The following is a 230686-nucleotide window of genomic DNA, read 5'->3' on the forward strand; positions in this document are numbered from 1 at the left end:
CTTGCTCAAAGAAAAGCGGACTCATCAAAATGATGAGTCCGCGACTTTATCACAGAAAAATCAATGCTTGCAAGCACTTAGCAAACAAACATTGTAAATCCGTAATTACTGAAGCTTGATTTCCACATCTACGCCTGCTGGCAGGTCCAGCTTCATCAGCGCATCAACGGTTTTATCAGTCGGATCAACGATGTCCATCAGGCGCAGGTGGGTACGGATTTCCAGCTGATCGCGGGAAGTCTTGTTCACGTGCGGGGAACGCAGCACGTTGAAACGCTCGATTTTGGTCGGCAGCGGAACCGGGCCTTTTACAACGGCACCAGTGCGCTTAGCGGTTTCAACGATTTCCTGAGCGGAGCGATCGATCAGATTGTAATCAAAGGCTTTCAGACGGATACGGATTTTCTGGCTTTGCATGGTATTAACTCCGCGTCCGATTAGGCGATGATCTTAGCAACAACGCCGGCGCCAACAGTGCGGCCACCTTCACGGATCGCGAAGCGCAGACCTTCTTCCATAGCGATCGGAGCGATCAGTTCTACGGTGATTTCTACGTTATCGCCTGGCATAACCATTTCCACGCCTTCGGACAGGCTAACAGCACCAGTCACGTCAGTAGTACGGAAGTAGAACTGTGGACGGTAGTTAGCGAAGAACGGGGTGTGACGGCCGCCTTCGTCTTTGCTCAGTACGTATACGGAAGCAGAGAACTTGGTGTGCGGAGTGATCGAACCCGGCTTGGCCAGAACCTGACCACGCTCAACGTCTTCACGCTTGGTACCGCGCAGCAGCACGCCTACGTTGTCGCCAGCTTGACCTTGGTCCAGCAGCTTGCGGAACATTTCCACGCCGGTGCAGGTGGTTTTAACGGTGGTCTTCAGACCAACGATTTCCAGCTCTTCACCAACTTTAACGATACCGCGCTCTACACGACCGGTCACAACAGTACCACGGCCGGAGATGGAGAATACGTCTTCGATCGGCAGCAGGAACGGCTTGTCGATAGCACGCTCAGGTGTCGGGATGTAGGAATCCAGAGCATCTGCCAGACGGAAGATCGCTGGTTCGCCGTATTCGGATTGGTCGCCTTCCAGTGCCAGACGAGCGGAACCGGTAACGATCGGAGTGTCATCGCCTGGGAAGTCGTAGGAAGACAGCAGATCGCGCACTTCCATTTCAACCAGTTCCAGCAGCTCAGCGTCATCCACCAGGTCAGCCTTGTTCAGGAAAACGATGATGTAAGGAACGCCAACCTGACGGGACAGCAGGATGTGCTCGCGAGTCTGTGGCATTGGGCCGTCAGCTGCGGAGCAAACCAGGATAGCGCCGTCCATCTGGGCAGCACCGGTAATCATGTTTTTAACGTAGTCGGCGTGACCTGGGCAGTCTACGTGAGCGTAGTGACGTGCTTCGGTTTCGTATTCTACGTGAGCGGTGTTAATGGTAATACCGCGAGCTTTTTCTTCTGGCGCGCTGTCGATCTGGGAGTAGTCTTTAGCTTCGCCGCCGAATTTCTTGGACAGAATGGTGGTGATAGCAGCGGTCAGGGTAGTTTTACCGTGATCCACGTGACCGATGGTACCAACGTTTACGTGCGGTTTGGTCCGCGCAAACTTTTCTTTTGCCATTTTGCAAACTTCCTTAATTAAAGAACAAACAGTTCAAAGGTTGGCCACGCCTGCGGCCAACCTCAACGCGCAAATTACTTACGAGCAGTCATCACTGCTTCAGCGATGTGCTTCGGTGCTTCAGAGTAGTGCTTGAACTCCATGGAGTAGGTAGCACGGCCCTGAGTCGCCGAACGCAGGTCGGTGGAGTAGCCGAACATCTCGGACAGAGGAACCTCTGCCTTGATCTTCTTGCCGCCCACGCCATCGTCGTCCATACCTTGAACAATACCGCGACGACGGTTCAGGTCACCCATCACGTCACCCATGTACTCTTCAGGGGTCTCTACTTCAACGGCCATCATCGGCTCGAGGATGCAAGGACCAGCGCGACGCATCGCTTCTTTGAATGCCAGCGAGCCGGCCAGTTCGAACGCGATCTGCGACGAGTCAACGTCGTGGTAAGAACCGAAGGTCAGACGAACAGTCACGTCCACCACCGGGTAGCCAGCCAGAATACCGTTGTTCAGCGAGTTGCGGATACCCTTATCAACGGAAGGAATGAATTCGCGAGGAATCACACCACCTTTGATTTCGTCGATGAACTTGTAGCCTTGACCTTCGCCGGACGGCTCCAGGGTGATTGTACAATCACCGTACTGACCTTTACCGCCGGACTGTTTGGCGTGCTTACCTTGCACATCAGCAACAGTCTTGGTGATGGTTTCGCGGTATGCCACTTGCGGGGCGCCCACGTTGGCCTCAACACCGAATTCGCGACGCATACGGTCAACCAGAATCTCCAGGTGCAGTTCGCCCATACCGGAAATAATGGTTTGTGCCGATTCTTCATCGGTACGTACACGGAAGGAAGGATCTTCCTTGGCCAGGCGGTTCAGGGCAACACCCATCTTCTCCTGGTCGGCCTTGGTCTTCGGCTCTACCGCTACGTGAATCACCGGCTCCGGGAACACCATGCGTTCCAAGATGATCGGGGCATCAACAGCACACAGAGTCTCACCAGTGGTCACTTCTTTCAGACCGATACCTGCTGCGATATCGCCAGCACGCACTTCGGTGATTTCCTGACGGTCGTTAGCGTGCATCTGCACGATACGGCCCATGCGCTCTTTCTTGCCTTTAACCGAGTTCAGCAGGGTGTCGCCAGAGTTAACCACACCAGAGTAAACGCGGAAGAAGGTCAGCTGACCTACGTACGGGTCGTTCATCAGCTTGAATGCCAGTGCGGAGAACGGCGCTTCGTCGGAAGCTTCGCGAACGGTAGCAGTACCGTCTTCGTTCTCGCCCGGTACTGGTGGCACGTCCAGCGGGCTCGGCAGCAGCTCAACAACCGCATCCAGCATACGCTGAACGCCTTTGTTCTTGAACGCGGAACCGCACAGCATCGGCTGGATTTCGCAACGCAGGGTACGCTGACGCAGACCGTTAACGATTTCTTCTTCGCTCAGGGTTTCGCCTTCCAGGTACTTGTTCATGGTGTCTTCGTCGACTTCAGCCGCCGCTTCAACCATTTTCTCGCGCCACTCTTCAGCAACCGCTACCAGATCAGCAGGGATCTCGCCGTATTCGAATTTCATACCCTGGGAAGCTTCATCCCAGATGATGGCCTTCATCTTCAGCAGATCTACCACGCCTTCGAAGCCGTCTTCAGCACCGATAGGCACAACGATAGGTACCGGATTACCGCGCAGGCGGGTCTTCACTTGCTCTACCGCACGGAAGAAGTTGGCGCCTTGACGGTCCATCTTGTTCACGAAAGCGATACGCGGCACTTTGTACTTGTTAGCCTGACGCCATACGGTTTCAGACTGAGGCTGTACGCCACCTACAGCGCAGTAAACCATCACCGCGCCATCCAGAACACGCATGGAACGCTCTACTTCGATAGTGAAGTCAACGTGGCCCGGGGTGTCGATGATGTTGAAGCGGTGTTCCGGGAATTGCAGACCCATACCTTTCCAGAAGGTAGTGGTTGCAGCGGAAGTAATGGTAATACCACGCTCTTGCTCTTGCTCCATCCAGTCCATGGTGGCTGCGCCATCATGCACTTCACCGATCTTGTGGTTTACACCGGTGTAGAACAGGATACGTTCGGTGGTAGTAGTCTTACCAGCATCAATGTGAGCAGAGATACCAATGTTACGGTAGCGCTCAATGGGGGTTTTCCTAGCCATGGCCAGAATCCTTTCGCAGGATGAATATTAGAAGCGGAAGTGCGAGAACGCCTTGTTGGCTTCTGCCATACGGTGAACTTCGTCACGCTTCTTCATCGCGCCGCCACGGCCTTCGGCTGCATCGATCAGCTCACCAGCCAGACGCAGGTCCATGGATTTTTCGCCACGCTTACGCGCAGCATCGCGCAGCCAGCGCATTGCCAGCGCCAGACGACGGGAAGGACGTACTTCAACAGGAACTTGATAGTTTGCACCACCTACACGGCGGCTTTTTACTTCAACGATCGGCTTGGCGTTGGAGATAGCAGTGTTGAACACTTCTACCGCGTTTTTGCCGGTCTTTTTCTCGATTTGAGCGAGAGCGCCGTAAATGATGCGTTCAGCAACAGATTTTTTGCCGTCGATCATTACAACGTTCATGAATTTGGTCAGATCCTGGCTACCAAACTTCGGATCCGGCAGGATGTCGCGCTTAGGCACTTCTCTGCGTCTTGGCATTTCAATTCCTTCACTATATTCAGTTGAGCTTGATGCTCGCGACTACTCAACAAAGCAGCCACTTACTCGACGGACGTATCCGCCGCTTAATGCCCTAAAATTACTTAGGACGCTTCGCGCCATACTTGGAGCGAGCTTGCTTACGGTCTTTAACGCCAGCAGTATCCAGCGAACCGCGAACAGTGTGGTAACGCACACCTGGCAAGTCTTTTACACGACCGCCACGGATCAGCACTACGGAGTGTTCCTGCAGGTTGTGGCCTTCACCACCGATGTAAGAGATCACTTCGAAGCCGTTGGTCAGGCGAACTTTGCACACTTTACGCAGAGCGGAGTTCGGTTTCTTCGGGGTAGTGGTGTATACACGGGTGCACACGCCACGCTTCTGCGGGCAGGCCTCCAGTGCAGGCACCTTGCTCTTCGACAGAACCGCAGTGCGGCCTTTGCGAACGAGTTGGTTAATAGTTGGCATTACTATCAGTTCCTAGTTGATTCTCTTGACGGCACCATACCACCAAGAAAGACGTGGATTATATTTTAGTCAACCACTTAGCGTCAATGAAATAACGCTGCCCTGCCAACGTTAGACGTTGATAGGACAGCGTTTTTTGGAATTAGTACAACTTAGTGTGTACTAGTGCCAGCGTCGATCTGCTCTTCCAGCGGTGCAAACTCCACATTCAGATCGCCAGTAGCGTTCTGACGGCGACGGTTGCGGTGGTAAGCCAGGCCGGTACCTGCCGGGATCAGACGGCCAACGATCACGTTTTCTTTCAGACCACGCAGATCGTCTTTCTTGCCCATGATCGCTGCTTCGGTCAGCACGCGGGTAGTTTCCTGGAAGGAAGCTGCCGAGATGAAGGAGTCAGTCGACAGCGATGCCTTGGTAATACCCAGCAGTACGTTGTCGTACTGTGCAGGAATCTTGCCTTCGGCGGCCATCTGATCGTTGGTCTCCAGCACTTCTGCGCGCTCTACCTGCTCGCCGGTGATGAAATCGGTATCGCCGGAATCGGTGATCACCACACGACGCAGCATCTGGCGAACAATCACCTCGATGTGTTTGTCGTTAATCTTCACACCCTGCAGACGGTACACTTCCTGTACTTCCTGGCCGATGTAGCGAGCCAGCGCTTCGATACCCTGCAGACGCAGGATGTCGTGCGGATCAACAGCACCATCGACGATCAATTCGCCGCGGTTCACCACCTGGCCATCGTGCACCAGTACGTGCTTGTCTTTCGGGATCAGGCTCTCGTAGGCATTACCGTCCAGATCGGTAATGATCAGACGTTGTTTACCCTTGGTATCCTTACCGAAGGAAACAGTACCGGTCACTTCAGCCAGCATGCCGGCATCTTTCGGCGAACGGGCTTCGAACAGCTCGGCTACGCGTGGCAGACCACCGGTAATATCGCGAGTCTTGGACGATTCTTGCGGAATACGTGCCAGCACTTCACCTTTACCGACTTCCTGGCCATCACGCACGGTAATGATCGCGCCTACCTGGAAGGTGATCGATACGGAAGCATCGGAACCTGCCAGTTTCACTTCGTTGCCGTTTTCGTCCAGCAGCTTCACCAGTGGGCGCAGCATTTTGGACTGTGCGCTGGCGCGGCGTTTGTTGTCGATTACCACCAGGGTGGACAGACCGGTGACTTCGTCGGTCTGCTTGGCAACGGTTGCGCCCTCTTCCACGTTTTCGAACTTCACGCGGCCAGAGTACTCGGTGATGATCGGACGGGTGTGCGGGTCCCATGTTGCCAACACTGCACCGGCCTTGATGGTCAGACCGTCGGTCACCATCAGGGTCGCGCCGTACGGCACTTTATGGCGTTCGCGCTCGCGGCCAACGTCGTCGTGAATCACCACTTCACCGGAACGGCTGATCACGATCAGCTCTTCCTTGTTGTTCTTCACGTAACGCATCTGGCTGGAGAAGCGTACGGTACCGTTGGACTTACCTTCTACCTGGCTGGCAGCGGCATTTCGCGATGCTGCACCACCAATGTGGAAGGTACGCATGGTCAGCTGGGTACCCGGCTCACCAATCGACTGTGCAGCGATCACGCCGACAGCTTCACCAGCGTTGACACGCTTACCACGTGCCAGGTCGCGGCCGTAGCACTGTGCGCACAAGCCGTAGCGGGTGTCGCAAGTAATCGCGGTACGTACCTTGACTTCGTCGATGCCACGCTCGTCGATCAGGTCAACCAGGGCTTCGTCCAGCAGGGTGCCGGCTTCGATCACGGTTTCGCTGGTAGACGGGTCCACCACGTCGCTGGCCGTCACACGGCCCAGAATACGGTCGCGCAGGGCTTCGATCACGTCACCACCCTGTACCACAGCTTTCATTACGAAGCCGTTGGAGGTGCCGCAATCATCCTCGATCACCACCAGATCCTGCGTGACGTCTACCAGACGGCGTGTCAGGTAACCGGAGTTGGCCGTCTTCAGTGCCGTATCCGCCAGACCCTTACGTGCACCGTGGGTGGAGATAAAGTACTGCAGAACCGTCAGACCTTCGCGGAAGTTAGCGGTAATTGGTGTTTCGATAATGGAGCCATCCGGCTTCGCCATCAGACCACGCATACCGGCCAGCTGTTTGATCTGCGCTGCGGAACCCCGGGCGCCCGAGTCGGCCATCATGTAAATGGAGTTGAACGACTCTTGATCGACTTCGTTGCCTTCGCGGTCGATAACCTTCTGCTTGGACAGCTCGTCCATCATGGCCTTGGCGATCTTGTCGCCAGTACGGCCCCAGATATCCACTACCTTGTTGTAGCGTTCGCCCTGGGTAACCAGACCTTGACGGTATTGCTCTTCGATCTCTTTGACTTCTTTCTGTGCTTCGCCCAGCAGGTCGAATTTCTTCGCCGGGATTTGCATGTCGTCTACGCAGATGGAAATACCACCACGGGTAGAGTAGGCAAAACCGGTGTACATCAGCTGGTCAGCAAAGATCACCGTGTCGCGGATACCGCAACGACGGAAGGAGCCGTTGATCAGACGGGAAATTTCTTTCTTCTTCAACGCACGGTTGATGAACTCGAACGGCAGGCCCTTCGGCAGGATCTCGGACAGGATCGCGCGGCCAACAGTGGTGTTGTAACGCTTGGTTACTGCCACGAATTCGCCTTGATCGTCTTTTTCCCACTCTTTCAGGCGCACGGTAATACGCGTGCCCAGTTCCACCTGGCGGGTTTCGTAAGCGCGATGTACTTCAGCGGTGTCAGCGAAAGCCATGCCTTCGTTGCGGCCGTTGATCTTGTCGCGGGTCATGTAGTACAGACCCAATACGATATCCTGGGAAGGAACGATGATCGGCTCGCCGTTGGCTGGGGACAGCACGTTGTTGGTGGCCAGCATCAGGGTGCGGGCTTCCATCTGCGCTTCCAGCGACAGCGGTACGTGAACGGCCATCTGGTCACCGTCAAAGTCGGCGTTGAATGCCGCGCAGACCAGCGGGTGCAGCTGAATGGCCTTGCCTTCGATCAGCAGGGGTTCGAAAGCCTGGATACCCAGACGGTGCAGCGTAGGTGCACGGTTCAGCAGTACCGGATGCTCACGGATCACGTCTTCCAGGATGTCCCATACTTCCGGCACTTCCTGCTCTACCAGCTTCTTGGCAGCCTTGATGGTGGAGGCCAGGCCCAGTACTTCCAGCTTGTGGAAGATGAAAGGCTTGAACAGCTCCAGTGCCATTTTCTTCGGCAGACCGCACTGGTGCAGGCGCAGGGTCGGGCCCACGGTAATCACGGAACGACCGGAGTAGTCCACGCGTTTACCCAGCAAGTTCTGACGGAAGCGACCGCCCTTACCCTTGATCATGTCAGCCAGCGACTTCAGCGGACGCTTGTTGGCGCCAGTCATGGCTTTACCGCGACGACCGTTATCCAGCAGCGAGTCAACCGATTCTTGCAGCATGCGCTTTTCGTTACGCACGATGATGTCCGGGGCACGCAGCTCGAGCAGGCGCTTCAGACGGTTGTTACGGTTGATGACGCGACGATACAGGTCGTTCAGGTCGGACGTGGCGAAGCGGCCACCATCCAGCGGCACCAGCGGGCGCAGCTCGGGCGGCAGCACTGGCAGCACTTCCATGATCATCCATTCCGGCTTCATGCCGGAACGCTGGAAGGCCTCCAGCACTTTCAGGCGCTTGGCGATCTTCTTGATCTTGGTATCAGAGCTGGTGGCTTCCAGTTCGCGACGCAGGGTCTCGATTTCGGAAGTCAGGTCCAGTTTCTTCAGCAGTTCACGTACGGCTTCGGCACCCATCAGGGCCACGAACTCTTCACCGTACTCGTCCAGCTTGTCCAGGTAGTCTTCTTCGGTCAGCAGCTGACGTGGTTGCAGGCTGGTCAGGCCAGGCTCGGTCACCACGAATGCTTCGAAGTACAGCACGCGTTCGATGTCACGCAGGGTCATGTCCAGCACCATACCCAGACGGGATGGCAGGGACTTCAGGAACCAGATGTGCGCAACAGGCGACGCCAGTTCAATGTGACCCATGCGCTCGCGGCGCACTTTGGACAGGGTAACTTCCACGCCGCACTTCTCGCAGATTACACCGCGATGTTTCAGGCGTTTGTACTTACCGCACAGGCATTCGTAGTCCTTTACCGGGCCAAAAATGCGTGCGCAGAACAGGCCATCACGCTCCGGCTTGAATGTCCGGTAGTTGATGGTTTCTGGCTTTTTAACTTCACCGAACGACCAGGAACGGATCTTGTCCGGGGAGGCGATGCCGATCTTAATCGCATCAAACTCTTCTTCTTGCGTAACTTGCTTAAAGAGATCGAGCAGAGCTTTCATTGCGTCTCCATTCAGGAGGAAGCCTGCGGCCAACGTTGGCCGCAGACTGCCTTACCTAATTAATAACGTTCCAGGTCGATATCCAGGCCCAGCGAACGGATTTCCTTCACCAGCACGTTGAAGGATTCCGGCATGCCGGCATCGATCTTGTGTTCGCCCTTGACGATGTTCTCGTAGATCTTGGTACGACCGGTTACATCGTCCGACTTCACAGTCAGCATTTCCTGCAGGGTGTAGGCGGCACCGTAAGCTTCCAGTGCCCACACTTCCATCTCACCGAAACGCTGGCCACCGAACTGTGCCTTACCACCCAGCGGCTGCTGGGTCACCAGCGAGTACGGGCCGGTGGAACGGGCGTGCATCTTGTCGTCTACCAAGTGATGCAGCTTCAGGTAGTGCATCACACCCACGGTTACCTTGCGATCGAAGGCTTCGCCGGAGCGGCCATCGTACAGGGTCATCTGGGTTTTGCTGCCGTTGAAGCCCAGTTGCTCGGTATGCGGATCGTCGCTCGGGTAAGCCAGATTCAGCATATGCATGATTTCCGACTCTTTGGCACCGTCGAACACCGGTGTAGCAAAGGTCATACCCTTGCGCAGGTTCTCGGCCAGCATCTTCACTTCGGCATCGGACATGTCTACCAGCTCGACTTTCTTGCCGGTGTCGTTGTAGATGCGTTCCAGATAGCTGCGCAGCGCTTCCATGCCTTGCTGTTGCTTCAGCATACGGTCGATACGCTCGCCGATACCTTTGGCAGCCCAGCCCAGATGCACTTCCAGAATCTGACCGATGTTCATACGCGACGGAACGCCCAGCGGGTTCAGCACGATGTCTACCGGGCGACCATCTGCCATGTACGGCATGTCTTCCACTGGCAGGATGCGCGATACCACACCTTTGTTACCGTGACGACCGGCCATCTTGTCACCTGCTTGCAGGCGACGTTTCACGGCGATGTACACCTTGACCATCTTCTGCACGCCCGGTGGCAGCTCATCGCCCTGGGTCAGCTTGCGCTTCTTGTCGTCGAACTTCAGGTCAAACTCTTCGCGTTTCTGCGAGAGGCTTTCCTTGATCAGCTCCAGCTGCTTGGCGATGTCTTCATCGGCCATGCGGATATCGAACCAATCGTGCTTGGTCGGCAGGCCGGCCAGGTACTCGGTATCGATCTTGGTGCCTTTGGCCAGACGCTTCGGACCTCCATTGGCTTCCTTGCCCACGATCAGGCGCTCGATACGGCTGAATGCATCGTTATCGAAAATACGCAGCTGGTCGTTCAGGTCCAGGCGATAGCGCTTCAGTTCTGCATCAATGATGGACTGGGCACGCTTGTCGCGCTCGATACCTTCGCGGGTGAATACCTGTACGTCGATCACGGTGCCGGTCATGCCGGTAGGCACGCGCAGCGAGGTGTCTTTTACGTCAGAGGCTTTTTCACCAAAGATGGCGCGCAGCAGTTTTTCTTCCGGCGTCAGCTGGGTTTCACCTTTCGGCGTTACCTTGCCCACCAGCACGTCGCCAGCGGTCACTTCTGCACCGATGTACACGATACCGGCGTCGTCCAGACGGCCAGCCATGCGCTCGGACAGGTTCGGGATATCGCGGGAGATTTCTTCCGGCCCCAGCTTGGTGTCACGTGCGACTACCGACAGTTCTTCGATGTGAATCGAGGTGTAGCGGTCGTCGGCAACGACTTTTTCGGAGATCAAAATCGAATCTTCGAAGTTGTAGCCGTTCCACGGCATGAAGGCGATGGTCATGTTCTGACCCAGTGCCAGCTCGCCGATATCGGTAGAGGCGCCGTCGGCCACCACATCACCGCGAGCAATCAGGTCACCTACCTTCACGATAGGGCGCTGGTTGATGTTGGTGTTCTGGTTAGAACGGGTAAATTTGGTCAGGTTGTAGATGTCGACACCTACTTCACCGGCCATGGCTTCTTCGTCGTTTACACGTACCACAACGCGGTTCGCATCAACGTAGTCCACCACACCGCCACGACGGGCGATCACGGTAGTACCCGAATCGACAGCCACATCGCGCTCGATACCGGTACCGACGAACGGTTTTTCCGGACGCAGGCAAGGTACGGCCTGACGTTGCATGTTGGCGCCCATCAAGGCACGGTTTGCATCGTCATGCTCCAGGAACGGAATCAGCGAGGCCGCAACGGATACCACCTGACCAGTGGCCACGTCCATGTACTGTACGCGGTCTGGTGTCGCCAGGATGGTTTCGCCTTTTTCACGGCAGGTCACCAGCTCGTCGATCAGGTTGCCCGCTTCGTCCAGCTCGGCGTTAGCCTGGGCAATCACGTAGCGGCCTTCTTCGATAGCGGACAGGTAGTCGATCTCGTTGGTCACTTTACCGTCAATGACTTTACGGTAAGGGGTTTCCAGGAAACCGAACTCGTTGGTACGTGCGTACACGGACAGCGAGTTGATCAGACCGATGTTCGGACCTTCCGGCGTTTCGATCGGGCAAACACGGCCGTAGTGGGTCGGGTGTACGTCACGTACTTCAAAGCCGGCACGTTCGCGCGTCAGACCGCCCGGGCCCAGGGCCGATACACGGCGCTTGTGGGTCACTTCGGACAGCGGGTTGGTCTGGTCCATGAACTGCGACAGCTGACTGGAGCCGAAGAATTCCTTGATCGCTGCCGAAACCGGTTTGGCGTTGATCAGGTCATGCGGCATCAGGTTGTCGGATTCAGCCTGGTTCAGACGCTCTTTCACGGCACGCTCAACACGCACCAAGCCAGCGCGGAACTGGTTCTCGGCCAGTTCGCCTACCGAACGCACACGACGGTTGCCCAGGTGATCGATATCGTCCACTTCGCCACGGCCGTTGCGCAGTTCGCACAAGATGGCAATCACGGAAACGATGTCTTCGGTCGCCAGCACGCCGTCGGTCACGTCACGACGGTGGCCGAACTTTTCGCCGACCAGGGTCTTGAACCACTCTGGCGACTTCTCGTCGAATTTGTACTGGAAAGTACGGGTGTTGAACTTCATGCGGCCAACACGGGACAGATCGTAGCTGTCTTCGTTGAAGAACAGGCGCTGGAACAGCTGCTCTACGGCGTCTTCTGTTGGCGGCTCGCCTGGGCGCATCATGCGGTAGATGGCCACGCGTGCAGACAGCTGGTCAGCGGTGTCGTCACCACGCAGGGTTTGCGAGATGTAAGCACCGTGGTCCAGGTCGTTGGTATACAGCACGTCCACTTCGGACACGTCCTGAATATCCATCTTGGCCAGCAGGTCGTCGGTGATTTCCTCGTTGGCACGGGCAATGATCTCGCCGGTTTCCGGGTTCACCACGTTATTGGCCAGCACTTTGCCTACCAGCACGTCAAACGGTACTTCGATGCGGTCCAGGTTGGCCGCAACGATATCGCGAATGTGCTTGGCAGTAATGCGCTTGTCTTTGGCAACGATCAGTTTGCCGTCTTCGCCCACGATATCGAACTTGGCGACTTCGCCCTTCAGGCGCTCGGCCACTACTTTCATGAACACGCCGTTGCCGGTGAGGTAGAAAGTATCGGTATTGTAGAACTCGGACAGAATGCGTTCGTTGGTGTAGCCCAGTGCCTTCAGCAGGATGGACACCGGCATCTTGCGACGACGGTCGATACGGAAGAACAGCTGATCCTTGGCATCGAACTCGAAGTCCAGCCAGGAGCCGCGGTAAGGAATCACGCGGGCGGAGAACAGCAGTTTACCGGAAGAATGCGTTTTGCCGCGATCGTGCTCGAAGAACACGCCCGGCGAACGGTGCAGCTGGGAAACGATGACACGCTCGGTCCCGTTGATAATGAACGACCCGTTCGAAGTCATCAGGGGGATTTCACCCATGTACACTTCGTTTTCGCGCACTTCTTTTACAACAGGCTTGGACGATTCTTTGTCCAGAATGGTCAGGCGGATACGTGCACGCAGTGGCGATGCAAAGGTAATGCCGCGCAGCTGGCATTCCTGAACATCGAACGGCGGGTCGCCCAGTACGTAATGCACAAAGTCCAGACGTGCAAAACCATTGTGACTGTTGATCGGGAAGATCGACTTGAATGCAGCCTGCAGGCCTACATCCTTGCGCTGATCAAACGGCACACCCAGCTGGAGAAACTCGGTGTACGAATCGATCTGGGTCGCCAACAGGAATGGGACGTCGAGAACAGTATTACGCTTCGCAAAACTTTTACGAATACGCTTCTTCTCAGTAAACGAATAACTCATAGAGTCTCCATCATGGGGGGGTGGCGCAAGAAACCAAACGTCAGCAACCACGCACAACTTGAATGCTGACCTTTGCCATCTTGCAAAGCATCACAAGCGCAACAAGGCTGGCGGATTACTCCGCCAGCCTGACTAATCTTCCCTAAGGAAGATTATTTTACTTCAGCCTTAGCACCGGCTTCGGTCAGTTGCTTCAGAACGTCTTCAGCTTCAGCTTTGGAAACGCCTTCTTTAACTGCTTTAGGAGCGCCGTCTACCAGATCTTTGGCTTCTTTCAGGCCCAGACCAGTGATAGCACGAACAACCTTGATCACGTTAACTTTGTTGTCGCCAGCAGCGGACAGGATAACGTCGAATTCGGTTTTCTCTTCAGCAGCAGCAGCGCCAGCAGCCGGGCCAGCAACGGCAACAGCAGCAGCGGATACGCCGAACTTCTCTTCAAACGCCTTTACCAGGTCGTTCAGTTCCATAACAGTCAGACCAGCAACTGCTTCGAGGATATCTTCTTTAGTGATAGCCATTTGTATAACTCCTGAATACTATTGATTTCGAATGAATTAAGCGGCTTCGGATTGCTTTTGCTCGGCCAGTGCGGCCAGAGCGCGGGCAAAACCGGATACCGGAGCCTGCATAACGAACAGCAGCTTGGACAGCAGCTCTTCGCGGCTCGGGATAGATGCCAGTTCGGCTACTTCGGCAGCGTTCAGCACTTTGCCGTTGTAGGAACCTGCCTTGACAACAATCTTGTTGTCTTCTTTGGCAAACTGGTGCAACACCTTGGCAGCAGCTACCGGGTCAGCAGATACACCGTATACCAGCGGGCCAACCATTTGGTCAGCCAGCGCTTCGAACTGGGTACCAGCAACCGCACGGCGTACCAGCGTGTTCTTCAGAACACGCAGGTACACGCCATTCTCACGCGCCTTGGCGCGGAGTTTGGTCATGCTGCTAACCTCGATGCCCCGATATTCAGCGATAACGAGAGTCTGTGCATCTGCCAGTTGAGCAGATACTTCAGCTACGACCGCCTTTTTATCTTCGATATTGAGACTCAAGGTCCACCTCCTAGACTGAAATGAAGCAGGAAATCCTGCCCCTCTTTGCAGCGGCGACCTAATCAGGAGACATAACAAACGGATGGTGCTCATGGGCGGAATTGAACCGCCGACCTCTCCCTTACCAAGGGAGTGCTCTACCCCTGAGCTACATGAGCGTAAACGTTGAAAAGCCTTCTAAGGGTACACCATCTGCGTAGGCTACTCTTTCGAGCATTAAGTTATGCACACCTACGGTCTTTGATAATCTGGCGAGCCGAAGCCCACCAGCCCAAAGCTTGGTGCTCATGGGCGGAATTGAACCGCCGACCTCTCCCTTACCAAGGGAGTGCTCTACCCCTGAGCTACATGAGCGTGTGCACTACTGCGGGCAATTAAGCCTGGGCAGCAGCCACATCTACGCGCACACCAACACCCATGGTGCTGGATACGGCGATTTTCTTCAGATACTGACCTTTGGCAGCGGCCGGCTTGGCTTTCACCAGGGCATCTACCAGGGCAGCAAAGTTTTCACGCAGGGCTTCAACTTCGAAAGAAGCGCGGCCGATGGTGGCGTGAATGATACCTGCCTTGTCGGTACGGTACTGAACCTGACCAGCTTTAGCGTTTTTCACAGCTTCAGCGACGTTAGGGGTAACGGTACCAACTTTCGGGTTAGGCATCAGGCCACGCGGGCCCAGAATCTGACCCAGTTGACCAACAACGCGCATTGCATCCGGGGAAGCAATCACTACGTCGAAGTTCAGGTTGCCAGCTTTAACTTGCTCGGCCAGGTCGTCGAAACCGACAACTTCAGCACCAGCAGCTTTAGCAGCTTCGGCGTTAGCGCCTTGGGCAAACACAGCAACACGTACCGACTTACCAGTACCACGCGGCAGCACAACGGAGCCACGAACTACTTGGTCAGATTTACGTGGATCTACACCCAAGTTAACGGCGATGTCGATAGACTCGTCGAACTTGGCAGTAGCAGCGGTTTTAACCATGGAAATCGCTTCTTCAACTGCGTACAGTTTGTTGCGATCTACTTGAGCTTTCAGCGCCTGAACGCGTTTGGACAGCTTAGGCATTTACACACCCTCCACTTCAAGACCCATGGAACGGGCGGAACCGGCGATAGTACGCACGGCCGCATCCAGATCGGCAGCAGTCAGGTCAGGAGCTTTGGTTTTAGCAATTTCTTCCAGCTGGGCACGGGTCACTTTACCAACTTTGTCCACGTGAGCTTTAGCGCTACCGGACTTGATGCCAGCGGCCTTTTTCAGCAGGATGGTTGCCGGCGGGGTCTTCATCACGAAAGTGAAGGACTTGTCCGCGTAAGCAGTGATCACAACCGGAATCGGCAGACCTGGCTCAACGCCTTGAGTCTGGGCGTTGAACGCCTTGCAGAATTCCATGATGTTCAGACCGCGCTGACCAAGAGCCGGGCCGATTGGCGGCGACGGGTTGGCTTTACCAGCGGGCACTTGCAGCTTGATATAGCCGACAATTTTCTTTGCCACGATTTAGCTCCTAAATTTGGGTATAACGCACCGCACATGCAGCGCTTCCCACACGAAGGGCGTAAGTATACGCAAAACCTTCTTTAAAAACAATAGTTACAGCTTCTCGACCTGGGAAAAATCCAGCTCGACTGGTGTATCACGACCAAAAATCTGCACAGAAACACGCAGCTTGTTGCGCTCGTAATTCACCTCATCTACCGAACCATTGAAATCGGTAAACGGGCCTTCATTAACGCGCACACGCTCACCCACCTCAAACAGCACTTTAGGCTTCGGCTTTTCCACACCATCTTGCATCTGCTGCATGATGGACTCCACCTCTTTGGCAGAGATAGGTGCGGGGCGGTTGGCCGTACCACCGACAAAACCGGTAACTTTAGGCGTACTCTTCACCAGGTGCCAAGTGTCATCGGTCATTTCCATTTCGACCAGCACATAACCAGGGAAGAACTTGCGCTCGGAAATGGAGCGCTTGCCATTCTTGATATCCACAACCTCTTCAACCGGCACGAGCACCTGGCCAAAAAGATCCTGCATGCTTTCGCGCTCGATACGCTCTTTCAATGCTTTCTGCACACTCTTCTCGAAACCCGAGTAGGCATGCACTACATACCAACGCTTAGCCATTATCAACCTCGACGAAGCAATACATCATAGAAGAGCCAGGACAACGACGAGTCAACCAGCCACATAAACAAGGCAAGCACAAAAACAAAGACAAAGACCATCATGGTCATTTGGCTCGTTTCTTTACGCGTTGGCCAAACCACTTTGCGAGCCTCTACAATCGACTCTTGCGCGTAAGACACAAACTCGCGCCCTGGTGCAGAAAACCAGAATACCCCAGCGGCAGCCAAAACAGCAGCAACAAAAACCAGCACGCGCAGCACGCCTTGGGTTTCCGGCAACAGGTAAAAGCCCACAACACCTGCAGTAACCAGCAGAGCAACCAAGCCAAGCTTAAGCTTATCTTGCATTTCCATATGAATTCTCGCGTTGCTTATACGTGAAAAGACTAACCGGCGTAAACGCCGGTTAGTCTTATTTGGCAGGCCAGGAGGGTCTCGAACCCCCAACCCTCGGTTTTGGAGACCGATACTCTACCAATTGAGCTACTGGCCTAAAACCTTCATCAAGCGATAATTTTTGCTACCACGCCGGCGCCAACAGTGCGGCCACCTTCACGGATCGCGAAGCGCAGACCTTCTTCCATAGCGATCGGAGCGATCAGTTCTACGGTGATTTCTACGTTATCGCCTGGCATAACCATTTCCACGCCTTCGGACAGGCTAACAGCACCAGTCACGTCAGTAGTACGGAAGTAGAACTGTGGACGGTAGTTAGCGAAGAACGGGGTGTGACGGCCGCCTTCGTCTTTGCTCAGTACGTATACGGAAGCAGAGAACTTGGTGTGCGGAGTGATCGAACCCGGCTTGGCCAGAACCTGACCACGCTCAACGTCTTCACGCTTGGTACCGCGCAGCAGCACGCCTACGTTGTCGCCAGCTTGACCTTGGTCCAGCAGCTTGCGGAACATTTCCACGCCGGTGCAGGTGGTTTTAACGGTGGTCTTCAGACCAACGATTTCCAGCTCTTCACCAACTTTAACGATACCGCGCTCTACACGACCGGTCACAACAGTACCACGGCCGGAGATGGAGAATACGTCTTCGATCGGCAGCAGGAACGGCTTGTCGATAGCACGCTCAGGTGTCGGGATGTAGGAATCCAGAGCATCTGCCAGACGGAAGATCGCTGGTTCGCCGTATTCGGATTGGTCGCCTTCCAGTGCCAGACGAGCGGAACCGGTAACGATCGGAGTGTCATCGCCTGGGAAGTCGTAGGAAGACAGCAGATCGCGCACTTCCATTTCAACCAGTTCCAGCAGCTCAGCGTCATCCACCAGGTCAGCCTTGTTCAGGAAAACGATGATGTAAGGAACGCCAACCTGACGGGACAGCAGGATGTGCTCGCGAGTCTGTGGCATTGGGCCGTCAGCTGCGGAGCAAACCAGGATAGCGCCGTCCATCTGGGCAGCACCGGTAATCATGTTTTTAACGTAGTCGGCGTGACCTGGGCAGTCTACGTGAGCGTAGTGACGTGCTTCGGTTTCGTATTCTACGTGAGCGGTGTTAATGGTAATACCGCGAGCTTTTTCTTCTGGCGCGCTGTCGATCTGGGAGTAGTCTTTAGCTTCGCCGCCGAATTTCTTGGACAGAATGGTGGTGATAGCTGCAGTCAGAGTGGTCTTACCATGGTCCACGTGACCGATGGTGCCAACGTTTACGTGCGGCTTGGTCCGCGCAAACTTTTCTTTTGCCATGGCAAATTCCCTGATAACGAATAAAGTCTACATTTAAATGATGGTGCTCATGGGCGGAATTGAACCGCCGACCTCTCCCTTACCAAGGGAGTGCTCTACCCCTGAGCTACATGAGCTTCACATACAAACCATTCAACAACCTGGAGCGGGTGAAGGGAATCGAACCCTCGTCGTAAGCTTGGAAGGCTTCTGCTCTACCATTGAGCTACACCCGCCTACGATCCGGACGACTTCACAATCTTGCCGCCAAGATGCATAGCAACTGGTGGGGGGAGAAGGATTCGAACCTTCGAAGGCTGAGCCGTCAGATTTACAGTCTGATCCCTTTGACCGCTCGGGAATCCCCCCGTGAAGAAGCCCGAATAGTATAGACACCTTGCCGGTGCGTCAATAGCTTTTTCGAGAATTTTTCTAAATTTCCAAGCAAAAGCCCCGCGCGCGGCGGGGCTTTGTTGCGAATCAGTCACTTAGCCTCAGGCCTTGCCAGTGATGATCAGGTATTTTTTGTGCAGCTCTTCCTGGGTTTCCGGGCGATCCGGATCCAGTGGGATGCAATCTACCGGACAGACTTGCTGGCACTGCGGCTCGTCATAGTGGCCAACGCACTGCGTGCACAGGTTCGGATCGATCTGATAGATCTCCTCGCCCTGCGAAATCGCGTTATTCGGACATTCCGGCTCGCAAACATCGCAGTTGATGCACTCGTCGGTAATAATCAAAGCCATAGTAATTTCCTCAAGTATTCCACATTGTGAATTCTGTCACTCACCCCTCGCACAAGCAAGTTCGCGGGGTTATATCTTTATTCGTGCGATTCCGCACGCAACAACCAAGAGTGCACCTTGCCCGCCCGCAAACTGCGCTCGACTTGCCATCCCGGAAAGTCGTACGGCTGCGGTGTTTCGATATACAGCTTGCCGCCTGGCGCCAGAATGGCGGCCAACTGCGGTAGGACCTGCTCAAGCAAAGTGCTCTGGTACGGCGGATCAACAAAGATCACGTCAAACTTCTCGCGGCAATTTTTTAGATACGCCAGCGCGTCCTGTACCAGAATCTCGATTTCCGTAGCCGCCAACAGCTGCTTGTTCTTTTGCAGCACAGCCGCCACCGGACGCATCTTTTCTACCAGCACCACACGCGGGGCTTCTCGCGAAGCGGCCTCGAAACCCAGCGCACCACTGCCAGCAAACAGATCCAGGCAACGCTTGCCGTACAATTCCTGACCCAGCCAGTTGAACAGTGTTTCACGCACACGATCCGGGGTTGGCCGCAAACCCTCTGCTTCTGGCACATCCAGCAAGCGTCTGCGGTATTTGCCACCAATGATACGAACCTTGTTGCGCTGCTGCGTCATGCATCCTCCTGAATTCAAGGGCAGAATTCTACATCGTCAACGCCGCGCCGTCCCAACTGTTGATACAGGCGTACCTAACCAGCTTATTCCTTATATATACATTCTTGCGTTTTGCGATTTGTTGATACGTCATTCACCCGTGCACAGCCGTTTTAAGGCTACAATCTGGCTTTATTTTGTGCGCAGATTCCACAAGCATGTTCAGCTTCTTCAAGAAAAAAACCCCGCCAGCCGATACCGCCGCCACAGAGAAGGTGGCAGAGCCTATTGCTATCGAACCTGCAGCGCCTGCTGCTACGCCAGCTCCGGGTGTACCGGCAAGTGCCGAAGTCATTGCCTCGGCAGCAGCAGAACCCCCGCGCAAAGCCAGCTGGACCGAACGCCTGAAAGCCGGACTGTCCAAAACGCGAGACAAACTTGGCAAGCAGCTCGCCACGCTGTTTGGCGGCGGCAAGATCGATGAAGACCTGTACGAAGAGCTGGAAACCGTTCTACTCACCGCCGACATGGGGGTGGATGCCACCAACCACTTGCTGAAAGACGTGCGCGACCGCGTCAGCCTGAATGGCTTGAAGGACGCCAGTGAGCTCAAGGGCGCCCTGAAGTCGTCCCTGGGTGAGTTGATCGGCCCACTGGAGGTGCCGCTGGATACAGCGGGCAAGAAACCTTTCGTGATCATGATGGTGGGTGTTAACGGTGCGGGCAAGACGACCTCCATCGGCAAGCTGGCCAAATACTTTCAGAGCCAGGGCAAAAGCGTGTTGCTGGCGGCCGGCGACACCTTCCGTGCAGCAGCCCGCGAGCAGCTGATGGCGTGGGGCGAGCGTAACAACGTGACCGTGATTGCCCAGCAAAGCGGTGATGCAGCCGCCGTCTGTTACGACGCCATCCAGGCAGCCACCGCACGCGGCATCGATATCGTGCTGGCCGACACCGCAGGCCGCCTACCCACGCAGCTGCACCTGATGGAAGAAATCAAGAAGGTGAAACGCGTGATCCAGAAGGCTATTCCGGATGGCCCGCACGAAGTCATGCTGGTGCTGGATGCCAACATCGGCCAGAACGCGATCAATCAGGTTATCGCGTTTGACGATGCCCTGGGGCTCACCGGCCTGGTACTCACCAAGCTGGACGGCACCGCCAAAGGTGGCGTGATTGCCGCTATCGCCAAACAACGCCCGGTGCCGCTGCGCTTTATCGGCGTGGGTGAAAGCATTGATGATCTGCGCCCCTTCCAGGCCAGCCCGTACATCGACGCGCTGTTTGACTAGACCCGCTTGCTGCGGCCAACCTTTGCCCCAGATGAGGAGGCGCAATGATCCAGTTTGAACAGGTGAGCAAACGCTACCCGGGCGGGCACGATGCGCTCAAGAACCTGTCTTTCACGATAGACAGCGGCGAGATGCTGTTTCTGGCCGGCCATTCCGGCGCGGGTAAAAGCACACTATTAAAGCTGATTTCCGGCATAGAACGCGCCACCAGCGGCAATGTACTGGTAAACGACCAGAACCTGAGCCGGCTGCGCCCCAGCCAGCTGCCCTACGTGCGCCAGCATATCGGCATCGTCTTTCAAGACCACAAGATCCTGTTTGATCGCAGCGTGTTCGATAATGTCATGCTGCCGCTGGACATCATCGGCTTCGACCGGCGGGATGCGGCGCGCCGTGTGCGGGCTGCACTGGACAAAGTAGGCTTGCTGGGCAAAGAAAAGGTGATGCCGGTACGGCTTTCCGGCGGTGAGCAACAGCGGCTGTGCATTGCCCGGGCGGTAGTCCACCGCCCAAGTATTCTGCTGGCCGACGAACCCTCCGCCAACCTGGACCGCGCCTACGCGCTGGACATCATGGAGCTGTTCAAATCCTTCCATCAAGTAGGCGTCACTGTCATTGTCTCGGCGCACGATGAAACGCTGATGGAAGACTACGGTCGCCGCATTATCCGCCTGCGCGAGGGCCAGTTTGCGTCATGAAACATTACTTCTACCTGCACTGGCAGGACGCCCGCCTGGCCCTGCTGAAAATGTTGCGCCAGCCCATTGGCAGCCTGCTGAATCTGCTGATGCTGGCCATCGCCCTATCGCTGCCAGTGTCGCTGTATCTCGCCGCCACCAGTGTACAAGCCTGGGTGGGCAAGCTGACTGCCACCCCACAAATTACGCTGTTCATGGAGTTATCCACCGAACAAGCCGACCTGGCCGCCGTACAAGCCAGCCTGCAGACCCACCCGCGCGTGGCCAGCTTCAGTTTCATCTCGAAAGAAGCCGCACTGCAGCAGCTAGAACAGCGTAGCGGCATGAGCGGCATTGGCGAAGGCCTAGGCAGCAACCCCCTACCCCATGCTTTTGTCGTACAGCCTAAAGCCGACGCCACGCCGGAAGCTCTGGAAATGCTGCAACGGGAGCTTTCCGGGCTGCCGATGGTAGAGCAGGCGCAGTTTGACGCAGCCTGGGCCAAACGCCTGCACGGCCTGCTGGAGCTGGCCATGCAGCTAGCGTGGTTCCTGGGCATCAGCTTTGGCCTGGCACTGGTGCTGATCACCCACAACAGCATCCGCATGCAGATACTGGCCCGGCAGGAAGAGATCGAAGTGGCCAAACTGATTGGCGCGACCGACAGCTTTATCCGCCGCCCTTTCATGTACTACGCCGTGTGGCAGGGCCTGCTCAGCACGCTGTGCTGCTGGGCATTGTGTAGTGTGTTTGTGGCGCAAGCCGCCCCAGCATTGAATGGCTTTGCGCAGCTGTACAGCGAAAGCATTACCCTGCGCAGCCTGCAGCCAGGCGAACTGGCACTGTTGGCCGCAAGCAGCATTGCGCTGGGCATTGTGGGCGCCCGCCTGGCTGCAGGCCACTATCTGCGCCGCCTACGCGCCCGCTAAGCCGCTATCAACATCATAAATAAATGCCATCGCCGGGAACCTGTGCTCTTCTGGCACTCTCATACCGGGAGTGCTAAGATCAAGCTCAGGTTTCCACAAGGATAATCAGCGTATGACCACGATTGCTTTGCCCGTACTCTCTGCCAATGGCAGCCTGGAACAGTACATCCAGACCGTCAACAGCATTCCCATGCTCACGCCGGAAGAAGAGTTCGAGCTTGCCACGCGCCAGCAGGAACAAGGCGACCTGGAAGCAGCCAAACGGCTGGTGCTGTCGCACCTGCGCGTCGTGGTGTCCATCGCCCGCGGCTACTCCGGCTATGGCCTGCCGCAAGCCGACCTGATTCAGGAAGGCAATATCGGCCTGATGAAGGCTGTAAAGCGCTTCGAGCCTACCCGCGGCGTGCGCTTGTTCTCGTTTGCCGTGCACTGGATCAAGGCCGAAATTCACGAATTCATCCTGCGCAACTGGCGCCTGGTGCGCATTGCCACCACCAAGCCGCAGCGCAAGCTGTTCTTTAACCTGCGCAGCATGAAGCAGGGGTTTTCGGCGCTGTCCGAAAAAGAAGCGCAGTCTATCGCCGAACAGCTGGGCGTGAAGCCGGAAGAAGTCCGCGAAATGGAAACGCGCATGAGCGGCCAGGATATGGCCCTGATGGCAGACGATGGCGACGACGACGGCTTTGCCCCGATCGATTGGCTGGCCGACAGCCATCACGAGCCTACCCGCGCCATGGAACGCCACGCGCTGGACACCCTGCAAGGCGAGGGTATCGAGCACGCACTGGCCACGCTGGACCCGCGCAGCCGCCGGATTATCGAAGCACGCTGGCTGGCCGATGACAGCGGTGCCACCCTGCACGATCTGGCCGCCGAGTTTGGCGTGTCTGCCGAGCGTATCCGCCAGATCGAAGCCAAAGCACTGGGCAAGATGAAGGCGGCGCTCAGTCACGGTGTGGTAATCGACGCCTGATCGCCACTGGTTAGCTCAGCAAAACAAAGCCCGCTTGCATCACAAGCGGGCTTTTTCATGTGCAGCAGGCCACCTGACGGTGGCTTTGAACTATCGATACTGTGGCGGTAGTTTGTCCGTCGCAGCTTGCGCCATCGCACGCAGGCGCGCCCAGGCTGGCTCGTTTTCGTCCAGCTCGGCCAGAAAATCGGGCGCATAGGTCGGGAAAGACGCCAAGGCCAGGCTAAAGGTATGCGCCGCCTTGTCCTGCTCACCCGCCAGCGCTTCCATCTGCGCCTTGCGACGCAATACGTCCGGGTACGGCCGGAATGCAGCCATGCGCTCCAGCCAATGACGCTGCGTTTTCAAAGCCTGCGGCGTGGGCGTAATAACGTCATCCAGCAAGCCCAGCGCGTGCGAGGCAAACATAGGTTCGTGGCGGATGATCTGCTCCAGCCGCTGTTGCTGGCGCTGGGTAGTGGGGTAATACAAACCCTGCATCTCGCGATAGCGCCAGCTGCCATAGGCGGCCAACAGCAACAACGCTACGGCCAACACTGCATACACGGGCGCCACCCAGCCTAGCGGAGCCTCATCTGTCTCTGGTGCCAGTGCCAGCATCATCACCATGACCGCAGGAAAATACAGGTACCACAGCGGGTATTCCAGCATGCTGTGGATCAGGGTGATGGCCATGATGGCCAACGGCACCAGGTGTACCGGCTCGACCCGGCGACCAAAGTAAGGCCAGGCTGCCCAAGCAAAACCCAGCAACGCACACAAGGTGCCAGCCAGGCCCATTTCGGCCAGCAACTGGAACACCAGATTGTGGGCATTGGCAAACAGGCCGCTATTAACGCCGGCATTGGCAAACTGCGGCAGCATCTGCAAACGCACGCTCTCCGAGGCGTACTGATACCAGCCAAAGCCGTAGCCCGGGTGTTCGATAAACACAATCCAGGCCTTGCCCCACTCGGCCAAACGCCGTGCACCCATGCCATCGCTGTTTGCGGCCAACCTTTCCAGCCCGCTAGCCGCCACAGGGCCATGCAACAGTGGCGCCAGCAGTTTTTCGCCCAGCGGCAGGGCAAACTGCATCGCTACCATCAGCGCCACGGCTAGCCACATCACCCGCATCATCTTTGCCGACTGCGGCACCCGCAAACGCCAATGCCACCAGCCCGCCAGCACAGCCAGGGCAAAAGCGTACAACAGCACCGTACGTGAGCCAGCAAAGGCAATCGACAGCGACAGCCAAGCAATCGCCAGCCATAGCCGGCGCTGCACCAGCTGGCCACTCGCCAGTAACCAGGCCGCAGCCACCACGCCCCAGGTCAGATAATGCGCATACTGGTTACGTTGGCCGATGTGGCCGAACACATTGGTCGTGGGGTGGCTGCTGTCGTAGAACAACACGCCCCCCATGGCCTGCGCCAGCCCGGTAACCTGCGCCAAACCGATGAGGGACTGCAGCAGCGTGCCAATCAGAATCGCCTGGCACAGAAAGGTAATCAACCCCGTGGCGCCCCAGCGCACGCGCACGCGCACCACCGCCAGTGCCAACACCGACAGCGCCACAAAGGCCAGCGCCGTCGCCTGATTCAAGCCTGGAAACAATACCGGTACAAACCACGGCTGTAGCGCCCACACCAGCGCCATGATCATCATCCAGATGCTCGCACGCGGCCATGGCAACGACGTGGCAGGCAACAGCAAACTCGCCAAAGCAGCGCAGCACACGACCGTGATTTCACCCCACCACTGCGGTAAGGGCAAAAAGTGGAAACGCGACAGAAAAGGAAAAATAGTGATCGCGGCCAACAATAAAGCAGCGATACGGACACGCTTGGTGTCACCCATCAGAAAAGCAGACATGAATCACGCTCACCGGCGCTGGCAAAGGCCGAAGCATAGCCGATGCCAGGCTGGCGAGCAAAAACAGCTAGTTAAAGTGCGGTAAGCGCGGCGGGCGCACTGGCAAACCGGTGGTGACCTGGCGTACCAAGGCTGCATCGCCCTGACGCTGTTGTGTGACAGCCCCCATCGCCGCTTTATCCAGTAGTGGCTGCAGGCGGGTATCACCACTACTGGCAATCACCATGGCACAACGCGGGGCATCAGCCGGGTAAGCTGCCTGCAGCATGCGCAAACTGTCTTGTGCCGCGACGGGCTGGCCAGACCACTGGCGCAGCATCGCTAGCTTGCACAGCAACATGGGGTAAGGCCGGTAAGCGACCAGTTCCTCATGATGGCGCAGCTTGATCGCCAGCTGGTTGGGCGATGGCACCAGGAAGTTGCTCAGCATCAGTTCGGACTCGAAGCGCCAAAACGGGTTGGCCGACAGGCTGATCAGCTGCTCGATCTGCAACTGGTTCTGTTTGATATCACGCGTTGGGTTCTGGCTACCCACCAGCAGCGGGAACACCATCGCGCCCTTGGCTACATACAATAGCGTCGCTACGCCGAGAATTACCGCCCCGACCCTGCGCATGCTGGCACGCAAGGCCAGCTCCACACCCGCTTTCGGCGACAGGGCCAGCACCACAAAAAAGGCAAACGAAAATGGCAGATACCATAGCGGGTATTCAAACATGGAATGCCCTAGCGTAATGGCCCCCATCAACAACAGGAAAGCGTTCTCGGCCGTGGCATGCTGGCGCTGCAAGTAAGGCCATAGCGCCCCTGCCACCACAGCCGCGGCCAACAGTGTTGCCGGTACGCCGGTTTCGGCGGCCAACTGCGTAATCAGGTTATGACTGTGGGTAAACAGGCTGCTTTCCGGCACCTTGGGCAAGCCGCCAAAGGTCTCCAGCCACACCGACTGGTAGCCATAGCCGCCATAGCCGGTGCCCAGCCAAGGGTAAGCCTGCACAATCTCCCAGCATTTCGCCCACTCCACACGGCGGCGGGCACCGAAACCCGCTTGGTCCAGGCGGTCGAGGCCGGAGACTACGTCCACATTAAACAGCCACTGCGCTACAGGCTTACCAGCAAACTGAAAAAACACCACCGCAGCTGCCGCCCACAGCAAAGCCTTGCCAATACGCAGCTGGGGGGCCCGGCGGTGCCACAACAAACCGGCCAGGACCATCCCCACCGCATAAGCCAAAGGCAAGCGACCGCCAGACCAAGCCGTGAGCAAGGCCAGCAAAACGACGGCTGCCACAGCCCACATTGCCGGCAAACGCTGCTTGCTCCACAGATAAGCTGCCGCCACCACGCCCCAACTCAGCACATGGGCAAACTGGTTACGCTGGCCGGTATTACCCATTACCTCTCGCCCGCTGAATACCAGCCAGCCATCGGCCAAGGGCGCCCAGCCAGCCATTTGCGCCACGCCGATCAACGCTTGCAGCAAGGCACTAATCAGCACCGACCAGGCTAGCCAGCCAACCACGCGCTCTCTATCCAATCTATGTTGCTGCATTGCCAACAAGCTAGCCCCCAGTGCGGCCAACAGCACGGCAAACAGCTCGAACGGCAACATCCCTGCGCTGTGCTGCTGGTATCGCCACAAGCTGCCTAGCCATAGCAGCAACCACCACAAGGCAAAACCCGGCAAGAACCAGGGCACCGTGGTAAAGCGGGCTTGATCACGACGCGCCTGCCAACTGCCCAGCAGCAAGGGAACGGCGATCAGCGCCAGCGTCAGTGCATTCGTCCACCAATCCTGCATCGGGCTGTAACGGGCAAAATTCAGCAGGGAGAGGATGTAGACAAGCAGGAGAGGAAGCAAGATCGCGGTAGGTAGCATGGGCTTTGGCAATGAAAAAAGGAGTGTCTTCACACTCCTTTGATTAAATCAAACTGCTGTATTAGCGGCAGTTGGATGGAACGTATTTGGCGTCAACATTTGCAGCAGTATCCAGCTTGGTCACACCACTAGTTGGCGCAGAAGAGCATGCCCATTGCAACGAGCCATTATTAATGGATGGGTTCAGCCAAATGGCGGAACCACTCGTCACTTTATTGTTATAAGTAATCTGCACCACACCACTAGCCAGAACGGATACTTTAGTAACAGCGTTACCGACGATCTCAGTGTTTGTTGCAAGACCATACGAAGCATTTAGCGGAGCAGTACCAGAGACGAAAGCGTTATTCGTCGCGTAGTACTCAGTCACGGCTGTCTTTGCCGCAGCAGCCAATGTCAGACCTTCCGACACATGGGCACGCTTGGTGTAGTCCTGATAAGCCGGGATCGCGATGGCTGCCAAAATACCGATGATAGCTACAACGATCATCAGTTCGATCAGGGTAAAGCCCTGTTGTACACGTTTCATAATGAATACTCCATGGTTGTATGCAAGGCTGGGCCTTGGTGGGTTAACACTTAATTAACGGCAGTTGGATGGAACATATTTGGCATCAACATTGGCTGCAGTATCTAGCTTAGTTACACCAGAAGTAGGCGCAGCAGCACATTTCCATTGCAGCGATCCGTTATTAATACTTGGATTCAACCATATTGCAGTGCCACTCGCCACTTTGGAATTGTAAGTAATCTGTACCACACCGCTAGCAAGCACAGAAACCTTTTCAACCGCATTACCCTTAATCTCAGTATTTGTTGCCACGCCGTACGAAGCGTTGAGCGGCGCAGTACCTGAGACGAAAGCATTATTTGTAGAGTAGTACTCTGTCACAGCGGTCTTTGCAGCTGCTGCTAGTGTCAAACCTTCCGACACGTGAGCACGTTTGGTGTAATCCTGATAGGCCGGAATAGCAATAGCGGCCAGAATACCGATGATGGCTACAACAATCATCAGCTCGATTAGGGTAAAACCCTGTTGTACGCGTTTCATTACTGACACTCCATGGTTATTGGCAAGATGGGGGATTGGTTTATTGCAGCGATTCAATTGCGGCAGTTGGATGGCAACAGCCTTGTCAAATCGTTATCGCCACTGCACACCCAGCGATAACTGCCGGAGGTGGTGGCCTGCGGGGTCAGCCACACGTGGGCCCCGCTAAAAATCTTGCTGCTGACTTCTACGCTGATAACGCTCACCGCACCGGAAGCCTGCACATCCAGCCGGGCAATACTGCTGCCGCGCGAGGCGGTGGCATCCGCAATACCGGCGCTGGCATTACTCGCCGGCCAGCTGCCATTCGTCGCGTGGTATTCCTCGACCGCGGTTTTAGCCGCGCTGGCGGCGACCAGCACTTCGCTGATGTAAGCGCGACGTGTGTAATCCTGGTAAGCCGGTATGGCGATGGCTGCCAGAATACCGATGATGGCTACCACGATCATCAGCTCGATCAGCGTAAAGCCCGATTGTAATTTCTGCATAACTTGCTCACTGCGCATCGTGTCGCACAGCTAGCAGCAAGATCCGGGCCAATACAGCAACAACCATGCCAATGGTCTTTAATAAAATAAAACCTATTATTTTCAGGCAGATACTTTCCGTTCATGGCACATGGGCCATGGCTCGCCCTGACCGTTTTTGTCATAAGTGACAATTTTTGTCAGTTCGATAGGCCAGATACAGACGTGTTAGCATCGGGCTCACTTCACCATTCAGGCCTCAACATGACGCAACACTCTCAGGACTGGCTGGCTCGCAGCCGCGCTGCCGTTTGGCACCCATGCACCCAGATGAAACGCCACGAAACCCTGCCTATCGTGCCCATCGCGCGGGCGGATGGTATCTGGCTGGAGGATTTCGACGGCAAGCGCTATATCGATGCGGTCAGTTCCTGGTGGGTGAACCTGTTTGGCCACAACCAGCCGCGTATCAAGCAGGCCATCAAAGACCAACTGGATTCGCTGGAACACGTGATCCTGGCGGGCTTCACCCACCAGCCAGTAGTGGAGCTGTCAGAAAAACTGGCCGCCCTCTCCGGCTTGGGGCACGCGTTTTATGGCTCGGACGGGGCCAGCGCGACGGAAATCGCGTTGAAGATGAGCTTTCACTACTGGCGCAATGTCGGACAAAGCGGCAAACAGCGTTTTGTCAGCCTGGAAAACAGCTACCACGGTGAAACCGCCGGTGCGCTGGCGGTAACCGATGTGCCGCTGTTCTCTACCACCTACGCCCCGCTGCTGAAAGAAAACTACCGCGTGCCCTGCCCGGACAGCAGGTTGGCCGCAGACGGTGAAAGTGCAGAAGCCGTGGCCTTGCGCGCAGCAGATGCCCTGGCCGCCTTGCTACATGAAAAACACCATGAGATCGCCGCCCTGATCGTGGAGCCGCTGGTACAAGGCGCAGCGGGGATGGCCATGTACCACCCGGTGTACCTGCAGCGCGCCCGCACCCTGTGCGACCAGTACCAGGTGCACCTGATCGCCGATGAAATCGCGGTAGGTTTTGGCCGTACCGGCACGCTGTTTGCCTACCAGCAAGCCGGCATCACCCCGGATTTCCTGTGCCTGTCCAAGGGCATTACCGGCGGCTACCTGCCGCTGTCTTGCGTACTCACGACCGATAGGGTCTACCAGGCGTTTTACGACGATGAGGTCAGCCGCGGCTTCTTGCATTCGCACAGCTACACGGGCAATGCCTTGGCTTGTCGTGCAGCGCTCACCGTGTTGGCTATCTTTGAAGAAGAAGCCGTCCTGGCACGCAACCAGGACACCGCGGCCAACTTCACCCGCCACCTGGCCCGCGTAGCGGCCCACCCGGCCGTACGACACTTCCGCCAGCAGGGCATGATCTGGGCGTTTGATGTGGACAGCGAGCGGCCAGACTTTGCCGTGGCATTTTTCAGCGGCATGCTGGCACGCGGCTGCCTGGTCAGGCCGATCGGTAAAACGGTGTACTTCATGCCGCCTTACATTATCGAGGAGGCACACATGTTGCAGTTGGTAGACAGCACCTGTGCCGTATTGAGCGAGCTACTGGCAGGCAGTGCCGCGTCTGGCCGGCCTGACAGCCCGTTGCCATAAATGTTACTAGCGGCACTACTGCATATTTCAATATACTTTCGTCATTAACGAGGGAGCCGTACCGTTTTCTGATGCTGAATCTGTCGCTCAACACGCCACACCTCGACCCGGTTATGGTCATGTGTGACCCCGACCAGCTAGAGGCCTGGCTTCACCACCTGCCTTATGCGCAGCCTTTTGACTGCGCACAGCTGATCCGCGACGCCCTGGCACAGCTGAACTGCATCAAGCTCCCCCCCGCCAGCCGCTTGCAGCTACTGCGGCTGTACCTGTTGGCACAAGACAAGCTGCTGCCGGTACTGGAAGCCGAAGCCCGCCCGGGCGACCTGACGTGCTATAGCAAGGCACGCAGGGCGGCCCTGCTGGCACAGCACCTGTCCATCCTGATCCACAACGGTTTCAAGCGTGTACTGCTGGACCGCAGCCAGGAGCATGGCCTGTTTGCGCTGGACCGCCACAAGCTCGAAGCACTGAACCTCACCATGCTCAGTGCCCGCCAGCTTGCCATGCTGTATGCCCGTACCTACACGCCGCTGCCGGCAGGCTTCTGGCACGACTGCCATCAGATCTTTCTTTACGTGTTGCAACAGGGCTGGGAAAGCAAGGCACTGAACGATAAAGAAGACAGCCTGGGCTCCCTGTATCGCCAGCTGTTACTGCTGGGGCTCACCGGCAGCAACCGCATGGAGCCCGCGCTAATCGATTACACCTTGCTGCTGATCCGCAAGTACGCAAAATGCCTGCACCTGGTACAGGTAGACCGCCTGCCAGAACGGCACGGCGCCTTCCTTTACCAGCCCGAAACAGACAGCCCGCCGCGTTTCCACAGCGAACTCCCCGCCAGCCAGACCGCGGCACACTGCTGGATTATCGATACCCAGGCACTGCAACACGAGCTGCTGGAAAAGCTGCTCAGCCTGCAGCGCCTGGCGCAAAACCACAGCGAAGACACCCTGCTGGCAGAGGAAATCCGCCGCGTGCTGCGCCTGATGGAAACCTGGCAAAGCGCGCCACAGCGCCGCCATGCCCGGCACGACAGCCCGCAACAAGTCGAGCTGGTTACCCTGCTGCCCACCTGCTGGTTTATTGCCAACCAGGCCAGCTGGGACTTTGCCACCCCACCAGAGCACATGCCACCGGTACTGGCCGCCAAACAGGATGGGGTAGAAATACATAGCCCGGACGACACTGTGCCGCCCGTGGCCAAACCTGCCCGGCCACTGCCCGCCGCGCCGGCCAGCATTACCATGCAAAACCTGAGCGCCTCGGGCATGTTGCTGCGCGGCGAATCGCCCCAGCACCCGCTGCGCACCGGCGAGCTGGCCATGCTGCGCTTGCCGGGCAAGCTATGGCACCTGGCGGTCATACGCTGGGTCAACCTGCGCGGCGAAGGCATGGAAGCGGAATGCGGCCTGGAACAGCTGGGCCCACTACCCCACGCCGTCATGCTGATGCCGGTGATCACCCACCCCAACGACCATTTCCAGATGGCGCTACACCTGCCGGCCCTGCCACGCAGTGGCCGCCCCGCCATGCTGGTAATCCCGGGGCGTCAATACCAGAAGCTGCGCGAGTTCCGCATGCTGACCGCGCAGGGCGAGCAGCTGATACGCACCACCACGCTCGACTCGCAAACCGCCTACTACCAGTTTGTGGAATATCGCCCCAGCAGCGAGTTCTGACGCAGCGCACCATCTGCACGGAATGCGTTACACTGGTACTCCGTTTTTTGTCGAACAGGAAGCAGTACGGATGCAATCGGTGATTCATACCGCCACGCGCATCGTGGTGAAAGTAGGCTCCAGCCTGGTAACCAACGACGGCAAAGGCCTGGACCACGGCGCACTGGCGCGCTGGGCTGCCGAAATTGCCGAGCTGCGCCGCCGTGGCAAACAAGTGGTGCTGGTTTCCAGCGGCGCCATCGCCGAAGGCTGCCAGCGCCTGGGCTGGGCCAAACGCCCCAAGGCCGTGCACGAGCTGCAAGCCGCCGCCGCCGTGGGCCAGATGGGCCTGTGCCAGGCGTATGAAAGCGCCTTCCGCGAATACGGCCTGCAGACCGCCCAGGTACTGCTGACCCACGAAGACCTGTCCGACCGCCTGCGCTACCTCAACGCCCGCACGACGCTGTCCACCCTGCTCACACTGGGCGTGGTACCCATCATCAACGAGAACGACACCGTGGTCACCAGCGAGATCCGCTTTGGCGATAACGACACGCTGGGCGCGCTGGTCACTAACCTGATCGAGGCCGATGCGCTGGTGATTCTCACCGACCAGCGCGGCCTGTACAGCGCCGACCCGCGCAAAGACCCCAACGCCGAATTCATCCACGATGCCGAAGCCGGCAACCCGGCACTGGAAGCCATGGCCGGCGGTGCGGGCTCCAGCGTGGGCACCGGCGGCATGTACACCAAGATCATCGCCGCCAAACGCGCCGCGCGCAGCGGCGCCGCCACCGTGATTGCTAGCGGCCGCGAGGCCAGCGTGCTGTCACGCCTGGCCGATGGCGAAGCCATCGGCACCCAGCTGAACGCCCCCACCACCCGCCTGGCCGCGCGCAAGCAGTGGCTGGCAGACCACCTGCAGCTGTCCGGCAAGCTGGTACTGGATGCCGGCGCCGCGCTGGCGGTACGTGAAAAGGGCACCAGCCTGCTGCCGATCGGTGTCATCGCGGTAGAAGGCAGCTTCCTGCGCGGCGATGCCGTGGCCTGTGTGGACGAGCAAGGGCAAGAGGTATCGCGCGGCCTGGTGAACTACAGCTCGGAAGAAGCCCGCCTGATCATGCGTAAAGCCACGCGCGACATCGAAGGCGTGCTGGGCTACCTGGTAGAACCGGAGCTGGTACACCGCGACAACATGGTCACGCTGTAAACGCGTGTGGCGGGCCGTTACGGCCAACCCTGATGCCGTCCCCCGCCCCGGTGGACGGCATTTTTCATGGCCGGTGCTACAAACTGTCTACATCCTGCAAGTAGGCTTCGGCCTGGGCCAGCAGTGCCTGGCGCGCGCCCTCGTCCATCTTGCGCCAGCTGGCGTAGGGCATGGCCAGCCGATGGTTGGCCGCCAGTGTGGCCTCGTGCCGTGCCAGAAAATGCCAGTACAGGCTGTTGAACGGGCAGGCACCGGGGCCGGTTTTCTGCTTCACCGCATAGCGGCAATGCGCACAGTGGTCGCCCATGCGAGCCAGATACGCACCGCCGGACACATACGGCTTGCTGGCCATGAAACCGCCATCCGCCCACTGGCTCATGCCGCGGGTATTGGGCTGTTCCACCCACTCGAAGGCATCGATGTAAATGCCCAGATACCAAGCGTCTACCTCGTCCGGGTCACAGCCCAGCAGCAGCGCGATATTGCCGGTCACCATCAGGCGCTGGATATGGTGGGCATAGGCGTGTTGCAGGCTGCCCTGCACCGCTTGCGCCACACAGGCCATGCCGGTGTCGCCATCCCAGAACCAGCGCGGTAGGGCGCGGCGGTGCTGCAGCGCATTGACGCTGCCAAAATCCGGCCGCGCCCAGTACACCCCGCGCACGTATTCGCGCCAGCCCAGAATCTGGCGGATGAACCCCTCCACGCTAGCCAGCGGCAGTGTGGGGTCGCTGCGCCAGGCGGCCTCGGCAGCCTGCACCACCTCGTGTGGCGACAGCATTTTGCTATTCAGCGCAAAGCTCAGCCCGCTGTGGAACAGCCAGGCCTCGCCGTGCACCAGCGCATCCTGATAGCGGCCAAAATGGCGCAGCCGCTGCTGGATGAAATCCACCAGCCACGCCCGCGCCTCGCGCCGGGTCAGCGGCCACGGCAGCGCACTGGCCTGCGGCTCGCCCAGCGTCTGCACTCCGGCATCGACGATCTCCTGCCACAGTGCCGACAAGTCGTGTGCGGCAAACGGCCAGGCGGCCAATGCCACCTCACCACGGTAGGGCTCGCGGTTGGCCGCATCGTAGTTCCACTGCCCGCCTTCCGGCTTGCCCGCCGCATCCAGCAGCACGCCGTGCTGCTGCCGCATGCGGCGGTAGAAGGTTTCCATGCGCCAGCCCTTGCTGCCGAACAGCCGCGCCGCCTCGTCACGCGTGGTGTAGAAGTGCTCGCTGTCCACTTGCGCGAGCGGCAGGCCCAGCTGCTGCGGCAGCGCGGCCAGCAGGGCGTCTACCCTGCGCTCGTCGGCCTGCTGGCAGGCCAGGCTGCTGGCGCCATAGTGTGCGGCCAACCATGCCAGGTTGGCCGCAAAGTCGTGCTGGTTGGCCGCATCACCAATGCGCAGGTAATGCACGCGGTGGCCGGCGGCCTGCAGCGCGTCGGCAAAGCCGCGCATGGCGGCAAACAGCGCCAGCACTTTCTGCGCGTGGTGGCGCACGTAGCCGGCTTCGCTACGGGTTTCCATCAGCACGTACACCACGTCGTCGCGGCGTTTGCGGTACCAGCTGTGGGCGGCGTTAAGCTGGTCGCCCAGAATCAGACGCAGTTGCATGGCAGGCTCCAAAACAAACGGCCCGCCTGCGTGGCGAGCCGTATGGTAACGAATAGCAGGGCTTACACCGCGTCGTCGTCTTCCTTGCGCTGGCGGCGCTGGTCGCGCGTGCTTTCGGCAACCCGCACGATCACGTAAGCCACCATGGCGCACAGGAAGAACAGCAACATGACCCACGAGATCTGCGACAGCGTATCGATCACGGTGCGGTAGATTTCGATGGTCCAGCGCGGGCCGGTCAGCTCGATGGTCTGCTCGCGGCCGGTTTGCAGGTATTTCTGGATTTCATACGTGCTGACACCGCCGGACACGCCCACCACCACAATGGCAAAGCTCATGTACTTGCGCCAGGCGTCGGCCAGCTCCGGCCCGATGATGCTTTTCAGGATTTTCAGCACGGCGTCGCTGAAAAATCGCGCTACCAGCACAGACGTCAGCAGCGCGACGCCCAGAGTGACGATGAGCAAGGCGTAAAACATGGTTTCTCCCTTTTGGTATGCCTATGGTTGGCTTGGCTGCATTCTACGCTGTGGCGGGCCCGGCCAGCAAAACGGCGAAGCGGCGCAGCAGGCTGGCCGCCTCGGGCGTGGGGCAAACCTGCTGCGCCAGCTGTGGCGGCTGCAGTCCGGCTTTTTCCAGCGCGGGTGCCGCCAGCTGAATAAAGTGGCGGGTGGAATCGGCGTCGAATTCCGGGTGAAACTGCAAGCCCCAGGTATTGCCCAAACGAAAAGCGTGGTGCGGCTCCATCTCGTTGCTGGCCAAGAGCGTAGCGCCTGGCGGCAGGCGCAGCACCGTTTGCCAATGAAAAGCGTTGGCCGCAAAGCGTGGCGGCAGGCCGCCTAGCAGCGGGTCGGCCGCGGCGTGCTCATGGCGCTGGATTTGCACCGAGCCCACCTCCGGCCCCTGCGGGTGGTAGCCCACCTCGCCGCCCAGCGCGTGCGCCAGCAGCTGGTGGCCAAAGCAGATGCCCAGAAGCGGCAGCTGCGCGGCGTGCGCCTCGCGTAGCCAGGCCGCCGTGGCCTCACTCCAGGCCGCGCGGTCGCTTACCATGGCCAGCGAGCCGGTAATCACCGCCCCGGCCACCTGCTCTACCGGCGGCAGTGTCTCGCCAGCGGCTACCCACACCACGCGCCAGCTGCCCGGCTGCTCGCCCATTTCGCGTACGATCCAGTCTTCAAAACGCCCGCGGCTATCGCGCACCGGGGTCCCTGGCTCGCCGGTCTTGATGATCAGTTTCTGCTTCATGCTCAGTCTTTCACAGGCAGGCCGAAATGCGTGTACGCCAGCGCGGTGGCCATACGGCCTCGCGGGGTACGCTGCAGGTAGCCCTGCTGGATCAGATAGGGTTCGATCACGTCTTCGATGGTGTCAGTGGATTCGCCAATGGCCGCGCCCACGTTGTCCAGGCCTACCGGCCCGCCACCGAATTTATCCAGTATGGCTTGAAGCAATTTGCGGTCCATCACGTCCAGCCCGGCCGGGTCCACGTCCAGCATGGCCAGCGCCGCGTCGGCAACCTGCGCGCTCACAATGCCATTGGCGCGCACCTCGGCATAATCGCGCACGCGGCGCAGCAGGCGGTTGGCAATACGTGGCGTACCCCGGCTGCGGCGCGCCACTTCGAAAGCGCCGTCGTCGGCCAGCTCCACGTTCAGCAAACCGGCCGAGCGGCTGACAATCCGCGTCAGCTCCTCGGCAGTATAAAACTCCAGCCGCGCCACAATGCCGAAGCGGTCGCGCAGCGGGTTGGTCAGCATGCCGGCGCGGGTGGTGGCGCCGATCAGCGTAAACGGCGGCAGGTCGATTTTGACCGAGCGCGCAGCCGGGCCTTCGCCGATCATGATGTCGATCTGGTAATCCTCCAGCGCCGGATAGAGGATCTCTTCTACCACCGGGCTGAGGCGGTGGATCTCGTCGATGAACAGCACGTCGTGCGGCTCCAGGTTGGTCAGCAGCGCCGCCAGGTCGCCGGCGCGCTCCAGCACCGGGCCGCTGGTCTGGCGCAGGTTCACACCCATCTCGCGCGCCACAATGTGCGCCAGCGTGGTCTTGCCCAGGCCCGGCGGGCCGAACAGCAGCACGTGGTCCAGCGCCTCGCCGCGTTTTTTGGCGGCCTCGATAAAGATTTCCAGCTGCTCGCGCGCCTTTTTCTGGCCCACGTACTCGTCCAGCATCTTGGGGCGCAGCGCACGCTCCAGCGCCTCTTCCTGCTCGGAAGCACGCTGCGGGGTAACAATGCGGCGCTCGGGTGCGCCGCCGATCAGGTTATCGGTCTGGATCATGACGAAATCGCTAACAGGCAATGGGCTGATGTTACCACTGCAGGCCGGCTACTGCGGCCAACGTTGGCCGCAGGTGTCCGCCGCCTAGCGCCCGCCCTTGCGCCCCGGCTTCAGGCGGATGGACACGCCGCCACGGCCGCTGCTGGCTTTATGTACGTCGAACCAGCCGGATTTCACCACCAGGTCGGACAGCTTGGCAAAGCCGTAATTACGCGGGTCGAAGTCCGGCATCCACTGCCCCAGCAGGCTGCCTACACCGCCCAGGTCGGCCCAGCCTTCGTCGTCGTCCATGCTTTCGATGCCTTTCTGGAACTGCGCGCGCAGCTTTTTATCCAGCGGGCGCAGCACGCGGCTGGCCTGGGCTGCTTTGCCCGAGCTGGCGGCTTCTTCTTTGCCACCGGCGTCGTCGACCTTGGCGGCCACATCGTCCAGCGCCAGCACCTCCACGTACACGAACTTGCTGCAGGCGTTCACAAAGGCGCCGGGGGTTTTCTCTTCGCCAAAGCCCCACACCTCCAGCCCGTCTTCGCGCAGGCGGGTGGCCAGGCGCGAAAAATCACTGTCGCTGGAGACCAGGCAAAAGCTGTGGTAGCGGCCGGAATGCAGCATGTCCATGGCGTCGATCACCAGGGTGATGTCGGACGCGTTCTTGCCCTTGGTATTGGGAAACTGCTGTATGGGGTGGATGGCAAAGCGCGCGCACAGGTCGCGCCAGGCTTTGTCGTGGCGGCTGAAATCACCGTACACGCGCTTGAGCGCAAGCACGCCAAGCTTGCCGGCTTCTTCCAGCACGTCTTCTATCCAGGCGGGCGACACATTGTCGGCGTCGATCAGTACGGCTACGTTGGCCATGAGGAGTCCTTGCAGGTTAAAGGTGAATGCCTAGCGGCCGCCGGCCACGTCCAGCATATGGCCGGTTGTAAACGAGGCTTCGTCGGACAGCAGCCACAGGATGGCCGCTGCGACTTCTTCGGGTTGGCCGCCGCGCTGCAGCGGTATGCCGGCCTTGACGCGGTCGACCCGGCCGGGCTCGCCGCCGTCGGCGTGCATGTCGGTGTAGATAAAACCGGGGCGCACACCGTTGACGCGTATGCCCTCGGCCGCCACTTCTTTGGCCAGGCCCAGCGTCAGCGTATCCAGCGCGCCTTTGCTGGCGGCGTAGTCGACGTACTCGCCGGGTGAGCCCAGCCGCGCTGCCGCCGACGACACATTGACAATGGCACCGCCCTGCCCGCTGCGGCGGGTGGACAAACGCCGTACCGCCTCGCGGCAACACAGCAGCGGCCCCAGCACATTGGTGGCCAGTATGCGCTGCCAGCGCGCCACGTCCATATCGGCCAGCGCCATTTGCGGGGCCAGCACGCCGGCGTTGTTCACCAGTGCCGACAGCGGCCCCAGCGCGGCTTCGGTGTCGGCAAACAGGCGCAGTACTGCCGCCTCATCCGCCACATCGCCCGCCAGTGCCACGGCGCGGCCGCCCTCGGCTCGGATGGCGTCCACCACCGCCTGCGCAGCGTCGGCCTGGCGATGGTAGTTCACGGCTACCGCCCAGCCACGGCGTGCGGCCAACCTGGCAGTAGCCGCGCCAATGCCACGGCTAGCACCGGTAATCAGCAGCACTTTCTGCATAGCGGCTTTAGCCTTTCATCAGGTTTTTCAGCGCCAGGCGTACGCCGTCGCTGACGGTCACGTCCAGCGGCAGGCCCTTGGTGGCGGCGGCGGCTTCTTTATCGTTGTAACCCAGCGCCAGCAGCGCGTTCACAATATCGCTCTTGTCGTCCGGGGTGGCAGCAAACGGCAGGCCGCCGGGTACGGTGAGGTTGCTGCCGCTGGCCAGCTTGCCGCGCAGCTCCAGCACCAGGCGCTCGGCGGTTTTCTTGCCGATGCCAGGCACGCTGGACAAGCGCTTCAGGTCTTCGCTGGCCACCGCCACGGCCAGCTCGTCGGTGCTCATACCAGACAGGATCGCCAGCGCGATCTTGGCGCCAATGCCGGTGACCTTGATCAGCTGGCGGAAGGTTTCGCGCTCGTCGCGGGAGGCAAAGCCGTACAGCAGGTGCGCGTCCTCGCGCACGACCAGGTGGGTAAACAGCGTGGTTTTCTGGCCCAGCGCCGGAAGCTGGTAGAAGGTGGTCATGGTCACGTCGACGTCGTAGCCAACGCCGTTCACGTCCACAGTGATTTGCGGCGGCAGTTTCTCGATAAGCGTACCGCTGAGTCGTCCGATCATGGGGTGTCTTTCACAAGGTTGGCCGCAGCCACAGGCTGGCGGCCAGCAACAAAGGGTAAAGGTTGGCCGCCATGATAGTGGGAATGATGGCGGCGCGCAGTTGCTGTTGCTGCAAGGCACGCCAGGCGCGCAAATACAGGGGCAGCAGGCACAGCTGCCACGGCAGGCCGGCCAGTAGCGGCAACACCATGGCCAGCACCGCCAGCAGCAGATAGCCGCGTACCGCCGCAGGGTGGCTAAGGCGCACTACCCAGTGGCGCTTGCCGGCCAGCGCATCAGCTTGGCGGTCGGGAAACTGGTTGGCAAACAGCAGCAAGGCGGCAGCCACGCCGTAGCCTGCGGCCAAGCACGCTAGCCCGGCGGGTACCGGTGCCTGCAGTACTTGCAGCACGCCTACTGGCAGCAAGGCAAAACACAGCGCCACCGTCAGCTCGCCCAGACCGCGGCTATTAAGCCGCAGCGGCGGCGCGGAATACACCCAGCCCAGCACCACCCCCGCGAGGCCGGTACAGAACAGGCCAATGCCCGCCTGCCACACCAGCCACAGGCCGCCAGCCGTCACCACGGCGAAGAGGCCGGCCGCCAGCAACACCATCTGGCGCCGCGTGAGCACACCGGCCTGAATGAAACGGCTACCGCCGGTAAACGGGTATTCGCGCTGCAGGTTGGCCGCATCGCTGCCGTTATCGTGGTCGGCCACGTCGTTAATCACATTCACTGCCGCGTGGCACAGCAAGGCCAGCAACACCGCCAGCAGCGCTTGCGGCCAACCCTGTGCCAGCGCCTGCGGGCCAGCCATGGCCAGGCCCAGCAGCACGCCACCCAGCGTCAGCGTGAGAAAGGCTGGCCGCGTAGCCAGCAGCCAGCGCGCCGGATGCGCCAGCAGCGCGGACAGGTCGGTTTCAGTGGCGTGCGGGGTGGAAAGCGGCATCACAGGGCCTCGGGCAGGTCATTCTGGCAGCATACGGCAAGGGCCGTGCTGGCGTCAGCACTGGCATCAAGCCAGACGCCAGCCACCATGCGCCCCCACCACACCGGCCAGCACAGCGGCCAGGCTGAGTACGAGCAGGCCGACGTGCAGCCACTGCACCCGCGCCATGGTGCCTGCCGGGTCGCGCTGCGCGCGCTGCTTCAGCCAGCGGTGGACGATAAACGGCTCCAGCACGAACAGCAGCAGGAAAAACGGCAGCCAGGCGGCGATCATCAGGTGCAGCCAGCCGGTATCGCGCAGCCGCGCCCAGCTGTCGGTGCTGTGCAGCATCCAGCCGGCACTGGCCAGCGCCAGCAGCACCCAGAAACGCGCCTGGGCACCAAAGCGATGCTCTACGCCCTCGAACAGGGCGTATTGCTGATCTGGGGGAAAACGGCGGCGAATGGCAGGAATCAGCACCGTGGTGACAAAGCCGACGCCGCCCACCCACATCACGATGGCAAGGACGTGCAGCGCACGGGCAATAGCATAGTCGTTCCACATGGCAGGCTCCGATTGGCAAGGTTGGCCGCAGTATGCCGCCAGCGCGCCGCGGCGGCTTTGGCCTGGCGCAAGCCTGGGCGACTACACCAGCCGGCCGCCGCGTATCTTGTAGCCCAGCTTGGCCAGCTTGCCCACGGCACCGCCGCTGTGGTTGGCGTGGGTGAGCGCCACCGCCAGCGCGTCGGCGGCGTCGGCCTGCGGCGTGCCGGACAGGTTGAGCATGGTCACCACCATGAACTGCACCTGCTCCTTGGGCGCCTTGCCCTGCCCCACCACTGATTGCTTCACCTGCAGCGCGGTGTACTCGGCCACGGGCAGGTCTTTGATCACCAGCGCCGTCATGCAGGCGCCGCGCGCCTGGCCTAGCATCAACGTGGCGGCGGGGTTCACGTTGACGAACACCTGCTCCAGCGCCGCCTCGGTGGGCTGGTAGGTGTCGATGACCTGGTGGATACCCGTCACCAGCACCTTCACGCGCTCGGCCAGGCTGGCGCCCTGTGGCGTACGGATGGCGCCGGAGGCCACGTAATGGCGCTGGTTGCCGACGATGTCGATCACCCCGAAACCACAGATACGGCTACCGGGGTCGATGCCGAGGATGCGCCGCTTCACGGCCGCGCCCAGCGGCGGGCGATGGCGTCGGCCTCGGCCAGGCGTTCGGGCGTGCCGACGTCCAGCCACAGGCCACGGTGCGCCTGGCCGCTGACCTGCTGCTGTGCCATGGCGGCGCGCAACAGTGGTGCCAGCTTGGCCGGCTGCCCGGCGGGGGTGTTGGCGAACAGTGCCGGGTGGTACAGGCCGATGCCGGAAAAGGTCAGCCCTTCGCCGTCTGCCGCGCTGGCGCTGACGCCGCCAGCGGCCAGCAGGCCGAAATCGCCAGCCGGGTTGTGCGGCGGGTTATTGACCAGCAGCAGATGCGCCAGACGGCTTGTGCCATCCAGTGCGGCCAGGGTTGGCCGCAGCGCGGCGAAATCCACATCGGTCAGCACGTCGCCATTGACCACCAGAAACGGTGCATCGCCCAGCAGCGGCAAGGCGGTGGCAATGCCGCCGGCGGTTTCCAGCGCAGTGCTTTCTGCCGAGTAAGCCAGGCGCACGCCGTAGCGGCTGCCGTCGCCCAGCGCGGCCTCGATCTGGCTACCCAGCCAGGCGTGGTTGATGGCGATATCAGTAAAGCCGGCTGCGGCCAACCTTTGGATATGCCACACGATCAGCGGCTGGCCACCCACGTCCAGCAGCGGCTTGGGGGTATGGTCGGTGAGCGGGCGCATGCGTTCGCCGCGCCCGGCGGCCAGGATCATGGCGTGCATGGTTTACTCGTCCGAGGCAATGCGGGTGTGGCTGAACACCGACTGGATGCTATCGTCGTTGTCTTCTTCGTCCAGGCCCACCAGGTCGGCCAGCAGCTGGAACAGCGGCAGCAGCTCGCCGTAGCGGCGCGTGGCTTTCTTGAGGTAGCGCAGGAAGCGCGGGATCTCGGCCAGGTACTGGGTTTTGCCGTCGCGGTGCGCCAGGCGGGCAAACAGGCCCACGATCTTGAGGTGGCGCTGGATACCGGCCCACTCGAAGTCTCGATAGAAATCGTCGATCTGCGCCGGTACCGGCAGGCCGGCGGCACGGGCTTTTTCCCAGTAGCGCACCACCACATCCAGCACGAACTCTTCGTCCCAGCCGATAAAGGCGTCGCGCAGCAGCGACACCAGGTCGTAGGCGATGGGGCCGTATACCGCGTCCTGGAAGTCCAGCACGCCCGGCTGGCCGGTCGTGAGCATCAGGTTGCGCACGGTAAAGTCGCGGTGCATGTACACCTTGGCCTGGGCATCGATGGCGGGCAGCAGCACATTGATGCCGGCATCCCACAGCTTGCGTTGGGCAAAGGTCAGCGGCTTGCCCAGCTCTTTGGTGGCAAACCACTCTGGCAGCAGGTTGACTTCACGCAGCTGGAAAGCACGGTCGAATACGGGCAACACGTCCGGCTGGCTCAGTTTCTGGATGGCGACCAGCGTGTCTACCGCCTCCAGCAGCAGGTGTTTGTGCACCAGGGTGCGCTCGTCGTGCAGCAGCGCGGCCAGGTAGGTCACCTTGCCCATGTCCTGCAGCAGCATGAAGCCCTGCTCTGCGTCGCGGGCGTAAATGGCGGGCACGTTGGCCGCAGGGGCAAACAGTGCGCGCACGCTGACGAAGCTGTCGGTGTTTTTGTGCTCTGGCGGGGCGTCCATCACGATGCGGGTACTGCCATCAGCCAGCGTGGCTCGGAAATAACGGCGGAAATCGGCGTCGGCCGCGGCAAACTCTACGGCCACGTCCTGGCCGGGAAACTGCGTGGCCAGCCACGCCTTCAGGGCTTCTAATCGCTGCATAGTCGCGTATACCAGTAAATTGGGTACAATGCAGCGATTGTAACCGCTTTGCCCGGCCCCAACACGCGCCGGGCCGACACAGCCCGATGCCGCCACGCTTTCGCCTATCGCCGCTTGCTGCGGCCATGTTCCCGCTGTTCCTGTGCACCCCTGCCCTGGCCGACGCCGTGTCCACCGGGGTGTTGCACATCGAGGCCGATCGTATCGATGGCCAGATGAACGTACAGCTCAAAGCCGAAGGCAATGTGCGCGCCGAGCGTGATGGCCAGCAGTTTGAGGCCGACTGGCTGGAATACTACGTGGACAAGCAATACGTCCGCGCCGGGCAGCGTGCCACCCTGCGTCAGGCGGGCAGCACGATTGAAGGCGACAACCTGGAAAGCTATCTGGACGCGCAAACCGGCAGCGCCAGCCAGGCCGACTTTGCTTTCCAGGACAAGGGCCGCTCCCTGCGCGGCAAGGCCGATGCCCTGCGCATGCAAGGCAAAGGGCTGTACCAGCTGCAAGGCACCCGCGCCAATACCTGCGAGCCCAACGACGATTCCTGGTACCTGAAGGCCGGCACCATCGACCTGGACTATGGCCGCAACGTGGGCGTGGCGCGCAATGCGCGTATCGAGTTCCAGGGCGTGCCCATCCTGTACACGCCGTGGATCGACTTCCCGCTGGATGGCGGGCGCAAGAGCGGCCTGCTGTTCCCCACGGTAAAAACCGGTAGTGACGGCCTGCAGCTGGCCGTGCCCTACTACTGGAACATCGCACCCAATATGGATGCCACCATTACCCCCACCTACATGGCCCAGCGCGGCCTGATGATGGGGGTAGAAGGGCGCTACCTGCAGCCGGACTACAGCGGCAAGATCAGCACGGAACAGCTGGACGATACCAAGGCAGACAAAAAGCGCGCACTGTGGCAGCTCACCCATACCCAGAACCTGAACAGCCAGCTGAGCGCCGGCGTGAATGGCACCAAGGTATCGGATAGCGACTATTTCAAGGATTTTGGCGACCGCAACAGTGCGGCGGCCAACGTAAACCTGCTGCGCGAAGCCTGGCTGGCGTACAACCCGGGCTGGGCCAGCATCACGCTCAAGGCTCAGCGCTACCAGACCCTGCAAGACAGCACCGGCAGCGTGGAAGAGCCCTACGCCCGTGTACCGCAGCTGGTGGCCACCAGTAACCAGCAGCTGGGTGACTTCCGCCTGGCGCTGGAAAGCGAAATCACCCGTTTTGACCACCGCAGCAAGCTGGAAGGCTGGCGTACGGTGGCCTACCCCAGCGTGACCTGGGCACTGGAGCGGCCATGGGGCTTCATCCGCCCCAAAATCGGCCTGCACCATACCCGCTACCAGCTGGATAGCTACAAGGGGCAGGCAGGCTATACCCTGGACCGTACCCTGCCGGTGACCAGCCTGGACAGCGGCCTGGTGTTCGAACGCGACAGCACCCTGCATGGCAAGGCGGTTAGCCAGACGCTGGAGCCACGGCTGTACTACGTACACATCCCCAGTACCGACCAAAGCAACCTGCCCAACTTTGACACCTCGGAAAACGACTTCAACTTTGCGCAGCTGTTCACCGAAAACCGCTTTTCCGGCTACGACCGCATCAATGCGGCCAACCAGATCACCGCAGCGGTCACCAGCCGCATGCTGGATAACGATAGCGGCCTGGAACGACTGCGCGTAGCCGTGGGTCAACGCTTTTATCTGGACAGAAGCGACACCACCCTGGCCGGCACCACCACCCAGCGCAGCCAGGGCGGCTCTGACCTGCTGCTGACGCTGGGCGGCGACATCAGCCGCGCCTTGCGTCTGGACGCCAGCTACCAGTACAACCAGACACTGGACAAAACCGAGCGCTACAATGCCCAGCTACGCTACAACCCGGCCCCTGGCAAAGCCGTGAGTGTGCGCTACCGCTATGGCCGCGATGAAATCGTGGGCACCAGCAGCCAGCGCGACACATTGCGCCAGCTGGATATCGCCGGGCAGTGGCCGCTGGCACGGCAGTGGTACGCCGTGGCGCGGCAGAACTACTCGCTGCGCGACAGAAAAGCGCTGGAGCAGCTGGCCGGTATCGAGTACCAGCAAGGCTGCTGGAGTACACGCCTGGTGGCACAGCGCTATGTCACCGACCTGACCAAGACCAAGAATGCCTTCTTCCTGCAGCTGGAGCTCAAAGACCTCAGCAGCATAGGCAATAACCCACTGGAAACGCTGCGCCTGGCCATACCGGGCTACAGCAAGATCAACGAGACTGCAGACAAATAATGAAAAAGCTTTTCCTTGCCGCCTTGGTTTCTGCTTGCCTGGCCACCCCTGCGCTGGCCATTTCCACTGTAGATCGCATCGTTGCCGTGGTGAACAACAGCGTCATTACCCAGTCCGAACTGGCACAGCGTGTGCAAGCAGCACAAGGCAACCTGCAACGGCAGAACATTGAAGCACCGGCTGCCGACGTGATGTCACGCCAGGTGCTGGACATGATGATCAACGAACAGCTACAGCTGCAATACGCCAACAATAACGGCCTGCGCATCGGCGAGCTGGAGCTGGACCAGGCGCTGCAGAGCATCGCCCAGCAGAACAAAACCGACCTGGCCGGCCTGCGTGCCCTGGTGGAAAAAGACGGCAGCAGCATTGCCAAGCTGCGCGAGCAGCTGCGCAGCGACCTGCTGCTGGAGCGCATCAAAGAGCGCGAAGTCAACAGCCGCGTGAATGTAACCGACCAGGAAGTGGCGCAGGTACAGCAAACCACCACAGGCCTGAACCGTATCGAGTATCGCCTGGCCGCCATCCAGGTCAATATTCCGGAGCGTGCCACCCCGACCCAGGTAGAAGAACGCCGCCAGAAACTGCTGAAAGCAGCGGCCGAGATCAAGGCCGGCAAATCGTTTGGCCAGGTGGCCGCCGCCTACTCCGAAGCCAGCAACGCCCTGCAAGGCGGTGACCTGGGCTGGCGCAACGCCAGTGCCCTGCCGCAAGACTTTATCCAGCTGCTGGACACCCTGCCGGTGGGCGGCGTCACCGAGCTGGTACGCGCCAGCGGCAGCCTGTACCTGTTCAAGCTGGTAGACAAGCGCGACACCAGCGGCCCGCAATACGTCAAACAGCACAAGGTGCGCCACATTCTGGTGAAAACCAACGAAGCCACCTCGGATACTGACGCCTACGCCCGCATCCTGCAGGTACAAGACCGCATCAAGCGCGGTGCCAAGTTTGAAGACATGGCGCGCCAGTTCTCCGAAGACGGCTCCGCCTCGCTGGGCGGGGATCTGGGCTGGGTCAACGAAGGCGACACAGTGCCCGACTTCGAGCGCACCTTCCGCCAACTGCAAGCCAAGCAAGTCAGCGAGCCGGTTAAAACCCCGTTTGGCTGGCACCTGGTCCTGCTGGAAGACGTACGTAGCCAGGATGTGTCTACCGACCGCGAAAAACTGGTGGTGAAACAGCAGATCCGCCAGCGCAAAATCGAGCAAAGCTACATCGACTGGCTGGAACAACTACGCGCCAGCGCCTTTATCGATGACCGCCTGGTCGAAAAATAAGCCGGGCCACGCCCGCCACGCCAAGCCGATCCCTGCATCGGCTTTTTTTACGGAAACTGCCATGCCCCACTCCCGCCCCGTATTGGCCATTACTGCTGGCGAGCCCGCCGGTATCGGCCCCGATCTGGTACTACGCCTGCCCGAGCTGGGCCTGCCGGCACGCCTGGTGGTGATTGCCGACAAACACCTGCTGGCTAGCCGCGCCGCGCAGCTTGGCCTGCACACCCCGCTGCACGATTACCAGCCCGGGCAAGCCGCCCCGGCCGGCGCACTGGAGGTATGGCACGTACCGTTGGCCGCCCCCACCGTGGCAGGGCAGCTGGATGCGGCCAACGGCCGCTACGTGCTGGCCACGCTGGATGTGGCCATAGACGGCTGCCTGCGCGGTGAATTTGCCGCCATGGTCACCGCGCCGGTGCACAAAGGCGTGATCAACGACGCCGGCGTGGCCTTCAGCGGCCATACCGAATACCTGGCCGAGCGCACCGCGACACCACGCGTCGTAATGATGCTGGCCGGTGCCGGCATGCGCGTGGCGCTGGCCACCACCCACCTGCCGCTACGCGCCGTGGCCGACGCCATCACGCCAGACAGCCTGACCCAGGTGCTGCGCATCTTGCACGCCGACTTGGTGGGCAAGTTCGGCATCAGCGCACCGCGCATCCTGGTGGCCGGGCTGAACCCGCACGCAGGCGAAGGCGGCCACATGGGGCGCGAGGAAATCGAGGTGATCGAGCCGGTACTGGCCGCCTTGCGCGCTGAAGGCATGCAGCTCATCGGCCCCTTGCCCGCCGACACGCTGTTCAACCCGGACAAGCTGGCCCAGGGCGATGCCGTGCTGGCCATGTACCACGACCAGGGCCTGCCGGTGCTCAAGCACGCCAGCTTTGGCGCCGGCATCAATATCACCCTGGGCCTGCCCATCATCCGCACCTCGGTAGACCACGGCACCGCGCTGGACCTGGCCGGGAGCGGCCGCGCCGACCCTGGCAGCCTGTTTGAAGCCTGCCAGCTGGCTTACCAGCTCGCCACGCATGCGGGTTAAAGCAAAGTGTGGTGGCATTGGCCTGCGGCAAAACAAATGCCCCGGCACGATGCCACCTCATATGACAGCAGCGCGGCATAATGCACCGGTTTTTGTAGCTGCGGCGCTACATTCGTGCAATGGCAGGCCAATTAACCGTATCCAAACTACATTCTCCCTATAACCCTGACGTTAGCGGCATTTTTCGCGGCGCAACATTTCGGCTACTATTTCGGGAATTATCCAAAACTTGCCGAAGTTCAGGGACATATGAGCAACACCACCCAGCAGCGTGTACGGGAAATTCCGTACAACTACACCTCGTATTCGGATCGCGAGATCATCATCCGCCTATTGGGCGCACCCATGTGGCAACTGCTTGAAGAACTGCGGGCAGAGCGGAAAACAGGCCGCTCTGCCCGTATGCTTTTCGAGGTACTGGGTGATATCTGGGTGGTAGACCGCAACCCCTACCTGGTAGACGACCTGCTGGACAACCCGCAGCGCCTGACCGCACTGGTAGGCGCACTGCGCCACCGCCTGGGCGAAGTGGAAAAACGCCGCGACGGCAACGACAAGGTTGGCCGCATGATTGCCGCCGCCTACGCCGCGGTGGATACCTTCGAGCAGCAGTTTGGCGAAACCCGCGAGCTGCGCGCCGCCATTCTCAAGCGCTTGGGCAAGATCACCCGTCGCGACAACATCCTGTTCGACGGCCTGGCGCGCGTATCGCACGTGACCGACGCCACCGACTGGCGCGTAGAGTACCCCTTCGTGGTGCTGTGCCCGGACACCGAAGCCGAAATCGCCCCGCTGGTGAAAGCCTGTATCGAGCTGAAGCTCACCATCATCCCGCGTGGCGGTGGTACCGGCTACACCGGTGGCGCCGTGCCGCTGGACCGCCGCAGCGCAGTGATCAACACCGAAAAAATGGACCGCCACCTGGGCGTGGAGTTCGTCGAGCTGCCCGGCCTGGACGGCAAGCGCGCCACCATCCAGTGCGGTGCCGGCGTGGTCACTGCTCGCGTAGCCGAAGCTGCCGGCGCAGCCGGCCTGGTGTTTGCCGTGGACCCCACCTCGGCCGAAGCCTCCTGTATCGGCGGTAACATCGCCATGAACGCAGGCGGCAAAAAAGCCGTGCTCTGGGGTACCACGCTGGACAACCTGGCCAGCTGGAAAATGGTGGACCCCAACGGCAACTGGATGTTCGTGGAACGCATCGGCCACAACTACGGCAAGATCCACGATGTCGCCACCGCCACCTTCCGCGTGACCCGCCTGCAGGACGACGGCAAGACCGTGATCAGCAGCGAAGAGCTGGTGATCCCTGGCAGCGCCTTCCGTAAAGTGGGCCTGGGCAAGGACGTCACCGACAAATTCCTGGCTGGCCTGCCCGGTGTGCAGAAAGAAGGCACCGACGGCATCATCACCAGTGCACGCTTTGTGCTGCACCGCATGCCGGCGCACATCCGCACTGTCTGTCTGGAGTTTTTCGGCACCGTAGCCGAAGCCACCCCGGCGATTGTGGAAATCACCGACTACTTCAAGCCCAACGGCGCCGGCCTGGCCGCGGGCGTGCAGCTGGCCGGCCTGGAGCACCTGGACTGGCGCTATGTCCGCGCCGTGGGCTACGCCACCAAGGCCAAAGGCCGTGGCCGCCCGAAAATGGTGCTGATTGCCGACATCGTCTCGGATAACGAAAATGCCGTGGCCGAGGCCGCCAGCCAGGTGGTGCGCTACGCTAACGCCCGCCACGGCGAAGGCTTTATCGCCGTCACCCCCGAGGCACGCAAGACCTTCTGGCTGGACCGCAGCCGTACCGCCGCCATTGCCCGCCATACCAACGCCTTCAAGATCAACGAAGACGTGGTGATTCCGCTGGACCGCCTGGGCGACTACAGCGACGGTATCGAGCGCATCAACATCGAACTGTCCGTGGCCAGCAAGATCAAGCTGCTGGACCAGCTGGCCGAGTTCTTCCACGGCCGCCTGCCGGTAGACACCGAGGGCGGCACGCTATCGGCCGACGAGCTGATCGGCGACCGCCGCGAAAGCGCGCTGGAGCTGATTACCGCCGTGCGTAGCCGCTGGCAGTGGCTGCTGGACAACCTGGACACCCCCCTGGCCGAGTACAGCACACGTTGGCCGCAGGCCCCGCTGGAAGATGCTGTGGCCAACCCTGCCGCCAGCGTGTTTATCGCCATGCGCGACTTCAAGCTGCGCGTCAGCTGGAAGCGCGAGCTGCAAAGCGACCTGCTGGGGCTATTTAACGGCAAGGCCGACAGCACCATCACCGAAGCCATCGGCCTGATCCAGCAGAAAGTGCTGCGTGGCCGTTCCTTCGTGGCGCTGCACATGCACGCCGGCGATGGCAACGTGCACACCAACCTGCCCGTGAACTCGGACGACTACGAGATGCTGCAAACCGCCCACCGTGCGGTAGAGCGCATCATGAAACTGGCGCGCAGCCTGAACGGTGTGATCTCCGGCGAACACGGCATCGGCATTACCAAGCTGGAGTTCCTCACCGAAGAAGAAATCCAGCCCTTCCGCGACTACAAGGCGCGCGTGGACCCGAACGGCCACTTCAACAAGGGCAAGCTGCTGCCGGGCGCCGACCTGAGCATGGCCTACACGCCATCGTTCTCGCTGCTGGGCGCCGAATCGCTGATTCTGGAGCAGTCCGATCTGGGCGCCATCAGCGACTCGGTCAAAGACTGCCTGCGCTGCGGCAAGTGCAAACCGGTGTGCTCCACCCACGTGCCGCGCGCCAACCTGCTGTACAGCCCGCGTAACAAGATTCTGGGCGTGGGCCTGCTGACCGAGGCCTTCCTGTACGAAGAACAAACCCGCCGCGGTGTCAGCCTCAAGCACTTCGAAGAGCTGTCCGACGTGGCCGATCACTGCACCGTATGCCACCGCTGCGTGAAGCCGTGCCCGGTGAAAATCGACTTTGGCGATGTCTCGGTTGCCATGCGCAACTTCCTGCGCAAGACCGGCAACAAGAAATTCAACCCCGGCACCGCGCTGGGTATGGCCTTCCTCACCGCCAAAGATCCGGCCACCATCAAAGGTATTCGCGCTGGCCTGGTAGGTGGTGCCTACAAGCTGCAACGCTTGGGCAACAGCATCGGCAAAAAGCTGGGCCTCACCGGCAGCCAGACCGCACAGCCGCCGGCCACCATCGGCAAGCCGGAGGTGAAGGCGCAGGTCATCCACTTCATCAACAAGCCGATGCCGGGCGGCCTGCCCAAGAAAACCGCGCGTGCGCTGCTGGACGTGGAAGACGCTAACGTGATTCCGGTGATCCGCAACCCGAAGGTCAGCGAAGACGCCGAAGCGGTGTTCTACTTCCCCGGCTGCGGCTCCGAGCGCCTGTTCAGCCAGGTAGGCCTGGCCACCCAGGCCATGCTGTGGCACGTGGGCACCCAGACCGTGCTGCCACCAGGCTACCTGTGCTGCGGCTACCCGCAGACCAGCGCCGGCTACAAGGACAAGGGCGATGAGATCACCACCGAGAACCGCGTGCTGTTCCACCGCATGGCCAACACGCTGAACTACCTCGACATCAAGACCGTGGTCGTCAGCTGCGGCACCTGCTACGACCAGCTGGCCAACTACCGCTTTGAAGAAATCTTCCCGGGCTGCCGCATTATCGACATCCACGAATACCTGATGGAAAAAGGCCTGAAGCTGGACGGCATCGGCGGTCAGAAGTACATGTACCACGACCCTTGCCACACCCCGATGAAGGCCTACCAGCCGATCAAGGTGGTGAACGAGCTGATGGGCGGCGGTGTGGTGCAGAACGACCGTTGCTGTGGCGAATCCGGCACCTTTGCCGCCAGCCGCCCCGACATTGCCACCCAGGTACGCTTCCGCAAGGAAGAAGAAATCAACAAAGACCTGGCCAAGGTTGGCGCCAGCGACAAGCCGGTGAAAATCCTCACCTCCTGCCCGTCGTGCCTGCAGGGTCTGAGCCGCTACAGCGACGACACCGGCACCCAGGCCGACTACATCGTGGTGGAGATGGCCAAGCACATCTTGGGCGACAACTGGATGAAAGAGTACGTCGACAACGCCCGTAACGGCGGCGTGGAACGCGTGCTGCTGTAACAGCCACGTTGGCCGCAAAGCGGCGTGCCGGTGCTTTTCAGGCCGGCACGCCAATGCCGTCAGTTAAACAACTGGCACTTTTTCCGCCAGATAGAATGTAGACGAAGCGCCCCATCCCGTTGGCGCGAGCCGGGCAAAACGGTACGCCCCAGGTTTTAAGACGCCGATTTGTTTGAGCCCTGAGTCGTTAGCGAAGGGCGAGTTCGGCGGCGCCTGGGGCGTGCCTTTTTGCACGGGGTTTCGAGCAGCCCCGGGTCGGCGGGGATTGCAAAGGGGGCGACGACTCGCCCCCTTTGCCCGTCTGCCGGGCGGAACCGGCATCTTGAATATCGTCCGCACAGCGGACACCGCGGCCCGATGCAGGCGACGACAAAACATCAGAAAACCGCTAGTGCGTGGCATTAGGCCGGCATGCCGCTTTTTTGCTATGCTGCGGCCAACCTTACCCGCCCGTGGAGCCCGCCATGCAAACCCCTACCCTTGTGACCCACCCCGCCTTCCGCGTTATCGGCATGGCCTGGACCAGCCCGGCTGACGGCACCATCCCCGAGCTGTGGCAGCGTTTTGTACCGCGCATTGCCGAGGCCAAACCGCTGAGCGAAGCCAGCTACGGCATCTGCCAGGCGCAGGCCGACGGCCAGTTCCGCTACATCGCTGCGGTGGCCGTGGCCGCCGATACCCCGGTGCCGGACGGCATGGTCGCGCTGGAGGTGCCCGAGCAAGACTACGCCATCGTCGAACACCGCGGCCCGGTACGCGGCCTGCCGGATACCTTCCGCGCCGCCTATACCGAGTGGCTGCCCGAAGCCGGGCTGGCCGCAGTGGCCGGCATCGAGTTCGAATACATGGACGCCCGCTTCCTGGGGCCGGAGCACGCCGACAGCGTAGTCGAGCTGTATATCCCGGTCAGCGCGGATGACGATGGCGACGCCGCCTGAGCATCGCCAATAAAAAACGCCTGACGGCACACACCGCCAGGCGTTTTTTCATGCGTTTTGCGCGCCGCTACACCAGCTCGGCCACCCCCAGCTCACCTGGGTAGGCCAGATGAAAGCCCTGGTACAGCTCCAGCCCCAGCCCACGCATTGCGTCTAGCTGCTCGGCCGTTTCCACACCTTCTATCAGCATACGGCTACCTATTTGCCAGCCCAGCTCCAGCACGCGCTGCAAACGGCCGGCATCACCGTGCATGTAGTCCAGCAGCAGGCTGCGGTCAATCTTGATGATATCCGGGCACAGTGCTTTCACGCGGCCATGGCCGGATGCCACGGCGCCGAAATCATCCACCGCCACACCAAAACCGGCCTCTTTGGCCGCACGCAGGCTGGCCGCCAGCTGCAGCGGGCTTTGCTCGATCTCGTATTCCAGTACTTCCAGAATCACCTGCGACGTTTCGAGCCCCAGCTCGGCACAGCGGCGGATCATCAGGTCGAAATTATTGCGGTAGCCATTATCGTGCAGCACGGTACAGGGAATCAGGTTCAGGCTCAGGCAGCCCGGCACACGGGCCTGGGCAAAGTTGCGAAAGTGCAAGGCCCGCGCCAGCCGGTCGGCGTCGATCTGGTCGTCGGTATCCAGGCTCTGGAAAAACAAATCCGGCCGCAGGGCACGGCCCTGCGTGTCGTATACACGCAGTAGCGCTTCATAGCCGAACACCCCACCACTTCGATAGAACAATGGCTGGAACACGCTCTGCAAGCGATAGTCGGCAAAGCGGGCGTAGTAGCGCCCTTCTCCATCGCGGAACAGCAAGCGCTCAAACGCCTGCTGGGTAGTTAACTGCACCATCTTGTGTCCTGCCATGAGCTCGGTTTTTCAGCATAGCAAGCACTGCGGGTCTGCTGAAATAAATGCGCGGATTTATTGCTGAACCATGACATCAAATCTACTTATTACATACATGTAACTATAAAAACAGAAGGGTTTTGTGACAGAATACCCATAGACTTGCTAGGAGCATGCCATGCCTTTTACGCGAGACATTCCAGCTTATCTCCCCATGCCACGGCCTGCCTGTCGCGCCACTCGCCCGCAAGCCAGCAGCAGGCAGTGCTAGATGAGCTGGTCGCACAGGCTGCTGTTCCTGCTGTGCTGCCCGCTGCTGCAGGCTGCTCCGCTACGTTTTGTCGGTAGCGACTTTCCCGGCATTGTGCAGCCTGGGGCGCCACAGCCACGCGGCGTAGCCGCAGACATGATCCGCACCCTGTGCCAGCGCGAACAGCTGGTCTGCAGCATCCAGCTACTCCCCTGGCCCCGGGCGCAGGCCATGCTGCAACATGGGCAGGCGGATGTATTGATCGGCCCCTATCGCACCGCAGAGCGGGCGGCCAGTATGCACTTTTCGCGCTACCCGCTTTATGTCGACACCCTGTACTGGTACCGGCGGGCCGAACAAACCGTGCAGTGGAATGGCCATTTCGACAGCCTGGCCGGGCTACGCTTGGGCGTGACACGCGGCTGGACGCTGGGCCAGCGCTTTGAAGACGCCAAGCAGCGCCTGCAAATAGACACGGCCGACACGCTGATGCAAAGCATGCTCAAGCTGCAAAGACAAAGGCTGGACCTGGTCGCCAGCAACGACCGCAATGCACGCCATACGCTGGCACAACTCGGCATAAACAATATCGTCCCTATCCAGCCGGCGATCAGCTTGCAAGGCGGCTATATGGGCTATGCACTACACGCTATCGACAAGCCGGCACTGCAACGCTTTGAGAAGGCAATGACGAATCTGGCCGAAAGCGGCGAGCTTGCCAGACTCAACCTGAGCCATGGCCTGGTCTACCCGGGTAAAAATACTCGCTGGCCAGACTATCTGCGTCAGCTGCCGTAAACTGCGCTGGCATACTGCCCTGCGGCCAACCTTTCATGGAACCCTTCTGATGCCCGCCACCGCCTTGCTTGTTATCGACTTCCAGTACGGCCTGATTGCTATGCCTCCCCTGGCCACACGTGGCCCGGAAACGCTGGCCACGCTGAACCGGCTGATTGCCCATGCCCGCAGCGAGGAGCACGAGGTGATTTTTATCCAGCACTACGCCGACGACCTGCCGCGCGGTAGTGAGGCGTGGCAGCTGCACCCGGGCCTGGCACGGCTGGACAGCGATGTGGTCATCGAAAAAACCGCCTGCGACAGCTTCCTCGATACCAGCTTGCGCCAGTATCTGGATAGCCGCGGCATCGAGAACCTGTGGGTGGGCGGCTACGCCAGCGACTTCTGCGTGGATACCACCGTGCGCCGTGCGGCCTCCATGGGCTACGCCGTGACCGTGGTGGCCGACGCCCATACCTGCAAAGACCGCCCCTATGTGAGCGGCGAGGCCCTGGTGGCCCATCTCAACTGGCTGTGGGGCCATATGGATGTACCGGGCAACAGCATTCGCGTGCTGCCACTGGACGAGCTGGTGGCCGATGCGGGCTAAGTGGCGCTCCCTGCTACCCGACCTGGCGGCCAACCTGCTGCTACCGTGGTGGGTATACGACGCCTGCCTGCCCGCCTGGGGCGAGCGTGGCGCGCTGCTGTGGTCTGCCCTGCCGCCTTTGCTGTGGAGCTTGTGGGAGCTGTACCGCTATCGCCGGCCGGACGCGCTGAGTTTGCTGGTACTGGGTGGCATCGGTTTGTCGCTACTGGCCGCCTGGGGCGATGGTGACACGCGCTGGCTGCTGGTGCGCGAGTCACTGGTCACCGGCGCGACCGGGCTGGTGATGCTGGCTAGCGTACTGTGGGGCAAACCGCTGCTGGCGGTACTGATGGCAGCCGCCGCACAACGTCAGCCCGATAGCCCGGCTGCCGCCATGCTGGCCAGCCCGGCACCCCGGTCCGCGCGACTGTGGCGCGACCTTACGCTGCTGTGGGGTGGCGGCCTGATAGGTGGCTGGCTGCTGGTGCGCGAGTCACTGGTCACCGGCGCGACCGGGCTGGTGATGCTGGCTAGCGTACTGTGGGGCAAACCGCTGCTGGCGGTACTGATGGCAGCCGCCGCACAACGTCAGCCCGATAGCCCGGCTGCCGCCATGCTGGCCAGCCCGGCACCCCGGTCCGCGCGACTGTGGCGCGACCTTACGCTGCTGTGGGGTGGCGGCCTGATAGGTGAATGCGGGCTGCGCAGCTGGCTGGCTTTTCACTGGCCAATAGCACGCAATGTGGCGCTGGGCCCGTGGCTAAGCTACGGCGTAATGGCCTTGCTGATGCTGGCCGCCCTGCTGTGGGGCCGCCGCCTGGCACGCCAGCCCGTACCGGGCTAGGCAAGCGCAAAAAACCCGCCAACCATGGCCGACGGATGGGCTGTAGTTTGCCTGGCCTAATCCAGCTGGGGTTCGCCCATGATGGTGGAGGCATCCACGATGCGGCCGTTCTTGACACGGTAGATCATGGTCATCGCCACCTTGCCGCGCCCGGACGGGAAATTGCGGGTGACGATTTCTTCATCGATCACTACTTCTCCCACGATCACGCGGCGCAGCAGCCGGGCATGCAGGTCTGGCTCGGCAAAGCGCAGTTTCATGCGCTGGCGGATCTCGTCCTGCCCCTGCGCCACCAGTGTGGCCGGGTACTGGTACATACAAGCATCCGGCGCGTAACACGCGAGCAAGGCGTCCAGGTTCTTGGCGTTGTAGGCATCCAGCTGTGCCTGTATCACTTGTTCAGGGCTCATCTTTCCTCCAGGTGCAGGGCTGCGCGGGCGCGGATATCGGCCAGGGTTTCGTCTACCAGCAGACGCCCGTTTTCCCATACCACACGCATTTGCAGGTCAATATCGGATACGCGCTCCAAAGTGTTCACCCCCCACGCCGCACGACTGTCGCGCGCCGCTACTACACGCCCCCCCAGCGAGCGCTTGCCGGGGTCGGTAACCGGGTCTTTGAACACATCACGCCATTCGCCGTTAATGCAGATGGCCGAGCATTTCAGCGCCATCTTGTGCGTGTCGCGGTCCAGCTTTTGCAGCAGCTCGGCGCCCATGCCGAACGCGACGTTGTCGGCGCTGTAGCCCAGCTTGGCCAGCCGCGACAGGATGGCGTCAATACTGGCCAGGTTCACGCCGTCGCCCTGAATCACGCGCACGTGATTCAGCAGGCGGTAGCCTTTGCTGTTGACCGTGGTGCCGAACGAAGCGGCCAACCTTTCCACCACCTCGGCCACCACTTGCACCGGCTCGCCGGAGTCCGGGCGGATCACCACGGTGGCGCCGCTATTGATAACCTGCTGGCGCAGGCGCTCGCCCCATAGCTCGCTCACGGCGTGAAACACGTCGTAGCTGTCGCTCACCACCGCCAGCAGTGCACCGGGCTTGGCAAAACGGCTGAGCATATTGGCAAACGCTTCGCCTTCCTGCGCGCGGCCCCAGGCGGTAATGGTGGAGTGCTCGGCCGCCGGGATGGAAAACGCCGCGCACGGCTCGTGGTAATGGCGGCGCGCCGCCACCAGCGCGGCCAGCGTGTCGCTACCCTGAAAGTTCACCAGATGCGCCAGGCCGCCGATTTCCGAGCTTTCGTAGCTGGATACGCCACGCGCGCCAAAATCATGCAGCTTGAACGGCAGGCCGGACAAATCGTCGGCGGTTTGCTGCAGGTAACGGCGGATGATTTCCTTGGCACGGAAGCTGCGCGTGGCCACGCTGATGGGGTACCACACGCGCAACAGCGCGGTTTCCAGGAAGGACACCACCCAGAACAGCTCGGGGTCGGTGGATTCGATGGTGATCATCGGGATGCCGGTGGGCACCAGCTCGCCTTCCGGCACGGCGCGAATGCGTACCGGCCAGTAGCCGTCGTGCTGCTGCACGATGCGCTCGAAACCAGCGCGGTTGAATGGCAGGCCGTGCAGCGTTACCACTGCCTCTGCTTCATCGATGTGCTCGCGGGTAATACGCTGGCTCAGGTAGTCCTTCAACAAGCCCTGCAGGCCAAAAAACAACACATGCGACGCCGTGCCACCCCGTGCCGCCACGTAAGAGTACATACCCTGCGTGCCGGGTGGATATTGCGCCCAGTGGCTGAGTTTGTAGGAATCGCTATTGAGGATGGGATTAATGATCATGGTATGGGCACAGCGTGGGTAAACGACCCCTAGCATACGCTGCCGAAACGGTAATGTCATAGTGCGTGGTTTGTAAGCAACGGGCGGGATGGCATACCATCAGCCCATCGTCCTTCGGACTCGCGAAAGATCCGCCCCCATGGCGCACCACCCGAACCAGTTTGACCTGCTACGCACGCGGCGCTTTGTACCGCTGTTCATCACCCAGTTTTTTGGTGCTTTCAACGACAACCTGCTGAAAAACGCCGTAGTGGTACTGATCAACTTTCACGGTATGAAAATGCTGGGGCTGGCCCCCGAACTGATGATCCAGCTGGCCGCCGCGCTGTTCATCCTGCCCTTCTTCCTGTTTTCCGCCACCGCGGGCCAGCTGTGCGAAAAGTACGACAAGGCGGCCATTGCCAGGGTGGTCAAGCAGATGGAAATCGCCATCATGCTGGTAGCCGCACTGGGCTTCTGGCTGCATAACGGCGTGATACTGATGAGCACCATCCTGCTGATGGGCATCCACTCCACCCTGTTCGGCCCGCTGAAATTCAGCGTGCTGCCGCAATACCTGAAGCCGCAAGAGCTGGTAGGCGGCAACGGCCTGATCGAAATGGGCACCTTTGTGTCTATCATTCTGGGCCAGGTAGCCGGCACCGTGCTGGTAAACGCCGACCCCAGCCGCCTCACCCTGATTGCCGCCCTGCTGGCCTGCGCGCTGGCGGGCTATGCCTCGGCCCGCGCTATGCCGCCGGCGCCACCGACTGCGGCCAACCTGCCGATAGACTGGCACATTGGCCGCCAGACCTGGGCCATCATCCGCGAGGCCAAACAGAACCGTGCCGTATGGCTATCGCTACTGGGTATCTCGTGGTTCTGGTTTCTGGGTGCCATTTATCTGTCCAAGTTGCCCACCTACGCCAGCGACGTGCTGGGCGGTGATGCCAGTGTGTACACCCTGCTGATGACGCTGTTTTCGCTGGGCGTGGGGCTGGGCTCGATGCTGTGCGAGAAGCTGTCCGGCAGCAAGGTAGAGCTGGGCCTGGTGCCTTTTGGCTCGCTGGGCCTGTGCCTGTTTGGTATCGACCTGTACTTTGCCACCCCGGCAGCCATGGCCCATACGCTGGACTGGCTGGCGTTTGTGCGCGACATCGGCCACTGGCGCCTGATGGCAGACTTCACCCTGATCGGCATCTTTGGCGGCTTCTATATCGTGCCGCTGTATGCGCTGATCCAGAGCCGCGCCGCCCCGGCATTCCGCTCGCGCGCCATTGCGGCCAACAATATCCTGAACTCGCTGTTCATGGTGGCCAGCGCCGCCTTTGCCGCCATCCTGGCAGGCATGGGGGTCAGCATTCCTACCGTACTGCTGATTGCCGCGCTGCTGAACCTGCTGGTCGCCGCGTATATCTATAGCTTGCTGCCGGAATTCATGATGCGCTTCCTGGTGTGGATCGCCACCCACACGCTGTACCGCATCCGCCATGAGGGGCTGGAGCACATCCCGGAAGAAGGCCCCTGTGTATTGGTCTGCAATCACGTCAGTTTCATGGACGCGCTGATTCTGGCCGGTGCCGTACGCCGCCCGGTGCGCTTCGTGATGGACCACAACATCTTCAAGGTACCGCTGCTGAACTTTGTGTTCCGTACCGCACGGGCCATCCCCATTGCCCCGGCCAAGGAAGACCCGCAAGCCAAGGCACGGGCGTTTGATGCGGTAGCCGCTGCGCTGGCCGAAGGCGAAGTGGTGTGCATCTTCCCCGAGGGCAAGATTACCTACGATGGCCAGATCAACCCGTTCAAGAGCGGCATCGAAGAAATCGTGGCGCGCACGCCGGTACCGGTGGTACCCATGGCGCTATGCGGTATGTGGGGCAGCTTTTTCTCGCGCCGCTACGGGCCGGCCATGCTGAGCTGGCCACGCCGCGCCTGGTCGCAGATCGCCCTGAAGGCTGCCGCACCGGTACCGGCAGCCCACGTTACTGCCAGCGGGCTGCAACAAACCGTAAGCCAGCTGCGCGGCGACTGGCAATAGGCACGTTGTGGCACAGCCCAAGGCTTGCGGCCAACCTTGGGCTGTGCCACAGTGTCAAACATAATCAACAGCTTGTACAAAGATACCAGTACAGAGGAGTAGGGCCGTGTCGAGCGCCAATGAGATTGTGTTATTTCACCACCAGGACATTACCCCGGATACCTTTGCCGCCCCGCAAGAACGCCGTCTGAGTGGCGAATGCGAACAAAGCGTGGAGCTGCACTACAGCGACCCCACTGGCCAGTTTCATGCCGGCCTGTGGTCGGGCGGTGTCGGTGCCTGGCGCGTCAAATATACCGAATGCGAATTCTGCACCCTGCTGGAAGGCCATGTGCGCCTGCTGGGCGACGATGGCAGCGTGGCCGAGATTCGCGCTGGCCAGCATTTTGTCATCCCCGCCGGCTTTGAAGGGGTATGGGAAGTACTGGAACCCGCCAAGAAAACCTTTGCGGTGTTCGAAGAAGACCGCCTGGCGCGCAAGGAATAAGCGGCCATCAACCGCCAGAAGCAAAAGCCCCGGTCTTGTGACCGGGGCTTTTGCTTGCTCACCCTAGAACTTCTCGCTTTCCAGCAAGTAGCGCCACTGCCCCTGCTGCAAATCGCCCAGGCGCACGCGGCCAATGCGGATGCGGTGCAAGCATTCGATCTCCAGCCCCACAGCGGCGCACATGCGCTGGATATGGCGGCGCTGCTGCTGGCGCAGCACAAAGCACAGCTGGCGGTCGCTCTGGCGGCTGACACGGGCAGCGTCCAGCGTATCACCCTCTACCAGCACGCCTTTACCGAGCGTGGCCAGCTGCTCGGCTGTGGCAGGGTTTTTCAGCCATACCAGGTATTCCTGTTCGCACTCGCCTGCCAGCAGCTTGCGCGCCACGCGGCCATCCTGCGTCAGCACAAGCAGGCCGGAGGCGTCCACGTCCAGCTTGCCCGCTGCGGCCAGCTTGTGCTGGTGCTTTTTCAGGAACATGACGCCAGATCGGTCTTGCTCGGCACGGGTTTCCGGCTTGACCAGCAGCCAGGCCGGGCGCTCGCCCTGCATCTCGGCCGGGCCACTGACAAAGCCCACCGGCTTGTACAGCAAAATGGTCACGCGCTCGGCCTGTACGTTCAGCGCGCCGCTTTCCAGCGTCACGGTCTGCTCGGGGCGCACGCGGCTACCCAGCACGTTGACTACCACGCCATCTACTTTTACCAGCCCCTGCTCGATGAATTCGTCCGCTTCGCGGCGGGAGCATAAGCCCAGCTCGGTCATGCGTTTGGACAGGCGGATGGTGTTGTCGTCGCTCATGGCGCATACCTCTAAACATTCAAGCGGGGATTATCGCTGCTTTTGCCGCTGGCGCGGTGGGCAATACCGTACCCGCAGCCAAAGCAGCCGCAAAAAACCCCCTCGGGATACCCGGGGGGGTTGTCAGCCTGGGCATGCCGGCTAATCAGAAGGCGGCCGACACACCGGCGTACGCGCCATCAGCCAGCTTGATGTTGCGGCGGCCATCTTCACGCTTTACTTCTACCGTGCGGTAGCCTACTTCGATCCCCACCATTTTCAGCGGGCTCCAGCGCACGCCGGCCATGGTGTCGATTACTTCTTTTACCGTGCCGCTGCTGGCACCGGCGCCGGCATAGAAGCCATGCACAAAGGCCTCGGCACTCACGGGCAGGTCAACGGTGAGGCGGCCGCCGGCCATGGCGGCAGTGGCCGTGCCATTGGCTTCCAGGTACACCAGCTTGCCGCCTACGTCGACGCGCAGCAGCATGGGTACCGGCAGGCCGACCATGACACCCGCGGCGCCAAAGCTGGGTTTGTCGCCCAGCTTGTCCTTGTTGTCCGATTTGACATAGTCCAGCGCCAGGCCAGGGCCCAGGCCGGTAGGCATGCGGGTAACAAAGCGGTATTCGCTGCCCGCAGCAAGGGTGGTATCGCCAGCGTGGGCGGCAAAGGGCATGGCCAGCAAGGCGGCCAACAGGGTGTAGCGTGTCATTGTCGTTATCCGTTAATCATGAAGAGCGCCGCCATATTACGCGCTCGGCTGCTGCGCCTCCAGCGCTTCGATGCGCTGCAACATGGTAGCCAGCTGCGCTTCCAGCTGGGCTACCCTTTCCTGCAAGGCTGGCTCGGCTGGCGCTGCCGGGTTGGGCTGGGCCTGGGCTGGCGGGTGCAGCAAGTGAACCCAGCGGGCTTCGCGCTCGCCGGGCTGGCGCGGCAGTTTTTCTACCAGCGGGGGGTACTTGTCTGCCAGTGCCGCCAGTGCGGTTTCTACTTCGTCCACGCTGGCAAAGCTGTAGACACGGCCGGCACGGGTGCGCAGCTCGGCGCTGGTCTGGGCACCACGCAGCAGCAGCAGGCCCAGTGCGGCCAACCTGGCCCCGTCGATATTCCAGGCATAGTTCAGCCGGTGTTCGTACTTGGCCACGCGGCTGCCTGCCGGTATGCGCTCGGCCACCAGCTTTTGCGCCATCAGCTCGTCTAGTGCGCTGCTGATGTCCGCCTCGCTCAGGCTGAGTACCGGGTCACGGCTGGTGAGCTGGTTGCAGGCAGACTGCAGGGCATTCAGGGTGAGCGGGTAGCTGTCGGGGGTGAGCGCCTGTTTTTCGATCAGTGCGCCCAATACGCGCACGGTGTGCGGATGCAAAGTCAGATTGTCCATACCGGCACCTGTCTGGGGTGAAATGTGGGGGTGAAGATAGCAATAAATGAATGCATCATCGCACTGCTATCGTGCGCGGCCAAGCCCGCCTTGACAGTACCGGGCAGATTGCGCACCCTTGCGCGGTTTTGTACTGGCAGTAGGGGGCAGGAATGAAGCGCGTGGATCTTCTCTTGGTAGAACAGGGCCTGGCCCCGTCGCGTACGGCAGCACAGCAGCTGATCGAGGCTGGCCGCGTCAGCGTGGCTGAGGGCGTGGGCACGCGCGTGATCGGCAAGGCCAGCCAGAAGCTGCCGGATGATGCGGTATTCCATATCGTGCCGGACGAAGCCGACCGCTATGTATCGCGTGGCGGGCTGAAAATGGCCGGCGCGCTGGCAGCGGCCGGCCTGGACGATATCCAGGGCTGGCGCGCGCTGGACGTGGGGCAATCTACCGGCGGCTTTAGCGACTGCCTGCTGCAGGCCGGTGTGTGCCGTGTGGTGGGGGTGGATGTCGGGCACGACCAGTTGGCCGCACGGCTGCGCAGCGACGCACGCGTGCGCTATTTTGAAGGGGTGAATGCCCGTGCGCTGGACCACGCCGCGCTGCTGGCGGCCAACGACGGCGAAGCCTTCGACCTGATGGTGTGCGACGTGTCGTTTATTTCGGTGGCGCTGATCTACCCTTCCGCGCTGCCGCTGATCCGCCCGGGGGGCTATTTGCTCAGCCTGGTCAAGCCGCAGTTCGAGGTGGGGCGCGAGGGCCTGGGCCACGGTGGTATCGTGCGCGATGCCTCGCTGTATGCCGGCGTGGAAGACAAGATCAGCCGCTGCGTGGCCGAGCTGGGCTTTGACAAGCTGGGCTGGTTTGACAGCCCGATCAAGGGTGGCGACGGCAACCACGAGTTTTTCATCCTGGCGCGCCGCCGCTAGGGTTGCAGTGGGCCGCAGTGGCTGCTGGCACACACTGCGGCCAACCTTAGCCTGCGCTTGGCGCTGCGCTGTTGTCGTCTTCCGGGTTACGCACCACCAGCAGGGGCAAGGTGCTCTTGCGCAGTACCGACTCGGCAAAGCTGCCTAGCAGCAGGTGGCGCCAGCCACGATGGCCGTGCGTGCCGATCACCAGCAGGTCCGCCCCGGTTTCAGCGGCAAAGTCGACCAGTTGCCCGGTGGCGGCTTCGCTACCCTGGGGTGCTTCCAGCAGCTGCTGGCTGATGTCTTTTACACCATGTTGCCGTGCGTAGGCTGCTGCTTCATCCAGTACGGACTGTCCTTGTTTTCTGGCCTCGTCGTACAATGCTTGCGTATCCAGCAGGCCCGCACTGTCTACGGCAAAATCGTGCAGGCAAATGACGTGCACCAGGGAAAGATGGCTATTGGCCGACGCGGCAATACGCACGGCTTCGACCAGTGCAGGCCGGGCGTTATGGCTGCCGTCCAGTGCAATTGCGAGGTGTTTGTACATGAAACTCTCCTTACCAGTGGGTGTCCGATGCTTATCCAGATTGTGCTATAAGCGTGCTTGCAGCCCCTATGACTGCTTCGACCTTGCTTGATCTGGTGCAAATGCTGTCGTGTTCGTATTTCTACCAATCACCAAAATGAGGCAATTCAATTATCATGTCAGGTACGTTACCTAAGGGAGGCTGATGTGCTGGGAATCTTCATTCTTGTGATCTGTATTCTTTTTGCCGGCTTGGCTTGGTTCTTTTACCGCCAGGGCAAAAAACAGAAAAACCATCCCCCCAGCCACACCCTGTACGCCGCCCATACCCAGCGCCGTGTCCTGACGCCCACCAGCCACATGACCGGGGAAGCCTACGGCAAGCTGCTACGGGCCGCCCAGGGCGACCGCCAGCAGGTGGAGCTGTGGATTGTCGAGGCGCAGTGCAATATGACCGGCTACACGCGCAGCGAGATCATCGAGCTGCTGGCCAAAGAACGCTAGGCCGCTCCCGCCCTGCATGAAAATGCCCCGCTCCGCGGGGCATTTTCATGGCTGCCATCAAGCCAGCACGCCCAGATAGCGGCGCTCCCAGGCGGTAATTTCATTGTGGAAGCTGGCGAGCTCCACCTCTTTCACCGCCGCATAAGCCTCGCTGAATGCCTTGCCAAACAGCTGCGTGGCCGCCTCGCCTTGCTGCATGCGCTCCAGTGCGGCATCGAGCGTACGCGGTAGCGTATCGCCGCTGTCCGGCTGCAAAAACACATTACCGCTTACCGCCGGGGCGGGCTGCAGGTTTTGCTCCATCCCCAGCAGACCTGCACCCAGGCTGGCCGCCAGCGACAAATAGGGGTTAGCGTCGCAACCGGGCAAACGGTTTTCCACACGGCGCGCCTGCGGTGCCGACAACGGTACGCGCAAACCGACCGAGCGGTTATCTACCCCCCAGCTCAGGTTCACGGGTGCCGCCAGATTTTTGACAAAACGGCGATAGGAATTGGGGCTGGGGCAGTACAAGGGCATCAGCTCGGCCAGATAGCGCTGCATGCCGGCAATGAAGCCATAAAACAGCGGGCTTTCGCTGCCATCCGGCAGGCTGAAGATATTGCAACCGTCGCGGTCTACCACGCTCTGATGCAGGTGCATGGAGCTGCCCGGCTCGCCCGCCAGCGGCTTGGCCATGCACACCACATTCAGGCCATGCTTGTTGCCGGTTTCTTTCAGCAGGGTCTTGAACAGAAAGGTCTGGTCGGCCAGCGCCAGCGCATCGCCATGCTTGAGGTTGATCTCGAACTGGCTGGGGCCCATCTCGTGCACCCAGGTATCGGTGGCGATACCCAGCATTTCGCAGCCTCGATAGACATCATCAAAGAACGCTTCCAGGTCGTTCAGGGTACTGAAGCTGAACGAATCGAAGCCGCGCTCGCGCCGGCCACTGCGCAAGGCCGGTGGCTGAAACGGCGCATCACTGTCAGGGTTGGCCGCAAACAGATAAAACTCCAGCTCGGGCGCCACCACCGGCGTCCAGCCGTGTGCAGCGTAGCGCTGTAGCACTTGTTTCAACACCGTGCGCGGGGCAAGCGGCGACAAACTGCCATCGTGATCGATACAGTCACACAGCACCAGCGCCCGTGGTGTGCTGGCCCAAGGCAGCTGGCGCAGGGTGGCCATATCGGGCAGCAGGGTGACATCCGGGTCTTGTTCGCCATAGAAACGGTAATCGGGAAACTCGCCTACGCAGCTCTGTATCGCAACGGCGCGCGCAATGCGCAGCTGCTGACCATCGATGAAAGCCTGTCGTGGCAAGGTTTTGCCGCGGGCAAAACCGGTGACATCCGCAAAAGCCAGCTCGACATCACGAATACCCAGCTGGCTGAGCCATTGCGCCTGCTCGGCGTGCGGTACGGGGTGGGACATACGGCATCTCTCCTGTTATGGGCCTGGCCAGGGTGGCTGGCTGGCACGCTATGCAAGGAGTATGCACGGGGCTATTCCGCAATCAAGCACATTGTTCCGCTCAGCAGAACTGTTTAAAAAATTAAGCCCAAAGTACAGCCAGTACGGGTATCCGCGCCACAGTGATACGCGGTATGCGGCCCAGAGCTTGTTAATGCAAGGCCGTGCATTGGTTACGGCCCATGCGTTTGGACTCGTACATGGCCTGGTCGGCACGGCGCAGCCAGTCATGCAGGCCATCCCCTTCTTTAAGCTGGGTCACGCCAAATGACGCGGTGACGACCAGGGATAAAGGTGCCGATAGCAACGGGCTGGCAGACAGCACCGTGCATAAGCGCCTAGCCAGCAAGGCGGCTTCTTGCAACCGTGTGCCCGGCAACAGGATGATGAACTCTTCGCCACCAAAGCGCGCCAGCAGGTCGTTTGGCCTCAGCTGTGCTGCCAGCCTGCGTGACAGAGCGACCAGCACGTCGTCGCCAATGTCGTGGCCGTAGGCGTCGTTGATCGTCTTGAAATAGTCGATATCCAGCATGATCAGGCTGCAGACCTCTTGCCCGCTTTCCCATCGCATCAGGTGATCGTTCAGCGCTGCAATCGCTGCCCGCCGGTTGGGTAGCTGGGTCAGCTCGTCCTGGTGCGCCATGCTACGAATAGTGCCCAGTGCAGCTTGTAAACGGCTGTGCTCTGCTTGCAGGGCTGTGAGCGACTGCTCCGCCCGCGTATTGGCCTCCAGCAACGCGTCGGTCAACATCCGAGCCTGCAAGGCTGCACGCACACCCTGCACCAGCTGGCGGTTAACCACCCCGCTGTAGACAATGAGCAATAAGGCATAGAGGGCACCGGCAATCGCCACATACACGTCCAGCGGCTGGGGGTAAAAAACGGCGTACAGCAAGACCGGCAGGTAGATACCCAGCAGGAAAACCACGACCGATGTCCAGAACATCGAATGCACCAGTACCACCATGGCGCAGATACCGCTGAGGATGATGTACACCATCATGCCGAATACCGGGGTGGCAATCGGCATCAGAAACCACACACTGGCCCCCCAACCCAGCCCCAGCAGGCATTTGGAACCAAGGTAGAGGCGCACCCAGCGCTGTTTGTTGGCTGGCTGCGTCTCAGCCAGCGCCTGGGGGAAACAGCAGGCCAGATTGACGATGACGATCAGGGTGATCAACACACTCCAGGTATACAGCGGCTGCAGATCGGCCAGGTGCTCGGCATGGCTCAGATACAGCAAGAGTGCAGCCGCCACAGGCGTGGACAGGCTGGCCACAAAGCCACGCCTGGCAACCAGCCGGATGCGCTCGCCAAGTACGGCATCGGCAAGGAGGTGGTCGTCCACCTGGACTTTCGCAGACATGCTGGCCCCCCTGGTGCAAAACGAGCCCGGCCAAGACGGGCACGCGTGCTTTGTCGTGCCGGGGCAGCCGTACTGGCCGCCCCTTGCCTGCATCAAGGCACGCTATGGCTAGCCTCGTACCTGACCGTCGCCCAGTACGATCCACTTCTGGCTGGTCAGGCCATGCAGCCCGACCGGGCCACGCGCATGGATCTTGTCAGTAGAAATACCGATTTCAGCCCCTAGACCGTACTCGAAACCATCGGCAAAGCGGGTACTGGCATTGACCATCACGCTGGCCGAATCCACCTCGCGCAGGAACTGGCGCGAACGGGCATAGTCGTCGGTCACGATGGCGTCGGTATGGTGGCTACCGTAATGGTTGATGTGCTCGATGGCATCGTCGATACCCCCCACCACCTTGATGGCCAGCACCGGTGCCAGGTATTCGGTACTCCAGTCATCGAGAGTAGCCGGTACCACCTTGTCACCCAGAATGCCGCGTGTGCGTTCGCAACCACGCAGCTCTACGCCCTTTTCCCAGTACGCTGCGGCCAACCTTGGCAAGATAAACTCGGCAAAAGCGGTGTGCACCAGCAGGGTTTCCATGGTGTTACAGGTACCGTAGCGGTGGGTTTTGGCATTCAGCGCGATATTGAAGGCTTTTTCCGGGTTGGCCGTGTCGTCGATATAAACATGGCAGTTGCCGTCCAGGTGCTTGATCACCGGTACCCGTGCATCGCGGGTGATGCGCTCGATCAGGCCTTTGCCACCACGCGGCACAATCACATCCACAAACTCGGTCTGGGTAATCAGCTCGCCCACGGCGGCGCGGTCGGTGGTTTCCAGCACCTGCACCACGTGCTGCGGCAGGCCAGCCACGCGCAGGCCTTCGTGTACGCAGGCGGCAATGGCCTGGTTGCTGTGGAACGCTTCCGAGCCGCCACGCAGAATCACCGCATTACCGGATTTCAGGCACAGGCCAGCGGCGTCGGCGGTCACATTGGGGCGTGCTTCGTAGATGATGCCGATCACCCCCAGCGGTACGCGCATCTTGCCCAGCTGGATACCGGACGGGCGGTAGCTGAACTCGCCCATCTCACCCACCGGGTCGGGCAAGGCAGCAATCTGGCGCAGGCCTTCTGCCATGCCGTGTACGGTTTTTTCCGACAGGGTCAAGCGGTCGATCATGGCCTCTTCCAGGCCATTTTTCCGCGCGGCCTCCAGGTCCTGCATATTGGCCGCGACCAAGCGCTCCAGATCACGCTCGATGGCATCGGCCATCGCGTGCAGGGCTTTATTTTTCTGATTGGTATCGGCGCGGGCGATGGCGCGGCTGGCCTTGCGGGCAGCCTGGCCAACGACATTCATATAGTGCTTAACGTCCATGGTCTTGTCCTGAAATACATAAGGTGTCCCTAGCTTTCAGAGTAATGCAAAGCGGGGGGACTAGGCCAGTGTTCATATCAAACCCTGCCGCTACTCGCGCAGTATCACTTTATAGCAAGCCTAGGTTTTATCGGTATTTATACAACGTTACCAGACCGGCAGCAGCCGGATACTGCAGCGCACGATTGACCACCAACGTGCTTACTCCTTATTTTGTCCGACAAGCAACCGCTTGACAGATGCACAAGACCTTCAGGAGACCGGCATGACCCCGTACCAGGCGTTTTATCAGCAATCCATCAACGAGCCCGAAACGTTCTGGGGAAGGGAAGCCAGCCGCATCCACTGGCATAAGCCATTCGATAAAGTGCTGGCGTACGACAAGCCCCCCTTTCGTGAATGGTTTGCCGGTGGCCTGACCAACCTCTGTTACAACGCAGTAGACCGCCACCTGGCAGAGCGCGCAGAACAAACCGCGCTGGCCTATGTGTCCAGCGAAACCGGTATCGAAACCGGCTACACCTTCCGCGAGCTGCATGAAGAAGTCGCCCGCTTTGCCGCCATCCTGCAGGCGCAGGGCGTGGCGAAAGGCGACCGCGTACTGATCTACATGCCCATGATCCCCGAGGCCATCTTTGCCATGCTGGCCACGGTACGGCTCGGGGCAGTGCACTCGGTAGTATTCGGCGGCTTTGCGCCAGCCAGCCTGGCCACCCGTATCGAAGACGCCAGCCCTAAAGTGCTGGTGACAGCCGACGCCGGCATGCGCGGCGGCAAGGTGATCCCCTACAAACCGCTGGTGGACGAAGCGCTGGGTTATGCCGGTGCCAGCGCACCAGGCAAGGTCATCGTGGTGAACCGCGGCCTGGCCGAGGCCCCAATGATGAAGCCGGGCCGCGACCTGGACTATGACAGCCTGCGCGAAGCGCACCTGCACGACCGTGCCGAGGTGGAGTGGGTAGAGTCCAGCCACCCCAGCTACATCCTGTATACCTCCGGCACCACCGGTAAACCCAAGGGCGTACAGCGTGACACGGGTGGCTACGCCGTGGCGCTGGCCGCCAGTATGGAATACATCTACGGCGGCAAGCCGGGCGAGTGCTACTTCTCTACCTCCGACATCGGCTGGGTGGTAGGCCACTCCTACATCGTGTACGGCCCGCTGATCAACGGCATGACCACGCTGGTATATGAGGGCCTGCCCATCCGCCCCGACGCCGGCATCTGGTGGCAGCTGGTGGAAAAATACCGCGTCAGCGTGATGTTCTCCGCGCCCACCGCCATCCGTGTACTGAAAAAACAGGACCCGGCGTGGCTGCACAAACACGACCTGTCCAGCCTGCGTGCGCTGTTTCTGGCAGGTGAACCACTGGATGAGCCGACCGCCAGCTGGATTGCCGGCGAGCTGAACATTCCGGTACTGGACAACTACTGGCAAACCGAAACCGGCTGGCCCATGCTGACCCTGTGCAATGGCGTAGAGAAAAAAGAAGTGAAATTCGGCAGCCCCGGCCTGCCGGTGTACGGCTTCAACGTGAAGCTGTTCAACGAGAGCACGGGCCAGGAAGTGGGCCCCGGCGAGAAAGGCGTGATCGGTGTGATCCCGCCGCTACCACCTGGCTGTATGAGCACGGTCTGGGGGCAGGACCAGCGCTTTGTGGACACCTACTTCAGCCTGTTCAAGGACAAACTGGTGTACTCCAGCTTTGACTGGGGCATCAAGGATGAAGACGGCTACTACACCATCCTTGGCCGCACTGACGACGTGATCAACGTCGCCGGCCACCGCCTGGGCACGCGCGAAATCGAAGAGGCTGTCAGCAGCCACAGTGCCATTGCCGAAGTGGCCGTGGTGGGCGTGGAAGACAGCCTGAAAGGCCAGGTGCCCAAGGCCTTTGCCGTGGTAAAAAACCCGGCCATCCTGGACGACCCGGCCAGCCGGGCCGCGCTGGAAAAAGAAGTCATCACCCGGGTAGCCGCCCAGCTGGGCGCCATTGCCAACCCGGCGCGGGTGTACTTTGTGAACCAGCTGCCCAAAACGCGCTCCGGCAAGGTGCTGCGCCGCTCTATCCAGGCGCTGGCCGAAGGCCGTGACCCGGGCGACCTGACCACCCTGGACGACCCGGCAGGCATCGAACAGATCCGCCAGATCATCCAGCAGTAATAGCAAGGGCGGCCCCGGCCGCCGGCTCCCCTTGGCTCCCCCTGTATCGAGGCAGGGGGAGCTTTTTTTGTGGCGTAGCCATAAAAAAACCCGGCCGCAGCCGGGTTTTTTTATGCGCAACAACGCACGCTTACAGCTTGAACGTGGCCACTACCGCGCCCAGATCCTGTGCGTGTACGCTAAGCTGGCTCGCGGCGGCAGCAGTCTGGTCTACCGTGCCCTGGTTGGTTTCGGTCATGGTCGAGATCACTTCGGCACGCTGGGCAATATCGCGTACCGCCAGCTGCTGCTCGCTCAGCGCCAGCGCAACCGACTCGATATGGCGGCTGATGTTGGCCGCATTATCACGAATGCCTTCAATCGCCTCGCTGGCCAGCCGGCTTTGCTCCACACCGTCTTGCGTGGCGGTCACACTACCCTGCATGGTACCGACCACCTCGTGCATACCGTGGCTGAGGTTATCGATCTGGCGGCTGATATCCACCGTAGCCTGGCTGGTGCGTTCGGCCAACTTGCGTACTTCGTCGGCCACCACGGCAAACCCGCGGCCGCTTTCGCCAGCGCGGGCGGCCTCGATCGCCGCATTCAGCGCCAGCAGATTCGTCTGATCCGCAATATCGTGAATCGTCTGGGTAATACTGGCGATGGTACGGGTTTGCGTACTCAGCCCATCCAGCGCTTCGGCAGCACCGGAAATATGGCTGGCAATGCCGCGGATATCGTCCGCAGACTGGCGTATCAGGCCCGCACACTGATTCACTGCAGCGTCGGCGTCGTGCGCCTCTTGCTCGACGTGTCGAATCTGCTCGGCCAGCTGGCTGATGCTCTGCAATACTTCTTCCACCGACACCGCTATCGCACGCGAAGCTTCACTCTGAGCATGCGAAGCATGCTGCACATCGTGGGCCGAGCGGGACAAATCACCTGCATTACCCTGTACCTGGCTAGCCAGATCACGAATGCGGCCGGTAATGTCACGCAGCTTGTCCTGCATATCGGACAACGCGCCCATCAGGCTGTTTTCGCGCCCGGCTGGCACGCGCAAGACGTGGCTTAGGTCACCTGCCGCGATATAGCGTGTCTGGCGCATGGCCTCTACCGGCTCACCGCCCAGGCTGCGGAACACGCGGCGATACTGCAGCACTCCGCCAGCCGTCACCAACAGAATCAGCAAGGCACTACTGAGCAGCAAGCTGGTTTGCGCCGAGGCAATCTGGGCCTCGCTATCACTCACGACTTGCTGCAGGTTCTGCTCTACCCGGCCATGCAAGCCGTCCAGTTTTTTGGTGAGTGCCTCGGCCCGCTCGTCAAAGCCGGTGCCGGGCGCCTTCATCAGGGCGTTGCCCGCATCCCGCCCCTGGTTAATGTAGGCATCCGCCATCTGCTGGCCTACCTGGTAAAAAGTGTCCAGCAACTGTCGTGTGGCCTGCGCATCATCCCCATACGCAGCGTCCAGTTGTTTGAGCTCGTCCAGTTGCTTGACTGCAGCCTGATAATGCTCTTTGGCATCACCAAAACCATCGCGGTCACCGGTAGCACTAGCGTCAGTAAGGAACTGCTGAATCTGGACCACATGGAAGCGCAGATCGGCCATGCGGTCTGACAGGCCGTCGGCTATCTGGTGCTCGTAACGGCTGTTGGCCATGATCTTGTTCAGGCCAATCGTCACCATGACGGTCTGGGCAATGGCCAGCAGGACAGTGACCACAACAAAGCTGATCAGCAGCGGGCGTAATTTGCGTGAGGAAGAAATAGACATCGGCGAGGCTTGCAAGAAAATGAACGTTGCTATTCTGAGGGTTTTTGCCTGGCAGCGCTTGCACTATCAGCCCAGCATTTGATCTGCGGCCAACTTCTATAAATGGCATGCTGCTGTCTGCGCCAGTCAGCAGACGTGCTTCACGGGCAGATTGCACCCGTTATGGCACTTGGCAGGGCGTGTCATGCCAATAGTTAAGGTGCAGGCACACGCTAGCGATGGAATGCCCGCCCCTGGGTGTCAGCAGCTGGCTAGCCGTGTTGCAATGTCTTTTTTACACGACGCATGCCCAGCCACACCAGCATGGCGACGACCGGAATGGCCAGACCGGTCAGCAGCTCGGTGTTCAGGTGCAGGCCTGCGGCTTTACCTGCTTTGAACAGATAGCCCAGCAGCCCCACTGCGTAATAGGTGAGCACACCGACAGACAGGCCTTCTACCGTTTCCTGCAGCCTCAGTTGCAGCTCGGCCCGCCTATCCATGCTGGCGAGCAGCGCACGATTTTGCGCTTCGTGCACTACCTCTACCCGCGTACGCAGCAGCGCCGTGCTGCGCTGCAGGCGGGCCATCAGCCTTTCTTGCCGCTGTGCTGCGGTTTCACAGGTTTCCATGGCGGGGGCCAGCCGGCGTTCCATGAATTCATAAAACGGCTGCAGGCCGGATAGCCGCGTTTCGCGCAGCTCGGCAATACGCCGCGCCACCAGCTTGTAGTAGGCACGGGCCGCGGCAAAGCGGTATTGGCTCTGCGCAATCAGCTGCTCACCCTGCGCGGACAGGTCGGTCAGCTCGTCCAGCATGGCGGCGTCGTGCGCGCTTTGCTCTGCCATATGCAGCGTTACGCTGCGCAGCCGGGTGCCCAGGCGGTCCAGCTCGCGCATCTGCCGTTTGGCCTCCGGTAGCGCCAGCAGGGCCAGCAGGCGGTAGGTTTCCATTTCGAACAGGCGCTGCATCATGCGGCCAGACTGCGAGGGCCCCATGGCGCGGTCGATCACCACGTAGCGGCTGAAACCTTCTGCCAGCCGCGGGTCAGGATGCAGGCGCAGGTCGGTATAGGCCACGCCGTTGCCATCGCCGATTTCGGCGCCAATCAGCTCCTGGCCGCCAAACCAGCGCTGGGCAATCTCCGGCGCGGGGGCTTCTTGCGAGGCAGGCAGCAGCACGGCATGCATGGCCACCATGATGGCGCCCGGCAGGCTGCCCAGCCAGTCTGCCGGCAAGCGGTCTAGCGCGGTGCGCTCGAATGGCTCGACAAAATCGCCCCCCAGCACAAAGGTGTAGCGGGCAAATTCGGTATGCAAGGCCCAGCGGATGGTCAGGTCACCGGCCACGCCGGTGTAATGCATCTGGCCATCGTCCGGCTGCGGCAGGCCCATGCGCTGCAGCAAATCCTGCAAGGCGCTGCGCTGCGGCGCTTCGGCTTCGTCAAAAAAAAGGGTGAGTGTGGTCAGCCGCGCCGGTGACGGTATGGCGATCGGCGGGCGCGCGTGCGCCTCGTCGTTCAGGCTGCGGCGAAGAGGGTGCGTATTGAGCGTGATCATCTGTTTGTGGAATCCCTGATTGCGAAGCTCTGCGGCTTCTGCAAGGCAGCTTACCTGCTGCCACGCTGGCGGGCTAGCCAGGCCACACAATGCGGCGCTGCCCAAGGCTATACCATGCAAGGATCACGCCAGCATGACAGGCTGGCTGCGCGAGGGTTGGCCGCAGGCGCGGCTAGCGCTCGCTTTCGCTGCCGCGATGATGGCGCAGCAGCTTGCCCAGCGCCTCTTTCACCACCGGGTTGCGGATCTCGCCTGCCGCGCGGGCAAAGGCATCCAGCCCGGCATCGGATAGCTGGAACGATTTGCTGCGTACGGGTTTGGGCGGGGTGGGCAGCACCTTCACCCGCAGGGTCTGCACCGGGTAGCCCTGGCGGGTCAGCGGTGCTACCACGCTATTGCCCAGCATGCGTAGGCGAGCGGCGACCGTACTGTTGTGCGCGTACACCACCAGCTCGCCATCACGAAAGCAGGCTACCTGGCAGTGCTGGCCCAGCATGCCGGGCAGCAGGCGCTTGAAGGCGCGGTCCAGCTGCAAGATGGCGTGGGCGGCGGCGGTCAGGTCGGCCAGGCGGGCGTCGCGTTTGCTGAACTGGCTAAGTGGCTGGCTGCTCATGGCAAAAGGGCAAATGGCAAAAAAAGAATGGATGCAGAGTGTAGCCCATCTGCCCGCCGGTGATGGCCGAAAAAAGGCCGCCAGCCCCGGAGGGGTGGCGGCCAGGCGCGTAGCTGATCGCTTAGGGCAGTACGGTTACCGACGGGCTACCGGCCACCACCTCCAGCTGAGTGGTACTGCGTGTGGCGGGCTGCGCCGGCGACACGCCTGCGCTGAGGGTTTTCAGGGTATGAAAGGTGCAGCTGAGCTTGGCAGGCGTCAGCGTGACCAGCGCGTAGCCTTGGGCGTCGGTGTTGGCCACTTTCAGCCATGGGTTGAAGGTAGTCAGCGTGCTATTGAAGGTATTGGTGCGCACGCCGTTTTGCTCGGTGTAGATCAGCGGCTTGGTCTTGCCAAAGCTGGCACTGCTGTCTACCACGCTCTCGAAGTAGCTATAGAACGAGTTACTGGAGATGCCAGCCGTGACCAGGTCCACCATCACCGGTACCGGGCTGGCGGCGTCGTAGTCGTCCATGACGCTACCGGCAAAGAAGGCGTGGATGTCACCCGTGAGCGCCACCACATTGCCGATGGCGTTGTCTTTCAGGTGTTTCATCAGCGCCTTGCGCTCGGCGTTGTAGCCGTCCCATTGGTCGGCATTCAGCAGGAACACATCGAAGAACTGTGCGGCAGGCAGTGCGGCGTCCAGCTGGGGTTTGATACCGGCGTCGAATACGGTGCCGTTAATGTTGGCGAAGTTGGCAAACAGCGTTTTGGTATTGGCGTAGCCGGGTGCGGGCGCCTGGGTCGCCTTGCTGGCGCTGGGTACGGCTGCCGCAGCGGTGGTGAGGTCGGTCACCAAGGCGGTCATCAGCTGGCTTTGCAGTGCGGCCAGCCCGGCATTGGCCGCAATCAGGCTTTGCACCATCAGGCCAGCCACGGCCTGGGTACCGTCTACCTGCATGCGCAGCAGCGATACTTCGTTACCCCACAGCTTCCAGGTGGTGTTGGCCGCGCTCATCTGGTCTTTCCACCACTGGCGCTGGGTGCTGCCCAAGATGGACACCGGGTCCAGGCTGCCACTGGCCGCGCTCATCTTCTGGCCCTCTACCGTGGCGAGCGTGGATTTGGGCACAAAGTAACGACTGCCGATCTCGCTGCCGGCACCCAGTTCGGGGATAACGTGGTCGGCGCGGTACAGGCGCTGGTCGGTCATCACCAGCGTGGCCAGGTTGCCGAAGCTGAACTGGCGGTAGATCTGGATATTCTGGAACGACGGGTTGGCCGCATCCAGGCTCACATCGGCGGGCATGTACTCGAACCAGGCCTGATTGGCGTTGCGACGGCGGCTGGTCACTTTGGCAGCATCTTCGCCGGTTGTGTAGTTCTGGTGGTCTTGCCAGGCGTCATCGCTGAATTCGTGGTCGTCCCATACCGCAATCATGGGGAAGGCCGCGTGCAGCGCCTGCAGGCGGCTGTCGCTGCGGTAGGTTTTGTACAGGGTGCGGTAATCGGCCAGGGTGTTGGCGTAGGTGGCGCCATCGCTGCGCTTGATGCCGTCCGGCAGCTGGATCTGGCTGTGGCGGGTTTCCACCTTGCCGGTCTGGAAAGCCGCGCCCACGGTTTCGTAAATGTAGTCACCCAAGTGCACGACAAAGTCCAGGTCTTGCTGCAGCAGCTCGTCAAACGCTGCCCAGTGGTTCACGCTCCAGTCCTGGCAGGAAATAAAGGCAAATTTCAGCTGCGACACCGGCGTACCGGCAGCCGGTGCAGTTTTGCTGCGGCCAACCTGGCTTACGCTGCTGCCCGCGCGGAAGCGGTAGTAGTAGGTGGTGCCGGGCTGCAGCGCGGTCACCTTGTGGCGCACGGTGTAGTCCCACTGCGCCTGGGCGGTGACGGTGACACTGTGCAGAATGCTGGCAAAGTTCTGGCTGGTGGCAATTTCGATAGTAACCGGGGTATCGGCTACCGCATCGCCCAGGCGTGTCCACAGCACCAGGCTAGCCGGCTGCGGGTCGCCCGAGGCCACGCCCTGCGGGAAGGTATGGCTGCGGGCGGGCTCGCTGCCACCACCACTGCCAAAACAGCCGGTGAGCCCCAGTGTCGCGGCAGAAGCTGTCAGGAAACTGCCTGCTTTCAGGAATTGTCTGCGATCCATGTGTTTCTCCTCGTGAGTCTTGTTATCTGTCGTTACAACAGGGCAATGCCAAACAGGCTACCCTTGCTGCATGATATGGCGTTTACGCTCATACGTTTGTTTAGAGCAAATATCCTAACAAGGCAAATCAGGCGTCAACACTGTTCCAATGCACAGGCACTTGATACCGGTCAGCAATGCCCCCATTAAAAGAAGGTTTGCCTGTGCTACACTTTTAGCCATTTTTATCGGCCCGCTGGCCGCTGGATGTCCACACGATGATTTCGACGCTTCTCAAGAAAGTATTCGGCAGCCGCAATGAACGACTGCTCAAGCAATATCGCCAGGTCGCCAACCGTATTAACGGTATGGAAGACGCCATGAAGGCACTGTCGGACGAGCAGCTGGCGGCCAAAACCACCGAATTCAAAGAGCGTCACGCCAAAGGCGAAAGCCTGGATGCCCTGCTGCCCGAAGCGTTTGCCGTATGCCGCGAAGCCTCGCGCCGTGTGCTGAACATGCGCCACTTCGACGTACAGCTGATTGGCGGCATGGTGCTGCACCACGGCAAGATTGCCGAAATGCGTACCGGCGAAGGCAAAACCCTGGTGGGCACCCTGCCGGTTTACCTGAATGCCATCGCCGGCAAGGGCGTACACGTGATTACCGTGAACGACTACCTGGCCAGCCGCGACGCCGGCATCATGCAAAAGCTGTACAACTTCCTGGGCCTGACCGTTGGCGTGAACCTGTCGCAAATGCAGCACGACCATAAAAAAATGGCCTACGCCTGCGACATCACCTACGGCACCAACAACGAATTCGGCTTCGACTACCTGCGCGACAACATGGTGTTCAGCCTGCACGAGAAAGTGCAGCGCGAGCTGAACTTTGCCGTGGTGGACGAGGTGGACTCCATCCTGATCGACGAAGCGCGTACCCCGCTGATCATCTCCGGCCCGGCCGAAGACAACGTGGACATGTATCGCGCCATGAACGCCGTACCGCCGCTGCTGAAAAAGCAGGAAACCGAAGACGGCGAAGGCGATTACTGGGTGGATGAAAAAGCCCACAGCGTGCTGCTGTCCGAAGCCGGCCACGAGCACGCCGAAGCCATCCTTACCCAAATGGGCCTGCTGGGCGAAGGCGACAGCCTGTACTCTGCGGCCAACATTACCCTGATGCACCACCTGAACGCCGCGCTGAAAGCCCACGCCCTGTTCCACCTGGACCAGCACTACGTGGTACAGGAAGGCGAAGTGGTGATCGTGGACGAATTCACCGGCCGCCTGATGGCCGGCCGCCGCTGGTCCGACGGCCTACACCAGGCCGTGGAAGCCAAGGAAGGCGTACAGGTCAACCGCGAAAACCAGACCCTGGCGTCCATTACCTTCCAGAACTACTTCCGCCTGTACGGCAAGCTGGCCGGCATGACCGGTACCGCCGATACCGAGGCCTACGAATTCCAGAACATCTACGCGCTGGAAACCGTGGTGATCCCGACCAACCGCCCGATGATCCGCCAAGACCACCAGGACAAGATCTACCGCTCGGCACGCGAGAAATACAACGCCATCATCAGCGATATCAAAGACTGCGTCAGCCGCGGCCAACCTGTGCTGGTGGGCACCACCAGCATCGAAAACTCCGAGCTGGTATCGCAGCTGCTGGCCCAGGCCAACATCGCCCACAACGTGCTGAACGCCAAGGAACACGCACGCGAAGCCGAGATCGTGGTACAAGCCGGCCGCCCCGGCATCGTGACCGTGGCCACCAACATGGCCGGCCGGGGTACCGATATCGTGCTGGGTGGAAACCCGGAGCCGGAAATCAAGGCTATCCAGAACGACGACAGCCTGAGCGACGCCGAAAAAGACAGCCGTATCGCCACCATCCGTGCCGAATGGCAAGTGCGCCACGACGCCGTACTGGCCGCTGGCGGCCTGTACATCATCGGTACCGAGCGCCACGAATCGCGCCGTATCGACAACCAGCTGCGTGGCCGCTCCGGCCGCCAGGGTGACGCCGGCGCCAGCCGCTTCTACCTGAGCCTGGAAGACCCGCTGCTGCGCATTTTTGCCGGCGACCGCGTGGCCATGATCATGGACAAGCTGAAAATGCCGGATGGCGAAGCCATCGAGCACCCATGGGTATCGCGCTCCATCGAAAACGCCCAGCGCAAAGTAGAAGGCCGTAACTTCGACATCCGCAAACAACTGCTGGAATACGATGACGTGGCCAACGACCAGCGTAAAGTGATCTACCAGCAGCGTAACGAAATCCTGGAAGACCAGGACGTGGCCGCCATCATCACCCACATGCGCGAAGGCGTACTGGGCGACGTGGTTGACCTGCACATGCCGCCGGACTCCATGGAAGAACAGTGGGACCTGCCGGGCCTGGAGCGCACGCTGGAAAGCGAGTTCCAGCTGCACGCCCCGGTAGCCCAGTGGATGCAGGCCGAGCAGACGCTGGATATCCCCGATATCAAGCAGCGCATCCTGGACCTGGCCGCAGCCAGCTACGCCGAAAAAGTGGCCCTGGCCAACGAAGAATCCATGCGCCAGTTCGAGCACGGCCTGGTACTGCAGATGCTGGACAACCACTGGCGTGAACACCTGGCAGCCATGGACCACCTGCGCCAGGGCATCCACCTGCGCGGCTACGCGCAGAAGAACCCGAAGCAGGAGTACAAACGCGAGGCGTTCGAGCTGTTCTCCGACATGCTGGAGCGCGTGAAGCGCGGTGTGGTCAGCGTGCTGATGACCGTACAGGTACGCAGCGAAGAAGACATGGAAGCAGTCGCCCCGCACGAAGTGGCTGGCATGGAAATGCACCACGACGACGCCCCGAGCGCCACCGAAGGCAACCCGTTCTCGCCGGAAGCCCTGGCCTCGCAAGGCCTGCGTGTTGGCCGCAACGACCCTTGCCCATGCGGTAGCGGCCAACGTTACAAGCAGTGCCATGGCAAGCTGGCCTGATCGCCACCCTGCCCCGCAAAAACCGGCGCCCCGAGCGCCGGTTTTTTATGTCTTGCCGCGATAAGCGTAAGGAAACCCTGCACAAGGCCGGGCTTCAGACCGCAGGCAATGCACCGGGCTAGCGGGCACCAACAAAGCCGGCGCACACAAGCACGTGAAGTGAAGCGGCAACCTGGTTATGGAATAAGAAAAAGCCCGGACACGTCCGGGCTTTCTTGGCACCTGGGTTGGCCGCATGCGGCCAACTTGGGCGCTTATACCAGCAAGCAGGAGGTCTGCGTGGCGGCGGTAACCGCGTGCAGCTTGATCTCTTCTTTCGCGCAACGCTCTACCGCTTTCGGGCAGCGGGTACGGAACACGCAGCCGGATGGCGGGTTGATCGGGCTAGGCAAATCACCCTGCAGAATCTGGATTGTCTTGTTACGCTCCAGCTTCGGGTCGGGGATAGGAATAGCCGACAGCAAAGCCTGGGTGTAAGGGTGCGCGGGCTTGTCGTACAGCGCGTGCTTCTCGGCCAGCTCCATCTCGCGGCCCAGATACATCACCAGGATGCGGTCGGAGATATGCTTCACCACCGCCAGGTCGTGCGCGATGAAGATCAGCGACAGACCCATCTCGCGCTGCAGCTCTTTCAGCAGGTTAATGATCTGCGCCTGAATGGACACGTCCAGCGCCGATACCGGCTCGTCGCAGATAATCAGCTTGGGCTCCAGAATCAGCGCGCGGGCAATACCGATACGCTGGCACTGGCCGCCGGAGAACTCGTGCGGGTAGCGGTTGATCATCTGCTCGCGCAGACCCACCTTCACCATCATGGCGCGTACACGCTTCATGATCTCGTCCGGCGACAGCTCCGGGCGGTGTACACGCAACGGCTCGCCAATGATCTGGGCAATGGTCATGCGCGGGTTCAGCGAGGCCAGGGGGTCCTGGAAGATCATCTGGATATCCTTGCGGACATGCAGCCAGTCTTTATCGCTGCCCTTGCGCAGGTCTTTGCCCATCCACAGGATTTCGCCATCGGTGGCGGGAATCAGGTTGAGGATGGCGCGGCTCAGCGTGGACTTGCCGCAACCGGACTCGCCCACCACGCCCAGGGTCTCCCCTTCGTACAGGTCGAAGCTGACACCGTCTACCGCTTTAAGCGTCCGTTTTGCTGTCCACGGCCAGTCGTTATTCCCTTTTACCTTGAAGTGCACTTTGACATCGCGCACCGATAGCAGCAGTTTCTTCTCAGCCATGGCTCAGCTCCAGTTTCAGTTCAGCCACTGGCTTGTGGCAAGCACGCAATACGGCCGGGTTGGCCGCAGATGGCAGCAGGCCCGGCAGGACGTCTGCGCACTGTGCCGAGGCATAGGCACAACGCTCGGTAAACGGACAGCCTTTAGGCATGTTCGCCATGTTAGGCGGGTTGCCCGGAATGCTGACCAGTGCATCGCCATCGTGATCCAGACGCGGCAACGCGCCCAGCAGGCCGATGGTATATGGGTGGGACGGCTGGTAGAAAATGTCGTTGGCTGTGCCGTACTCCATCACGCGGCCACCGTACATCACCATCACTTTTTCACACAGGCCGGCGACCACACCCAGATCGTGGGTAATCATCACGATGGCAGTACCAAAGTCGCGCTGAAGCTCTTTCAGCAGCGTGAGGATCTGTGCCTGTACGGTCACGTCCAGCGCGGTAGTGGGCTCGTCGGCGATCAGCACTTCCGGCTCGCACAGCAGGGCCATGGCGATCATCACGCGCTGGCGCATACCGCCCGAGAACTCGTGCGGGTACATATCGATACGGCGGGCAGCCTCGGGGATGCGTACTGCTTCCAGCAGCTCGATGGCGCGCTTTTTGGCCTGCTTGCGGGTCATGCCCTTGTGCAGCTCCAGCACCTCGGTCATCTGGCGCTCTACCGTCAGGTAGGGGTTCAGCGAGGTCATCGGGTCCTGGAAGATCATGGAGATACGGTCGCCGCGAATACCGTTGAGCTGTTTCGGGCTCATGGTCAGCAGGTTTTGGCCTTTGTACAAAGCCTCGCCCGTGGGGCGGCCGTTCTTGGCCAGCAGACCCATCATGGCCAGTACCGACTGGCTCTTACCAGAGCCGGACTCGCCGACAATACCCAGCGTCTGGCCGGCATCCAGCTCGAAGCTGACGCCGTTTACTGCATTGACCATGCCGTCCGGTGTCTGGAACTGCACGCCAAGATTATTAACTTTCAGAAGACTCATGGCGTATTCCTTAGCGGTCTTTCGGGTCCAGCGCGTCGCGCAGGCCGTCACCAATATAGTTGGCACAGTACAGGGTGATGGACAGCATGGCAGCCGGGAACAGCAGGATCCACGGCGTGGTTTCCATCACACCGGTACCGTCTTCGATCAGCACGCCCCAGCTGGTCATCGGCTCTTGCACGCCCAGACCCAGGAAGGACAGCACCGACTCGGTCAGAATCACGCCCGGCACGGTAACGGTGGTGTAGATCACCACGATACCCAGCAGGTTGGGCACAATGTGACGGAAGATGATATTGGGGGTGGACACACCGATAGCGTGCGCGGCTTCGACAAACTCCTTGGACTTGATGGACAGTGTCTGGCCGCGTACCACGCGCGCCATGTCCATCCACGAGAACACGGTAATGGTCAGCACCACCAGGTAGAACTCGCGGCCCAGCAGGGTCACCATCAGGATGGCGATCAGCAGGTAAGGCACGGCGTACATCATGTCCACAATACGCATCATGATGGTATCCACCTTGCCGCCCATGAAGCCGGCGGTCGCACCCCATACGATACCGATGGTCACCGAGGCGATGGTCGCCAGCAGGCCCACCATCAGGGAGATGCGGCCACCGATCAGGCAGCGCACCAGCAGGTCACGCCCCAGTTCGTCGGTACCGAAATAGTGCGCACCTTCCATGCCCGGCGGCAGGCTCATGGCGTTCCAGTCGGTGTCTTCGTACGAGTACGGCAGCACCATGGGGCCAAAAATGCAGGCCACTGCAATGATGGTGAGGATGACCAGGCTGACAACCGCAGCCTTGTTACGGAAAAAACGCTCGCGGGCATCACGCCACGGGCTGCGACCTTCAATAGCGGCCGCATTGATATTGGCCTCGATGGCCCCGGCCAGATCGCTTTGTTTGCTTCGGGAAAACATGTATGACTATCCTCGCTGGTAGACTTATCCAAGACTGCGCTTAGTAGCGAATCTTCGGGTCAAGCAATGCATAGCACAGGTCAACCAGCAGGTTGATCAGCACCGCCACCACGGTTACCAGCACCACCAGGCCCAGTACCAGGGTGTAATCGCGGTTGGATGCACCGTTGATAATCAGCTTGCCCAGCCCCGGCAGGGAAAATACCGATTCGGTAACCACAGCACCGGTAATGGTGGAAATGGCAATCGGGCCTACCACGGAAATCACCGGCATCAGGGCAGGTTTCAGCGCATGACGCATCACGATGGTACGCATCGGCAGGCCTTTGGCCTTGGCCGTACGGATGAAGTTGGAGTTCATCACTTCAATCAGGCTGCCACGCATCACGCGGCCGATGGTGGACACGTTGATGAAGGTCAGCAGCGCGATAGGCAGCACCATGTAATGAACCTGGTAGTCGTTCCAGCCGCCCGCCGGCAGCCAGGCCAGCCAGATGGCAAACACCAGGATCAGTACCGGGCCGATCACAAACGAGGGGAAAGCACTACCGAGGTTGCCGATCAGCATCACAAAGTAGTCAATCAGGCTGTTCTGGCGCAGCGCGGCAATGGTACCCAGCACAATGCCGATCACCACCGACAGCAGCAGCGCGGTACCGCCGATCAGGGCGGAAATCGGCAGCGCATTGGCCACCAGGTCGTTCACGCTCCAGTCCGCGTAACGGAAAGAGGCGCCAAGATCGCCTTGCAGCAGGCTCTTGAGGTAATACAGGTATTGCTGCCACAACGGCAGGTCCAGATGATACTTGGCCTGCAGGTTAGCCATGACAGCAGCAGAAATTTTGCGTTCGGAATCAAACGGGCCACCCGGGGTGGCATGCAACATCAGATAACAGACAGTGATGACGAGCAACAGGGTGGGGATCGTCATCAATACGCGTCGAAAAGCGTAAGACCACATGGGAGTACTCCAGGTCGGTAGCAACATACGGCACGCACAGGCAGGGTCGCCCCCTGTGCCATGGCACGGGACATGCTGCAACTACCACTTCCAAATCAGACCGGGTGACCCTGTAGAGGATGCACCCGGTCTTCGTTACGAAGGAAAATCCTTCAGGCTGGCGACATCAACTTAGTGCTTGATGATGTACAGGTCCTTGTTGCGGTAGCGGTCCAGCGAGTTCTTGCCGGTATAGCCGCCCACATAAGGTTTTACCAGGCGTGGCGTGGTGTAGGACAGCAGCGGGATGATCGGGTAGTCGTCCATGATCATCTTGGTAGCCTGGGTCAGCAACTGCTTGCGCTTGGCTGCGTCTTTCGCCTGGTTACCCTGCTTGATCAACTCTTCTGCTTTCGGGTTGCAGTTGCCGTTGTCGTTCTGATCGGAGCCGCACTGCACCAGGGTCAGGAAGGTGGTGGCGTCGTTGTAGTCAGCTACCCAGCCGTTACGGGCGATCTGGTATTCACCATCGTGACGTTTTTTCAGCAGAACCTTGAACTCCATGTTTTCCAGCTCGGTGTTCAGGCCCAGCTTGGTTTTCCACTCGGAAGCGGCAAAAATCGCCATTTTCTTGTGGTATTCACTGGTGTTGTAGGTGAACTTGATCTTGCTGCCAGCCTGCAGGCCAGCGGCAGCCAGCAGTTTCTTGGCTTCGGCCACGCGCTGTGCCATCGGCCATTTGGCCCAGTCGTAGGTGGTGGCATCGGCACCGGCAGTACCCTTCACCACCACGCTGTAGGCTGGCGACTGGCCGTCGGCAGTGATCTTGGCGGCCAGGATGTCACGGTCGATCACCATGGACAGCGCCTGACGAACGCGCTTGTCTTTCATCACCGGGTCTTTGGCGTTCAGGCTGTAATAACGCAGGCCCAGCATAGGCGAGTTGCGTACATCCTTAGGCAGCTCGGCCTTGTATTTTTCGTAGGTGCCTGGGGGCAGCTGGTACACCCAGTCGTTCTCGCCGGATTGGTACAGTTTTACGTCAGCAAAACCATCTTCGATCGGCAAGTAGGTCACTTTGCTCAGTACGACAGCCTTGGCGTCCCAGTACTGCGGGTTTTTCTCGATAACGATCTTGCTGTTAACTGCCCAGTCTTTCAGCACAAACGCACCGTTGCCCACCAGCTTGCCCGGCTTGGTCCAGTCTTTGCCATGCTTTTCGATAGCGTGGCGCGGAGCGGGGCCCAGCTGGTTGTTGGACATGACTTCCGGCAGGAACGCTACCGGGTAAGGGGTCTTCACTTCTACGGTAAGCTTGTCGATGGCTTTGATGCCAATGTCGGTCAGCGCTTTTTTGCCTTCGGCGGCTTCAACACCGTTCAGCAGGAAAGCACCATAAGTCGATGCGTACGGAGAAGCGGTTTTCGGATCGAGGAAACGGCGGATGCCATATACCACGTCGTCGGCGGTCACTTGCACGCCATCAGACCATTTGGCGTTCTTGCGCAGCGTGAATACCCAAGTCGTCGGGTCGGTCTGTTTCCAGGACTCGGCCAGGCCCGGCACGATGCGGCCTTCGTTGTCGGCAGCGGTCAGCGCTTCGAACAGGTCACGGGCAATGTTGTTGGCACCAACAGACTCAGCCAGAGCCGGGTCCAGGGACTCCGGCTCGGAGCCATTGTTACGGGTCAGCTCTTGTTTGGCAGCCAGTTGTACGCCGGCGGGTACTTTGGCAGCAAAGGCAGCATTGGCACCCATGGCCAGCACTACAGATGCGGCCAACACGCTGAAAGACATATTCTTTTTCATATTCTCCTGCTCTCCTTGAACAGAGGCGGCCCGTCTTGATGCGGGCCCCCCGAGAAAAACAAACTGTGTGTATACAGTACGCAAAGGCGAGGCAATTATGCACAGCACACATGGCTACTACAAGCCCCGAATCGTCACTTCAGCGTCACAATGCCTGTGATGCGTAGCATTTCCTGCACTTATTCCTTTCAGCTAAGCAATTTTGGACTAGTTACATGAGCATTACTCATGGTACGCATCGCCATTGCACATACTCCCCCGCGCGCAGGGGAACCAGCTCGTCATTTCCATAAGACAAGGTAGCCGGTACCTGCCATGCTTCGCGTACCAAGCTTAGGGTGTCTGTATTGCGCGGCAGTTGATAAAAATCAGGTCCGTTGAAACTGGCGAAGGCTTCCAGCTTGTCCAGTGCGCCAGCCGCATCAAATGCTTCTGCGTACAGCTCGATGGCAGCATTGGCGGTGTACATGCCGGCACAGCCGCACGCGTTTTCCTTGGTGTGGCGGGCGTGCGGTGCACTATCGGTACCCAGGAAGAATTTCTTGCTACCACTGGTCGCTGCGGCGACCAAAGCCTCGCGGTGCGTTTCGCGCTTCAGTACCGGCAGGCAGTAGTGGTGCGGGCGAATGCCGCCGGTAAACAGCGCATTACGGTTCATCAGCAAATGGTGGGCGGTGATGGTGGCGGCGATATTGTCACCGGCGGCAGCCACGTATTCGGCGGCCTGGCGGGTGGTGATGTGCTCGAACACCACGCGCAGCGTGGGCAGGCGCTTGAGCAGCGGCTCGAATACGGTATCGATGAACACGGCCTCACGGTCGAACACGTCGATGGCCGGGTCGGTGACTTCACCGTGCACCAGCAGCGGCATGCCCACCTCGGCCATGGCTTCCAGCGCGGCCATGGCATTATTCACATCACGTACACCCGCATCGGAGTTGGTGGTAGCGCCAGCCGGGTACAGCTTGATGCCGTGTACAAAGCCGCTGGCTTTGGCCAGGCGTACTTCTTCGGCGGTGGTGGTTTCGGTCAGGTAGAGCGTCATCAGCGGCTCGAAGGTACTGCCGGCCGGGCGTGCGGCCAGAATACGCTCGCGGTAGGCTGCGGCCAACGCTACCGTCGTCACTGGCGGCTTCAGGTTAGGCATGATGATGGCGCGGCCCATCTGGCGGCAGGTGTCAGGCAGCACAGCAGCCAGTGCTTCGCCATCGCGTACATGCAGGTGCCAGTCATCGGGGCGGGTAATGGTCAGTTTCATTGTTTAACCTTATGCAATCAGCAAGATAAAGAAAAGGCGCCACCCTGGGCGCCTGTTTGTTATTTACGGCGAATCAATAGTGCAAAACGGCCATCGTCCTGCACCAGCGATTCCAGCAGCACATTGCCGGTCTGGCGGCAAAAGGCTTCAAAATCCTTGGGGGCGCCAGGGTCGGTGGCCAGCACCGACAGCACCTTGCCGCTATCCATGGTAGCCAGGGCTTTCTTGGCGCGCAGGATAGGCAGGGGGCAATTCAAACCGGACAGATCCAGCGCGATATCTGGCTGCATACACTCATCCTCCAGGCGTATAGCGGTTACAATCAAAACGTTATTTTAAAGGCCTTGGGCCAAATGCCCAAGAACAGCACATGTGCATTATCGCTTTTGCCTACAAGACCCCCGCGCTGGGGCCATTGTGCCTGCTGGCCAACCGTGACGAATACTATGCCCGCCCCGCCCTGCCGCTGGATTTCTGGCCAGACTACCCGCAAATACTGGGAGGGCGTGACGTCAAGGCCGGTGGCAGCTGGATGGCCATCGACACCCGCGGCCGCTTTGCCGCGGTAACCCACATCCGCGACGGGCGGCCAGCCAAGGCCGCGCGCTCGCGTGGCGAGCTGGTGCAGCGTTTTGTCAGCGGCGACGAAGACCCGCTGGCCTTTGCGACCTGGCTTAAAGACAATGCGGCCAACTACGGCCCGTTCAACCTGATCTTCGGCCCCGTAGGCGACCTGCTGCATTTCAACAGTCGCACAAAGACGCTGAACCGCGTAGCACCAGGCATCCACGTCTTGTCGAACGCAGACATGGACACACGCTGGCATAAGAGCGAACAGCTGCGTAGCCTGCTGGCTACACTGAAACGCCCGCCGGCCGATGCCGAGGTGCTGCCGTGGCTGATGAACCCGGAACAAGCGCCACCAGATCAGCTGCCCAATACTGGTGTCGGCTCGGCACTGGAAAAAATGCTGTCGCCGGTCTTTATCGTTGGCCGCGACTATGGCACACGCTGCAGCAGCATCATGAACGTTTCGGCGCGCGGCGATGTCAGTTTTACCGAGGTAAGCTACGGCATGGGGGGGCGCGAAAGCGGCCGCCGCCGCCACCAGCTTCGTATTGGACAAATCAGGAACATACCGTGAAAACCCGTCTTATCATGCTAGGCCTGCTATGTGCGGCCAACCTGGCCCACGCAGACATACTGGACAAGATGAATAGCCGCAAACCAGGCCGCTATCAGCCCGAAACCGCATGGCAAGAACAAGTCTTGCCCCTGCCCGGTTACCCAGCGAACGCACAATGGATTGAGCTGGACACCCCGGTAAACGTCAAGCAGCGCCTCTTTGTGGACAGCAATAGCCTGCTACTGGCAGAAGATCGCACAGTGCGTTTCATACTGCGCCAGCAAAGTAGTAGTGGTATCGACAATATCAGTGCGGAAGGCATGCACTGCGGCGAGCGTACCCAGCGCAGTTTTGCCTTTGCAGACACCACAGGCCAGCGCTGGATTGCTTCACACCGGGCTGAATGGCGCAAACTGGATAGCAACAATGCTGTGCAACGCAGCGTGATCAAGGCGCTATGCCCGGAAGATGCACCACCGCTAAATCCAGAAGAGCTGGCGGCCAACCTGAAACAGGCCCGTAAGAAGCCCTAAACCGGCCGACCTTCCTGGCAAAACACCCCTTCCTGTCAAACAGGCTAGGGGTGTTTTTTATTCAGTTTGCGGCAGCAGGCGCGGGCAAATACCAGACTCAGGCCAACTCCGGCAAGCGGTGAAAGCTGCCTGGGGCGTCTTCGGGGTTATCAAAGGTGACAAATTCCCACGCGTCGGGGTTCGCCAGCATCACGCGTAACAGTTTATTGTTCATGGCATGGCCGGATTTATGGCCACTGAATGCGGCGATAAGCGGGTGCCCGACGATGTACAGGTCACCGATGGCATCCAGAATCTTGTGGCGGACAAACTCATCCGGAAAGCGCAGACCCTCCGGGTTCAGTACATATTCATCATCGATCACGATGGCATTATTCAGGTTGCCACCCCGGCCCAAGCCGTGACTGCGCATGTACTCTACTTCGTGCATGAAGCCGAAAGTCCGGGCGCGGCTGATCTCTTCGATATAGGAATGGTTGGCAAAATCCACGCTCACCGTCTGCGGGGCACGGTTAAACGCCGGGTGGTTGAACTCGATGGACAGCTGCACGCTGAAACCGTCGTGCGGCATCAGCTTTACCCACTTGTCGCCCTCCACCACCTCTACCGTTTGCTTCACACGGATAAACTTTTTGGCCGCAGATTGCTCCTCAATCCCCGCCGTTTGCAGCAGGAAGATGAACGGTGCCGCCGAGCCATCCATGATGGGCATTTCGGCACCGGTCACATCCACAATCACATTATCGATGCCCAGCCCTGCAAAAGCGGACATCAGGTGTTCGATCGTGCCGACACGCACACCGGTCTCGGTGACCAGTGTCGAGGAGAGGCGCGTGTCGTTCACGAGCGCAGGCCGTACCACCACCTCGTCCTGCGTGGGCAGGTCGGTGCGGCGGAACACAATACCGGTATCGGGTGCAGCCGGGTGCAGGGTCAGTTTGACCCGTTCGCCGGAATGCAGCCCAACGCCAGTGGCGCTGATGGCCTGTTTCAGCGTGCGTTGCAAGATCATGACGGGCTTTCGGACATATCGATTGCTGACAGTTTAGCATAGCCGCGCCATGCGGCTAATTGATTACCATCGAACAATCAATTGCCCTACGCTATCAGTCAGCCTGCTTACGCAAAAATGCCGGAATATCGTAAGACTCGCTTACTTCCGGGTCCGAAAAGTCGGTAGAAATCGGCGCACGACGGCCACGATTACGCATGACTGCCGGCGTATTCAGGTCGTTGAAATCCATTTCCATGGCGACGTTATCGGTACCGGTTTTCACGATCTTGATGTAGTCCGGGCGCTCGTCGCGGTTGCTGGCTGGCTTCTGGCCCAGGCCGGTCGCGATCAAGGTCACGCGGATGGTGTCTTCCGGGATATCTTCCACTTCGGCCGTACCGAACTTGACCTGGGCATCTTCGTCCGCGTACTGGCGGATAATGCCCATGATCTCGCGGTATTCGCTCATTTTCAGGCAGCCTGGTGCGGTGGAAATATTCACCAGCACACCACGTGCGCCTTCCAGCGTGATGTTGTCCAGCAGCGGGCTGGCAACGGCTTGCTCGGCGGCCACGCGGGCGCGGTCGATACCCGATGCAAAGGCCGAACCCATCATGGCCAGGCCCATTTCGCTCATGACCGCACGCACGTCGGCAAAGTCGACGTTGATCAGACCCGGGCAGGTAATCACTTCGGAAATACCGGCTACCGCGCCTTTGAGCACGTCGTCCGCTGCGCGGAAGGCTTCACGCATGGTGACGTCTTCGCCCAGTACGGCCATCAGTTTTTCGTTCGGGATCACGATCAGCGAATCCACGTGCTTTTTCAGCAAGTCGATACCGTCGTTGGCCACACGCAGGCGCTTGCCTTCGTGTTCGAACGGGCGGGTCACCACGCCTACGGTCAGGATGCCCAGCTCTTTGGCCACCTCGGCCACCACTGGCGCCGCGCCGGTACCGGTACCGCCACCCATGCCGGCGGTCACAAAGACCATGTTGGCACCGCGCAGCATCTCGGCGATGCGCTCACGGTCTTCCAGGGCGGCATTGCGGCCGGTATCCGGGTTGGCACCGGCGCCCAGGCCTTTGGTCAGATTGTTACCCAGCTGCAGTTTCTGCGGTGCCTTGTTGCGTTTCAGCGCTTGGGCATCCGTGTTGGCGCAGATGAATTCCACGCCTTGCACCTGGTTACTGATCATGTTGTCGATGGCGTTGCAGCCGCCACCGCCTACACCGATCACCTTGATGACTGCCTCGGTAGCAGTCTCCTGCATTACTTCGAATACCATGCCGCTCATTTTTCCTCTCCTGTAAAAAGATGAGCTATTGTCGGAATATTCCGTTTTGCCTTAAAAGTTACCGGCAAACCAAGCCTTCATACGCTGGAACACTTGCCCCACGCCGGCGCTTTCGCTTTTCTGGCCAACGCGAGGATGCATCTGGTCCTTGCCGTACAGCAGCAAACCGACACCTGTAGAGAAGCGCGGGTTTTTCACTACCTCAGACAAGCCACCTACATACTTGGGTACGCCGATGCGCACAGGCAGGTGGAAGACCTCTTCGGCCAACTCCACCATGCCGGGCATCAGGCTGGCACCACCGGTAATGACGATACCGGTAGACATTTCTTCAAAACCGCTACGGCGCAGCTCTTGCTGCACCAGCTGGAACAGCTCTTCCACACGTGGCTCGATCACCTCGGCCAGCGTCGCACGCGACATCTGGCGCGGGCCGCGCTCGCCTACGCCCGGCACCTCGATCATCTGGGCGGCGTCGGCCAACCCTACCAGTGCCACACCATGCTGGATCTTGATGTCCTCGGCTTCTTTGGTCGGGGTACGCAGCGCCATGGCGATATCGTTGGTGATCTGGTCACCGGCAATGGGGATCACCGCGGTATGGCGGATGGCGCCGTTGATGTACACGGCGATATCCGTGGTACCCCCACCAATATCGATCAGGCACACGCCCAGCTCTTTTTCGTCTTCGCTCAGCACGGCACTGGCGCTGGCCATTGGCTGCAATACCAGGTCGGACACTTCCAGGCCGCAGCGACGTACACACTTGGCCACGTTCTGTGCAGCCGAAATGGCACCGGTCACAATGTGCACCTTGGCTTCCAGGCGTACACCGCTCATGCCCAGCGGCTCGCGCACGCCTTCCTGGCCGTCGATGCTGTATTCCTGTGTCAGGATGTGCAGCACCTGGTGATCGGGCGGAATCGACACCGCACGCGCGGTTTCGATCACGCGGTCGATATCCATCTGCGTCACTTCACGGTCCTTGATGGCCACCATGCCGTGCGAATTCACACCCTTGATGTGGCTGCCGGCGATGCCGGTAAACACCTCGTTGATTTTGCAGTCGGCCATCAGCTCGGCCTCTTCCAGCGCGCGCTGGATGGCTTGTACCGTGGATTCGATATTCACCACCATGCCGCGCTTCAGACCGCGCGAGGGCACTTGCCCCATGCCCACGATGTTGATCTGGCCTTCTTCCAGCACTTCGGCGACGATCGCGACGATCTTCGAGGTGCCGATATCCAGGCCCACCAGCATGTTTTTGCTTTCCTTAGGTTTGCTCACCTGTCGCTCCAACGCTTAAAGCTTGTTTGTTGCCGTAGGCGGTGCCTTGTAATCGGGCATCCGCACAGCGAATCCATTGGGATAACGCAAATCCACATACGTAATGCGGTATGGCAGCGTGGCCAGGCTGTGTGACCAGTGGTCGATAAAACGCGTCAACCGCTCAGCCACCGGGCCACGTCCCAGTTCCAGCGTTACACCGTTGTCCAGCTCCATTCGCCACGCCCTGCGCTCGGACAGCCACAAACGCACTGGCTGCAAGCGGGCGGGCTGCAAACGCTGCCGGAACTCCTGCAGCGCCTGCATCATTTCTTTTTCACTCGCTGCCGGGCCGTACATCACCGGCAGTGGCTGGTCACTTGCAGCATCAAACCAGCGCCCGGTGGTACTGATCAGCCCCTGGTCCCCCCAGCGCGCCAGCGCCACATGCTCGCTGACCGTAATATCCAGCCGGTCTGGCCAGGCACGCCGGACCTGTACCTGGCTTACCCAGGGCAGCTTTTCAAAGGCATGGCGCGTTTTGTTGATGTCCAGCGTAAAAAACGTGCCGGTCAGTTCGTTTTGCGCGATGTACTTCAGCTGCACCGGCGTCACCTTGGCCACTTGGCCAGCAATGTGAATCCGCTTAACCGGGAACAAGGGCGAGTGTGTCAGCCAGTAGCCCCCGGCATACAACAACATCAATAACGAGGCGGTCAGCAGCAGATTAGCCACTGCCCGCAATACCGCATGGTTATCCCACATGAGCGGCTGCCAGCACCTTGACGCACAGGTCCTCGTAGCTCAGGCCCTCGGCCCGCGCCGCCATCGGCACCAGGCTGTGGCTGGTCATGCCGGGGTTGGTATTGGCTTCCAGCAAGTAGATCCCGTTCTGTTCATCCATCAGGAAATCAATGCGCGCCCAGCCCTGGCAGCCCAGTACCTTGAACGCCTGCAGCGCCAGCTCGCGCGCGCGCGCTTCCACGTCGGCCGCCAGGCCGCTCGGGCAGCGGTATACCGTGTCGTCACGGAAATACTTGGCCTGGTAGTCGTAGTACTCGGTGGCCGGCTCGATCTTGATGGTGGGGTAGGCCTGACCGTCAATCACGGCACAGGTGTACTCGCCACCACCGATGAACTGCTCGGCAATCACGATGCTGTCGTACTGACGTGCTTCTTCGTAGGCGGCCTTCAGGCCACCGTGGGTTTTCACCTTGGTCACGCCAATACTGGAGCCTTCGGTGGAAGGCTTCACGAAGATCGGCAGGCCCAGCTGCTGTTCGATGGCGTCGAAATCGCTATCGTCGTTCAGCAGTTCAAACGCCGGAATCGGCAGGCCTGCGCCTTTCCACAGCAGTTTGGTACGCCATTTATCCATGCAGATGGCCGATGCCATCACGCCGCAGCCGGTGTACGGCATGCCAAGCGCTTCCAGCGCACCCTGCAGGGTACCGTCTTCGCCAAACGGGCCGTGCAGAATGTTGAATACGCGGGCGAAGCCCTCTTCTTTCAGCGCCGACAGCGGTTTCTCTGCCGGGTCGAACGCATGCGCATCCACACCCTTGCTTTGCAGGGCGGCCAGCACGCCGCTACCGCTCATCAGCGAGACTTCACGCTCGGCGGAGCTGCCACCCATCATTACTGCTACTTTGCCAAACTGCTTCATGCTGTCCTCACTACCGCACCATGTGGGCGCGGAATGCTATCTGTCAGGCCTTGGCGGCCGCTACCAGTTTGGCGGGGATACCACCAATCGACCCGGCACCCATGGTGATCACCACGTCGCCGTCACGCGCCATATCGGTAATGGCTTGCTGCATATCGGTAATCTGTTCCACGAACAGCGGCTCTACCTTGCCGCCTACGCGCACGGCACGCGCCAGCGCGCGGCCATCGGCGGCCACAATCGGTGCTTCGCCGGCAGCGTACACTTCGGCCAGCAGCAGGGCATCCACGCGGCCCAGCACTTTCACAAAGTCTTCAAACAGGTCACGGGTGCGGCTGTAGCGATGCGGCTGGAAGGCCAGCACCAGGCGCTTCTCCGGGAAAGCACCACGCACTGCGGCCAACGTAGCGGCCATTTCCACCGGGTGGTGGCCGTAATCGTCGATCAGGGTGTAGCTACCGCCATTTTTTGCCGGCAGCTCGCCATAACGCTGGAAGCGGCGGCCCACGCCAGCAAACTCGGCCAGGCCTTTCTGGATGGCGTCGATCTCGGCACCACACTCCAGGCCGATCACGGTCGCGGCCAGCGCGTTCAGTACGTTGTGGCGACCAGGCATATTCAGCGTGACCGGGAAACGCAGGCCTTCTGCCTTCACCACCACGTCAAAGTGCATCTGCCCGGCATCGGCTACCAGGTTGGCCGCATACACGTCGGCGCTGTCGTCCAGACCGTAGGTGGTCACCGGCTTTTTCAGCTGCGGCACAATGCTGCGCACGTGCTCGTCGTCGACGCACAGCACGGCACGGCCGTAAAACGGCAGGTGGTGGATGAAATCCACAAAAGCCTGCTTGAGCTTGTCGAAGCTGTGGTCGTAGGTGTCCATGTGGTCGGCGTCGATATTGGTCACCACCGACATCACTGGCTGCAGGTACAGGAAAGACGCATCCGATTCATCCGCCTCTGCCACCAGATACTCACCGCTACCCAGGCGGGCGTTGGTGCCGGCTGCGGTCAGCTTGCCGCCAATCACGAAGGTAGGGTCCAGGCCGGCCGCACCCAGCACCGAAGCGGTCAGGCTGGTGGTGGTGGTTTTGCCGTGGGTACCGGCAATGGCGATGCCCTGTTTGAAGCGCATCAGCTCGGCCAGCATCATGGCGCGCGGGATCACCGGAATATGGTGTGCTTGTGCTTCGCGCACTTCCGGGTTGTCGGCTTTTACCGCCGTAGAGGTCACCACCACATCGGCGCCCTTGATATAGGTAGCGTCGTGGCCAAAATAGATATGCGCGCCCTGCTCGGCCAGGCGCTTGGTCGCCGCATTGTCGGCCATGTCGGAGCCGGACACGGTGTAGCCCAGGTTCAGCAACACCTCGGCAATGCCGCACATGCCGACGCCGCCGATACCGACAAAATGAATGTGTTTGACTCTATGTTTCATCGTTCTTCTCACCCACTGCCCGCCACGCGGCGGCAGTTACTTAATCCTGATCAGCCAGTGCCTGGCACAAATCGGCGACGGCACGGGCCGCACCAGGCTTGGCCAGCCCCTTGGCACGCTCGGCCAGCTGTTGTAGCTGGCTGCGCTGCAAACCGCCCAGCAGTGCTGCCAGCTGTGGCGGACTCATGTCTTGTTGCGGCAGATGGATCGCTGCCTGCTCGGCCGCCATCCAGGCTGCGTTATCGCGCTGATGCGAGGTGGTGCTGACTACCAATGGCACCAGCACGCTGGCGACACCTGCCGCGCACAGCTCGCTGACCGTGATGGCGCCAGCGCGGCACACAATCACGTCGCAGGCAGCCAAGCGCGCCGGCATGTCATCGATAAACGGCAGCAGCGTTACGTCGCGGCCAACTTGCAGCCCGGCCGCTTCATACGCGGCCTGCACTGCGGCAAAATTCTTGTCACCGGTCTGGTGTACCAGCTGCGGGCGCTGATCCGCCGGCAGCAAGGCCAGCGCGGCGGGCAAGGTGTCGTTCAGTACCTTGGCACCCAGGCTACCGCCTACTACCAGCACTTGCAGCGGGCCGCTACGGCCAGCAAAGCGCTGCGCGGGTGGCGGCAGGTCTTCGATTTCGCGGCGCACCGGGTTACCGGTCACAACCGACTTCTTCACACTGCGCGCCGCCTCACCATCAAAACCACAAGCCAGATGATCCGCGAAAGGCAGCAAGGCCTTATTGCTTAACAACAAGCCGGCATCAGCATTGACCATCACCATCGGCTTCCACAGCAGCGCCGCGGCCAGGCCGGTAGGCAGGCACACATAGCCGCCCATGCCCAGCACCACGTCAGGGCGGTGCTGGAACATCAGCACCAGGCTGCGGACAAACGCCGCCACCAGCTGGAAGACGCCTTTGACCGAACCCAGCGCGCCTTTGCCACGAATACCGTGAAACGCCAGGCGAATCAGCTCGAAACCGGTAGGCGGCACCAGCTTGTTTTCCATGCCGCGCTCGGTACCCACCCACAATACTGTCCAGCCACGGCTTTCCAGTTCGCGTGCAACGGCGATGCCCGGGACAATGTGCCCACCGGTACCTGCTGCCATCACCATCACTGTACGCTTTGCCATCGTTTCACTTCTCTTGTTACCGGGCACGCTGGCCCTCTACGCTGTCTTGCCTTGCGGCCAACCTTGGCCGCCCTTGCCAACTATTTGGCGATTTACACCTTAAAGCCGCGCATCAGCCGGCGATTTTTCCTTCGCCGCCCTGCGGCTCGGACTGCTGCACCGGCTACGCTGCCCAGCAGCGTGCTGCCTGATGACAGCGGATACCCGGCTTCAAACCTTGAAGCCGCGCATCAGCCGGCGATTTTCATAATCCACACGCAACAACACCGCCAGCGAGGCCAGGTTGCACAGCATGGCCGAGCCGCCAAACGACATCAGCGGCAGGGTCAGGCCCTTGGTGGGCAGCAAACCCATGTTCACGCCCACGTTAAAGAAGGTCTGCACCCCCAGCCAGATACCAATACCCTGCGCCACCAGCGACTGGTAATAACGCTCCAGCTGTTTGGACTCGGTACCGATGTGGAAGGCCCGGCGTACAATCCAGGCGTACAAGCCCAGTACCGCACAGATGCCCACAAAGCCGAATTCCTCCGAAATCACCGCCATGATGAAGTCGGTGTGCGCCTCTGGCAGGTAAAACAGTTTTTCCACGCTACCGCCCAGCCCCACGCCCAGCCACTCGCCACGGCCGATGGCGATGAGCGAATGGCTTAGCTGATAGCCCTTGCCGTAGGGGTCGTCCCACGGGTCCAGAAAACCCAGTACCCGCTTCAGGCGATACGGCGAGGTAATGATCAGCACCACCACCGCACACACGGCCATCAGCGCCAGGCCGGCAAAGATGCGCAGGTTGATCCCGCCCAGAAACACAATGCCCATGGTGATGCTCATCACCACCATCAGCGCGCCAAAGTCCGGCTCCAGCAACAGCAGCATGGCCACGGCCACGATGGCCACCAGTATCGGCAAGAAACCTTCACGCACGCTGTGCAGCTTGGCGGCTTTGCGTACCGTGTAATCCGCGGCATAGATCACCGCGGCCAACTTCATGACTTCGGACGGCTGCAGGTTCAGCACCACCAGGTTGATCCAGCGCCGCGAGCCGTTTACCACCTTGCCAATGCCGGGTATCAGCACCAGCACCAGCAGGAAACCGGCAAACAGGAAAAACTTGCCCGCGTATTTCTGCCAGATGCTGGTGGGCACCTGGAAAGTTACCGCTGCCCCGGCAAGGCCAATGGTCATGAAGATCATGTGGCGGAACAGGTAGAAGTAGCGGTTATTGGTGGCAGCATCCGCCTCTGCATACGCAATCGACGCCGAGTACACCATCACCAGGCTGATGGACAGCAACAGGGCGATGGCCCACATCAGTGCTTCGTCCAGCACGGTGACGGGGGCTGCGTGGTGATGGCGCCGGCTAATGCTGCTCATCAGGCTGTGATCTCCGCCTTGACCGCGGCAACGGTCTGCACAAATACCTGGGCACGGTGCGCATAGTTCCTGAACATATCCAGGCTGGCGCAGGCGGGCGACAGCAATACCACGTCGCCAGCCTGTGCCAGGCTGGCTGCCAGATGCGTTGCCTCTTCCAGTGTGCTGCAACGGTGCAGCGGTACGCTGCTGCCGGCCAGCGCCGTGTGGATGGCCGGTGCATCACGACCAATCAGCACCACGGCACGGGCAATACGCTGGCAGGCTGGCGCCAGCGGCGCAAAATCCTGCCCCTTGCCATCGCCACCGGCGATCAGCACCACCGGGCGGGTCATGCCGTTCAATGCCGCTTCGGTGGCGCCCACATTGGTGCCCTTGGAGTCGTCGATGAACATCACACCGCCGAACTCGTCCACGTATTCCACCCGGTGCGCCAGGCCACGGAAGCTGCGCAGCGCAGCCAGCAAGGCCTCGCGCGGCAGGCCGATGGCCTCGGTCAGCGCCAGTGCCGCCAGTGCGTTGGCCGCATTGTGCAAGCCTTGCAGCTGCATCTCTGCGCTATCGAACGCCGGCGAGCCGGCGATGGTAAGCAGGTAGCGGCCATCTGTCTGTTGCAGTGCGTAATCTGCCGCCTCGCGCAGCGAGAACCAGGCCACGCGGCGGCCGGCACGCACCATGGCGCGGCAGAATGCGTCGTCGCGGTTCAGCACCTGCACACCGCTACCGGCAAAGATGGCCGTTTTGCTGTGCGCGTAGTCCAGCAGGTCGTTGTAGCGATCCAGATGGTCTTCGGAAATATTCAACACGCTAGCGGCGTCGGCACGCAGGCTGGTAGTGCTTTCCAGCTGAAAACTGGACAGCTCCACTACCCATACGTCGGGCTGCTTGCCGATGGCTTCGCGCTGCGACAGCGCGTCCAGCACCGGCAGGCCGATATTGCCGCACACCACGGTATCCTGGCCGGCCGCCTCGCACAGGTGGCCTACCAGGCTGGTCACGGTGCTTTTGCCGTTGGAGCCGGTAATAGCGATAACCTTGGCGCCGCTACCAGCAATGGCTCGCGCCCACAGCTCTACGTCACCCACGACTTCGCCGCCACGGCGGGCAAAATCGGCAATGGCCGGTGTGCGGATGCTGACACCCGGGCTCACCATCAGCATGTCGGCGTCGGCAAAGGTCTGCGCATCAAACGCCCCGAGGCGCAGGGTCACGCCCAGCTCGGCGGCCACGTTGGCCGCATTGGCCGGTTGGTCGCGGCTATCGGCGATGGTGACGCGCGCGCCATGCGCCAGCAGCCAGCGCGCGGCAGAAACGCCGGTGTCGCCCAGGCCGATAACGATGATGTGGCGGTTGTCGAATCGCATCACGTGGTTTCCTTAACGCAGTTTCAGGGTGGCCAGACCGGCCAGCACCAGCATCATGGTGACAATCCAGAAGCGCACCACAACCTGGGTTTCTTTCCAGCCTTTAAGCTCGTAGTGATGGTGCAGCGGTGCCATGCGGAACACGCGCTTGCCGGTGAGCTTGAACGACGCGACCTGGATCATCACCGACAGCGCCTCCATCACGAACAGGCCGCCCATGATCAGCAGCACGATTTCCTGGCGCACGATCACGGCCACGGTACCCAGCGCGGCACCCAGCGCCAGCGCGCCCACGTCACCCATGAACACTTGCGCGGGATAGGCGTTGAACCACAAGAAGCCCAGGCAGGCACCACAGATGGCCGCACAGAACACCACCACCTCGTGCGCACCCGGCACGAAAGGCATGCCCAGATACTTGGAAAACACCGCGTGACCGGCCACGTAGGCAAAAATGGACAAGCCCGCTGCTACCAGCACCACGGGCAGCGCGGCCAGGCCATCCAGACCGTCGGTGAGGTTTACCGAGTTGGAAGTACCCACGATCACGAAGTAGGTCAGTACGCAGAAGCCGATGCCACCCAGCGGGTAGATCACATTCTTGAAGAACGGCACGATGAATTCGGTAGAGGCCGGCAGTTTGGCGGTGGTAATCAGGAACACGCCTGCGGCGATGGCAATGGTGGATTGCCATACCATTTTGAAACGGGCGGATACGCCGTTCGGGTCCTTGTACACCACCTTGCGCCAGTCGTCGTAAAAGCCCAGCGCGCCGGTACCCAGCGTCACGGCCAACAGCAGCCACACGTACTGGTTGGACAAGTCAGCCCACAGCAGCGTGGTCACGGTCATGGCCAGCAGAATCAGCGTGCCGCCCATCGTGGGGGTACCGGTTTTCACCAGGTGCGTCTGCGGGCCGTCCTTGCGCACGGCCTGGCCCACTTTCAGCTCGGTGAGCTTGCGAATCACCCATGGCCCCATCCACAGCGAGATGGTCAGCGATGTCAGCGCCGCCATCACCGCACGCAGGGTGACGTAGTTCAGTACATTAAAAGCGCGGATGTGTTCGCGCAGCAGATCAGCCAGTAGCAGCAGCACCGGTCAGCCCTTTCCTTGTTCTTGTTGTTGAGGTGTTACCAGAGCGGCAACCACACGCTCCATCTGCATGAAGCGCGACCCTTTTACCAGCACGGTGCTGGCTGGCGATACCACACCACCCAGCCGCGCCAGCAAAGCGTCGAAATCGTCAAAATATTCGCCAGCCTCGCCATAAGCTGCCGCCGCATGGCGCGCCAGCTCGCCATGACACAGCAGGTGCTCGATGCCACGGGCACGGGCATGCGCCCCCACTTCGGCGTGCAGCTGCGGTGCGGTGTCGCCCAGCTCGCCGATCTGGCCCATCACGAATACGCGCGGCGCCGGGTAGGCAGCCAGTACGTCGATACCGGCTTTCATGGAATCCGGGTTGGCGTTGTAGGTGTCATCGATAACGGTGGCACCGCAGGCGGCTTGCTTCAGTTGCAGGCGGCCCTTCACGCCACCAAAGGCGGCCAGACCCGCGGCGATATCCGCCAGCGGCACTTGCAGCGCCAGCGCCACCGCGGCGGCGGCCAGCGCATTGCGCACATTGTGTTCGCCGGCAGCCGGCAGGCTGATGGCCTGCTCGCCCTGCGGGCAAACCAGTACAAAGCGGCACTCGCCCACACCCAGCTGGATGTCACGGGCGGTGACGTTGGCCGCAGCGCCCAAACCAAAGCGCAGCTGCACGTGGCTGGCAGCGGCAGCGTCGAAAATGGCCAGTTGCGCGTCGTCGGCGTTCAGTACCGCCACACCGTCTGCAGCCAAGCCTTCGAAGATTTCGCTCTTGGCGCGGGCAATGTCGGCCGTGCTGTCAAAACCACCGCCCAGATGGGCACGCATGGCGTTGTTCACCATGGCGACTTGCGGGCGCGCCAGGCCGGTGAGGTAACGAATCTCGCCAAAATGGTTCATGCCCATTTCGATCACGGCGTAGCGATGCGCAGCAGTCAGGCCCAGCAGGGTCAGCGGCAGGCCAATATCGTTATTGAAATTACCGGCAGTGGCGTGCACGGCGGCGTCGCCAGCGTGTGCGCGCAGAATGGCGGCGACCATTTCCTTGACCGTGGTCTTGCCGTTGGAGCCGGTAATGCCGATGCGCTTGACATCGAGGCGTGCGCACCAGTCTGCGGCCAAGGTACCCAGCGCCAGGCGAGTATCGGCCACACGAATCACACTGCCCTGCCCTGCCACGTCGCGGCTTACCAGCGCGTGGGCGCCTTTGGCCAGTACGTCCGGCACGAAGTCGTGCGCGTCGAATTTTTCGCCTACCAGCGCGACAAACAGATCACCGGCTTGCACGGTACGGCTATCGGTGACCACACGCTGAAAGCGGGCATCGCTGCCGTGCAGCTGGCCACCGAGCACGCGGGCGGCATCAGAGAGCATCAGCATGGGCAGCCCCCCATAGCGTCAGCGCGTCTTCTGCCACGCGGAAATCAGAGAATGGCTGCTTCACGCCGCCGATGTCCTGGTACTCCTCGTGGCCCTTGCCGGCAATCAGCACCACATCGCCCATGCGGGCTTGCAATACGGCCCAGTGGATGGCGGCCTCGCGGCTGATTTCCACGTGGCCTGGCTGCTGCATGCCCGCCAGGATGTCGTCCAGAATGGCTTGCGGGTCTTCCAGGCGCGGGTTGTCGCTGGTAACCACGGCCACGTCGGCAATTTTCTCGGCAATGCCGCCCATCAGCGGGCGCTTGCCTTTGTCACGGTTGCCACCGCAGCCGAACACGCAGAACAGCTTGCTGCCCTGCGGGCGGATCTCGGCCAGCGTAGCCAGGGCTTTTTCCAGCGCGTCCGGGGTGTGAGCGTAGTCCACCACCACCAGCGGCTCCAGGCCGTTGCCGATGCGCTGCATGCGGCCACGCGCTGGCTGGATTTTGCCCAACACGCGCACGGCGTCGGCCAGTGGCACACCGCCGGCGCACATGACCGCCAGGCAGGCCAGCATGTTGGCCGCATTGAAACGGCCCAGCAGCGGGCTCTTGATGTCGGCGTCGCCCCATGGCGTGGTGACGCTCAGCTGCAGGCCATCCAGGTTGGCCGCCAGGCTAAGCGGGCGTACATCGCCCTGCTCCAGGCCATAGGTGATGACGCGGGTACGGCTGGCGTCGATACCGGCAGCCAGCTGGCGACCAAACGCATCGTCGGCATTGATGACAGCGTGCTTCAGGCCTTCCCAGTGGAACAGCTTGGCTTTGGAGGCGCCGTACTCTTCCATGCTGCCGTGGTAGTCCAGGTGATCGCGAGTAAGGTTGGTGAACACCGCAGTGGTGAACTCCACACCGTTGACGCGGTACTGGTCCAGACCATGGCTGGACACTTCCATGCTCACCACGCTGGCGCCTTGGCGACGGTACTCGGCCAGCTTCTGCTGCACGGTAATCGGGTCGGGCGTGGTATGCGTGGTTTCGGTGAGGTGGCCGTAAAAACCGTTGCCGACAGTACCGATCAGCGCAGCTTTCTCGCCCAACAGGGCATACGCTTGTGCCAGCCAGTGCGAAATGGAGGTTTTACCGTTGGTGCCCGTGATGCCGACCACCTGCATGTCACGGCTAGGGTAGGCGTACACATGGGCCGCTACGATACCGGCGCGTTCGCGCAAACGGGCTACCGGCAGGTTGGGCACCTGCCAGGCTGCGTTCCACTGGAAGGCGTCGTCCTGGTCCCACACGACGGCGGCGGCACCTTTTTCGATGGCTGCCGCGATAAAGTCGCGGCCGTCGGTGTATTCACCACGGCATGCCAGGAACACGTCGCCTGGGAACACGCGGCGGCTATCGGCCTCGACGCGTGCCACGGAAACGCCAAGACCCGCCAAGGCGGCGGGGTCCCAGTCCGGCAAATCGATCAATGTGGTCTTCATGTTTCTTCCCGCACATCCGAAATCTTGTGTTCCGGAATCAGAGTGTTATTGGAGGGAGCATCAGGCTCGACCCCCAGAATGCGTAAACTGCCGGCCATGATGTTGGAGAAGGCAGGGCCTGCTACCGTGCCGCCGTAGTAATAACCGGCGCCCGGCTCGTCAATCATCACCGCCACAATCAGCCGCGGGTTGGTGGCCGGGGCAAAACCGACAAACAAGCCAATGTGCTTGTCTGCTGCATAACGCCCGCCCACCAGCTTGCGCGCCGTACCGGATTTGCCACCCACGTGGTAGCCCAGCACCTGCGCACGCACTGCCGTACCGCCCTCTTCGGTCACGGTAATCATCATGTCGCGCATCTTTTTGGCCGTATCCGGGCGAATCACGGGGCGGCCAGGGTTGGCCTGCGCCAACCGGGTAAACGACAGCGGCAACAGCGCACCGTCGTGGGTAAAAATGGTATAAGCCCGGGCCAGTTGCACTAGGCTTACCGTCACGCCATAGCCAAACGACATGGTGGCCTGCTCGATAGGCCGCCAGCCTTGCCAGTCACGCAGGCGGCCCGAGCTTTCACCCGGAAAACCCGACTGCGGGCTCTGGCCAAAACCCGACTTGCGATAAAACGTCCACATCTCTTCCGGCGAGAACATCGCCGCAATCTTGGACGAGCCCACGTTGGACGACTTCTGGATAATGCCGGTCACCGTCAGCGACGGGTTAGGGTGCGTGTCGCGCACCGCAGCCGGGCCTATCGTGTAAGGCCGCGTATCAAACCACGTCGTCGGCGTAATTTTGCCTGCGTCCATCACCATGGCTACCGGGAACGGCTTCATGGTGGAACCGGGCTCAAACATGTCTACCACCGCACGGTTACGGCGCATTTCCGGCTCCAGCACCGTACGGTTGTTCGGGTTGTACGATGGCGTATTGGCCAGTGCCAGCACTTCGCCGGTCTGCGCGTCCAGCACCACCACCCCCCCGGCCTTGGCCTTGTTGGCCACCATGGCAGCACTCAGCTCGCGGTAGGCCAGGTACTGGATACGCTTGTCGATGGACAGCGTCAGTGTCTGGCCGTCACGCGGTGGCTCAATCACCGCCAGGTCTTCCACAATATGGCCACGGCGGTCTTTCAGGACCGTACGGCTGCCGTGCTTACCCGCCAGCATTTTTTCGCGCGTCAGCTCCAGGCCTTCCTGGCCCTTGCCATCTACACCGGTAAAACCGATCACATGCGACAGCATTTCGCCGGCGGGGTAGTAGCGGCGGTACTCCTGCTGCTTGGCGACACCCGGAATTTCCAGTGCCAGCACCTGCTGCGCCAGCTGCGGGCTGATCTGGCGTTTCAGGTAGACAAACTCGCGCTTCTTGTCGGCGAACTTCTCGTTCAGCTCGGCGACGGGTATTTCCAGTAGCTTCGACAAAGCAGCCAGCTTGGCTGCCGGCACCGGGCTCATATCCACCGGGCTTGCCCAAATGGACTGTACTGGCGTGCTGATGGCCAAAGGCTCGCCGTTACGGTCGGCAATCACGCCCCGGTTGGCCTCCAGCAGCAGCGTGCGACGAAAACGCGCATCACCCTGGTTCTGCAGAAAGTCTTGTTGCACCACTTGCAGGTAAATCGCCCGCGTCAGCAGTGCCAGCAACATGGTGCCCAGCAAAACCAGTACGACCGTCACCCGCCCTGGCGCCAGGCGCATAGGCTGTTTCAGGTGCTGGCGCATCGGCGGGGTGTAAACGCGGTTCATCGCACCCCTTCCGGTGTAATCACGTGCACCTGACGCTGCGTAGGCGTCAACATGGCCATGCGCGCCACGGCCGATTTTTCAATCAGCGCGTGTGCCCCCCAGGTACTTTGCTCCAGCAGCAGTTGGCCGTATTCCACGTTCAACTGGCGCTGCAGCTTTTGTTCTTTTTCCAGCTCGCCATACAAGCGGCGTGATACGTGCTGCGAGGTCACCACGGACATCGCACAACCGATCACCCCCAGCAGCAGCACTGCATTGAGCTTATTAAGGCTCACACGCCCCCCTGCCACTGCCCGCCAGTACGCTCGGCTACGCGCATGATGGCGCTACGCGCGCGCGGGTTGGCCGACACTTCGGCCTCGCTGGCGCGTATTGCCTTGCCTACCGGTTTGATGGCCGCTTCGGCAATATCACAGGCACGTACCGGCACCCAGGATGGCAGCGTGTCGGTGGTGCTGGCATCACGCACGAAGTTCTTCACAATGCGGTCTTCCAGCGAATGGAAGCTGATCACCGCCAAGCGGCCAGCCAGCGCCAGGCGAGAAACAGTTTGCGGCAGCACCTCTTTCAGCTCGTCCAGCTCGCGGTTGATAAAAATCCTTATCGCCTGGAAGGTTCGCGTCGCGGGGTCTTGACCTTGTTCGCGAGTACGGACGTTTTTCCCAACGAGGACAGCGAGCTCACGCGTCGTTTCGAGGGGCTGTTCAAGCCTTTGCGCAACAATGGCTGCTGCAATCTTGCGAGCAAACCGCTCTTCACCATATGTCTTGATAACCTCTGCTATGTCCGCCTCGTCAGCACTGGCCAGCCACTGCGCCGCCGTCTGGCCGCGGGTGGTATCCATGCGCATGTCCAGCGGCGCGTCAAAACGGAAGCTGAAACCGCGGCGACCGTCATCAATTTGCGGGGAAGAAATCCCCAGATCCATCAGTACGCCATCTACCTGCTGCACGCCCAGGGCGTCCAGTTCTTTGGCAAAGTGGGCAAAACCGTTATGCACGATACTGAAACGCGGGTCTTCTGCAGCCAGTGCGGTAGCAACCGCAATGGCTTCCGGGTCTTTATCAAAAGCAATCAGCCGGCCCTGCGGGCCCAGCTGCTGCAAAATCAACCGGCTGTGGCCACCGCGGCCGAAAGTGCAGTCGACGTATACGCCATCCGGGCGAATGGCCAGTGCGGCTACGGCCTCGTCGAGCAACACCGTGCGGTGAGCAAATACTGCGTCGGTCAAAGTGTGAAATCTCCAAGGTGCTGAGCCAGCTCAGCAGGATCAATATCCAGTGCGGTGTTCGTTTGGGCGTCCCACTCTGGGGCGTCCCACAATTCAAAGCGGTTTCCTATCCCCACCAGCGCCACTTCTTTGTCCAGCCCGGTTAGCTCGCGCAGCCTGGCTGGCAGCAAGATACGACCGGCGCCATCCATTTCCAGCGTTTCCGCATGGCCTAGCACCAGGCGCTGATAGCGCTTCAGCGTAGGGTTGCCGGTGGGCAGTGCCAGCAAGCGTTGCTCAACCGGCTTCCAGTTGGGTTCGGGGTAAATCAGCAGGTGATCGGAGGATTCGAGGGTAACGACCAGACGGTGGCCAAACGCAGACAACAGGCTCTCCCGGTGTCGGGCCGGGATGGCCAGACGCCCTTTGGCATCGAGAGAGATATGACTTACGCCGCCGAACATATTGGATATTTCACCGCGCTGGAATTAGGAGCCGTCGCCCCACAATTACCCACTTCACCCCACTTTTCGCCACTATAGGGAATCAACTCTACCCGGTCAACATCACCATGGGGCAATTCGCCTTTGCCGACAAAGACTTACCGGAATACAACAGGACAGAAAGCAAGGGAAATCAGCGGCTTACAAAATGATCTGCAGAACAGGTATGAACTGTTATTCATGCCCCGTTTTTCACCACACAAAAAACAGCGGCACGCCATAAGGCGTGCCGCTTTTAATGCATTTTATCGAAACTAGGCTTGGGTCAGCTTTTGCTTCAGGATGTCCTGCACCTGCGCCGGGTTGGCTTTGCCTTTGGATGCTTTCATCACCTGGCCTGCCAGGGCATTCAGCGCCTTTTCCTTGCCGGCGCGGAACTCTTCCACCGCTTTAGGGTTGGCCGCAATGGCTTCCTCCACCATCTTTTCGATGGCACCCACGTCGGACACCTGTTTCAGGCCGTCGCGCTCGATGATGGCGTCGGCGCCCAGGTCTGACTCCCACAGTGCATCGAACACCTGCTTGGCCAGCTTATTGGACAGCGTACCGTCGGCAATACGCACAATCAGGCCAGCCAGACGTTCGGCGGCGATCGGGCAGCCGGCAATGTCCAGGCCTTCACGGTTCAGACGCGCGGCGATTTCGCCGTTTACCCAGTTGGCCGCCAGCTTGCCATGCCCGGTGGCGCTCGCCACGGCTTCGAAATACTGCGCCTGCGCCAGGCTGCTGGTTAGCAGCGCCGCATCGTAGGCCGACACGCCAAAGGCGTCGGCAAAGCGGGCCTTCATCTGGCCTGGCAGCTCCGGCATGGCCGCGCGGATGGTGTCGATTTGCTCGCTACTGATACGCACCGGCAGCAAGTCCGGATCCGGGAAGTAGCGGTAGTCATGCGCGTCTTCCTTACTGCGCATCATGCGGGTTTCGCCGCTATCAGGGTCGAACAGCACGGTAGCCTGCTGGATCTTGCCGCCATCTTCGATGGTATCGATCTGCCACTGGATCTCGTACTTGATGGCCTGCTCCAGGAAGCGGAACGAGTTCAGGTTTTTGATCTCGCGGCGGGTACCGAACTCGGCCTGGCCAAACGGGCGCACCGAGACGTTGGCATCCACACGGAAGCTGCCTTCCTGCATATTGCCGTCGCAAATACCCAGCCAGGTCACCAGCGTATGCAGTGCTTTGGCGTAGGCCACGGCTTCTTCCGGCGAGCGCATGTCCGGCTCGGACACTACCTCCAGCAGTGGGGTGCCGGCGCGGTTCAGGTCGATGCCCGACAGGCCATGGAAGTCTTCATGCAGCGATTTGCCGGCATCTTCTTCCATGTGCGCGCGCGTCACGCGGATGACCTTTTCTTCTTCACCCACCAGAATGGTCAGCTTGCCATGCTCGATGATGGGCAGCTCCATCTGGCTGATCTGGTAACCCTTGGGCAGGTCGGGGTAGAAGTAGTTTTTACGGGCAAAAATGTTCTTCTGGTTGATGGTGGCATCCAGCGCTAGGCCCAGACGGATGGATTTATCCACCACAGCCTTGTTCATCACCGGCAATACGCCCGGCAGCGCCAGCTCGACCAGCGAGGCCTGGGTATTGGGCTCGGCACCAAACGCGGTGCTGGCGCCGGAGAAAATCTTGGAGATGGTGTTGAGCTGCACATGCACCTCAAGACCGATTACGACTTCCCATTTCATTTGGAAAATCCTCTAAAAAGCTGGTTTTGCCACTGAAACACACAAAAGACACAGAAAAAACCAAAACACCTGCACAGTAGACAAGCTTACTGAAGACAACATACTGCTCCCAGGATTTATTCCGTGTTTTTCGTGTGCTTCCGTGGCGAAAAAGTGTTTACAGAGCCGGCGCCTTGCTGTGCCAGTCGGTCACTTGCTGGAACTGGTGCGCCACGTTCAGCATTTTGGCTTCGCCAAAGTAGTTGCCGATGATCTGCAGGCCTACCGGGCGGCCGTTGTCGGCAAAGCCGGCCGGCACGCTCATGGCAGGCAAGCCAGCCAGGTTGACCGACAGGGTGTAGATGTCGGACAGGTACATCTGCACCGGGTCACCAGATTTTTCGCCCAAGTTGAACGCAGCGGTAGGCGCCACCGGGCCCAGGATCACGTCGCAGCCGGCAAAAGCAGCGGCAAAGTCGTTGGCGATCAGGCGGCGGATTTTTTGTGCCTTGATGTAGTAGGCGTCGTAGTAGCCGTGGCTCAGCACGTAGGTGCCCACCATGATGCGGCGCTTCACTTCGCTGCCAAAGCCCTCGGCACGCGACTTCTCGTACATCTCCACCAGGTCTTTGTACTCGTCGGCGCGGTGGCCGTAGCGTACACCGTCAAAGCGCGACAGGTTGGCCGAGGCCTCTGCCGGGGCAATCACGTAGTAGGCCGGAATGGACAGCTGGGTGTTGGGCAGGCTGACTTCTACCACCTCGGCGCCCAGCTTTTTCAGCTCGGCCACCGCATTGTCGATAATGCGGCCAACGTCGCCGGCCAGGCCGTCGGCAAAGTACTCGCGCGGCAAACCCACGCGCAGGCCGGCCAGCGGCTGAGCCAGGTCGCGGGTATAGTCTTCGCGCTCGCGCTCCAGGCTGGTGGAGTCGCGCTCGTCAAAGCCGGCCATCACGTTCAGCATCAGCGCGCAGTCTTCGGCGGTTTGCGCCATCACGCCACCCTGGTCCAGCGAGCTGGCGTAGGCCACCATGCCAAAGCGCGATACCACGCCGTAGGTCGGCTTGATGCCGGTAACACCACAGTGGCTGGCCGGCTGGCGAATGGAGCCGCCGGTGTCGGTGGCGGTGGCCACCGGGGCCAGGCGCGCGGCGACGGCAGCCGCAGAACCACCGGACGAACCGCCCGGAATGGCGTTAACGTCCCACGGGTTTTTCACGGCACCGTAGAAACTGTTCTCGTTGGACGAGCCCATGGCGAACTCGTCCATATTGGCGCGGCCCAGCGTCACCAGGCCGGCGGCCTGGCATTGCTCGATAACGTGCGCGTTATACGGCGAGATAAAGTTGTCCAGCATTTTCGAACCGCAGCTGGTCTTCCAGCCCTGCTGGCAGAAAATATCCTTGTGCGCGATGGGCACGCCGGTCAGCAGGCCAGCCTGGCCGGCAGCGCGGCGCGCATCGGCAGCCAGCGCTTCGGCCAGGGTTTTGTCACGGTCGACGGTAATGAAGGCATTCAGCGCCGGGTTCAGCGCGTCGATGCGGTCCAGATAGGCAGTGGCCAGCTCTACGGCAGAAACCTGCCCGGCTGTCAGCTGCTGCGATAGTTGCTTGAGAGTGGCGTTAATCATCTTGTCTTGATGTCCGTCCAGAATGGCCTGCCCATGGCGGGCAGCCTGCGGCCAAGGTTGGCCGTGTTATTCGATGACTTTGGGAACCAGGAACAGGCCTTTTTCCACCTGCGGCGCCACCGCCTGGCAGGCGTCACGGCGGTTCGGCTCGGTCACCGCGTCTTCGCGCAGGCGCAGGGAAACATCCTGCGGGTGCGCCATCGGTTCGATACCGTCGGTATTCACTGCCTGCATCTGTTCGATAAGGCCAAGAATATTATTGAGCTGGCTGCCGACTGCCTCGATTTCTGCGTCGGTCACGGCGATGCGGGAGAGTCGCGCAATTCGCGCAACATCCTGATGGGTCAGCGACATGGCGTCCTCGTCAAAACCTTTAATAATTCAAGCGTTGTAGGGTATCATAACTGGTTTGTTTCGCCCAAGAATACAAGGGCATCGCGCCCTAAAAATGCCAGCGGTTTTACTGAAAAACCAGTGAACCTTTTGCTAGCGCGCTGTCCAAAACCGCCACCATTGCGATGCGGTAAACTCATGCCGCCGCACAAATACCATTCTCAGGACTGCCATATGTTTCGCTCGCTCACCGGCTACTTTTCCAATGATCTGGCCATCGACCTTGGCACGGCCAACACCCTGATTTACATGCGCGGCAAGGGCATTGTCCTTGACGAGCCTTCGGTTGTAGCCATTCATAGCGATGCACCGACCAACAAGAAATCCATTCTGGCCGTTGGCCTGGAAGCCAAAAAAATGCTGGGCCGCACGCCGGGCAGCATTCAGGCCATCCGCCCGATGAAAGACGGCGTGATTGCCGACTTCACCGTGACCGAGCAAATGCTGAAGCAGTTCATCAAGAAGGTGACGCCCAGCCGCTTCTTCTCGGCCAGCCCGCGCATCGTGATTTGCGTACCCTGCGGCTCGACCCAGGTAGAGCGCCGCGCCATCAAGGATTCGGCCCTGGCCGCCGGTGCACGCCGCGTGGAGCTGATCGAAGAACCGATGGCCGCTGCGATTGGTGCCGGCCTGCCGGTAGAAGAGCCAACCGGCTCCATGGTGGTGGATATCGGTGGCGGTACCACCGAAGTAGGCGTGATCTCGCTGGGTGGCGTGGTGTACTCCAACTCGGTACGGGTAGGTGGCGACAAGTTTGACGAAGCCATCATCAATTACATTCGCCGCAATTACGGCATGCTGATCGGCGAAACCACCGCCGAGGAAATCAAGAAGACCATCGGCTCTGCTTTCCCGGGTGCCGAGGTACGCGAGATGGAAGTAAAAGGCCGCAACCTGGCCGAAGGCATCCCGCGTGCGTTCACCGTGTCCAGCAACGAGATCCTGGAAGCGCTGACCGAGCCGCTGAACCAGATCGTCTCCGCGGTGAAGATTGCCCTGGAGCAAACCCCGCCAGAACTGGGCGCCGATATTGCCGACAAGGGCATGGTGCTGACCGGTGGCGGCGCGCTGCTGAAAGACATCGACCGCCTGCTGGCCGAAGAAACCGGCCTGCCGGTATTCGTAGCAGAAGAGCCGCTGACCTGCGTGGTTCGCGGTTCGGGCAAGGCGCTGGACAAGATGGACAAGACTGGCACCATCTTTACCAACGTACCGTAATTCACCGCTTCTTCAGGCGCCACGCTGCAAAGCGTGGCGCACGGCTGCATGAACTTCGCCAATACCCCCCGTTTTTCCAATCAGGGCCTGCGCCCCGGCTCGCAGCTGCTGCTGTGCACGCTTGCCTCGCTGGCCTTGCTGATTGGCGATAGCCAGTTCGGGCTGATGGACCGCACCCGTGACGCCCTGTCCGTGGTGCTGTACCCGATACAGCGTGCCGTGAACATGCCCATGGCCGCCGCCGCGCACATTGGCGAATTCTTTATTACCCAGACCGCACTCAAGCAGGAAAACGCCGAGCTGCGTAGCCGCGAGCTGGCACAGTCGGCACGGCTGGCGCGCCTGACCTCGCTAGAGCAGGAAGTGCAGCAGCTCAAGGCACTGAACGGCCTGCGCACCGGTAGCCTGCAAGCCGGGCAGCTAGGCGAGGTGCTATACACCGCGCGCGACCCGTTTTCCTACAAGATCATTATCGACAAAGGCCTGGACGCCAAGTTGGCCGCAGGCTTGCCGGTGGTGGATGAGCGCGGTCTGGTGGGCCAGATAACCCGCGTACAGCCGCTTACCGCCGAAGTCACGCTGATTATCGACAAAAACCAGATGGTGCCGGTGGTCAACCAGCGCACGGGCCAGCGCTCGCTGCTGTACGGCTACGGTGGCGGGGTAGAAGTACGCTACCTGCCCGCCGCCGCCGATATCCAGCCCGGCGACCTGCTGGTGACCTCCGGCATTGACGGCTTGTACAGCGAAGGCATACCGGTGGCACGAGTCACCCGGGTAGACCGCCCGGCCGGTGCCTCCTTTGCCCGTGTACTGTGCCAGAGCATTGCCGGTGTACAGTCCAGCCGCTACGTACTGGTACTGCCGCCGCGCGCCGCCATGCCCCCGCGCCCGGAGCCGGCGCCGCAGCCTGCCAAGCCGAAAAAGAAAAAAGACACCGAGGATGAAGGCTGATCCATGAGCTACGACCGCCCGCAAGAGCTGCTCAAGCCGGTGAAGCGCCGCTTCATCACCCTGACCTTCGCCCTGGCACTGATGATGGAGCTGCTGCCGCTGCCGGTAGGCTCTACCCGCTGGCTGCCGGACTTTGTCGGCCTGCTGATTTTGTACTGGGCCATCAACCAGCCGCGCCGCATCGGTATCGGCATGGGCTTCCTGATTGGCCTGATTGTTGATGTCAGCACCAACAGCCTGTTTGGCCAGCATGCGCTGGCCTACTCGGTTACCACCTATCTGGTGATGCTGCGCCAGCGCCAGCTGATCATGTTCAACCTGGGCCAGCAAGCGCTGGTCGTGCTCACGCTGATGCTGGCCAACCAGCTGATCATGGCCCTGGTGCGCCTGGCGCTGGGCTCGGCCTTTGTCGGTGCCAGCTATTTCCTGCCGCCGCTGATGGGGGCGTTGCTGTGGCCGCTGCTCACCAAGCTGCTGCTGCTGCCCTACCGTCACCACACCCTTTGAGCATGCACCGCCCTACCCGACTGAAAGACGCTCAGGCCGAAGAAAGCCAGTTCCAGCTACGGCTGGTGATTGCCTACGGCTTCATGGTGCTGATGCTGCTCACCCTGGCCGCACGTTTCATCTGGCTGCAGGTGATGCAGTACGAGCACTTTGCCACCCTGGCGCAAAACAACAGCATCTCGCTGGTACCGGTACAGCCTAACCGCGGCTTGATCATGGACCGCAACGGCGTGGTGCTGGCGCAAAACCACGCCGCCTACACGCTGGAAATCACCCCTGCCAAGATGGCTGATATGGAAGCCACCATCCAGGCGCTGCGTGCACTGGTAGACATCAGCCCGCGCGACGAGCGGCGGTTTCGCAAGTTTCTGTCCGAAAGCAAGGACTTCGAGCCGGTACCGCTCAAGCTACGGCTGAGCGAAGACGAAGCCGCGCGCGTGGCGGCCAACGCCTGGCGCTTTCCCGGCGTAGAAGTCAAAGCCCGGCTGTTCCGCGACTACCCCTACAAAGAGCTGACCAGCCATGTGCTGGGCTATATCGGCCGTATCAACCAGCGCGACCAGCAAAAGCTGGAAGAAGACGACAAGCTGGCCAACTATCGCGGTGCCACCCACATCGGCAAGCTGGGGCTGGAGGCGGTGTACGAGGCCGAGCTGCACGGCACCAACGGTTTTGAAGAAGTGGAAACCGATGCCGGCGGCCGTGCCGTACGCAGCCTGCGCCGCACCCCACCGCTACACGGCAACAACCTGAAGCTGGCGCTGGATATCCGCCTGCAAGAGGTGGCCGACAAGCTGTTCGGCCAGCGCCGCGGTGCGCTGGTGGCCATCGACCCGCAAACCGGTGGCGTACTGGCCTTTGTGTCCAAGCCCGGCTTCGACCCCAATCTGTTTATCGATGGCATCGACAGCGCCACCTGGAAAAGCCTGAACGAAGACTGGCAAAAGCCGCTGGTAAACCGCGCCGTGCGCGGCCTGTACCCGCCCGGCTCCACCTTCAAGCCCTTCATGGCCATGGCCGCCCTGCAGTCTGGCGCCATCGGCCCGTATGATCTGCGCCCAGCGCCGGGCTACTTTACCCTGCCCGGCTCCAGCCACCAGTTCCGCGACTCCAACCCGCGCGGCAACGGCATGGTCAATATCAGCAAGGCTATCGCCGTATCCAGCGATACCTTCTTTTACCGCGTCGCCTGGGATATGGGCATAGACCGCATCCACCCGCTGGTGGGGCAGTTTGGCCTGGGGCAGAAAACCGGCATCGATCTGGATGGCGAGGCCAGCGGCGTGCTGCCCTCGAAAGAATGGAAAGAAAAACGCTTTGCCCGCTTCAAACCCGAGGTACGCCGCTGGTACCCGGCCGACGTGGTGAGCGTGGGCATCGGCCAAGGCTTTAACGCCTACACGCCGCTGCAAATGGCCAACGCCACTGCCATTCTGGCGGCCAACGGCAAGGTGTTCAAACCGCACCTGGTGCAGGAAATCACCCAGGCCGGCAGCGGCAAGGTGCGGTTGGTAGAACCGCGCCCACAGCGCACCCTGGCCTTCCGCCCCGAGCTATACGCCCACGTGAAAGACGGCATGGTAGCGGTAATGCGCCCCGGTGGTACCGCCGCCAGGTTGGCCGCAGGGCTGACCTACACCATGGCCGGCAAAACCGGTACCGCCCAGGTGGTGCAAATCAAGCAGGGTGCCAAGTACAACGCCGCGGCGCTGGCAGAACAATACCGCGACCACTCGTGGTTTATTGCCTTTGCCCCGGTAGAAGCACCGCGCATTGCCATTGCCGTGATTGTGGAAAACGCCGGTTTCGGTGCCGCCAGCGCGGCGCCGATCGCCCGTGCCGTGAGCGATTTTGCCCTTACCGGCAAGGTACCACCCGAGCTGCAAGGCAAGATGATGACCATGCCGCAAGCGGCACCGGCAGGAGACAAGCACGATGCAAGCGCCGCTCGCTAAACGAATCTGGGATGCCATAGCCGCCCCGTTTGACGGCTGGCTGATGGCGTTTCTGGCCGGTATCTTCGTCATGAGCATGCTGGTGCTGTTTTCTGCCTCCAACCAGAGCTGGCACAAGATAGACAACAAGCTGGTCTATACCATCATGGCCCTGGCGGTGATGTGGATCATGGCGAACGCCCGCCCGCAAACCGTGATGAATTTTGCCCCGCCGCTCTACGCAGCCGGGGTGCTGATGCTGGTAGGGGTAGAGCTGTTCGGCATTACGGTCAACGGCTCTACGCGCTGGCTAAACCTGGGTATCGTGCGTATCCAGCCCTCGGAAATCATGAAGACCGCGCTGCCCATGATGGTGGCGTGGTACTTCCAGAAATACGAAAGCACGCTGAACTGGCGGCATTATCTGGTGGCCGTGGCGCTGATTGCCGTGCCCGGCGCGCTGGTACTGAAACAGCCAGACCTGGGCACCGCCGTGCTCATCATGGGGGCAGGCTTTTTCGTGCTGTTCTTTGCCGGCCTGTCGTGGAAGATCATCATCGGCGGCCTGGTCGCCTTTCTGGCCAGCCTGCCGGTGGTGTGGAACCTGCTGCACGACTACCAGCGCCGCCGCGTGCTGACACTGATCGACCCCATGCAAGACCCGCTGGGCGACGGCTACCACATTATCCAGTCCATGATCGCCATCGGCTCGGGCGGCGCGTGGGGCAAAGGCTGGCTCAATGGCAGCCAGACGCACCTGGACTACATCCCCGAGCGCACCACCGACTTTATCTTTGCCGTGTACTCGGAAGAATTCGGTCTGGCCGGCAACCTGCTGCTGCTGGCGCTGTATCTGGGGGTGATCACCCGCGGCATGCTGATTACTGCCCGCGCACAAACCCTGTACGGGCGCCTGCTGGCCGGTGCCATTACGCTGTCGTTCTTTGTGTACGTGTTTGTGAACATGGGTATGGTGGCCGGCATTCTGCCGGTAGTCGGTGTGCCGCTACCCTTCATGTCGTACGGTGGTACCGCCACCGTGTCGCTGGCCGTGGCGCTGGGCATGCTGATGAGCATCGGCAACACCAAACGCTAAACCCGCCTGGCCAGCACCACATTGCGGCCAACCCTGCCCGGGGTTGGCCGCATTTTTATACGTGGTACTTTGGGTACACCGCGCTGGTTTGATACCACCATCATTCAAACGATCGTTGCAAAAGCCACCGCACCCTCCGCAAGATAGAGCCGCGACTCTAGAGAGCGCAGCACAAGGACCACACCGCCACGACGGTGCGGCCAGACACGAGGAGGCAATATGGATTTCAGCATCGATCTGCTACTACTGGCGCTGGCGCCACTGTTTGTCGGCTGCGTAGCCGCCGAGGCCTGGTACTGGACCAAACGCGGCCGCCACGACATCTACAGCTGGCGCGACACGCTGTGCAATATGGGCCTGGCGCTGCTGCACCAGGGCGCTGACAAGCTGGCCTGGCTGCTGGTGATACCGCTGTACCAATACGTTTACCAGCACTACCGGCTGTTCGACCCCGGGCACGGCTGGGGCAGCTTTGTGCTGCTGTTTCTGGCGCAAGACCTGCTGTACTACGGGTTTCACCGCGCCAGCCACCGTGTGCGCTGGCTGTGGGCGGCGCATAGCGTGCACCACAGCTCCACCCGCATGAACCTGTCCACCGCTTTTCGCCAGAGCCTGATGTACCCGCTGGCCGGCATGTGGGCGTTCTGGCTGCCGCTGGCCTGGCTGGGCTTTGCCCCGCAGCTGGTGGTGGGCGTGGTACTACTGAACCTGGCGTTCCAGTTTTTTGTGCATACCCAGGCCATCCCCAAACTGGGCTGGCTGGAGTACGTGTTCAACACGCCGTCCATCCACCGCAGCCACCACGCACGCAACCCCTGCTATATCGACCGTAACTACGCTGGCGTACTGGTGATCTGGGACCGCCTGTTCGGCAGCTACGTTGCCGAGCGCGAGAACACACCATGCGAATACGGCACGCTCAAGCCGGTAAACAGCGTGAACCCGCTATGGGTGAGCGTAGTGGAGTGGCGCGACATGCTGCGCGAAACCCTGGCCGCACGCAGCTGGCGCGCGCGGCTCGTGCTACTGTTTGGCCCACCCGAGGTGGCCGAGCGTGTTGCCGCTCAAAACAGCCAGCGCCACACCCCGTAAACCGCAAAACCCAGCAGGATAGCCGGCAGCGTCTGGCGGCTGAAAAATGCCACCGTCGCCGCCGCCAGGGTGCCCGGCAGGTAAGCGTTGGCCGCACTCAGGTCGATATTCCCTTGCGGGGCCAGCGCCATCGGCACGATCAGCGCAGTCAGCACCGCCGCGGGTACGTAGTGCAGCGCACGCTGCAACAGCGGCGGAAACACCAGGCGGTGGCCAAACACCAGAAAACTCAGGCGGATGCCGTAAGTCACCACCACCATACCGGCGATGGCCAGCAACAGGTTCATCGTCATGCAGCCTCCCCCAGTGGCTGGCTTGCGGCCAACCTTTCTGCCAGCAAACCCGCCAGCACCCCGGCCAGCGCGGCCAGCATCAGCCCCAGCTTGTACGGCAGATGGCGCGCCAGCAAGGCCACACCCCCCGCCGCCAGTGCCGCCGCCAGCACCGGCCGCTGGCGTAACTGTGGCGCCACGATGGCGGCAAAGGTAGCCACCATGGCAAAGTCCAGCCCCAGCTCGGCCAGGCCCGGCACGCTTTGCCCCAGCAGCACCCCGGCCACGGTCCATAGCTGCCAGTTCAGGTACATGGCCAGCGACGAGCCCAGCCAGTAGGCCGCGCCGCCATCCGCCACCCCCTGGGTGCGCAAGCGGTACTCCACCACGGCGTAGGTTTCATCGGTCAGCCAGAACGCCAGCAACCAGCGCCAGCGCGCCGGCAGCTCCCGCACGGCGGGCAGCAGGCTGGCGCTATACAGCGCATGGCGCAGGTTCACCACAAAGGTGGTTAGCCAGATCACCGGCAAGGCGGCGCCACCGCCGATCAGGCTCACCGCCACAAACTGCGACGAGCCGGCAAACACCAGCGCCGACAGCGCCAGTACCGCCCACACGGGGATGCCACTGGCAATGGCCAGGGTGCCAAAGATCACGCCAAACGGCGCAGCCCCCACCAGCATGGGCACCGTATCGCGAACGCCCGCCAGCAAGGCGGCACGGTTGAGGTTCATGCAAGACTCCACAGGTTCAAGGTTGGCCGCAGGCAGCGGCGTGGTCGCGCCAGGCCTGCAGCAAGGGTTCCCACGTCGGCGGGTTACCCGGGTAACACAGCGCCCCGGCGGGTGGCTGCCAGCCTGCCTGCGCACTGGCAGTCCAGATATGGGCTACCGGCTGCCACACCGGTGCGTCGTCCAGCGTGCCGGGCTTGATGCTGAGTATGTCCCCGTTACCCGAGGTACGGTGGAACAGGCGCGTACCGCACTGCGGGCAGAAATCGCAATCCATCACGCGCCCGGACGGCGTGTGGCGCTGCCAGCGCTGCACGCTACCCTGCAGCAGGGTCAGCTGCGCCTGGCGTACCCACAGCGCCATACCGAAAGCGCTGGCCGACTGGCGCTGGCATTCGCGGCAATGGCAGGCAAACACGGTGGCCACCTCGCCCTGCACGCGGTAGCGCACCGCGCCACACTGACACTGGCCGTGAAAGGTGTGCATAGACTGCCCCCCAAGTAAAAAGCCATTCTGGCACGCGCCACGCAGGCAGCAATGGAACAGCTTGTTCATGCCCCACTATGCACGCAGATGACGCGGCTGGCTTGAACGATCTTGCGCCGCTAGCGGCCGCGCACCGTGCGCTGGTAGGCCGCCGGCGTAATGCCCAGCGCGGCGCGAAAGGCGCGTGTCAGCTGCGGCTGGTCGGCAAAGCCCAGCTGCGCGGCCACCAGCACCGGCGCCACGCCCTGCGCCAGCAGGCTGCGGGCGCGCGCCACGCGCAGCTGGTTGCGCCACGCTACCGGTGGCAGGCCGAACTGCTGGCGAAAGCGGCGGTTGAGGTGCCACGGTGACAGCCCGGCCTCGTCGGCCAGCGTCTGCAGGGACAGGTTGTCGGCCAGGCGGTCGGCCAGCAGGCTGCGCACGCGCTGCAGGGCCGGGTGGGCGGCGGACAAGGCCGCCTCGCGCACGCCCATGTGGCGGGTCAGTACGTCGGCAAAAATGCCCTGCTGCACGCTTTCGCGCAGCAGGCGGTCCTGGCTGTCGCGCAGTAGTGGCTGCAGCTGCCACAGCCGATGCCACAGCTCGGGGTCGTACACCACCGTATCGCGGAAAAAGGGCTGCACCGGCCTGCCGGCCATCTGGCTGGCCAGGCCCTGTATCAGCTGCGCCGACGGGTAGTAGCCGTGGTAGCCCCAGCCGGCGTCGTGCGCCGAGCGGCCGGTGTGCACCTCGCCGGGGTTGATCAGGATCAGCGCGCCCGGCCCGGCCACGTGGGTACCGCCGCGCCAGTGGTAGGACTGCGCGCCCCAGTGCACGGTATTAACCACGTACTCCTCGTGGAAGTGCGGGGCAAACACCTGGCGGGTATAAAAGGCGTCCAGCAACTCCAGCGGCGCAATGTCGTCGGCGCGGAAGAAACGGGCGTGTTCGGGGCGGGCAGCGGTCATGGTGCAACGGCAGCGGGGTGATGCTGCATTCTGGCACAGCGCCGCCGCGCCGTTTTGAACGATCTTGTCAGGAACCGGCCATGAAGGTGCGGATGCCGGAGCCGATAAACTGCACGCCCACGCAAATCAGCAAAAAGCCCATCAGCCGCCCCAGTACCTCGGTACCGGCGCGGCCGATACGCTGCGCGATCCAGCTGGCCGAGCGCAATAGCAGGAAAATACCGGCGCAAGTAGCAAAGATGGCCAGCGTCGTCATGCCCAGCGCCAGCAGGCGTGCGGTGTGGTTGCCCAGCTCGGCGATTTCGGTGGCCATGCCGATCACTACGGCGATGGTCCCCGGCCCGCTGATACCCGGCATGGCCAGCGGAAAGAATGCGTAATCTTCGCGCCGCTTGGTGCTAGGTGCCATGCCGGGGTCTTGCGACAGAAACAGCATGCGGTAGCCCAGTGTGGCCACCACAAAGCCGCCGGCAATACGCAGCGCGCCATAGCTGATGCCAAACGCCCCCAGAATCACATTACCCGCCAGCAGCGACACCAGCATGATGGCCGCCGCGTACACGCAAGCCATGCGTGCCTGGTGCGCACGGCGTAGCTCGCTCATGCCCTGGGTCAGGCTGACGAACAGCGGAATCTTGGACAACGGGTTGGTAATCACCAGCAGGCTCACCAGCCCGCCAAAGAAAAACTGCAGATACAACGCCTTGATCATGATGCTCTTCAGCAATGGGTTGGCCGCCATTGTAGCCAGCTGACACCGCCCTGCACGCCGCGGCCATGAAAGACAATAAAATTGCGGCGGCGGCGCATCCAGGCGCACAGGCTGCCGCGCGGGCAGGCATGGCGGGTGCGGCATTTTGTCGCAGGACAATGTGCCGCAGGCGCGGCAGTGGTAGCCTTGCGGCCAACCTGTCTGCTTTACATTTTTGCAAAGGAATCCGTATGCGCAAACTCGCCGTCCTGGCCCTGGCCTCCCTGCTATCCCTGCCTGCCCTGGCGCACGACTATACCGCTGGCGCACTGAAAATCGGCCACCCGTGGAGCCGCGCCATGCCGGCCACCAGCCCCACTGCCGGCGTGTTCATGACCATCAATAACACCGGCAAGGATGCCGACAAACTGGTGTCCGCCACCAGCCCGCAGGCTGGCAAGATCGAGCTGCACACCCACGTTAACGACAACGGCGTGATGCGCATGCGCGAAGTAGCTGGCGGTATTGCCGTCCCGGCGGGTGAGGCCACCAAGCTGGCCCCGGGCGGCCTGCACGTGATGCTGTTCGACATCAAGCAGCAAGCCAAGGTGGGCGACAAGTTCCCGCTGGTGCTGAAGTTCGAAAAAGCCGGTGAAGTAAAAGTAGACGTGAAAGTGGAAGCCGGCGCCCCGGCCGCCCACGCGCACTAAGCTTTTGCACCACATGAAAAAGGCTGCCCGAAGGCAGCCTTTTTTTGTTACCCGCCGCGTTGCTTATTTTTGCAACAGGCGGCGCGCGGCCACGGCGGTATCGGTGTAGTCGGTAAACACGCCATCCACACCCAGCTCGAAGTACGCTCGGTATTCTTCCAGCGGGCTGTCCTGGAAGTTGGCCGCCAGGTGTTTGGACTCGTTACGGAAGGTATACGGGTGTACCAGCAGGCCGGCTTTGTGCGCGTTTTTCACCACGTCGCTCGGCTCGATCATGGTCATGTCGCGCTGGTCGACTACCTTGTCGCCATCTACATCGGCGGCTTTGCCGGTCTTCGGGTCTACCATCGCCTGCCAGCTGATCAGGTACGGCTTCCACGGGCCGATGCCGTCGGCAAAGGTCTTGATCTCTTTCAGGCTGGCCGGGGTCAGCATGTCGGCGTAAGTGCGTTTGTCGCCGGATACCACGTGGTCGTACGGCACATTGGCATCAATGGTGCCATCCGGGCGCACATCGTTGGCGTCCAGCAGGTACACCAGCTTGTTGGCGGTGAGCTTGCGCAGCTGCTTGAGGTTGGCCGCTTCGAACGACTGGATAAATACCGGTGCGTCCTTGCGGTTCAGCTTGTATTTCTGCAGCAGGTCGACCAGCGGTTTTTCCAGGCCCAGGCCCAGTTGCTGGTGGTAGGTGGGGTGTTTGGTTTCCGGATAGATGCCGATCTGGCGGCCGGTTTCCTTCGATTTGGCTTCGCGCAGTGCCAGCACTTCGTCGAAAGTCGGCACCTGGAACTGGCCATCAAACGCCTTGCTACGGTCGCCACGCGGCTGGATGGCACGCAGGGTCTTGATCTCTGCCAGGGTAAAGTCGCTGGCAAACCAGCCCTCTTCCTCGTGGCCATCCACCTTCATGGCGCGCTTGCGGCTGGCAAACTCGGGGCGCTTGGCCACGTCGGTGGTGTCTTTCAGGTTAGGCTCGTGGCGGGCAATCAGCACGCCATCCTTGGTGGCTACCAGGTCCGGCTCGATAAAATCGGCCCCCAGCTCGATCGCCTTGGCGTAGCCTTCCAGCGTGTGGTCAGGCATGTAGCCGGATGCGCCACGGTGGGCAATCACCAGCGGTGCCTTGCCATCCAGCGTCGGGAAAACAGGCTTCTGCACGGCCCAGGCCGGTGCGGCCAACGTAGCAGACACCGCCATGGCGATAATGATCTTCTTGTTCATTGCTACCCCCTGAGAAATACACGTGTCGATGAAAGCCACCAGTCTGGCACACGCATGTGATGCTTTTTTGACAGGGCTGCGGCTTTACCTGCAAGGGCAGGGTGCAAACTGCTATGCTTTATCCCTGTCCTATGTTGTCTGCTGCCATGAGCCCGTTCTTGCAAAAACCCTTCCGCCCCGCACTGCTGCTGGTACTGATTTTCCTGTCCGGGGTACTGGGTATCTGGTGGCTGGCCGCTTCAGCAGCGCGCGATGTAGACGACGAATCACGGCGCATCAGCCAGCTGGCGCTCAGCCAGGAGCTGGCCCGCGAGCGCCGCCAGCTGGCCAACACGCTGCAGGACTACGCCAACTGGGACGAAATGGATGACAAGATCAACCGCGCCAAACCGGACCTGGCGTGGCTGGCCGACAACCTGACCGCCTCGGTGTACCACAACCTCAATATCCACCTGGCCTTGCTGGTGGACCCTGGCGAAGGGGTACTGCTGGCACGGCGTAACGGCATGCTGGTCACCCCGCCAAACCGCGCCCTGCCGCTGCCGGACCAACAATGGCTGGCCCTGCTACGCCAAACCGACCGCTACAGCCAGGCACGGCCCGGCGCCATGCCCAGCCAGCTACTGCGGGTGGATACCGTCAACCCGCTAACCGGCCACCCCGAGCCGCGCATCCTGATGCTCTCCATCCAGCGCATCACCCCCGAACTGAACAAGACCACACACAGCACGCAGCAGCGCTACCTGATTTTTGCGCGCTATATGGACCAGCAAAGCCTGCAACAGCTCAGTGCCGACTTTCTGCTGCCGCAGATGCGCCTGTATTTCACGCCGCAAAGCCCGCCAGACCTGACCGCCCTGCCACTGCAAGACAACAATGGCCAGACGCTGGCATGGCTAGGGTGGCCCGGCCGGGCCCCGGGCAACAACATGCTGGAACGCATCCTGCCGCAAAGCCTGCTGCTGCTGGGCATTATCCTGCTACTGGGTGCCGCCATCGTGCGCATGGCAGAGCGCTGGCAGCGCCACAGCTTGCGCCAGGCCGAACGGCTGCAGCAGCAAGGACAGGCACTGCAAAACCTGGTGACCAGCCGCCGTGATGACCAGCAGGAACTACGCGAATACCTGGAAGAAGTCATCCCGCTTTTGAGCCAGACCCTGAAGGTGAACCGCATCAGCGTGTGGCAGTTCAGCCCGGACGGTAAAGAGCTACTCTGTCTGGCCAGCCTGAACGCCATCAGCGGGCAATTCAGCCACGGCGAGCAGCTGGAGCAAAGCCAGCACGCCGACTATTTCCAGGCCATGCGCCAGCAGCGTTGCCTGGCCAGCCACCATGCGCAGCAGGACGAGCGCCTGGCCTCGCTGCGTACCTATCTGGTGGCACGCGATGTCAGCGCCATGCTGGATGCGGCCATCGTGGTAGGCGGGCTGCACCACGGCATCCTGTGTGCCGAGTCGCAAACGCCGCACCGCCAATGGCAGCAGGACGAAATCAACTTTGTCTGCTCGGCAGCCGACATCCTGGCGCTGGTGATGGAATCGCGCGCACGCCTGCACGCAGAAGGCGAGCTATACCGCCAGTTCTACTACGACCGTTTTACCGGCCTGCCCAACCGCAGCCGCCTGCTGATGCAGCTGGACGAGCTGATCCAGCAAAAAGAAAGCCAGAGCCCGCAAAACAGCGAGCCGCTGGGCTGCCTGATGCTGGCGGTAGAAGGCCTGACCAATATCAACGAACTCTACGGCCGCGATAATGGCGACCTGGTTATCCGCGAACTGGGCCGGCGGCTGGAAGGCGTTACCGGCCACGGCGAAATGGTGGCACGCAATGCCGACAACCGCTTTGCCCTGCTCATTCTCAGCCGGGACGAAGAAAGCCTGTGCCACCGGGTAGACCACCTCAGCGGCCTGCTGGCCCGCCCGCTGGAGATTCAGGGCCAGCAGCTCTATATCCGCCTGAGTATTGGCCTGGCGCTGTACCCGCACGACACCAACGACGCCGAATCGCTGCTGGAACACGCCGAGATGGCACTGCAGATGTCGCGTGAAGGCCCGGGCGACTGGGTGCGCTTCCACCCCGACATCAACAGCAACTGGCGCCGCCGCAACCGCCTGCAAACCGAGCTGCGCCAAGCCATCGCCCGCAATGAGCTGGTGCTGAACTACCAACCCTACATCTCGCTGAAAAGCGGCAAGGTCGCCGGTGCCGAGGCGCTGGTACGCTGGCAACACAGCGAAATGGGGCTGGTATCGCCCGCCGACTTTATCCCCATGGCCGAAGAAACCGGTGCCATCCACGCCATTGGTGCCTGGGTGCTGGAAGAAGGCATACGCCATGCGGCCAGCTGGCGGCTGCGTTTTCTGGAAAACTTCACCATTTCCATCAACGTGTCACTGCTGCAGCTGGAAGACCCGCACTTTGCCGAAAGCGTTACCGCCCTGCTGGCGACCCACCACATGCCTGGCGAAGCACTGGAGCTGGAGGTCACCGAGGGCCTGGCGCTGCGTAACACCCCCGAAATCGACAACAACCTGCACAAGCTGCGCGCCCAGGGCATTGCCATCGCCATTGACGACTTTGGCACCGGCTACGCCTCGTTCAGCTATCTGCGGCGCTTCCCGGTAGAAAAGCTCAAGATCGACAAATTGTTCCTGGACCGCGTGCCCGATAGCGAAGCCGGCAGCAACCTGGTACGCATGATTGTGGCCATGGGCCACACCCTGGGCGCTTCCGTTACCGGCGAGGGCATAGAAAACATCGAGCAAGCCCGCTTCCTGGCACAGCACGGCTGCGACTACGCCCAAGGCTACCTGATCAGCAAACCGCTGGCGGCGGGGGCACTGGAACGCTTCCTGGTGGATGCAGAGCCACTACCGATACGTTAAGTGCATGACCTTTGTCATAATTCAGGCTTATTGAAACCAAATTGCGAGCAATAGCAAACCAAACGTTGCTTGGATGTAACATGCTGCGCCGCAATATTGTCCGACAAGCAAGCACTACGCTGGCTTGGCATGCCAACTTGATGCAAACTGGCCCCCACGTTGCACCCTGCCTCCCAAGCATTGCGCCAGGTTTCCAAAGAAGACCGGGTGATGGAGGAGAGACGAGCTCCACAGGAGCCACAACACATACAACACAGAAAGTAGCGGATCAAGGCGGCGGTGCAACGTCCCCCCACCCTGCAGTTTGCAAGCCCCCCCATCAGCATTACCATGGCCCTCTTCACCCTTTGCGGCCAACCTTCATGACGACCCCTGCCCTGCCCCGTATTGCCATTCGCTATTGCACCGGCTGCCGCTGGATGCTACGCGCCGCCTGGATGGCGCAAGAGCTGCTCACTACCTTTGAAAAAGACGTCGGCGAAGTCGCGCTGCAACCCGGCAATGGCGGCGTATTCACCGTCCACGTCGACGACGTGCTGGTCTGGGACCGCGCTGCCGATGGCGGTTTCCCCGACATCAAGGTGCTGAAGCAGCGCGTGCGCGACCGCATCGCCCCCGACCGCCACCTGGGCCACAGCGACCACAGCGCCGCCGACAACGGGCAGTAAGGCCGCGCCTTGAGCGTACAACGCAAGATCATCCACATCGACTGCGACTGCTTTTTTGCCGCCGTGGAAATGCGCGACCAGCCCGCCTGGCGCGGCATACCGCTGGCAGTGGGCGGCCAGCCCGGCCAGCGCGGGGTGATCGCCACCTGCAACTACGAAGCACGGCGCTTTGGCGTGCGCAGCGCCATGCCCTCATCGCTGGCGCTACGGCAATGCCCGCAACTGCTGATCGTGCCCCCCGACTTTGCCCGCTACCGCGCCGCCAGCCAGGCGGTGCACGCCATCTACCAGCGCTACACCACGCTGATCGAGCCGCTCTCGCTGGACGAAGCCTATCTGGATGTCAGCGGCCAACCCCACTGCCAAGGTAGTGCCAGCCTGATGGCACAAGCCATCCGCGACGCCATCCGCAGCGAGGTCGGCATAACCGCCTCGGCCGGTATCGCCCCCAACAAATTCCTGGCCAAGATCGCCAGCGACTGGCGCAAGCCGGACGGGCAGTTTCTGGTGCGGCCCGAGGAGGTCGCCGACTTTGTGCGCGTGCTGCCGGTAGAAAAAATCTGGGGTGTAGGCGAAGTCACCGCTGCCAAGCTGCGCCAGCAAGGTTTTTATACCTGCGGCGACCTGCAACAGCTGCCGCTGGCCGACATGCTGCGCCGCTTTGGCAAGCTGGGCAAAACGCTGTACGAGCTGTCGCGCGGCCAGGACAGCCGCGCGGTAGAGCCGGAACGCGAGCGCAAATCGGTGAGCGTGGAAGAAACCTACACCCGCGACCTGCCCGACCTGGCCAGCTGCGAAGCCGAGCTAGCCGGCCTGCTGGCCACGCTGGCGCAGCGGCTGGAACGCACCGGCAGCCCGCGCTTTCGCGGGCTCACCGTCAAGATCAAGTTTGCCGATTTCACCCAGACCACGGTGGAATGCACCGGCCACAGCCTGGATGCGGCCAACTACCGCCAGCTGCTGCACACCGGCTACGCCCGTGGCGGCAAGGCGGTACGCCTGCTGGGCGTAGGGGTGCGGCTGCAGGAAGCCGACCCCGCCATGCAGCAGCTGGAGCTGCCCTTACAGCACGGCCTGTTGCCACCGGGCTAGGCTGCGCTATTGCGCATCGGTCTGCTGGCGGTCTGCCGTGACAGCAGGCGCTTTGCTGCCGCCGCCCAGGCTGCCCCAGTCGATGCGGCGGGTCAGGTACATGGTGAGCGCCAGCAGGGCAAACAGGCTGAGGCTACCCATCAGCAAGGCCATGTCCTGCGACTGCAGAATCATGAACAGCAAGCCATACAGTGCGGCCAACATGCCGGCAAATACCCCGCCGCTCTGCCAGCTGCCCAGCACACTGCTGCCGTACGCGCCCTGCAAGAGTACCGATGCCAGCGCCGCCAGCCAGTAGGCCATGGCAAAACCCAGGTGCTCGGACAAGGACAGGGTCAGCAGGAAGAACATGGCCAAACCCAGCATCACCAGCGTGTACTGCACCGGGTGCACCGACACGCGGTTGATCACCTCCAGCAAGAACACCCCGCCCATCATCAGCAACACAAACAGTTCGGCGTATTTCATGGTGCGTTCGTTCAGCACGTAGCGGTCTACCGGATCCAGCAGGCGCAGGCCTACCCAGTTCTGCTCGCAGCCGCTTTTGCCCTGCAGGCAGGGGTTGCCCCCGGTGGCCAGCTCGCTGGTCTGCCAGCGGGCACGGAAGCCCTGCGCGTTCACGCTACGGCTCTGCGGCGCAAAATTACCGGCAAAGCTGGGATGCGGCCAGTTACCCGCCAGGTTCACCGTACTGCTATCGCCAGCGGGCTCCACCAGCAGCGCGCTGCTACCCGCCAGCTGCAAACCCAAACGGAACGACAGCCCCTGCCCCTGGGCGTGCAGCACGTCGCTGGCAGCCAGTGCCACCACCGCGTGTACACCACGCGGGCTGTGCGCCAGACCCGCACCCGGTACAAACGCCAGCGCCTGGCCACCAGCTTGGCCAGCCAGCTGCTGAATGCCACGCACATCGCTTAGCCCCAGAGCCAGATACGGCTTGCCCCAGCGCGTACTGCGGCGCTCGGTATCGTTACTGAGCATTTCTTCGTACGCAGCCAATGCCGGTATGTGAAACTGCCCGCCCAGCTGCAGCTGGCTGCGATAAACCGGCGCCTCGAACAGGCCACGCTTGAGCAGCTCGACCGCCAGCTTGCCGTCTACCGTGAGCTGGCTTGGGCTGAGCAGCAGCTGTTTGCTTTCTTCGCTTTGCGCCCAGCGCCCGCTCTTGCCACCCTCCGCCGGCTGCCACTTGTCCACCCTCACGGTGTAGGGCAGCACCAGATAGGGGCCGCTCAGGTTTTGTTCGCCCGCACTGAACTGCGCAATCTCGCGCTGTACTTCCTCGGCGCGGCTCTGCCGCTCGTCCAGCAGGCTGCGCACCAGGCCCAGTGCCAGCAACATCAATAAACCCATGCCGGCCAGTACCAGCATTTTCCATCCCATTTTCATTGTGTGCTCCCTCAAGCAGTCAGCGTGAGGGCAGCATGCCGCCCGAACATGGAGGCAGCATGGACACCCTGTGCAGATTGTGTGAAGACGGCCAGCGACTCAGCCCAGCACCCGCGCCAAGGGGTTGGCCGCATCGGCGGCCGGTAGCTGCAGCGTGACGCACACGCCCGGCGGCTGGTTGGCCAGCGTGATGTCGCCACCGTGCAGCTGCACGATGGTGCGCGTCAGCGCCAGACCCAGCCCGCTGCTTTTCGGCCCGTGCGGGCGCGGCAGCGAGTAGAAGCGGTCGAACAGCCGCCCCAGCGCGTAGTCCGGTACTGGTGGGCCGTCGTTGGCAATGTGCAGCTGCCAGCCTTTGGCCACCGGCTGTAATTGCAGGGTGATGGCACCGTCGTTAGCGGTGAAGTCGATGGCGTTTTGCAGGATATTGCGCAGCGCCTGGCGCAACAGAAAAGCATCGCCCGCCACCGTGGCCTGTGGCAGCGTGGCCACGGGCGTCACGCGGCGTGCACCCAGCTGCGTTGCCAGCGCCTGCAATTCGCCAGCCAGCAGCTCGGTAAGCAGCAGCGGCTGCGGCTGCTGCAGCCGGCCGGCGGCCTCCAGCGAGGCCAGCTGCAGCAAATGATCCACGATCTGCTGCAGTCGAACACTCTCACTTTCGATATGGTTCAGAAAGCGGGCGCGCTCGGCTGGCGGCAGGTCGTCCTGCAACAGCTCGGCCGAGGCACGCAGCCCGGCCAGCGGCGACTTCAGCTCGTGGGTCAGGTCGTGTACGTAGTGCTCCACGTAGGCCTTGCCGTCCAGCTCGCTACGCATGCGGCCCAGCGCCTGCGCCAGCGTGTCCAGCTCGCGGTTGGCGGCAAAGTGCGGCACCGCTTCGCTGCCCCCGGCGCTCACGCTGTCGGCAAAGCGCGTGAGGCGGGTAATGCCGCGGCTAAGCCACCACGAAAACAGCGCGCCCAGCAGTAGTGCGGCCAACAGCACCACGCCGATCAGCCGCCCCAGCTTGGCTTCGCTGCGTTCGATATGCGGCTGCATGGCCAGATTGGGCCGGCTCACGGTAAGCACCCCGATAATGCGCTGGCCGTCGCGCACTGGTGCCGCCACATACATCACGGTAGACAAGGGGTTGGCCGCATCGGCCTGCGTGGTGCGCGCACCGTACTGGCCGCGCAGCGTCAATGCCACATCGCGCCAGCGGCTGTAGTCCTGGCCCACTGCCTGGCCGGCGGAATCCAGCAGCACCACGCCGCGCGCGTCGGTCAGGTAGACGCGCAGCTGGGTCTGGTCATGGCGCACGCCCCATACCTCGGCCTGCGGCTGGCGCGCGGCAAAGCGCTGCAGCGTGGCTGCCAGACGGCCGTCATCCAGCCGGCCCGCTACCATGTCCGGCTGTACCATCTCGGCCAGCAGGTTGGCGGTGTCCAGCAGCACGGCCTCGGCCGAGCGCCGCATCGCCGGCTTGATCTCGTCGCGCACTACGCTCACTACGTAGGCGGCCAGCAAGCCCAGCAGCAGGAAGTAGCCGGCAAAAATGCGCCAGGAAAAGCGCATCAGCCCTGCTCCAGCGCGTAGCCGAAGCCACGGTGGGTGACGATGGGGTCAAGGTCGGCGCGCACCTGGCGCAGCTTGGCGCGCAGGCTCTTGATGTGGCTGTCGATGGTGCGCTCGAAGCTGTCTTCCGCTGCCTCGCCCAGCGCGTCCAGCAGCTGGCTGCGACTAAACACCTGCCCAGGCCGCGACAGCAGCAACGCCAGCAGACGGTATTCGGACGGTGTCAGTGCCAGCACCTGCCCGGCAAAGCGGATGCGCCGCGCCGCGGCCTCGTGGCAAAACAGGCTGTCAGGGTTGGCCGCAGGTACCGCAGCGGGCTGGCTGCGCTTGAGGATGGCCCGCACCCGCGCCACCACCTCGCGCGGGCTGAACGGCTTCACCACGTAGTCGTCGGCACCCAGCTCCAGCCCCAATACGCGGTCCACCTCGTCGGCGCGGGCGGTCAGCAGCATCACCGGCAGCTCGCTGTGGCGGCGCAAACGGCTCAGCAGCGCCAGGCCGCTATCGTCCGGCAGGCCGATATCCAGGATAAGCAGCTGTGGCGGCTCGGCCGCCAGCGCCGCTTCGGCGTCGCGCGCCAGCGTGCAGTGGCGCACCTGCCAGCCCTCGCGTTGCAGGGCGAACAGCAGGGTATCGGCGATGGCCGGCTCGTCCTCGGCCAGCAGAATGCGGTAAGCAGACATGGAAACGGCATGCGGTAAGGAAAACGGCAGCTTGCCCGACGGGCCCGCTGCCGTAAAGCCCGCACTTAACGCAGGCGCTGCTGCCAGGCGGCAATGGCGCGGCGAATGGCGGTAATGCCTTGCTTGCCCACTTTTTCGCCTTCGCGGATAGCGCGGCTGCGCTGGTCGAAGTCGGCGGCACCCAGGCCCAGCACCTGCGGGCGCAGGATCACGTCGGCACCTTTGAGCTCATTGGCCAGGGCGGCCTGGGTCATGATGGACAGGCTTTGGTCGAAGGTGCCCAGTACGCCGCTTTTGCGCTGCGCCGGCTTGGCGGTGATGTCCACCGCGATGACGATATCCGCGCCCAGCTCGCGCGCGGCGCTGACCGGCACGGGGCTCACCAAGCCGCCGTCTACGTAGCGGCGGCCACGGATGGTGACCGGCTGGAACACATTGGGGATGGCGGCCGAGGCGCGCACCGCGGTGCCGGTGTCACCACTACGGAAAACCACGCGCGCGCCGCTGTCAAAGTCGGTGGCCACTGCAGCAAAGGTGCGCGGCAGCTGTTCGATGCGTTTGCGGCCAACCTCGCGGTTCACCATGGCGGCCAGCTTGTCGCCCTTCAGGAAACCACCACCGGACAGGCTGAAATCTTTCAGCTCGTCTTCGTTCAGCGCCAGCGCACGGCGGCGCAGCTTGTCGGCGCTGATGCCGCTAGCGTAGATAGCGCCCACCACGCTGCCGGCGCTGGTGCCGGTGATGATATCCGGCACGATGCCCTGCTGCTCCAGCACGCGAATCACGCCCACGTGGGCAAAGCCCTTGGCGGCACCGCCACCCAGCGCCAGGGCGATGCGCGGTTTGCGCACCACTTTTGGCGTAGCTGGCTTGGCCGGGGCAGGGTTGGCCGCAACGGGTTTGGCGGGCGGCAGCGGGACAGCTGGCGGCACCTCGGCCACCGGCGCACTGGCCGGGGTAGCAGGCAGCGTACCAACAGGCAGCTGGGGCGCGGCTGGCAGCGTGACGCTCGTACACGCGGCCAACAGCAGCGGGGCCAGGGCGCGCAGGCTGCGCTGCAGGGGCTTAGGCAGCACGCTTGCGTTTTACCCAGTTATCGATAGCGGTTTTCACCTGCGGCAGCATGGCACGGGCCACCTTCTCGCCTTCGGCAATGGCGCTGGCACGTTCGTCAAAGTCGGCCGCGCCGATATGCAGCACGGCCGGGCGCAGCACCACGTCGGCCTGTTTCAGCTCCAGGTTCAGCGCGGTCAGGTTCATGATGTTCAGGCTGCGGTCCAGCAGGCTCAAAAAGCCGCTGCTGGCCTTGCCGGTGGGCTTGGCCGAGATGTCTACGGCGATAACGATGTCAGCGCCCATTTCGCGGGCGGCCATCACCGGTACCGGGCTCACCAGGCCACCGTCCACGTAACGGCGGCCGTTGATGGTGACCGGCTGGAACACATTGGGGATGGCGGCCGAGGCGCGGGCGGCGGTACCGGTATCGCCACTTTTCAGCACCACGCGCGCGCCGCTATCCAGGTCGGTAACCACCGCGCCGAATTTGCGAGGCAGCTGTTCGATGCGCTTGCCGTCTACCTGTTGGTTCACCAGGGCGGCCAGCTTCTCGCCCTTGAGGAAACCGCTGGTGGAGAAGGTGAAGTCTTTCAGGTCGTCTTCGTTGATGCGCATGGCGCGAAAGCGCAGCGCTTCGCCGTCCACACCGCTGGCGTAGATGGCGCCCACGATGCTGCCGGCGCTGGTGCCGGTGACGATGTCGGCCTTGATGCCGTTTTGCTCCAGCACGCGAATCACCCCCACGTGGGCAAAGCCCTTGGCGGCACCGCCACCCAGCGCAAAGGCAATCTTGGGTTTGGGCACGGCTTTTGGCACTACCGGGGCAGAGGTCGGCGTGGTGCAGGCGGCCAGGCCTGCCAACAGGGACAGGGCGGCAAAACGGCGAACAGACAACATAAAGGCTTTTCTCAGCGCTTGGGCGCGTTACGGGTAAATTCGATAACCTGCCTGCCGTCGGGCAGGATGGTCGGTTTTTTCTTTGGCTCACCTTTCCAGGCGTGGCCGTACAGCACTTCGTAGGTGGCCGGCAGCTGGCCGTGCTGGCGGCGCTGCTCGTAGGCGTCTACCACGCGCTGCCAGGCGTGCTTGCCCATCAGGCCACGGCCACGGCCGGCGGTGGCGTTGTGCGCGCCGATGGCCTTCAGGTCGTGCATGACATCGCGGGCCGTATCGTAGGTAAGTACGATTTTTTCCATGTCCATCACCGGCTCGCTGAACTGTGATGCCATCAGCGCATCGCCCAGATCGTGCATGTCGATAAACTGGTTCACGTGGGTGGCACCGTCGGCCTGGCCAAAGGCCTGGCGCAGCTCGTACAGCGTGTCCGGCCCCAGAGTGGCAAACATCAGCATGCCGCCCGGCTTGAGCACGCGCTGAAACTCGGCAAACACCTGGTCCGGCACGTTCACCCACTGGATAGCCAGGCTGGACCAGATCATGTCCACGCTGTTATCGGCCAGCGGCAGGCGCTCGATGTCGGCACACAGCTGCCACGGGTTTTGCGGCTTGAACAGGCGCGACAGCATGCCTTGCCCGGCGCGCTGTTTTTCGCGCGAGGCCGCCAGCATGGCGTGCGCCAGGTCCAGCTCCAGCACGCGCGCGTCCGGGTAGCGCTGGCGCAGGGCGGCGCTGGCGTAGCCGGTACCGCTACCTGCGTCCAGCACCACTTGCGGTTGCAGCTTGATGTAGTCCAGGCGCTCGGCCATGCGGTCGCATACTTCGCGCTGCAGCACGGCGGCCGAGTCGTAGCTGGCGGCGGCTCGCTCGAACGAGGCGCGGACGCGGGATTTGTCGGTGTAAAACGCTTCGCTCATGCGTGTTGTTCCAGGTGGTGGCGCAGGTGGTCGATAAACACGTTCTCATGCGACAAGAACGGCGCATGCGAGGCCTGGGCAAATTCGTACAGGGTAGCATCCGGCAGGGCATCGGCCAGCCAGCGGCCAGCACCTATCGGCGTAATCGCGTCACGCGCACCGAAGAACAGCCCTGCAGGACAATGAATATCCGCGGCAAGTTCCCGCGCATCCGCCGCCAGCAGGCAGTCTAGCGCCGGCAGCAGGCCCTGCGGGCGGCCGTGCGAGAACAGCTGCGCCTTGAGGTCGGCCAGCGTTTGCCGCGCCGCCGGTGCGCCCAGCATCTGTAGCGCCAGAAAGCGCTCCAGCGTGAGCTCGAAGGCAGTGTCCAGGCTGGCGCCCACACCCTCGATGGCGCTGCGCTGCTGCGCATGCGGCCAACTGTCGTCACGGACAAAGCGCGGGCTGGTGGCAATCAACGCCAGGCTTTTTACCTGCGCCGGGTAGCGCGCCGCCCAGTGCTGGGCAATGAGGCCGCCCAGCGACCAGCCCACCACGTGTACCGGCAGCACAAAGTGCTCGGCCAGCGTGGCGGCAATGGCGTCGGGGTGAAAGTGGTCGACAGCGGCGCTGGCGCCGTGGCCGGGCAGGTCGACGCAGTGCACACAAAAATCGGTGGCCAGGTTGGCCGCAACGCGGTCGAATACGCCACCGTGCAGGCCCCAGCCGTGCAGCAGCACCACATCCGGGCCGCGACCGTGGGTTTCAATAAACAGGCTCATGGAACAGCCAAGTGGGGGCAAAGGCGTATTTTCGCAATAAGCGCGGCGGAAAGATACCGCCGCGCTTATTGGCATCGCCGTATTGCAGCGTTGCGGCCTAGGCGCTGCGCGCCAGCTCGGCCGGCATGCCGGCCAGGCGCATCCAGTCCAGTTCGGACGCGGGTGCCGGACGGGCAAAATAGTAGCCCTGCAGGCGGGGGCAACCCAGCTCGCGCAGAGCGCGTACCTGGACTTCGGTTTCCACGCCTTCGGCCACCACCTCCATGCCCAGCGCCTCGGCCAACGCCACGATGGCACGGACAATGGCGATGGATTCTTCCTGGCAGTGCACCTCGCGCACAAAGGCCTGGTCGATCTTGAGCACGTCGAAATGGTAGCGGTGCAGGTAGGACAGCGCCGAGTAGCCGGTGCCGAAGTCGTCCAGCGCCAGGCAGATGCCGTGGGTCTTGAGCTGGCGCATCACCTCGATAGCGACGTCGGGCACGTCGATCAGCGCGCTCTCGGTCACTTCCAGGTGCAAGGTACCCGGCGGCAGCTGGTGCTCGCGGATCAGGCGCAGCATCCAGTCCACCAGCTTGGTGTCGTGGAAGTGGGCACTGGACAGGTTGATGTGCAGGCACACTTCGTGGGTGATGGTGCCATCGGCGTACCAGGCGGCCAGCTGGGCGCAGGCGCGCTCGATCATGTAGCGGTCCAGCTTGAGGATGAGCCCGCTTTCCTCTGCCATCGGCAGGAAGACGCCAGGGGCGATCATGCCCAGCTGGGGGTGGTGCCAGCGTACCAGGGTTTCGAAACCGGCCAGGCGGCCGCTATGGCTGTCCACAATGGCCTGATAGTACGGTACCAGCTCGCCACCGTTGGTCAGGGCATGGCGCAGCTCGGCTTCCAGCGCCAGCTGGTCGGCCTGGTTGCAGCGCAGGGCGTGGTTGAACAGGGTGTAACCGTGGCGGCCATTCTGCTTGGTGCGGTACATGGCGTGGTCGGCGTCGCGCAGCAGGTCTTCGGCGCGGCTGTAGTGCTCTTTGCTGGCCAGTACCACGCCCACGCTCACCGTGGAGAATACCTCGCGCCCGGATAGCACAAAGGGGCGCTCGAAGGCGGCCACCAGGTCACGCGCTACCTGCTCGCACTCGGCCATATCGTCTACCGAGGCCAGCAGCACGGCGTATTCGTCGCCGCCCAGGCGCGCCATGAAGTCGCCAAAGCGCAGGCTCTGGCGCACACGCTGCCCGGCTTCGATCAGCAGCTGGTCACCGATGAGGTGGCCCAGGGTGTCGTTCACCAGCTTGAAGCGGTCCAGGTCGATCAACAGTACGGCAAAGCGCTGCTCGGGCGCCAGCTGGAAGTGGTCCCAGCTGCGCTTGAGCACGCGCGAGAAATGGTTGCGGTTGGGTAGCTTGGTAACCGGGTCGTGCAGGCTGTCGTGCTGCAGCTGGGCGTTGGCCGCATCCAGCGCGTCGCTACGCTCGCGTACACGCTGCTCCAGGTCGACATAGGCACGCTGCAGGTCGTCCAGCGCCTGCACGCGGGCCAGGGCGCTGCCGATATGGTTGGCCACAAACTCCAGGATTTCCTGGTCGCGCCAGCTATAGCGCGTGTCTTCCTGATAGCTCTGTACCGATAGCACGCCGCGCAGCATATTGCCGCTGTACAGCGGCACGCCCAGCCAGCTGTGTGGCGGGCTGCCGCCATCATGTTGCATGCCGAACAGCGGGTGGCTGTGCATGTCTGCCAGCAGCAGCGGGCGGCCGCTATGCAGCACCTGCTCTACCGGGCCACGCCCGGGCGAGCGCGGGGACAGCTCGGCCAGACGCAGGTCGGAGCAATACGGAAAGCTCAGCTCGTCGCGGCTCTGGTCGTACAGCGCCACCATGCAGTTGCTGGCATCGATAAATTCGGACAGCAGGCGATGCAGGCCGACAAAGAAGGCTTCCATCGACAGGCTGGTATTGGATAGCTCGGCAATGCGGAACAGCATGTGCTGCAGCTGCTCGCTGCGCTGGCGCTCTACGACTTCGGCGCGCAGCCGCGCGTTGATGCCTTCCAGCTCGCTGGTGCGCTGCCATACTTGCTGCTCCAGGTGGGCGCGATAAAGCAGGCGGTCCAGTGCGCAAGAAATGTGGTGCCCCACGTACAGAAAGGTGGATTCATCTGCCAGCGCAGGCGTATAGGCGGGGTCATAACCCTGAATGACCACCGCGCCCATCACCTTGCCCGCACCGCTGACCAGCGGCATGCCCATCCACCAATGCGGCTGTGTGCCCATGAAGCGGATGCGCTCGCGCTGGCACAGCACGCGCACTTCGTCGCCCTTGAGCAGCAAAAAGTGGTTTTCGCGAATCAGCCAGGCCGTCAGCGAGGCGCTGGGGCCGCGCAGCGGGTAGGCGCGGCCAACGTCTGGCGGCTCGCGGTCCAGCTGGTCAACAAAATAAGGGAAGCGGATCTGCCCGGCTTCTTCGTCAAACAGGGCAATGTAGAAGTTGTCGGCCGGCATCAGGCGGCTGACTGCGCGGTGCATGCGCGGCAGGAAGTCGTCCACGCTATCGGCGTGGTTGGCCAGACGGCTGATTTCCAGCAGGGTTTCGTGGGTGGTGCGGGCGATGGCCAGCTCGCCACGCATGCTGCCTGCCACCAGGTGGCCCGATAGCAGTACCGCCAGGCGCCGGGTAAGCTCGTCGGCCTCGCGCGCGCCGTGCCACAGCAGCCAGCCCAGTGGCTGGCCGGGGCTACCCAGCGGGTGGCACTGTACCGGGGCCTGCCAGGACAGCTCGCCCGACAATGCCGTAGGCACTGGCAAGCCAGTGCAATCGCCCCGGCTGGCAAGGCATTGCCAGACGGTTCCCGGTTTTCCCCAAACTGCTGCACCTTCAGGAGCCTGCAAGCGGAACAGAAAGTCCAGTGCCGCTTCGGCAGCTTCTTCTGGTGTAAACAGAAAATCAGCCGTACTGTTCATACAGTCTTTATTGACCCACTCGTCATCATTAGCGCGCGGTGGCTATTATTCTCGTGTGGTCTTACTGCTTGGCACTTTGGGCGGCCGCTTTATCGCGCTACCTGCTGTAGCGCAGCCAACAACGCCGCCAAATCGCCTGCGGTATGACCCGCCGACAAGGAAACGCGCAGTCTTGCCGTTCCTGCCGGTACCGTGGGAGGCCGAATGGCTGGTATCCACACACCCTGCTCGCGCAGGGCGGCAGCCATTCCTACCGCAGCCTCGTTATTGCCAATAATAATCGCTTGAATTGGCGAACGGGAAGAGAGCAATCGCAAAGATTTATCCTGCATAAATTGTCTTAATGTCAAAATATGCTGCTGCACTTGCTCCCGCCGCCAGCCCTCCTGCTGCATCACCTGCAAACTGGCCAGAATGGCCGCCGCCTGCGCAGGCGGATGCGCCGTGGTGAAAATATACGTCCGTGCGGTATTGACCAGCCACTGCACCAAAGCATGGCTTCCGGCCACAAAGGCCCCCGCTACCCCGGCAGCCTTGCCCAGCGTGGCCATGTACACCACGCGCGGGTGGTGCAAGGCGTATTCCACCAGTGCACCACGCCCCTCGCCCAGCAGGCCAAAACCGTGGGCATCGTCCAGATAGAGCCAGGCGTCGTAACGCTCGGCCAGGGCGAGCAGCTCGCGCAGCGGGGCTTCGTCGCCATCCATGCTGTACACCGCGTCTACCGCAATAAGCCGTGTTCGGGCTGGGGTTTTTTGCAACAGTGCTTCCAGATGGGCGAGATCACCGTGGCGAAACCGTTGAAAATCGGCCCGCGATAGCACGCAGGCGTCATTGAGCGACGCGTGGTTGAGCTTATCGGCAAACACCGCATCGCCACGGCCCACCAGGCTGGTGATCACCCCCAGGTTGGCCGCATAGCCGGAGCCGAACACCAGCGCAGCCTCGCAGCCTACCCAGTCGGCAAGCGCCGCTTCGGCCTGCTGCTGGATGGCAAAGTGGCCGGCCACCAGCTCGGAGGCCCCGGCGCCCACGCCCCATTGCTCGATAGCCTGTTGCATGGCGGTTTTCAGCGCGGGGTGGTTGGCCAGGCCCAGGTAGTCGTTGCTGGCAAAGGCCAGGTAATCGCGGCCATCGATGGTGACGCGTGGCCCTTGCGGGCTGTGCAGCGCGTGGCGCTGGCGCAAACGGTGCTCTGCCGCCAGCGCGGCCAGGGCGGGTTCAAGCTGGTCTGGGTGCATGCGGCCAACCTTTCTGCAAGATCATGAAAAAGAGCACCGGCGTCGTGCACGGTGCTCTGCATTTAACCAGACGGTCAGGCGGGGTTACAGTGGCTGCAGGCCCAGCTTGTCCATCAGGGCGCGGTCTGCGTCCACATCCGGGTTGCCGGTGGTGAGCAGCTTGTCGCCGTAGAAAATGGAGTTGGCACCGGCCAGGAAGCACAGCGCCTGCATGGCTTCCGGCATCTCGCGACGGCCAGCAGACAGGCGCACGTAGCTCTTGGGCATGGTGAGGCGCGCCACGGCGATGGTACGCACGAATTCGGTCCAGTCCAGCGCGTCGGCATCGTCCAGCGGGGTGCCGCTGACCTTGACCAGGTTATTCACCGGCACGGATTCCGGCTGCGGCTCCAGGTTGGCCAGCTGCAGGATCAGGCCGGCGCGCTGCTCGCGGGTTTCGTTCAGGCCCACAATGCCGCCACAGCATACCGACAGCCCGGCACCACGTACCTTGCCCAGTGTGTCCAGGCGGTCTTCGTACTCGCGGGTCTGGATAATGTCGGCGTATTTGTCCGGCGCGGTATCCAGATTATGGTTGTAGAAGTCCAGGCCAGCGTCTTTTAGCTTTTCGGCCTGGCCGTCTTTCAGCAAGCCGAAGGTGGCACAGGTTTGCAGGCCCAGGGCTTTCACCTGTTGCACCATGTCCAGGGTTTTTTCCAGGTCGGCATCTTTCGGGCCACGCCAGGCGGCGCCCATACAGAAACGGCCCGCACCGTTAGCTTTGGCGTTACGCGCCGCCGCCACCACCTCGTCCACGGTCATCATCGGCTGGTTTTCTACCGGGGTATCGTGGTGTACCGACTGCGGGCAGTAGCCGCAGTCTTCCGGACAGCCGCCGGTCTTGATGGAGATCAGTGTGGACAGCTGCACACGGCTGGGGTCAAAGTGCTGGCGGTGTACCTCGGCAGCACGGAATACCAGCTCCATGAACGGCAGGTCGTACAGCGCCTCGATCTCGGCCTGCGACCACAGCGTGGTTTCCGGGTGCGGCGTAGCAGGGCGGGTGAATTGGATGGTGGCCTGGCTCATGGTGGGCAATCGCTCGTCATTAGAGTAAAAACATGAAACGAATCTTGCGGGAGCCAGCCCATGCTGTCAAACCTGTGCAGACACATAATTGACAGCTGCCCATTATTTGAGCAGCACTGCCAGCTATGCGGCCAACGTGCCACCCGCCACGGCCTATGCCCGCCCTGCCACCAGCAGCTGCCGTGGCGCCTGGGCCATCGCTGCCCGGTATGCCAGGCCCCCGCCGCCAGCGCCCAGGCCCCCTGCGGCGATTGCCAGGGCAAGCACCCCGCCTTCGCCCACCTGTATAGCGCCTACGATTACGACTACCCGCTGGAAGGCCTGATCAGATGCTGCAAATACGCCCCGGCACCCGCGCTGCAGGGCGTGCTGGCCAGCCTGATGCCACAAGCCCTGGCACGCCTGCCGTGCGGCGCAGACCGCCCTCTGCCAGACCTGATCATCCCGGTACCGCTGGCGGCGGCCAGGCTACACGAGCGGGGCTTTAACCTGCCCGATGCCCTGGCGCGCGCGCTGGCTGATACAATGCGCGTCCGATTTGACGACCAGCTGTGTTGGCGCAAACGCAACACAGCGCAGCAAGCCGAGCTGAACCGCCGCGAAAGGCTGAAGAATGTGCGCGATGCATTCGGCGTAAAACGCCGCTGTGACGGGCTTCACATTGCCATTGTGGACGATGTCGCCAGCACTGGCGCCACCCTGCACTCCCTGGCCAAAACCCTGAGAAAATCAGGGGCAAAACAGGTAGATGCCTGGGTGCTGGCCAGGGCCATTGCTCGTCATGCTTGACCAACCTGTTGATTCATTGGAATATTCGACCCGCAACGATGTTTACCGTTGTTCTCTACCAGCCGGAAATACCGCCTAATACAGGCAATATTATTCGACTCTGTGCCAACACCGGCTGTGAATTGCACTTGGTCAAACCGCTAGGTTTTCCGCTTGAGGACGCCAAACTGAAGCGCGCCGGGCTCGATTATCACGAGTACGCACGCATGGTGGTTCACGAGAACTGGGAAGCCTGTCTGGCCCATCTGGCTGGCCGCAGAATCTTTGCTGCCACCACCAAAGGTGCCACGCGGCACGACCACATCGCCTTCCAACCCGGCGATGTATTGCTTTTCGGCCCCGAATCCCGCGGCTTGCCAGCAGATGTTCTGGCAACCCTGCCAACGGAACAGCGGGTTAGGCTGCCCATGCAGCCCGAATCGCGCAGCTTGAATCTCTCCAACGCCGTCGCCGTGCTCGTATTCGAAGCCTGGCGCCAGCATGGTTTTGCCGGAGGGATTTAGCAATTCACGGTTGGCACAACAGCATAAGGAGAGGTCATGAAACCTTTTTACCGATGGCTGTGGCTCGTGTGTGCCAGCATTTTTCTGGTAGCTTGTACCACTGTCAGGCCGGCAACTGCGACGCAGTCTGCCAAGGCCAATGTGAAGAAACCGGGCAGCAATACTGGGGCTTTTTTCCAGAATGACGGCCCGGCAGACCGGATTCCGGTCAATCTGGACCTGGTGCCAGATGCCATCCCGCAATCGGAACCGCTGATTGCTTCGGCCAACAAACCGTACTCGGCGCTGGGCATGAGTTTCCGCCCGGACCCCTCCGAGAAGCCTTATCGCCAGACTGGCAAGGCCTCGTGGTACGGCAAGCAGTTTCATGGTCGCAAGACCAGTTCTGGCGAGCGCTACGATATGTTCGCCATGACGGCAGCGCACCCTACGCTCCCCATCCCGAGCTATGCCCGGGTAACCAATGTGAAGAATGGCGAATCCGTCATTGTGCGCATTAACGACCGCGGCCCGTTCCACAAGAGCCGCCTGATGGACCTGAGCTACGCCGCAGCCCATAAGCTGAATATCGTGCGTAGCGGTTTTGGCAGCGTGGTAGTAGAGCGCGTGTTTCCGGTAGAAGGCAGTGACCGTATTGCCACCAAGCCGGCCACGCTGCAAAAGCCGGACAACAACGGCGAGCCCTACTTTCTGCAACTGGGTGCCTACGACCGCCTGGCCACCGCCGAAGCCCAGCTCAAGCAGCTGATTCGCGACGAGGCCAGTAGCTATAACGACAAGCTGGCCATCGTGAACCAGCAGGGTTTGTACCGTGTCCGCATCGGCCCCTTCCATGAAGACGACGATGCCATCCAGGCCGCGCTGGCGCTGGATGTACCACCGGTGATTACCCGCTAGGCTGGTTGCTGGCTACAAACAAAACGCGAGGCATCTGCCTCGCGTTTTTTATTGCCGCACCCGGCTTAGTCCTGCTTGGCAGGCACCTTGCAGGTGTTGATGCCGAAGATGGCATAGGGTGGGCACCAGCCCATCAGGCCGGTGGCCAGCGGTACCAGACCCAACAGCGCCCACGGGGTTTGCGGGCCGACAAATGCCAGGGCAGTTATGCCCAAGCCAGCGACGATGCGGATAACACGTTCTGTACTGCCGATATTGCGTTGAAACATGATGGCCACCTGTTGATGAGATAATAATCAATATATTATTAAATATATTGAAAAACAATATCAGATAAACAAGCACATCATAAAAACGCCCCGCTGTACCCTGGCTGCCACAGGGATACCGCTGTGCATCCTGCACGCGGCACACCACCCAAAACAAAACACCCCTGTGCGCCCGGCGCAAAGGGGTGTTTTGTTTGCCCTGGCAGCCTGTTGGCTGCGGGGTCTTACTCGGCCAGCTGGGCCAGTAGCTCGGCCTGTTGCTCGGCCACCAGCGCGTCGGTCAGCTCGTACAGGTCGCCGTCCATGGCGTAGTCCAGCTTGTACAGCGTCAGGTTGATGCGGTGGTCGGTAATGCGGCCTTGCGGGTAGTTATAAGTGCGGATGCGCTCGGAGCGGTCGCCAGAGCCGATCAGGCTCTTGCGCTCGGCGGCTTCCTTCTGGTTTTTCTCGCGCAGCTGGATATCGTAGATACGCGCGGCCAACACCTGCATGGCGCTGGCCTTGTTGGCGTGCTGCGAGCGGCCGTCCTGGCACTCGGCCACAATGCCGGTAGGCAAGTGGGTAATGCGCACAGCGGAGTCGGTTTTGTTGATGTGCTGGCCACCCGCGCCGCTGGCACGGTAGGTATCGATACGCAGGTCGGCCGGGTTCAGCACCACCTCGGCGATCTCGTCGGCCTCGGGCATTACCGCCACGGTGCAGGCACTGGTATGGATACGGCCCTGGGTTTCTGTGGCGGGCACGCGCTGCACGCGGTGGCCGCCGGACTCGAACTTCAGGCGCGAGTAAGCGCCCTGGCCGATCAGGCGCACGATCACCTCTTTGTAGCCGCCCAGGTCAGACTCGCTGGCGGACACGATCTCGGCCTGCCAGCGGTTACGCTCGGCAAAGCGGGTGTACATGCGCAGCAGGTCGCCAGCAAACAGCGCGGCCTCGTCGCCGCCAGTGCCGGCGCGAATTTCCAGGAAGATGTTCTTGTCGTCGTTCGGGTCTTTGGGCAGCAGCAGCTTTTGCAGCTCCACGTCCAGCGCAGCCAGCTTGTCTTTGGCTGCCGCGATTTCTTCCTGGGCAAACTCTTTCATGTCCGGGTCGTCCAGCAGCTCGCTGGCGGTAGCCACGTCGGCTTCGCACTGGCGGTAGGCGTTGAACGCCTCTACCACCGGGGTCAGCTCGGCGTGCTCGCGCGTGAGCTTGCGGAAGGCATCCATATTGGACGTGGCGTTTTCTGCTGCCAGCAGGTGGGTAACCTCTTCCAGCCGTTCTACCAGCTGGGCGAGTTTGGCCGCGATCGACGGTTTCATTACTGCTCCGGGTGTAAGCGATACAAACGCGCGATCAGCTCGACCTGCGCGTCGTGCGCCGCGCCGCTGCCGCTAGACAGCGCCTGCGTCGGCGGGTGCATCAGTTTGTTGGTGAGCTGTAGCGACAGGGCTTCCAGCACTTTTTCGGGGTTGTCGCCACGCGACAGCTGTTTCATGGCTGCCTCCAGCGCGTGGCGGCGAATGCGCTCGCTTTCGTCGCGCAGGGCGCGGATCAGCGGTACCGACTCGCGGCGTTTCAGCCAGTCGGTAAATTCGGCGACGCGGTGGCCAATGATCAGCTCGGCCTCTTCTGCCGCCTGGTTACGCGCCTGGTGGCCTACTTCCACAATGCCGGCGATATCGTCCACCGTGTACAGGTACACGTCGTCCATACGGCCAACTTCGGCCTCGATATCGCGCGGTACGGCCAGGTCCAGCATGAAGATGGGGCGGTGGCGACGCGCCTTGATGGCGCGCTCTACCATGCCTTTGCCGATAATCGGCAGCTGGCTGGCGGTGGAGCTGACCACCACGTCGTAGCGCTGCAGCTGGTCTGGCAGCTCGGACAGGGTGATGGCGTTACCGCCGAACTGCGCGGCCAGGCGTTGGCCGCGCTCCAGCGTGCGGTTGGCCACGGTAATTTGCGCCGGCTGGCGGGCGGCAAAATGGGTGGCCACCAGCTCGATCATCTCGCCGGCACCGATAAACAGCACGTTCAGCCCGGCCACGCTGGCAAAAATCTGCTCGGCCAGCTTCACACCCGCTGCGGCCATAGACACCGAGCTGGCGCCTACCGCCGTCTGGCTGCGTACGTCTTTCGCCACCGAGAAGGTTTTCTGGAACAGGCCGTTGAGCAGGCTGCCCAGCGTACCGGCGCGCTCGGCTACGCGTACCGCGTCCTTGATCTGGCCCAGAATCTGCGTTTCGCCCAGCACCATGGAATCCAGGCCCGAGGCCACGCGGAAAGCATGGCGGGCGGTCTCCGGCGCATCCAGCAGGTACAGGTAGGGCCGCACCTCGTCCAGTGTCAGGCCGTGGTAGCCGGCCAGCCAACGCAGGGCGTCTTCCGGGCGCTGCGTGGCGCAGTACAGCTCGGTGCGGTTACAGGTGGACACAATGGTGGCTTCCCGCGCGGCTTGCGAATCCACCAGCTGCGCCAGCGCATCCGGCAGGGTTTCTGCAGGAAAGGCCAGCCGCTCGCGTATCGACAAGGGCGCGGTGTGGTGGTTGAGTCCGATGGCTACCAGCTGCATGGTGGCGAGGAAAAATCCGCTTTGGGAAACGGGCTATTCTAGCCGAAAACCCGGCGCGGGGCAGCGCGGCTGGCCACGATCAGCGTTGATCGTGGCCAAAACATGGCCGGAAAACTCAGGCCCGCGCCAGATGGGCCGCGTGAAAGCGCAGCTGCGCCTCGATAAAGCTGGCCACAAAGTAGTAGCTGTGGTCGTAGCCCTCATGGCGGTGTAGCTGCAGCGGGTAGCCGCTGTGTGCGGCGGCCGCTTCCAGCGCCTGCGGCTGCAGCTGGCTATCGATAAAGCCATCCGCCAGCCCCACGTCCACGCGGCACGGCAGCGCCGTGGCAGGGTTGGCCGCCGCCATCAGTACACTGGCGTCCCACGCCTGCCAGGCGGCGCTATCGTCGCCCAGGTAGGCGGTAAACGCCTTCTGCCCCCACGGCACGTTCACCGGGTTGGCAATGGGGCTGAACGCCGATACCGACACATAATCCTGCGGCCGTTTCAGCGCACACAGCAGCGCGCCGTGGCCACCCATGCTGTGGCCGGCAATGGCCGCGGGGCCAAAGTCAAAATGGGCCGCCAGCAGCGCGGGCAGCTCCTGGCTGATGTAGTCGTACATGCGGTAGTGCGCGGCCCACGGCGCCTGGGTGGCGTTCAGGTAAAAGCCCGCGCCCTGTCCCAGGTCGTAGGCCGGGTCGTCGGCGACGCTGCTACCGCGCGGGCTGGTATCTGGTGCCACAATGGCCATGCCCAGCTCCGCGGCCACGCGCTGCGCGCCAGCTTTTTGCATGAAGTTTTCGTCGCTGCAGGTCAAGCCGGACAGCCAGTACAGCAGCGGCACGCGCGCGCCGGCTAGCGCTGCCGGCGGCAGGTACACGGCAAAACGCATGCTGCAGCCCAGTACCGCCGAGGCATGGGTGTACTGGCGGTGCTCGCCGCCAAAGCTACGGTTGCAGCTGATCTGTTCGATGGTCATGGTGGTTTCCTGACGGCGGCCAACCCGGGGCTGGCCGCATGGTGGTAAGTTACTTGTAATGCACGACGCTACGGATGCTCTTGCCTTCGTGCATCAGGTCAAAGGCGGTGTTGATGTCGTCCAGTGGCATGGTATGGGTGATGAAGTCGTCCAGGCGGAACTCGCCCTTCAGGTAGCGTTCAACAAAGTGCGGCAGCTCGGAGCGGCCACGCACGCCGCCAAAGGCCGAACCGCGCCATACGCGGCCGGTCACCAGCTGGAACGGACGGGTGCTGATTTCCTGACCCGCGCCGGCCACGCCGATAATCACCGACTCGCCCCAGCCCTTGTGGCAGCATTCCAGCGCCGAACGCATCACGTTCACATTGCCGATGCACTCGAACGAGAAGTCCACGCCGCCGTCGGTCATTGCCACGATTACGTCGTGAATCGGCTTGTCAAAGTGCTGCGGGTTGATCACGTCGGTAGCGCCCAGCTTCTGCGCCAGCGCGAATTTGCTCTCGTTGATATCAATACCGATGATGCGGCTGGCACCGGCCATGCGCGCACCGATGATGGCCGACAGACCAATGCCGCCCAGGCCGAAGATGGCCACGGTATCGCCCGCTTTCACCTTGGCGGTGTTCATTACCGCGCCCATGCCGGTGGTGACGCCGCAGCCCAGCAGGCACACTTCTTCCAGCGGGGCCGCCGGGTTCACCTTGGCCAGCGAGATTTCCGGCAGCACGGTGTACTCGGCAAAGGTGGAGGTGCCCATGTAGTGGTAAATCGGCTGGCCGTCTTTGGAGAAGCGCGTGGTGCAGTCCGGCATCAGGCCCTTGCCCTGGGTGGCGCGAATCTTCTGGCACAGGTTGGTCTTGCCCGATTTGCAGAACTTGCACTCGCCGCATTCCGGCGTGTACAGCGGAATCACGTGGTCACCCACCGCCACGCTGGTCACGCCCTCGCCTACCGACTCCACAATGCCGGCGCCTTCGTGGCCCAGAATGCACGGGAAGATGCCTTCCGGGTCATCGCCAGACAGCGTGAAAGCGTCGGTGTGGCACACGCCGGTAGCCACCAGCTTCACGCGCACTTCGCCCGCTTGCGGCGGCATCACTTGCACGTCTTCGATCGTCAGCGGCTGGCCGGCAGCCCAGGCAACGGCGGCTTTACAGGTGATGGTGGTGGCAGTCATGGTGGTTTCCGTCAGTAAAAAGGTTGGCCGCATTGTATTAGGCTTTGATTGCGGGATAATCCACCCTATCGGCAAATGATTTTTTACAGGGTGCAACAATGCTGGCATGGGAAGGGGTGTGCGAATTTGCCGCCGTGGCGGAACACGGCAGCTTTACCCGCGCCGCGCAGGCGCTGGGGCTGTCGGTATCGCAGGTGAGCCGCCAGCTGACGCGGCTGGAAGCGCGGCTGGGCACCCAGCTGCTGTACCGCAGTACCCGCCACGTCACGCTCACCGACACCGGCCAGCTCTACCTGCAGCACTGCCGCCAGTTGCTGGACTCGCTGGGCGAGGCCGAGCGCGCGGTGTCGCAGCACCTGTCCACGCCGCAAGGCAGCCTGAAAGTGACCGCGCCGCTGGCCTACGGCGAAAGCCATATCGCGCCGCTGCTGCTGCAGTTCGGCCAGCGCTACCCGGCGCTGGACATCAAGCTGCAGCTCAGCAACGAGGTGCTGGACCTGGTGCACGACGGCTACGACCTGGCCATCCGCATCGGCCAGCTGGCCGATTCCAGCCTGATCGCGCGCCGGCTGGCCGGCCGCCACCTGCATATTTGCGCCGCACCGGCCTACCTGGCGGCGCACGGCTCGCCGCACACCCTGGCCGCGCTGGAGCAGCACAACTGCCTGCTGGGCAGCCACGAGCACTGGTTTATCGGCGAACACGGCAAGCGCCGCCCGCTGCGGGTACACGGCCGCCTGCGCTGCAACAGCGGCCACGCACTGACCCAGGCGGCGCTGGCCGGCCACGGCATCGTGCAGCTGCCCGATTATTACGTGGCCGCGCACCTGGCCAGCGGCGCGCTACAAGCGCTGCTGACCGCCTGGCAGCCGCCGGAAGAAGGCATCTGGGCGCTGTACCCGCACAACCGCCAGCTATCGCCCAAGGTGCGCATGCTGGTGGATTTCCTGGCCGACAGGCTGGGCCTGCCGGCGGCCACCGGCGTATGATGGCGGCCAACCCCGTGCGGCGCCAACGCCGCCCTCATGCCTGTGGAGCCCGACCATGTCGCTGAACCTCGCCGATATCCGCCTCGAATACAGCAAGAAAGAACTGTCGCCCGACGATTGCCTGCCGGACGCGGTAGCCCAGTTTGAAGTGTGGCTGAACGAAGCCATCGCCTCGCAGGTGCACGAACCCACCGCCATGCACATCGCCACCGTAGACGATAGCGGCCGCCCGTCGGCGCGCATCGTACTGCTCAAGGGCGTGGAAAACGGCCAACTTGTGTTCTACACCAACTACCTCAGCCGCAAGGGTCGCCAGCTGGCGGCCAACCCCTATGTGGCGGTGACCTTCTTCTGGCCGGAGCTGGAACGCCAGGTACGCATCGAAGGCCGCGTGGCGCAAGTGGCGCCCGAGGTGTCCGACGCCTACTTTGCCAGCCGCCCCTACACCAGCCGCATCGGTGCCTGGGCCAGCGAGCAAAGCACGGAAATCGACAGCAAAACCGTGCTGGTGACCCGCGCGGCCAGCTTTGGCCTGAAACACCCGCTATCGGTACCGCGCCCGCCACACTGGGGCGGCTACGCCATCGTGCCGGACCGCATCGAATTCTGGCAGGGCCGCCCCAGCCGCCTGCACGACCGCGTGCTGTACACGCTGGCGGGCGACGCCAGCTGGGCGCGCAGCCGCCTGGCCCCCTGAAACCCCCCGTTGGCCGCACCCTGCGGCCAACCTTGATGGCGATACCACCATGCTTAACAACGACATCCTGCGCAGCGTGCGCTTTATCCTGAACATCAGCGACAAGCGCATGCTGGCCATCCTGCAGCACGTCGAGCCCTACGCCGACGACGACTTTGCCGCACTACTGAAAAAAGATGAAGAAGACGGCTTTGCCAGCTGCAGCGACGAGCTGCTGTCGTCCTTTCTGGACGGCCTGATCATCGAGCGCCGCGGCCGCCGCGACGACGCCCCGCTGCCGCCACCGGCGCTGCGCCTGAACAATAACGACATCCTGAAAAAGCTGCGCGTGGCCTTCGAGCTCAAACAGGAAGACATCGAGGCCCTGATCGCGCGCACCGGCTTTAGCGTCTCCAGCGCCGAAGTAGGCGCGCTGTTCCGCAAGCCCGGCCACAAGAACTACCGCGTCTGCGGCGACCAGTTCCTGCGCTACCTGCTCAAAGGCCTGGCCATGAAGCATCGCCCGGACATGGCGCACAAAACGGGGGCATGATGCTGCCACTGCGTTGTCTGTTTGCCTTCCACGGCGCTGCCGGCAGCCTGCTGGAAATCAAGCGTCTGGACCAGCCGGTGGGCAGCCCGCCCGGCCAGGTGTATAGGGTCTGTTAACGCTATTTTTGATGCGGCGGCGCTTGTCAGGCGGTGGCAATGCGCGAAAAACCGGGCGCAGCAGGGCGCGATCCCTGCCAGCACGGTTTAACAAAGCAGTGCCCCGCAGCAAGAAAAGTGTTAACAGGCCCTGCTGGCTATGGCAACCAGCCGCCAGCCACGGCTGGCAGCGGCTGGATTTCGCCGCCATGCAAACCGAGCCGGTGCAATACCGCCGCTTTGCCCAGGGCGAGCTGTGGTTCGACGCCAGCCAGGCACGGCTGCAGCTGGCCGATGGCGAACACATACTAGCGGCCGGCGAGCCTGATAGCTGGCACGCCAGCGTCAGCGAATGGCTGGCGGCGCAAGCCTGACACCCGCCCGCAACGCGCACCCGCTGGCCCAGGCCGCTCACGCCCCTCGTCAGCGCGCCTACCCTGCTGCATGATGCGGCCAACCTGCCAGGAGCCCGCCATGTCTACCCTGCCGCTGTACATTTTTCGTAGCCTGCAACGCCAGCGCCTGGCGCGTGTGCCGGTGCTGTCCACCCTGCTGGTGGCCGTCGAACACGGCGAAAAGCAGCTGCTTACCCGCCACGGCAGCTGGCACTGCCCGCCCGGCAGCTGGCTGGTGATCCCCGGCGGGCAGGAGGTGGACATCATCAACCAGCCAGATCACCACGGTTACCGCGCCTGGACGCTGGTGCAACCGCAGCACTGGCTGCAACGCCTGCTGGCGCAATACGGCAGCCAGCTGCCGGCACCGCCGTGGCAGGAAACCACCCCCGTGTTCCGCCCCCACACCGACGCCGTCGCCGCCTTGCAACAGCTGCAAACCCTGCTGCCGCAAGTCGAGGCCGGCACGCTGGGCGAAGCCCGCGCTGAGCACGCCTGGCAGGGCCTGATGCTGGCGCTGGCCGCCGCAAGGCAGGGCGCCGACCTGTTCCGCCAGCCGCGGCAGGATGTACGGGCACAGATCCAGAGCCTGCTGGCCTTTGACCCCGCCCGCGACTGGCAGGCTAGCGATATCGCCCGCCACCTGGCCATGAGCCCGGCCACGCTGCGGCGCAGGTTGGCCGCAGAGCACACCTCGTTTTCCACCCTGCTGGGCGAGGTGCGCATGGAGCGGGCGCTGGGCTTGGTCAATAGCGGCAACCAGCCGCTGGCAGACGTCGCTGCGGCTTGTGGTTATCTGTCGCCATCGCGTTTTACTGCTGCCTTCCGCCAGCGCTTTGGCGTGACCCCCAGCCAGCTGCGCCAGCAGCGCGATGTGGCGGCCTGAGCAACTTGAGCGTTTCGGCACAGCCCGTGGTGCCCACCGGCGCGCCAGCCCCCTGCAGGGCTGCCACACTGGCCAGGCTATTCCCTACCTGGAGACACCTGATGAAAACCCTGCTGCTTACCACCCTGCTGGCCTGCGCCAGCCTGCCTGCCACGGCCTTTGACCTGAGCAGCCCGCAGCTGCGCGACGGCCAGGCCATGAGCAAGGCCCAAGAGTTCAACGGCTTTGGCTGCGACGGCGGCAATGTATCCCCCGCGCTGGCGTGGAAAAATGCGCCGGCCGGCACGCAAAGCTACGCCGTCACCGTATACGACCCGGACGCGCCCACCGGCAGCGGCTGGTGGCACTGGCTGGTTTTCAACCTGCCCGCCACCACCCAGGGCCTGCAGGCCAGTGCCGGTAACGACGCCACGCTGCTACCGCCCGGTGCCCTGCAAAGCCGCACCGACTTTGGCCAGCCCGGCTTTGGCGGTGCCTGCCCGCCGCCTGGCCACGGCAAGCACCGCTATATCTTTACCGTGCACGCGCTGAAAGTGCCGCGCCTGGATTTGCCAGCCGACGCCAGCCCGGCACTGGTGGGCTATATGCTGTGGGCCAACGGCCTGGGCAAGGCCAGCTTCACCGCCACCTACCAGCGCTGACACGCGGGGCGGGCTGGCGGCGGCAGGCACCGTCGCGGTCCGGTTTTACCGGGCCAGGCCACATGCGCCGTTGAATCCGCAGCCCGCCCGTTTGCAACACCCCGCCTGTTTGCACTGCAAACAGGCGGGGTGTTGCCTATCAAGCTCGCCAGAGCGGGCTTGACAGTGCCGCCACCGGCCACGCAGCATGCCGCCATGTTTGCGCCCGGAGCTGCCATGACCCGCCCCACCCTGCACCCTGATACGCTGGCCGTCCGCGCTGGCGAAGACCCGTTCCGCCCGCACGACGCGCTTGCCGTACCGGTGGAGTTTGCCATTGCTCACGGCTACCCCGATGTGGCCAGCTGGGAACAGGTGGCCCGTGGTGACGCGCCCGGCCCGCTGTACAGCCGCAATACCGCACAGCCGGCCACGCTGGCGCTGGAAGCCAGGTTGGCCGCACTGGAAGGCGCCGAGGCTGCGGTAGCCTTTAGCAGCGGCATGGCCGCCATCAGCAGCACCCTGCTGGCGCTGCTGCACCCCGGCGCGCGCGTTGTAGCCGGCAAGGACACCTACGGCGGCAGCCATTACCTGTTCCAGCACACACTGCCGCATTGGGGCGTGCAGGTGACGCTGTGCGATACCACCGACGCCGAGGCCTTTGCCGCCGCCATGGCACAGGGCTGCGACCTGCTCTATCTGGAATCGCCCACCAACCCGATGCTGAAAGTGCAGGACATCCGCCAGCTGGCCGCCGCCGGCCACGCGGCGGGGGCGGTGGTGGTGATCGACAATACGTTTGCCACGCCAGTGAACCAGCAGCCGCTCACACTGGGTGCCGACCTGGTACTGCATAGCGCCACCAAGTTTCTGGGCGGCCACGCCGACGCCATGGGCGGCGTGGCCTGCGGCAGCCGGGCACTCACCGACAAGCTGCGCCACTACCGCGAGATCCACGGCGCCTGCCTGGACCCGATGAGCGCGTTTCTGATCCTGCGCGGCATCAAGACGCTGGCGCTGCGCATGCGCCAGCACAACGCCAACGCGCTGGCGCTGGCGCAGTGGCTGCACACCCACCCGGCAGTAGCGCAGGTGAACTACCCCGGCCTGCCCAGCCACCCGCAACACGCGCTGGCGGCCAGCCAGATGCAGGGCTTTGGCGGCGTGCTGAGCTTCGAGCTAGCCGGTGGCTTTGCAGCCGTACAGGCCATGCTGCCGCGCTGCCAACTGCTGATCCGCGCCGCTACGCTGGGCTCGGTAGACACCCTGCTGGGCATCCCCAGCACCACCAGCCATGTGGAATGCAGCGAAGCCGAACGCGTGGCGCTGGGCATTCCGGGCGGGCTGGTACGCTGTTCGGTCGGCATAGAAGACGTGCGCGACATCATCGCCGACCTGGCGCAGGCGCTGGGGTGAGCGGCGGGGAGGCTGCGGCCAACCCTGGCCGCCCGTGGTACCTGTACCTGTTGCACTGCCGCGGCGGCAGCCTGTACACCGGCATTACCACGGATGTCGACAAGCGCTACGCGGCGCACGCTGCCGGCAAGGGTGCGCGCTACACGCGCAGCTTTCCACCGGAGCGCATTGCGCTGGTGCTGGCTTTTGCCAGCAAAGGGGAGGCGTTGGCCGCAGAGCATGCGGTAAAAGCCATGAGCGCGGCACAAAAGCGCGCCTGGCTGGCTGCGCACACGGTATGACAACCCTGCTCAGGCGTCGATATGGACTAGCTGCTGATACAGGGGAAAGTGTAAAAACTGCTGTAGTGGCATAGCGGGGGAAAACAGGTAACCTTGCGCCAGGTCGACACCCAGCTCGCGCACGCGCGCCAGATCGTGCCGGGTCTCGGTGCCCTCGGCTACCACCCGCGCACCGCTACGGTGTGCGACCTCTACCGCCAGGGCAATGAAGCTGCGCGATTTGCGGTTGTCGATGGTGGCAATCAGCGACTGCTCCAGCTTGACCTCGGCAAAGGCAAACTGCGTCAGCAGCATCAGGGTGGAATAACCCACACCAAAATCATCCAGCGACAAACACACCCCTGCCTGCACCAGCAGCGCCATGTTTTGCTCTACCTGTGGCATCTGCAGCACGTCGGACCACTCCACTACCTCCAAACACAGCGCGCTGCCGGGCACATTGTGCTGCTGTAGCAGCATATTCACCTGCAGGCCAAAATCAGCCTTGCACAGCGACTCGGCAGACACATTGACCGAAATGCAGCAGCCCGGAAAGCGCGACAATACCTGTGGCAAGACCCCTACCACGGCACAGAGAGATACCCACTCGAATTCGGCCAAACGCCCGCGCTGGCGAAACAGGGAGATGGCGCGCATGGCGGCTACCGGCTGGCCAAAAGCATCGTGCAGGCGCAATAGCGCCTCGCCCCCCGCCAGCTGTCCATCCTGCAGCCTGACCTTGGGCTGGTAGGCCAGCGGCATGCTGGCCGGATCTACCAGCCAGGCATCCAGTGCCAACTCGATATAGCCGTCCAGCACCGCATCGCGGCGCAGCAGGTCGTTGAAATACGCCACCCCCGCATCGTGTGCATTCAGCGCCAGGGTGATATTGCGATACGGCAGGCCGTCCTCGCCCTGCTGGTAGTCGTTGTCCAGCTCCACCACCGCGCAGCGGAAGACCGGGCTGAAGCTGTGCCAGTCGGCAGATATGTCTTGTGACAGCTGCTGCAAAAAGGCTTCGACTTCGCCACTGTGCTCCAGGTCGACCAGCTGTGCGCCACGCAGCACGATAGCCAGCGAAAAATCACCATACTGGAACACCCGCGGCTGGTAGCAGCGGATAGCCTGCATCGCCGGCATGGCGTGTTCTATGTCGTTCACCCTGCCCCACAGCCGGCTGCCGTTCTGCAAGCCATAGCGCAGCAAAAAATCGCGCAGATTGCTGAGCTCCAACACCGCCAGGCAGCCGACACTGCGTACTCCCAACGCGTGCAAATCCGCCAGATACACCCCCAGCGCCTTGCGGTTGGGCAGGCCGGTCAGCGCGTCGGTGTGGCTAAGGTCGTATTCGCGCGTACGCTGCCGGTCTATCTGGGCGTCCAGCGCCACCATTTGCAGCGCCAGGTACAAAATCCCCAGCGACAAGGGCAACACCAGTAGCCGCAACACCACAAACTGCTCTACCAGGTCTGCCGCTACCGGGGTGATCTGCAGCGCCAACACCAGCCCCAGATAGGTAGCCACCACCCGGGCCAGCCAGATGTACAGCAAGGTGCGCCAGCGGAAACCCGCCAGCAGGGCCGGGTAACACCAGCGCCGCAGTAACAGGCCGGCCAGTACCGGGATAGCCGTATCAACCATGCTGCCCAGCAGGCGCTCTACGCCGGAAAACTGGTAACGCGCCAGGGTATTGAGCAGATAGCAGGCCAGGCCACCTGGCCCGCCCCCCAGCAGGCCGCTGAGCAACAGCAGGTCGGTACTCAGGTTCAACTTGACCGGGCCTTTCATCGAGCCGGAAACAAACCAGGCAATCACATAAATAGCCATACCCATGATCAGGCCCAGGTACGCCTCACGGTGTGCAATGGCGTACCCGCGGCTGCGTGTCAGTACCAGCATGGCGCCCAACATGCCAACGGCAGCAGCAGCCTGCAGCGCAAACAGCGGCAAGCTGCCAAGCGAAGACTGGAACAGCTCGGCAAAACGGGTGTGAGTCATGGCAAAGGGGCACGAAAATGATCTGTCATGTCTGCCAGCATAGTGCGCCCGGCATGGCCCCTATAAATCACTTCTTGGCGCAAGCGGGGAAAAGTGTGCCGTGCTACCCAGTGATTAGCCTGGCTAATCAGCTGCAACAGCCATGCTGGTTTGTCACGCAGGCCTGCGCGCGACACACTGCGGCCATTGCCAAAGGAGACACCATGACCGCGACCTTGCTCCCCTCTGCCCTGCTGCAGGGCCAGCCACTGCTGTGGCACAACCCCGCCAGACAGCCTGCCGCCCAGGCGCTGGCCACGCTCCCCTACGGCGCGGCCGATATCGCCGCCGCCATCGCCCGCTGGCAGCGTTTTGCGCCGCTCTTGGCACACTGCTTTCCCGATAGCGTGGCGGCCGATGGCCGCATCGATTCGCCGCTACTAACCCAGGCGGGCCCCGGCGCTACGGTGTGGGTCAAAGCCGACCACGCCCTGCCCGTTACCGCCTGCATCAAGGCCAGGGGCGGGGTATACGAGGTGTTGTGCCAGGCCGAAACCCTGGCCCGCCGCGCCGGCCTGCTAGCCGAAGGCAGTAACTACGCGCTACTGGCCGGCGATGCCGCGCGGGCGCTGTTTGCCCGCCATACCATTCTGGTGGGCAGTACCGGCAACCTGGGGTATAGCGTGGGCGTGATGGCGCGCGCGCTGGGCCTGCAAGTGGAAGTACACATGTCCAGCGACGCCAAAGCGTGGAAGAAAGACCGCCTGCGCGCCCTGGGTGCCCGCGTGGTAGAGCACGCCGGCGACTACGCAGCGGCAGTGGCCAGCGCCAGACTGTTGGCCGCAGCGGACCCGCAGGCTTATTTCATCGATGACGAAAGCTCGCTATTGCTGTTTTTTGGCTACGCCGCCGCCGCACACGACCTGAAAGCCCAGCTGGACACCGCCGGGCTGCAGCCTACCCCGGCCTGCCCGCTGCGGGTGTTCTTGCCCTGCGGCGTGGGCGGTGCCCCCGGCGGGGTGGCATTTGGCCTGAAGTGCCTGTACGGCGACGCGGTGCAGTGCGTGTTTGTGGAGCCGGTCGGCTCGCCCTGCTTCCTGCTGCGGCTGGCCAGCGGCGATGACGCGCTGTCGGTTTACGATATCGGCCTGGATAACCGTACGCTGGCCGATGGGCTGGCGGTGCCACGCGCCTCGGCCACGGTGGCTGGCCTGGTGCAACATCTGGTGGACGCTGTGGTCACGGTCAGCGACGACAGCCTGCTGGCCGAGGTGCGTCAGCAGTGGCAGCAGCACGGCTTGCGGCTGGAGCCCTCGGCTGCCGCGGGGTTTGTTGCGCAAAGGTTGGCCGCAAGCCAGTGGCCGCAGCAGGTGATCCCGCTGGTCTGGACCACTGGCGGCCATGGTTTGCCGGACGAGGTATTTCTGCCGCTGCTGGCCAGCTAGCTGCCTGCGGCCGGGTCAACCGCCAGCTCGGCAGCCAGCCAGGCGGCCAGCGCTGCCGCTGCGTCGCCCTGCCCGCCATACAGGGCGTAATAGCCCAGTAGTAGCGGCGGGGCGTCGTCACAGCGGCACAGGCTGCCTTCCTGCAAAGCGGCTGCCACCAGACGCTGGCGGCCCAGTGCCACCCCCTCGCCCGCCTGGGCGCTGCGATAAGCCAGCTGCGCCTGGTTGAAATGCCGCTCTGCCGGGCCACAACACACCGGGCGGCCGTGTGCGGCCAACCAGCGCGCCCATTCGCTGCCCGGGGCGCTACTGGTACCCCACGGGCTGTCATCGTGCAGCAATGCCAACCCGGTGCCGGCTTGTCTGACCGCCGGTGACAGCACAGGAAAGCCATACTCCGGCCAGTGCGGCACGCCCGTCTCTGGTGGCTGCGGCAGATAGCACAACCGTAGCTGCAAGGGGTCGGCAGGGTACTGCGGCGGCAGGGTATCGGCCTGCAGGTCGATCGCAATATCCGGATAGCAGCGGGAAAACTGCCCCAGCCGGGGCAAGAGCCAGCCCAGCGCCAGTGAAGGCGGCGCCACCAAGCGCAGCGTGATGGTGCCGGTCTGCACCGCCGCCAGGCCCTGGCCCAGCGCAGCAAAACCCTGCTGCGCGGCGGCGTACAGCTGTTCGCCCGCAGCGGTCAGCACAAAACCGCGTGGCCCGCGCTGCATCAGCACCAGACCCAGCCGCCCCTCCAGCCGCAACATGCGCTGGCTAACGGCGCCCTGGCTGATGGACAGCTGCGCCGCCGCACGGCGGAAGCCACCAGCCGCCGCGACGGCGTGAAAAAACCATAGGTCGGCTAGCAGGCTGGCATCGAGGCGGCGCGGCAGCATGGCAGCGGGCTCAGTAGGCGAAGCGTTCGCGCAGGTCTTCCAGGTTTAGCTCGCGCAGGATGGCTTCCTGGCGTTCGCGCGCGGCCTTTTTGCCCCCGCCGACTTTCTTGGCAATGATCAGCTCGTTTTTCATCGAGTGCTCCCAGCCCACCAGCTCGGTCACGGTCACCTGGTAGCCACGCGCCTCCAGCTGCAGGCAACGCAAGACGTTGGTGAGCTGGCTACCAAACTCGCGGGTGTGGATGGGGTGGCGCCACAGCTCGGACAGCGGGGTTTTGCCGAAGGTCTCGTTCTTTTTCTGGCGCAGTACGGCGGCCACTTCGGCCTGGCAGCACGGCACCAGCACGATATAGCGGGCGTCTTTGGCCAGCGCAAAGCGGATGGCGTCGTCGGTGGCGGTATTGCAGGCGTGCAGGGCGGTAATAATGTCCACCTGCGCCGGCAGCGCGTCCGAGGTAATGGACTGCTCGACGGTCAGGTTCAGGAACTGCATGCCATCGAAACCCAGGCGTGCCGCCAGCTCAACCGATTTATCCACCAGGTCCTGCCGTGTTTCCACGCCGTAAACGGTGGCACCGGCTTTGTCTTTCAGGAACAGGTCGTACAGGATGAAGCCCAGATAGGATTTACCGGCACCGTGGTCGGCCAGGCTCAGGCTGCCTTTTTGCGCCAGCACGTCGGCCATCAGCGGTTCGATGAACTGGTACAGGTGGTACACCTGCTTCAGTTTGCGGCGGGTGTCCTGGTTGATCTTGCCGTCGCGGGTCAGGATGTGCAGTTCTTTGAGCAGCTCGATCGACTGCTGCGGTTTGATTTCGGGGATCAGGCTCATGACGGCCTCCACAGATTGGGTTGCCGTTATTGTAGCAGTGCCGTCAATCTGCCCACTCGGTCCGGTTACGCCCCAGCGCCTTGGCACGATACAGGGCACGGTCGGTGCGCTGCTGCAGTTGCTCGGGTGTTTCGCCGCGGCGTAGCTGGCCTATACCGATGCTGGTGGTGAGCTGCACGATATGGCCGATACGCATGTCGGCTACTGCCTGGCGCACCAGCTCGGCCAGCGCATGCAGGCGCTCGTCCTCCGTGGCAGGCATGAGCACGGCAAACTCTTCGCCCCCCAGGCGCGAGGCATACCCCCCTTTTGGACAATGCAGGTTCAGGATGCGCCCCAGCTCGCGCAGCACCTGATCACCCACACTATGGCCAAAGGTATCGTTTACCGACTTGAAATGGTCCAGATCCAGCAAAATCAGCGACAAACCCTGCGGCTGCATGGCTTTGCTGAGCTGGTTGAAATAACGGCGGTTATACAAGCCGGTCAGCTCGTCGGTATGCGCCAGGGCATTGAGCTGCTGGTGAACACGCCGGGCATGGCGCATCAGGCTGAACACACCGCAGGCCACCAGCGACATGCCGAACACGCGCATCAAGTCTTCGCCAAAGGCAGACAGCCAGCGCGGCTGCTGTACCAGCTCGTCCATCACGTCGGCTACCGCACTCACCAGCCACAAACCCAGGCCACAGGTCAGCCAGTTATAAGCGGTGACCGGCAGCTCGTCACGCTGCACACCCCAGAACATGATCAGAATGATCAGCAGCACCGTTAGCTCGGCAAAACCGCCCACACTGAATAGCCAAGTCTCAGGCAAAGCCGGTAGCCACAACACATGGCTGGCCACTTCCACGAATAGCAGTACAGCCAGGATCAGCATGAAACTACGGCGGTGTTGATGAAGATAGGGTTTTTTAGCGGGAAATTCAGGCATGATAATGACAAAAGCCGTGTTTGCTTGCGGATAGCATCGCCGTTTATGCACAGGCCGGCAAGCAGCAAAAGTGCTTTTCCCTGCACTGGTTCCACTGTCAAAATTGAAACCATCCAATTAACCACAGGATTCTATATTCATGGCTTTACAGCTAAAGGTCATTCCCGTCACACCCTTCCAGCAGAACTGCTCGGTGATCTGGTGCGACGAAACCAGCAAGGCCGCGGTGGTCGATGCCGGTGGCGACATCGGCCGTCTGCGTGCCTTTATCGATGCACAAGGCCTGACGGTAGAAAAACTGCTGCTGACCCACGGCCATATCGACCACGCCGGTGGCGCGCGCGAGCTGGCCGACGCACTGGGTGTCGCGATAGAAGGCCCGCACCCGGCAGAAAGCTTCTGGCTGGACCAGCTACCCAGCCAGGGCACCATGTTCGGCTTCCCCCGCGCCGAGCCGCTTACCCCCGAGCGCTGGCTGCACGAGGGCGACACCGTCACGGTAGGCCAGCAAACACTGGCCGTGCTGCACTGCCCCGGCCACACCCCGGGCCATGTGGTGTTTGTCAGCCATGCGGCCAACCTCTGTATCGTCGGCGATGTGCTGTTCCAGGGCAGCATCGGCCGCACCGATTTCCCCATGGGCGACCACGAGCAGCTGATCGATGCCATCCGCAGCAAGCTGTTTGCCCTGCCGGACGACATGACCGTGGTACCCGGCCATGGCCCGTTTACCACCATCGGGGATGAGCGCCGCAGCAACCCCTTTGTGGCCGACCGCCGCTACGGCTGATGAACGCTGATTTCGAACGCGCCGTATTGGCCCAGCTGCTGGCCATCCCGCCCGGCCAGGTCAGCAGCTACGGCGTGCTGGCGGCGCTGGCCGGCTACCCGCGCCACGCCCGCCACGTGGGCAAACTGCTGGCCAGTGCCCCCGAGGGGGCGGGCTGGCCGTGGTTTCGCGTGGTGAGCAGCAGCGGGCGCATTGCCCGCCCCGGCACCCCCCAAGCCGACTACCAGCGCCTGTTGCTGGAAGAAGACGGGGTAGAGGTTGGCCGCAACGGCCGTATTGACCTGTGCCACTACGGCTGGCCAGCCAGCCATTTCATGCGCAAATCATGACCCAACGTCATGTTATGACGGCAAACGTGCAGGAATAACACAACATTTGTCCTAAACGGTCGTTTCAATCTGTATTCATGGCGCTTTCTGCTATCCTCCGCGTCCCCGTTTTGCAGGCAGCCTGCGCCAGGCGTAGCGCTGCGGGCAAAACGGTGTGCTTTCTTAACGACTTGCAGCAGAAAACCCATGAAAACTCGCACTACCCTCATCGCTCTGGCACTGGCCTCCTGTGCCGGCTTTGCCCACGCCGACTACACCTTCAGCAACGTAAGCGCCAACTGGCTGGACTGGTCGTCCAACACCCAGGACCGCACCAATAAAGGCCCGTTCGGCGGCAAGGCAGACTTTGCCTACCTGGAAGCCGAAGGCGGCATGGGCGGCAACTGGGGCGACCTGTACGGCTTTGTTGACGTAGAAAACGCCGACCAGAACACCCGCGAAAACGGCGGCCAGAACCGTCGCTACGCCTCCAAAGTGGTAGCTCGCGTGAACGTGGCACAAATCGGCAACCTGCCGGTACAAGCCTACGCCCACGTTTATGACTTCCGCGAAGGCAAGTTCTACGACCAGAACCGCGTACTGGGCCTGGGTACCAGCCTGTCCGCCGGCAGCCTGTGGGTGAAACCGTTCCTGGGCGCGCACCAGGAGTTCAAGCAAGGCGTGGGTGCACACCGCAACGGCATGATGGCCGGCTGGGTACTGGGCTTCCCGTTTAAGGCCGCCGGTCAGGACCTGATGGTGACCCAATGGCACGAAATCGAATTCGATCGTGAAAACCGCTACCTGGGCATGGCCAAGGATGGCAAAGTCGTGAATGCGCGCAAACTGGCTAACAACGGTGCGGTATCGCTGTGGTGGAACGCCACCAAGAGCGTGACCGGTGGCCTGACCTACCGTTACGCCGACCAGAAACTGGGCTCCGCCACCTACCAGCGCGCCCTGATCACCACCATCAAGTACAACTTCTGATACGCGTACCGCCTGCCGCGACAGGCTGACCGCCAGCGGTGCAGCGCCCCTGCGCTACCGGCCAGCGGGCAATCTGACGGGCAGCGGCAGTACCGTACCAGCGGGCACTTGGGCAAACGGCCGCAGCACCGCTGCCTGCCATTTGTCAACAATATCCAGCGCCAGTGCCACCGCACTGGCGTTTTTTCATCATCAAACATTCGTTTATGACAAGGTGAAGTTGCCGCCAGCGCCGGAAATATGTTAAAGACTCAGGGTAATTTTCGATTTCGAACTTGCTACCCCATGAGCCGATCCCCTAGACACGACAAAATCCTGCAGCTGGTCCGCGAGAACGGCTTTATGCCGATCGAAGAGCTGGCACGCATTCTGGATGTGACGCCACAGACCATCCGTCGCGACATCAACCAGCTCTGTGAAGCCAACCTGCTACGCCGCTATCACGGCGGGGCGGCGCTGGGTAACAGTGTAGAAAACGAAGACTACTTCTCGCGCAAGGGCAAGCTGCAAAGTGAGAAAGCCCATATTGCCGACATGATTGCGGAGAACATTCCCGACCATGCCTCGCTGTTCATGAGCATCGGCACCACCATCGAAGCCGTAGCCCAGGCGCTGACAGCCAGCCACAAAGGCCTGCGCGTGATCACCAACAACATCCACGTGGCGTCCATCATGTCGGCCAACCCCGACTTTACCGTGATGATTACCTCGGGCGTGGTACGCGCCTCGGACGGTGGCATTACCGGTGTGGCCACGCTGGATTTCATCAACCAGTTCAAGGTGGACTACGCCGTCATCGGTGTCTCGGGGATAGAGACCGACGGCTCGCTGCTGGATTTCGACTACCGCGAAGTGCGCGTGGCACAAGCCATGATGAACAACGCCCGCCACCGTTTCCTGGCGGCTGACCACAGCAAATTCGGCCGCAACGCGCTGGTACGCATGGGCCACATCAGCGAGTTCAACGCCATCTTTACCGACGCCATGCCGCCGGAAAGCCTGAAAAAGCTGCTGGACGACCACAACGTACGCATGTACCTGGCCGACCCCGTATAAGGTTGGCCGCAGTACAAAGCACAAGGGCGCCGTAGGCGCCCTTGTGCTTTGTACTAGATCACGGGTGGCAAATGCCCCCCGGCATCGGCAGACCATGCCACCACCAGGTTACGACCCAGCTCCTTGGCACGGTACAGCATGGCATCGGCGCGCTGCACCAGGGCCACCACGTCGGTAACACCCTCGGCACCGCACAGGCCGGCGCTGAAGGTCTGGCGGAAACGCCCGCGCGGCGACTGCTGGTCAAGCAGCTCGAAATCGCCACGAATCGCCTCCAGCAAGCGGTACGCCTGGTCTACCGTCATGCCCGGTAACACCAGCGCGAATTCCTCGCCACCGTAGCGGCCGATCAGGTCGCTGCGGCGTAGCCGCTCGCGCAGGAAGCGCGCCAGGTTGACCAGCACTTCGTCACCGGCCTGGTGGCCGTAGTTGTCATTGATACGCTTGAAGTGGTCCAGGTCCAGCATCACCATCGCCAGCGGCAGCCGTTCGCGCTGGGCGCGGGCAAACTCGTACTCCAGGCGCGCAAACAGGTGGGTGTGGTTCAGTAAGCCGGTGAGGCTGTCGGTACTGATGTAGGAGCGCAGCTTGCGGTAACGGCGCGCGCGGGTTGTTACCGTGACCACCAGCTCGTCGCTGGATACCGGCTTGGTCAGGTAGCCATCCACCCCCAGCGACAACGTGTCCAGCTGGATGTCCTGCCGCTTTTCCATGGACAGGAAAATGATGGGTATGCCATCCATCAGACCCTGCTGGCGGATGATGCGCGCCAGCTCTTTGCCGTCGCACTCCGGCATGTACATGTCCATCAGGATCAGGTCGGGGCGAAAGCGCTCGATCGCTTCCAGCGCACGGCTGGGGCGGGTGACTTCTTCGGTCAGGATGCCGTGCTGGTTCAACACGGCCGAATACAAGCCGGCCAGCGAACCCATGTCTTCAATCAGCAAGACACGTAGCGGGTTGCGGCGGTCCTGTTGCTGCGGCACGACCAGCGCATCCAGCAGCTCGCGCACCTGTAATGGCCACGCCAGAAAACCCTGGCCGCCACTGCGTACAGCCTTCAGCCTGGCCTCGAAATCGCGGCGCGGGCTGGCGTACAACACCGGGCAGGGCATGGGCATGCCGGGGGGAAACAGGCTGGCCTCCCCCACAAAATCGCTGTACACGATCAGCGCGCCGGGTGTGTGCTGCCGCAAAGCTTGTTGCAGCAGCAAGGCGTCGCGAAACACGTCCATCTGGTAGCCAAAACACGCCATCTGCTCGACAAGATAGCTATCCACATCGCGCTCGCCGGCCCACAGAAACAGACGGTGATTCTGTCGCAACGCAGCCGTGCTGGCGGAGTGTTTTACCGGCGCGGGCATGCTGGCCAGCTGGGTAACCAGAGACAGCTGCTGGCGCAAACCCAGAATATCGTCAGGAGCGCGGCGCCGTTTTAGCCACGAGCGCAGCTGTGCGGCCAACTCGTCATTGGCGCGCAGCAATTCGCCGGCCCCGCCTTGCTCGGCCACGCCCTGCAAGCACTGGCTTAGCGCAGTAAAGCGCCGGGCGAGCTCTGGGTCCCAGCGGTCTAGCAGCTGGCGGCCAACATGGTCCATTTCCTGGGAAAGGCCCAGCAGGGTTTGGGGAATGGTCTGCGCTGACATGGCTAAATTAAACAAACATTTATACAAAGAAGCGCAGTATACCGGCAGTAAAGCGGTGTGACGCAGCCTGCTGCTATAATCTTCCGTTTCATTCATAGCACGGGGCAGACTTGGTCCCGCCAGAGGCAGTATGAACGTCTTTTACGAAGAAAGCGGCAGCTTCAAGGTAGGCAGCGTGGTGTCGCGCGCTGATGCCAGCCTGCAGATTGACACTCAGCACGGTAAGCGCACCAAACTGAAAGCGGCCAACGTGTTTCTGGAGTTCAGCAGCGCACTGCCAGACTTTCTGCCCGCCGCAGAGGCGATTGCTGCCGATATCGACGTGGATTTCCTGTGGGAATGCTGCGGCGACGACGAGTTCGGTTTTGATGTACTGGCCGCCGACTACTTTGGCCACGCGCCAAGCGCGCTGGAAAACGCCGCCATCCTGCTGCGCCTGTACGCTGCGCCGATGTACTTCTACAAAAAGGCCAAGGGCCGCTTCAAGGCTGCACCGGAAGAAACCCTGAAAGCCGCGCTGGCGGGTATCGAACGCAAAAAGCGCGAGCAGGAGCAGATCGACGCCTGGGCCGCCGAGCTGGCCGCAGGCACCCTGCCGGATGCCATCCGCAGCCACCTGATGGCCATTTTGTATCGTCCCGACAAAAACACCCTGGAATTCAAAGCCTTCGACCAGGCCAGCCGCGCCACCAGCCTGCCGCCGCTGCGCCTGGCTGACAAGGTAGGCGGTATCCCGTCGGTGCCGGACTACATGATGGCCGGCTTCCAGATGGAGCACTTCCCCAAAGGCCTGGGCTTTGGCCACTACGCGCCAGCCACCCAGCCGGACGCGCTGCCACTGGCCGATGTACAAGCGTTTTCCATTGACGACGCCGCCACTACCGAAATCGACGATGCGCTGTCGGTACAGTGGCTGGCCAACGGCCATATCCGCGTCGGCATCCACATTGCCGCCCCCACGCTGGGTATTGCGCCGGGCAGTGACCTGGAAAAAATCGTGCACCAGCGCCTGTCTACCGTGTATTTCCCCGGTAACAAGATCACCATGCTGCCGGACGACGTGGTGGCACAGTTCACCCTGCAGGAAGGCCAGGCGTGCCCGGCACTGAGCCTGTATGTGGAAGTGACGCCGTCGTTCGAGCTGGTGGACTTTGAAAACCGCGTGGAGCGCGTACACATTGCGGCCAACCTGCGCCACGACCAGCTGGAGCAGGTGTTCAACGAAGAGACGTTGGCCGCACCCGGCTTTGGCCCCGACTATGCCTTCAAGCGTGAGCTGGTCTGGCTGTGGCAATTTGCCAACGCCCGCGAAGCTTTCCGTGGCAAGACACCCGACCCAAACCGCCCGCCGCAAGTGGACTACAACTTTGCCGTGGAAGACGGCAAGGTGCGCATCACCATCCGCAAGCGCGGCTCGCCCATGGACAAGCTGGTTTCCGAACTGATGATCCTGGCCAACAGCGAATGGGGCCGCATGCTGGCCGAGGCCGATATCCCGGCCATGTACCGTGCGCAAAGCATGGGCAAGGTGCGCATGACCACCCGCCCCGAGCCGCACATCGGCCTGGGGGTGGCACAGTATGCTTGGAGCACCTCGCCGCTGCGCCGCGCGTCGGACTTCGTCAACCAGCGCCAGCTGGTGGCCATGATCCGTGGCGACGCGCCGCAGTACCCGCAAGGCGACGCCATGCTGTTTGCCCTGCTGCGTGATTTCGACGCGGCCTACAGCGCCTACCTGGGCTTCCAGGACAAGATGGAGTACTTCTGGTGCCTGCGCTGGTTCAGCCAGGAAGGCATCAGCGAGCCAACCGCCACCTTTATCAAGGAAGACCTGGTTCGCCTGGATGGCGTGCCGGTACGCATGCGCATTCCGGGCTTGCCGGAGCTGGAAAACGGCGACCGCATTCAGCTGCAGATCATCCGTATCGACGAGCTGATGCAAGAGCTGGAGTGCCGCTTTGTCTCGGTGATCTCGCGCAAGACCCCGCCGGCAGAGCCTGCCGACCAGCCGGCCTGAGGCCGCTAAAGCACAAGGCCCCGCAGTAGCGGGGCCTTGTTGTTTGTGCTGCGGCTTGGCTGCCTATAACAGGCTGTCGATCTGCGTGCTCATCTCTTTCAGATGACCGATGGCGTCTTCCAGCTGTTCGGCGCTGATACCCAGTGCCGACACCACCCGCTGCGGCACCGTTTCCAGCATATCCTGCTCGCTCATGCCGCGGTTAAAGCCTGCCACGATATACGAGGCCAAACCGATCAGCAGCGCGTAAGGCGAGGCATCGGCCGGCGGCACCAGATTGTGCTGGTTGCGGATCGCATCCTGAATGGCGTCGGGAAAGCTCCAGCGCCGCGCCAGCTCTGCGCCCACCTCGGTCAGGTCCATGCCCAGCACCATGCGCTCGGTGGCCAGCCGGTCGGCACCACCGTCCACCACACGGTCGATCTGCACCGCTTTTTCCGGCTCGGCCACGTGCAACACCAGTTCACCGATATTGGACATCAGGCCACAGGTATAACCCAGCTGCGGCTCCAGCCCCGCCAGCTTGGCGAGTGCCTTGCTGGTATTGGCCATCTCGAAACTGCGACCCCAGAAGCTTTTCATGTCAAAACCGGGGATATTGGACGTCGCCCCACTGACACCCGAGGCAATCACCAGCACACGCAGGTTGTCAAAGCCGAGCATCACCACCGCGTCGTCCAGCGAACCTATCTTGCGGCTGCCACCAAAGCGCGCGGTGTTGGCCAGGCGCAGCACGCGCGCGCTCAACACCTGATCGTGCGCTACCTTATTGGCCACGTCGTCCATGTTCACGTTGTTGTCGTTGAAGCTGGCAATCAGCTCCTGCACTACTTTGGGCACCATGGGTAATTTGCCGGATGCCTTGTCGAACAGCTCTGCCACTTGCATAGTCGGTCTCCTTGTCGTGTGCGCTGGCGCATAAAGTGAGCTTAGGCAAGGAACGGCAAAAAAACAGCCGGTATTTTCCCTGCGGCAAAAAATGTCGTGAACATGGCCAGTGCCTATCCGGGCCCGCCCCACTTTTTGCCGCAGGGCCCATACCGGCCCAAGTACATAACAACTCAGCACTACCTGCTGCTCAACTACCACGGGCCGGGCAGGCTCATGCCCGGCCCGTGCCTTACACCAGTGTATCGATCGTGCCGCCTATTGCCTTGGCAATGGCTTCACCACCTAGTGAGATACCTTCCATTACCGCATCGCCTGCTTCTTCCACACCGCTGGCGACACCACTCGCTACCGACACCACGCCGCTGGCAATGTCACTCACCCCCGACGCAATTTTGCCTGCCCCACTCCCTACGGTGCTAAAGCCACCGTAAATGGTAGAACCGGCTGCAGAAAGGCCTGAAATACTCATATCGTGCACCTCTTCGCCATGCCGGTACACCGTGTACCGGCATGCCTAGGCTAGCGCAGCCCATGCGGCGAAATGCAGTCAGTTTGTATCTTCACGGTATAAAGACTGACACAAAGCATGTCATTTTCTATAAATCCATGTCGCATTAATAATGCACTCATCAAACATAAATGACATAGCATGGCAACTCGCCAATATGACAGTGCTGTGACAGCCGCACAAATAACAAGCGCCGGCGACGCCACAAAGGAGAAAACATGCCGTTTCACCGTACTCTGCTCGCCCTGAGCTTGGCCACCCTGCTAGGCACCCAGCCCGCCCTGGCCGCCCCGCTGCTGGACGCCGCCACCGCGGCACGCAGCGAAGCCACCGCCCCCGCCAGCAACGCCTGGGTGGAAATCGACAAAGCCGCCTTCGAACACAATATCCGTCAGCTGCAAACCCGCCTGGCCGGTAAATCGCAAATCTGTGCCGTGATGAAAGCCGACGCCTACGGCCATGGCATCGCCCTGCTGGTGCCGTCCATCATCGCCACCGGCGTGCCCTGTATTGGCGTAGCCAGCAATGAAGAGGCCCGCGTCGTGCGCGAAAAAGGCTTCAACGGCCGCCTGATGCGCGTGCGCACCGCCACGCTGGGCGAAATCCGCGGCGCACTGCGCTACAACATGGAAGAGCTGACAGGTAACCTGGCGCACGCCCGCGCCGCAGGCCAGCTGGCACAAAAACAGGGCCGCACCCTGCGCATCCACCTGGGCCTGAACTCCTCGGGCATGAGCCGTAACGGCCTGGAAATGGGCACCGAACAAGGCCGCCAGGACGTGCTGGCGCTGGTGAAACAGCCAGGCCTGCAACTGGTGGGCATCATGACCCACTTTGCCGTGGAAGACGCCGCCGACGTACGCAAAGGGTTGGCCGCATTCAAGGAACAAAGCCAGTGGCTGATCGACACCGCCGGCCTGGACCGCAGCAAGCTCACACTGCATGCGGCCAACTCCTTTGCCACGCTGGAAGTGCCGGAAAGCCACCTCGACATGGTGCGCCCCGGCGGCCTGATCTACGGTGACACCATTCCCAGCTACACCGAGTATCGCCGCGTGATGGCGTTCAAAACCCGTGTCGCCGCCGTCAATGCCTACCCGGCCGGCAATACCGTGGGCTACGACCGCACCTACACCCTCAAACGCGACAGCCTGCTGGCTAACCTGCCCATGGGCTACTCCGACGGCTACCGCCGCGTGTTCACCAACAAAGGCTATGTGCTGATCAACGGCCAGCGCGCGCCGGTGGTAGGCAAGGTCTCGATGAACACCACCATGGTGGACGTTACCGATGTTCCCGGCGTGAAGCCGGGCGACGAAGTGGTGCTGTTCGGCAAACAGGGCAACGCCGACATCACCCAGGCCGAAATGGAAGACATCAACGGTGCCCTGCTGGCCGACCTGTACACCGTATGGGGCAACAGCAACCCGCGCCGGCTGAAATAAGCGCCTAGTCATTACACCAGGCTACGGCAGGCGGCCACTGCGTTACACTGGCCGCCTGCCCTGACTGCCTGCCCATCGCCATGACCGCACCTGCCCTGCTGCTACACCGTTTTCACAGCCCACTGGGGCCCATGTTTGTCTGCGCCAGCGAACAGGGCGTATGCCTGCTGGAGTTTGCCGTCAGCCAGCGCAACGAGCGCGAGTTTGCCGAGCTGCAGCGCCTGCTGGGTAGCCGCATTTTGGCCGGAGAAAACAGCCACACCCGGCAGGCCGAGCATGAAATCGGCGAATACTTTGCCGGCACGCGGCAGCAATTCGGCGTGGCGCTACACCTGCCCGGCACCGCCTTCCAGCAGCAAGTGTGGCAAGCACTGCAAACCATCCCCTATGGCGACACCACCAGCTATCAGCAACAGGCCGACCGCCTGGGCAAGCCCGCCGCCATCCGCGCCGTGGCCGGCGCCAACGGTGCCAACCGCGTGGCCATCATCGTGCCCTGCCACCGTGTTATCGGCAAAGACGGCAGCCTCACCGGCTACGGCGGCGGCCTGCAGCGCAAGGCCTGGCTGCTGGCCCACGAGCAACGCAGCCGCTTTGGCGACACCCAACCGCAGCTGTTCTGAGCCTGCGGCCAACGTTGGCCGCAACCAAGCTGGTTACATGACAACGCCGCCCCGAAGGGCGGCGTTTTACTGGCGGCAACTACCTAGCCCTGGCCGGGCAGCACCAGGTCAAGCCGGCGGCAGCAGGCCGTCGGCGCGGAACATGGTCTTGATGCCGCGGATGGCCTGGCGGATGCGGCTTTCGTTTTCGATCAGCGCAAAGCGCACGTACTCGTCGCCGTAGTCGCCAAACCCCACGCCGGGCGATACCGATACCTTGGCCTTGTCCAACAGCAGGTTGGCAAAGGCCAGCGAGCCCAGTGCGCGGTAATGCTCTGGAATACGCGCCCAGATGTACATCGACGCCTTGGGCAGGTCCACCTGCCAGCCCGCTTCCATCAGCCCCTTGTACAGCACGTCGCGGCGCTTCTGGTAGGTGGCGGCGATGTCGCGCACGCATTGCTGGTCGCCTTCCAGCGCGGCGATGGCAGCAATCTGCAAGGGGGTGAAGGTGCCGTAATCGTGATAGCTCTTGATGCGCGCCAGCGCGGCCACCAGGTCGGGGTTGCCCACCATGAAACCGATACGCCAGCCGGCCATGTTGTAGCTCTTGGACAGGGTAAAGAACTCCACCGCAATGTCCTTGGCGCCCGGCACCTGCATGATGGACGGCGCTTTCCAGCCATCGAACACGATGTCGGCGTAGGCCAGGTCGTGCACCACGAAGATGTCGTGCTTCTTGGCCAGTGCGATCACGCGTTCGAAGAAATCCAGCTCCACGCACTGCGCGGTGGGGTTGGACGGAAAGCCGATCACGATCATCTTGGGCTTGGGGTAGCTACCGCGGATGGTTTTTTCCAGCTCGGCAAAAAAGTCCACGTCCGGTGCCATCGGCACGCTGCGGATATCGGCACCGGCAATCACCGCACCATAGATATGAATGGGGTAGCTCGGGTCCGGCACCAGCACGGTGTCGCCACGGTCCAGCGTGGCCAGCATCAGGTGCGCCAGGCCTTCCTTGGAGCCGATGGTGACGATGGCCTCGCTGTCCGGGTCGATATCCACCGCGTAGCGCTGCTGGTACCAGCGCGCAATGGCGCGGCGCAGGCGCGGAATGCCCTTGGATGCCGAGTAGCCGTGGGTATCAGGCCGCTGCGCGGCTTCGGTGAGCTTGGCCACGATGTGCGGCGGCGTGGCCCCGTCCGGGTTGCCCATACTCATGTCGACGATATCGTCGCCACGGCGGCGGGCAGCCATTTTGCGTTCGGCGGTGATGTTGAAAACGTAAGGGGGGAGACGATCGATGCGCGCAAAGCGGCGCTTGCCGGTAGACGACATGGGAAACCTTTCAACGTAAGCGCCCGGAACCGTCCGAGCGACGTTCCCCCGACACAGGGGAAGGGCCATCGTAAGCGGCTGGCATGGTAGCTGTCCAGCTTGTTGCAGCATAAAAAAAACGGCCCGAAGGCCGCGCAAGCAACGTACAACACAACAACCAACATCACGGTACAACAGAGAAATCAGGCCACCTCGTGGCCGCGCGCGGCTTGCAGCAAGGCAAACCACTGCTGGCGGCTGAGCTTGAGGCGGCAGGCCGCTGCCGCGTCGTCCAGCGAGGCCAGGCGGCGCGAGCCGATGATGGGCAGCGGCTTGCACGGGTGCTGCAGCAGCCAGGCCAGCGCCACGGTGGCCACGCTGACATCCAGCTCGCCAGCCAGCTGTTGCAAAGCCACGTGTAGCGCAGGGTTGGCCGCAGCGTCCAGCACGCGGCCGCCAGCAAGCGGCGACCACAGCATCGGGCGTACCCGCAGCTGCTGGCACTGGTCGAAGGTGCCGTCGAACAGCGGGTCCAGGTGCAGCAGCGAGGCCTCCACCTGGTTGGTCACCAGCGGAAAGCGGCTGGCCAGCAAGGCGTACTGCGACGGCGTAAAGTTGGACACCCCGAAGTGGCGCACCTTGCCGGCCTCGAACAGGCGGCGGAAGGTATCGGCCACTTCATCCGCGTCCAGCAGCGGGTCCGGGCGATGAATCAGCAGCAGGTCGAGGTAGTCGGTACCCAGCTGGCGCAGCGAAGCCTCGACACTGGCGGTGATGTGTACTGCCGAGGTGTCGTAGTGCTTCACCTGCCAGCCACGCTCGGCGATGGGCGGCTTGATACCGCACTTGCTCACCAGCTGCAGTTCATCGCGGCGCGAGGGGTGGGCCTTCAGCCAGCGGCCGAACAGCGCTTCACAGGTGAAGCCGCCGTACAGATCCGCGTGGTCGAAAGTGCTGATGCCCAGCGCCAGGGCGTGCTCTACCCAGGCGGCCAGCGCGGCGTCGTCAAATCCCCATTCGTCCAGACGCCAGACGCCGGCCGCTACCGGTGACAGCAGCGGCCCCGATGCGGCCAACCTTTGCGTGCCCAGCGCGGTCATTACACGATCCGCGCTTCGGTTTTGGGGTCGAACAGCACGGCCTTGGACACGTCGAACACCAGCTCCATGCTCTGCCCCGGGCGCTTGGCCTCGGTGGGGTGGGTACGGCAGCACACTTTGGTGTTGTTCAGCGACACGAACACCAGGGTGTCCGGGCCGGTGGGCTCGATCACGTCGATGTGGCAGCTCATCACCGGCAGGCCTTCGCGGTGCGCGGTGCGGGCGTCGGTGATCTGCTCCGGGCGGATGCCGAAGATCACTTCCTGGCCAACAAACTTGGCCAGCTTGACCTTGTCATGCGGCAGCGGCAGCACCACGCAGCCTTTGTCGTCGCAGATCTTCACGCCGATGTCGCTGCCGGTCTGGATGACGGTAGCCGGAATGAAGTTCATCGACGGCGAGCCGATGAAGCTGGCCACAAACAGGTTGGCCGGGTTGTCGTAGATGTCCTGCGGGCTGCCAAACTGCTGCACGATGCCGTCTTTCATCACCGCGATCTTGTCGCCCAGCGTCATGGCCTCGATCTGGTCGTGGGTCACGTACACGATGGTGGACTTCAGGCGCTGGTGCATCAGCTTGATTTCGGTGCGCATCTCTACGCGCAGCTTGGCGTCCAGGTTGGACAGCGGCTCGTCGAACAGGAAGATGGACGGGTTACGGGCCAGGGCGCGGCCCATGGCCACGCGCTGACGCTGGCCACCGGACATCTGGCCAGGCTTGCGGTCCAGCAGGTGGGTAATCTGCAGCATCTCGGCAACACGGTTCACCGTAGCGTCGATCTCTGCCTGCGCCACCTTGCGGATTTCCAGGCCAAAGCTGATGTTCTGGCGCACGGTCATCGACGGGTACAGCGCGTAGCTCTGGAACACCATGGCGATGTCGCGGTCTTTGGGCGACAGGTCGTTCACGCGTTTGCCGCCGATCTCGATATCGCCGCTGCTGATGTCGTCCAGGCCGGCAATCATGTTCAGCAGCGTGGATTTACCGCAGCCGGACGGGCCGACCAGAATCAGGAACTGGCCATCTTCGATGGCGATATCGATGCCCTTGAGCACGTCGGTGCCGTTGGCGTAAGTCTTGTACACATTGTTGATGGAAAGAGCGGCCATCGCATTAACCTTTCACGGCACCGGCTGTCAGGCCACGCACGAAATAGCGGCCAGCAACCATGTAAACAAACAGAGTCGGCAGCGCAGCAATAATGGCTGCGGCCATGTCCACGTTGTATTCCTTCACCCCGGTAGAGGTGTTCACCAGATTGTTCAGCGCCACAGTAATGGGCTGGGCTTCGCCGCTGGCGAATACCACGCCGAACAGGAAGTCGTTCCAGATCTGGGTGAACTGCCAGATGATGCACACCACGAAAATCGGGCCGGAAATCGGCAGCAGGATACGGAAGAAAATCGTCCAGAAGCCGGCACCATCGATACGGGCGGCTTTCACCAGCTCGTCCGGTACGGTGATGTAAAAGTTACGGAAGAACAGCGTGGTAAACGCCGTGCCGTACACCACGTGCACCAGCACCAGGCCGGTGGTGGTGTTGGCGATACCCAGCATGCCCAGTACCTGTGCCATCGGCAGCAGCACGACCTGGAAGGGGATGAAGCAGCCGACCAGCAGCATGGTGAACAGCGCGTCAGAGCCGCGGAAGCGCCACATCGACACCACGTAGCCGTTGACGGCCCCCAGGATGGTGGAGATGGCCACTGCCGGCAGTGTCATCTTGATGGAGTTCCAGAAGAAGCCCTGCATGCCGTTGCATTCCACCCCGGTGCAGGCCTCGGCCCAGGCTTTCACCCACGCCCCGCCCTGCCAGGCTTGCGGCAGCGACAGCATGTTACCGGCGCGGATATCGTCCAGGCTCTTGAACGAGGTGGTCAGCATCACGTACAGCGGCAACAGGTAATAGATGGCCATCAGGAGCAGCGCGGCGTACACCAGCGCGCGGCCAACGGTGAGGTTCTTAAACACGTTTGGCACTCCTTGTTTCCATATACATCAGCGGCACCAGCACGGCGACGATGGTGAACAGCATCATCATGGCCGACGCGGCACCCTGGCCCAGCTGGCCACGGGTAAAGGCAAACTGGTACATGAAGATGGCGGGTACATCGGACGAGGTACCGGGGCCGCCACCGGTCAGCGCCATCACCAGGTCGAAGCTCTTGATGGCAATGTGCGACAGGATCAGCAGCACGCTGAAGAACACCGGGCGCAGGCTAGGAATCAGGATGCGGCGGTAGATGGTAGGCAGGCTGGCACCGTCTACCTGGGCGGCTTTGATGATGGAGTCGTCAATGCCGCGCAGGCCGGCCAGGAACAGCGCCATCACAAAGCCCGAGCTTTGCCATACACCGGCAATCACCACGGTGTAGATGGACATGTCGGGGTTCACCAGCCAGTCGAAAGTAAAGTTGGCAAAACCCAGGTCGTTCATCACCTTTTGCAGGCCCATGTCCGGGTTCAGCATCCATTTCCACGCGGTACCGGTCACCACGAAGGACAGCGCCATCGGGTACAGGTAAATGGTGCGCAGGGCGCCTTCGGCGCGGATCTTCTGGTCTAGCAGCACTGCCATCAGCAGGCCTACCAGCAGGCAGAACAGAATGAACAGGCTGCCGAAAATGCCCAGGTTGGCCGCAGCGGTCCACCAGCGCTCGTTTTCGAACAGCGCTTGGTACTGCAGCAGACCTGCCCAGTCGTAACGCGGCATCAGGCGGGATTCGGTAAAAGATAGCCACCCCGTCCAGGCAATGAAGCCGTAGACGAAGATCAGGCTGGCGGCCAGCGTAGGCGACAGTACCAGCTTGGGTAGCCAGCGGTCGGCCAGCGCGCTGAGGCGGCCTTGAGAGGGGGAGGCAGACATGTGTGTTCCTTGCTGTCTCGGTCGGTAAATACGCGCCCTGCCCGGCAGTTGGCCGCAGACAACCCTGCCGCAGGATGCAGCATGGTGGCAAAACGGCTAGGGGGCAGAAACAGGCCGGGGCTACCGGCCTGTGCGCAACATCAGGCAACCACCCTGCTGCCAGGCAGCAGGGCCAGGGTGCTTAGCGTACGGCGCCGGCTTTGGCCAGACGCTCGGTCGCTTGTGCCGGGGTCATGCTGGAGTTCATGAACTGCGAGATCACGTCCACCATGGCACCTTCGGTAGCGGAAGGCATGGCCATCTTGTGCGCAAAGCTTGGCACCAGCTTGTTGCTCTTGGCCGCAGCGTTCATGTCGAAGCTGGATTTCTTGGCGCAGGCGTCAAACTTGGCCATCGGGGTGTCCAGACGTGCCGGGATGGAGCCTTTGTTCAGGTTGAATACTTCCTGGAACGACGGGCTCATGATGGTGGCAGCCAGGTCAGCCTGGGCTTTTACCGCAGCAGGGGATTTCTGCTGGAACATGGCCATGGAGTCGATGTTGAAAGTAAAGGCGTTCTGGGTGCCTGGTGCGTCGGTACAGATAAAGTCTTTACCCGGTACCTTGCCAGCGGCAGTGAATTCGCCTTTGGCCCAGTCGCCCATGAACTGCATACCAGCCTTGCCGTTGATGACCATGGCGGTAGCCAGGTTCCAGTCGCGGCCTGCGGCGCCTTTATCGATGTAGGTCTTGATCTTGGCCATGGTCTCGAACACCTTCACGGTGGTCGGGCCGGCCAGGGTCGCTTTGTCCAGCTTGACGAAGGCTTTGTTGTAGTAATCGGCACCGCCCACACCCAGGGCTACCGATTCAAACAGGGTGGCATCCTGCCAAGGCTGGCCGCCATGGGCTACCGGCTGGATACCGGCTTTTTGCAGCTTGTCAGCGGCAGCAAAGAACTCCGGCCAGGTTTTCGGCACGGTCGCACCGGCTTTCTTGAAGGCTTCCGGGTTCACCCACAGCCAGTTCACGCGGTGTACGTTTACCGGGGCAGCAACGTATTTGCCTTTGTACTTCATCACATTGCTCACCACCACGGGCAGCTGCTTGTCCCAGTTGCCCGCTTTGGCCACGGCATCAATATCAGCCAGTACGCCTTCAGCACCCCATTCCTGGATCGCCGGGCCCTTGATCTGGGCGGCAGTCGGCGGGTTACCGGATACCACACGGGTTTTCAGCGCGGTCATGGCATTGTCGCCACCGCCACCGGCTACCGCGAAATCTTTCCAGGCGTGACCTTTGGCGGTCATCATTTTTTTCAGCTCGGCGGCCGATTTGGCTTCGCCACCGGAAGTCCACCAGTGCAGCACTTCCACGTCGCCGGCAAACGCGGCAGCAGGCAACAGGGTAGCGGCCATAACGGCCATAGTCAGGCTTTTCAGCTTCATGTTCATCTCCATGATTGTGATGCGTGTTTCCGCCTTGCCGGCCAAGCCTGGCGGCGGATTATTGGCTTAACCGCGGGCGCTGTTCTCCCCAGCGCCTTGGCAGTTGGCTGAACTATAGCTGCAAGACGTAAGAATTGTGTAAGTTTTGAGTGCAGTAGTTGTAAGTTTTGCACCAACCCGGCACGCAGGGCAGCATGACATTCAGGCAAATCAAGCAGATAAGCGGCTGGGCGCGCTTATTGCGGCGCACCATGACGGGACATCTAGTGTGTCAACTACACGACGCTGGTCTAGGCGCTGGTGCAATGTCTGTTGACGGCTACGGCAGGTGGCTGACGGATACAGCGCCAGGAAACCTCTGCCGCAGTGCGGTTCGCGGCCCGGGCACGTCGACACCGTGCAGCGGCGGCAACACACGGCTGCGCAAGACTGGTTCGGCCACGCACCATCTGCAACGTTGGCCGCATCAGCGCGGCCAAAAGACATGGAACAGGCGCCAACTAGGCCGGTAGTAGCGCCAGCTGCAAGCTGGCACTCAGCCCGCCACCCGGGGTATCGGTCAGCAGCAGCTGGCTGCCGTGGCGGCGAGCAATCTCCTGCACAATGGCCAGGCCCAGGCCACAGCCTTTGCCTTTGCCCTCGGCACTGCCGCGATAAAAGCGCTCGAACACGCGCTCGCGTTCGGCCAAGGGGATGCCGGGGCCGTTATCCTGCACGGCCAGGTACACACTGTGGCCACGGCGCTGCAGCAGCACGGTGACCTCGCCCCCGGCCGGGGTGTACTGGATGGCGTTGTCCAGCAGGTTGGCCAGCAGCTCGCGCAGCAGGCCGGCGTGGCCGCGTATCGTCATGCTGCCGGCCTCGGCCTCCAGCCCCAGGTCGATACGCGCACTCAGCGCACGGGGTACCGCTTCGGTGGTGACCTCGCGCACCAGTGCGGCAAAATCCAGCGCTTGCAGGGTAAGACCGGCTTCGGGCTCGGCGCGGGCCAGGGCCAGTAGCTGGTTCACCAGCCGGATGGCGCGCGCCACGCTGGTTTCTACCTGTACCAGCTGCCGCCCCAACAGCGGCAGGTCAGGCTGGGCTTCGCGCAGCTCGGCACGTACCAGCTCGGTTTGCGATTTCAGCCCCGCCAGCGGGGTACGCAGCTGGTGGGCGGCATCGGCAATAAAGCGTCGTTGCTGCGCTACCTGGCCGTGTACCTCGTCCAGCAGGCTATTGATGGCAGCGGTCAGCGAGCGCACTTCGTTAGGGGCGTTTTCTACCTCGATGGGGGTGAGGTCACGGGCGCTGCAGTCTTCTACACGGCGGCGCAGGCTGCGCAGCGGTGACAGGCCCCGGCTAATGCCGCCCCATACCAGCACGCTGGTCAGCAGCATCAGACCCAACAGCGGCAGGCCCATGTCGAACAGGATCTTGCGGGCCAGCTCGGTACTGAGCGCCCGGCTCTTGGCTACCTGCACCAGCATCAGCTGTGGCCGCGCGTCGGTACCGGCCAGCAGGTACTGGGCGGCAACGCGCACCTCCATGCCCTTCATGCGGGCATTGTAGAAAAAGCTGTCCCCCGCTTTGGCGGCAATACCGGCGGGCGGGCGTGGCATGGCCGGCTCGCCCAGCAAGAATGCCTCGGGCGGCGAGCTCACCATATAGTGCACGCGGTCGTCCGGGTCTTGCTGCAGGATGTCGCGCGCGGCGCTGGGAAAGTCAACGTAAAAGCCATTGCCGAAGGGCTTGACCTGGCGCGCCAGCGCGCTGCTGGATTTGGCCAGCGTGCGGTCGATGACTTCGTTGGTGTACACCAGCGCCATGTTGTAGGCGAGAAAGGCGGCAGACAGCCATAAAATCAGCTGTGGCAGCAGCAGCCACATCAGTAGCTGGCGGCGCAGGGAAAGCTCGCGTGGGCGGGACATGGCAGCTCCAGGGTTGGCCGCAGCCGGGCTCAGGCGTCGTCGGTGGCTGCCAGCAGATAGCCCAGGCCCCGTACGGCCCGAATACCCACCCCGCTGCCATCCAGCTTTTTGCGCAGGCGGTGCACGTACACTTCTACCGCGTTAACGCCTACTTCTTCGCCATCTGCGGCCAACTCGCCGGCGATCTGTTCTTTGGTAACCACGCGTTCGCCGTTGGTCATCAGGATATCCATCAGCTGCAGCTCGCGCGCGGACAAGTCCAGCGCCTGCTCGCCAGCCCATACACGCTGGCCGGCACGGTCCAGCCGCAGGCTGGCAAAGTGCAGCTCGTCGCGCACGGCTTCGGCCACACGATGACGGCGCAGCAGGGCGCGAATGCGCGCTTCCAGCTCGGGAAACTCGAACGGCTTCACCAGATAATCGTCAGCCCCCGCATCCAGCCCGGCTACGCGGTCTTCCATGCTGTCCAGCGCGGTGAGGATGAGAATCGGCAGCGCGGGTTTGTGCACTCGCACATTGCGCAACACCTGCAGGCCATCCAGACCCGGCAGGCCGATATCCAGAATCACGGCATCAAATGCTTCGGCCAGCAATAACTGCTGCGCCAAGAGGCCATCGGCAGCGTGGCTGGTGGCAAAGCCCAGCCGGTCCAGCCGGGTCAGCAGGGCATCAGCCAGCACGGCGTCGTCTTCGGCGATCAGAAGCTTCATGGAGAATCCTTGCAAAACCAGAGCAGGGCGTAACGATAGCGCCAAATGGCTGCCAGGAGGAAGGTTTGCGCTAGGCGGCACGCAAAACCCCTTGGTCTACCCGCGCACAGACCTGGCTCACTGGCGCCAGGCGGGATGCGGGGTTTTATCAACGGGCTTAGTCGAACAGCTCGGCCGTGGCAAGCAGGGGCTGCACCTGGTCTTTGCCGGACAGCTGCAGCGGGCCGCAGTCCGGCCAGGCAATACCGATGGCCGGATCATTCCACAACACGCCACGGTCGTGGCTGGGTGCGTAATAACTGGTGGTTTTGTAGAGGAACTCGGCGTGCTCGCTCAGGGTGACAAAGCCATGCGCGAAACCTTCGGGTATCCACAGCTGGCGCTTGTTTTCGGCCGACAGGTTGACCGCTACCCACTGCCCGAAAGTGGGTGAGCTACGGCGAATGTCCACCGCCACGTCGAATACCTCACCAACGGTACAGCGCACCAGTTTGCCTTGGGCAAACGGCGGCAGCTGGTAGTGCAGGCCGCGCAACACGCCGCGTAGCGAGCGGCTGTGGTTGTCCTGCACAAACTCGACATGGCGGCCAACTGCGTCGTCAAACAGGCGCTGGCTGAAGCTTTCGTAAAAATAGCCCCGCTCGTCACCGAAGACCTTGGGCTCGATGATTTTGACGTCGGGAATGGCAGTATTAATGATGTTCATATGACAACCGTGAAGACAGGCTGCGACTTGCGCCGCAGCCTCTTAAATAATTAAGACCGCAGTTTAGCGTGCCGCCAGGCGCAGCATGGCTAGCAAATACTGGCCATAAGCGTTTTTCTTCAGCGGTGCGGCCAGCTTTTCTACCTGCTCGGCACTGATCCAGCCGGCCTGGAAAGCGATTTCTTCCGGGCAGGCTACTTTCAAGCCCTGGCGGTTTTCCACGGTGGCAATAAACTGGCTGGCTTCCAGCATCGACTCGTGCGTACCGGTATCCAGCCAGGCGTAGCCACGGCCCATGGTCTGTACATTGAGCGTGCCTTGCTGCAGATAGGTGGCATTCACGTCCGTGATTTCCAGCTCGCCTCGATGCGAGGGTTTGATGGACTTGGCGATCTCCACCACCTGCTCGTCGTAAAAGTACAGGCCGGTAACTGCGTAGTTGGACTGGGGTTGTGCCGGCTTTTCTTCGATGCTGATGGCGCGGCCCGCAGCGTCAAATGCCACCACGCCGTAGCGTTCCGGGTCGTGTACATGGTAGGCAAACACCGAGGCACCTTCGCTACGTGCATTGGCATCCTTCAGCAGTTTCGGGAAGTCGTTACCGTAGAAGATATTGTCGCCCAGCACCAGTGCCGACGGCGCACCATCCAGGAAGGCTTCGCCCAGGATAAAGGCCTGCGCCAGCCCGTCGGGGCTAGGCTGTACCGTGTACTCGAGGCGGATGCCCCACTGGCTGCCATCGCCCAGCAGCTGCTGGAAACGCGGCGTGTCCTGCGGGGTGGAAATAATCAGGATCTCGCGGATGCCCGCCAGCATCAGGGTGCTGAGCGGGTAGTAGATCATCGGCTTATCGTAGATCGGCAGCAGCTGCTTGCTGACGGCCAGTGTGGCCGGGTACAGACGGGTGCCGGAGCCACCGGCCAGAATGATGCCCTTGCGTGCTTTTGTGCTCATTTGAGGTTATCCAGCGTATCGAAGATCTGTTTAGCGGCCTGCTGCCAGTGCGGCAATTGCAGGTCAAAGGTCTGCATCAGCTTGCTACAGTCCAGCTGCGAGTTGGCCGGGCGGCGGGCTTTTTGCGGGTAGGCGCTACTGGGGATAGGCTGCGGCGCGGCGGCCAGCTGCAGCGGCCAGCCGGCCTCGCGCGCCAGGGCGATGACGTAGCTGGCGTACTCGTGCCAGCTGGTGCGCCCCTGCGCTGCCACGTGATAGGTACCGTACGGCTGGTCCGCCCGGGCTTGTGCACGCTGTACCAGGTTGGCCGCTACATCGGCCAGCAGGCTGGCCGGAGTCGGCGCGCCGAACTGGTCGGCCACCACCGACAGGCTGTCACGGCTGCTGGCCAGGCGGAGCATGGTTTTCAGGAAGTTCTGCCCGTACACGCCCGCTACCCATGAGGTGCGCAGGATAAAGTGACGGCAGCCGCTGGCGCGTATGGCCTCTTCACCCAGCCATTTGCTGCGCCCGTATACCGACTGCGGGTTGGCCGCATCGTCCTCGCACCAGGCGCCCGCTTTGCTTCCGTCAAATACGTAATCGGTGGAGTAATGCAGCAAGAGCGCATTGTGCGCCGCCGCCCATTGCGCCAGTACCGCCACCGCATCGGCGTTGATGGCCTGGGCCAGCACCGGTTCGTCCTCGGCTTTGTCCACGGCCGTATAGGCCGCCGGGTTCACGATAATGTGCGGCTGCCAGGCGTCCAGCGCCGCTTGCAGGCTGGCCGGCTGCGACAGGTCGACATCTTTCCGCAGCGGACAAATCAGCTCGCCGTGCAGTGCCAGCGCGCGCTGTAGCTCGAAGCCTACCTGGCCGCTGCTGCCGGTAATCAGGATGCGCGTGGCCATGGTCACGCCCCGTACTGCTGGCTCAGCCAGTCGCGGTAGCTGCCGCTGGTCACGCCGGCCACCCAGGCCTCGTTATCCAGATACCACTGCACCGTCTTGCGGATGCCGCTGTCGAAGGTTTCCGCCGGCGTCCAGCCCAGCTCGCGCTGCAGCTTGCGGGCGTCGATGGCGTAACGACGGTCGTGGCCCGGGCGGTCTTGTACGTAGGTGATCTGGCTGGCATAGGGCTGGCCGTCGGCACGCGGGCGTAGCTCGTCCAGTAGCGCACACAGGGTGCGCACCACGTCCAGGTTGGCTTTTTCGTTCCAGCCGCCCACGTTATAGGTTTCCCCTGGCTGCCCGGCTTCCAGCACACGGCGGATGGCGCTGCAGTGGTCTTTCACGTACAGCCAGTCGCGTACCTGTTGGCCATCGCCGTAGATGGGCAGCGGCTTGCCGGCCAGCGCATTGAGGATAACCAGCGGAATCAGCTTCTCGGGGAAATGGTAAGGCCCGTAGTTATTGCTGCAGTTGGTAGTGAGCACCGGCAGGCCATAGGTATGGTGCCAGGCACGTACCAGGTGGTCGCTAGCGGCCTTGCTGGCCGAGTACGGGCTATTGGGTTCGTAGCGGTTGTCTTCGGCAAACGGCGGGTCTGCTGGCGAGAGCGTGCCGTATACCTCGTCGGTGGACACGTGCAGAAAGCGGAACGCTTGCTTTTCCTCTGCAGGCAGTTCGGTCCAGTAGGCACGCACCGACTCCAGCAGATTGAACGTGCCCAGCACATTGGTGTGGATAAAGTCGCCCGGGCCGTGAATGGAGCGGTCTACGTGGCTTTCGGCAGCAAAGTTCAGCACTGCGCGTGGCTGGTACTGCGCCAGCAGGCGGGTGACCAGCTCGCGGTCGCCGATATCGCCCTGCACAAACACGTGGCGCGGGTTATCACGCAAACTGGCCAGGGTTTGCAGGTTGCCGGCGTAGGTCAGCTTGTCCAGGTTCACCACGGTTTCATCGTGTGCGGCCAACCAGTCCAGCACAAAGTTGCCGCCGATAAAGCCAGCGCCGCCCGTCACCATAATTGTCATGTTCAGTCCCCAGAAAATAATCAGCACTCAGCCCAGCGACTCTTCAATGCCGGCTACATCAGGTGCGCGAATCAAGGGATTTTACACTTGCCTACCAATATTTTTACAGCATAGCCGTGGCCAGATAAAAAAAGGCTCTGCCGGGGAGAGTCGGCAGAGCCAGAAGAGAATGCAACAAAACGAACTTCAAAGCCTGTGGGCTATGTCGCTACAGCCAACAAGCATCACGGGGCAAGCGTACACAGGCAGGCAATGTGCCCTGCACTAAGGCCGCCACAGGCCACCCGTAAGTAGCTCCGGCCACAGTGCAGCACCGCCTGGCTATGCCTAGCGTACCGCCAGTGCGCTGGCCGCACGGGCCAGTGCAGTGATACGGTCCCAGTCCTGCGCCGCAATGGCGTCGTCCGGGGTGAGCCAGCTGCCGCCCACGGCCAGCACGTTAGGCAGGGCCAGGTAGTTGGGCGCGCTGTTGACATCGATACCGCCGGTGGGGCAGAAGCGCAGCTCCGGCAGCGGGCCGGCCAGCGACTTCAGCAGCTTAATGCCGCCTACCGCCTCGGCCGGGAACAGTTTCAGGATGTTGAAGCCCTCATCCTGCGCGTGCATGGCTTCGGACGGGGTGGCAATGCCGGGGATGAACGGTACGCCGGAGGCGCGGGCGGCGGCGGCCAGCTCGGCGGTCAGGCCCGGGCTGATGCCGAATTGGGCACCAGCGTCCAGTGCGGCTTCCAGGTGGGCGCGGGTACGCACGGTACCGGCACCGACCAGCGCGTCGGGTACTTCATCGCGGATGCGGCGCATGGCAGCCAGCGCGGCCTTGGTACGCAGCGTGATTTCCAGTGTGCGGATGCCGCCGGCGACCAGCGCGTGTGCCAGGTCTACCGCCACGGCGGCGTCATTAACCACGATAACCGGTACGACCGGGCCTTGGCGAAGCAGAGACAGAGCGTCCATGGTGTGTCCTTTGCTGGGGTTGGCCGCGGCCAACCCGGTAAATGATCGATGCAGTTTTTATAGCCCACTGCCGCTCGGCAGGGGCTCAGGCGCTTAGCGGCCAGCCCACAGCGGGTGGGCAAAGCTCATCGCGCCGTCTTCGGCAGCGGTAGCCAGCTGGCGGAAGCCGGCAAACAGGTCGCGGCCCACGCCGTGCTGGTTGGCGCTCAGGTCGGCCTGCACGTGCTCGCGCGCGGCCCACTCGGCAGCGTCTACCAGAATGCTCAATTCGCCGGTGTTAGCGTCCAAGCGCACCAGGTCGCCGTTGCGTACCTTGCCGATGTCGCCGCCCAGCAGGGCTTCGGGCGACACGTGAATCGCTGCCGGCACCTTGCCGGACGCGCCGGACATACGGCCATCGGTGACCAGCGCCACCTTGAAGCCGCGCTCCTGCAGCACGCCCAGCGGCGGCGTCAGCTTGTGCAGCTCCGGCATGCCGTTGGCGCGCGGGCCCTGGAAGCGGATCACCGCCACAAAGTCTTTTTCCAGCTCGCCGCGCTTGAACGCCGCCAGCAGCTCGTTCTGGTCGTGGAACACCACAGCTGGCGCTTCCACCACGCGGTGCTCGGCTTTCACTGCCGACACCTTGATCACGGCGCGGCCGATATTGCCGGTCAGCACTTTCAGGCCACCATCGGCCGAGAACGGGTTGGCCGCAGGGCGCAGCACGCTGTCGTCACCCGACACCGTTGGCGCAGCGCGGAAGGCCGCCTCGCCGTCTTGCAGCCAGGCTTCCTGGCTGTGGGCGCGCAGGCCACGGCCCATGATGGTGGTCACGTCGTCGTGCAGCAGGCCGGCGTCCAGCAGCTCGCGAATCACATAACCCATGCCGCCAGCGGCGTGGAAGTGGTTCACGTCGGCCTTGCCGTTCGGGTAGGCACGCACGATCAGCGGCACCACGCTGGACAGCTCGTCGAAATCGTCCCAGTTCACGTGAATGCCCGCCGCACGGGCAATGGCATTGATGTGCAGGGTGTGGTTGGTAGAACCGCCGGTAGCCAGCAGGCCCACGATGCCGTTGACGATGGCTTTCTCGTCGATCACCTCGCAAATCGGGGTGAAGCGGCTGCCCTGGGCCGAAATCTCGGCCGCCACGCGGGCGGCGCGGCGCGTCAGGGCGTCGCGCAGCGGGGTATTCGGGTTGACGAAGGCGGCACCCGGCAGGTGCAGGCCCATCACCTCCATCAGCATCTGGTTGCTGTTGGCGGTGCCGTAGAAAGTGCAGGTGCCCGGGCCGTGGTAGGACGCCATTTCGGATTCCAGCAGCGCGTCGCGGCCAACCTTGCCCTCGGCGTACAGCTGACGCACTTTGGCTTTGTCGTCGTTGGCGATGCCGGTGGTCATCGGGCCGGCCGGCACAAATACCGCTGGCAGGTGGCCAAAGGCCAGCGCGCCGATCAGCAGGCCCGGCACGATCTTGTCGCACACGCCCAGGTACAGCGCGGCGTCGAACATCTGGTGGCTCAGTGCGATGGCAGTGCTCATGGCGATCACATCGCGCGAGAACAAACTCAGCTCCATGCCCTCGAAGCCCTGTGTCACGCCATCGCACATGGCGGGTACGCCGCCGGCAAACTGGGCGGTAGCACCCACTTTCAGCGCCTCGGCCTTGATGATGGCCGGGAAGGTGTCCAGCGGCTGGTGCGCCGACAGCATGTCGTTATACGCCGACACAACGGCCAGGTTGGGGCGGGCCGCTTCTTTCAGATGAATCTTGATGCCGTCCGGCATGGCCGCAAAGGCGTGTGCCAGGTTGGTACAGGACAGCTGGGAACGCTCGACCTTGCCTTGGCGCATCGCCGCGCGGGCCGTAGTCAGGTAGGCAGCGCGGGTATCGCGGCTGCGTTCGATGATGCGCTGGGTAACAGCGTGCAGAACGGGGTGCAGACTCATTGGTATCGGCCCTGATGAAGGTGCTTGAATGGTAGTTTTACTACAGTGTGTTTGCAAGGCGTTACACCACAAAAAGCGGGTTTATTTTAGCAAAATAGCCAGTTAATCGTTAATATTCATCACCTTGTCTATCTGTTGGCGACTAGCAACAGCAAAAACCACCGGTAACAATGCTGCACAATCGACATAGACAAGCGGGCCACGTTTGGTAATATAACTACATCACAACCTTGGGCGAGAATCATCAGGATGGAGAACGCAAACCTGCACACCCCGGCATTCGATATGGTGCTGTTTGGGGGTACCGGCGATTTGGTCATGCGCAAGCTGCTGCCGTCGCTTTATCAGGCGCACGCCGCCGGGCTGCTGCACGAAACAGGCCGCATTCTGGCACTGGGCCGCCGTGACATGAGCCGCGACGATTACCTGACCATGGTAGAAAAGAGCGCGCGCGTACACGTGAAAGAGCACTTCTCCACCCCTGCCTGGGACAGCTTCCTCGCCCGCGTGCAGTACCTGAAAGTCGACGCCGCCACGCCCGAGCACTACCCGGCACTGGCCGAGGCCCTGAAAGCCGGTGGCGACCGCGTCACCGTGTGCTACCTGGCCACCGCGCCGGACCTGTTTGAAGGCATTTGCGACAACCTGGCCGCCGTGGGCCTGAACCACGACCAGGTGCGCGTAGTACTGGAAAAACCGCTGGGCCACGACCTGGAATCGTCCAACGAAATCAACGAAGCAGTCGCCCGCCACTTCAAGGAAGAACAGCTGTACCGTATCGACCACTACCTGGGTAAAGAATCGGTACAAAACCTGCTGGCCATCCGCTTTGCCAACGCGCTGTTCGAGCCGCTGTGGCGCCGCGAGTGGATTCACGACGTGCAGATCACCATTGCCGAAGACCTGGGCGTGGGCACCCGTGGCGATTTTTACGACGATACCGGCGCGCTGCGCGACATGGTGCAAAACCACCTGCTGCAGCTGCTGTGTATCGTGGCCATGGAGCCGCCGGCCAACCTGGGCGCCGACGCCGTGCGTGACGAAAAGCTGAAAGTACTGAAAGCGCTGCGCCCGTTTACCGAGCAAGACGTGGCAGGTAAAACCGTGCGCGGCCAGTACAAGGCCGGTGCCGTAGCCGGCCAGCCGGTGGTGGGCTACCTGCAAGAACAAGGCATCCCCGCTGGCAGCCAGACCGAAACCTTTGTGGCCATCAAGGCCGAAATCGACAACTGGCGCTGGGCAGGCGTGCCTTTCTTCCTGCGCACCGGCAAGCGCATGCAGGAACGCCTGGCCGAAATCGTGATCAATTTCCGCGATGTGCCGCACCACCTGTTTGCCAGCCCCACCGGCCAGAACACCGCCAATCGCCTGGTGATCCGCCTGCAGCCGGAAGAAAGCATCCGCCTGTACTTCCTGTCCAAGGAGCCGGGCGACACCCAGCGCCTGCAGCCGGTACACCTGAACCTGGATTTCCACGAATCGTTCAAAGCCCGCCGTGCCGACGCCTACGAGCGCCTGCTGCTGGACGTGATCCGCGGCAAGCTGGCGCTGTTCATGCGCCGCGACGAGCTGGTAGAAGCCTGGCGCTGGGTAGAACCCATCATGGACAACTGGGCGCGCAGCACCATCGCCCCCAAGCAGTACACTGCGGGTACCTGGGGCCCTGCCGCCTCCAGTGCCCTGCTCAGCCGTGACGGCATCAGCTGGCACGAAGAGTGTTAAGCGCCAGGCCGGCTACCAAGCCGGCCCCTGGCTAGCCGCCGCGCCCCACCCGGGTGCACGGCAGCAATAGCGAAACAAACGAGCCCGGGCCACCGGGCCACGTCGCCACAAGACGACACCTGCATGGACGATACAGAGATGCATCTGAATGAATTTACCCAGGCCGCCGACGCCAGCGCGGCCTTGGCGCACGCGGTAGCCAGCGACCTGGCCGCCGCCATCACCGCCCGTGGCCGTGCCACGCTGGCGGTATCCGGCGGGCGCTCGCCGGTGCCGTTTTTCCAAGCGCTGGCCCAAGCACAGCTGGACTGGGGCCGCGTTACCGTGACCCTGGTAGACGAACGCGTGGTGCCGCCCGAGCACGCCGACAGCAACGCTGGCCTGGTACGCCAGCACCTGCTGCAAGGCGCAGCCGCCGCGGCCGCCTTTCTACCGCTGGTGAATACTGCGGCCAACGCCGAGCAAGAGCTGGCCACTGCACGCACGCTGTGGCAAACGCCAGACGTCGTAGTGCTGGGCATGGGCGACGACGGCCACACCGCCTCGCTGTTCCCCGCGGCCGCACAGCTGGCGGACGGGCTGGATGCGGCCAACCCGCATGCCCTGCTCACCGTGGTGCCGCCCGCCGCACCGCACACCCGCATCAGCATGACGCTGGCCGAGCTGCGCCGTAGCGGCAAGCTGTACCTGGCCATCGCCGGTGCCGGCAAGCGCACCGTACTGGACACCGCCGCACAAGGCGTGAACGATACTTACCCCATCAGCTATCTGCTGCAGCCTTCGGAGAAACCGCTTCATGTCTACTGGGCAGCCTAACCCCTATCCGCGCCTGCTGGCCGACATCGGCGGCACCAATGCACGCTTTGCGCTGGAAACCGGCCCGGGTGTGATTGAAGACATCGATGTGTTGCCGTGCAAAGAATACGCCACGCTGGCCGACGCCATCCGCAGCTATCTGGAAGACGCGCATACCCACGCCGTGCACCATGCCGCCATCGGTATTGCCAACCCGGTCAACGGCGACCGCGTGCAGATGACCAACCACCACTGGTCGTTCTCTATCGAAGAAACGCGCCAGGCGCTGGGCTTCCACACCCTGCTGGTGCTCAACGACTTCACCGCGCTGGCGCTGTCGCTGCCGCACCTGCCCGCCAGCGAGCTGGTACAGGTAGGCGGCGGCGAGGCCAAACCCGGCGCCAAAGCGCTGATCGGCGCCGGTACCGGCCTGGGTGTATCCGGCCTGCTGCCCGCTGGCAAGGACTGGGTCGCTATTGCCGGCGAAGGCGGCCACGTGGCGTTTTCGCCGCTGAACGACGACGAAGCCGCGCTGCTGCGCTACGCACAGACCCGTTTTGGCGAACATGTCTCGGCCGAGCGCCTGCTATCCGGCCCCGGCCTGGAGCTGATCCACGACGCACTGAGCGTGCAAGCCGGCGAAGCCGCCGGCCAGCTATCGGCCGCACAAATCAGCGAGCGCGGCCTGTCCGGCCGCGATGCGCGCTGCGTGCGCGTGCTGGAATTGTTCTGCGCCATGCTGGGCAGCGCTGCGGCCAACCTGGCGCTGACGCTGGGCGCCGTGGGCGGTGTGTACATCGGCGGCGGCGTGGTACCGCGCCTGGGCGAGTTCTTTACCCGCTCCGCTTTCCGCGCCCGCTTCGAGGCCACCGGCCGCTTTGCTGCCTACACTGGCGCCATGCCGGTGTACGTGATCCACAGCCCCTACCCCGCGCTGACCGGCGTGCGCGCCGCGCTGCGCAGCCACCTGGGAGAGCACGATGCTTGAGAAAATCCGCAGCGACCTGGACAAACTGTCCGGTGCAGAACGCCGGGTCGCCGAGCAAGTGCTGGCACAGCCGTACACCGTGATGCAGTCGGCGGTGTCCGACATTGCCGCCAGCGCTGGCGTGAGCCAGCCCACGGTGATCCGCTTCTGCCGCAGCATGGGGTTTTCCGGCCTGTCCGACTTCAAACTCAAGCTGGCCGGTACCTTGGTGGGTGGCGTGCCCTTTGTGCACTCCAGCGTGCGCCCGGAAGACCCAGTGTCGGAAATCACCGCCAAGGTATTCGACAACACCGTGACCGCGCTGCTGAAATGCCGTAACGACGTGAACCCGCAGGCGGTAGATGCTGCAGTAGACCTGCTGTCGCACGCCCGCCGCATCGAGTTTTACGGCCTGGGCAACTCCGGCATCATCGCCGCCGATGCCCAGCACAAGTTCTTCCGCTTCGGCATCCCCACCGTGGCCTACGCCGACAGCCACATCCAGATCATGGCCGCCACCCTGCTGACGCCAGACGACGTGCTGGTGGCCATCTCCAGCTCCGGCCGCTCGCGCGAGCTGATGGACGCGGTGAACGCCGCGCTGGAAAGCGGCGCCAAGGTCATTGCCATCACCGTGCCCGGTACCCCGCTGGCCGAACGCGCCACCGTCACGCTGGAAGTAGACTCGCCAGAAGACAACGAAACCTACAGCCCCATGCTGAGCCGCATCCTGCACCTGGTGCTGATCGACATCCTGACCGTGGGCGTGGCCCTGAAGCGTGGCCCCGGCCTGGCCGCCCAGCTGGAAAAAGCCAAACGCAGCCTGAGGCAAAAACGGCTGCGCAACGACAACGACGACGAATAAACTGCGCCCCACGTTGGCCGCAGACACACAAAAACTGGAGAAAACATGAGCGCCCTCACCCAGCTCCCCGCCTGGCAAGCCCTGTGGGACCACTTTGCCGACGCCAAGCATCACCATATGCGTGACCTGTTTGACACCGACCCGCAGCGTGCCGAGCGCTACGCGCTGGAAGTGGGCGGCCTGTTTCTTGATTACTCCAAAAACCGCATTACCGACGACACCCTGCGCGGCCTGATGCAGCTGGCGCGCGAAGCCGGCCTGCCAGCCCGGCTCAAGGCCATGTTCAAGGGCGAAAAGATCAACAGCACCGAAAACCGTGCCGTGCTGCACGTGGCGCTGCGCAACCGTACCAACTCGCCGATTCTGGTAGACGGCGAAGACGTGATGCCCAAGGTGAACTCGGTGCTGGCGCGCATGGGCAAGTTCTGCCACGCCATCCGCAGCGGCGAATGGCTGGGCTACACCCATCAGCCCATTACCGACATCGTCAACATCGGCATCGGCGGCAGCGACCTGGGCCCGCTGATGGTGTGCAGTGCGCTCAAACCGTTTGGCCACCCGCGCATGAACATGCACTTTGTGTCCAACGTAGACGGCGCGCAGCTCAAGGAAACCCTCAAAAAAGTACACCCGGAAACCACCCTGTTCGTGGTGGAATCCAAAACCTTTACCACCCAGGAAACGCTGACCAACGCCCTCACCGCCCGCGAATGGTTCGTGGCGCGCGCGCGCGACGAAAAAGCCGTGGCCAAGCACTTTGTGGCGGTGTCTACCAACAAGAAAGCCGTGGCCGAGTTCGGCATCGACCCGGCCAATATGTTCGAATTCTGGGACTGGGTAGGCGGCCGCTACAGCCTGTGGTCGGCCATTGGCCTGCCCATCATGCTGTACCTGGGCGAAGAAAACTTCACCGAGCTGCTCAACGGCGCCCACATCATGGACCAGCACTTTGCCAACGCCTCGTTCGAGCAAAACATGCCCGTGCTGCTGGCCATGATCGGCATCTGGTACATCAACTACTACGGCGGCGGCAGCCATGTCATCGCCCCGTACGACCAGTACCTGCACCGCCTGCCCGCCTTCATCCAGCAGCTGGACATGGAATCCAACGGCAAGAAAACCTGTCTGGACGGCAGCCCGGTAGACTTTGAAACCGCCCCCATCATCTGGGGCGAAACCGGCATCAACGGCCAGCACGCCTTCTTCCAGCTGCTGCACCAGGGCACCCACATCTCGCCTATCGACCTGATCTGCTCGCTGCAAAACAGCTCCAGCCTGCCCGGCCACCACGAAATCCTGCTGGCCAACGTGTTTGCCCAGGCCGAAGCCTTCATGCGCGGCAAAACCGCCGAAGAAGTACGCGAAGAGCTGGCCGCACAGGGCCTGAAAGGCGAGGCGCTGGAAACGCTGGTGCCGCACAAGGTATTTGGCGGCAACCGCCCCACCAACACCCTGCTGATGGACCGCCTCGACCCACGCAACCTGGGTAGCCTGATTGCGCTGTACGAACACAAGATCTTCGTACAAGGCGTGATCTGGGGCATCAACAGCTTCGACCAGTGGGGCGTAGAGCTGGGCAAACAGCTGGCCAAAACCATCCACGCCGAGCTGGCCGGCAAGCTGGACGACGCCCCGCACGACAGCTCCACCAAAGCGCTGATCCGCCGCTACCGCCGCGCCAACGCCGGCCTGTAAGCCTGCGGCCAACCTGGCTCTGCCACAGCAAAACGCCCCGTCGAGACGGGGCGTTTTTTGTTTGGCCGGTGACGCTAGCGCTTGGGCAACGGCGCACGTGGCACACACCCGAGCCGTAGCCCGGATAAGCCGCAGGCGCATCCGGGGGGGAATCAGCAACCAAGTGGAAACATGATGCGGCCAACCTTCATGGCCCACATAGTCTGCCGATGTGAATCACTGCGACGGGTTCGATACTAGGTGCCGGTTGTCTCGCAGCCATCCCCCCAACGCGCCTGCTATTTGTCTCGGGCGGCTGACTATAAGCTCCAGTTGGCATCATGGGGTAATTGAGGGCACGGCATATCCACGCGGGTCTCCTCTTACAAATATTCAAAGCTGCAAAAAAGCCACATAGGTTTGGGGCTCAGTGCGAAATTTATTTATAGCAATGGCATTAATTGACAATGATGAAATTGCGTTTGGTATGAATACTTTCCAGATACTAGGCGAGCAAAGAGGATGGTCTCAAGAACCAAGTGCAACAGGGTTAATGCCAGACAGCTTCACGGTATCCAGATTTTCAACAAATACAGCGAGTGGCATCTTCAAGCCCAGCTCCGTACAAGGCACGGCTTGCGCCCAGATCAGTGATAGACGATGGCGGATCCTTGCACCAATGAAGAAACGCACATTTTAATATGGGTGAGAATGGAGACGATGAAATGACAATAGAGAAAAGAGAAAAGCACTGGTTGAAGTCTTATCCGTCAGGTGTGCCGGAAACTATCAACCCAGATGAGTATCGCTCACTGAACGATTTGTTTGATGAATCTTTCAAAAAATACGCTGACCGACATGCCTACGTGTGTATGGACAGTTTCATGCGCTACAGAGAACTAGATACGTACTCCCGCAATCTGGCAGCTTGGTTACAGCAACGCGGTTTGGCTAAAGGTGCCAGAGTTGGCGTCATGATGCCTAATGTCTTGCAGTACCCAATAGTGGTCACAGCAATCCTACGAGCCGGTTGTACTGCCGTGAACATAAATCCGTTGTACACACCACGAGAGCTGGAGCATCAACTCGAGGATGCTGGTATTGAAGCCATTTTTATTCTGGAAAATTTCGCGACTACGCTGGAAAGAGTTTTATCACGCACAGCGGTCAAACATATTGTTATCGCCAGCATTGGTGACATGATGGGGGTAATCAAAGGCACATTAATGAATTTAATAGTGCGCAAAATAAAAAGACTGGTACCGAATTTTAGCCTGCCTGGTGCAGTGAACTTTCGTGATGCTTTATCTCAAGGTGCAAAACAGAAATTAATTTCACCACCGCTTAATAATACTGATATTGCCTTTTTACAGTACACCGGTGGAACCACCGGTTTATCTAAAGGAGCAACACTGACACACCGCAATGTGATTGCCAATATGCTGCAAAACGATGCATGGGCAGGGCCTGCGATGCGTGAGGAATCGATCAAAGGATCGCTGATTACGGTTTGTGCCTTACCACTTTATCATATCTTAGCCTTGAATGCCTGCATGCTAATGGGTATGCGCTGGGGAGCGATGAACCTGTTGATTCCCAATCCGCGTGACATGACTGGCTTTGTCAAAGAATTATCCAAATATCGGGTTAATTTTTTCCCTGGCGTGAATACCTTGTTTAATGGTTTGCTAAATCAGCCTACCTTCTCCAAGCTGGATTTTTCTGGCTTACGCATTACATTAGGCGGTGGCATGGCAGTGCAGGAGACAATCAGCGACCGCTGGTGTCAATTAACCGGCAGCGTCATTCTGGAAGGCTACGGGTTATCTGAAACTTCACCGACTGCAACCTTGTGCCCACCTCATCAGCAGAAATTTTCCGGCACAATCGGCTTGCCTGTGCCGTCAACAGAAGTGGCAATTCTGGATGATGATGGCAAACCGGTTCCTTTTGGACAGCATGGTGAAATTGCGATCCGTGGCCCACAAGTAATGGCGGGTTACTGGAATCGTCCGGACGAAACGGCCAAAGTCATGACAGCAGACGGTTATTTCAAATCGGGAGACATTGGCTTCATGGACGAGCGAGGCTATGTCAAGCTTGTGGACCGCAAAAAAGACATGATCCTTGTTTCTGGGTTTAATGTCTACCCGAACGAAATTGAAAGCGTTGTGGCGGCACATCCGGATGTCCTCGAATGCGCGTGCATTGGCGTACCGGATGCCGCCTCCGGTGAGGCCGTGAAATTATTTGTAGTACGAAGAAATTCCGCCCTGACTATCGATCAGCTAATGAATTACTGTAAAGAACAGCTGACCGCATATAAAAAACCAAAATACATTGAATTCTGTCAGTCACTCCCCAAAACCAATGTGGGAAAAATTTTACGTCGTGAACTACGCGAAACACCCAGCATTAATTAAAGCTTTTCTAATTTTTAATCACTCTTTCTCCAATAAATACCAAAGGAGTCGCAGAAATGAGCACCAGCAAAACAGCCACACCCGAATTAAAAGTAGATCCGCTTGAATTAAATGAACGGAGTAGAAGAACCGTAAAAACGTTAATCAATGCCTCTCATCGAAATTTGCTGCTCCTTGACAAGGTTGTTGATTGGGAGGCCGGAATTGACCTATCCAAACCACCAAAGCTACCTGAATCAAGCTGGATTTATGGTACTCAATATTGGGATGCCCTCACCGAAGCACAGCGTAACGAAGTGTTGTGGTTGGAAACTGGTCGGGATGTATCTTACTTTATCTGGCTAGAACAAACTTTACCTGAGTTATATGTGGGCTATGTCAATAAATATCATGGCTATTTGAACGATGATGTTCGCGAATATCTGATGGTTTTTTCACGCGAAGAAATCGTACATACGCTGATGTTTCGACGCTACCTGAACACTGCTGGACTACGCTTGTGGAGTCATCCGGAAAACATACCCAATTATTCTCACTTTGAAAGACAGCTGGCAGGAAAACATCCGGTCTATGGCATATGCTGGAATCTATTGATTGAATGGTTTGCAGAATTAAACTCGATGTATCAGACTCAACATGAAGAGATAGAGCCATTGACGCGCAAAATGTTCAGAGAGCACCACACTGAAGAGTTACGCCACATCGCCTTTGCCAAAACCATATGTGAAAACTATTTTGAGTCAGCACCGGTCGGCGAACTTCAGGAAATGTGTGGATTCTTTCAAAAAGGTTATGGTTTCCTACTGGACGAATACACTTATATGCCAGAAATTGCAATACACGCTTCTTTTCCTTTTCCTATTCAGCCACACGATACGGAAAAAATTCGTGAAATCCGCCTATCGCCAAACAACCAGCGCCTTAACCAGGTACGCTTCCGCGACGTACGTGAATGGTGCCTGAAGTATAACATCATCAATTAATCTGGATTACTTACAGCAATGGCACTTTGATGTGTATCGCGCCCAAGTGATTTGCTATCATGAAGTTTAAACATAGGAGGCATCATGCTTGATATCACTGAACATGAAGAAGATATAATTGAATTATGCATCAACCGTCCACCAATCAACTTGATTGATGTGGATATATTGAGAGCCTTGCGTCGTTCTCTGGCAGATGCAAAAGAGTCTGGCTATCGCGGAATAATCTTATCCGGCACACCTGGCATATTTTCTTCAGGAATTGACATCCCCAGCTTAATTAATAATGAACGCGCAATTGTACGTGAATATTGGGAGCAGGTCTTTCTGTTAGCAACAGAAATGGCACAATCCCGCTTACCAATTTTTGCAGCCATCAGTGGGCACTGCTTTGCTGCGGGTGCATTACTAGCAATATTTTGTGACTACCGCATAATGGCACGTGGTAGTTGGCGTATCGGACTTAACGAGGTTCAGGTAGGCGTTGCTTTACCAGCCTGTTTTCAATATGCCGTACGTCGTGTAGTTGGAACACTCAACGCAGAGCGTTTGCTGGTATTTGGTCGTCTGCTTGATCCTACACAGGCATTAAACATAGGGCTAATTGATGAATTGGTACATCCTTCTAATCTCATCACTAGTGCGCGTGAGCGATTGCAAGAATTGCTGCTTATGCCAAATCACGGACTTACTGAAACACGAGCCACCGCGCGCCGTGATTTAAGTGATGCTTTCGCAAGTATAGATACATTGCCACTCGATGAATTTGTTGATGCATTTATGTTACCAGAAACACAAAATATATTATCGCGTGTTGTCAGTCAAATGCGGCATTCTACTGTTCACATACCAAGCTAACCGGAGTTTTTGATGAATCTATATTTACGCCTTTTGCTGGTGTGGATAAGAGCCTGCCGAAAATCTAGTATTCAGATTGGCGACAGCATAGAAATACAACTCATTGTATTACCGAATGATCTGGATATAAATGGCCATATGAACAATGGTCGCTATATGACAATTGTTGATCTCGCTCTAATAGAATACATGACGCGTGCAGGACTGACGAGACTAGCTTGGCAGCGTAGTTAGCGTCCTATGCTCGGCAGCTCTATGATAGCTTTCCGACGTGGCCTGAAACCATTTTGTCGGTATCAAGTGCGTTTTGCAGTTATGTGCTGGGATGAGCATTGGACATAATATTCGTTTCGAATTTATGAAAGATGATCAATTAATGGCGATCGGCCATACAAAGGGTGGAATTATCGGTCCGAATGGTATCGTCCGTAGTAGCGAAATGTGCCGACTATTGGGAGTTAACCCTGATTCGGCTGATTTTCCTCCTTCTGTCCTTGCATGGATAGAAGCTGATAGACAACTACGCACTTGATTTATACTTTTGGCAAATAAAAATTTATCAATAGATAATTGATATTGAAATTTTGGCGCTAGGTCATTCTTAACGAGGCACATTGATAACATCCCTGCGTCGTGCCAAGCTCCCATGGCACAACAATGCTAACACCAACCAAAAGCTACGTAGTGGGCACGCTACGCTTTGCCCACCCTACTCTTCCGCCTCGCGCGCCAGCAGCCATAGCCGCATGTCGAATTCCAGCTGGTGATAGTGCGGCTCCATATGGCAGCACAGCTGGTAAAACGCCTTGTCGTGGTCTTTCACCTTCAGGTGGGCCAGCTCGTGTACCACGATCATGCGCAGGAAGGCTTCCGGTGCGTCGCGGAACAGGCTGCCGATGCGGATTTCGTTTTTGCTCTTGAGCTTGCCGCCTTGCACCCGCGACACAAAGGCATTGGTGCCCAGCGTGCCGCGCATCGGGTGCAGGTTGTTGTCGTACACCACCTTGGCCAGCGCGCCGGCGTTTTTCATGTAGCGCTGCTTTAGCTCGGATACATAGTCGTACAGCGCGCGGTCGGTCTGGATGTCGTGGCTGCCGGGGTAGCGGTTGGCCACCCAGGCGCCCAGCTTGCCGGCCTGCAGTAGGCCGGCGACTTGTTCGATGAGGTGCGGCGGGTAGCCCGCCAGGTATTTGATGTCTGCCATGCAGCATTGTAGCGCGGCGGTGGCTGTTGGCCGCAGCGCGGGGGCGCTAGAATCGCCTATCCACTTTTATTGCGGCCAACCTGTATGCAAATCACCGTGCTGTTTCCTACTGCCACCGAAGCCAGCCTGTTCCAGCGCGAGGGCGTCACCACGCTGGTGAGCGGCGTGGGGCTGACTGCCACCGCCTACCAGACGCTGAAAACCCTGCACGCCGGGCGGCCGGACTGGCTGATTCTGGCCGGGGTGGCCGGCTACTATCCGCACGCCGAGCTGGTCATTGGCGACGTGGTGCTGGTGGAAAGCGAAGTCGAAGCCGACCTGGGCTTTCACACGCCGGAGGGCTTTGTACACCTGGCACACCTGCCGCTGGACATGGATTTCGAGCGCCGCCACACGCTGGCCTGCCCGCACCTGCCGGCGGACGGCGGCTGGCGCACGGCGCGTAGCGCGTCGCTGAACGTGGCGATGGCGCCGTTTATCGATAGCAGCGCGGTGGAGATCGAAAACATGGAAGGCGCGGCGTTCTTCCACGTGTGCCTGCAGGAAGGACAGCGCTTCCTGGAGCTGCGCGCCATCTCCAACGTGGTGCAGCCGGGCGACGATAACTGGGACCTGCCCGGCTCGGTGCGCGCGCTAACCGACGCGCTGCACCGGCTGATCGACCAGCTACAGGCGGCCTGAGCAGCGCTTGCGGCCAACCTTGTGCTACCTGGCAAACAAAAAGCCGCTATCCGTGGATAGCGGCTTTTGCATGATGGCTGGCCGGCTTATCTGGCGCTTTATTTAGCTGCCAGGCGCTGCAGGATGTTGGAGAACTCTTCCATGAACGAATCAAAACGGCCGGCCAAGCGGTCTACATCAGCAGCAAAGCGGTTGTAGGCCACCACGGCGGGGATGGCGGCAAACAGGCCGATGGCGGTGGCGATCAGCGCTTCGGCAATGCCCGGTGCCACGGTAGCCAGCGTGGCTTGGCCGGCGTTACCCAAGCCGATAAAGGCGTGCATGATGCCCCACACGGTGCCGAACAGGCCGATATAGGGGCTGACCGAGCCGACGGTAGCCAGAAAGCTGTTGTGGTGGTCCAGCGCGTCCAGCTCGCGCTGGGCGGCGGCGCGCATGGCACGGCGGGCGCCGTCCAGCTGGTCGGAGCTATCGACGCCAGGCTGGCGGCGCAGCTTCAGGAACTCGGCAAAACCGGCCTGAAACAGCTTTTCGGTGGCCACAGCGTTGCCGTTGGCGCGGTTTTTTTCGAACAGGCTGTTCAGGTCGGTACCGCTCCAGAACTGCTGCTCGAATTCCTGCGTGGCGCGGCGGGCGCGGCCCAGCACGGCAATCTTGTTGAAGATGATGCCCCAGGATATCAGGGACAGCAGCACCAGGCCGGCCATCACCAGCTGCACCGGCAGGCTGGCGTGCATGATCAGGCTGAGGATGGAAATTTCCTGCACTCGTGGCTCCTTGCAGCGCTAGCGCAGTACGCGCCCGCTGTCGAGATCGATAATGGTGGAAGGCTTACGGCGCTTGCCGATGCGGCCTTTGAGCGTGAGCACCTGTTCGCGGCCAAATTCTTGGCGGCAGGCGCGCGCGGTTTTCAGCGACTTTTGCCCGGCACGGTTGGCCGAGGTAGACACCAGCGGCGAGCCCAGGGCCTGGCACAGCGCGGCGGCTTCGCCATGCGCGCTAATGCGAACCGCAATTTTATCATGCCGCCCGCGTAGCAGCGTGGGCACGCGGCGCGATGCCGGCAATAAAAAGGTGTAGGGGCCGGGCCAATAGCGCTGCACGGTGGCCAGCTGCGCCGGCGTGAGCGGGCGGATCAGCGGGCGCAGCTGCTGCAGGTTGGCCGCAATCACGATCAAGCCTTTATGCGTGGGGCGCGCCTTGATGGCCAGCACGCGGCGGATGGCGCGCACATTGAACGGGTCACAGCCCAGGCCAAAGCAGGATTCGGTAGCGTAGGCCAGTACGCCACCAGCGCGGAAGCGGCCACGGGCGGCGTCAATCTGGGCCTGCGCCGGCAGGCGGGGAAACGGTTTTTTCACGGTCAGCGCTGTTGTACTCGGTAAAACGGACAGACCGGCCGCGCTATCGCTTGGTTCCGCCTAGTCCTGATGATATCGGGCACTGATTTTAGCCACTGTACCGTCTTTGCGCATCCGGTCTAGCGTGCTGTTGAGCAGGGCCACGGTGCGGTCGTCCATGCGCGGGTGGCAGGCCAGGTACATGAAGGTGGTGTTGAAGGTAAGCACCGGGCGGATGTTGGCCGCTTTTTCGCGTGCGGCCAGCGTGGTACCGCTGTATTTGCCGGTGGCCCAGAAGTCGATACGCCCGGCCACCAGCTTGCGTACGTTTTGCACGTCGGTACTGGCCAGGTCTACCTCGAAGTTTTTGCTGATCAGATACTGGGCGGTGGCATCGCCGCTATAACCACCCAAGCGGTAGGGGCGCACGGATTCCAGTGTGGTGACCACGGTCTTGTTATCGCTACGAGCAAACAGCACCCAGGGGTTTCCGACGATGGGGCCTATCCATTTGAGCTGGTGCTCGCGCTGCTCGGTGCGCGTGGTGGAGTATACGCAGGCGCCGGGCTCCAGCACGGCGCGGTTGAAGGCGCGCACCCACGGCAGTAGCTCGATATCGTGGCTGATGCCGGCGCGCTGTAATAGCTGGTGCACGATCTCGGTCGACAAGCCGGTAATGCGCCCGCTGGGGTCGGCCATATTGAATGGCGGGTAGTCTTCGGTGAACAGTTTCAGGTGCGCCGGGTCGGCAGCCTGCGCTGGCGTCAGGCCGAGGCAAGTGATGAACAGGCTTGCCGATAGAAAGTGCTTCATGGCGCATGCTCCTGAAACAAACACCCTGTTACCAGTGTAGGCGCTTCTGCCCTGGCGGCAGCGCAAGTTGCGGCTTTTCTTGTGCTGCTACGTGGCGGTACTGTCAGCGTGCCACAGGGAGCTGCACGGTAAAAACCGGTCTGATAAAACACGCGCGCTGTTCTGCAGCCATAAAAAAACGGCACCTTGCGGTGCCGTTGGCGGTGTGGCTGGCGATGCTTACTTGGCGCGGTTCAGCGCCTTGCCACCGATATCGCGGCGCAGCTGCTTGCCGGCAAACTCGATCTGGTCGGCCACGGCGTAGGCTTTTTGCTGGGCCATCTTCACGTTGTCACCCAGGCCTACCACGCACAGTACGCGGCCACCGTTGGTGACCAGCTGCTTGTCGGCAGTGAAGGTGCTGCCGGCGTGGAAGGTCATGGTGTCGTCGGTGTGCGCGGGGATACCGCTGATCAGGTCGCCCTTGCGCGGCGCTTCCGGGTAGCCATCGGCGGCCAGGACCACGCCCAGTGCCACGCGGCGGTCCCAGTCGGCTTCTACCGTGTCCAGCTTGCCATTGACGCCGGCCTCCAGCAGCACGGTGAAGTCGGACTTCAGGCGCGCCATGATGGGCTGGGTTTCCGGGTCGCCAAAGCGGCAGTTGAACTCGATGGTGAACGGGTTGCCGTCGGCGTCGATCATCAGGCCGGCGTACAGGAAGCCGGTGTAGGTGTGGCCGTCGGCTTTCATGCCGCGTACGGTCGGCATGATGATTTCGCGCATCACGCGGGCGTGGATTTCCGGGGTAACGACCGGTGCCGGGCTGTAGGCGCCCATGCCGCCGGTGTTGGGGCCCATATCGCCGTCCAGCAGGCGTTTGTGGTCCTGGCTGGTGGCCATGGCCAGCACGTGCTCACCGTCTACCATCACGATGAAGCTGGCTTCCTCGCCCTGCAGGAAGTCTTCGATCACCACGCGGGCACCCGCGTCGCCCATCTTGTTGCCCACCAGCATGTCGTCAATGGCAGCGTGTGCTTCGTCCAGCGTCATCGCCACCACCACGCCCTTGCCGGCAGCCAGGCCGTCGGCCTTGATCACGATCGGCGCGCCCTTGCGGCCAACGTAGTCGTGCGCGGCAGCAGCGTCGCTGAAAGTTTCGTAGCCGGCGGTAGGAATGCCGTGGCGCTGCATGAAGGCTTTGGCAAAGTCCTTGGAGCTTTCCAGCTGCGCGGCGTACTGCGTGGGGCCGAAGATTTTCAGGCCGGCGGCGCGGAAGGCGTCTACCACGCCGGCTGCCAGCGGGGCTTCAGGGCCGACTACCGTCAGCTCGATTTTTTCGTCACGGGCAAACGCCACCAGCTCGGGGATGGCGGTAATGGCCACATTGGTCAGATTCGGGTCCAGCTCGGTACCCGCATTACCCGGCGCCACATACACTTTGGACACGCGGCGGGATTGGGCAATGCGCCAGGCCAGTGCGTGTTCGCGGCCACCAGAGCCGATTACCAGGATTTTCATCTGCTTTCCTCAAACATGGGGGTAGTCGTGCGGCTGCCGGTGGCAGCGCGCAGGGTTAATAGTGAATGCGGCCAAACAGGAAAAACACATTACCGTTACCTTTGGGCCCCGGCATGAATGACGCCATCAGCGCACTCTTGCGGTACTGCAAGGACGCCAGCGGCAGCACCACCGGTACCGGCAGGCCTTTCAGGGTGTCGGTGCGGCTGGTGAGGAAGGCGGTAAAACCGCCACCTACTTTCCACTCGCCCGCCACGGGCACCATTTTCTGATAGGCGTAGCCGGCAGTGGGCTCTACGTCTTTGTGCGAGTCCAGAAACGCCATGGCGTACACGCCATGCCAGTCGCCGTCTTCGTCGTACAGGCTTTTGCCCACGCCGCCGCCCCAGGCGCGCTCGTTGAACGATTTGATCTTCTCGGCGCTATACATGCTGCGCAGATGATAGGCGTAGCCGGTGGCGTACACGTCGGTTTCGCCTTCGTTCAGCACCTGGGTGCTGCGGCGACAGCCTTTGTCCAGCCAGCTGTCACTGCTACCGCATTCCAGCGCCTGTGCTGATGCTGCCACCAGCAGCAGGCTGCTCAATACAAAACTGTTTTTTATCAAAACTACTGCCTCTACAAGGTTGGCCGCAAGGACAGCGCGGCCAACCTTGCGGCAGAAAAGCTTAATGGCGGAAGTGACGTACGCCGGTGAGCACCATGGCAATGCCGTGCTCGTCGGCAGCGGCAAATACCTCGTCGTCACGCATAGAGCCACCCGGCTGGATGATGGCCTTGATGCCTTGCTCGGCGATCACGTCGATACCGTCGCGGAACGGGAAGAAGGCATCGCTGGAGGCCACGGCACCGTGCAGGGCCAGGCCGGCATCTTGCGCCTTGCGGGCGGCGATGCGGGTGGAGTCCACGCGGCTCATCTGGCCGGCGCCGATACCGGCGGTCTGGCCGTTTTTGCAGAACACGATGGCGTTGGACTTCACGTACTTGGCCACGCGCCAGGCAAACAGCAGGTCGGCCATTTCCTGTTCGGTCGGGGCACGCTTGGTCACCACGCGCAGCTCGTCCAGGCCCACGTTGCGGATGTCCGGGGTTTGCACCAGCACACCGCCGCCCACGCGCTTCAGCTCGAAGCGGTTGGCGCCGTCGTGCAGCGGCACTTCCAGCACGCGCACGTTTTTCTTGGCGGCGATGATGGCTTTGGCTTCGTCGGTAAACGACGGGGCCATCAGCACTTCCAGGAACTGGCCGGTCACGGCTTCCACGGTTTCGGCATCCACCGGGCGGTTGAAGGCGATGATGCCGCCAAAGGCGCTGGTGGTATCGGTAGCAAACGCCAGACGGTAGGCGGTCAGGGTGTCGGCAGCAATGGCCACGCCGCACGGGTTGGCGTGCTTCACGATGACACAGGCCGGGGCGTCGAAGGTTTTCACCGCTTCCCAAGCCGCGTCGGCGTCGGCGATATTGTTGTACGACAGCTCTTTACCCTGCAGCTGGCGGTAGCCGGCGATGGTACCGGCAGCCGGGTCCAGGTCGCGGTAGAACGCGGCGGACTGGTGCGGGTTTTCGCCGTAGCGCATGTCCTGCACTTTCACGAACTGCACGTTCAGGCGGTTCGGGAAGGCGGCGCGGTCCGGCACGCCGGCGTCTACGCCTTCAGCCAGGCTGGTCAGGTAGTTGGAGATGGCGCCATCGTAGGCAGCGGTGTGGGTAAAGGCTTTCTTGCACAGGCTCAGGCGGGTGAGCTTGGACAGCTGGCCGGCGTTGGCCTGCATTTCGGCCACCAGCGCGCTGTAGTCTTCAGCGTCGGTGACGATGGCCACGTGCTGCCAGTTCTTGGCGGCGGAGCGCACCATGGTAGGGCCGCCGATATCGATGTTCTCGATGGCGTCTTCCAGCGGGCAGTCGGCCTTGGCGATGGTGGCTTCAAACGGGTAGAGGTTCACGCACACCAGGTCGATGTTGCCGATGCCGTGTTCTTGCATGGTGGCCACGTGTTCCGGCAGGTCGCGACGGCCCAGAATGCCGCCGTGTACTTTCGGGTGCAGGGTTTTCACACGGCCATCGAGCATTTCCGGGAAGCCGGTGTAGTCGGATACGTCAATTACCGGCACGCCGGCATCGCGCAGCAGTTTGGAAGTACCGCCTGTGGACAGGATTTCTACACCGAAACCCGCCAGGGCACGGGCAAACTCCAGTACACCGGTTTTGTCGGAAACGCTGATCAGCGCACGTTCGATCTTGGTCATGGTTCTCTACCGCTAGTCTAAAAAACAGTGGCCAGGCGACTGCCTTGCCGTGATAAATACTGGCCGTGCTGCTGCGCTGGCGTGTGCCTGCGCGGGCCGCGACGGCCTGGCTGAATGATCCCGTCCCCCGCCCCTGCCTTGCAGGGGAGTTTTCGGCAGCGCCACGGCGCTGCCACATGGTTTTATAGCGCCTGCCGCACCGGGCGGCTGGCTTCAGGCAAAACAAAAGCCACCCGCTTGCACGGGTGGCTTGGCTGTCAGATCAGGTCGTAGGCCTTCATCTTCTTGCGCAGGGTATTGCGGTTCAGCCCAAGCAGTTCGGCTGCCCGCGTCTGGTTACCCTGGGTGTGGTTCAGCACGACTTCCAGAAGCGGTTTTTCAACACACGCCAGCACCATATCGTAAATGGCTGCGGGCGCTTCGCCGTCCAGATCGCGGAAATACTGCTCCATGGCCAGGCGCACGCTCAGGGAAATATCGTCGTTGTTTTGCATGATGTTATTGTTGTCTTGGTGGTTATGCCAGCGCGTCGGCTTCGGCGCTGGTGCTACTGTCTGCTACGTATTGCAGCCGGTCCGAATGCCGGGCCAGGCTATCAAAATAGTGCGCTACGGCGTGCTGCTGCTCGGCCGTGGTTTCCAGCTGGTACATGGCCTGGCGGAATTCGTTGCTACCGCGCAGCCCCTTGGTGTACCAGGCAATATGCTTGCGGGCGATACGGCTGCCGCTGTATTCGCCGTAAAAGTCGTACAGCTCGGCCAGGTGCGCCTGCATGATGGCGCTGATCTCGGCGATACGCGGCGGCGGCAACAGCTCGCCGGTGTCCAGGTAATGCTGGATTTCGCGAAAGATCCACGGCCGCCCCTGCGCTGCGCGGCCAATCATGATGGCGTCGGCCGCGGTGTAATCCAGTACGTATTTGGCCTTTTGCGGGCTGTCGATATCGCCATTGGCGATCACCGGCATGCGCACGGCCTGTTTTACCGCGGCAATGGTGTCGTACTCGGCGGCGCCACGATACATGTCTTCACGGGTGCGCCCGTGCAGGGCCAGGGCAGCAATGCCGGCATCCTCGGCCATGCGTGCTACCTGCAGCGCGGTTTTCACGTCCTGGCTCCAGCCGGTGCGGGTTTTCAGTGTTACCGGTACATCCACCGCCTTGACCACGGCTTCCAGAATGCGGCCAACGTTGTCCAGGTCGCGCAGCAGCGCACTACCGGCGGCCACATTGCACACCTTCTTGGCAGGGCAGCCCATATTGATATCGATGATCTGCGCGCCGTGTTCCACGTTCAGGCGGGCGGCGTCGGCCAGCATCTGCGCGTCGCCACCGGCGATCTGCACCACGATGGGCTCGACTTCGCCTTCATGGTTGGCGCGGCGCAGCGTCTTGGGCGTGGTCCACAGGGCCTTGTTGGCGGTAATCATTTCCGATACCGCCATGCCCGCGCCCAGCTTTTTGCACAGCATGCGGAACGGCCGGTCTGTCACGCCCGCCATGGGGGCGACGATCAGACGGTTTTTCAGAACGTAAGGGCCGATTTGCATCGCAAAAAGAAGGACATGGGGTGAAAAGGGTCGCCATTGTACTGCCTTTTACGCGGCGGGTAAAAAGCTTTTTGCCTATTTTTTGAGCAATGACAATAGCAGAAAGAAATGCCCGTCTGCGGTGCAAAGGGCGGGGCCGCACCACGGTGTGGCGGGCGGGTGAAATGGGGGGTGGGAAGTTGGCCGATAAGCCGGGTTTTGTCGTTGGACAGTCATTCCTCTAGTCTTGCCGTTACCGACAAGCTCAAGCAACCTACCCGGGTACAGCGCGGGCCACGCCAATGTACCCCTATTTGGTCTTGCTCCGGATGGGGTTTAGCCTGCCGTGCGCATTGCTGCGTCCGCGGTGCGCTCTTACCGCACCTTTTCACCCTTGCCTGTGCTGCAGCTACCCTTGCGGGTCACTGCGGCCATCGGCGGTTCAGCTCTCTGTTCCACTTTCCGTCGCCTCTCGGCGCCTGGCCGTTAGCCAGCATCCTGCCCTGCGGAGCCCGGACTTTCCTCCCCGTGCAAGCACGCGGCGACTGTCTGTCCAACTTCCCGGCGCGGATTGTACCGCAAACACTGGCATAACGCCGCACGCACTGACAAATATCAATACCTGGCTTGCCGGCATTTTTATAATGCAGCCTCCCACCTATCCGTCCCAGGTATTGCCGTGTCACTTTTGCCCGACCAGACCCGCCTTGCCCGCCTGCAGCTGGCGGGCATGCTGAGCCTGGTAATTACCGTCGTGGTCTTGCTGGCCAGCTACTTTTTCTACCAGCAATGGCAGGACTACCAGAGCAACCGCCAAGCCGTGCAGCAGCAAACGCTGCAGCACGGCCACACCTTTTTGCGTACCTGGGGTGACGACGCCATCATCACGCTGGACACGCTGCACAAGCAGACACAGACCCTGCTGCGCCAGCGTATCCGGGAACAAGTCGACCAGGCCCACGCCCTGGCCACCGCGCTGCACCAGACCCATGCCCACTCCGGCCAGCCCGAGCACCGCGCGCGGCGCGAAATCGTCGAAGCGCTGCGCCCGCTGCGCTACTTCCACGGCCGTGGTTACTTCTTTATCGATACCCTGCAGGGCGATTGCATCCTGCTGCCCACTAACCCGGCGCTGGAAGGCAGCTCGCTGCTGAACAACCGCGACGACGCCGGCACGTACATCATGCGCAGCCTGATCGCCGCCACGCAAAATGCCGAGGGCGCCGGCTTTGCCAGCTACCGCTGGTACCGCCCCGGCGAACAGCAAATGGCAGAAAAAGTGTCCTACGCGCGGCGCTTCGCACCGCTGGGCTGGCTGATCGGGGGCGGCGAATACGTAGACAATGTGGCCATGGACCTGCAAAAGCAGGGCCTGGCGCTGCTGGCGCAAATGCGCACCGGCCAGCGCGGCGGCTTTATCGTGCTGGACCAGCAGGGCCAGCAGCTGCAAGGCTTCCTGCCGGGCAATGCTGCACTGGGTGCCCACCTGCAGCAACGCCTGCAACAGGCGCCGCTGGGCAGCTTTATCGACTTTAGCCTGCAAGGCGTGCCATACACCGCTTACGTTGGCCGCATGGCCGCCTGGGGCTGGCGCGTGATTGCCGTGACCCCCACCAGCATGCTGCTGGGGGACGATGGCAAGCTGCAGCAGCGCCTGGGCGAGCAGACCCAGGCCCGCGTGCTGGCCACGCTGGGTATCTTTCTGGCAGCCCTGCTGCTGGCGGTGCTGTTTTCGCTGTCTTTCTCGCGCTGGATGGGCCAGCTGGCCGACGGCTACCGCCAGCAGATTGAGAGCCGGCAAAACGCACTGGAACAAAACGCCCGCGAAATCGAGCTGACCCGCTACATGAGCGACAGCGCCGCCGACATCATCGTGCTGCGCGACGCCCACGGGCAGGTGGCCTACCGCAACCAGCGCGCGCGCGAGTGCTTTGACGGCTGCCACGAGGACACCCTGCAGCAACTGTTTGCCAGCGCCCTGCCAGACGGCGACAGCGTGGAACTACAGCTGATGTGCTGCCACGGGCCGGTGACGCTGGAAGTCAAACTCAGCACCGTGGACTACCAGGGCGAGCAATACCGCTGCGCCACGGCCCGCGATATCGGTACCCGCATCGAACAGGAGCGCGAACTGCGCCTGGCGTCCAAGGTGTTTGAAGCCAGCACCGAAGCCATCGTGATTACCGACCCCGCCAGCCGCATCGTGGCCGTGAACCAGGCCTTTACCGCCATCACCGGCTATAGCGAGGCCGAAGCGCTGGGGCAGACCCCTGCCCTGCTGAGCTCGGGCAAGCACGATGCCGACTTCTTCCACGACCTGTGGAACCACCTGGCCGCGCGCGGCCAGTGGGCGGGCGAGATCTGGAACCGCCGCAAAACGGGCGAAATCTACCCCGAATGGCTCAGTATCAACGCCCTGCGCGATAGCCACGGCACGCTCACCAACTATATCGCGCTGTTTTCCGACATCAGCGAGCGCAAAGAAGCCGAAGCGCGGGTGCAGCACCTGGCCGAATACGATTACCTGACCGACCTGCCCAACCGCCTGTTGCTGATGGACCGCCTGCAGCAATCGCTGCGCGTGGCCGAGCGCAGCCGCCACAAGGTGGCCGTGCTGTTCATGGACCTGGACCGTTTCAAGAACATCAACGACACCCTGGGCCACGCCACCGGCGACACCCTGCTGCAAGAGGTCGCCCGGCGCACCCGCACCGTGGTACGCGAAATGGACACCGTTGGCCGCACCGGCGGCGACGAGTTCGTGATGATCCTGCCCGAGCTGGCCGACAACGCCCAGGCCGCGCTGATCGCCGAGCGCGTACTGGACACCCTGCGCCAGCCCTTTGTGCTGGATGGCCACCAGCTGGTGATTACCGCCAGCATCGGCATGTCCATCAGCCCGGATGACGGCAAGGACGCCCAGCTACTGCTGAAAAATGCCGACATGGCCATGTACGAAGCCAAAGCGCAGGGCCGCAACAACTACCGCTTCTTTACCGAACGCATGACCGCCGAGGTGCGCCAGCGCCTGCTGCTGGAAAACCGTCTGCGCGGCGCGCTGGCGCGCCAGGAGCTGCACCTGATGCTGCAACCCAAGTTCTGGGTGGAAGACCGCCGCCTGTCCGGCTTCGAGGCCCTGCTGCGCTGGACCGACGCCAACGGCGTGGCCACCTCGCCAGCCGAGTTCATCCCGGTGGCAGAAGAATCCGGCCTGATCGTGGAAATCGGCAGCTGGGTGCTGCAGCAGGCGTGCCAGCTGGCCGCCGCCTGGCCGCAGCAGGACACGCCACTGACCATAGCGGTAAACGTCTCGCCGCGGCAGCTGCTGCAGCCGGGCTTTGCCGAGCTGGTAGCCAGCACCCTGCGCGATACCGGCCTGGCGCCGGCGCAGCTGGAAATCGAAGTGACCGAAAGCGCGCTGCTGGAGCGCACCGGCACGGTAAAAACGGCGCTGGACGGCCTGAAAGCACTGGGCGTACGGCTGGCAGTGGATGATTTCGGCACCGGCTATTCCAGCCTGGCCTACCTGAAAGACTTTGCGCCGGATACGGTCAAAATCGACCGCTGTTTTGTCACCGACCTGCAAAACCGCCACGACAACGCCGCCATCGTGCTGGCCATCATCACGCTGGCCAAGAGCCTGAAGATGGAAGCACTGGCCGAGGGGGTGGAAACCGAAGAAGAGTTGGCCGCACTGGCGCGGCTAGGCTGCGAGGCGGTACAGGGCTACCTGACCGGCCGGCCGCTAGCGCTGGACGCCGCCGCCGCACTGGTGGCGGCCAACCCTGCGCCCTAATGCAGTCTGATAGCGCTACCGGCCTGGTATCGCCCGGTAGCGCTGGAGGCTGCTAGTCAAAGCGCAGCGTATAGCGCAGCTCCGACGACACCTCGTACCCCAGGCGCCCCACCAGCGACAGCTTCTGCGACAGCTGGTAGTTCAGGCGGATGGCTTGCTCGGCGCTGCGCAGGCCGTACTCGTAGCCCACATACAGCTCGCGGGTGAGCTGCTTGCCCAGCACCACCACCTGCTCGGCCGGGCTCACCGTGCCGCTGGCGCTGGTGGTTTCCGCCCGCGACTGCACACCCACATCGTCGAACAGCCCGACTTTGTCATTGACCATTCCCGCCAGCAGGCCGCCGGCCGAGGCGCCGGCAATATCGCTGTCGCGCTCGTCACTGGTGGCGGCGCGGTTCAGGATCAGCCAGGACAGCTTGTCTTTTTCCGACATGGCTTCGTCGGCCACCAGCTTCACCGTGGGCGTCAGTACCGAGCCGGTAATTTCCACCCCGGCGCCCACCTGCGACATGCGGCGCTTGGCGCGGATATCCAGCGACGGGTTATCCAGCGGGCCGGTAAAGCTCACCACGCCCCGGTTGATGTCCAGGTCCTGGCCGTAGGCCTTGAAACGGCCCTTGTCCACGCGGATCTGCCCGCGCGCCTGCAGCTGGCCGCCAGGCTGGGCCAGCAGGCGGATGTCGCCGCCCAGCCAGGCATCCAGGCCATTACCGGCAAAGCGCACGTCGTCCGACAATGTCACGGTGAGATCCAGCCCCAGTGGCAGGGTCTTGCCCCCCTCATCTACCGTGCGTCCTGCCACGTACACATCGGACGACAGCTTGGGGCCACCCAGCTTGGGCAGGTCGAAGCGGCCATGGTCGACGGTAAAGTTGCCGCGCACCATGGCACGGCCCTGCTCGATGCTGATCTTGCTGCTACCCGATACCAGCAGGCGCCGCCCAGGGCGGTCCAGCACGGCAAAGCGTTTCAGCGTCAGCGTCACCGCGGCCAACGGGATATCGCCATCCAGCGAGAGCTGGCCATTGGCGCCGATCTCGCCGTCTTTGCCGAACTGCAGGGTGTCGATCTGCAGGCTGCGCCCCAATAGCCGCGCCGCCAGCACGCCGTGCTCCAGGCGAATGCCGTTGCGCCGCTCGATAAAGCGCAGGCCCTGACCGCTCAGCGTACCGCCCAGCTGCGGCGCCAGGAGCGAGCCGCTCAGCGTCAGGTTTGCCGCCAGGCTGCCATCCAGCTCGGTACCGGCGGGCATGCGGCTTTGCAGTACCGCCAGCGCGGGCACGGCGGCATTCAGGCGGCCGTTGATGCTGGCGCTGTCCAGGCCGGTGCTGCCTGCCGGCAGGTTGATGGCCCCCTCGCCCGCCACGCGGCCAAAGCGCGTGTCCAGCTGCAGGCTGAAGGGGGCGTTTTCGCCCAGGCCCAGCTGCAGCGTGGCACGGTTCAGGCCCAAGTTTTGCGCCGGGTGGCCGCCCTGCGCCGGCAGGGTCAGGTCGCCGCTGAGGCGCTGCAGCGCAATCTTGCCCTGCGGCAGGCCGTGCTGCCCCGCCAGCGACCACTGCCCGGCCAGTACCAGGTCTTGTGGCACGGGCGGCGTCCACCACGGGGCAAGCGCGGACAGCGCCAGCGCATTGACCTGGCCCTGGCTGCGCCAGCCAGCCGCCTGCTGCCAGCCGGTTTCGCCCAGCTGCCAGCTGCTACCCAGTGCCTGCCAGCGGCTAGGCGCCAGTGTCACGCTGTCTTGCGCCAGCTGTAGCGCGGCCGGGGCAGCCAGCCGCAGTGGCACGGCACCGTCGGCCTGCAAGCTGGTCAGCGTGCCGCGCCAGCGCAGGGTATGGGTGTCCAGCCCGCCTTGCAGGGCCAGGTTCAGCGTTTGCGGCTTGCCTTGCAGCTGGCCGCGCACGGCCAGGCTAAGCTGGTGCGCAGCGCGTACGCCGTTCGTGTTCAGGGTGAGGTCGTCCAGCCGCTGGCCAGCGGCTTGCAGGCCGCGCCCTTGCAGCATCAGGCGGAAGGGGCTGTCCTCGGCGGTACCGCTGCGGCCTTCTGCCGTCAGGCTGGCCAGCTGCACGCCGCCAGGCAGCGCCAGGCGGCTGGCCTGCAGCTGGGCGCTGATATCCGGGCGCGCCGGGGTGCCGGCCAGCGCCAGCTGGGCGTTCAGCTCGCCGGCAAAGGCGGGGCCGAGCGGGCTGAGGTCGGGTGCGGCCAACTGCAGCTTCAGCGTGTCGCCTGCCGCGCCGTAAGCGCCTTGTGCCTGCAGGCGGTTGCGGCCCAGGCTCAGGTCGGCGTTCACCGCGCTGACACGCTGCGCTTGCCATGTCAGGGCCAGCTGGCCGCCCAGCGCGGCACCACCTAGCTGGCTGGGGGCAAACTTCAGCGACACATCGCCCTGCGGCCGGTTGGCCAGGCGGGCGGTGGCCAGCAACTGGCCATTGATATTGCCACGCGGCAGGCGGGTATCCAGCAGGCCGGGGTCGAAGCTGACAAAGCGGCCGTCAAAACCCAGCGCCTTGTCGTCAATCAGGTACTGCCCCTTACCCTGGAAACGGCCTACCCCGGTGCGCAGCAGCAGGTCGTCCAGCTTGACGCGGCGCGGCTTGTCGGCCAGCGCAACGCGGCTTTCCACCGCCAGCTTGCCGCTGGCCAGCTTCAGGGCCAGAGCGGGGAGCGGCGGGCTGCCGCTGATCCCTACCGTACCGGAGACCTTGTGCGCCGGCAGGCTGCTATCTACGGCCTGGCTGTCCAGCGCGCTCAGGCCTAGCTGCAGTGCCAGTGCTGTGGCACTGGCCTGGCCGCGCAGCGTGGCCTGGCCACCGGCCAGCTGCGCGGTCAGGCCGGGCAGCTGCAAGGTGTCTTTATGGATACGGAAATCGCCCCACAGCAGCGACAGCGGCAGGCGCTTGGCCGAGAGAGCGCCCGGCTGGCTGTTTACCAGACTGAGGCCACCGGCCACGGTGTCGGCATCCTGCGGGGTCAGCTGTACCGACAGCGCCAGCGCGGCCTGCGGCCAGGCGGGCTGGAAGGCTTGCGGGTTAATGCCGCCGACGCGCAGGTCCAGCTGGCGCAGGCGGCGCAGCGGGGTCACGTCGAACGGTGCCAGCTTGCCGTTCAGCGCGATCAGCAGGCCGCGTGCGGTCACCTCGCCCTGCAGCTGCGGCAGCAGCAGGCTGCCGCTCATGCCCAGCTGGCCTTGTGTGGCCACGCCTTCCAGCCGGCCCTGGTAATGTACCTTGCCCTGCAGCGCAAAGGGGGAGGCGTCGCCCAATGCCAGCTGGCCGCCCAGCGCGCCCCAAGGGCTCCCCAGCTGCGCGAGCTGCAGCTGGTGCTGCGCGCCCTGGTAGCGGTAGCTGGCCTGCAGGCCGTGCAGCTGCAGCTTTTGTGCCGGTAGCTGCAGCTGCGCCAGGCTCAGGCTATCCAGCCGGATGGCCAGCGGCAGGCTCAGGTCGGTGGGCGGCTGTGCCGGCTTGGGCTGCGGGTCGGGGCGGCTTTGCCAGCTGACCGTACCCAGCGCCAGCTGGCGGATATGCAGCTGGCGCTGCCATAGCGCCTGCGGCTGCCAGTCCAGGGCTAGCCGGCTGATGGCCAGCTGGCTGTCAGGTGTTGTCCAACACAGGTCTTGCAGGGTAAAGCCCTGCCACAGCGTGCCCTGTACGCGGCCAACCTGCAGCTGGCCGGCGCTCAGCTGGCCAGCCCAGCGCCAGAGCGTGGCAAAGCCGGCCGGCGTGGCGGTAAACCACCAGCCGCTGGCGCCCAGCAGCAACAGCGGCAACAAACACAGCAGCCAGAACAGCCGCCCCAGCTGGCGGCGGCGCGGCAGCGCCGGCATGGTGTCTTCTGGCGGGGTATCGGGGGTGGGGTGTTGCGGGTTCAAAATGCCAATCCCAGGTTCAGGTTCCAGCGCCAGCGGTGGTCGCGCTCGCCACGGGCGATATCAAAGGCCAAAGGCGCAATGGGGGTAAGCCAGCGCGCACCGGCCCCCCAGCCTTTGGCCACGCGCACGTCCTGCCAGCTGTTGGCCGCATCGCCAGCGTCGTAAAACAGGGCGGCACGCCAGTCGCGCGTGACCGCGTACTGGTATTCCACGCTGGCGGTGGCCATCACACGCCCGCCGCTGATGGTGCCATTGCTATCGTCCACGCCCAGGCTCTGGTAGTTGTAACCGCGCACGCTGTTCACACCACCGGCCTTGAACAGGCGCGAGGCGGGTACTTCGGTGCTGTCCTGCGCCCAGACCTGGCCGGCTTCTACCCGGGTGACCAGGGTGCTGCGGGTCAGGAAGGCGGGCGTCCAGTAGTTGGACAGCCGCAGGTAGGCGCGGTTAAAGCGGGTATCGCTGGCCACATTGCCTACCGTGGTGGCCGCTTGCGCTTCAATCATGTAGCCGCGCCCGGGGCGCAGGGCGTTGTCGATGGCGCGTTGCGTCCAGCCATACGACACGATAATGGCGCGGTTATCACGGGTAAGGGTGTTGGCCAACACCTCTTTTTCCACCAGGTATTCCAGCCCCAGCCGCGATTCGATATTGCCGACCTGGCGGATGCGGAACACCCCCGCCTCGTTGGTATCGGTCACGGTATTGTCGGCTTCAGTATGGCGGCGGCTCAGGTTGATGGCGTGCGAGTAGCCGCTGGCGGTGCGCGGGAAACCCAGGCCCAGGTCCAGCCGCTGACGGCTTTTTTTCCAGTCGTACACCACCGAGCCGGTGTAGCCGCGCTTGAAAATATTGTAATGCTCGTAGCCCAGGCGTACACCGGCGCCATCGCCGCTGCTGTAGTTCAAGCCGGTATCCAGCTTTTGCCGCTGCATTTCGGTCACGCTTACCTGCACCGGCACGCGGTCGTCCTGCCGCGCTTCCCACAACGGTGCCACCACCACATTGCTGTAGTGGCTGTCGCGCTCCAGGCTGGCTTGGTAGTCCAGAATGTCGGCCTGCTTGTAGGGGCCGCCTTCGCGAAAGTTGGCCTGGCCGCGTATCACCTGCTCGGGGTAACGCTGCGCGCCCTGGATCTGTAGGGGGCCGTAGCTGATGCGCGGGCCGCTCTCTATCACCACGTTCAGCTCGGCGCTGTGCCTAGCGGGGTCGATGTCGGCGCGGGCGCTGGTAATCTGTGCCAGCGGGAAGCGCTCCAGCAGCAGCGGGCGCAATACGCCTTTTTTGCTGCTGTCCCAGTCGTCCTGGCGGAACTGGCCGCCAATGGGTAGCACCCACTCGGCCAGCGCGGTACTGATGAAGCGCCCGTAGTCTGGCTCCTGCCGCACTGGCCCTTGCAGGGTCACGTTCACGTCGTACACCAGCACCGGCTCGCCCGGGTCCAGCTGCACGCGTACGGTATTACCCTCGCGCTGCACGGTGACCTTGGCTGCAAAGTAGCCTTCGGTTTCCAGCAGTTTTTTGACCTCGTCCGGCGTGCTGGCAATCATGGCCTGCAGGTCGCTTTCCTGCAGCGCCTCGTCCTCGCGCAGTTGTGTTAAATCCAGATTGTTTTGCAGCAGGGTTTTCAGGCTGTCAGGCGCAACAATTTCTACCTGATAGTCCAGCGCGGACCAGGCAGACGGGGAACTCAAGGCAAGCAATAGCAGGGCGCGACGCATGATGACAGACGGGGGGTGAGCAGGACGCTCCATGTTAGAGCAGATGACAGTTAAAACAAAACTACTGGCGCGGCGATATTGCTGCATCGGCAATCTTCGATAATTTACAATTAGCTTTTCGGCGATAAACTGCGCCCCCACTCCCTAACAGCCCCAGACCATGGCAAAGGAGCCCTATGTCTACCCTGCTGTCACGCGTGGCGCTGATCGTGCGCGACTACGATGAAGCCATTGCCTGGTTTACCAGCAAACTGGGCTTTAGCCTGCTGGAAGATACCCCGCAAGGCGACAAGCGCTGGGTGGTGGTGGCCCCGCCTGGCGGCAGCTGTGCGCTGCTGCTGGCCCGTGCGGCCAACCCTGGGCAAGCCGGCTTTATCGGCAACCAGGCGGGCGGGCGGGTATGGCTGTTTCTGGAAAGCCGCGATTTCTGGCAAGACTACCAGCGCATGTTGGCCGCAGGGGTCCATTTTTGCGAAACACCGCGCACGGAAGACTACGGTACGGTAGCCGTGTTTGAAGACCTGTACGGCAACCGCTGGGACTTACTACAGCTGCACACTGCGCCACCCACACCAGCGTAAGCCGGCAGACGGTACCGCCACCCGCCTGGTACACCACAGCGAGGCAAACGTTGGCCGCGCAAAAAACAAAGCCCGGCAGGGCATCAAGCCACGCCGGGTACCTGCTCCATGCGGCATCAGTCCAGCAGCTTGGCCGGAATATTGCCGCCGTTGGCGGCCAGCTTCTGCAGCACGGTCTTGTGCAGCCAGGTGTTCATCTGTGCAGAGTCGGCCAGCTTGTCGGCTGGGCAGCCCAGCTCCTGTGCCAGCGCCTTGCGCTCGGCCAGGCTGCTATCCAGCCCCAGCAACTTGAGCAGATCCACAATCGACGTTTGCCAGTTCAGCGGCTCGGCATGGCTGGCGGCACGGCTGGACAGCTGCGCTACCACATCAATCACGGTAATGGCCGTTACCGGTGGCGCGGCCACCACTGCAGCCGGGGTGGCCACGGCGGCGGCGGCCGGAGCGGGGGCAACGGCTGGTTTGGCCGCAGGAACGGGGGCCGGGGTGGCGGGTTTGTCATCGCCCATGCCCAGTGTGGACATGATCTTGCCAAAAATGCTCATGGTGTTTCCTTCCGGTGTTGAAGAAAGCCTGGCCTGCACGGGCAGATCGCCCGACAGACCCCTGTGGCCCGCACTGCGCGCCACATCGCAGTGCAGCATCACCAATGCCCTGCATGGCAGCAAGCCACAACACCATAGAACACCGTATGCATAGAACGAATTGGCCAAGCTATGCGCTGTATACGCTGCCAGGGCAGGCACCACCGCACAACAAGCCATGCTTTATGCCATTGGGCTTGGATGTGGCAATAACGGTCAGCCCCGGCAACCTCAACGCTGATAGCGCAGCGCTTGCCCTTCCAGCTCCATGATCAGCGTCTCACCCTCCACCCGCAGGTTGGCCTGGCGAAAGGCCTGTGGCAGCACATACGCCGTGTCATCTACTGCAAAGGCCGCAATACGCGCACTACTGCGCTCCGGCGGCAGCGCCAGCCACTGTAATGCGGCCTGGCTGCCAGCACGGCGGAGCCCTACCCGCACCCAGCTGTCGCCCGCAGGCGCGGCCACTTGCGCATCGCCGTTGCGGTCGGTAACTGCCTGTAGCGTCTGGCCGCTTTGGCCAACAAAGTGCACATCTACCCCGCTCATCGGCCCGACATTCGGCATGCCTACAATGGCCACCCAGCGGCCCGCTGCCGGGGGCTTGCGTATGTTCAACTCGTCTTCACGGAACAGGCGGTACGCCGGCTCCGCCTCTGGCTGGCTGGTGCGCAGCTGCACCTTGTCACCCTGGCGCTGCCAGCGCCCCTGGGCAAAACGGTCTACCGCGCCGTAGCTGATCATCCACTGGAAGCCGCCATCCGGCCGTAGTACCAACTCCGAACCCACCTCACGCACGCCGCTCAGGTAGTAATGCCCGGCTACCTCACCCGCCTGCGCCGCGGCGGCCAACACCAGCAAGGCCGCGCCTAACCACTTTTTCATCTGTGTCTCCCTATATCAGCCCCGGATTATGCCAATAAACTGGCACCGCTGCGGCCCACATTCTGCAACACTTGAAACTGTGCTGCCTGCACCGATATGCAGGGCAGACCGTTTTGAGCGCACCACCATGACCACCACCACCGCCCTGCACCTGGTATGCCCGCATTGCCACGCCATCAACCGCCTGCCCGCCACCCGCCTGGGCGAAGCCCCCAACTGCGGCCAATGCCACCAGCCGCTACTGCACGGCCAGCCAGTAGCGCTGAACGTGGACAACGCCGAACGCCACCTCACACGCAACGACATACCGGTAGTGGTGGATTTCTGGGCGCCATGGTGCGGCCCCTGCCAGATGATGGGCCCGGCCTTTGCCCAGGCCGCCGCCGCCATGCCCCAGGTGCGCTTTGCCAAAATCGATACCCAGACGGAAACCACGCTGGGGCAGCGCTTCAACATCCGCAGCATTCCCACGCTGATCCTGTTTGTGAATGGCCGGGAAGTACAACGCCAGGCCGGGGCGATGGATGCGGCCAACATCCAGCGCTGGGTGCTAGCCGGCCTGCGACAAACCCGATAGCTGGCCGCCTGGATAAACCCGCAGCACTGTCGTCTACCGCACCACGAGGATAATGACGATAGGGATTAAAGCATGGCGTAAAGCACCAGGACCGTTCTTTTCCATACCACCTTGCTTTGTCTGGCCGGGCTGTCCAGCGCCGCGCTACCGTGTGGCAACGCACGGCGCCCGCGATGCTTGTCACGCTGATGAACAGCCGGTAGCAGCCGCCTGAAATGCCCGCGCCCGTATCTACACACCGACCCGCCCCATCTCTTCTGGCCGCCTCTTGGCGGCGCCCCGCGCTTTCACACACAGCGCATGGCGACCTTCGCCGCAATCCGCCATCGGCAAGCTTGCACTGCCAGTCGTGCAGAAAGCGCCCACCACCCGGCCACAAACAGATGCCTCCAGAAGCTGCCCGGCACGGCCCTACCCAGCCAGGCCAGCGGCCAGCAAGACCCGTCGCTATCGTGCTATAGCGTGATGCCGCACGAATTGAATTAATTTTTGTTTAAACAAAATATTTGTTTTTATACATTATGTTGAAATGTAGCTATTCGTTTTCTAGGCTGAAATACAAAACAACACACGAGCCACTCCTGGAGAACCTGCATGAAACTCAAAAACATCGCTCTCGCCTGCTCTCTGGCCCTGCCCTTGTCTGCGATGGCCGCCAATGTACTGATTTACGATTACCATGCTGCGGGTAACGAAGCTGCAGGTCTGACCACGGTACAGACTGCGCAAGGTAATACGCCGACCACTATCGATATCAGCAGCAACTACGCCAGCTACACGCCAACTGGGCTGTCCTCTTACGGACAGGTTTGGGACCTGGGGGCAAACAAGCCCATCTCTACCGACCAGCGCACCGCCTACACCAGCTACCTGAACGGTGGCGGCACCTTGTTTCTGATGGGGGAAAATTCCGGTTTTGGTGCAACACGCAATGCCGCGATTGTCGAGTTCATCGCCAGCTTGGGCGGAGGGACGCTCGGTGCAGTTACTCAGAACGGCACGGCAGCAACCACCGTCAATGATGCATTCCGCCTCAACAACCAAACTACCAGCGTCAAATTTCCTGCCAGCGGTGTGTTTCCCTCCGCCGGTACCGGCACCTGCATCACAACCGACTGTGCAGCCGTTGCCTGGGGGGTAGGTACCTTGGCCAACGCACCAACCGGCACAGTCATTTCGGTGCTGGATGTGAATTTCCTGCAATCCAGCTTTATGGATAACCCCAGCTATCCGGGCATCGGTGACTTTGTGAAAAACCTGATCGCCTATCTGGCGCAACAAGGCCAGATCGCCAGCGGGGGCGGGGGCAGTGGTTTGCGCGTGCTGGTAGCCAGCAACAACACCAAAAACAACCCGGCATTTGGAGCGGCAGCCGTGATCGATGCCAACTCGAATCTGCTGGCCATCTTTACCAATGCCAATCTGTCTGGTGACAAAGCAGTATCCGACGCGGCTTCGCAAGTACTGCCCCTGCTCACGGGTGGTTCCATGGCAGCCACCGGCAATGCCCTGGCCGGCATTAACCGGGTCATCCAGTCGCGCCTGGAATCCGGCCGTGGCTTGTCTTCTGGCGAGCACTTCTTTGGTGACAAATATGTCTGGGTAAAACCGTTTGGCTCCTGGGCCAAACAGCACGACCAGCAAGGTGTGTCAGGCTTTAAATCCACCACCACAGGTTTGGCATTTGGTGTGGATGGCAGCCTGAACGACAAGCTCCGCCTGGGTATCGCCTCGGCCTATGCCAACGCCAGCGTGGACAGCAATTCGTCGATCGCCAAGCAAAGTGCCGATGTGGATGTGTTCCAGCTGGTGGCTTATGGCAGCTATAACCTGTCTGCCAATACCGACCTGAACTTCCAGGCAGATGTGGGGCAGAACAGTAATAAAGGCCAGCGCCGGATCGCCTTTACCAGTACCACGGCAGAATCCAGCTTCAAGAGCTACACCAGCCACCTGGGTGCCAGTCTTGATCGTGCCTACCAGCTAAACGCGAAAACCACCCTTACCCCGTCGCTGCGCGCGGATTACACCTGGATCAAGGATAAAGCCTACCGGGAATCTGGCGCAGGCTTGCTGAACCTGAACGTAGACAGCCGTGACAGTGAAGAGCTGGTACTGGGGCTGGATGGCAAACTCAGCCATCAGCTGAATGACCATACCAGCGTAGCGGCCAACCTGGGCGTGGGGTACAACACCATGGCCAAACGCTCCAGCATTACTGCCAGCTTTGCCGGTGCCAGTAGCGCGGCCTTTACCACCTACGGTCTGGACCCGGACCCGTGGACTGCGCGCGCCGGGCTGGGTATCACCCACGTCACCAGCCAGGGGACGGAAATTACCCTGCGTTATGATGCCGAACACCGTGAGGCTTTCCTGAACCAGACGGCATCGCTCAAAGCACGCTGGTCTTTCTAAACACCCGGGCAAACCGGCCACAGCCCTAGGCGCTGTGGCCATTGCCGTTTACCCTGCCGCTCATGAATGCTCGCTCTGCGCTGAAACACCTTTTGACCTGCGTGCTGCTGCCAGGCCTGGCAGCCTGCCAGAGCCTACCGGACCTGGCCATGCGCACCGATACCGCACAGCAACTGGCCAAGGCCAAAGGCTGGCAAGCCATCACCCTGCCCAGCACGACGTTTACCCTGCAAGGCTTTGGGCCGCCCCCCGCCAGAACATATCAGACGCTCAGCATCTACATAGAAGGCGACGGCTTGGCCTGGCTCTCTGCCACACAGCCTTCGTTCGACCCTACCCCGCTAAACCCGCTCGCCCTGCAGCTGGCGCTGGCCCAGCCACTGGGCCAGGCAGCCTATCTGGCGCGGCCATGCCAATACCAGGCCAGGCCAGACCCGCAGTGCCAGATGCCATACTGGACCCACGCCCGCTTTGCCAACAACACGGTCGATGCCACCGACCAGGCCATCAGCCAGCTCAAGACACGCTACGGTGCCACACAGTTAATACTGGTGGGCTACTCAGGTGGCGGCGCCATCGCCACGCTGGTAGCTAGCCGCCGGCAGGACATTGCCGCTTTGGTCACCGTAGCCGGTAACCTGGAAACACAGCAATGGGTGGCGCACCACAGCCTCACCCCGCTGGACGGCTCGCTGAACCCGGGAGACGTCGCCGCCGCGCTGCACGCCACCCCGCAATGGCATCTGGTGGGGCAGCAGGATGAGGTTGTGCCCGCACAGATTGCCCGGGCCTTCGCCCAACGGGCACCCGCCAGGCAGCAATCCATCATGGTGATTCCCGGCGTTGATCACACCTGCTGCTGGGCCGAACAATGGCCAGCGCTGTGGCGCAGCCTGGCACGCCATAGCGTGCTCGGCCAGCCCTGACAGACACCTGCAGCGGTACGGCTTGCCAGTATGCAACAAGGGCAAGCCCGTGGGCTTGCCCTTGTTTATTACAGATACGCCAGCAACAGCCCGCCATCACGCCGCCAAGCTGTGCCTCGTCATACCGTTCCGCTTACTTTCTTAGCAGTATAAGACCTTTGCACAAGCGGCCACTATCCGGGCAAAGTAACGCTTCATCTTCTACGAAATAGCCCGTACGCACCAGCTGCTCCATCACATCATTAACTGCCTGGGCGGTGTCTTTCAGTCCGGCAAAGTGGTGGCGTATGAAAAAATCGAGCGAATTCGGTTTGCTGTGCTCCGAGATAATTACCTGCTGTTGCCCCTGGATAATGTGCGCCATACCGTTAAACATCATAAATCCAGCGAGCAAGCGGGCATCGAACTGGCGGTTATTATCGTGAGGCAAAGTAATCAGATCGTTCATCATTTGTTCACTCCAGAAGTATTAGGAAACGGGGCGTCCACCGCATCCCCTCCATTGACAGGGAAATGTAACGAAACGGTAGCGCCTCGTGACTTCAGCTCGCTGATGATTTCATCTATCGAAGCATCCTGCAGGCTAACGACACATGTATCCGTCACGGATGGTTGGCCTTCAACTGTGAAGACGCTCAATAACGCTTGGTAGGTCGATGCCGACGGTCTGGCAAACTCACCACACTCTGGCTCTTCGTAGCGCCTTGGCATAACTGGATGAATGCCGGCAAGCTTGGCCAAAGCAGCTCGGCTCAAACCTTTAGCAAGCCGTGCCTCTTTGAGTGCACGCGGGAAATCCTTGGAGTCGGGCAGTGGTAGCATCGAAAACTTTCAATACTTGGTATGAATATATACCCAGCATAATACATCTTCAATTTCACAAATTCAACCTAAAATTCACCAAAAGTTTCTTCTAGTTAATGAAAAGTGAACCTCAAAGTAACTTGAAGTGAGAGATCGTTATAAAAATAACAAGGGCAAGCCCACGGGCTTGCCCTTGTTACCTTGCCGTGCGGCCAACGTTGGCCGCAGGCGCGGGGTTTACTTCTTGCGTTGCGGCGGCAGGTCGGTGCAGCTGCCGTGTGCCACTTCGGCGGCCATGCCGATGCTCTCGCCCAGGGTCGGGTGAGCATGGATGGTCTTGCCGATGTCGGTGGCGTCGCAGCCCATTTCGATCGCCAGGCAGATTTCGCCCAGCATGTCGCCGGCGTGGGTACCCACGATGGCGCCGCCGATGACCTGATGGGTCTCGGCATCGAAAATCAGCTTGGTGAAGCCTTCGTCGCGACCGTTGGCGATGGCGCGGCCGGAGGCAGCCCACGGGAACACCGCTTTTTCGATCTTGATGCCGTCACGCTTGGCGCTCTCTTCGGTCACGCCTACCCACGCTACTTCCGGGTCGGTGTAGGCCACGCCCGGAATCACGCGGGCGTCAAAGTAGGCTTTGTGGCCAGCGCAGTTTTCGGCTGCCACGTGTGCCTCGTGCACCGCTTTGTGTGCCAGCATCGGCTGGCCAACGATGTCGCCGATGGCGTAGATGTGCGGCACGTTGGTGCGCTGCTGCTTGTCTACTTCGATAAAGCCACGGTCGGTCACGGCGATACCGGCGTTTTCCGCCCCGATCAGCTTGCCGTTCGGCGCACGGCCGGCGGCCACCAGTACCAGGTCGTAACGCTGCGGCTCGGCAGGGGCTTTGGCGCCTTCAAAGGTTACGTAGATGCCGTCTTCACGGGCGTCCACGGCCACGGTTTTGGTGCCGGTCATGATGTTGTCGAAGCGATGGGCGTTGTACTTTTCCCATACCTTTACCAGATCACGGTCCGGGCCTTGCATCAGGCCGTCCATCATTTCCACCACGTCCAGGCGTGCGCCCAGGGTGGAATACACGGTACCCATTTCCAGACCGATGATGCCGCCACCGATCACCAGCATCTTGCCGGGGACGGTTTTCAGCTCCAGCGCGCCGGTGGAATCCACGATGCGCGGGTCTTGCGGGATGAACGGCAGGTTCACCACGCGGCTACCGGCGGCGATGATGGCGTTCTTGAACTTGATCACCTGCTTGGCACCAGTCTTGTCCTGGCCGCTGCCTTCGGTGGTTTCCACTTGCAGGTGGTACGGGTCCAGGAACTGGCCGACACCGCGCACCACTTGCACCTTGCGTGCCTTGGCCATGCCGGCCAGGCCACCGGTGAGTTTGCCGATGACTTTTTCCTTGTAGCCACGCAGCATGTCGATGTCGATTTCCGGCGCGGCAAACTTGATGCCGTTGGCGGCCAGGTGTTTCACCTCGTCGATCACCGCCGCGTTGTGCAGCAGCGCCTTGGACGGGATGCAGCCTACGTTCAGGCACACGCCGCCCAGGGTGGCGTAGCGCTCTACCAGTACCACTTTCAGGCCCAGGTCGGCAGCGCGGAAGGCGGCGGAGTAGCCGCCAGGGCCGGCGCCCAGTACCAGTACGTCGCACTCGATGTCGGCAGCGCCACCATGGCTGGCGGCCACCGGGGCCGCTACCGGCGCGGCTGCGGGGGCGGCGGCGGGTGCAGCAGCAGCCGGGGCGGCCGCTGGCGCAGGGTTGGCCGCAGCGGCGGCGCCAGCGGCTTCGATCACGACAATAACGTCGCCTTCGGAGATCTTGCCGCCCACGGCGGTACGCACTTCTTTCACCACGCCGGCTTGTTCGGCCGGGACTTCCATGGTGGCTTTGTCGGTTTCCAGCGTGATCAGGCTGTCGTCTTTGGCAACGGTGTCGCCTACTTTCACGAACACTTCGATCACGTCCACATTGCTGTGGCCGCCGATGTCCGGCACTTTCAGTTCAATCAGATTGCTCATGGTTTTCCATCCGCAATGGCGGGCAGGCTGGCCGCGGCCAACCTGCGCCAGGCATGATTACAGGATCAGGCGACGTACGTCGGACAGCAGCTTGCCCAGGTACACGGTGAAGCGGGCCGCAGCGGCACCGTCGATCACGCGGTGGTCAAAGGACAGCGAGAGCGGGCACATCAGGCGCGGTGCGAACTCTTTACCGTTCCATACCGGCTTGATCTGCGACTTGCACACGCCCAGGATGGCCACTTCCGGCGCATTCACGATCGGGGTGAAGCTGGTGCCGCCAATGCCGCCCAAGGACGAGATGGTGAAGGTAGCGCCTTGCATGTCGGTAGGCTTCAGCTTGCCGTCGCGCGCCAGCGCGGACAGCTCGGTGAGTTCCTTGGCGATCTGCTTGATACCCTTCTGGTCCACGTTCTTGATCACCGGTACCACCAGGCCGTTCGGCGTGTCGGCAGCAAAGCCGATGTGGTAGTACTGCTTGAGCACCAGGTTGTCGCCATCCAGCGAGCTGTTGAAGGCAGGGAACGCCTTCAGCGCTTCGGCGGCGGCCTTGATGATGAAGGCCAGCGGGCTGATCTTCAGGCCGGATTTTTCCCACTCTTTGCCGATGGTCTTGCGGAAGTCTTCCAGCTCGGTGATGTCGCACTCGTCGTTGAATGTTACGTGCGGGATCATCACCCAGTTGCGGCTGAGGTTGGCACCCGAGATTTTCTGGATGCGCGACAGCGGCTTGGTTTCGATCGGGCCGAACTTGGCAAAGTCCACCTTCGGCCACGGCAGCAGGTCCAGACCCACGCCACTGCCAGCCGGTGCGGCAGCAGCCGGTGCCAGCGCAGCCGGGTTTTGCAGCACGGCTTTCACGAAGCCCTTCACGTCCTCTTCGACGATACGGCCTTTGCGGCCGGAGCCCTTCACCTTGGACAGGTCCACACCCAGCTCACGCGCCAGCTTGCGTACCGACGGGCCAGCGTGCGATTTGGCAAAACCGGCTTCGTTGAACGCAGCAGCCACAGCAGCAGCCACCGGGGCCACCACAGGTGCAGCAGCCGGGGCGGCTACCGCGGCGGGTGCGGCAGCGGGAGCCGGGGCAGCCACGGGCGCAGGGGCGGCAGCAGCCGGGGCAGCAGCGGCGCCAACGCCTTCTACCACCACAATCAGGTCGCCTTCGCTGGCCTTGTCGCCTACTTTTACTTTCACTTCTACCACGCGGCCTGCGGCAGTGGCCGGCACTTCCATGGTGGCTTTGTCGGTTTCCAGGGTGATCAGGCTGTCGTCCACCTTGATCTCGTCACCCACTTTGACCGATACCTCGATCACGTCCACACCGCTGTGGCCACCGATATCCGGAATACGGATCTCGCTGCGGCCAACGTTGGCCGCAGCGGCCGGGGCAGCAGCGGGTGCAGGTGCGGCTACCGGAGCTGGCGCAGCAGCAACGGGCGCAGCGACGGCAGCCGCCGGCGCCGGGGCGGCAGCGCTGGCACCGACTTCGATAATGGCGATCACGTCGCCTTCGGAAATCTTGCCACCCAGTACGGCGCGCACTTCTTTCACCACACCGGCGGTCTCGGCCGGTACTTCCATGGTGGCTTTATCGGTTTCCAGCGTGATCAGGCTGTCGTCTAAGGCAACGGTCTGGCCTGGCTGGATGAATACTTCGATCACGTCTACATTGCTGTGCCCGCCAATGTCGGGCACTTTCAGTTCGATCAGATTGCTCATGGCTTTATCCACATCGTGGGGCAGCAGGCGGGTAAACGCCGGCTGCCACTATTCGGCTTGTGCAGGGCGCGCCGTGCGGCGCGCCCGTCCCCAAGGTTGGCCGCAGGCGGCTTAAACCTTCCAGCTCGGCAGCTTGTTCACGTTGATGCCGTACTTGGTGATGGCTTCCTGTACGCGGGCGGCGTCGATCTTGCCTTCGCGTGCCAGCGCCGACAGGGCGGCTACCACCACGTAGTAACGGTTCACTTCGAAGAACTCGCGCAGCTTGGCGCGGCTGTCGGAGCGGCCATAACCGTCGGTACCCAGTACCACGTAGCGGCCTGGTACGTACTCGCGGATCTGGTCGGCGTAGTTGCGGATGTAGTCGGTAGAGGCAACCACCGGGCCGCTACGGCCTGCCAGCTGCTGCTCTACGTAGGACAGGCGCTGTTCGCCCAGCGGGTTCAGCAGGTTGTGGCGGGCGGCTTCCATACCGTCACGACGCAGCTCGTTGAACGAGGTCACGCTCCAGATATCGGAGGCAATGCCAAAGTCGTTGCGCAGCAGGTCGGCGGCGGCAATGACTTCGCGCAGGATGGTGCCGGAGCCCATCAGCTGCACTTTCACCTCGGCGTCGCCACCGTCCTTGAACAGGTACATACCCTTCAGGATGCCTTCTTCGGCGCCCTGCGGCATGGCCGGGTGGGTGTAGTTCTCGTTCATCAGGGTGATGTAATAGAACACGTCTTGCTGTTCTACATACATGCGACGCAGGCCATCCTGCAGGATCACGGCCAGCTCGTAAGCGAAGGTCGGGTCGTAGCTGATGCAGTTCGGGATCAGGCCAGCCTGGATGTGGCTGTGGCCGTCTTCGTGCTGCAGGCCTTCACCGTTCAGGGTGGTACGACCGGCGGTGCCGCCCAGCATGAAGCCGCGTGCGCGCATGTCGCCCGCTGCCCAGGCCAGATCGCCAATGCGCTGGAAGCCGAACATGGAGTAGTAGATGTAGAACGGAATCATCGGGATGCCGTGGTTGGCGTAGCTGGTCGCTGCCGCAATCCACGAGGACATCGCGCCTGGCTCGTTGATGCCTTCTTGCAGCATCTGACCATCTTTGGATTCCTTGTAGAACATCAGCTGGTCGGCATCCTGCGGTACGTAGTTCTGGCCTTGGGTAGACCAGATGCCGTACTGGCGGAACATGCCTTCCATACCGAAGGTGCGGGACTCGTCCGGCACGATCGGCACGATCTGTTTACCGATGTTCTTGTCTTTCAGCAGGATACCCAGCTGACGTACAAACGCCATGGTGGTGGAGAACTCACGCTCGCCGGAATCGCTGAACTGGCTGTCGAACACGTGCAGGCCTGGTACGGCCAGCGGGGTTTTCACCGGTTTGCGGGCTGGCAGGTAGCCACCCAGCGCGGCGCGGCGTTCGCGCATGTACTGCATTTCCGGGCTGTCTTCTGCCGGCTTGTAGTACGGTACTTTTTCCAGGTCTTCGTCGGACACCGGGATACCAAAGCGGTCGCGGAACTTGCGCAGGTTTTCCAGCGCCATTTTCTTGGCCTGGTGCGCCACGTTTTGCGCTTCGCCGCTGGAGCCCATGCCGTAACCTTTAATGGTCTTGGCCAGGATCACGGTCGGGCGGCCGTTGGCATTGTGGGTGGCTTCGTGGTACGCCGCGTACACCTTGTGCGGGTCGTGGCCGCCGCGGTTGAGGTTGAAGATCTCCTCGTCCGACATGTTGGCAACCATCTCGCGCAGCTCCGGGTATTTACCGAAGAAGTGCTCGCGCACGTAGGCGCCGTCTTTGGATTTGAAGGTCTGGTAGTCGCCGTCCACGCACTCGTCCATGCGTTTTTTCAGCAGGCCTTTGGTGTCCATGGCCAGCAGCGGGTCCCAGCGCGAGCCCCAGATCACTTTCAGTACGTTCCAACCGGAACCGCGGAAGTCGCCTTCCAGTTCCTGGATGATCTTGCCGTTACCGCGTACCGGGCCGTCCAGACGCTGCAGGTTGCAGTTGATCACGAATACCAGGTTGTCCAGGCCTTCGCGTGCGGCCAGGGCGATCGCGCCCAGGGATTCCGGCTCGTCCATCTCGCCGTCGCCGCAGAAGCACCACACTTTACGGCCAGGGGTCTTGGCCAGGCCACGGCTTTCCAGGTACTTCAGGAAGCGTGCCTGGTAGATGGCCATCAACGGGCCGAGGCCCATCGATACGGTAGGGAACTGCCAGAAGTCTTCCATCAGCCACGGGTGCGGGTAGGACGACAGGCCACCGCCGTCCACTTCCTGGCGGAAGCTGTCCAGCTGTTCTTCGCTCAGGCGGCCTTCCAGGTAGGCACGGGCGTACACGCCTGGGGAAATATGGCCCTGGAAGTACACCAGATCGCCTTCTTGCTCGTCGTTATGAGCGCGCCAGAAGTGGTTGAAGCCTACGTCGTACAGGGTGGCAGACGACTGGAAGGAGGCGATGTGGCCACCCAGCTCCAGGTCTTTCTTGCCGGCACGCAGCACCAGGGCCATGGCGTTCCAGCGGTTGATCGAGCGGATGCGGTGCTCCATCTCGTGGTTGCCCGGCGACTTTTGCTCTTTGCCTACCGGGATGGTGTTCTGATAAGCCGTGGTGGCTTCGAATGGCAGGTGGGCGCCGCGACGACGGGTGCGCTCAACCATTTTTTCCAGCAGGAAATGGGCGCGTTCAGCGCCATCGCTGTCCAGTACGGACTCCAGCGCATCGGTCCACTCATGGGTTTCAATCGGGTCGATATCGTCAGGGTAGATTGCTGCCATCTCACATCCTCACATTATTGTTAGGGGCGTCTTATTGCGACGCCCTGCATGTGGTTTCCGGCCCGGGTGTGGGCCGCTTCGGTTCAACACGGATTATAAGCGAACATTTTCGCAAATAAAATTTGCGAAAACGAAAACTTTCTTACACGGTGCAGAGTGTAAATCCTGCCTGTGATCGGGCGGAATAGGCTATTGGGGTTTTCACTCAAAACCAGCTTTAAAATCAGGGATATTGCGCCGCATCATGTTGTATTTTTGCGATTGCGATGTGCCAACGTCATGTTGTCATAACACTACGTCCGGCGCAGCTGGCGGGCTTTTGCCCGGTATAGCGCACCACAGGGAAAAATGGCAGGGGAAATACGCCTGCCGGACACGCTCAAGGGGTGGGTTTCAGCAGGAGATCCAGCTCCCGCAAGCGGGCCTCGATAGACGAGCGCAAATAGAAGTCGTCACCACGCGCCTGGCTGGCAAGCTGGTACTGTACGCGTGCGGAATCGAACTTTTGTTCGAAAAAGAACGCATTGCCGAGCGCCGCATGGTAGCGCAAGGCGTCGGCCTCGCCATAACTGCGCGCCGACAGGCGCCACAGCTGGGCGTCGTCACCATAGCGTAACAGGGCGGCATCTATGGCCTGGCGGGCTTCGCTGCCGCGGCCTGCCTGCAGCAGGGTGTCGATTTCTGCCAGGCGCAAGGCACGGCGAGCCGGCCAGGTTTGCAAGGCTTGGTGGTAGGTCTGGATGGCGGCAGGCAGGTTGGCCGCAGCACGCTGGATATCGCCCTCCAGCAACAGCACCGAGGGGTGGCTGCCCAGCTGCTGGCGCAGCGCCGGCACCATCGCCTGCGCTGCGGCGGTTTGCCCCTGTGCCAACAGGGCGCGGGCCTGGCCATACAACACGGCGCCACGGTTCAGGTAACGGCCGCTGGCCAGTGCGGTCTGGTAGTACGCCTGGGCGTCCTGCGCCCCCAGTGTGGCGATGCGCAGCTTTTCACGCATCAGGACAAAATCGGTACTGTTGGCGCGCATTTTTACCGGGTAGGTTTGCGCGCGGCTCTGGCCTTCGCTGATGCGCTCTACTGTCAGGGGATGGGTTCGCAGGAAACCCAGTGCATTGTTATCGTTATGGCGCTGCTCTTGCTGCAGGCGCTCGAAAAACGCCGGCATGGCGCGCGGGTCGAAACCGGCGGCCGCCAGGTATTGCATGCCCAAGCGGTCGGCCTCGCGTTCGAAATCGCGGCTATAGGCCAGCTGCTGGCTGATGGACAGGCCGATTCCGGCATTCAATGCGCCAAAAGTGGCATCGCCATTGCTGCTACGCGATGCCGCCAACGCCCCCGCGAGTACAGCGGCCAGCAGCCACAGCTGGTTCTTGCCTTTGTTTTCCTGCATGCGCGCCAGGTGGCGCTGGGTGACGTGGGCGATTTCATGCGCCAGCACCGAGGCCACCTCGCCCTCGCTTTGCGCCACCATCAGCAGGCCACTGTGTACGCCGATGACCCCGCCCGGCAGGGCAAAGGCATTGATGCTGCGGTCGTTCACGGTAAAGAAGCTGAAGCGAAGCAACGGGGCCTGCGCGGTGGCCGCCAGGCTGCCACCCAGGTCGGCCAGGTAGTCGCCAACTTCGGCATCGTCTATTACGTCGCCATCGTCGCGCAGGCTACGCAGGATATCGCGGCCGATGCGGTTTTCTTCGGCCTGGGGCAAGGCCGATTCGGCAACCGTCCCCAGGTTGGGCAGGTCATGGGCAGTGGTGGGGGCTGCGGGCCAGATCAGGGCCAGCGAGGTCGCCAGGGCGACAAGACGGGGGCGCAAAGTCATGCAGCTATGATAGAGCCGTGGCGTGGAAAGTTGCACGTGGAATCCACGACATGCTGCCCTGCCCCAGCAAAACGCCAGCCTTGGCGGGCTGGCGTTTTGCTGGGGCAGGGCAGGTATCAGGCCACGGTGGAGGGCAGCTCGCAGACAGGGGTATCTTGCTGGGCGCCACAATACAGGCCGTAGAGGGTTTCCAGAATCGCCATGGCTTCCTGGCTGGCCACGCGGTAGTAAATCCATTTGCCTTCGCGCCGCGTGCTGACCAGCGACTCATTGCGCAGCACGCCCAGTTGCTGCGACAGGGTAGGCTGGCGGATGCCAGTGAGCTTTTCCAGCTCGGACACCGTGCGCTCGCCACCAACCAGTTGGCACAACAACAGCAACCGGTCCTGATTGGCCAGGCTTTTCAGCAGGCTGGCGGCACGGTTTGCGTTATCGTGCAACACAGTCAAATCCATGTAATGACCCTCTATGTGTGTTTTGCATGCTTTGGCAGAGCACAAATATTATGTATTTATTGATAGTGTAAAACAGGCATCCTGCCAAACACCATCTTGCTGCTTACCAGCGTGCCCGGGCACCCAGGCTGCCCTGCTGTTCACCGGTAGCGCCAGGCACAATGTAACAAATTATGGCAAAGCCCCGCACCTGGCTTTCACGCTACACCAGCGCACACCTGCGCCTGCGGTCAGGCCCGGTGTCGCAAGGCGGCAACACGCCCGCCCTCTCCGCGCCAGCTATTGCTGCCATCGTGCATGCTTTGGCAGCCAACATGCAGGCATCGTGTGCAGCAGGGGCAATGTGCGCTAGACTCGAGTGTCCTTTTACACATGGGCGGCAGTCCGCCCCGGCCTGATGGCAACCAGCTCACTCCCCCCGGCACCGGCACGCCTGGTACACGAACGTGGCATACCCGCCTTTGGCAGCTATCGGGGCGTTGTCGCCCAGCTTTCCTGGCACGCCCTGCGCATGCCGGCCATCAGGCAACTGCTGCGCCCGCTGCACCACAAGCGCTGGCAATACGCGGCGCTGGCCCACGAGCATTACTTTATTGGTGTCGCCGTGGTGGATGTGGGTTGGATCAGTAGCGCCTTTGCCTACGTGTTTGACCGCCGCCAGCGTACCCTGCTGGCCAGCTTTAGCGCGGATGGTCTGCCACTGCTGGCCACGCAGATCGAAAACCGCGCCTTTGGCGACGCCACCTTCCAGCGCGGTAAACAGCGTATCGCCTTTCGCCGCGCAGACAACCGCATCGAGCTCACCATCAATACCGATGCACTAAAGTTGGCCGCACATATTGCGCTGCCCATGCCAGAACAAACCCTGGCCGTGATCGCCCCGGCCAACTGGCAGGCACACGCCACCCATAAAAGCAGTGCCCTGGCGGTAAGCGGTTTTGCCGAATGCGCCGGCCAGCGCTTGTCTCTGGACGGTGCCATCGCCAGCCTAGATGCCTCCAATGGCCTGCTGGCGCGCGAAACCAGCTGGCGCTGGGCCAGCGCGCACAGCCCCGCGCTAGGCTTCAACCTGCAAGCCGGCTATATGGGCGACGCGGAAAACGCGATCTGGCTGGATGGCGAGCTGCTGGCTGTCGGCCCTGCTCACTTCCGCTACGATGCGGCCAACCCGCTGACCCCCTGGCACATCCACACCGATGATGGTGCGGTAGACCTGCAGTTCTACCCCGAGGGCGCACGCGGCGAAAACAAAGACCTGTTCATTGCCGCCAGCCGTTATATCCAGCCCATCGGCACGTTTACAGGCACCCTCATCCACCCCGACAGCGGCCGCACCCACCCGGTAAGCCAGCTGGTGGGCGTGACCGAAGACCACTACGCCAAATGGTAAGCCTGCGCCCCGCCCGCCCCGACGACAGCGCCGCCCTCGCCCCGCTATGTAGCGAGCTGGGCTACCCCGCCAGCGCCGAGCAGCTGGCCCCCAGGTTGGCCGCACTGCTGTCGCAGCCGGCCACCCATGTGCTGCTGGTCGCCGAAAACGCCAGCGGCCTATGCGGCTGGATACACGGCTACATCCGCCCGCTGCTGGAATCTGACCCGGCACTGGAAATCGGCGGCCTGGTGGTGGCCGAGCGGGTACGCGGCCAAGGTATCGGCG

At 61.7% G+C, this 230686-nt stretch carries 205 protein-coding genes, 6 tRNA genes and 1 other RNA gene (1 of these 212 running past the window's edge); 70 read left to right on the forward strand and 142 right to left on the reverse strand.

The window, feature by feature from the left end; translation table 11 throughout:
• Positions 1–105: 105 nt before the first annotated feature.
• The 22 genes from rpsJ to rsmD form a co-directional block, all read right to left on the reverse strand.
• Positions 106–417 (reverse strand): 30S ribosomal protein S10, encoded by a 312-nt coding sequence (gene rpsJ, locus ACZ9XP_RS05375; protein ID WP_017507377.1) that lies wholly within the window; start codon positions 415–417, stop codon positions 106–108.
• A gap of 20 nt (positions 418–437) precedes the next feature.
• Positions 438–1628 (reverse strand): elongation factor Tu, encoded by a 1191-nt coding sequence (gene tuf / locus ACZ9XP_RS05380; RefSeq protein ID WP_465188107.1) that lies wholly within the window; start codon positions 1626–1628, stop codon positions 438–440.
• 74 nt (positions 1629–1702) lie between these two features.
• Entirely contained in the window at positions 1703–3802 is a 2100-nt protein-coding gene (gene fusA, locus ACZ9XP_RS05385; protein ID WP_147688372.1) for an elongation factor G, read from the reverse strand.
• Between the two features lie 27 nt (positions 3803–3829).
• A complete protein-coding gene (gene rpsG, locus ACZ9XP_RS05390) occupies positions 3830–4300 on the reverse strand; it encodes a 30S ribosomal protein S7 (protein ID WP_017507380.1) in 471 nt (156 codons plus the stop codon).
• A 100-nt stretch (positions 4301–4400) separates the two neighbouring features.
• Entirely contained in the window at positions 4401–4772 is a 372-nt protein-coding gene (gene rpsL, locus ACZ9XP_RS05395) for a 30S ribosomal protein S12 (RefSeq protein ID WP_017507381.1), read from the reverse strand.
• A gap of 152 nt (positions 4773–4924) precedes the next feature.
• A complete protein-coding gene (rpoC, locus tag ACZ9XP_RS05400) occupies positions 4925–9118 on the reverse strand; it encodes a DNA-directed RNA polymerase subunit beta' (protein ID WP_147688371.1) in 4194 nt (1397 codons plus the stop codon).
• Between the two features lie 59 nt (positions 9119–9177).
• Positions 9178–13353, reverse strand: coding sequence for a DNA-directed RNA polymerase subunit beta (rpoB, locus tag ACZ9XP_RS05405; RefSeq protein WP_147688370.1), 4176 nt, complete (start codon positions 13351–13353; stop codon positions 9178–9180).
• A gap of 152 nt (positions 13354–13505) precedes the next feature.
• Positions 13506–13874, reverse strand: coding sequence for a 50S ribosomal protein L7/L12 (gene rplL, locus ACZ9XP_RS05410; protein ID WP_147688369.1), 369 nt, complete (start codon positions 13872–13874; stop codon positions 13506–13508).
• A 36-nt stretch (positions 13875–13910) separates the two neighbouring features.
• Entirely contained in the window at positions 13911–14408 is a 498-nt protein-coding gene (rplJ, locus tag ACZ9XP_RS05415) for a 50S ribosomal protein L10 (protein ID WP_147688368.1), read from the reverse strand.
• Between the two features lie 83 nt (positions 14409–14491).
• Positions 14492–14566, reverse strand: a tRNA-Thr gene (locus tag ACZ9XP_RS05420).
• A gap of 121 nt (positions 14567–14687) precedes the next feature.
• Positions 14688–14762, reverse strand: a tRNA-Thr gene (locus ACZ9XP_RS05425).
• A 20-nt stretch (positions 14763–14782) separates the two neighbouring features.
• Positions 14783–15478, reverse strand: a complete 696-nt coding sequence (gene rplA, locus ACZ9XP_RS05430; RefSeq protein ID WP_147688367.1) for a 50S ribosomal protein L1 — start codon at positions 15476–15478, stop codon at positions 14783–14785.
• On the reverse strand, positions 15479–15910 hold the full coding sequence (rplK, locus tag ACZ9XP_RS05435) for a 50S ribosomal protein L11 (protein WP_017507387.1): 432 nt from the start codon (positions 15908–15910) through the stop codon (positions 15479–15481). It abuts the gene before it with no gap.
• A 96-nt stretch (positions 15911–16006) separates the two neighbouring features.
• Positions 16007–16540: a transcription termination/antitermination protein NusG gene (nusG, locus tag ACZ9XP_RS05440; protein ID WP_026107682.1), complete on the reverse strand. Its 534-nt coding sequence runs from the start codon at positions 16538–16540 to the stop codon at positions 16007–16009.
• 2 nt (positions 16541–16542) lie between these two features.
• Positions 16543–16896 (reverse strand): preprotein translocase subunit SecE, encoded by a 354-nt coding sequence (gene secE / locus ACZ9XP_RS05445; RefSeq protein WP_206211424.1) that lies wholly within the window; start codon positions 16894–16896, stop codon positions 16543–16545.
• 63 nt (positions 16897–16959) lie between these two features.
• Positions 16960–17035 (reverse strand) — tRNA-Trp (locus ACZ9XP_RS05450).
• A gap of 10 nt (positions 17036–17045) precedes the next feature.
• Positions 17046–18236, reverse strand: a complete 1191-nt coding sequence (tuf, locus tag ACZ9XP_RS05455) for an elongation factor Tu (RefSeq protein ID WP_465188107.1) — start codon at positions 18234–18236, stop codon at positions 17046–17048.
• Between the two features lie 41 nt (positions 18237–18277).
• Positions 18278–18352: transfer RNA gene (locus tag ACZ9XP_RS05460), tRNA-Thr, on the reverse strand.
• Between the two features lie 25 nt (positions 18353–18377).
• A tRNA-Gly gene (locus ACZ9XP_RS05465) sits at positions 18378–18451 on the reverse strand.
• 48 nt (positions 18452–18499) lie between these two features.
• A tRNA-Tyr gene (locus tag ACZ9XP_RS05470) sits at positions 18500–18584 on the reverse strand.
• A 125-nt stretch (positions 18585–18709) separates the two neighbouring features.
• Positions 18710–18961, reverse strand: a complete 252-nt coding sequence (locus ACZ9XP_RS05475) for a YfhL family 4Fe-4S dicluster ferredoxin (protein ID WP_017507390.1) — start codon at positions 18959–18961, stop codon at positions 18710–18712.
• A 77-nt stretch (positions 18962–19038) separates the two neighbouring features.
• Positions 19039–19590, reverse strand: coding sequence for a 16S rRNA (guanine(966)-N(2))-methyltransferase RsmD (gene rsmD / locus ACZ9XP_RS05480; protein ID WP_465188108.1), 552 nt, complete (start codon positions 19588–19590; stop codon positions 19039–19041).
• Between the two features lie 197 nt (positions 19591–19787).
• On the opposite strand from rsmD, the gene ftsY reads away from it, so the two are divergent.
• From ftsY to rpoH, 4 genes are all read left to right on the forward strand, one after another.
• Positions 19788–20861 carry a signal recognition particle-docking protein FtsY gene (gene ftsY, locus ACZ9XP_RS05485; RefSeq protein ID WP_465188109.1) on the forward strand — a complete coding sequence of 358 codons (1074 nt, stop codon included), beginning with the start codon at positions 19788–19790 and terminating at the stop codon, positions 20859–20861.
• 44 nt (positions 20862–20905) lie between these two features.
• Entirely contained in the window at positions 20906–21559 is a 654-nt protein-coding gene (gene ftsE / locus ACZ9XP_RS05490) for a cell division ATP-binding protein FtsE (RefSeq protein ID WP_017507393.1), read from the forward strand.
• Positions 21556–22467 carry a permease-like cell division protein FtsX gene (gene ftsX / locus ACZ9XP_RS05495; protein WP_147688069.1) on the forward strand — a complete coding sequence of 304 codons (912 nt, stop codon included), beginning with the start codon at positions 21556–21558 and terminating at the stop codon, positions 22465–22467. Before ftsE ends, ftsX begins: the two co-directional genes overlap by 4 nt.
• A gap of 112 nt (positions 22468–22579) precedes the next feature.
• Positions 22580–23440, forward strand: a complete 861-nt coding sequence (gene rpoH, locus ACZ9XP_RS05500) for an RNA polymerase sigma factor RpoH (protein ID WP_465188110.1) — start codon at positions 22580–22582, stop codon at positions 23438–23440.
• 90 nt (positions 23441–23530) lie between these two features.
• On the opposite strand, the gene ACZ9XP_RS05505 is transcribed toward rpoH, so the two are convergent.
• The gene (locus ACZ9XP_RS05505; RefSeq protein WP_465188111.1) at positions 23531–25078 is read right to left on the reverse strand and encodes a PglL family O-oligosaccharyltransferase; all 1548 of its coding nucleotides are present in this window, start codon (positions 25076–25078) and stop codon (positions 23531–23533) included.
• On the opposite strand from ACZ9XP_RS05505, the gene ACZ9XP_RS05510 reads away from it, so the two are divergent.
• Complete coding sequence (locus ACZ9XP_RS05510; protein ID WP_465188112.1) at positions 25077–25379, forward strand: hypothetical protein; 303 nt, start codon at positions 25077–25079, stop codon at positions 25377–25379. The two genes, ACZ9XP_RS05505 and ACZ9XP_RS05510, sit on opposite strands and share 2 nt — an antisense overlap.
• Here the strand turns inward: ACZ9XP_RS05510 and ACZ9XP_RS05515 are convergent.
• From ACZ9XP_RS05515 to ACZ9XP_RS05530, 4 genes are all read right to left on the reverse strand, one after another.
• The gene (locus ACZ9XP_RS05515) at positions 25362–27173 is read right to left on the reverse strand and encodes a PglL family O-oligosaccharyltransferase (RefSeq protein WP_465188113.1); all 1812 of its coding nucleotides are present in this window, start codon (positions 27171–27173) and stop codon (positions 25362–25364) included. The genes ACZ9XP_RS05510 and ACZ9XP_RS05515 overlap by 18 nt on opposite strands.
• A 61-nt stretch (positions 27174–27234) precedes the next feature.
• On the reverse strand, positions 27235–27702 hold the full coding sequence (locus ACZ9XP_RS05520; protein ID WP_147688073.1) for a pilin: 468 nt from the start codon (positions 27700–27702) through the stop codon (positions 27235–27237).
• A gap of 54 nt (positions 27703–27756) precedes the next feature.
• The gene (locus tag ACZ9XP_RS05525; protein ID WP_465188114.1) at positions 27757–28224 is read right to left on the reverse strand and encodes a pilin; all 468 of its coding nucleotides are present in this window, start codon (positions 28222–28224) and stop codon (positions 27757–27759) included.
• Positions 28225–28277: 53 nt separating this feature from the next.
• Complete coding sequence (locus ACZ9XP_RS05530; RefSeq protein ID WP_465188115.1) at positions 28278–28712, reverse strand: pilin; 435 nt, start codon at positions 28710–28712, stop codon at positions 28278–28280.
• A gap of 243 nt (positions 28713–28955) precedes the next feature.
• On the opposite strand from ACZ9XP_RS05530, the gene bioA reads away from it, so the two are divergent.
• From bioA to proB, 3 genes are all read left to right on the forward strand, one after another.
• Positions 28956–30311, forward strand: coding sequence for an adenosylmethionine--8-amino-7-oxononanoate transaminase (gene bioA / locus ACZ9XP_RS05535; protein WP_465188116.1), 1356 nt, complete (start codon positions 28956–28958; stop codon positions 30309–30311).
• Positions 30312–30430: 119 nt separating this feature from the next.
• Positions 30431–31993 (forward strand): hypothetical protein, encoded by a 1563-nt coding sequence (locus ACZ9XP_RS05540; protein WP_465188117.1) that lies wholly within the window; start codon positions 30431–30433, stop codon positions 31991–31993.
• Positions 31994–32063: 70 nt separating this feature from the next.
• Entirely contained in the window at positions 32064–33182 is a 1119-nt protein-coding gene (proB, locus tag ACZ9XP_RS05545) for a glutamate 5-kinase (RefSeq protein WP_147688078.1), read from the forward strand.
• Positions 33183–33258: 76 nt separating this feature from the next.
• On the opposite strand, the gene ACZ9XP_RS05550 is transcribed toward proB, so the two are convergent.
• The 12 genes from ACZ9XP_RS05550 to amgK form a co-directional block, all read right to left on the reverse strand.
• Positions 33259–34782 carry a cryptochrome/photolyase family protein gene (locus ACZ9XP_RS05550; protein ID WP_465188118.1) on the reverse strand — a complete coding sequence of 508 codons (1524 nt, stop codon included), beginning with the start codon at positions 34780–34782 and terminating at the stop codon, positions 33259–33261.
• 62 nt (positions 34783–34844) lie between these two features.
• Positions 34845–35261, reverse strand: coding sequence for a hypothetical protein (locus ACZ9XP_RS05555; RefSeq protein ID WP_147688080.1), 417 nt, complete (start codon positions 35259–35261; stop codon positions 34845–34847).
• 43 nt (positions 35262–35304) lie between these two features.
• Positions 35305–36027: a glutamine amidotransferase gene (locus tag ACZ9XP_RS05560; RefSeq protein WP_147688081.1), complete on the reverse strand. Its 723-nt coding sequence runs from the start codon at positions 36025–36027 to the stop codon at positions 35305–35307.
• Between the two features lie 2 nt (positions 36028–36029).
• Entirely contained in the window at positions 36030–37064 is a 1035-nt protein-coding gene (gene ruvB / locus ACZ9XP_RS05565; protein WP_147688082.1) for a Holliday junction branch migration DNA helicase RuvB, read from the reverse strand.
• Between the two features lie 84 nt (positions 37065–37148).
• Positions 37149–37916, reverse strand: a complete 768-nt coding sequence (locus ACZ9XP_RS05570; protein WP_147688083.1) for an NYN domain-containing protein — start codon at positions 37914–37916, stop codon at positions 37149–37151.
• A 30-nt stretch (positions 37917–37946) separates the two neighbouring features.
• Positions 37947–38693, reverse strand: coding sequence for an SDR family oxidoreductase (locus ACZ9XP_RS05575; RefSeq protein ID WP_147688084.1), 747 nt, complete (start codon positions 38691–38693; stop codon positions 37947–37949).
• Between the two features lie 7 nt (positions 38694–38700).
• Positions 38701–39294, reverse strand: a complete 594-nt coding sequence (ruvA, locus tag ACZ9XP_RS05580; RefSeq protein ID WP_465188119.1) for a Holliday junction branch migration protein RuvA — start codon at positions 39292–39294, stop codon at positions 38701–38703.
• A gap of 10 nt (positions 39295–39304) precedes the next feature.
• Entirely contained in the window at positions 39305–40225 is a 921-nt protein-coding gene (locus ACZ9XP_RS05585; RefSeq protein WP_465188120.1) for a prenyltransferase, read from the reverse strand.
• Between the two features lie 66 nt (positions 40226–40291).
• Positions 40292–40768: a hypothetical protein gene (locus ACZ9XP_RS05590; protein ID WP_465188121.1), complete on the reverse strand. Its 477-nt coding sequence runs from the start codon at positions 40766–40768 to the stop codon at positions 40292–40294.
• 81 nt (positions 40769–40849) lie between these two features.
• Entirely contained in the window at positions 40850–41380 is a 531-nt protein-coding gene (gene ruvC / locus ACZ9XP_RS05595) for a crossover junction endodeoxyribonuclease RuvC (protein ID WP_147688088.1), read from the reverse strand.
• A complete protein-coding gene (murU, locus tag ACZ9XP_RS05600; RefSeq protein ID WP_465188122.1) occupies positions 41377–42078 on the reverse strand; it encodes an N-acetylmuramate alpha-1-phosphate uridylyltransferase MurU in 702 nt (233 codons plus the stop codon). The genes ruvC and murU overlap by 4 nt, the downstream gene beginning before the upstream one ends.
• Positions 42079–42081: 3 nt before the next feature.
• The gene (amgK, locus tag ACZ9XP_RS05605) at positions 42082–43128 is read right to left on the reverse strand and encodes an N-acetylmuramate/N-acetylglucosamine kinase AmgK (protein WP_147688090.1); all 1047 of its coding nucleotides are present in this window, start codon (positions 43126–43128) and stop codon (positions 42082–42084) included.
• Positions 43129–43253: 125 nt separating this feature from the next.
• Here amgK and ACZ9XP_RS05610 point away from each other — a divergent pair, with 125 nt between their 5' ends.
• The 5 genes from ACZ9XP_RS05610 to ACZ9XP_RS05630 all read left to right on the forward strand — a co-directional run bounded on the left by ACZ9XP_RS05610 (position 43254) and on the right by ACZ9XP_RS05630 (position 52756).
• On the forward strand, positions 43254–45401 hold the full coding sequence (locus ACZ9XP_RS05610; RefSeq protein ID WP_465188123.1) for an LPS-assembly protein LptD: 2148 nt from the start codon (positions 43254–43256) through the stop codon (positions 45399–45401).
• Entirely contained in the window at positions 45401–46678 is a 1278-nt protein-coding gene (locus ACZ9XP_RS05615) for a peptidylprolyl isomerase (protein WP_438698993.1), read from the forward strand. The genes ACZ9XP_RS05610 and ACZ9XP_RS05615 overlap by 1 nt, the downstream gene beginning before the upstream one ends.
• Positions 46679–46739: 61 nt before the next feature.
• A complete protein-coding gene (gene pdxA / locus ACZ9XP_RS05620; RefSeq protein WP_465188124.1) occupies positions 46740–47723 on the forward strand; it encodes a 4-hydroxythreonine-4-phosphate dehydrogenase PdxA in 984 nt (327 codons plus the stop codon).
• Between the two features lie 249 nt (positions 47724–47972).
• Positions 47973–51818: a DUF3683 domain-containing protein gene (locus tag ACZ9XP_RS05625; RefSeq protein WP_465188125.1), complete on the forward strand. Its 3846-nt coding sequence runs from the start codon at positions 47973–47975 to the stop codon at positions 51816–51818.
• A gap of 464 nt (positions 51819–52282) precedes the next feature.
• The gene (locus ACZ9XP_RS05630) at positions 52283–52756 is read left to right on the forward strand and encodes a GyrI-like domain-containing protein (protein WP_465188126.1); all 474 of its coding nucleotides are present in this window, start codon (positions 52283–52285) and stop codon (positions 52754–52756) included.
• A 67-nt stretch (positions 52757–52823) separates the two neighbouring features.
• Here the strand turns inward: ACZ9XP_RS05630 and ACZ9XP_RS05635 are convergent, their stop codons facing one another.
• On the reverse strand, positions 52824–53606 hold the full coding sequence (locus tag ACZ9XP_RS05635; protein WP_147688096.1) for an EAL domain-containing protein: 783 nt from the start codon (positions 53604–53606) through the stop codon (positions 52824–52826).
• A 268-nt stretch (positions 53607–53874) separates the two neighbouring features.
• Between ACZ9XP_RS05635 and ACZ9XP_RS05640 the strand changes: the two genes are divergently transcribed.
• The 3 genes from ACZ9XP_RS05640 to ACZ9XP_RS05650 are packed head-to-tail and all read left to right on the forward strand — an operon-like array spanning position 53875 to position 56063.
• A complete protein-coding gene (locus tag ACZ9XP_RS05640) occupies positions 53875–54651 on the forward strand; it encodes a transporter substrate-binding domain-containing protein (protein ID WP_147688097.1) in 777 nt (258 codons plus the stop codon).
• A 49-nt stretch (positions 54652–54700) separates the two neighbouring features.
• On the forward strand, positions 54701–55240 hold the full coding sequence (locus ACZ9XP_RS05645; RefSeq protein ID WP_465188127.1) for a cysteine hydrolase family protein: 540 nt from the start codon (positions 54701–54703) through the stop codon (positions 55238–55240).
• The gene (locus ACZ9XP_RS05650) at positions 55230–56063 is read left to right on the forward strand and encodes a VC0807 family protein (RefSeq protein ID WP_465188128.1); all 834 of its coding nucleotides are present in this window, start codon (positions 55230–55232) and stop codon (positions 56061–56063) included. Before ACZ9XP_RS05645 ends, ACZ9XP_RS05650 begins: the two co-directional genes overlap by 11 nt.
• Positions 56064–56119: 56 nt before the next feature.
• Here the strand turns inward: ACZ9XP_RS05650 and ACZ9XP_RS05655 are convergent, their stop codons facing one another.
• On the reverse strand, positions 56120–56473 hold the full coding sequence (locus ACZ9XP_RS05655) for a nuclear transport factor 2 family protein (protein WP_147688100.1): 354 nt from the start codon (positions 56471–56473) through the stop codon (positions 56120–56122).
• On the reverse strand, positions 56470–57858 hold the full coding sequence (locus tag ACZ9XP_RS05660) for a nicotinate phosphoribosyltransferase (RefSeq protein ID WP_147688101.1): 1389 nt from the start codon (positions 57856–57858) through the stop codon (positions 56470–56472). Before ACZ9XP_RS05660 ends, ACZ9XP_RS05655 begins: the two co-directional genes overlap by 4 nt.
• Positions 57859–57997: 139 nt before the next feature.
• Here ACZ9XP_RS05660 and ACZ9XP_RS05665 point away from each other — a divergent pair, with 139 nt between their 5' ends.
• Positions 57998–59878, forward strand: a complete 1881-nt coding sequence (locus ACZ9XP_RS05665) for an MFS transporter (protein ID WP_465188129.1) — start codon at positions 57998–58000, stop codon at positions 59876–59878.
• Between the two features lie 106 nt (positions 59879–59984).
• A complete protein-coding gene (locus ACZ9XP_RS05670; RefSeq protein ID WP_147688103.1) occupies positions 59985–60365 on the forward strand; it encodes a cupin domain-containing protein in 381 nt (126 codons plus the stop codon).
• A 63-nt stretch (positions 60366–60428) separates the two neighbouring features.
• Here the strand turns inward: ACZ9XP_RS05670 and ACZ9XP_RS05675 are convergent, their stop codons facing one another.
• The 3 genes from ACZ9XP_RS05675 to ACZ9XP_RS05685 all read right to left on the reverse strand — a co-directional run bounded on the left by ACZ9XP_RS05675 (position 60429) and on the right by ACZ9XP_RS05685 (position 62526).
• On the reverse strand, positions 60429–61166 hold the full coding sequence (locus ACZ9XP_RS05675; protein WP_465188130.1) for a pseudouridine synthase: 738 nt from the start codon (positions 61164–61166) through the stop codon (positions 60429–60431).
• 145 nt (positions 61167–61311) lie between these two features.
• Entirely contained in the window at positions 61312–61860 is a 549-nt protein-coding gene (locus ACZ9XP_RS05680) for a YfaZ family outer membrane protein (protein ID WP_465188131.1), read from the reverse strand.
• A gap of 36 nt (positions 61861–61896) precedes the next feature.
• A complete protein-coding gene (locus ACZ9XP_RS05685) occupies positions 61897–62526 on the reverse strand; it encodes a YceH family protein (RefSeq protein WP_147688106.1) in 630 nt (209 codons plus the stop codon).
• A gap of 152 nt (positions 62527–62678) precedes the next feature.
• Between ACZ9XP_RS05685 and ACZ9XP_RS05690 the strand changes: the two genes are divergently transcribed.
• Complete coding sequence (locus ACZ9XP_RS05690; RefSeq protein WP_147688107.1) at positions 62679–63440, forward strand: TlyA family RNA methyltransferase; 762 nt, start codon at positions 62679–62681, stop codon at positions 63438–63440.
• A gap of 46 nt (positions 63441–63486) precedes the next feature.
• Here the strand turns inward: ACZ9XP_RS05690 and ACZ9XP_RS05695 are convergent, their stop codons facing one another.
• Entirely contained in the window at positions 63487–63972 is a 486-nt protein-coding gene (locus tag ACZ9XP_RS05695) for a universal stress protein (protein WP_147688108.1), read from the reverse strand.
• Positions 63973–64179: 207 nt separating this feature from the next.
• On the opposite strand from ACZ9XP_RS05695, the gene ACZ9XP_RS05700 reads away from it, so the two are divergent.
• On the forward strand, positions 64180–64455 hold the full coding sequence (locus ACZ9XP_RS05700) for a hypothetical protein (RefSeq protein WP_147688109.1): 276 nt from the start codon (positions 64180–64182) through the stop codon (positions 64453–64455).
• A 57-nt stretch (positions 64456–64512) separates the two neighbouring features.
• Here ACZ9XP_RS05700 and ACZ9XP_RS05705 read toward each other — a convergent pair whose 3' ends face one another.
• From ACZ9XP_RS05705 to ACZ9XP_RS05715, 3 genes are all read right to left on the reverse strand, one after another.
• On the reverse strand, positions 64513–65868 hold the full coding sequence (locus tag ACZ9XP_RS05705; protein WP_465188132.1) for a glutamine synthetase family protein: 1356 nt from the start codon (positions 65866–65868) through the stop codon (positions 64513–64515).
• Positions 65869–66058: 190 nt separating this feature from the next.
• Positions 66059–67276: a GGDEF domain-containing protein gene (locus tag ACZ9XP_RS05710; protein ID WP_170253733.1), complete on the reverse strand. Its 1218-nt coding sequence runs from the start codon at positions 67274–67276 to the stop codon at positions 66059–66061.
• 108 nt (positions 67277–67384) lie between these two features.
• Entirely contained in the window at positions 67385–68644 is a 1260-nt protein-coding gene (locus ACZ9XP_RS05715; protein WP_147688112.1) for a glutamate-5-semialdehyde dehydrogenase, read from the reverse strand.
• Between the two features lie 265 nt (positions 68645–68909).
• Here ACZ9XP_RS05715 and ACZ9XP_RS05720 point away from each other — a divergent pair, with 265 nt between their 5' ends.
• Complete coding sequence (locus ACZ9XP_RS05720) at positions 68910–70808, forward strand: propionate--CoA ligase (protein ID WP_147688113.1); 1899 nt, start codon at positions 68910–68912, stop codon at positions 70806–70808.
• A gap of 130 nt (positions 70809–70938) precedes the next feature.
• Here the strand turns inward: ACZ9XP_RS05720 and ACZ9XP_RS05725 are convergent, their stop codons facing one another.
• The 4 genes from ACZ9XP_RS05725 to ACZ9XP_RS05740 all read right to left on the reverse strand — a co-directional run bounded on the left by ACZ9XP_RS05725 (position 70939) and on the right by ACZ9XP_RS05740 (position 76855).
• A complete protein-coding gene (locus ACZ9XP_RS05725; protein ID WP_206211388.1) occupies positions 70939–72567 on the reverse strand; it encodes a methyl-accepting chemotaxis protein in 1629 nt (542 codons plus the stop codon).
• A 251-nt stretch (positions 72568–72818) separates the two neighbouring features.
• Positions 72819–74105, reverse strand: a complete 1287-nt coding sequence (locus ACZ9XP_RS05730; protein ID WP_147688114.1) for a DUF3422 domain-containing protein — start codon at positions 74103–74105, stop codon at positions 72819–72821.
• Positions 74106–74277: 172 nt separating this feature from the next.
• Positions 74278–74718: a DciA family protein gene (locus tag ACZ9XP_RS05735; RefSeq protein ID WP_147688115.1), complete on the reverse strand. Its 441-nt coding sequence runs from the start codon at positions 74716–74718 to the stop codon at positions 74278–74280.
• A gap of 121 nt (positions 74719–74839) precedes the next feature.
• Positions 74840–76855: an alkaline phosphatase D family protein gene (locus ACZ9XP_RS05740; protein ID WP_465188133.1), complete on the reverse strand. Its 2016-nt coding sequence runs from the start codon at positions 76853–76855 to the stop codon at positions 74840–74842.
• Between the two features lie 257 nt (positions 76856–77112).
• Between ACZ9XP_RS05740 and secA the strand changes: the two genes are divergently transcribed.
• Positions 77113–79815, forward strand: a complete 2703-nt coding sequence (secA, locus tag ACZ9XP_RS05745) for a preprotein translocase subunit SecA (protein ID WP_147688117.1) — start codon at positions 77113–77115, stop codon at positions 79813–79815.
• A 254-nt stretch (positions 79816–80069) separates the two neighbouring features.
• Here the strand turns inward: secA and oppF are convergent, their stop codons facing one another.
• The 7 genes from oppF to ACZ9XP_RS05780 all read right to left on the reverse strand — a co-directional run bounded on the left by oppF (position 80070) and on the right by ACZ9XP_RS05780 (position 87266).
• Positions 80070–81056: a murein tripeptide/oligopeptide ABC transporter ATP binding protein OppF gene (oppF, locus tag ACZ9XP_RS05750; RefSeq protein ID WP_147688118.1), complete on the reverse strand. Its 987-nt coding sequence runs from the start codon at positions 81054–81056 to the stop codon at positions 80070–80072.
• Complete coding sequence (locus ACZ9XP_RS05755; RefSeq protein WP_147688119.1) at positions 81049–82041, reverse strand: oligopeptide/dipeptide ABC transporter ATP-binding protein; 993 nt, start codon at positions 82039–82041, stop codon at positions 81049–81051. Before ACZ9XP_RS05755 ends, oppF begins: the two co-directional genes overlap by 8 nt.
• A 10-nt stretch (positions 82042–82051) precedes the next feature.
• Positions 82052–82969, reverse strand: coding sequence for an ABC transporter permease subunit (locus ACZ9XP_RS05760; protein WP_147688120.1), 918 nt, complete (start codon positions 82967–82969; stop codon positions 82052–82054).
• A gap of 40 nt (positions 82970–83009) precedes the next feature.
• Positions 83010–83930, reverse strand: a complete 921-nt coding sequence (gene oppB, locus ACZ9XP_RS05765; RefSeq protein WP_147688121.1) for an oligopeptide ABC transporter permease OppB — start codon at positions 83928–83930, stop codon at positions 83010–83012.
• A 171-nt stretch (positions 83931–84101) separates the two neighbouring features.
• A complete protein-coding gene (locus ACZ9XP_RS05770; protein WP_240803476.1) occupies positions 84102–85718 on the reverse strand; it encodes a peptide ABC transporter substrate-binding protein in 1617 nt (538 codons plus the stop codon).
• A gap of 226 nt (positions 85719–85944) precedes the next feature.
• Positions 85945–86976 (reverse strand): dihydroorotase, encoded by a 1032-nt coding sequence (pyrC, locus tag ACZ9XP_RS05775; protein WP_147688122.1) that lies wholly within the window; start codon positions 86974–86976, stop codon positions 85945–85947.
• A 59-nt stretch (positions 86977–87035) separates the two neighbouring features.
• Entirely contained in the window at positions 87036–87266 is a 231-nt protein-coding gene (locus ACZ9XP_RS05780) for a sulfurtransferase TusA family protein (protein ID WP_147688123.1), read from the reverse strand.
• 80 nt (positions 87267–87346) lie between these two features.
• Between ACZ9XP_RS05780 and ACZ9XP_RS05785 the strand changes: the two genes are divergently transcribed.
• A complete protein-coding gene (locus tag ACZ9XP_RS05785) occupies positions 87347–88120 on the forward strand; it encodes an NRDE family protein (protein ID WP_465188134.1) in 774 nt (257 codons plus the stop codon).
• A complete protein-coding gene (locus ACZ9XP_RS05790) occupies positions 88117–88635 on the forward strand; it encodes a CNP1-like family protein (protein ID WP_147688125.1) in 519 nt (172 codons plus the stop codon). The genes ACZ9XP_RS05785 and ACZ9XP_RS05790 overlap by 4 nt, the downstream gene beginning before the upstream one ends.
• Positions 88636–88732: 97 nt before the next feature.
• On the opposite strand, the gene lpxC is transcribed toward ACZ9XP_RS05790, so the two are convergent.
• The 19 genes from lpxC to gatC all read right to left on the reverse strand — a co-directional run bounded on the left by lpxC (position 88733) and on the right by gatC (position 110224).
• Positions 88733–89644 carry a UDP-3-O-acyl-N-acetylglucosamine deacetylase gene (gene lpxC / locus ACZ9XP_RS05795; RefSeq protein WP_465188185.1) on the reverse strand — a complete coding sequence of 304 codons (912 nt, stop codon included), beginning with the start codon at positions 89642–89644 and terminating at the stop codon, positions 88733–88735.
• 97 nt (positions 89645–89741) lie between these two features.
• Positions 89742–90926 (reverse strand): cell division protein FtsZ, encoded by a 1185-nt coding sequence (gene ftsZ / locus ACZ9XP_RS05800; RefSeq protein WP_147688127.1) that lies wholly within the window; start codon positions 90924–90926, stop codon positions 89742–89744.
• A 51-nt stretch (positions 90927–90977) separates the two neighbouring features.
• The gene (gene ftsA / locus ACZ9XP_RS05805; RefSeq protein WP_147688128.1) at positions 90978–92213 is read right to left on the reverse strand and encodes a cell division protein FtsA; all 1236 of its coding nucleotides are present in this window, start codon (positions 92211–92213) and stop codon (positions 90978–90980) included.
• A gap of 15 nt (positions 92214–92228) precedes the next feature.
• The gene (locus ACZ9XP_RS05810) at positions 92229–92957 is read right to left on the reverse strand and encodes a cell division protein FtsQ/DivIB (protein ID WP_465188135.1); all 729 of its coding nucleotides are present in this window, start codon (positions 92955–92957) and stop codon (positions 92229–92231) included.
• On the reverse strand, positions 92947–93858 hold the full coding sequence (locus ACZ9XP_RS05815) for a D-alanine--D-alanine ligase (RefSeq protein ID WP_147688130.1): 912 nt from the start codon (positions 93856–93858) through the stop codon (positions 92947–92949). Before ACZ9XP_RS05815 ends, ACZ9XP_RS05810 begins: the two co-directional genes overlap by 11 nt.
• Before the next feature lie 43 nt (positions 93859–93901).
• Positions 93902–95296 carry a UDP-N-acetylmuramate--L-alanine ligase gene (gene murC / locus ACZ9XP_RS05820; protein WP_465188136.1) on the reverse strand — a complete coding sequence of 465 codons (1395 nt, stop codon included), beginning with the start codon at positions 95294–95296 and terminating at the stop codon, positions 93902–93904.
• Between the two features lie 40 nt (positions 95297–95336).
• Complete coding sequence (gene murG / locus ACZ9XP_RS05825) at positions 95337–96431, reverse strand: undecaprenyldiphospho-muramoylpentapeptide beta-N-acetylglucosaminyltransferase (protein WP_147688132.1); 1095 nt, start codon at positions 96429–96431, stop codon at positions 95337–95339.
• A gap of 210 nt (positions 96432–96641) precedes the next feature.
• A complete protein-coding gene (gene ftsW, locus ACZ9XP_RS05830) occupies positions 96642–97805 on the reverse strand; it encodes a putative lipid II flippase FtsW (protein ID WP_147688133.1) in 1164 nt (387 codons plus the stop codon).
• Positions 97805–99169, reverse strand: coding sequence for a UDP-N-acetylmuramoyl-L-alanine--D-glutamate ligase (gene murD / locus ACZ9XP_RS05835; protein ID WP_147688273.1), 1365 nt, complete (start codon positions 99167–99169; stop codon positions 97805–97807). The genes ftsW and murD overlap by 1 nt, the downstream gene beginning before the upstream one ends.
• A 12-nt stretch (positions 99170–99181) precedes the next feature.
• Positions 99182–100264: a phospho-N-acetylmuramoyl-pentapeptide-transferase gene (mraY, locus tag ACZ9XP_RS05840; RefSeq protein WP_438699111.1), complete on the reverse strand. Its 1083-nt coding sequence runs from the start codon at positions 100262–100264 to the stop codon at positions 99182–99184.
• Between the two features lie 6 nt (positions 100265–100270).
• Entirely contained in the window at positions 100271–101641 is a 1371-nt protein-coding gene (locus ACZ9XP_RS05845) for a UDP-N-acetylmuramoyl-tripeptide--D-alanyl-D-alanine ligase (RefSeq protein WP_465188137.1), read from the reverse strand.
• On the reverse strand, positions 101625–103115 hold the full coding sequence (locus ACZ9XP_RS05850) for a UDP-N-acetylmuramoyl-L-alanyl-D-glutamate--2,6-diaminopimelate ligase (RefSeq protein WP_438699095.1): 1491 nt from the start codon (positions 103113–103115) through the stop codon (positions 101625–101627). Before ACZ9XP_RS05850 ends, ACZ9XP_RS05845 begins: the two co-directional genes overlap by 17 nt.
• A complete protein-coding gene (locus ACZ9XP_RS05855) occupies positions 103112–104860 on the reverse strand; it encodes a peptidoglycan D,D-transpeptidase FtsI family protein (protein ID WP_147688137.1) in 1749 nt (582 codons plus the stop codon). Before ACZ9XP_RS05855 ends, ACZ9XP_RS05850 begins: the two co-directional genes overlap by 4 nt.
• Positions 104857–105135, reverse strand: coding sequence for a cell division protein FtsL (gene ftsL / locus ACZ9XP_RS05860; RefSeq protein ID WP_147688138.1), 279 nt, complete (start codon positions 105133–105135; stop codon positions 104857–104859). Before ftsL ends, ACZ9XP_RS05855 begins: the two co-directional genes overlap by 4 nt.
• Entirely contained in the window at positions 105132–106091 is a 960-nt protein-coding gene (gene rsmH, locus ACZ9XP_RS05865; protein ID WP_147688139.1) for a 16S rRNA (cytosine(1402)-N(4))-methyltransferase RsmH, read from the reverse strand. The genes ftsL and rsmH overlap by 4 nt, the downstream gene beginning before the upstream one ends.
• A complete protein-coding gene (gene mraZ, locus ACZ9XP_RS05870) occupies positions 106088–106534 on the reverse strand; it encodes a division/cell wall cluster transcriptional repressor MraZ (RefSeq protein WP_017507469.1) in 447 nt (148 codons plus the stop codon). Before mraZ ends, rsmH begins: the two co-directional genes overlap by 4 nt.
• A 293-nt stretch (positions 106535–106827) precedes the next feature.
• Positions 106828–108261, reverse strand: a complete 1434-nt coding sequence (gatB, locus tag ACZ9XP_RS05875; RefSeq protein ID WP_465188138.1) for an Asp-tRNA(Asn)/Glu-tRNA(Gln) amidotransferase subunit GatB — start codon at positions 108259–108261, stop codon at positions 106828–106830.
• A 157-nt stretch (positions 108262–108418) separates the two neighbouring features.
• Positions 108419–109870, reverse strand: a complete 1452-nt coding sequence (gatA, locus tag ACZ9XP_RS05880) for an Asp-tRNA(Asn)/Glu-tRNA(Gln) amidotransferase subunit GatA (RefSeq protein ID WP_465188139.1) — start codon at positions 109868–109870, stop codon at positions 108419–108421.
• Between the two features lie 66 nt (positions 109871–109936).
• Positions 109937–110224 (reverse strand): Asp-tRNA(Asn)/Glu-tRNA(Gln) amidotransferase subunit GatC, encoded by a 288-nt coding sequence (gene gatC / locus ACZ9XP_RS05885; protein WP_026107698.1) that lies wholly within the window; start codon positions 110222–110224, stop codon positions 109937–109939.
• A gap of 213 nt (positions 110225–110437) precedes the next feature.
• On the opposite strand from gatC, the gene ACZ9XP_RS05890 reads away from it, so the two are divergent.
• The 6 genes from ACZ9XP_RS05890 to ACZ9XP_RS05915 all read left to right on the forward strand — a co-directional run bounded on the left by ACZ9XP_RS05890 (position 110438) and on the right by ACZ9XP_RS05915 (position 117064).
• The gene (locus ACZ9XP_RS05890; RefSeq protein ID WP_017507473.1) at positions 110438–111481 is read left to right on the forward strand and encodes a rod shape-determining protein; all 1044 of its coding nucleotides are present in this window, start codon (positions 110438–110440) and stop codon (positions 111479–111481) included.
• 48 nt (positions 111482–111529) lie between these two features.
• Positions 111530–112435 (forward strand): rod shape-determining protein MreC, encoded by a 906-nt coding sequence (gene mreC / locus ACZ9XP_RS05895; protein WP_147688142.1) that lies wholly within the window; start codon positions 111530–111532, stop codon positions 112433–112435.
• Between the two features lie 3 nt (positions 112436–112438).
• Positions 112439–112942, forward strand: coding sequence for a rod shape-determining protein MreD (gene mreD / locus ACZ9XP_RS05900; RefSeq protein ID WP_438699099.1), 504 nt, complete (start codon positions 112439–112441; stop codon positions 112940–112942).
• A gap of 2 nt (positions 112943–112944) precedes the next feature.
• On the forward strand, positions 112945–114897 hold the full coding sequence (gene mrdA / locus ACZ9XP_RS05905; RefSeq protein WP_465188140.1) for a penicillin-binding protein 2: 1953 nt from the start codon (positions 112945–112947) through the stop codon (positions 114895–114897).
• Positions 114878–115972, forward strand: coding sequence for a rod shape-determining protein RodA (rodA, locus tag ACZ9XP_RS05910; RefSeq protein WP_465188141.1), 1095 nt, complete (start codon positions 114878–114880; stop codon positions 115970–115972). Before mrdA ends, rodA begins: the two co-directional genes overlap by 20 nt.
• A 219-nt stretch (positions 115973–116191) precedes the next feature.
• A complete protein-coding gene (locus ACZ9XP_RS05915) occupies positions 116192–117064 on the forward strand; it encodes a sterol desaturase family protein (RefSeq protein ID WP_147688146.1) in 873 nt (290 codons plus the stop codon).
• Here ACZ9XP_RS05915 and ACZ9XP_RS05920 read toward each other — a convergent pair.
• From ACZ9XP_RS05920 to ACZ9XP_RS05940, 5 genes are all read right to left on the reverse strand, one after another.
• A complete protein-coding gene (locus ACZ9XP_RS05920) occupies positions 117037–117357 on the reverse strand; it encodes an AzlD domain-containing protein (RefSeq protein WP_240803477.1) in 321 nt (106 codons plus the stop codon). The genes ACZ9XP_RS05915 and ACZ9XP_RS05920 overlap by 28 nt on opposite strands.
• On the reverse strand, positions 117354–118070 hold the full coding sequence (locus tag ACZ9XP_RS05925) for an AzlC family ABC transporter permease (protein ID WP_147688147.1): 717 nt from the start codon (positions 118068–118070) through the stop codon (positions 117354–117356). The genes ACZ9XP_RS05920 and ACZ9XP_RS05925 overlap by 4 nt, the downstream gene beginning before the upstream one ends.
• A gap of 16 nt (positions 118071–118086) precedes the next feature.
• The gene (locus tag ACZ9XP_RS05930; RefSeq protein ID WP_170253734.1) at positions 118087–118554 is read right to left on the reverse strand and encodes a GFA family protein; all 468 of its coding nucleotides are present in this window, start codon (positions 118552–118554) and stop codon (positions 118087–118089) included.
• Between the two features lie 119 nt (positions 118555–118673).
• Positions 118674–119501 carry an AraC family transcriptional regulator gene (locus ACZ9XP_RS05935; RefSeq protein ID WP_147688149.1) on the reverse strand — a complete coding sequence of 276 codons (828 nt, stop codon included), beginning with the start codon at positions 119499–119501 and terminating at the stop codon, positions 118674–118676.
• A 67-nt stretch (positions 119502–119568) separates the two neighbouring features.
• A complete protein-coding gene (locus ACZ9XP_RS05940) occupies positions 119569–120213 on the reverse strand; it encodes a MarC family NAAT transporter (RefSeq protein ID WP_147688150.1) in 645 nt (214 codons plus the stop codon).
• 230 nt (positions 120214–120443) lie between these two features.
• Here ACZ9XP_RS05940 and ACZ9XP_RS05945 point away from each other — a divergent pair, with 230 nt between their 5' ends.
• On the forward strand, positions 120444–120902 hold the full coding sequence (locus tag ACZ9XP_RS05945; RefSeq protein ID WP_147688151.1) for a copper chaperone PCu(A)C: 459 nt from the start codon (positions 120444–120446) through the stop codon (positions 120900–120902).
• A gap of 63 nt (positions 120903–120965) precedes the next feature.
• Here ACZ9XP_RS05945 and ACZ9XP_RS05950 read toward each other — a convergent pair whose 3' ends face one another.
• Positions 120966–122123: a glycerophosphodiester phosphodiesterase gene (locus tag ACZ9XP_RS05950; protein ID WP_147688152.1), complete on the reverse strand. Its 1158-nt coding sequence runs from the start codon at positions 122121–122123 to the stop codon at positions 120966–120968.
• A gap of 158 nt (positions 122124–122281) precedes the next feature.
• On the opposite strand from ACZ9XP_RS05950, the gene ACZ9XP_RS05955 reads away from it, so the two are divergent.
• The 3 genes from ACZ9XP_RS05955 (at position 122282) to dinB (ending at position 126768) form a co-directional block, all read left to right on the forward strand.
• Positions 122282–125008: an EAL domain-containing protein gene (locus tag ACZ9XP_RS05955; protein ID WP_170253735.1), complete on the forward strand. Its 2727-nt coding sequence runs from the start codon at positions 122282–122284 to the stop codon at positions 125006–125008.
• Between the two features lie 362 nt (positions 125009–125370).
• Positions 125371–125676 carry a SelT/SelW/SelH family protein gene (locus tag ACZ9XP_RS05960; protein WP_147688154.1) on the forward strand — a complete coding sequence of 102 codons (306 nt, stop codon included), beginning with the start codon at positions 125371–125373 and terminating at the stop codon, positions 125674–125676.
• 9 nt (positions 125677–125685) lie between these two features.
• Positions 125686–126768, forward strand: a complete 1083-nt coding sequence (gene dinB, locus ACZ9XP_RS05965; RefSeq protein ID WP_465188142.1) for a DNA polymerase IV — start codon at positions 125686–125688, stop codon at positions 126766–126768.
• Between the two features lie 6 nt (positions 126769–126774).
• On the opposite strand, the gene creD is transcribed toward dinB, so the two are convergent.
• From creD to bioB, 10 genes are all read right to left on the reverse strand, one after another.
• Complete coding sequence (gene creD, locus ACZ9XP_RS05970; protein WP_465188143.1) at positions 126775–128157, reverse strand: cell envelope integrity protein CreD; 1383 nt, start codon at positions 128155–128157, stop codon at positions 126775–126777.
• Between the two features lie 99 nt (positions 128158–128256).
• Positions 128257–129711 (reverse strand): two-component system sensor histidine kinase CreC, encoded by a 1455-nt coding sequence (gene creC, locus ACZ9XP_RS05975; RefSeq protein WP_465188144.1) that lies wholly within the window; start codon positions 129709–129711, stop codon positions 128257–128259.
• Positions 129711–130394 carry a two-component system response regulator CreB gene (creB, locus tag ACZ9XP_RS05980; protein WP_465188145.1) on the reverse strand — a complete coding sequence of 228 codons (684 nt, stop codon included), beginning with the start codon at positions 130392–130394 and terminating at the stop codon, positions 129711–129713. Before creB ends, creC begins: the two co-directional genes overlap by 1 nt.
• Positions 130395–130459: 65 nt before the next feature.
• On the reverse strand, positions 130460–131362 hold the full coding sequence (locus tag ACZ9XP_RS05985) for a patatin-like phospholipase family protein (protein WP_465188186.1): 903 nt from the start codon (positions 131360–131362) through the stop codon (positions 130460–130462).
• A gap of 97 nt (positions 131363–131459) precedes the next feature.
• Positions 131460–132347 (reverse strand): patatin-like phospholipase family protein, encoded by an 888-nt coding sequence (locus tag ACZ9XP_RS05990; RefSeq protein ID WP_147688160.1) that lies wholly within the window; start codon positions 132345–132347, stop codon positions 131460–131462.
• An 11-nt stretch (positions 132348–132358) separates the two neighbouring features.
• Entirely contained in the window at positions 132359–133264 is a 906-nt protein-coding gene (bioC, locus tag ACZ9XP_RS05995; RefSeq protein WP_465188146.1) for a malonyl-ACP O-methyltransferase BioC, read from the reverse strand.
• Positions 133261–134025 (reverse strand): pimeloyl-ACP methyl ester esterase BioH, encoded by a 765-nt coding sequence (gene bioH / locus ACZ9XP_RS06000; protein ID WP_465188147.1) that lies wholly within the window; start codon positions 134023–134025, stop codon positions 133261–133263. Before bioH ends, bioC begins: the two co-directional genes overlap by 4 nt.
• A 97-nt stretch (positions 134026–134122) precedes the next feature.
• On the reverse strand, positions 134123–136816 hold the full coding sequence (locus ACZ9XP_RS06005; RefSeq protein ID WP_465188148.1) for a putative bifunctional diguanylate cyclase/phosphodiesterase: 2694 nt from the start codon (positions 136814–136816) through the stop codon (positions 134123–134125).
• 251 nt (positions 136817–137067) lie between these two features.
• Positions 137068–138219, reverse strand: a complete 1152-nt coding sequence (gene bioF, locus ACZ9XP_RS06010; protein ID WP_465188149.1) for an 8-amino-7-oxononanoate synthase — start codon at positions 138217–138219, stop codon at positions 137068–137070.
• A gap of 84 nt (positions 138220–138303) precedes the next feature.
• A complete protein-coding gene (gene bioB / locus ACZ9XP_RS06015; RefSeq protein WP_147688165.1) occupies positions 138304–139287 on the reverse strand; it encodes a biotin synthase BioB in 984 nt (327 codons plus the stop codon).
• Between the two features lie 60 nt (positions 139288–139347).
• Between bioB and ACZ9XP_RS06020 the strand changes: the two genes are divergently transcribed.
• Genes ACZ9XP_RS06020 through ACZ9XP_RS06030 form a run of 3 tightly spaced genes read left to right on the forward strand, consistent with a single transcriptional unit; the run spans position 139348 to position 141476 of the window.
• Entirely contained in the window at positions 139348–140076 is a 729-nt protein-coding gene (locus ACZ9XP_RS06020; RefSeq protein ID WP_465188150.1) for a ComF family protein, read from the forward strand.
• A gap of 38 nt (positions 140077–140114) precedes the next feature.
• A complete protein-coding gene (gene trmL, locus ACZ9XP_RS06025) occupies positions 140115–140579 on the forward strand; it encodes a tRNA (uridine(34)/cytosine(34)/5-carboxymethylaminomethyluridine(34)-2'-O)-methyltransferase TrmL (RefSeq protein ID WP_147688275.1) in 465 nt (154 codons plus the stop codon).
• A 36-nt stretch (positions 140580–140615) separates the two neighbouring features.
• Positions 140616–141476: a septal ring lytic transglycosylase RlpA family protein gene (locus ACZ9XP_RS06030; RefSeq protein WP_147688167.1), complete on the forward strand. Its 861-nt coding sequence runs from the start codon at positions 140616–140618 to the stop codon at positions 141474–141476.
• A 65-nt stretch (positions 141477–141541) separates the two neighbouring features.
• Here ACZ9XP_RS06030 and ACZ9XP_RS06035 read toward each other — a convergent pair whose 3' ends face one another.
• The 5 genes from ACZ9XP_RS06035 to ACZ9XP_RS06055 form a co-directional block, all read right to left on the reverse strand.
• Positions 141542–141745, reverse strand: coding sequence for a YgaP family membrane protein (locus tag ACZ9XP_RS06035; protein WP_147688168.1), 204 nt, complete (start codon positions 141743–141745; stop codon positions 141542–141544).
• 224 nt (positions 141746–141969) lie between these two features.
• Positions 141970–143046, reverse strand: a complete 1077-nt coding sequence (prfA, locus tag ACZ9XP_RS06040) for a peptide chain release factor 1 (protein ID WP_017507504.1) — start codon at positions 143044–143046, stop codon at positions 141970–141972.
• The gene (hemA, locus tag ACZ9XP_RS06045; RefSeq protein ID WP_147688169.1) at positions 143046–144299 is read right to left on the reverse strand and encodes a glutamyl-tRNA reductase; all 1254 of its coding nucleotides are present in this window, start codon (positions 144297–144299) and stop codon (positions 143046–143048) included. The genes prfA and hemA overlap by 1 nt, the downstream gene beginning before the upstream one ends.
• 115 nt (positions 144300–144414) lie before the next feature.
• Complete coding sequence (fghA, locus tag ACZ9XP_RS06050) at positions 144415–145254, reverse strand: S-formylglutathione hydrolase (protein ID WP_465188187.1); 840 nt, start codon at positions 145252–145254, stop codon at positions 144415–144417.
• Positions 145255–145309: 55 nt separating this feature from the next.
• Positions 145310–146437, reverse strand: a complete 1128-nt coding sequence (locus ACZ9XP_RS06055) for an S-(hydroxymethyl)glutathione dehydrogenase/class III alcohol dehydrogenase (protein ID WP_465188151.1) — start codon at positions 146435–146437, stop codon at positions 145310–145312.
• 98 nt (positions 146438–146535) lie between these two features.
• Here ACZ9XP_RS06055 and ACZ9XP_RS06060 point away from each other — a divergent pair, with 98 nt between their 5' ends.
• The 8 genes from ACZ9XP_RS06060 to ACZ9XP_RS06095 all read left to right on the forward strand — a co-directional run bounded on the left by ACZ9XP_RS06060 (position 146536) and on the right by ACZ9XP_RS06095 (position 152348).
• Complete coding sequence (locus ACZ9XP_RS06060; RefSeq protein ID WP_465188152.1) at positions 146536–147426, forward strand: LysR substrate-binding domain-containing protein; 891 nt, start codon at positions 146536–146538, stop codon at positions 147424–147426.
• Between the two features lie 55 nt (positions 147427–147481).
• A complete protein-coding gene (gene pdxH, locus ACZ9XP_RS06065; protein ID WP_465188153.1) occupies positions 147482–148123 on the forward strand; it encodes a pyridoxamine 5'-phosphate oxidase in 642 nt (213 codons plus the stop codon).
• A 49-nt stretch (positions 148124–148172) separates the two neighbouring features.
• A complete protein-coding gene (locus tag ACZ9XP_RS06070; RefSeq protein WP_017507512.1) occupies positions 148173–148655 on the forward strand; it encodes a DUF1456 family protein in 483 nt (160 codons plus the stop codon).
• Between the two features lie 304 nt (positions 148656–148959).
• Positions 148960–149124, forward strand: coding sequence for a hypothetical protein (locus tag ACZ9XP_RS06075; protein WP_465188154.1), 165 nt, complete (start codon positions 148960–148962; stop codon positions 149122–149124).
• 100 nt (positions 149125–149224) lie between these two features.
• On the forward strand, positions 149225–150031 hold the full coding sequence (locus ACZ9XP_RS06080) for a helix-turn-helix transcriptional regulator (RefSeq protein WP_465188155.1): 807 nt from the start codon (positions 149225–149227) through the stop codon (positions 150029–150031).
• Positions 150032–150132: 101 nt separating this feature from the next.
• Complete coding sequence (locus tag ACZ9XP_RS06085) at positions 150133–150672, forward strand: YbhB/YbcL family Raf kinase inhibitor-like protein (protein WP_465188156.1); 540 nt, start codon at positions 150133–150135, stop codon at positions 150670–150672.
• Positions 150673–150888: 216 nt separating this feature from the next.
• Positions 150889–152067 carry an aminotransferase class I/II-fold pyridoxal phosphate-dependent enzyme gene (locus ACZ9XP_RS06090; RefSeq protein ID WP_147688175.1) on the forward strand — a complete coding sequence of 393 codons (1179 nt, stop codon included), beginning with the start codon at positions 150889–150891 and terminating at the stop codon, positions 152065–152067.
• Entirely contained in the window at positions 152064–152348 is a 285-nt protein-coding gene (locus tag ACZ9XP_RS06095; RefSeq protein WP_147688176.1) for a GIY-YIG nuclease family protein, read from the forward strand. The genes ACZ9XP_RS06090 and ACZ9XP_RS06095 overlap by 4 nt, the downstream gene beginning before the upstream one ends.
• Before the next feature lie 9 nt (positions 152349–152357).
• On the opposite strand, the gene ACZ9XP_RS06100 is transcribed toward ACZ9XP_RS06095, so the two are convergent.
• Positions 152358–154325 carry a GGDEF domain-containing phosphodiesterase gene (locus ACZ9XP_RS06100; RefSeq protein WP_147688177.1) on the reverse strand — a complete coding sequence of 656 codons (1968 nt, stop codon included), beginning with the start codon at positions 154323–154325 and terminating at the stop codon, positions 152358–152360.
• Positions 154326–154528: 203 nt separating this feature from the next.
• Here ACZ9XP_RS06100 and ACZ9XP_RS06105 point away from each other — a divergent pair, with 203 nt between their 5' ends.
• Entirely contained in the window at positions 154529–155749 is a 1221-nt protein-coding gene (locus tag ACZ9XP_RS06105; protein ID WP_465188157.1) for a D-serine ammonia-lyase, read from the forward strand.
• Here ACZ9XP_RS06105 and ACZ9XP_RS06110 read toward each other — a convergent pair.
• Genes ACZ9XP_RS06110 through ACZ9XP_RS06120 form a run of 3 tightly spaced genes read right to left on the reverse strand, consistent with a single transcriptional unit; the run spans position 155746 to position 158342 of the window.
• A complete protein-coding gene (locus tag ACZ9XP_RS06110) occupies positions 155746–156630 on the reverse strand; it encodes a LysR family transcriptional regulator (protein ID WP_465188158.1) in 885 nt (294 codons plus the stop codon). The two genes, ACZ9XP_RS06105 and ACZ9XP_RS06110, sit on opposite strands and share 4 nt — an antisense overlap.
• 10 nt (positions 156631–156640) lie before the next feature.
• Positions 156641–157462, reverse strand: coding sequence for a class I SAM-dependent methyltransferase (locus tag ACZ9XP_RS06115; protein ID WP_465188159.1), 822 nt, complete (start codon positions 157460–157462; stop codon positions 156641–156643).
• A gap of 43 nt (positions 157463–157505) precedes the next feature.
• A complete protein-coding gene (locus ACZ9XP_RS06120; protein ID WP_465188160.1) occupies positions 157506–158342 on the reverse strand; it encodes a GGDEF domain-containing protein in 837 nt (278 codons plus the stop codon).
• Between the two features lie 193 nt (positions 158343–158535).
• On the opposite strand from ACZ9XP_RS06120, the gene ACZ9XP_RS06125 reads away from it, so the two are divergent.
• From ACZ9XP_RS06125 to ACZ9XP_RS06140, 4 genes are all read left to right on the forward strand, one after another.
• Positions 158536–159186 (forward strand): MBL fold metallo-hydrolase, encoded by a 651-nt coding sequence (locus ACZ9XP_RS06125; RefSeq protein WP_147688182.1) that lies wholly within the window; start codon positions 158536–158538, stop codon positions 159184–159186.
• Positions 159186–159515, forward strand: coding sequence for an MGMT family protein (locus ACZ9XP_RS06130; RefSeq protein ID WP_147688183.1), 330 nt, complete (start codon positions 159186–159188; stop codon positions 159513–159515). The genes ACZ9XP_RS06125 and ACZ9XP_RS06130 overlap by 1 nt, the downstream gene beginning before the upstream one ends.
• Positions 159516–159701: 186 nt before the next feature.
• Positions 159702–160484, forward strand: a complete 783-nt coding sequence (locus tag ACZ9XP_RS06135) for an outer membrane protein OmpK (protein WP_147688184.1) — start codon at positions 159702–159704, stop codon at positions 160482–160484.
• 285 nt (positions 160485–160769) lie between these two features.
• Positions 160770–161540, forward strand: coding sequence for a DeoR/GlpR family DNA-binding transcription regulator (locus tag ACZ9XP_RS06140; protein ID WP_017507526.1), 771 nt, complete (start codon positions 160770–160772; stop codon positions 161538–161540).
• A gap of 53 nt (positions 161541–161593) precedes the next feature.
• Here the strand turns inward: ACZ9XP_RS06140 and ACZ9XP_RS06145 are convergent, their stop codons facing one another.
• Entirely contained in the window at positions 161594–163186 is a 1593-nt protein-coding gene (locus tag ACZ9XP_RS06145) for a diguanylate cyclase (protein WP_240803479.1), read from the reverse strand.
• 130 nt (positions 163187–163316) lie between these two features.
• Here ACZ9XP_RS06145 and ACZ9XP_RS06150 point away from each other — a divergent pair, with 130 nt between their 5' ends.
• Positions 163317–165203 (forward strand): ribonuclease catalytic domain-containing protein, encoded by a 1887-nt coding sequence (locus tag ACZ9XP_RS06150; protein ID WP_147688185.1) that lies wholly within the window; start codon positions 163317–163319, stop codon positions 165201–165203.
• 63 nt (positions 165204–165266) lie between these two features.
• Here the strand turns inward: ACZ9XP_RS06150 and ACZ9XP_RS06155 are convergent, their stop codons facing one another.
• Both ACZ9XP_RS06155 and ACZ9XP_RS06160 read right to left on the reverse strand, forming a co-directional pair.
• Positions 165267–166091: an HDOD domain-containing protein gene (locus ACZ9XP_RS06155; protein WP_147688186.1), complete on the reverse strand. Its 825-nt coding sequence runs from the start codon at positions 166089–166091 to the stop codon at positions 165267–165269.
• A gap of 232 nt (positions 166092–166323) precedes the next feature.
• Positions 166324–166563 carry a hypothetical protein gene (locus ACZ9XP_RS06160; protein ID WP_147688187.1) on the reverse strand — a complete coding sequence of 80 codons (240 nt, stop codon included), beginning with the start codon at positions 166561–166563 and terminating at the stop codon, positions 166324–166326.
• A 257-nt stretch (positions 166564–166820) separates the two neighbouring features.
• Between ACZ9XP_RS06160 and alr the strand changes: the two genes are divergently transcribed.
• Entirely contained in the window at positions 166821–168047 is a 1227-nt protein-coding gene (gene alr, locus ACZ9XP_RS06165; RefSeq protein WP_147688188.1) for an alanine racemase, read from the forward strand.
• A gap of 80 nt (positions 168048–168127) precedes the next feature.
• Positions 168128–168670, forward strand: coding sequence for a methylated-DNA--[protein]-cysteine S-methyltransferase (locus tag ACZ9XP_RS06170; RefSeq protein ID WP_147688189.1), 543 nt, complete (start codon positions 168128–168130; stop codon positions 168668–168670).
• A gap of 108 nt (positions 168671–168778) precedes the next feature.
• Here the strand turns inward: ACZ9XP_RS06170 and alaC are convergent, their stop codons facing one another.
• The 14 genes from alaC to edd form a co-directional block, all read right to left on the reverse strand.
• The gene (alaC, locus tag ACZ9XP_RS06175) at positions 168779–169987 is read right to left on the reverse strand and encodes an alanine transaminase (RefSeq protein WP_147688190.1); all 1209 of its coding nucleotides are present in this window, start codon (positions 169985–169987) and stop codon (positions 168779–168781) included.
• 182 nt (positions 169988–170169) lie between these two features.
• Positions 170170–171066 carry an aldo/keto reductase gene (locus ACZ9XP_RS06180; RefSeq protein WP_170253739.1) on the reverse strand — a complete coding sequence of 299 codons (897 nt, stop codon included), beginning with the start codon at positions 171064–171066 and terminating at the stop codon, positions 170170–170172.
• Positions 171066–172175, reverse strand: coding sequence for a sn-glycerol-3-phosphate ABC transporter ATP-binding protein UgpC (locus ACZ9XP_RS06185; RefSeq protein WP_147688191.1), 1110 nt, complete (start codon positions 172173–172175; stop codon positions 171066–171068). The genes ACZ9XP_RS06180 and ACZ9XP_RS06185 overlap by 1 nt, the downstream gene beginning before the upstream one ends.
• A gap of 4 nt (positions 172176–172179) precedes the next feature.
• Positions 172180–173037: a carbohydrate ABC transporter permease gene (locus ACZ9XP_RS06190; protein ID WP_147688192.1), complete on the reverse strand. Its 858-nt coding sequence runs from the start codon at positions 173035–173037 to the stop codon at positions 172180–172182.
• Positions 173030–173932, reverse strand: a complete 903-nt coding sequence (locus ACZ9XP_RS06195) for a carbohydrate ABC transporter permease (protein ID WP_147688193.1) — start codon at positions 173930–173932, stop codon at positions 173030–173032. The genes ACZ9XP_RS06190 and ACZ9XP_RS06195 overlap by 8 nt, the downstream gene beginning before the upstream one ends.
• Before the next feature lie 181 nt (positions 173933–174113).
• On the reverse strand, positions 174114–175358 hold the full coding sequence (locus ACZ9XP_RS06200) for an ABC transporter substrate-binding protein (RefSeq protein WP_147688194.1): 1245 nt from the start codon (positions 175356–175358) through the stop codon (positions 174114–174116).
• A gap of 500 nt (positions 175359–175858) precedes the next feature.
• On the reverse strand, positions 175859–177268 hold the full coding sequence (locus ACZ9XP_RS06205) for a sensor histidine kinase (RefSeq protein ID WP_147688195.1): 1410 nt from the start codon (positions 177266–177268) through the stop codon (positions 175859–175861).
• A 29-nt stretch (positions 177269–177297) separates the two neighbouring features.
• Positions 177298–177978 carry a response regulator transcription factor gene (locus tag ACZ9XP_RS06210; RefSeq protein WP_147688196.1) on the reverse strand — a complete coding sequence of 227 codons (681 nt, stop codon included), beginning with the start codon at positions 177976–177978 and terminating at the stop codon, positions 177298–177300.
• Positions 177979–178135: 157 nt separating this feature from the next.
• On the reverse strand, positions 178136–178684 hold the full coding sequence (rfbC, locus tag ACZ9XP_RS06215) for a dTDP-4-dehydrorhamnose 3,5-epimerase (protein WP_147688197.1): 549 nt from the start codon (positions 178682–178684) through the stop codon (positions 178136–178138).
• Positions 178685–178747: 63 nt separating this feature from the next.
• Entirely contained in the window at positions 178748–179638 is an 891-nt protein-coding gene (gene rfbA / locus ACZ9XP_RS06220; RefSeq protein WP_147688198.1) for a glucose-1-phosphate thymidylyltransferase RfbA, read from the reverse strand.
• The gene (gene rfbD / locus ACZ9XP_RS06225) at positions 179635–180528 is read right to left on the reverse strand and encodes a dTDP-4-dehydrorhamnose reductase (RefSeq protein WP_147688199.1); all 894 of its coding nucleotides are present in this window, start codon (positions 180526–180528) and stop codon (positions 179635–179637) included. Before rfbD ends, rfbA begins: the two co-directional genes overlap by 4 nt.
• A gap of 2 nt (positions 180529–180530) precedes the next feature.
• Entirely contained in the window at positions 180531–181592 is a 1062-nt protein-coding gene (rfbB, locus tag ACZ9XP_RS06230) for a dTDP-glucose 4,6-dehydratase (protein WP_147688200.1), read from the reverse strand.
• Positions 181593–181919: 327 nt separating this feature from the next.
• The gene (gene eda, locus ACZ9XP_RS06235; protein WP_147688201.1) at positions 181920–182546 is read right to left on the reverse strand and encodes a bifunctional 4-hydroxy-2-oxoglutarate aldolase/2-dehydro-3-deoxy-phosphogluconate aldolase; all 627 of its coding nucleotides are present in this window, start codon (positions 182544–182546) and stop codon (positions 181920–181922) included.
• A gap of 93 nt (positions 182547–182639) precedes the next feature.
• Positions 182640–184478, reverse strand: a complete 1839-nt coding sequence (gene edd, locus ACZ9XP_RS06240; RefSeq protein WP_147688202.1) for a phosphogluconate dehydratase — start codon at positions 184476–184478, stop codon at positions 182640–182642.
• Between the two features lie 249 nt (positions 184479–184727).
• Between edd and zwf the strand changes: the two genes are divergently transcribed.
• From zwf to ACZ9XP_RS06285, 9 genes are all read left to right on the forward strand, one after another.
• Positions 184728–186200: a glucose-6-phosphate dehydrogenase gene (zwf, locus tag ACZ9XP_RS06245; RefSeq protein WP_147688203.1), complete on the forward strand. Its 1473-nt coding sequence runs from the start codon at positions 184728–184730 to the stop codon at positions 186198–186200.
• Between the two features lie 123 nt (positions 186201–186323).
• The gene (gene pgl, locus ACZ9XP_RS06250) at positions 186324–187016 is read left to right on the forward strand and encodes a 6-phosphogluconolactonase (protein WP_465188161.1); all 693 of its coding nucleotides are present in this window, start codon (positions 186324–186326) and stop codon (positions 187014–187016) included.
• Positions 186997–187983: a glucokinase gene (locus tag ACZ9XP_RS06255; RefSeq protein ID WP_465188162.1), complete on the forward strand. Its 987-nt coding sequence runs from the start codon at positions 186997–186999 to the stop codon at positions 187981–187983. The genes pgl and ACZ9XP_RS06255 overlap by 20 nt, the downstream gene beginning before the upstream one ends.
• Positions 187976–188827 (forward strand): transcriptional regulator HexR, encoded by an 852-nt coding sequence (gene hexR / locus ACZ9XP_RS06260; RefSeq protein ID WP_147688205.1) that lies wholly within the window; start codon positions 187976–187978, stop codon positions 188825–188827. The genes ACZ9XP_RS06255 and hexR overlap by 8 nt, the downstream gene beginning before the upstream one ends.
• Before the next feature lie 45 nt (positions 188828–188872).
• Positions 188873–190522 carry a glucose-6-phosphate isomerase gene (gene pgi / locus ACZ9XP_RS06265; RefSeq protein ID WP_147688206.1) on the forward strand — a complete coding sequence of 550 codons (1650 nt, stop codon included), beginning with the start codon at positions 188873–188875 and terminating at the stop codon, positions 190520–190522.
• A gap of 704 nt (positions 190523–191226) precedes the next feature.
• A complete protein-coding gene (locus tag ACZ9XP_RS06270; protein ID WP_147688207.1) occupies positions 191227–192924 on the forward strand; it encodes a long-chain-fatty-acid--CoA ligase in 1698 nt (565 codons plus the stop codon).
• A gap of 56 nt (positions 192925–192980) precedes the next feature.
• A complete protein-coding gene (locus ACZ9XP_RS06275; protein WP_147688208.1) occupies positions 192981–193907 on the forward strand; it encodes a diiron oxygenase in 927 nt (308 codons plus the stop codon).
• A gap of 84 nt (positions 193908–193991) precedes the next feature.
• Positions 193992–194765, forward strand: coding sequence for an enoyl-CoA hydratase/isomerase family protein (locus tag ACZ9XP_RS06280; protein WP_465188163.1), 774 nt, complete (start codon positions 193992–193994; stop codon positions 194763–194765).
• Positions 194766–194777: 12 nt separating this feature from the next.
• The gene (locus tag ACZ9XP_RS06285; protein WP_147688210.1) at positions 194778–194999 is read left to right on the forward strand and encodes a thioesterase family protein; all 222 of its coding nucleotides are present in this window, start codon (positions 194778–194780) and stop codon (positions 194997–194999) included.
• A 475-nt stretch (positions 195000–195474) separates the two neighbouring features.
• On the opposite strand, the gene ACZ9XP_RS06290 is transcribed toward ACZ9XP_RS06285, so the two are convergent.
• Positions 195475–195969, reverse strand: a complete 495-nt coding sequence (locus ACZ9XP_RS06290) for a YgjP-like metallopeptidase domain-containing protein (RefSeq protein ID WP_147688212.1) — start codon at positions 195967–195969, stop codon at positions 195475–195477.
• A gap of 84 nt (positions 195970–196053) precedes the next feature.
• On the opposite strand from ACZ9XP_RS06290, the gene ACZ9XP_RS06295 reads away from it, so the two are divergent.
• The gene (locus ACZ9XP_RS06295; protein WP_147688213.1) at positions 196054–196650 is read left to right on the forward strand and encodes a phosphorylase family protein; all 597 of its coding nucleotides are present in this window, start codon (positions 196054–196056) and stop codon (positions 196648–196650) included.
• A gap of 98 nt (positions 196651–196748) precedes the next feature.
• On the opposite strand, the gene tolQ is transcribed toward ACZ9XP_RS06295, so the two are convergent.
• From tolQ to rnpB, 9 genes are all read right to left on the reverse strand, one after another.
• The gene (gene tolQ, locus ACZ9XP_RS06300; protein WP_147688214.1) at positions 196749–197417 is read right to left on the reverse strand and encodes a protein TolQ; all 669 of its coding nucleotides are present in this window, start codon (positions 197415–197417) and stop codon (positions 196749–196751) included.
• An 18-nt stretch (positions 197418–197435) separates the two neighbouring features.
• Complete coding sequence (gene tsaC / locus ACZ9XP_RS06305) at positions 197436–198011, reverse strand: L-threonylcarbamoyladenylate synthase type 1 TsaC (RefSeq protein ID WP_240803480.1); 576 nt, start codon at positions 198009–198011, stop codon at positions 197436–197438.
• A 60-nt stretch (positions 198012–198071) separates the two neighbouring features.
• Positions 198072–198803 carry a substrate-binding periplasmic protein gene (locus ACZ9XP_RS06310; RefSeq protein WP_465188164.1) on the reverse strand — a complete coding sequence of 244 codons (732 nt, stop codon included), beginning with the start codon at positions 198801–198803 and terminating at the stop codon, positions 198072–198074.
• 219 nt (positions 198804–199022) lie between these two features.
• The gene (gene purD, locus ACZ9XP_RS06315) at positions 199023–200300 is read right to left on the reverse strand and encodes a phosphoribosylamine--glycine ligase (protein ID WP_465188165.1); all 1278 of its coding nucleotides are present in this window, start codon (positions 200298–200300) and stop codon (positions 199023–199025) included.
• 55 nt (positions 200301–200355) lie between these two features.
• The gene (gene pagP, locus ACZ9XP_RS06320; RefSeq protein ID WP_438697043.1) at positions 200356–200886 is read right to left on the reverse strand and encodes a lipid IV(A) palmitoyltransferase PagP; all 531 of its coding nucleotides are present in this window, start codon (positions 200884–200886) and stop codon (positions 200356–200358) included.
• 82 nt (positions 200887–200968) lie between these two features.
• The gene (gene purH / locus ACZ9XP_RS06325) at positions 200969–202546 is read right to left on the reverse strand and encodes a bifunctional phosphoribosylaminoimidazolecarboxamide formyltransferase/IMP cyclohydrolase (RefSeq protein WP_147688218.1); all 1578 of its coding nucleotides are present in this window, start codon (positions 202544–202546) and stop codon (positions 200969–200971) included.
• 257 nt (positions 202547–202803) lie between these two features.
• A complete protein-coding gene (locus ACZ9XP_RS06330) occupies positions 202804–203040 on the reverse strand; it encodes a helix-turn-helix domain-containing protein (RefSeq protein ID WP_017507566.1) in 237 nt (78 codons plus the stop codon).
• A gap of 22 nt (positions 203041–203062) precedes the next feature.
• Complete coding sequence (dusB, locus tag ACZ9XP_RS06335; protein WP_147688219.1) at positions 203063–204094, reverse strand: tRNA dihydrouridine synthase DusB; 1032 nt, start codon at positions 204092–204094, stop codon at positions 203063–203065.
• Positions 204095–204265: 171 nt separating this feature from the next.
• Positions 204266–204634, reverse strand: an RNA gene (rnpB, locus tag ACZ9XP_RS06340) — RNase P RNA component class A.
• A gap of 118 nt (positions 204635–204752) precedes the next feature.
• On the opposite strand from rnpB, the gene ACZ9XP_RS06345 reads away from it, so the two are divergent.
• A complete protein-coding gene (locus ACZ9XP_RS06345; protein WP_465188166.1) occupies positions 204753–207869 on the forward strand; it encodes a bifunctional diguanylate cyclase/phosphodiesterase in 3117 nt (1038 codons plus the stop codon).
• Positions 207870–207921: 52 nt separating this feature from the next.
• On the opposite strand, the gene ACZ9XP_RS06350 is transcribed toward ACZ9XP_RS06345, so the two are convergent.
• The gene (locus tag ACZ9XP_RS06350) at positions 207922–211734 is read right to left on the reverse strand and encodes a translocation/assembly module TamB domain-containing protein (protein WP_465188167.1); all 3813 of its coding nucleotides are present in this window, start codon (positions 211732–211734) and stop codon (positions 207922–207924) included.
• Positions 211731–213455 (reverse strand): autotransporter assembly complex protein TamA, encoded by a 1725-nt coding sequence (locus ACZ9XP_RS06355; protein WP_465188168.1) that lies wholly within the window; start codon positions 213453–213455, stop codon positions 211731–211733. Before ACZ9XP_RS06355 ends, ACZ9XP_RS06350 begins: the two co-directional genes overlap by 4 nt.
• Positions 213456–213631: 176 nt before the next feature.
• Here ACZ9XP_RS06355 and ACZ9XP_RS06360 point away from each other — a divergent pair, with 176 nt between their 5' ends.
• Positions 213632–214036 carry a VOC family protein gene (locus ACZ9XP_RS06360; RefSeq protein WP_147688223.1) on the forward strand — a complete coding sequence of 135 codons (405 nt, stop codon included), beginning with the start codon at positions 213632–213634 and terminating at the stop codon, positions 214034–214036.
• 116 nt (positions 214037–214152) lie between these two features.
• On the opposite strand, the gene ACZ9XP_RS06365 is transcribed toward ACZ9XP_RS06360, so the two are convergent.
• Together ACZ9XP_RS06365 and ACZ9XP_RS06370 are read right to left on the reverse strand one after the other, a co-directional pair.
• The gene (locus tag ACZ9XP_RS06365; protein WP_438697771.1) at positions 214153–214581 is read right to left on the reverse strand and encodes a DUF3597 domain-containing protein; all 429 of its coding nucleotides are present in this window, start codon (positions 214579–214581) and stop codon (positions 214153–214155) included.
• A gap of 270 nt (positions 214582–214851) precedes the next feature.
• The gene (locus ACZ9XP_RS06370; RefSeq protein ID WP_206211391.1) at positions 214852–215505 is read right to left on the reverse strand and encodes a hypothetical protein; all 654 of its coding nucleotides are present in this window, start codon (positions 215503–215505) and stop codon (positions 214852–214854) included.
• Positions 215506–215632: 127 nt separating this feature from the next.
• Here ACZ9XP_RS06370 and trxC point away from each other — a divergent pair, with 127 nt between their 5' ends.
• From trxC to ACZ9XP_RS06385, 3 genes are all read left to right on the forward strand, one after another.
• Positions 215633–216082, forward strand: coding sequence for a thioredoxin TrxC (gene trxC / locus ACZ9XP_RS06375; RefSeq protein WP_465188169.1), 450 nt, complete (start codon positions 215633–215635; stop codon positions 216080–216082).
• 594 nt (positions 216083–216676) lie between these two features.
• Positions 216677–218497 carry an autotransporter family protein gene (locus ACZ9XP_RS06380; RefSeq protein WP_465188170.1) on the forward strand — a complete coding sequence of 607 codons (1821 nt, stop codon included), beginning with the start codon at positions 216677–216679 and terminating at the stop codon, positions 218495–218497.
• Between the two features lie 149 nt (positions 218498–218646).
• The gene (locus ACZ9XP_RS06385) at positions 218647–219423 is read left to right on the forward strand and encodes an alpha/beta hydrolase (RefSeq protein ID WP_465188171.1); all 777 of its coding nucleotides are present in this window, start codon (positions 218647–218649) and stop codon (positions 219421–219423) included.
• A 133-nt stretch (positions 219424–219556) separates the two neighbouring features.
• On the opposite strand, the gene ACZ9XP_RS06390 is transcribed toward ACZ9XP_RS06385, so the two are convergent.
• The 7 genes from ACZ9XP_RS06390 to ACZ9XP_RS06420 form a co-directional block, all read right to left on the reverse strand.
• Positions 219557–219874: a hypothetical protein gene (locus tag ACZ9XP_RS06390; RefSeq protein WP_147688228.1), complete on the reverse strand. Its 318-nt coding sequence runs from the start codon at positions 219872–219874 to the stop codon at positions 219557–219559.
• Positions 219871–220245, reverse strand: a complete 375-nt coding sequence (locus tag ACZ9XP_RS06395) for a helix-turn-helix domain-containing protein (protein ID WP_147688229.1) — start codon at positions 220243–220245, stop codon at positions 219871–219873. Before ACZ9XP_RS06395 ends, ACZ9XP_RS06390 begins: the two co-directional genes overlap by 4 nt.
• A 219-nt stretch (positions 220246–220464) precedes the next feature.
• Positions 220465–222258 (reverse strand): dihydrolipoyl dehydrogenase, encoded by a 1794-nt coding sequence (gene lpdA, locus ACZ9XP_RS06400; RefSeq protein WP_147688230.1) that lies wholly within the window; start codon positions 222256–222258, stop codon positions 220465–220467.
• A gap of 57 nt (positions 222259–222315) precedes the next feature.
• Positions 222316–223980 (reverse strand): dihydrolipoyllysine-residue acetyltransferase, encoded by a 1665-nt coding sequence (gene aceF, locus ACZ9XP_RS06405; RefSeq protein WP_147688231.1) that lies wholly within the window; start codon positions 223978–223980, stop codon positions 222316–222318.
• Between the two features lie 111 nt (positions 223981–224091).
• Positions 224092–226755 (reverse strand): pyruvate dehydrogenase (acetyl-transferring), homodimeric type, encoded by a 2664-nt coding sequence (aceE, locus tag ACZ9XP_RS06410; protein WP_147688232.1) that lies wholly within the window; start codon positions 226753–226755, stop codon positions 224092–224094.
• Positions 226756–227134: 379 nt separating this feature from the next.
• Positions 227135–228574, reverse strand: a complete 1440-nt coding sequence (locus ACZ9XP_RS06415; protein ID WP_147688233.1) for a M48 family metalloprotease — start codon at positions 228572–228574, stop codon at positions 227135–227137.
• 116 nt (positions 228575–228690) lie between these two features.
• A complete protein-coding gene (locus tag ACZ9XP_RS06420) occupies positions 228691–229029 on the reverse strand; it encodes an ArsR/SmtB family transcription factor (RefSeq protein WP_147688234.1) in 339 nt (112 codons plus the stop codon).
• Positions 229030–229426: 397 nt separating this feature from the next.
• Between ACZ9XP_RS06420 and ACZ9XP_RS06425 the strand changes: the two genes are divergently transcribed.
• Positions 229427–230419 carry a DUF2804 domain-containing protein gene (locus ACZ9XP_RS06425; RefSeq protein ID WP_147688235.1) on the forward strand — a complete coding sequence of 331 codons (993 nt, stop codon included), beginning with the start codon at positions 229427–229429 and terminating at the stop codon, positions 230417–230419.
• Positions 230413–230686 carry the 5' portion of a GNAT family N-acetyltransferase gene (locus ACZ9XP_RS06430; RefSeq protein ID WP_147688236.1) on the forward strand. The gene runs 164 nt beyond the window's last position, so the window shows 274 of its 438 coding nt (coding positions 1–274); its start codon is at positions 230413–230415; the stop codon falls past the right edge of the window. The genes ACZ9XP_RS06425 and ACZ9XP_RS06430 overlap by 7 nt, the downstream gene beginning before the upstream one ends.

It is taken from the genome of Vogesella perlucida, assembly GCF_979366545.1.

What these genes read in the sequence shown, in the direction of transcription:
- purD (WP_465188165.1), bottom strand. Translation starts at nt 200,300, where the DNA reads ATGAAAATCCTGGTAATCGGCTCTGGTGGCCGCGAACACGCACTGGCC.
- secE (WP_206211424.1), bottom strand. Translation starts at nt 16,896, where the DNA reads ATGGAAATGCAAGATAAGCTTAAGCTTGGCTTGGTTGCTCTGCTGGTT.
- ACZ9XP_RS06210 (WP_147688196.1), bottom strand. Translation starts at nt 177,978, where the DNA reads ATGAAGCTTCTGATCGCCGAAGACGACGCCGTGCTGGCTGATGCCCTG.
- ACZ9XP_RS06155 (WP_147688186.1), bottom strand. Translation starts at nt 166,091, where the DNA reads ATGCAAGTGGCAGAGCTGTTCGACAAGGCATCCGGCAAATTACCCATG.
- ACZ9XP_RS06030 (WP_147688167.1), top strand. Translation starts at nt 140,616, where the DNA reads ATGAAACCTTTTTACCGATGGCTGTGGCTCGTGTGTGCCAGCATTTTT.
- ACZ9XP_RS06100 (WP_147688177.1), bottom strand. Translation starts at nt 154,325, where the DNA reads ATGACTCACACCCGTTTTGCCGAGCTGTTCCAGTCTTCGCTTGGCAGC.
- mreD (WP_438699099.1), top strand. Translation starts at nt 112,439, where the DNA reads ATGAGCTACGACCGCCCGCAAGAGCTGCTCAAGCCGGTGAAGCGCCGC.
- ACZ9XP_RS05550 (WP_465188118.1), bottom strand. Translation starts at nt 34,782, where the DNA reads ATGCAACTGCGTCTGATTCTGGGCGACCAGCTTAACGCCGCCCACAGC.
- fusA (WP_147688372.1), bottom strand. Translation starts at nt 3,802, where the DNA reads ATGGCTAGGAAAACCCCCATTGAGCGCTACCGTAACATTGGTATCTCT.
- gatC (WP_026107698.1), bottom strand. Translation starts at nt 110,224, where the DNA reads ATGTCGCTGACCCATCAGGATGTTGCGCGAATTGCGCGACTCTCCCGC.
- ACZ9XP_RS06120 (WP_465188160.1), bottom strand. Translation starts at nt 158,342, where the DNA reads ATGCTGATCCTGGCTGTACTGCTATTCGTGGAAGTGGCCAGCCATGTG.
- gatA (WP_465188139.1), bottom strand. Translation starts at nt 109,870, where the DNA reads ATGATTAACGCCACTCTCAAGCAACTATCGCAGCAGCTGACAGCCGGG.
- ACZ9XP_RS05920 (WP_240803477.1), bottom strand. Translation starts at nt 117,357, where the DNA reads ATGACGATGAACCTGTTGCTGGCCATCGCCGGTATGGTGGTGGTGACT.
- nusG (WP_026107682.1), bottom strand. Translation starts at nt 16,540, where the DNA reads ATGGCTAAGCGTTGGTATGTAGTGCATGCCTACTCGGGTTTCGAGAAG.
- rpoC (WP_147688371.1), bottom strand. Translation starts at nt 9,118, where the DNA reads ATGAAAGCTCTGCTCGATCTCTTTAAGCAAGTTACGCAAGAAGAAGAG.
- ftsW (WP_147688133.1), bottom strand. Translation starts at nt 97,805, where the DNA reads ATGAGCAGCATTAGCCGGCGCCATCACCACGCAGCCCCCGTCACCGTG.
- ACZ9XP_RS06105 (WP_465188157.1), top strand. Translation starts at nt 154,529, where the DNA reads ATGACCGCGACCTTGCTCCCCTCTGCCCTGCTGCAGGGCCAGCCACTG.
- ACZ9XP_RS06170 (WP_147688189.1), top strand. Translation starts at nt 168,128, where the DNA reads ATGACCGCACCTGCCCTGCTGCTACACCGTTTTCACAGCCCACTGGGG.
- ACZ9XP_RS06060 (WP_465188152.1), top strand. Translation starts at nt 146,536, where the DNA reads ATGCTGGCATGGGAAGGGGTGTGCGAATTTGCCGCCGTGGCGGAACAC.
- rfbB (WP_147688200.1), bottom strand. Translation starts at nt 181,592, where the DNA reads ATGACAATTATGGTGACGGGCGGCGCTGGCTTTATCGGCGGCAACTTT.
- oppB (WP_147688121.1), bottom strand. Translation starts at nt 83,930, where the DNA reads ATGTGGTCTTACGCTTTTCGACGCGTATTGATGACGATCCCCACCCTG.
- ACZ9XP_RS05740 (WP_465188133.1), bottom strand. Translation starts at nt 76,855, where the DNA reads ATGGATCGCAGACAATTCCTGAAAGCAGGCAGTTTCCTGACAGCTTCT.
- ruvA (WP_465188119.1), bottom strand. Translation starts at nt 39,294, where the DNA reads ATGATCGGACGACTCAGCGGTACGCTTATCGAGAAACTGCCGCCGCAA.
- pdxH (WP_465188153.1), top strand. Translation starts at nt 147,482, where the DNA reads ATGTCGCTGAACCTCGCCGATATCCGCCTCGAATACAGCAAGAAAGAA.
- alr (WP_147688188.1), top strand. Translation starts at nt 166,821, where the DNA reads ATGCCGTTTCACCGTACTCTGCTCGCCCTGAGCTTGGCCACCCTGCTA.
- ACZ9XP_RS06035 (WP_147688168.1), bottom strand. Translation starts at nt 141,745, where the DNA reads ATGTTTCAACGCAATATCGGCAGTACAGAACGTGTTATCCGCATCGTC.
- ACZ9XP_RS05850 (WP_438699095.1), bottom strand. Translation starts at nt 103,115, where the DNA reads ATGAAGACCACATTGATCGATTTGCCGGACTGGGACCCCGCCGCCTTG.
- ACZ9XP_RS05720 (WP_147688113.1), top strand. Translation starts at nt 68,910, where the DNA reads ATGACCCCGTACCAGGCGTTTTATCAGCAATCCATCAACGAGCCCGAA.
- ACZ9XP_RS06285 (WP_147688210.1), top strand. Translation starts at nt 194,778, where the DNA reads ATGAATCTATATTTACGCCTTTTGCTGGTGTGGATAAGAGCCTGCCGA.
- ACZ9XP_RS05510 (WP_465188112.1), top strand. Translation starts at nt 25,077, where the DNA reads ATGATCATCATCCAGATGCTCGCACGCGGCCATGGCAACGACGTGGCA.
- zwf (WP_147688203.1), top strand. Translation starts at nt 184,728, where the DNA reads ATGGAGAACGCAAACCTGCACACCCCGGCATTCGATATGGTGCTGTTT.
- ACZ9XP_RS06370 (WP_206211391.1), bottom strand. Translation starts at nt 215,505, where the DNA reads ATGAAAAAGTGGTTAGGCGCGGCCTTGCTGGTGTTGGCCGCCGCGGCG.
- proB (WP_147688078.1), top strand. Translation starts at nt 32,064, where the DNA reads ATGCAATCGGTGATTCATACCGCCACGCGCATCGTGGTGAAAGTAGGC.
- mreC (WP_147688142.1), top strand. Translation starts at nt 111,530, where the DNA reads ATGAACTTCGCCAATACCCCCCGTTTTTCCAATCAGGGCCTGCGCCCC.
- rodA (WP_465188141.1), top strand. Translation starts at nt 114,878, where the DNA reads ATGCAAGCGCCGCTCGCTAAACGAATCTGGGATGCCATAGCCGCCCCG.
- ACZ9XP_RS05610 (WP_465188123.1), top strand. Translation starts at nt 43,254, where the DNA reads ATGTTCCCGCTGTTCCTGTGCACCCCTGCCCTGGCCGACGCCGTGTCC.
- ACZ9XP_RS06355 (WP_465188168.1), bottom strand. Translation starts at nt 213,455, where the DNA reads ATGCGTCGCGCCCTGCTATTGCTTGCCTTGAGTTCCCCGTCTGCCTGG.
- ACZ9XP_RS05645 (WP_465188127.1), top strand. Translation starts at nt 54,701, where the DNA reads ATGCCCGCCACCGCCTTGCTTGTTATCGACTTCCAGTACGGCCTGATT.
- ACZ9XP_RS05615 (WP_438698993.1), top strand. Translation starts at nt 45,401, where the DNA reads ATGAAAAAGCTTTTCCTTGCCGCCTTGGTTTCTGCTTGCCTGGCCACC.
- ACZ9XP_RS06330 (WP_017507566.1), bottom strand. Translation starts at nt 203,040, where the DNA reads ATGCAAAACAACGACGATATTTCCCTGAGCGTGCGCCTGGCCATGGAG.
- ACZ9XP_RS05785 (WP_465188134.1), top strand. Translation starts at nt 87,347, where the DNA reads ATGTGCATTATCGCTTTTGCCTACAAGACCCCCGCGCTGGGGCCATTG.
- ACZ9XP_RS05990 (WP_147688160.1), bottom strand. Translation starts at nt 132,347, where the DNA reads ATGTTGTCTGTTCGCCGTTTTGCCGCCCTGTCCCTGTTGGCAGGCCTG.
- ACZ9XP_RS05530 (WP_465188115.1), bottom strand. Translation starts at nt 28,712, where the DNA reads ATGCAGAAATTACAATCGGGCTTTACGCTGATCGAGCTGATGATCGTG.
- ACZ9XP_RS06140 (WP_017507526.1), top strand. Translation starts at nt 160,770, where the DNA reads ATGAGCCGATCCCCTAGACACGACAAAATCCTGCAGCTGGTCCGCGAG.
- hemA (WP_147688169.1), bottom strand. Translation starts at nt 144,299, where the DNA reads ATGCAGCTGGTAGCCATCGGACTCAACCACCACACCGCGCCCTTGTCG.
- rplL (WP_147688369.1), bottom strand. Translation starts at nt 13,874, where the DNA reads ATGGCTATCACTAAAGAAGATATCCTCGAAGCAGTTGCTGGTCTGACT.
- murU (WP_465188122.1), bottom strand. Translation starts at nt 42,078, where the DNA reads ATGCACGCCATGATCCTGGCCGCCGGGCGCGGCGAACGCATGCGCCCG.
- lpdA (WP_147688230.1), bottom strand. Translation starts at nt 222,258, where the DNA reads ATGAGCAATCTGATTGAACTGAAAGTGCCGGACATCGGCGGCCACAGC.
- ACZ9XP_RS05590 (WP_465188121.1), bottom strand. Translation starts at nt 40,768, where the DNA reads ATGTGGAACGACTATGCTATTGCCCGTGCGCTGCACGTCCTTGCCATC.
- ACZ9XP_RS05660 (WP_147688101.1), bottom strand. Translation starts at nt 57,858, where the DNA reads ATGATCATTAATCCCATCCTCAATAGCGATTCCTACAAACTCAGCCAC.
- ACZ9XP_RS05555 (WP_147688080.1), bottom strand. Translation starts at nt 35,261, where the DNA reads ATGTTTTACGCCTTGCTCATCGTCACTCTGGGCGTCGCGCTGCTGACG.
- ACZ9XP_RS05575 (WP_147688084.1), bottom strand. Translation starts at nt 38,693, where the DNA reads ATGCAGAAAGTGCTGCTGATTACCGGTGCTAGCCGTGGCATTGGCGCG.
- ACZ9XP_RS06125 (WP_147688182.1), top strand. Translation starts at nt 158,536, where the DNA reads ATGGCTTTACAGCTAAAGGTCATTCCCGTCACACCCTTCCAGCAGAAC.
- dusB (WP_147688219.1), bottom strand. Translation starts at nt 204,094, where the DNA reads ATGCAAATCGGCCCTTACGTTCTGAAAAACCGTCTGATCGTCGCCCCC.
- ACZ9XP_RS06365 (WP_438697771.1), bottom strand. Translation starts at nt 214,581, where the DNA reads ATGAGCATTTTTGGCAAGATCATGTCCACACTGGGCATGGGCGATGAC.
- pyrC (WP_147688122.1), bottom strand. Translation starts at nt 86,976, where the DNA reads ATGAAACTGACCATTACCCGCCCCGATGACTGGCACCTGCATGTACGC.
- ACZ9XP_RS05755 (WP_147688119.1), bottom strand. Translation starts at nt 82,041, where the DNA reads ATGAGTCTTCTGAAAGTTAATAATCTTGGCGTGCAGTTCCAGACACCG.
- bioH (WP_465188147.1), bottom strand. Translation starts at nt 134,025, where the DNA reads ATGAGCCTGTTTATTGAAACCCACGGTCGCGGCCCGGATGTGGTGCTG.
- ACZ9XP_RS06160 (WP_147688187.1), bottom strand. Translation starts at nt 166,563, where the DNA reads ATGAGTATTTCAGGCCTTTCTGCAGCCGGTTCTACCATTTACGGTGGC.
- purH (WP_147688218.1), bottom strand. Translation starts at nt 202,546, where the DNA reads ATGACCAAGATCGAACGTGCGCTGATCAGCGTTTCCGACAAAACCGGT.
- ACZ9XP_RS05950 (WP_147688152.1), bottom strand. Translation starts at nt 122,123, where the DNA reads ATGAACAAGAAGATCATTATCGCCATGGCGGTGTCTGCTACGTTGGCC.
- ACZ9XP_RS06185 (WP_147688191.1), bottom strand. Translation starts at nt 172,175, where the DNA reads ATGGCCGCTCTTTCCATCAACAATGTGTACAAGACTTACGCCAACGGC.
- ACZ9XP_RS05625 (WP_465188125.1), top strand. Translation starts at nt 47,973, where the DNA reads ATGAGCAACACCACCCAGCAGCGTGTACGGGAAATTCCGTACAACTAC.
- creB (WP_465188145.1), bottom strand. Translation starts at nt 130,394, where the DNA reads ATGTCTGCTTACCGCATTCTGCTGGCCGAGGACGAGCCGGCCATCGCC.
- prfA (WP_017507504.1), bottom strand. Translation starts at nt 143,046, where the DNA reads ATGAAACCGTCGATCGCGGCCAAACTCGCCCAGCTGGTAGAACGGCTG.
- ACZ9XP_RS05780 (WP_147688123.1), bottom strand. Translation starts at nt 87,266, where the DNA reads ATGCAGCCAGATATCGCGCTGGATCTGTCCGGTTTGAATTGCCCCCTG.
- ACZ9XP_RS06380 (WP_465188170.1), top strand. Translation starts at nt 216,677, where the DNA reads ATGAAACTCAAAAACATCGCTCTCGCCTGCTCTCTGGCCCTGCCCTTG.
- ACZ9XP_RS05915 (WP_147688146.1), top strand. Translation starts at nt 116,192, where the DNA reads ATGGATTTCAGCATCGATCTGCTACTACTGGCGCTGGCGCCACTGTTT.
- ACZ9XP_RS05505 (WP_465188111.1), bottom strand. Translation starts at nt 25,078, where the DNA reads ATGGCGCTGGTGTGGGCGCTACAGCCGTGGTTTGTACCGGTATTGTTT.
- rpsL (WP_017507381.1), bottom strand. Translation starts at nt 4,772, where the DNA reads ATGCCAACTATTAACCAACTCGTTCGCAAAGGCCGCACTGCGGTTCTG.
- ACZ9XP_RS06360 (WP_147688223.1), top strand. Translation starts at nt 213,632, where the DNA reads ATGTCTACCCTGCTGTCACGCGTGGCGCTGATCGTGCGCGACTACGAT.
- ACZ9XP_RS05935 (WP_147688149.1), bottom strand. Translation starts at nt 119,501, where the DNA reads ATGACCGCTGCCCGCCCCGAACACGCCCGTTTCTTCCGCGCCGACGAC.
- creC (WP_465188144.1), bottom strand. Translation starts at nt 129,711, where the DNA reads ATGCGCTTTTCCTGGCGCATTTTTGCCGGCTACTTCCTGCTGCTGGGC.
- ACZ9XP_RS05715 (WP_147688112.1), bottom strand. Translation starts at nt 68,644, where the DNA reads ATGGACGTTAAGCACTATATGAATGTCGTTGGCCAGGCTGCCCGCAAG.
- bioA (WP_465188116.1), top strand. Translation starts at nt 28,956, where the DNA reads ATGACGCAACACTCTCAGGACTGGCTGGCTCGCAGCCGCGCTGCCGTT.
- ACZ9XP_RS05945 (WP_147688151.1), top strand. Translation starts at nt 120,444, where the DNA reads ATGCGCAAACTCGCCGTCCTGGCCCTGGCCTCCCTGCTATCCCTGCCT.
- rplA (WP_147688367.1), bottom strand. Translation starts at nt 15,478, where the DNA reads ATGCCTAAGCTGTCCAAACGCGTTCAGGCGCTGAAAGCTCAAGTAGAT.
- mrdA (WP_465188140.1), top strand. Translation starts at nt 112,945, where the DNA reads ATGCACCGCCCTACCCGACTGAAAGACGCTCAGGCCGAAGAAAGCCAG.
- ACZ9XP_RS05475 (WP_017507390.1), bottom strand. Translation starts at nt 18,961, where the DNA reads ATGGCTTTGATTATTACCGACGAGTGCATCAACTGCGATGTTTGCGAG.
- murC (WP_465188136.1), bottom strand. Translation starts at nt 95,296, where the DNA reads ATGAAACATAGAGTCAAACACATTCATTTTGTCGGTATCGGCGGCGTC.
- ACZ9XP_RS05685 (WP_147688106.1), bottom strand. Translation starts at nt 62,526, where the DNA reads ATGGACAATCTGACTTTGCATCCGCACACCGTGCGCGTATTGGGCGCA.
- trxC (WP_465188169.1), top strand. Translation starts at nt 215,633, where the DNA reads ATGACCACCACCACCGCCCTGCACCTGGTATGCCCGCATTGCCACGCC.
- ftsY (WP_465188109.1), top strand. Translation starts at nt 19,788, where the DNA reads ATGTTCAGCTTCTTCAAGAAAAAAACCCCGCCAGCCGATACCGCCGCC.
- ACZ9XP_RS05675 (WP_465188130.1), bottom strand. Translation starts at nt 61,166, where the DNA reads ATGAGCGACGACAACACCATCCGCCTGTCCAAACGCATGACCGAGCTG.
- ACZ9XP_RS06055 (WP_465188151.1), bottom strand. Translation starts at nt 146,437, where the DNA reads ATGACTGCCACCACCATCACCTGTAAAGCCGCCGTTGCCTGGGCTGCC.
- ACZ9XP_RS06255 (WP_465188162.1), top strand. Translation starts at nt 186,997, where the DNA reads ATGTCTACTGGGCAGCCTAACCCCTATCCGCGCCTGCTGGCCGACATC.
- ACZ9XP_RS06280 (WP_465188163.1), top strand. Translation starts at nt 193,992, where the DNA reads ATGCTTGATATCACTGAACATGAAGAAGATATAATTGAATTATGCATC.
- ACZ9XP_RS05730 (WP_147688114.1), bottom strand. Translation starts at nt 74,105, where the DNA reads ATGATCACGCTCAATACGCACCCTCTTCGCCGCAGCCTGAACGACGAG.
- eda (WP_147688201.1), bottom strand. Translation starts at nt 182,546, where the DNA reads ATGGACGCTCTGTCTCTGCTTCGCCAAGGCCCGGTCGTACCGGTTATC.
- rfbC (WP_147688197.1), bottom strand. Translation starts at nt 178,684, where the DNA reads ATGAACATCATTAATACTGCCATTCCCGACGTCAAAATCATCGAGCCC.
- ACZ9XP_RS06145 (WP_240803479.1), bottom strand. Translation starts at nt 163,186, where the DNA reads ATGTCAGCGCAGACCATTCCCCAAACCCTGCTGGGCCTTTCCCAGGAA.
- ACZ9XP_RS06180 (WP_170253739.1), bottom strand. Translation starts at nt 171,066, where the DNA reads ATGACCGCGCTGGGCACGCAAAGGTTGGCCGCATCGGGGCCGCTGCTG.
- trmL (WP_147688275.1), top strand. Translation starts at nt 140,115, where the DNA reads ATGTTTACCGTTGTTCTCTACCAGCCGGAAATACCGCCTAATACAGGC.
- ACZ9XP_RS06415 (WP_147688233.1), bottom strand. Translation starts at nt 228,574, where the DNA reads ATGACTTTGCGCCCCCGTCTTGTCGCCCTGGCGACCTCGCTGGCCCTG.
- ACZ9XP_RS06385 (WP_465188171.1), top strand. Translation starts at nt 218,647, where the DNA reads ATGCGCACCGATACCGCACAGCAACTGGCCAAGGCCAAAGGCTGGCAA.
- tuf (WP_465188107.1), bottom strand. Translation starts at nt 1,628, where the DNA reads ATGGCAAAAGAAAAGTTTGCGCGGACCAAACCGCACGTAAACGTTGGT.
- hexR (WP_147688205.1), top strand. Translation starts at nt 187,976, where the DNA reads ATGCTTGAGAAAATCCGCAGCGACCTGGACAAACTGTCCGGTGCAGAA.
- rpoH (WP_465188110.1), top strand. Translation starts at nt 22,580, where the DNA reads ATGACCACGATTGCTTTGCCCGTACTCTCTGCCAATGGCAGCCTGGAA.
- ruvB (WP_147688082.1), bottom strand. Translation starts at nt 37,064, where the DNA reads ATGATCCAGACCGATAACCTGATCGGCGGCGCACCCGAGCGCCGCATT.
- ACZ9XP_RS05845 (WP_465188137.1), bottom strand. Translation starts at nt 101,641, where the DNA reads ATGCTGATGCTCTCTGATGCCGCCCGCGTGCTCGGTGGCCAGCTGCAC.
- ACZ9XP_RS06205 (WP_147688195.1), bottom strand. Translation starts at nt 177,268, where the DNA reads ATGTCCCGCCCACGCGAGCTTTCCCTGCGCCGCCAGCTACTGATGTGG.
- ACZ9XP_RS06150 (WP_147688185.1), top strand. Translation starts at nt 163,317, where the DNA reads ATGAACGTCTTTTACGAAGAAAGCGGCAGCTTCAAGGTAGGCAGCGTG.
- ACZ9XP_RS05960 (WP_147688154.1), top strand. Translation starts at nt 125,371, where the DNA reads ATGACGACCCCTGCCCTGCCCCGTATTGCCATTCGCTATTGCACCGGC.
- ACZ9XP_RS06275 (WP_147688208.1), top strand. Translation starts at nt 192,981, where the DNA reads ATGAGCACCAGCAAAACAGCCACACCCGAATTAAAAGTAGATCCGCTT.
- ACZ9XP_RS05655 (WP_147688100.1), bottom strand. Translation starts at nt 56,473, where the DNA reads ATGAGCCCTGAACAAGTGATACAGGCACAGCTGGATGCCTACAACGCC.
- rpsJ (WP_017507377.1), bottom strand. Translation starts at nt 417, where the DNA reads ATGCAAAGCCAGAAAATCCGTATCCGTCTGAAAGCCTTTGATTACAAT.
- ACZ9XP_RS06085 (WP_465188156.1), top strand. Translation starts at nt 150,133, where the DNA reads ATGAAAACCCTGCTGCTTACCACCCTGCTGGCCTGCGCCAGCCTGCCT.
- pgi (WP_147688206.1), top strand. Translation starts at nt 188,873, where the DNA reads ATGAGCGCCCTCACCCAGCTCCCCGCCTGGCAAGCCCTGTGGGACCAC.
- rfbD (WP_147688199.1), bottom strand. Translation starts at nt 180,528, where the DNA reads ATGGCCACGCGCATCCTGATTACCGGCAGCAGCGGCCAGGTAGGCTTC.
- ACZ9XP_RS05735 (WP_147688115.1), bottom strand. Translation starts at nt 74,718, where the DNA reads ATGAGCAGCCAGCCACTTAGCCAGTTCAGCAAACGCGACGCCCGCCTG.
- ACZ9XP_RS05635 (WP_147688096.1), bottom strand. Translation starts at nt 53,606, where the DNA reads ATGGTGCAGTTAACTACCCAGCAGGCGTTTGAGCGCTTGCTGTTCCGC.
- ACZ9XP_RS05815 (WP_147688130.1), bottom strand. Translation starts at nt 93,858, where the DNA reads ATGAAGCAGTTTGGCAAAGTAGCAGTAATGATGGGTGGCAGCTCCGCC.
- ACZ9XP_RS05725 (WP_206211388.1), bottom strand. Translation starts at nt 72,567, where the DNA reads ATGTCTATTTCTTCCTCACGCAAATTACGCCCGCTGCTGATCAGCTTT.
- ACZ9XP_RS05810 (WP_465188135.1), bottom strand. Translation starts at nt 92,957, where the DNA reads ATGTGGGATAACCATGCGGTATTGCGGGCAGTGGCTAATCTGCTGCTG.
- rsmD (WP_465188108.1), bottom strand. Translation starts at nt 19,590, where the DNA reads ATGACGCAGCAGCGCAACAAGGTTCGTATCATTGGTGGCAAATACCGC.
- ACZ9XP_RS05680 (WP_465188131.1), bottom strand. Translation starts at nt 61,860, where the DNA reads ATGACACGCTACACCCTGTTGGCCGCCTTGCTGGCCATGCCCTTTGCC.
- pdxA (WP_465188124.1), top strand. Translation starts at nt 46,740, where the DNA reads ATGCCCCACTCCCGCCCCGTATTGGCCATTACTGCTGGCGAGCCCGCC.
- amgK (WP_147688090.1), bottom strand. Translation starts at nt 43,128, where the DNA reads ATGCAGCGATTAGAAGCCCTGAAGGCGTGGCTGGCCACGCAGTTTCCC.
- ftsX (WP_147688069.1), top strand. Translation starts at nt 21,556, where the DNA reads ATGAAACATTACTTCTACCTGCACTGGCAGGACGCCCGCCTGGCCCTG.
- ACZ9XP_RS06090 (WP_147688175.1), top strand. Translation starts at nt 150,889, where the DNA reads ATGACCCGCCCCACCCTGCACCCTGATACGCTGGCCGTCCGCGCTGGC.
- ACZ9XP_RS05690 (WP_147688107.1), top strand. Translation starts at nt 62,679, where the DNA reads ATGAAGCGCGTGGATCTTCTCTTGGTAGAACAGGGCCTGGCCCCGTCG.
- ftsZ (WP_147688127.1), bottom strand. Translation starts at nt 90,926, where the DNA reads ATGAGCGGCATGGTATTCGAAGTAATGCAGGAGACTGCTACCGAGGCA.
- creD (WP_465188143.1), bottom strand. Translation starts at nt 128,157, where the DNA reads ATGAAAATGGGATGGAAAATGCTGGTACTGGCCGGCATGGGTTTATTG.
- ACZ9XP_RS06425 (WP_147688235.1), top strand. Translation starts at nt 229,427, where the DNA reads ATGGCAACCAGCTCACTCCCCCCGGCACCGGCACGCCTGGTACACGAA.
- ACZ9XP_RS06200 (WP_147688194.1), bottom strand. Translation starts at nt 175,358, where the DNA reads ATGAAGCTGAAAAGCCTGACTATGGCCGTTATGGCCGCTACCCTGTTG.
- ACZ9XP_RS06080 (WP_465188155.1), top strand. Translation starts at nt 149,225, where the DNA reads ATGTCTACCCTGCCGCTGTACATTTTTCGTAGCCTGCAACGCCAGCGC.
- ACZ9XP_RS05525 (WP_465188114.1), bottom strand. Translation starts at nt 28,224, where the DNA reads ATGAAACGCGTACAACAGGGTTTTACCCTAATCGAGCTGATGATTGTT.
- murG (WP_147688132.1), bottom strand. Translation starts at nt 96,431, where the DNA reads ATGGCAAAGCGTACAGTGATGGTGATGGCAGCAGGTACCGGTGGGCAC.
- ACZ9XP_RS06420 (WP_147688234.1), bottom strand. Translation starts at nt 229,029, where the DNA reads ATGGATTTGACTGTGTTGCACGATAACGCAAACCGTGCCGCCAGCCTG.
- ACZ9XP_RS05515 (WP_465188113.1), bottom strand. Translation starts at nt 27,173, where the DNA reads ATGCTACCTACCGCGATCTTGCTTCCTCTCCTGCTTGTCTACATCCTC.
- rpoB (WP_147688370.1), bottom strand. Translation starts at nt 13,353, where the DNA reads ATGAGTTATTCGTTTACTGAGAAGAAGCGTATTCGTAAAAGTTTTGCG.
- ACZ9XP_RS05695 (WP_147688108.1), bottom strand. Translation starts at nt 63,972, where the DNA reads ATGTACAAACACCTCGCAATTGCACTGGACGGCAGCCATAACGCCCGG.
- ACZ9XP_RS06270 (WP_147688207.1), top strand. Translation starts at nt 191,227, where the DNA reads ATGACAATAGAGAAAAGAGAAAAGCACTGGTTGAAGTCTTATCCGTCA.
- alaC (WP_147688190.1), bottom strand. Translation starts at nt 169,987, where the DNA reads ATGTCGTCTACCGGCAAGCGCCGCTTTGCGCGCATCGATCGTCTCCCC.
- ACZ9XP_RS06070 (WP_017507512.1), top strand. Translation starts at nt 148,173, where the DNA reads ATGCTTAACAACGACATCCTGCGCAGCGTGCGCTTTATCCTGAACATC.
- ACZ9XP_RS06110 (WP_465188158.1), bottom strand. Translation starts at nt 156,630, where the DNA reads ATGCTGCCGCGCCGCCTCGATGCCAGCCTGCTAGCCGACCTATGGTTT.
- rpsG (WP_017507380.1), bottom strand. Translation starts at nt 4,300, where the DNA reads ATGCCAAGACGCAGAGAAGTGCCTAAGCGCGACATCCTGCCGGATCCG.
- ACZ9XP_RS06115 (WP_465188159.1), bottom strand. Translation starts at nt 157,462, where the DNA reads ATGAGCCTGATCCCCGAAATCAAACCGCAGCAGTCGATCGAGCTGCTC.
- gatB (WP_465188138.1), bottom strand. Translation starts at nt 108,261, where the DNA reads ATGAAATGGGAAGTCGTAATCGGTCTTGAGGTGCATGTGCAGCTCAAC.
- bioF (WP_465188149.1), bottom strand. Translation starts at nt 138,219, where the DNA reads ATGCACCCAGACCAGCTTGAACCCGCCCTGGCCGCGCTGGCGGCAGAG.
- ACZ9XP_RS05770 (WP_240803476.1), bottom strand. Translation starts at nt 85,718, where the DNA reads ATGAAAAAGAATATGTCTTTCAGCGTGTTGGCCGCATCTGTAGTGCTG.
- rfbA (WP_147688198.1), bottom strand. Translation starts at nt 179,638, where the DNA reads ATGAGCACAAAAGCACGCAAGGGCATCATTCTGGCCGGTGGCTCCGGC.
- ACZ9XP_RS05705 (WP_465188132.1), bottom strand. Translation starts at nt 65,868, where the DNA reads ATGTCCCACCCCGTACCGCACGCCGAGCAGGCGCAATGGCTCAGCCAG.
- ACZ9XP_RS05640 (WP_147688097.1), top strand. Translation starts at nt 53,875, where the DNA reads ATGAGCTGGTCGCACAGGCTGCTGTTCCTGCTGTGCTGCCCGCTGCTG.
- tuf (WP_465188107.1), bottom strand. Translation starts at nt 18,236, where the DNA reads ATGGCAAAAGAAAAGTTTGCGCGGACCAAGCCGCACGTAAACGTTGGC.
- ACZ9XP_RS05520 (WP_147688073.1), bottom strand. Translation starts at nt 27,702, where the DNA reads ATGAAACGTGTACAACAGGGCTTTACCCTGATCGAACTGATGATCGTT.
- ACZ9XP_RS05540 (WP_465188117.1), top strand. Translation starts at nt 30,431, where the DNA reads ATGTGTGACCCCGACCAGCTAGAGGCCTGGCTTCACCACCTGCCTTAT.
- ACZ9XP_RS06390 (WP_147688228.1), bottom strand. Translation starts at nt 219,874, where the DNA reads ATGATGAACGATCTGATTACTTTGCCTCACGATAATAACCGCCAGTTC.
- bioC (WP_465188146.1), bottom strand. Translation starts at nt 133,264, where the DNA reads ATGAGCGAAGCGTTTTACACCGACAAATCCCGCGTCCGCGCCTCGTTC.
- ACZ9XP_RS05940 (WP_147688150.1), bottom strand. Translation starts at nt 120,213, where the DNA reads ATGATCAAGGCGTTGTATCTGCAGTTTTTCTTTGGCGGGCTGGTGAGC.
- ACZ9XP_RS05560 (WP_147688081.1), bottom strand. Translation starts at nt 36,027, where the DNA reads ATGAAGCAGAAACTGATCATCAAGACCGGCGAGCCAGGGACCCCGGTG.
- aceE (WP_147688232.1), bottom strand. Translation starts at nt 226,755, where the DNA reads ATGGCAGCAATCTACCCTGACGATATCGACCCGATTGAAACCCATGAG.
- oppF (WP_147688118.1), bottom strand. Translation starts at nt 81,056, where the DNA reads ATGGCTGAGAAGAAACTGCTGCTATCGGTGCGCGATGTCAAAGTGCAC.
- mraZ (WP_017507469.1), bottom strand. Translation starts at nt 106,534, where the DNA reads ATGTTCGGCGGCGTAAGTCATATCTCTCTCGATGCCAAAGGGCGTCTG.
- ACZ9XP_RS05710 (WP_170253733.1), bottom strand. Translation starts at nt 67,276, where the DNA reads ATGTCTGCGAAAGTCCAGGTGGACGACCACCTCCTTGCCGATGCCGTA.
- ACZ9XP_RS06310 (WP_465188164.1), bottom strand. Translation starts at nt 198,803, where the DNA reads ATGAAGCACTTTCTATCGGCAAGCCTGTTCATCACTTGCCTCGGCCTG.
- ACZ9XP_RS06130 (WP_147688183.1), top strand. Translation starts at nt 159,186, where the DNA reads ATGAACGCTGATTTCGAACGCGCCGTATTGGCCCAGCTGCTGGCCATC.
- ACZ9XP_RS06295 (WP_147688213.1), top strand. Translation starts at nt 196,054, where the DNA reads ATGCAAATCACCGTGCTGTTTCCTACTGCCACCGAAGCCAGCCTGTTC.
- pgl (WP_465188161.1), top strand. Translation starts at nt 186,324, where the DNA reads ATGGACGATACAGAGATGCATCTGAATGAATTTACCCAGGCCGCCGAC.
- ACZ9XP_RS06075 (WP_465188154.1), top strand. Translation starts at nt 148,960, where the DNA reads ATGCAAACCGAGCCGGTGCAATACCGCCGCTTTGCCCAGGGCGAGCTG.
- ACZ9XP_RS06020 (WP_465188150.1), top strand. Translation starts at nt 139,348, where the DNA reads ATGCTGTCAAACCTGTGCAGACACATAATTGACAGCTGCCCATTATTT.
- ACZ9XP_RS06195 (WP_147688193.1), bottom strand. Translation starts at nt 173,932, where the DNA reads ATGTCTGCCTCCCCCTCTCAAGGCCGCCTCAGCGCGCTGGCCGACCGC.
- ACZ9XP_RS06290 (WP_147688212.1), bottom strand. Translation starts at nt 195,969, where the DNA reads ATGGCAGACATCAAATACCTGGCGGGCTACCCGCCGCACCTCATCGAA.
- ACZ9XP_RS06395 (WP_147688229.1), bottom strand. Translation starts at nt 220,245, where the DNA reads ATGCTACCACTGCCCGACTCCAAGGATTTCCCGCGTGCACTCAAAGAG.
- edd (WP_147688202.1), bottom strand. Translation starts at nt 184,478, where the DNA reads ATGAGTCTGCACCCCGTTCTGCACGCTGTTACCCAGCGCATCATCGAA.
- ACZ9XP_RS05930 (WP_170253734.1), bottom strand. Translation starts at nt 118,554, where the DNA reads ATGCACACCTTTCACGGCCAGTGTCAGTGTGGCGCGGTGCGCTACCGC.
- ftsE (WP_017507393.1), top strand. Translation starts at nt 20,906, where the DNA reads ATGATCCAGTTTGAACAGGTGAGCAAACGCTACCCGGGCGGGCACGAT.
- ACZ9XP_RS05585 (WP_465188120.1), bottom strand. Translation starts at nt 40,225, where the DNA reads ATGCCGCTTTCCACCCCGCACGCCACTGAAACCGACCTGTCCGCGCTG.
- aceF (WP_147688231.1), bottom strand. Translation starts at nt 223,980, where the DNA reads ATGAGCAATCTGATCGAACTGAAAGTGCCCGACATTGGCGGGCACAGC.
- ACZ9XP_RS05855 (WP_147688137.1), bottom strand. Translation starts at nt 104,860, where the DNA reads ATGAACCGCGTTTACACCCCGCCGATGCGCCAGCACCTGAAACAGCCT.
- ACZ9XP_RS05665 (WP_465188129.1), top strand. Translation starts at nt 57,998, where the DNA reads ATGGCGCACCACCCGAACCAGTTTGACCTGCTACGCACGCGGCGCTTT.
- secA (WP_147688117.1), top strand. Translation starts at nt 77,113, where the DNA reads ATGATTTCGACGCTTCTCAAGAAAGTATTCGGCAGCCGCAATGAACGA.
- ACZ9XP_RS06135 (WP_147688184.1), top strand. Translation starts at nt 159,702, where the DNA reads ATGAAAACTCGCACTACCCTCATCGCTCTGGCACTGGCCTCCTGTGCC.
- murD (WP_147688273.1), bottom strand. Translation starts at nt 99,169, where the DNA reads ATGCGATTCGACAACCGCCACATCATCGTTATCGGCCTGGGCGACACC.
- bioB (WP_147688165.1), bottom strand. Translation starts at nt 139,287, where the DNA reads ATGAGCCAGGCCACCATCCAATTCACCCGCCCTGCTACGCCGCACCCG.
- ACZ9XP_RS05650 (WP_465188128.1), top strand. Translation starts at nt 55,230, where the DNA reads ATGCGGGCTAAGTGGCGCTCCCTGCTACCCGACCTGGCGGCCAACCTG.
- ACZ9XP_RS05630 (WP_465188126.1), top strand. Translation starts at nt 52,283, where the DNA reads ATGCAAACCCCTACCCTTGTGACCCACCCCGCCTTCCGCGTTATCGGC.
- ACZ9XP_RS05760 (WP_147688120.1), bottom strand. Translation starts at nt 82,969, where the DNA reads ATGTTTTCCCGAAGCAAACAAAGCGATCTGGCCGGGGCCATCGAGGCC.
- ACZ9XP_RS05570 (WP_147688083.1), bottom strand. Translation starts at nt 37,916, where the DNA reads ATGGCCAACGTAGCCGTACTGATCGACGCCGACAATGTGTCGCCCGCC.
- ACZ9XP_RS05925 (WP_147688147.1), bottom strand. Translation starts at nt 118,070, where the DNA reads ATGAACCTCAACCGTGCCGCCTTGCTGGCGGGCGTTCGCGATACGGTG.
- ACZ9XP_RS05890 (WP_017507473.1), top strand. Translation starts at nt 110,438, where the DNA reads ATGTTTCGCTCGCTCACCGGCTACTTTTCCAATGATCTGGCCATCGAC.